Source organism: Ketogulonicigenium vulgare WSH-001 (genome assembly GCF_000223375.1).
Classification (GTDB): Bacteria; Pseudomonadota; Alphaproteobacteria; order Rhodobacterales; family Rhodobacteraceae; genus Ketogulonicigenium; species Ketogulonicigenium vulgare.
This window is the reverse complement of record NC_017384.1, coordinates 57,672-285,150: the sequence shown is the minus strand read 5'-3', so window position 1 is coordinate 285,150 and position 227,479 is coordinate 57,672. Positions and strand designations below refer to the sequence as shown.

Annotated in this window: 218 protein-coding genes, 3 tRNA genes, 1 other RNA gene, 3 pseudogenes and 1 riboswitch (2 of these 226 only partly in view); of the genes and pseudogenes, 104 read left to right on the top strand and 121 right to left on the bottom strand. The window is 62.5% G+C overall.

Going from position 1 to position 227,479, the window contains the following annotated elements; all coding sequences use genetic code 11:
- From KVU_RS01360 to KVU_RS01335, 6 genes are all read left to right on the top strand, one after another.
- Positions 1-83: the final stretch of a hypothetical protein gene (locus tag KVU_RS01360; RefSeq protein WP_013383520.1), read on the top strand. Its footprint begins 1,516 nt before the window's first position; only the last 83 of its 1,599 coding nucleotides appear in the window; the start codon falls outside the window, past its left edge; it ends in the stop codon at positions 81-83.
- 8 nt (positions 84-91) lie between these two features.
- Positions 92-1,906: a glycosyltransferase family 2 protein gene (locus KVU_RS01355; RefSeq protein ID WP_013383519.1), complete on the top strand. Its 1,815-nt coding sequence runs from the start codon at positions 92-94 to the stop codon at positions 1,904-1,906.
- Between the two features lie 83 nt (positions 1,907-1,989).
- Positions 1,990-2,079: transfer RNA gene (locus tag KVU_RS01350), tRNA-Ser, on the top strand.
- A 352-nt stretch (positions 2,080-2,431) separates the two neighbouring features.
- On the top strand, positions 2,432-2,698 hold the full coding sequence (locus tag KVU_RS01345) for a DUF6429 family protein (RefSeq protein WP_044008007.1): 267 nt from the start codon (positions 2,432-2,434) through the stop codon (positions 2,696-2,698).
- On the top strand, positions 2,695-3,069 hold the full coding sequence (locus tag KVU_RS01340) for a hypothetical protein (RefSeq protein ID WP_044008006.1): 375 nt from the start codon (positions 2,695-2,697) through the stop codon (positions 3,067-3,069). Before KVU_RS01345 ends, KVU_RS01340 begins: the two co-directional genes overlap by 4 nt.
- Positions 3,070-3,184: 115 nt before the next feature.
- Positions 3,185-4,027, top strand: coding sequence for a hypothetical protein (locus KVU_RS01335; RefSeq protein ID WP_044008005.1), 843 nt, complete (start codon positions 3,185-3,187; stop codon positions 4,025-4,027).
- Here the strand turns inward: KVU_RS01335 and KVU_RS01330 are convergent.
- The 7 genes from KVU_RS01330 to KVU_RS01300 all read right to left on the bottom strand — a co-directional run bounded on the left by KVU_RS01330 (position 3,977) and on the right by KVU_RS01300 (position 10,454).
- Complete coding sequence (locus KVU_RS01330; protein ID WP_013383518.1) at positions 3,977-5,290, bottom strand: DNA cytosine methyltransferase; 1,314 nt, start codon at positions 5,288-5,290, stop codon at positions 3,977-3,979. The genes KVU_RS01335 and KVU_RS01330 overlap by 51 nt on opposite strands.
- A gap of 61 nt (positions 5,291-5,351) precedes the next feature.
- Positions 5,352-5,759 carry a very short patch repair endonuclease gene (locus tag KVU_RS01325; protein WP_014537487.1) on the bottom strand — a complete coding sequence of 136 codons (408 nt, stop codon included), beginning with the start codon at positions 5,757-5,759 and terminating at the stop codon, positions 5,352-5,354.
- A 72-nt stretch (positions 5,760-5,831) separates the two neighbouring features.
- On the bottom strand, positions 5,832-6,776 hold the full coding sequence (locus tag KVU_RS01320; protein ID WP_044008004.1) for an O-methyltransferase: 945 nt from the start codon (positions 6,774-6,776) through the stop codon (positions 5,832-5,834).
- Positions 6,776-8,140, bottom strand: coding sequence for an ATP-binding protein (locus tag KVU_RS01315; protein WP_013383516.1), 1,365 nt, complete (start codon positions 8,138-8,140; stop codon positions 6,776-6,778). The genes KVU_RS01320 and KVU_RS01315 overlap by 1 nt, the downstream gene beginning before the upstream one ends.
- A 159-nt stretch (positions 8,141-8,299) precedes the next feature.
- Positions 8,300-8,683 carry a hypothetical protein gene (locus KVU_RS01310; RefSeq protein ID WP_044008003.1) on the bottom strand — a complete coding sequence of 128 codons (384 nt, stop codon included), beginning with the start codon at positions 8,681-8,683 and terminating at the stop codon, positions 8,300-8,302.
- On the bottom strand, positions 8,680-10,002 hold the full coding sequence (locus KVU_RS01305; RefSeq protein WP_013383515.1) for a recombinase family protein: 1,323 nt from the start codon (positions 10,000-10,002) through the stop codon (positions 8,680-8,682). The genes KVU_RS01310 and KVU_RS01305 overlap by 4 nt, the downstream gene beginning before the upstream one ends.
- The gene (locus KVU_RS01300; protein ID WP_013383514.1) at positions 9,999-10,454 is read right to left on the bottom strand and encodes a DUF2924 domain-containing protein; all 456 of its coding nucleotides are present in this window, start codon (positions 10,452-10,454) and stop codon (positions 9,999-10,001) included. The genes KVU_RS01305 and KVU_RS01300 overlap by 4 nt, the downstream gene beginning before the upstream one ends.
- 388 nt (positions 10,455-10,842) lie before the next feature.
- Between KVU_RS01300 and KVU_RS01295 the strand changes: the two genes are divergently transcribed.
- The 5 genes and pseudogenes from KVU_RS01295 (at position 10,843) to KVU_RS01275 (ending at position 17,636) form a co-directional block, all read left to right on the top strand.
- Positions 10,843-12,237 carry a hypothetical protein gene (locus KVU_RS01295; RefSeq protein WP_013383513.1) on the top strand — a complete coding sequence of 465 codons (1,395 nt, stop codon included), beginning with the start codon at positions 10,843-10,845 and terminating at the stop codon, positions 12,235-12,237.
- Positions 12,238-12,243: 6 nt separating this feature from the next.
- Positions 12,244-12,507 (top strand): hypothetical protein, encoded by a 264-nt coding sequence (locus KVU_RS01290; RefSeq protein WP_013383512.1) that lies wholly within the window; start codon positions 12,244-12,246, stop codon positions 12,505-12,507.
- Positions 12,480-12,575, top strand: a pseudogene (locus tag KVU_RS16205) (peptidase); the annotation flags it as partial. The gene KVU_RS01290 and the pseudogene KVU_RS16205, both read left to right, overlap by 28 nt.
- Before the next feature lie 9 nt (positions 12,576-12,584).
- Positions 12,585-16,549: pseudogene (locus tag KVU_RS01280) on the top strand (baseplate multidomain protein megatron).
- Between the two features lie 10 nt (positions 16,550-16,559).
- Positions 16,560-17,636 carry a DUF2793 domain-containing protein gene (locus KVU_RS01275; RefSeq protein ID WP_013383510.1) on the top strand — a complete coding sequence of 359 codons (1,077 nt, stop codon included), beginning with the start codon at positions 16,560-16,562 and terminating at the stop codon, positions 17,634-17,636.
- A gap of 26 nt (positions 17,637-17,662) precedes the next feature.
- Here KVU_RS01275 and KVU_RS01270 read toward each other — a convergent pair whose 3' ends face one another.
- Positions 17,663-18,127, bottom strand: a complete 465-nt coding sequence (locus tag KVU_RS01270) for a very short patch repair endonuclease (RefSeq protein WP_014537483.1) — start codon at positions 18,125-18,127, stop codon at positions 17,663-17,665.
- Positions 18,128-18,194: 67 nt separating this feature from the next.
- Between KVU_RS01270 and KVU_RS01265 the strand changes: the two genes are divergently transcribed.
- Positions 18,195-19,730, top strand: coding sequence for a DNA cytosine methyltransferase (locus KVU_RS01265; RefSeq protein ID WP_193365322.1), 1,536 nt, complete (start codon positions 18,195-18,197; stop codon positions 19,728-19,730).
- Here KVU_RS01265 and KVU_RS01260 read toward each other — a convergent pair.
- The 10 genes and pseudogenes from KVU_RS01260 to KVU_RS01215 form a co-directional block, all read right to left on the bottom strand.
- Positions 19,713-20,849, bottom strand: coding sequence for an HNH endonuclease (locus tag KVU_RS01260; RefSeq protein WP_236953132.1), 1,137 nt, complete (start codon positions 20,847-20,849; stop codon positions 19,713-19,715). The two genes, KVU_RS01265 and KVU_RS01260, sit on opposite strands and share 18 nt — an antisense overlap.
- A gap of 22 nt (positions 20,850-20,871) precedes the next feature.
- Positions 20,872-22,674, bottom strand: coding sequence for an AIPR family protein (locus KVU_RS01255; protein ID WP_044008002.1), 1,803 nt, complete (start codon positions 22,672-22,674; stop codon positions 20,872-20,874).
- A 1-nt stretch (position 22,675) separates the two neighbouring features.
- A complete protein-coding gene (locus tag KVU_RS01250) occupies positions 22,676-23,680 on the bottom strand; it encodes a PD-(D/E)XK motif protein (protein ID WP_013383505.1) in 1,005 nt (334 codons plus the stop codon).
- Entirely contained in the window at positions 23,664-26,531 is a 2,868-nt protein-coding gene (locus KVU_RS01245) for a Z1 domain-containing protein (protein WP_013383504.1), read from the bottom strand. Before KVU_RS01245 ends, KVU_RS01250 begins: the two co-directional genes overlap by 17 nt.
- Entirely contained in the window at positions 26,528-27,994 is a 1,467-nt protein-coding gene (locus KVU_RS01240; RefSeq protein WP_236953131.1) for an ATP-binding protein, read from the bottom strand. Before KVU_RS01240 ends, KVU_RS01245 begins: the two co-directional genes overlap by 4 nt.
- A gap of 40 nt (positions 27,995-28,034) precedes the next feature.
- Complete coding sequence (locus KVU_RS01235) at positions 28,035-30,215, bottom strand: sigma-70 family RNA polymerase sigma factor (RefSeq protein WP_044008001.1); 2,181 nt, start codon at positions 30,213-30,215, stop codon at positions 28,035-28,037.
- Positions 30,199-31,057: pseudogene (locus KVU_RS01230) on the bottom strand (BrxR family helix-turn-helix transcriptional regulator). The gene KVU_RS01235 and the pseudogene KVU_RS01230 overlap by 17 nt, the downstream one beginning before the upstream one ends.
- Before the next feature lie 171 nt (positions 31,058-31,228).
- A complete protein-coding gene (locus KVU_RS01225; protein WP_014537479.1) occupies positions 31,229-32,158 on the bottom strand; it encodes a hypothetical protein in 930 nt (309 codons plus the stop codon).
- 486 nt (positions 32,159-32,644) lie between these two features.
- Positions 32,645-33,448 carry an alpha/beta fold hydrolase gene (locus KVU_RS01220; protein WP_013383500.1) on the bottom strand — a complete coding sequence of 268 codons (804 nt, stop codon included), beginning with the start codon at positions 33,446-33,448 and terminating at the stop codon, positions 32,645-32,647.
- Between the two features lie 81 nt (positions 33,449-33,529).
- On the bottom strand, positions 33,530-34,108 hold the full coding sequence (locus KVU_RS01215) for an exopolysaccharide biosynthesis protein (RefSeq protein ID WP_217508936.1): 579 nt from the start codon (positions 34,106-34,108) through the stop codon (positions 33,530-33,532).
- Positions 34,109-34,253: 145 nt separating this feature from the next.
- Between KVU_RS01215 and KVU_RS01210 the strand changes: the two genes are divergently transcribed.
- A complete protein-coding gene (locus KVU_RS01210; protein ID WP_013383498.1) occupies positions 34,254-34,514 on the top strand; it encodes a hypothetical protein in 261 nt (86 codons plus the stop codon).
- A 35-nt stretch (positions 34,515-34,549) separates the two neighbouring features.
- Here KVU_RS01210 and KVU_RS01205 read toward each other — a convergent pair whose 3' ends face one another.
- From KVU_RS01205 to KVU_RS01195, 3 genes are read right to left on the bottom strand one after another with little or no spacing between them, the layout of a single operon-like run.
- Positions 34,550-34,852, bottom strand: coding sequence for a hypothetical protein (locus KVU_RS01205; RefSeq protein WP_013383497.1), 303 nt, complete (start codon positions 34,850-34,852; stop codon positions 34,550-34,552).
- On the bottom strand, positions 34,849-37,308 hold the full coding sequence (ctaD, locus tag KVU_RS01200; RefSeq protein ID WP_013383496.1) for a cytochrome c oxidase subunit I: 2,460 nt from the start codon (positions 37,306-37,308) through the stop codon (positions 34,849-34,851). Before ctaD ends, KVU_RS01205 begins: the two co-directional genes overlap by 4 nt.
- Positions 37,305-37,979: a cytochrome c oxidase subunit II gene (locus tag KVU_RS01195; RefSeq protein WP_044008127.1), complete on the bottom strand. Its 675-nt coding sequence runs from the start codon at positions 37,977-37,979 to the stop codon at positions 37,305-37,307. The genes ctaD and KVU_RS01195 overlap by 4 nt, the downstream gene beginning before the upstream one ends.
- Positions 37,980-38,009: 30 nt before the next feature.
- Between KVU_RS01195 and KVU_RS01190 the strand changes: the two genes are divergently transcribed.
- Entirely contained in the window at positions 38,010-38,528 is a 519-nt protein-coding gene (locus tag KVU_RS01190) for a DUF2231 domain-containing protein (protein WP_148639073.1), read from the top strand.
- Here KVU_RS01190 and KVU_RS01185 read toward each other — a convergent pair.
- The 4 genes from KVU_RS01185 to KVU_RS01170 all read right to left on the bottom strand — a co-directional run bounded on the left by KVU_RS01185 (position 38,513) and on the right by KVU_RS01170 (position 43,023).
- Positions 38,513-38,989: a CopD family protein gene (locus KVU_RS01185; RefSeq protein WP_013383493.1), complete on the bottom strand. Its 477-nt coding sequence runs from the start codon at positions 38,987-38,989 to the stop codon at positions 38,513-38,515. The two genes, KVU_RS01190 and KVU_RS01185, sit on opposite strands and share 16 nt — an antisense overlap.
- On the bottom strand, positions 38,986-39,699 hold the full coding sequence (locus KVU_RS01180) for a cytochrome c oxidase assembly protein (RefSeq protein ID WP_013383492.1): 714 nt from the start codon (positions 39,697-39,699) through the stop codon (positions 38,986-38,988). The genes KVU_RS01185 and KVU_RS01180 overlap by 4 nt, the downstream gene beginning before the upstream one ends.
- 79 nt (positions 39,700-39,778) lie before the next feature.
- Complete coding sequence (locus tag KVU_RS01175; protein ID WP_162491174.1) at positions 39,779-42,232, bottom strand: membrane-bound PQQ-dependent dehydrogenase, glucose/quinate/shikimate family; 2,454 nt, start codon at positions 42,230-42,232, stop codon at positions 39,779-39,781.
- 107 nt (positions 42,233-42,339) lie between these two features.
- Positions 42,340-43,023, bottom strand: coding sequence for a GntR family transcriptional regulator (locus tag KVU_RS01170; RefSeq protein WP_013383489.1), 684 nt, complete (start codon positions 43,021-43,023; stop codon positions 42,340-42,342).
- 141 nt (positions 43,024-43,164) lie between these two features.
- Between KVU_RS01170 and KVU_RS01165 the strand changes: the two genes are divergently transcribed.
- From KVU_RS01165 to KVU_RS01125, 9 genes are all read left to right on the top strand, one after another.
- The gene (locus KVU_RS01165; RefSeq protein WP_197504083.1) at positions 43,165-44,652 is read left to right on the top strand and encodes an ABC transporter substrate-binding protein; all 1,488 of its coding nucleotides are present in this window, start codon (positions 43,165-43,167) and stop codon (positions 44,650-44,652) included.
- 57 nt (positions 44,653-44,709) lie between these two features.
- Complete coding sequence (locus KVU_RS01160; protein ID WP_013383488.1) at positions 44,710-45,627, top strand: ABC transporter permease; 918 nt, start codon at positions 44,710-44,712, stop codon at positions 45,625-45,627.
- Position 45,628: 1 nt separating this feature from the next.
- Entirely contained in the window at positions 45,629-46,522 is an 894-nt protein-coding gene (locus tag KVU_RS01155) for an ABC transporter permease (RefSeq protein ID WP_013383487.1), read from the top strand.
- A complete protein-coding gene (locus KVU_RS01150) occupies positions 46,522-48,153 on the top strand; it encodes a dipeptide ABC transporter ATP-binding protein (RefSeq protein WP_013383486.1) in 1,632 nt (543 codons plus the stop codon). Before KVU_RS01155 ends, KVU_RS01150 begins: the two co-directional genes overlap by 1 nt.
- A gap of 24 nt (positions 48,154-48,177) precedes the next feature.
- Positions 48,178-48,522 (top strand): RidA family protein, encoded by a 345-nt coding sequence (locus KVU_RS01145; protein WP_013383485.1) that lies wholly within the window; start codon positions 48,178-48,180, stop codon positions 48,520-48,522.
- Between the two features lie 7 nt (positions 48,523-48,529).
- On the top strand, positions 48,530-49,768 hold the full coding sequence (locus KVU_RS01140; protein ID WP_013383484.1) for an NAD(P)/FAD-dependent oxidoreductase: 1,239 nt from the start codon (positions 48,530-48,532) through the stop codon (positions 49,766-49,768).
- A gap of 13 nt (positions 49,769-49,781) precedes the next feature.
- Positions 49,782-51,299 (top strand): amidase, encoded by a 1,518-nt coding sequence (locus KVU_RS01135; RefSeq protein ID WP_014537473.1) that lies wholly within the window; start codon positions 49,782-49,784, stop codon positions 51,297-51,299.
- A 288-nt stretch (positions 51,300-51,587) separates the two neighbouring features.
- Positions 51,588-52,463: a zinc ABC transporter substrate-binding protein AztC gene (aztC, locus tag KVU_RS01130; protein WP_236953130.1), complete on the top strand. Its 876-nt coding sequence runs from the start codon at positions 51,588-51,590 to the stop codon at positions 52,461-52,463.
- Positions 52,464-52,478: 15 nt separating this feature from the next.
- A complete protein-coding gene (locus KVU_RS01125) occupies positions 52,479-53,696 on the top strand; it encodes a metallochaperone AztD (RefSeq protein WP_013383481.1) in 1,218 nt (405 codons plus the stop codon).
- Between the two features lie 34 nt (positions 53,697-53,730).
- Here the strand turns inward: KVU_RS01125 and KVU_RS01120 are convergent, their stop codons facing one another.
- The 6 genes from KVU_RS01120 to KVU_RS01095 all read right to left on the bottom strand — a co-directional run bounded on the left by KVU_RS01120 (position 53,731) and on the right by KVU_RS01095 (position 60,721).
- A complete protein-coding gene (locus tag KVU_RS01120; RefSeq protein WP_014537472.1) occupies positions 53,731-54,480 on the bottom strand; it encodes a sulfite exporter TauE/SafE family protein in 750 nt (249 codons plus the stop codon).
- A gap of 75 nt (positions 54,481-54,555) precedes the next feature.
- Entirely contained in the window at positions 54,556-56,922 is a 2,367-nt protein-coding gene (locus KVU_RS01115) for a glycoside hydrolase family 3 C-terminal domain-containing protein (RefSeq protein ID WP_065739339.1), read from the bottom strand.
- Positions 56,923-56,939: 17 nt separating this feature from the next.
- Positions 56,940-57,770, bottom strand: coding sequence for an ABC transporter permease (locus KVU_RS01110; protein ID WP_013383474.1), 831 nt, complete (start codon positions 57,768-57,770; stop codon positions 56,940-56,942).
- Between the two features lie 2 nt (positions 57,771-57,772).
- Positions 57,773-58,828 (bottom strand): ABC transporter substrate-binding protein, encoded by a 1,056-nt coding sequence (locus KVU_RS01105; protein WP_013383473.1) that lies wholly within the window; start codon positions 58,826-58,828, stop codon positions 57,773-57,775.
- 25 nt (positions 58,829-58,853) lie between these two features.
- A complete protein-coding gene (locus tag KVU_RS01100) occupies positions 58,854-59,888 on the bottom strand; it encodes an ABC transporter ATP-binding protein (RefSeq protein ID WP_013383472.1) in 1,035 nt (344 codons plus the stop codon).
- A 26-nt stretch (positions 59,889-59,914) separates the two neighbouring features.
- A complete protein-coding gene (locus KVU_RS01095) occupies positions 59,915-60,721 on the bottom strand; it encodes an ABC transporter permease (RefSeq protein ID WP_236953129.1) in 807 nt (268 codons plus the stop codon).
- 121 nt (positions 60,722-60,842) lie between these two features.
- Here KVU_RS01095 and KVU_RS01090 point away from each other — a divergent pair, with 121 nt between their 5' ends.
- From KVU_RS01090 to KVU_RS01075, 4 genes are all read left to right on the top strand, one after another.
- On the top strand, positions 60,843-61,904 hold the full coding sequence (locus KVU_RS01090; protein WP_013383470.1) for a LacI family DNA-binding transcriptional regulator: 1,062 nt from the start codon (positions 60,843-60,845) through the stop codon (positions 61,902-61,904).
- Between the two features lie 32 nt (positions 61,905-61,936).
- Entirely contained in the window at positions 61,937-62,380 is a 444-nt protein-coding gene (locus tag KVU_RS01085) for an Rrf2 family transcriptional regulator (protein ID WP_013383469.1), read from the top strand.
- A gap of 3 nt (positions 62,381-62,383) precedes the next feature.
- Positions 62,384-63,265, top strand: a complete 882-nt coding sequence (locus tag KVU_RS01080) for an NAD(P)/FAD-dependent oxidoreductase (RefSeq protein ID WP_013383468.1) — start codon at positions 62,384-62,386, stop codon at positions 63,263-63,265.
- Between the two features lie 197 nt (positions 63,266-63,462).
- Positions 63,463-64,635, top strand: coding sequence for an AI-2E family transporter (locus KVU_RS01075; protein WP_013383466.1), 1,173 nt, complete (start codon positions 63,463-63,465; stop codon positions 64,633-64,635).
- 14 nt (positions 64,636-64,649) lie between these two features.
- Here KVU_RS01075 and KVU_RS01070 read toward each other — a convergent pair whose 3' ends face one another.
- Positions 64,650-65,633 carry an aldo/keto reductase gene (locus KVU_RS01070; RefSeq protein WP_014537468.1) on the bottom strand — a complete coding sequence of 328 codons (984 nt, stop codon included), beginning with the start codon at positions 65,631-65,633 and terminating at the stop codon, positions 64,650-64,652.
- A gap of 236 nt (positions 65,634-65,869) precedes the next feature.
- Here KVU_RS01070 and KVU_RS01065 point away from each other — a divergent pair, with 236 nt between their 5' ends.
- The 3 genes from KVU_RS01065 to KVU_RS01055 all read left to right on the top strand — a co-directional run bounded on the left by KVU_RS01065 (position 65,870) and on the right by KVU_RS01055 (position 69,464).
- A complete protein-coding gene (locus KVU_RS01065) occupies positions 65,870-67,606 on the top strand; it encodes a pyrroloquinoline quinone-dependent dehydrogenase (protein WP_014537467.1) in 1,737 nt (578 codons plus the stop codon).
- A 120-nt stretch (positions 67,607-67,726) separates the two neighbouring features.
- On the top strand, positions 67,727-68,797 hold the full coding sequence (locus tag KVU_RS01060) for an aminotransferase class V-fold PLP-dependent enzyme (protein WP_013383463.1): 1,071 nt from the start codon (positions 67,727-67,729) through the stop codon (positions 68,795-68,797).
- Positions 68,798-68,879: 82 nt separating this feature from the next.
- Positions 68,880-69,464 (top strand): FMN-dependent NADH-azoreductase, encoded by a 585-nt coding sequence (locus KVU_RS01055; protein ID WP_013383462.1) that lies wholly within the window; start codon positions 68,880-68,882, stop codon positions 69,462-69,464.
- 42 nt (positions 69,465-69,506) lie between these two features.
- Here KVU_RS01055 and ribH read toward each other — a convergent pair whose 3' ends face one another.
- The 3 genes from ribH to ribD are packed head-to-tail and all read right to left on the bottom strand — an operon-like array spanning position 69,507 to position 72,092.
- Entirely contained in the window at positions 69,507-69,941 is a 435-nt protein-coding gene (ribH, locus tag KVU_RS01050) for a 6,7-dimethyl-8-ribityllumazine synthase (protein ID WP_013383461.1), read from the bottom strand.
- Between the two features lie 14 nt (positions 69,942-69,955).
- On the bottom strand, positions 69,956-71,131 hold the full coding sequence (gene ribB / locus KVU_RS01045; RefSeq protein WP_014537465.1) for a 3,4-dihydroxy-2-butanone-4-phosphate synthase: 1,176 nt from the start codon (positions 71,129-71,131) through the stop codon (positions 69,956-69,958).
- On the bottom strand, positions 71,118-72,092 hold the full coding sequence (ribD, locus tag KVU_RS01040) for a bifunctional diaminohydroxyphosphoribosylaminopyrimidine deaminase/5-amino-6-(5-phosphoribosylamino)uracil reductase RibD (protein ID WP_013383458.1): 975 nt from the start codon (positions 72,090-72,092) through the stop codon (positions 71,118-71,120). The genes ribB and ribD overlap by 14 nt, the downstream gene beginning before the upstream one ends.
- A 96-nt stretch (positions 72,093-72,188) precedes the next feature.
- A riboswitch (FMN riboswitch) is annotated at positions 72,189-72,339 on the bottom strand.
- A 160-nt stretch (positions 72,340-72,499) separates the two neighbouring features.
- Here ribD and KVU_RS01035 point away from each other — a divergent pair.
- Together KVU_RS01035 and KVU_RS01030 are read left to right on the top strand one after the other, a co-directional pair.
- Positions 72,500-73,429 carry an aldo/keto reductase gene (locus tag KVU_RS01035; protein WP_060486295.1) on the top strand — a complete coding sequence of 310 codons (930 nt, stop codon included), beginning with the start codon at positions 72,500-72,502 and terminating at the stop codon, positions 73,427-73,429.
- Between the two features lie 26 nt (positions 73,430-73,455).
- Positions 73,456-74,160, top strand: a complete 705-nt coding sequence (locus KVU_RS01030; RefSeq protein WP_014537463.1) for an SDR family oxidoreductase — start codon at positions 73,456-73,458, stop codon at positions 74,158-74,160.
- Here KVU_RS01030 and KVU_RS01025 read toward each other — a convergent pair.
- The 3 genes from KVU_RS01025 to KVU_RS01015 form a co-directional block, all read right to left on the bottom strand.
- Positions 74,092-75,126 (bottom strand): NAD-dependent epimerase/dehydratase family protein, encoded by a 1,035-nt coding sequence (locus KVU_RS01025; RefSeq protein WP_013383456.1) that lies wholly within the window; start codon positions 75,124-75,126, stop codon positions 74,092-74,094. The two genes, KVU_RS01030 and KVU_RS01025, sit on opposite strands and share 69 nt — an antisense overlap.
- Positions 75,119-75,688, bottom strand: coding sequence for a TetR/AcrR family transcriptional regulator (locus KVU_RS01020; RefSeq protein WP_013383455.1), 570 nt, complete (start codon positions 75,686-75,688; stop codon positions 75,119-75,121). The genes KVU_RS01025 and KVU_RS01020 overlap by 8 nt, the downstream gene beginning before the upstream one ends.
- A 63-nt stretch (positions 75,689-75,751) precedes the next feature.
- A complete protein-coding gene (locus KVU_RS01015; protein ID WP_014537462.1) occupies positions 75,752-76,717 on the bottom strand; it encodes an aldo/keto reductase in 966 nt (321 codons plus the stop codon).
- 72 nt (positions 76,718-76,789) lie between these two features.
- Between KVU_RS01015 and KVU_RS01010 the strand changes: the two genes are divergently transcribed.
- Positions 76,790-77,179: a helix-turn-helix domain-containing protein gene (locus KVU_RS01010; protein ID WP_013383453.1), complete on the top strand. Its 390-nt coding sequence runs from the start codon at positions 76,790-76,792 to the stop codon at positions 77,177-77,179.
- 1 nt (position 77,180) lies between these two features.
- Here KVU_RS01010 and KVU_RS01005 read toward each other — a convergent pair whose 3' ends face one another.
- The 14 genes from KVU_RS01005 to leuC form a co-directional block, all read right to left on the bottom strand.
- Complete coding sequence (locus KVU_RS01005) at positions 77,181-77,909, bottom strand: GntR family transcriptional regulator (RefSeq protein WP_013383452.1); 729 nt, start codon at positions 77,907-77,909, stop codon at positions 77,181-77,183.
- Positions 77,910-79,043 carry a DSD1 family PLP-dependent enzyme gene (locus KVU_RS01000; RefSeq protein WP_236953128.1) on the bottom strand — a complete coding sequence of 378 codons (1,134 nt, stop codon included), beginning with the start codon at positions 79,041-79,043 and terminating at the stop codon, positions 77,910-77,912.
- The gene (locus KVU_RS00995; protein ID WP_013383450.1) at positions 79,024-81,132 is read right to left on the bottom strand and encodes a hydantoinase/oxoprolinase family protein; all 2,109 of its coding nucleotides are present in this window, start codon (positions 81,130-81,132) and stop codon (positions 79,024-79,026) included. The genes KVU_RS01000 and KVU_RS00995 overlap by 20 nt, the downstream gene beginning before the upstream one ends.
- A 13-nt stretch (positions 81,133-81,145) precedes the next feature.
- Positions 81,146-82,891, bottom strand: a complete 1,746-nt coding sequence (locus tag KVU_RS00990; RefSeq protein WP_013383449.1) for a hydantoinase B/oxoprolinase family protein — start codon at positions 82,889-82,891, stop codon at positions 81,146-81,148.
- A complete protein-coding gene (locus tag KVU_RS00985) occupies positions 82,888-83,706 on the bottom strand; it encodes a hypothetical protein (protein WP_013383448.1) in 819 nt (272 codons plus the stop codon). The genes KVU_RS00990 and KVU_RS00985 overlap by 4 nt, the downstream gene beginning before the upstream one ends.
- Positions 83,703-84,989 carry a TRAP transporter large permease gene (locus KVU_RS00980; protein WP_013383447.1) on the bottom strand — a complete coding sequence of 429 codons (1,287 nt, stop codon included), beginning with the start codon at positions 84,987-84,989 and terminating at the stop codon, positions 83,703-83,705. The genes KVU_RS00985 and KVU_RS00980 overlap by 4 nt, the downstream gene beginning before the upstream one ends.
- A complete protein-coding gene (locus KVU_RS00975) occupies positions 84,986-85,606 on the bottom strand; it encodes a TRAP transporter small permease subunit (protein WP_013383446.1) in 621 nt (206 codons plus the stop codon). Before KVU_RS00975 ends, KVU_RS00980 begins: the two co-directional genes overlap by 4 nt.
- Positions 85,606-86,658: a TRAP transporter substrate-binding protein gene (locus KVU_RS00970; RefSeq protein WP_013383445.1), complete on the bottom strand. Its 1,053-nt coding sequence runs from the start codon at positions 86,656-86,658 to the stop codon at positions 85,606-85,608. The genes KVU_RS00975 and KVU_RS00970 overlap by 1 nt, the downstream gene beginning before the upstream one ends.
- 269 nt (positions 86,659-86,927) lie before the next feature.
- Positions 86,928-87,004 (bottom strand) — tRNA-Pro (locus KVU_RS00965).
- Between the two features lie 45 nt (positions 87,005-87,049).
- The gene (locus tag KVU_RS00960; protein ID WP_013383444.1) at positions 87,050-88,012 is read right to left on the bottom strand and encodes a DMT family transporter; all 963 of its coding nucleotides are present in this window, start codon (positions 88,010-88,012) and stop codon (positions 87,050-87,052) included.
- A 93-nt stretch (positions 88,013-88,105) separates the two neighbouring features.
- Positions 88,106-89,209 (bottom strand): 3-isopropylmalate dehydrogenase, encoded by a 1,104-nt coding sequence (gene leuB / locus KVU_RS00955; protein ID WP_013383443.1) that lies wholly within the window; start codon positions 89,207-89,209, stop codon positions 88,106-88,108.
- 12 nt (positions 89,210-89,221) lie between these two features.
- A complete protein-coding gene (locus tag KVU_RS00950) occupies positions 89,222-90,094 on the bottom strand; it encodes an endonuclease/exonuclease/phosphatase family protein (RefSeq protein ID WP_013383442.1) in 873 nt (290 codons plus the stop codon).
- Positions 90,094-90,699 (bottom strand): 3-isopropylmalate dehydratase small subunit, encoded by a 606-nt coding sequence (gene leuD / locus KVU_RS00945; protein WP_044008124.1) that lies wholly within the window; start codon positions 90,697-90,699, stop codon positions 90,094-90,096. The genes KVU_RS00950 and leuD overlap by 1 nt, the downstream gene beginning before the upstream one ends.
- Positions 90,700-90,710: 11 nt before the next feature.
- A complete protein-coding gene (gene leuC / locus KVU_RS00940) occupies positions 90,711-92,120 on the bottom strand; it encodes a 3-isopropylmalate dehydratase large subunit (RefSeq protein WP_013383440.1) in 1,410 nt (469 codons plus the stop codon).
- Between the two features lie 443 nt (positions 92,121-92,563).
- Here leuC and rsfS point away from each other — a divergent pair, with 443 nt between their 5' ends.
- The 3 genes from rsfS to KVU_RS16080 are packed head-to-tail and all read left to right on the top strand — an operon-like array spanning position 92,564 to position 93,602.
- Entirely contained in the window at positions 92,564-92,959 is a 396-nt protein-coding gene (gene rsfS / locus KVU_RS00935) for a ribosome silencing factor (RefSeq protein WP_193365321.1), read from the top strand.
- Between the two features lies 1 nt (position 92,960).
- Positions 92,961-93,428, top strand: a complete 468-nt coding sequence (rlmH, locus tag KVU_RS00930) for a 23S rRNA (pseudouridine(1915)-N(3))-methyltransferase RlmH (protein ID WP_013383438.1) — start codon at positions 92,961-92,963, stop codon at positions 93,426-93,428.
- Between the two features lie 3 nt (positions 93,429-93,431).
- The gene (locus KVU_RS16080) at positions 93,432-93,602 is read left to right on the top strand and encodes a hypothetical protein (protein ID WP_013383437.1); all 171 of its coding nucleotides are present in this window, start codon (positions 93,432-93,434) and stop codon (positions 93,600-93,602) included.
- Here the strand turns inward: KVU_RS16080 and KVU_RS00925 are convergent, their stop codons facing one another.
- A complete protein-coding gene (locus KVU_RS00925) occupies positions 93,603-94,064 on the bottom strand; it encodes a GNAT family N-acetyltransferase (RefSeq protein ID WP_013383436.1) in 462 nt (153 codons plus the stop codon). It lies immediately after the preceding gene.
- A gap of 88 nt (positions 94,065-94,152) precedes the next feature.
- Here KVU_RS00925 and smc point away from each other — a divergent pair, with 88 nt between their 5' ends.
- On the top strand, positions 94,153-97,608 hold the full coding sequence (gene smc, locus KVU_RS00920) for a chromosome segregation protein SMC (protein ID WP_014537461.1): 3,456 nt from the start codon (positions 94,153-94,155) through the stop codon (positions 97,606-97,608).
- Positions 97,609-97,618: 10 nt separating this feature from the next.
- Here smc and nagA read toward each other — a convergent pair whose 3' ends face one another.
- Together nagA and KVU_RS00910 are read right to left on the bottom strand one after the other, a co-directional pair.
- Positions 97,619-98,725: an N-acetylglucosamine-6-phosphate deacetylase gene (nagA, locus tag KVU_RS00915; protein WP_013383433.1), complete on the bottom strand. Its 1,107-nt coding sequence runs from the start codon at positions 98,723-98,725 to the stop codon at positions 97,619-97,621.
- A gap of 58 nt (positions 98,726-98,783) precedes the next feature.
- The gene (locus KVU_RS00910; RefSeq protein ID WP_013383432.1) at positions 98,784-99,743 is read right to left on the bottom strand and encodes a glutathione S-transferase family protein; all 960 of its coding nucleotides are present in this window, start codon (positions 99,741-99,743) and stop codon (positions 98,784-98,786) included.
- Positions 99,744-99,947: 204 nt separating this feature from the next.
- On the opposite strand from KVU_RS00910, the gene KVU_RS00905 reads away from it, so the two are divergent.
- The gene (locus KVU_RS00905; RefSeq protein ID WP_013383430.1) at positions 99,948-100,295 is read left to right on the top strand and encodes a hypothetical protein; all 348 of its coding nucleotides are present in this window, start codon (positions 99,948-99,950) and stop codon (positions 100,293-100,295) included.
- On the opposite strand, the gene KVU_RS00900 is transcribed toward KVU_RS00905, so the two are convergent.
- Positions 100,296-101,465 carry a MalY/PatB family protein gene (locus KVU_RS00900; protein ID WP_014537460.1) on the bottom strand — a complete coding sequence of 390 codons (1,170 nt, stop codon included), beginning with the start codon at positions 101,463-101,465 and terminating at the stop codon, positions 100,296-100,298. It abuts the gene before it with no gap.
- A gap of 124 nt (positions 101,466-101,589) precedes the next feature.
- On the opposite strand from KVU_RS00900, the gene def (KVU_RS00895) reads away from it, so the two are divergent.
- Genes def (KVU_RS00895) through fmt form a run of 3 tightly spaced genes read left to right on the top strand, consistent with a single transcriptional unit; the run spans position 101,590 to position 103,499 of the window.
- Positions 101,590-102,111, top strand: a complete 522-nt coding sequence (gene def, locus KVU_RS00895; RefSeq protein WP_013383428.1) for a peptide deformylase — start codon at positions 101,590-101,592, stop codon at positions 102,109-102,111.
- A complete protein-coding gene (def, locus tag KVU_RS00890; RefSeq protein ID WP_013383427.1) occupies positions 102,112-102,603 on the top strand; it encodes a peptide deformylase in 492 nt (163 codons plus the stop codon).
- The gene (gene fmt, locus KVU_RS00885) at positions 102,603-103,499 is read left to right on the top strand and encodes a methionyl-tRNA formyltransferase (RefSeq protein ID WP_013383426.1); all 897 of its coding nucleotides are present in this window, start codon (positions 102,603-102,605) and stop codon (positions 103,497-103,499) included. Before def (KVU_RS00890) ends, fmt begins: the two co-directional genes overlap by 1 nt.
- Here the strand turns inward: fmt and KVU_RS00880 are convergent.
- From KVU_RS00880 to KVU_RS00860, 5 genes are all read right to left on the bottom strand, one after another.
- A complete protein-coding gene (locus KVU_RS00880) occupies positions 103,496-103,867 on the bottom strand; it encodes a lysozyme inhibitor LprI family protein (protein WP_013383425.1) in 372 nt (123 codons plus the stop codon). The two genes, fmt and KVU_RS00880, sit on opposite strands and share 4 nt — an antisense overlap.
- Entirely contained in the window at positions 103,864-104,748 is an 885-nt protein-coding gene (gene purU, locus KVU_RS00875) for a formyltetrahydrofolate deformylase (RefSeq protein WP_013383424.1), read from the bottom strand. Before purU ends, KVU_RS00880 begins: the two co-directional genes overlap by 4 nt.
- Positions 104,749-104,808: 60 nt before the next feature.
- Positions 104,809-105,273: a ribonuclease HI gene (gene rnhA / locus KVU_RS00870; protein ID WP_013383423.1), complete on the bottom strand. Its 465-nt coding sequence runs from the start codon at positions 105,271-105,273 to the stop codon at positions 104,809-104,811.
- A 1-nt stretch (position 105,274) separates the two neighbouring features.
- The gene (gene ispH / locus KVU_RS00865) at positions 105,275-106,225 is read right to left on the bottom strand and encodes a 4-hydroxy-3-methylbut-2-enyl diphosphate reductase (protein ID WP_014537458.1); all 951 of its coding nucleotides are present in this window, start codon (positions 106,223-106,225) and stop codon (positions 105,275-105,277) included.
- A gap of 75 nt (positions 106,226-106,300) precedes the next feature.
- A complete protein-coding gene (locus KVU_RS00860) occupies positions 106,301-106,891 on the bottom strand; it encodes a LabA-like NYN domain-containing protein (protein WP_013383422.1) in 591 nt (196 codons plus the stop codon).
- Positions 106,892-107,312: 421 nt separating this feature from the next.
- Here KVU_RS00860 and rpoZ point away from each other — a divergent pair, with 421 nt between their 5' ends.
- The 10 genes from rpoZ (at position 107,313) to recO (ending at position 115,360) form a co-directional block, all read left to right on the top strand.
- The gene (rpoZ, locus tag KVU_RS00855) at positions 107,313-107,666 is read left to right on the top strand and encodes a DNA-directed RNA polymerase subunit omega (RefSeq protein ID WP_013383421.1); all 354 of its coding nucleotides are present in this window, start codon (positions 107,313-107,315) and stop codon (positions 107,664-107,666) included.
- Between the two features lie 10 nt (positions 107,667-107,676).
- Positions 107,677-109,983: a RelA/SpoT family protein gene (locus KVU_RS00850; RefSeq protein WP_013383420.1), complete on the top strand. Its 2,307-nt coding sequence runs from the start codon at positions 107,677-107,679 to the stop codon at positions 109,981-109,983.
- On the top strand, positions 109,984-110,640 hold the full coding sequence (locus KVU_RS00845) for a DUF2062 domain-containing protein (protein ID WP_013383419.1): 657 nt from the start codon (positions 109,984-109,986) through the stop codon (positions 110,638-110,640).
- Positions 110,630-111,373 carry a pyridoxine 5'-phosphate synthase gene (locus KVU_RS00840; RefSeq protein WP_013383418.1) on the top strand — a complete coding sequence of 248 codons (744 nt, stop codon included), beginning with the start codon at positions 110,630-110,632 and terminating at the stop codon, positions 111,371-111,373. The genes KVU_RS00845 and KVU_RS00840 overlap by 11 nt, the downstream gene beginning before the upstream one ends.
- The gene (acpS, locus tag KVU_RS00835; protein WP_013383417.1) at positions 111,370-111,780 is read left to right on the top strand and encodes a holo-ACP synthase; all 411 of its coding nucleotides are present in this window, start codon (positions 111,370-111,372) and stop codon (positions 111,778-111,780) included. Before KVU_RS00840 ends, acpS begins: the two co-directional genes overlap by 4 nt.
- Before the next feature lie 76 nt (positions 111,781-111,856).
- Entirely contained in the window at positions 111,857-112,684 is an 828-nt protein-coding gene (lepB, locus tag KVU_RS00830; RefSeq protein ID WP_013383416.1) for a signal peptidase I, read from the top strand.
- A gap of 1 nt (position 112,685) precedes the next feature.
- On the top strand, positions 112,686-113,372 hold the full coding sequence (rnc, locus tag KVU_RS00825) for a ribonuclease III (protein ID WP_013383415.1): 687 nt from the start codon (positions 112,686-112,688) through the stop codon (positions 113,370-113,372).
- The gene (gene era, locus KVU_RS00820; protein ID WP_013383414.1) at positions 113,365-114,288 is read left to right on the top strand and encodes a GTPase Era; all 924 of its coding nucleotides are present in this window, start codon (positions 113,365-113,367) and stop codon (positions 114,286-114,288) included. The genes rnc and era overlap by 8 nt, the downstream gene beginning before the upstream one ends.
- Positions 114,281-114,619 (top strand): DUF1491 family protein, encoded by a 339-nt coding sequence (locus KVU_RS00815; RefSeq protein ID WP_081447056.1) that lies wholly within the window; start codon positions 114,281-114,283, stop codon positions 114,617-114,619. Before era ends, KVU_RS00815 begins: the two co-directional genes overlap by 8 nt.
- A 15-nt stretch (positions 114,620-114,634) precedes the next feature.
- Positions 114,635-115,360 (top strand): DNA repair protein RecO, encoded by a 726-nt coding sequence (recO, locus tag KVU_RS00810; RefSeq protein WP_013383412.1) that lies wholly within the window; start codon positions 114,635-114,637, stop codon positions 115,358-115,360.
- On the opposite strand, the gene KVU_RS00805 is transcribed toward recO, so the two are convergent.
- Positions 115,357-115,938, bottom strand: coding sequence for a YqgE/AlgH family protein (locus KVU_RS00805; RefSeq protein ID WP_013383411.1), 582 nt, complete (start codon positions 115,936-115,938; stop codon positions 115,357-115,359). The two genes, recO and KVU_RS00805, sit on opposite strands and share 4 nt — an antisense overlap.
- A gap of 104 nt (positions 115,939-116,042) precedes the next feature.
- Here KVU_RS00805 and KVU_RS00800 point away from each other — a divergent pair, with 104 nt between their 5' ends.
- Positions 116,043-116,870: a protein-disulfide reductase DsbD domain-containing protein gene (locus tag KVU_RS00800; RefSeq protein ID WP_013383410.1), complete on the top strand. Its 828-nt coding sequence runs from the start codon at positions 116,043-116,045 to the stop codon at positions 116,868-116,870.
- 12 nt (positions 116,871-116,882) lie between these two features.
- On the opposite strand, the gene KVU_RS00795 is transcribed toward KVU_RS00800, so the two are convergent.
- Complete coding sequence (locus KVU_RS00795; RefSeq protein WP_013383409.1) at positions 116,883-117,431, bottom strand: TlpA disulfide reductase family protein; 549 nt, start codon at positions 117,429-117,431, stop codon at positions 116,883-116,885.
- Between the two features lie 24 nt (positions 117,432-117,455).
- On the opposite strand from KVU_RS00795, the gene argH reads away from it, so the two are divergent.
- From argH to KVU_RS00780, 4 genes are read left to right on the top strand one after another with little or no spacing between them, the layout of a single operon-like run.
- Entirely contained in the window at positions 117,456-118,841 is a 1,386-nt protein-coding gene (argH, locus tag KVU_RS00790; RefSeq protein WP_013383408.1) for an argininosuccinate lyase, read from the top strand.
- Positions 118,838-118,963: a hypothetical protein gene (locus tag KVU_RS16340; protein ID WP_013383407.1), complete on the top strand. Its 126-nt coding sequence runs from the start codon at positions 118,838-118,840 to the stop codon at positions 118,961-118,963. Before argH ends, KVU_RS16340 begins: the two co-directional genes overlap by 4 nt.
- Positions 118,964-118,972: 9 nt before the next feature.
- Complete coding sequence (gene lysA, locus KVU_RS00785; RefSeq protein WP_013383406.1) at positions 118,973-120,232, top strand: diaminopimelate decarboxylase; 1,260 nt, start codon at positions 118,973-118,975, stop codon at positions 120,230-120,232.
- A 40-nt stretch (positions 120,233-120,272) separates the two neighbouring features.
- Complete coding sequence (locus KVU_RS00780) at positions 120,273-122,918, top strand: DUF4175 domain-containing protein (protein ID WP_338033842.1); 2,646 nt, start codon at positions 120,273-120,275, stop codon at positions 122,916-122,918.
- Here the strand turns inward: KVU_RS00780 and KVU_RS00775 are convergent, their stop codons facing one another.
- The gene (locus KVU_RS00775) at positions 122,919-123,605 is read right to left on the bottom strand and encodes a zinc-ribbon domain-containing protein (protein WP_013383404.1); all 687 of its coding nucleotides are present in this window, start codon (positions 123,603-123,605) and stop codon (positions 122,919-122,921) included. It lies immediately after the preceding gene.
- Between the two features lie 159 nt (positions 123,606-123,764).
- Here KVU_RS00775 and KVU_RS00770 point away from each other — a divergent pair, with 159 nt between their 5' ends.
- Genes KVU_RS00770 through KVU_RS00760 form a run of 3 tightly spaced genes read left to right on the top strand, consistent with a single transcriptional unit; the run spans position 123,765 to position 126,069 of the window.
- Positions 123,765-124,439, top strand: coding sequence for a cell division ATP-binding protein FtsE (locus KVU_RS00770; protein ID WP_013383403.1), 675 nt, complete (start codon positions 123,765-123,767; stop codon positions 124,437-124,439).
- The gene (locus tag KVU_RS00765) at positions 124,436-125,341 is read left to right on the top strand and encodes a cell division protein FtsX (RefSeq protein ID WP_014537455.1); all 906 of its coding nucleotides are present in this window, start codon (positions 124,436-124,438) and stop codon (positions 125,339-125,341) included. Before KVU_RS00770 ends, KVU_RS00765 begins: the two co-directional genes overlap by 4 nt.
- On the top strand, positions 125,338-126,069 hold the full coding sequence (locus KVU_RS00760) for a lysophospholipid acyltransferase family protein (protein WP_013383401.1): 732 nt from the start codon (positions 125,338-125,340) through the stop codon (positions 126,067-126,069). The genes KVU_RS00765 and KVU_RS00760 overlap by 4 nt, the downstream gene beginning before the upstream one ends.
- On the opposite strand, the gene KVU_RS16175 is transcribed toward KVU_RS00760, so the two are convergent.
- The 3 genes from KVU_RS16175 to KVU_RS00750 form a co-directional block, all read right to left on the bottom strand.
- Positions 126,066-126,413, bottom strand: coding sequence for a carboxyvinyltransferase (locus KVU_RS16175; protein ID WP_202945842.1), 348 nt, complete (start codon positions 126,411-126,413; stop codon positions 126,066-126,068). The genes KVU_RS00760 and KVU_RS16175 overlap by 4 nt on opposite strands.
- A complete protein-coding gene (locus KVU_RS00755; RefSeq protein ID WP_202945841.1) occupies positions 126,365-127,375 on the bottom strand; it encodes a UDP-N-acetylglucosamine 1-carboxyvinyltransferase in 1,011 nt (336 codons plus the stop codon). Before KVU_RS00755 ends, KVU_RS16175 begins: the two co-directional genes overlap by 49 nt.
- Positions 127,376-127,504: 129 nt before the next feature.
- Positions 127,505-128,464, bottom strand: coding sequence for an acetyl-CoA carboxylase carboxyltransferase subunit alpha (locus KVU_RS00750; RefSeq protein ID WP_060486235.1), 960 nt, complete (start codon positions 128,462-128,464; stop codon positions 127,505-127,507).
- Positions 128,465-128,641: 177 nt separating this feature from the next.
- Between KVU_RS00750 and KVU_RS00745 the strand changes: the two genes are divergently transcribed.
- From KVU_RS00745 to plsY, 4 genes are all read left to right on the top strand, one after another.
- Positions 128,642-129,334, top strand: coding sequence for a hypothetical protein (locus KVU_RS00745; RefSeq protein ID WP_013383397.1), 693 nt, complete (start codon positions 128,642-128,644; stop codon positions 129,332-129,334).
- Between the two features lie 63 nt (positions 129,335-129,397).
- Positions 129,398-130,363: an aspartate carbamoyltransferase catalytic subunit gene (locus KVU_RS00740; protein WP_013383396.1), complete on the top strand. Its 966-nt coding sequence runs from the start codon at positions 129,398-129,400 to the stop codon at positions 130,361-130,363.
- Positions 130,364-130,375: 12 nt separating this feature from the next.
- Complete coding sequence (gene pyrC, locus KVU_RS00735; RefSeq protein WP_014537452.1) at positions 130,376-131,653, top strand: dihydroorotase; 1,278 nt, start codon at positions 130,376-130,378, stop codon at positions 131,651-131,653.
- On the top strand, positions 131,653-132,258 hold the full coding sequence (gene plsY / locus KVU_RS00730; protein WP_013383394.1) for a glycerol-3-phosphate 1-O-acyltransferase PlsY: 606 nt from the start codon (positions 131,653-131,655) through the stop codon (positions 132,256-132,258). Before pyrC ends, plsY begins: the two co-directional genes overlap by 1 nt.
- Here the strand turns inward: plsY and KVU_RS00725 are convergent, their stop codons facing one another.
- From KVU_RS00725 to KVU_RS00715, 3 genes are all read right to left on the bottom strand, one after another.
- Positions 132,259-133,596, bottom strand: coding sequence for a glutamate--cysteine ligase (locus KVU_RS00725; RefSeq protein WP_014537450.1), 1,338 nt, complete (start codon positions 133,594-133,596; stop codon positions 132,259-132,261).
- An 86-nt stretch (positions 133,597-133,682) separates the two neighbouring features.
- Positions 133,683-134,165, bottom strand: coding sequence for a hypothetical protein (locus tag KVU_RS00720; RefSeq protein WP_013383392.1), 483 nt, complete (start codon positions 134,163-134,165; stop codon positions 133,683-133,685).
- Positions 134,158-134,892: a 16S rRNA (uracil(1498)-N(3))-methyltransferase gene (locus KVU_RS00715; RefSeq protein ID WP_013383391.1), complete on the bottom strand. Its 735-nt coding sequence runs from the start codon at positions 134,890-134,892 to the stop codon at positions 134,158-134,160. The genes KVU_RS00720 and KVU_RS00715 overlap by 8 nt, the downstream gene beginning before the upstream one ends.
- Positions 134,893-134,904: 12 nt before the next feature.
- Here KVU_RS00715 and ubiA point away from each other — a divergent pair, with 12 nt between their 5' ends.
- From ubiA to KVU_RS00700, 3 genes are read left to right on the top strand one after another with little or no spacing between them, the layout of a single operon-like run.
- Positions 134,905-135,882 carry a 4-hydroxybenzoate octaprenyltransferase gene (gene ubiA, locus KVU_RS00710; RefSeq protein ID WP_013383390.1) on the top strand — a complete coding sequence of 326 codons (978 nt, stop codon included), beginning with the start codon at positions 134,905-134,907 and terminating at the stop codon, positions 135,880-135,882.
- 42 nt (positions 135,883-135,924) lie between these two features.
- Positions 135,925-138,051 (top strand): OmpA family protein, encoded by a 2,127-nt coding sequence (locus KVU_RS00705; RefSeq protein WP_013383389.1) that lies wholly within the window; start codon positions 135,925-135,927, stop codon positions 138,049-138,051.
- A gap of 33 nt (positions 138,052-138,084) precedes the next feature.
- Positions 138,085-138,414: a hypothetical protein gene (locus KVU_RS00700; protein WP_013383388.1), complete on the top strand. Its 330-nt coding sequence runs from the start codon at positions 138,085-138,087 to the stop codon at positions 138,412-138,414.
- Here the strand turns inward: KVU_RS00700 and KVU_RS00695 are convergent.
- Positions 138,411-139,376, bottom strand: a complete 966-nt coding sequence (locus KVU_RS00695; protein ID WP_013383387.1) for an L-threonylcarbamoyladenylate synthase — start codon at positions 139,374-139,376, stop codon at positions 138,411-138,413. The genes KVU_RS00700 and KVU_RS00695 overlap by 4 nt on opposite strands.
- A gap of 136 nt (positions 139,377-139,512) precedes the next feature.
- Between KVU_RS00695 and KVU_RS00690 the strand changes: the two genes are divergently transcribed.
- From KVU_RS00690 to KVU_RS00680, 3 genes are read left to right on the top strand one after another with little or no spacing between them, the layout of a single operon-like run.
- Positions 139,513-139,644 (top strand): aa3-type cytochrome c oxidase subunit IV, encoded by a 132-nt coding sequence (locus KVU_RS00690; protein WP_013383386.1) that lies wholly within the window; start codon positions 139,513-139,515, stop codon positions 139,642-139,644.
- Positions 139,645-139,667: 23 nt separating this feature from the next.
- The gene (locus tag KVU_RS00685; RefSeq protein ID WP_013383385.1) at positions 139,668-140,282 is read left to right on the top strand and encodes a lipoprotein; all 615 of its coding nucleotides are present in this window, start codon (positions 139,668-139,670) and stop codon (positions 140,280-140,282) included.
- Complete coding sequence (locus tag KVU_RS00680; RefSeq protein ID WP_013383384.1) at positions 140,282-140,893, top strand: GNAT family N-acetyltransferase; 612 nt, start codon at positions 140,282-140,284, stop codon at positions 140,891-140,893. Before KVU_RS00685 ends, KVU_RS00680 begins: the two co-directional genes overlap by 1 nt.
- Here the strand turns inward: KVU_RS00680 and KVU_RS00675 are convergent.
- Together KVU_RS00675 and greA are read right to left on the bottom strand one after the other, a co-directional pair.
- Positions 140,890-141,822, bottom strand: a complete 933-nt coding sequence (locus KVU_RS00675) for a hypothetical protein (RefSeq protein WP_013383383.1) — start codon at positions 141,820-141,822, stop codon at positions 140,890-140,892. The genes KVU_RS00680 and KVU_RS00675 overlap by 4 nt on opposite strands.
- A 41-nt stretch (positions 141,823-141,863) precedes the next feature.
- Positions 141,864-142,334 (bottom strand): transcription elongation factor GreA, encoded by a 471-nt coding sequence (gene greA / locus KVU_RS00670; RefSeq protein ID WP_013383382.1) that lies wholly within the window; start codon positions 142,332-142,334, stop codon positions 141,864-141,866.
- A 193-nt stretch (positions 142,335-142,527) separates the two neighbouring features.
- Here greA and KVU_RS00665 point away from each other — a divergent pair, with 193 nt between their 5' ends.
- From KVU_RS00665 to KVU_RS00655, 3 genes are all read left to right on the top strand, one after another.
- A complete protein-coding gene (locus KVU_RS00665; RefSeq protein WP_014537448.1) occupies positions 142,528-144,183 on the top strand; it encodes an electron transfer flavoprotein-ubiquinone oxidoreductase in 1,656 nt (551 codons plus the stop codon).
- A gap of 88 nt (positions 144,184-144,271) precedes the next feature.
- Complete coding sequence (locus tag KVU_RS00660; protein WP_236953126.1) at positions 144,272-146,026, top strand: tetratricopeptide repeat protein; 1,755 nt, start codon at positions 144,272-144,274, stop codon at positions 146,024-146,026.
- A gap of 4 nt (positions 146,027-146,030) precedes the next feature.
- Positions 146,031-146,984, top strand: a complete 954-nt coding sequence (locus tag KVU_RS00655; protein WP_014537446.1) for a 4-(cytidine 5'-diphospho)-2-C-methyl-D-erythritol kinase — start codon at positions 146,031-146,033, stop codon at positions 146,982-146,984.
- Here KVU_RS00655 and KVU_RS00650 read toward each other — a convergent pair.
- Positions 146,976-147,953, bottom strand: coding sequence for a polyprenyl synthetase family protein (locus tag KVU_RS00650; protein ID WP_013383378.1), 978 nt, complete (start codon positions 147,951-147,953; stop codon positions 146,976-146,978). The genes KVU_RS00655 and KVU_RS00650 overlap by 9 nt on opposite strands.
- A 71-nt stretch (positions 147,954-148,024) precedes the next feature.
- Between KVU_RS00650 and KVU_RS00645 the strand changes: the two genes are divergently transcribed.
- Complete coding sequence (locus tag KVU_RS00645; protein WP_013383377.1) at positions 148,025-148,792, top strand: tRNA1(Val) (adenine(37)-N6)-methyltransferase; 768 nt, start codon at positions 148,025-148,027, stop codon at positions 148,790-148,792.
- A gap of 96 nt (positions 148,793-148,888) precedes the next feature.
- The gene (locus KVU_RS00640; protein WP_013383376.1) at positions 148,889-149,056 is read left to right on the top strand and encodes a DUF465 domain-containing protein; all 168 of its coding nucleotides are present in this window, start codon (positions 148,889-148,891) and stop codon (positions 149,054-149,056) included.
- Here KVU_RS00640 and yddG read toward each other — a convergent pair whose 3' ends face one another.
- From yddG to aroQ, 11 genes are all read right to left on the bottom strand, one after another.
- Positions 149,057-149,935 (bottom strand): aromatic amino acid exporter YddG, encoded by an 879-nt coding sequence (gene yddG / locus KVU_RS00635; protein WP_013383375.1) that lies wholly within the window; start codon positions 149,933-149,935, stop codon positions 149,057-149,059.
- Positions 149,936-149,998: 63 nt separating this feature from the next.
- Positions 149,999-150,808: an EAL domain-containing protein gene (locus KVU_RS00630; RefSeq protein WP_013383374.1), complete on the bottom strand. Its 810-nt coding sequence runs from the start codon at positions 150,806-150,808 to the stop codon at positions 149,999-150,001.
- Between the two features lie 81 nt (positions 150,809-150,889).
- The gene (locus KVU_RS00625; RefSeq protein ID WP_013383373.1) at positions 150,890-151,339 is read right to left on the bottom strand and encodes a molybdenum cofactor biosynthesis protein MoaE; all 450 of its coding nucleotides are present in this window, start codon (positions 151,337-151,339) and stop codon (positions 150,890-150,892) included.
- A gap of 1 nt (position 151,340) precedes the next feature.
- Positions 151,341-151,586 (bottom strand): molybdopterin converting factor subunit 1, encoded by a 246-nt coding sequence (gene moaD, locus KVU_RS00620; RefSeq protein WP_013383372.1) that lies wholly within the window; start codon positions 151,584-151,586, stop codon positions 151,341-151,343.
- Entirely contained in the window at positions 151,583-152,143 is a 561-nt protein-coding gene (gene pgsA / locus KVU_RS00615) for a CDP-diacylglycerol--glycerol-3-phosphate 3-phosphatidyltransferase (protein ID WP_013383371.1), read from the bottom strand. The genes moaD and pgsA overlap by 4 nt, the downstream gene beginning before the upstream one ends.
- A gap of 54 nt (positions 152,144-152,197) precedes the next feature.
- On the bottom strand, positions 152,198-154,054 hold the full coding sequence (gene uvrC, locus KVU_RS00610; protein WP_013383370.1) for an excinuclease ABC subunit UvrC: 1,857 nt from the start codon (positions 154,052-154,054) through the stop codon (positions 152,198-152,200).
- Between the two features lie 120 nt (positions 154,055-154,174).
- On the bottom strand, positions 154,175-154,951 hold the full coding sequence (locus KVU_RS00605; RefSeq protein WP_013383369.1) for an SDR family oxidoreductase: 777 nt from the start codon (positions 154,949-154,951) through the stop codon (positions 154,175-154,177).
- Positions 154,952-154,954: 3 nt separating this feature from the next.
- Positions 154,955-155,116 (bottom strand): hypothetical protein, encoded by a 162-nt coding sequence (locus KVU_RS16075; RefSeq protein ID WP_013383368.1) that lies wholly within the window; start codon positions 155,114-155,116, stop codon positions 154,955-154,957.
- A gap of 6 nt (positions 155,117-155,122) precedes the next feature.
- Positions 155,123-155,884 carry an ABC transporter permease gene (locus tag KVU_RS00600; RefSeq protein WP_044008122.1) on the bottom strand — a complete coding sequence of 254 codons (762 nt, stop codon included), beginning with the start codon at positions 155,882-155,884 and terminating at the stop codon, positions 155,123-155,125.
- Positions 155,885-155,886: 2 nt separating this feature from the next.
- Entirely contained in the window at positions 155,887-156,828 is a 942-nt protein-coding gene (locus tag KVU_RS00595; RefSeq protein ID WP_013383366.1) for an ABC transporter ATP-binding protein, read from the bottom strand.
- A 15-nt stretch (positions 156,829-156,843) separates the two neighbouring features.
- Positions 156,844-157,278: a type II 3-dehydroquinate dehydratase gene (aroQ, locus tag KVU_RS00590; RefSeq protein ID WP_013383365.1), complete on the bottom strand. Its 435-nt coding sequence runs from the start codon at positions 157,276-157,278 to the stop codon at positions 156,844-156,846.
- 84 nt (positions 157,279-157,362) lie between these two features.
- On the opposite strand from aroQ, the gene KVU_RS00585 reads away from it, so the two are divergent.
- A complete protein-coding gene (locus KVU_RS00585; protein ID WP_013383364.1) occupies positions 157,363-158,886 on the top strand; it encodes an ATP-dependent DNA helicase in 1,524 nt (507 codons plus the stop codon).
- Here the strand turns inward: KVU_RS00585 and KVU_RS00580 are convergent.
- Positions 158,879-160,300: a 1-acyl-sn-glycerol-3-phosphate acyltransferase gene (locus tag KVU_RS00580; RefSeq protein WP_014537445.1), complete on the bottom strand. Its 1,422-nt coding sequence runs from the start codon at positions 160,298-160,300 to the stop codon at positions 158,879-158,881. The two genes, KVU_RS00585 and KVU_RS00580, sit on opposite strands and share 8 nt — an antisense overlap.
- Positions 160,301-160,502: 202 nt before the next feature.
- Between KVU_RS00580 and KVU_RS00575 the strand changes: the two genes are divergently transcribed.
- From KVU_RS00575 to KVU_RS00560, 4 genes are read left to right on the top strand one after another with little or no spacing between them, the layout of a single operon-like run.
- The gene (locus KVU_RS00575; protein WP_420812007.1) at positions 160,503-161,705 is read left to right on the top strand and encodes a sulfate ABC transporter substrate-binding protein; all 1,203 of its coding nucleotides are present in this window, start codon (positions 160,503-160,505) and stop codon (positions 161,703-161,705) included.
- Position 161,706: 1 nt separating this feature from the next.
- Positions 161,707-162,546, top strand: coding sequence for a sulfate ABC transporter permease subunit CysT (cysT, locus tag KVU_RS00570; protein ID WP_014537444.1), 840 nt, complete (start codon positions 161,707-161,709; stop codon positions 162,544-162,546).
- Positions 162,539-163,393: a sulfate ABC transporter permease subunit CysW gene (gene cysW, locus KVU_RS00565; RefSeq protein ID WP_013383359.1), complete on the top strand. Its 855-nt coding sequence runs from the start codon at positions 162,539-162,541 to the stop codon at positions 163,391-163,393. The genes cysT and cysW overlap by 8 nt, the downstream gene beginning before the upstream one ends.
- A gap of 18 nt (positions 163,394-163,411) precedes the next feature.
- Positions 163,412-164,128 carry a sulfate/molybdate ABC transporter ATP-binding protein gene (locus tag KVU_RS00560; RefSeq protein WP_013383358.1) on the top strand — a complete coding sequence of 239 codons (717 nt, stop codon included), beginning with the start codon at positions 163,412-163,414 and terminating at the stop codon, positions 164,126-164,128.
- Here KVU_RS00560 and KVU_RS00555 read toward each other — a convergent pair whose 3' ends face one another.
- Positions 164,129-165,406, bottom strand: a complete 1,278-nt coding sequence (locus tag KVU_RS00555; protein ID WP_013383357.1) for a 3-phosphoshikimate 1-carboxyvinyltransferase — start codon at positions 165,404-165,406, stop codon at positions 164,129-164,131. It lies immediately after the preceding gene.
- Between the two features lie 55 nt (positions 165,407-165,461).
- Positions 165,462-166,283: an asparaginase domain-containing protein gene (locus KVU_RS00550; protein WP_236953125.1), complete on the bottom strand. Its 822-nt coding sequence runs from the start codon at positions 166,281-166,283 to the stop codon at positions 165,462-165,464.
- Positions 166,284-166,542: 259 nt separating this feature from the next.
- On the opposite strand from KVU_RS00550, the gene KVU_RS00545 reads away from it, so the two are divergent.
- The gene (locus KVU_RS00545) at positions 166,543-167,520 is read left to right on the top strand and encodes a bile acid:sodium symporter family protein (protein WP_338033833.1); all 978 of its coding nucleotides are present in this window, start codon (positions 166,543-166,545) and stop codon (positions 167,518-167,520) included.
- Positions 167,521-167,526: 6 nt separating this feature from the next.
- Here KVU_RS00545 and ssrS read toward each other — a convergent pair.
- A non-coding RNA gene (gene ssrS / locus KVU_RS16410) (6S RNA) lies at positions 167,527-167,683 on the bottom strand.
- A gap of 114 nt (positions 167,684-167,797) precedes the next feature.
- Here ssrS and hemG point away from each other — a divergent pair.
- Positions 167,798-169,180: a protoporphyrinogen oxidase gene (gene hemG, locus KVU_RS00540; RefSeq protein WP_013383354.1), complete on the top strand. Its 1,383-nt coding sequence runs from the start codon at positions 167,798-167,800 to the stop codon at positions 169,178-169,180.
- Positions 169,180-170,025 carry a methylenetetrahydrofolate reductase gene (locus KVU_RS00535; RefSeq protein ID WP_013383353.1) on the top strand — a complete coding sequence of 282 codons (846 nt, stop codon included), beginning with the start codon at positions 169,180-169,182 and terminating at the stop codon, positions 170,023-170,025. Before hemG ends, KVU_RS00535 begins: the two co-directional genes overlap by 1 nt.
- Here KVU_RS00535 and KVU_RS00530 read toward each other — a convergent pair.
- From KVU_RS00530 to KVU_RS00505, 6 genes are all read right to left on the bottom strand, one after another.
- Positions 170,022-170,786 (bottom strand): ABC transporter permease, encoded by a 765-nt coding sequence (locus KVU_RS00530; RefSeq protein ID WP_013383352.1) that lies wholly within the window; start codon positions 170,784-170,786, stop codon positions 170,022-170,024. The genes KVU_RS00535 and KVU_RS00530 overlap by 4 nt on opposite strands.
- On the bottom strand, positions 170,786-171,574 hold the full coding sequence (locus tag KVU_RS00525) for an ABC transporter ATP-binding protein (protein ID WP_013383351.1): 789 nt from the start codon (positions 171,572-171,574) through the stop codon (positions 170,786-170,788). The genes KVU_RS00530 and KVU_RS00525 overlap by 1 nt, the downstream gene beginning before the upstream one ends.
- A gap of 37 nt (positions 171,575-171,611) precedes the next feature.
- Positions 171,612-172,625 carry an ABC transporter substrate-binding protein gene (locus KVU_RS00520; protein WP_013383350.1) on the bottom strand — a complete coding sequence of 338 codons (1,014 nt, stop codon included), beginning with the start codon at positions 172,623-172,625 and terminating at the stop codon, positions 171,612-171,614.
- Between the two features lie 160 nt (positions 172,626-172,785).
- Positions 172,786-174,075 (bottom strand): PQQ-dependent sugar dehydrogenase, encoded by a 1,290-nt coding sequence (locus KVU_RS00515; protein ID WP_013383349.1) that lies wholly within the window; start codon positions 174,073-174,075, stop codon positions 172,786-172,788.
- Between the two features lie 102 nt (positions 174,076-174,177).
- On the bottom strand, positions 174,178-175,137 hold the full coding sequence (locus KVU_RS00510) for an aldo/keto reductase (protein WP_044008120.1): 960 nt from the start codon (positions 175,135-175,137) through the stop codon (positions 174,178-174,180).
- A gap of 72 nt (positions 175,138-175,209) precedes the next feature.
- Positions 175,210-176,595 carry an MFS transporter gene (locus KVU_RS00505; RefSeq protein ID WP_162467571.1) on the bottom strand — a complete coding sequence of 462 codons (1,386 nt, stop codon included), beginning with the start codon at positions 176,593-176,595 and terminating at the stop codon, positions 175,210-175,212.
- Positions 176,596-176,818: 223 nt separating this feature from the next.
- Between KVU_RS00505 and KVU_RS00500 the strand changes: the two genes are divergently transcribed.
- Genes KVU_RS00500 through KVU_RS00490 form a run of 3 tightly spaced genes read left to right on the top strand, consistent with a single transcriptional unit; the run spans position 176,819 to position 182,081 of the window.
- Positions 176,819-177,916, top strand: coding sequence for an efflux RND transporter periplasmic adaptor subunit (locus KVU_RS00500; RefSeq protein WP_236953124.1), 1,098 nt, complete (start codon positions 176,819-176,821; stop codon positions 177,914-177,916).
- Positions 177,917-177,918: 2 nt separating this feature from the next.
- A complete protein-coding gene (locus KVU_RS00495; protein ID WP_236953123.1) occupies positions 177,919-178,998 on the top strand; it encodes an efflux RND transporter periplasmic adaptor subunit in 1,080 nt (359 codons plus the stop codon).
- The gene (locus tag KVU_RS00490) at positions 178,995-182,081 is read left to right on the top strand and encodes an efflux RND transporter permease subunit (RefSeq protein ID WP_013383344.1); all 3,087 of its coding nucleotides are present in this window, start codon (positions 178,995-178,997) and stop codon (positions 182,079-182,081) included. Before KVU_RS00495 ends, KVU_RS00490 begins: the two co-directional genes overlap by 4 nt.
- Here the strand turns inward: KVU_RS00490 and KVU_RS00485 are convergent.
- Genes KVU_RS00485 through KVU_RS00470 form a run of 4 tightly spaced genes read right to left on the bottom strand, consistent with a single transcriptional unit; the run spans position 182,051 to position 189,032 of the window.
- Positions 182,051-182,929: a transglutaminase family protein gene (locus KVU_RS00485; RefSeq protein WP_013383343.1), complete on the bottom strand. Its 879-nt coding sequence runs from the start codon at positions 182,927-182,929 to the stop codon at positions 182,051-182,053. The genes KVU_RS00490 and KVU_RS00485 overlap by 31 nt on opposite strands.
- Positions 182,930-182,937: 8 nt before the next feature.
- Positions 182,938-185,316: a circularly permuted type 2 ATP-grasp protein gene (locus tag KVU_RS00480; protein ID WP_014537442.1), complete on the bottom strand. Its 2,379-nt coding sequence runs from the start codon at positions 185,314-185,316 to the stop codon at positions 182,938-182,940.
- Positions 185,317-185,319: 3 nt separating this feature from the next.
- Positions 185,320-188,640 (bottom strand): transglutaminase family protein, encoded by a 3,321-nt coding sequence (locus KVU_RS00475; protein ID WP_013383340.1) that lies wholly within the window; start codon positions 188,638-188,640, stop codon positions 185,320-185,322.
- Positions 188,641-188,672: 32 nt separating this feature from the next.
- The gene (locus tag KVU_RS00470; protein WP_148225654.1) at positions 188,673-189,032 is read right to left on the bottom strand and encodes a hypothetical protein; all 360 of its coding nucleotides are present in this window, start codon (positions 189,030-189,032) and stop codon (positions 188,673-188,675) included.
- A gap of 14 nt (positions 189,033-189,046) precedes the next feature.
- Between KVU_RS00470 and KVU_RS00465 the strand changes: the two genes are divergently transcribed.
- Positions 189,047-190,519, top strand: coding sequence for an aminotransferase class V-fold PLP-dependent enzyme (locus KVU_RS00465; protein ID WP_013383339.1), 1,473 nt, complete (start codon positions 189,047-189,049; stop codon positions 190,517-190,519).
- 16 nt (positions 190,520-190,535) lie between these two features.
- Here KVU_RS00465 and KVU_RS00460 read toward each other — a convergent pair whose 3' ends face one another.
- The 4 genes from KVU_RS00460 to KVU_RS00445 all read right to left on the bottom strand — a co-directional run bounded on the left by KVU_RS00460 (position 190,536) and on the right by KVU_RS00445 (position 193,475).
- Positions 190,536-190,997, bottom strand: coding sequence for an Lrp/AsnC family transcriptional regulator (locus KVU_RS00460; RefSeq protein WP_013383338.1), 462 nt, complete (start codon positions 190,995-190,997; stop codon positions 190,536-190,538).
- Between the two features lie 168 nt (positions 190,998-191,165).
- On the bottom strand, positions 191,166-192,107 hold the full coding sequence (dmeF, locus tag KVU_RS00455) for a CDF family Co(II)/Ni(II) efflux transporter DmeF (RefSeq protein WP_013383337.1): 942 nt from the start codon (positions 192,105-192,107) through the stop codon (positions 191,166-191,168).
- Entirely contained in the window at positions 192,104-192,382 is a 279-nt protein-coding gene (locus KVU_RS00450; protein ID WP_013383336.1) for a metal/formaldehyde-sensitive transcriptional repressor, read from the bottom strand. Before KVU_RS00450 ends, dmeF begins: the two co-directional genes overlap by 4 nt.
- A 61-nt stretch (positions 192,383-192,443) precedes the next feature.
- Positions 192,444-193,475: a LacI family DNA-binding transcriptional regulator gene (locus tag KVU_RS00445; protein ID WP_013383335.1), complete on the bottom strand. Its 1,032-nt coding sequence runs from the start codon at positions 193,473-193,475 to the stop codon at positions 192,444-192,446.
- Between the two features lie 370 nt (positions 193,476-193,845).
- On the opposite strand from KVU_RS00445, the gene KVU_RS00440 reads away from it, so the two are divergent.
- From KVU_RS00440 to KVU_RS00430, 3 genes are read left to right on the top strand one after another with little or no spacing between them, the layout of a single operon-like run.
- Positions 193,846-194,580, top strand: coding sequence for a gluconate 2-dehydrogenase subunit 3 family protein (locus KVU_RS00440; protein WP_044008119.1), 735 nt, complete (start codon positions 193,846-193,848; stop codon positions 194,578-194,580).
- Positions 194,581-194,603: 23 nt separating this feature from the next.
- A complete protein-coding gene (locus KVU_RS00435) occupies positions 194,604-196,379 on the top strand; it encodes a GMC family oxidoreductase (RefSeq protein ID WP_044007999.1) in 1,776 nt (591 codons plus the stop codon).
- 10 nt (positions 196,380-196,389) lie between these two features.
- A complete protein-coding gene (locus KVU_RS00430; protein WP_013383332.1) occupies positions 196,390-197,163 on the top strand; it encodes a c-type cytochrome in 774 nt (257 codons plus the stop codon).
- 67 nt (positions 197,164-197,230) lie between these two features.
- Here the strand turns inward: KVU_RS00430 and KVU_RS00425 are convergent, their stop codons facing one another.
- From KVU_RS00425 to KVU_RS00385, 9 genes are all read right to left on the bottom strand, one after another.
- Complete coding sequence (locus tag KVU_RS00425) at positions 197,231-198,286, bottom strand: ABC transporter ATP-binding protein (RefSeq protein WP_013383331.1); 1,056 nt, start codon at positions 198,284-198,286, stop codon at positions 197,231-197,233.
- Positions 198,287-198,289: 3 nt separating this feature from the next.
- A complete protein-coding gene (locus tag KVU_RS00420; protein ID WP_014537441.1) occupies positions 198,290-200,395 on the bottom strand; it encodes an ADP-ribosylglycohydrolase family protein in 2,106 nt (701 codons plus the stop codon).
- A 16-nt stretch (positions 200,396-200,411) separates the two neighbouring features.
- Positions 200,412-201,245 carry a carbohydrate ABC transporter permease gene (locus KVU_RS00415; protein WP_013383329.1) on the bottom strand — a complete coding sequence of 278 codons (834 nt, stop codon included), beginning with the start codon at positions 201,243-201,245 and terminating at the stop codon, positions 200,412-200,414.
- Positions 201,242-202,087, bottom strand: a complete 846-nt coding sequence (locus tag KVU_RS00410) for a carbohydrate ABC transporter permease (RefSeq protein ID WP_193365320.1) — start codon at positions 202,085-202,087, stop codon at positions 201,242-201,244. Before KVU_RS00410 ends, KVU_RS00415 begins: the two co-directional genes overlap by 4 nt.
- Before the next feature lie 70 nt (positions 202,088-202,157).
- Positions 202,158-203,468, bottom strand: coding sequence for an ABC transporter substrate-binding protein (locus tag KVU_RS00405; protein WP_013383327.1), 1,311 nt, complete (start codon positions 203,466-203,468; stop codon positions 202,158-202,160).
- Between the two features lie 27 nt (positions 203,469-203,495).
- Positions 203,496-204,497, bottom strand: a complete 1,002-nt coding sequence (locus tag KVU_RS00400) for a LacI family DNA-binding transcriptional regulator (RefSeq protein WP_013383326.1) — start codon at positions 204,495-204,497, stop codon at positions 203,496-203,498.
- 147 nt (positions 204,498-204,644) lie between these two features.
- Positions 204,645-204,719, bottom strand: a tRNA-Phe gene (locus KVU_RS00395).
- Positions 204,720-204,828: 109 nt separating this feature from the next.
- Positions 204,829-205,290, bottom strand: coding sequence for an RrF2 family transcriptional regulator (locus tag KVU_RS00390; RefSeq protein ID WP_013383325.1), 462 nt, complete (start codon positions 205,288-205,290; stop codon positions 204,829-204,831).
- A gap of 80 nt (positions 205,291-205,370) precedes the next feature.
- Positions 205,371-207,371 (bottom strand): lytic transglycosylase domain-containing protein, encoded by a 2,001-nt coding sequence (locus KVU_RS00385; RefSeq protein WP_013383324.1) that lies wholly within the window; start codon positions 207,369-207,371, stop codon positions 205,371-205,373.
- A 132-nt stretch (positions 207,372-207,503) separates the two neighbouring features.
- Here KVU_RS00385 and dapA point away from each other — a divergent pair, with 132 nt between their 5' ends.
- The 3 genes from dapA to KVU_RS00370 are packed head-to-tail and all read left to right on the top strand — an operon-like array spanning position 207,504 to position 209,960.
- Positions 207,504-208,373 carry a 4-hydroxy-tetrahydrodipicolinate synthase gene (dapA, locus tag KVU_RS00380; protein ID WP_014537440.1) on the top strand — a complete coding sequence of 290 codons (870 nt, stop codon included), beginning with the start codon at positions 207,504-207,506 and terminating at the stop codon, positions 208,371-208,373.
- A complete protein-coding gene (gene idi, locus KVU_RS00375; protein WP_044007998.1) occupies positions 208,357-208,890 on the top strand; it encodes an isopentenyl-diphosphate delta-isomerase in 534 nt (177 codons plus the stop codon). The genes dapA and idi overlap by 17 nt, the downstream gene beginning before the upstream one ends.
- Before the next feature lie 14 nt (positions 208,891-208,904).
- Entirely contained in the window at positions 208,905-209,960 is a 1,056-nt protein-coding gene (locus tag KVU_RS00370; RefSeq protein WP_013383321.1) for a dipeptidase, read from the top strand.
- A gap of 12 nt (positions 209,961-209,972) precedes the next feature.
- Here KVU_RS00370 and tspO read toward each other — a convergent pair whose 3' ends face one another.
- Positions 209,973-210,473, bottom strand: a complete 501-nt coding sequence (gene tspO, locus KVU_RS00365) for a tryptophan-rich sensory protein TspO (protein WP_013383320.1) — start codon at positions 210,471-210,473, stop codon at positions 209,973-209,975.
- A 52-nt stretch (positions 210,474-210,525) separates the two neighbouring features.
- On the bottom strand, positions 210,526-210,978 hold the full coding sequence (locus KVU_RS00360; RefSeq protein ID WP_014537437.1) for a c-type cytochrome: 453 nt from the start codon (positions 210,976-210,978) through the stop codon (positions 210,526-210,528).
- Between the two features lie 187 nt (positions 210,979-211,165).
- Between KVU_RS00360 and smpB the strand changes: the two genes are divergently transcribed.
- Complete coding sequence (gene smpB / locus KVU_RS00355) at positions 211,166-211,639, top strand: SsrA-binding protein SmpB (protein ID WP_013383318.1); 474 nt, start codon at positions 211,166-211,168, stop codon at positions 211,637-211,639.
- A gap of 101 nt (positions 211,640-211,740) precedes the next feature.
- Entirely contained in the window at positions 211,741-212,925 is a 1,185-nt protein-coding gene (locus KVU_RS00350; RefSeq protein ID WP_013383317.1) for an amino acid aminotransferase, read from the top strand.
- Positions 212,926-212,989: 64 nt separating this feature from the next.
- Here the strand turns inward: KVU_RS00350 and amt are convergent, their stop codons facing one another.
- On the bottom strand, positions 212,990-214,339 hold the full coding sequence (gene amt, locus KVU_RS00345; RefSeq protein WP_013383316.1) for an ammonium transporter: 1,350 nt from the start codon (positions 214,337-214,339) through the stop codon (positions 212,990-212,992).
- 24 nt (positions 214,340-214,363) lie between these two features.
- Complete coding sequence (locus KVU_RS00340) at positions 214,364-214,702, bottom strand: P-II family nitrogen regulator (RefSeq protein ID WP_013383315.1); 339 nt, start codon at positions 214,700-214,702, stop codon at positions 214,364-214,366.
- 284 nt (positions 214,703-214,986) lie between these two features.
- Here KVU_RS00340 and KVU_RS00335 point away from each other — a divergent pair, with 284 nt between their 5' ends.
- A complete protein-coding gene (locus KVU_RS00335) occupies positions 214,987-217,311 on the top strand; it encodes a transglycosylase domain-containing protein (protein WP_014537435.1) in 2,325 nt (774 codons plus the stop codon).
- An 18-nt stretch (positions 217,312-217,329) separates the two neighbouring features.
- Here the strand turns inward: KVU_RS00335 and KVU_RS00330 are convergent, their stop codons facing one another.
- The gene (locus KVU_RS00330) at positions 217,330-217,839 is read right to left on the bottom strand and encodes a hypothetical protein (RefSeq protein WP_013383313.1); all 510 of its coding nucleotides are present in this window, start codon (positions 217,837-217,839) and stop codon (positions 217,330-217,332) included.
- Between the two features lie 163 nt (positions 217,840-218,002).
- On the opposite strand from KVU_RS00330, the gene KVU_RS00325 reads away from it, so the two are divergent.
- Genes KVU_RS00325 through KVU_RS00300 form a run of 6 tightly spaced genes read left to right on the top strand, consistent with a single transcriptional unit; the run spans position 218,003 to position 222,200 of the window.
- Complete coding sequence (locus tag KVU_RS00325; RefSeq protein WP_014537434.1) at positions 218,003-218,656, top strand: type I secretion system permease/ATPase; 654 nt, start codon at positions 218,003-218,005, stop codon at positions 218,654-218,656.
- 26 nt (positions 218,657-218,682) lie between these two features.
- The gene (locus KVU_RS00320; protein ID WP_014537433.1) at positions 218,683-219,072 is read left to right on the top strand and encodes an ATP-binding cassette domain-containing protein; all 390 of its coding nucleotides are present in this window, start codon (positions 218,683-218,685) and stop codon (positions 219,070-219,072) included.
- Positions 219,069-220,253 (top strand): putative HlyD family type I secretion protein, encoded by a 1,185-nt coding sequence (locus tag KVU_RS00315; RefSeq protein WP_014537432.1) that lies wholly within the window; start codon positions 219,069-219,071, stop codon positions 220,251-220,253. Before KVU_RS00320 ends, KVU_RS00315 begins: the two co-directional genes overlap by 4 nt.
- A 36-nt stretch (positions 220,254-220,289) precedes the next feature.
- Positions 220,290-220,754: a RidA family protein gene (locus KVU_RS00310; protein WP_013383311.1), complete on the top strand. Its 465-nt coding sequence runs from the start codon at positions 220,290-220,292 to the stop codon at positions 220,752-220,754.
- Between the two features lie 4 nt (positions 220,755-220,758).
- Entirely contained in the window at positions 220,759-221,928 is a 1,170-nt protein-coding gene (locus KVU_RS00305; protein ID WP_013383310.1) for a GNAT family N-acetyltransferase, read from the top strand.
- Positions 221,925-222,200 carry a 4a-hydroxytetrahydrobiopterin dehydratase gene (locus tag KVU_RS00300; RefSeq protein ID WP_013383309.1) on the top strand — a complete coding sequence of 92 codons (276 nt, stop codon included), beginning with the start codon at positions 221,925-221,927 and terminating at the stop codon, positions 222,198-222,200. Before KVU_RS00305 ends, KVU_RS00300 begins: the two co-directional genes overlap by 4 nt.
- A gap of 3 nt (positions 222,201-222,203) precedes the next feature.
- Here the strand turns inward: KVU_RS00300 and KVU_RS00295 are convergent, their stop codons facing one another.
- Positions 222,204-222,692, bottom strand: a complete 489-nt coding sequence (locus tag KVU_RS00295) for a peroxiredoxin (protein ID WP_013383308.1) — start codon at positions 222,690-222,692, stop codon at positions 222,204-222,206.
- A gap of 82 nt (positions 222,693-222,774) precedes the next feature.
- Here KVU_RS00295 and KVU_RS00290 point away from each other — a divergent pair, with 82 nt between their 5' ends.
- Together KVU_RS00290 and rsmD are read left to right on the top strand one after the other, a co-directional pair.
- Positions 222,775-223,992, top strand: a complete 1,218-nt coding sequence (locus KVU_RS00290) for an NAD(P)/FAD-dependent oxidoreductase (RefSeq protein WP_013383307.1) — start codon at positions 222,775-222,777, stop codon at positions 223,990-223,992.
- A complete protein-coding gene (gene rsmD, locus KVU_RS00285) occupies positions 223,989-224,570 on the top strand; it encodes a 16S rRNA (guanine(966)-N(2))-methyltransferase RsmD (RefSeq protein WP_013383306.1) in 582 nt (193 codons plus the stop codon). The genes KVU_RS00290 and rsmD overlap by 4 nt, the downstream gene beginning before the upstream one ends.
- Here rsmD and KVU_RS00280 read toward each other — a convergent pair.
- The 3 genes from KVU_RS00280 to KVU_RS00270 are packed head-to-tail and all read right to left on the bottom strand — an operon-like array spanning position 224,527 to position 226,867.
- Positions 224,527-225,426, bottom strand: a complete 900-nt coding sequence (locus KVU_RS00280) for an OmpA family protein (RefSeq protein ID WP_013383305.1) — start codon at positions 225,424-225,426, stop codon at positions 224,527-224,529. The genes rsmD and KVU_RS00280 overlap by 44 nt on opposite strands.
- Positions 225,423-226,148, bottom strand: a complete 726-nt coding sequence (locus KVU_RS00275; protein ID WP_013383304.1) for a GNAT family N-acetyltransferase — start codon at positions 226,146-226,148, stop codon at positions 225,423-225,425. The genes KVU_RS00280 and KVU_RS00275 overlap by 4 nt, the downstream gene beginning before the upstream one ends.
- Positions 226,145-226,867 (bottom strand): competence/damage-inducible protein A, encoded by a 723-nt coding sequence (locus KVU_RS00270; protein WP_013383303.1) that lies wholly within the window; start codon positions 226,865-226,867, stop codon positions 226,145-226,147. The genes KVU_RS00275 and KVU_RS00270 overlap by 4 nt, the downstream gene beginning before the upstream one ends.
- Positions 226,868-227,010: 143 nt before the next feature.
- Here KVU_RS00270 and map point away from each other — a divergent pair, with 143 nt between their 5' ends.
- Positions 227,011-227,479, top strand: the 5' portion of a protein-coding gene (gene map / locus KVU_RS00265) for a type I methionyl aminopeptidase (RefSeq protein WP_013383302.1). 350 nt of this gene lie beyond the right edge of the window; 469 of the gene's 819 nt are visible here — the first part of the coding sequence; the start codon lies at positions 227,011-227,013; its stop codon lies off the right edge, out of view.

Here is a 227,479-nt window from a genome sequence, read left to right as displayed (position 1 = left end):
ATGACCCCGCCACGCAGCGCCAGCTGGCCGACCGCGCGGTAGCAATCTTGATCCTTGTGCCGCGCAGCGGCACCGTCCTTTAGGATAGACCATGGCAGTCACGATTGGCCAAAGCGCTCCCGCCGTCTTCGCATCGGTGGATAGCGCGCCCGGCAGCTTTGCCGCACCGGTCTCGGTGTGGCAGGCGCCAAAGATGCTGGCCGTCTTTACCCTGCTGGCGGCAGTGCAGGTCTATTCCCTGAACCACGGCGGGCTGCACGCCTATTTCCCGACGGGCGATTACGTGCTGGATGTCGGCTATACCGGCACGCAGGCGATCGGCTTTCGCGCCTATGCGCTTTCATTCCTGATCAGCTTTGCCATGTTCTGGGGGCGCGACGTGCAAACCAGCACCCGCCTGCTGGTTGATTTTCTGCCCGGTTTGATCCTGATCTATCTATGCGGCGATCTGGTGCTGGGCGGTATTATGCTGCTGACCGGATTACAGTTTTCCCTGCATGTGATCGAAGTGATCAGCGGTCTGATCGCTTGGGGCTGGTTTGCGCGCAAGATGCTGCTGCACGCGACACTGCCGCGCGAGATCACCCTGCGCCGGCGCGCCACCGGCTTTGCCCGCGATTTGGGCCTGGGCGTTGCGCTGCTGCTGATCGCAATCTTGCTGGCCCATTGGGTCGAACAGCACGCCCATACCCTGCTGGCCGCCCTGCGCCAAAGCGGGCTGATCGGCGGCCTTGGGCCGGGCGTTTTTCTGGTCCTGCCACTGTTCTTTTTGATGCTCTATGCCGTTGCGCGGGTGCGCCATGCGCGGATGATCCGCAGCGACGGCTTTACCCCCGATGTGACGATCATCGTCCCCGCTTTTAACGAAGAATATATCATCGCCCGCACGATCCGCGCCCTCGACAGCGCCGCCGAGGGCTATGCCGGCAATGTCACCGTCCTTTTGATCGACAACAACTCGCGCGATGCGACCGCCGCCATTGCCGAGGCGAGTTTTGCCACCAGCCCCCATATCATCGGCAAGGTGATCCGCGAGGGCACCCCCGGCAAGGCCCATGCCCTGAACACCGGCCTGCGCCTGACCGAGACCGATTACCTTGTGCGCGTCGATGCTGATACGCAGATCCTGCCCGGCTCGATCGCCCGCGCGTTGTCGTGGTTTGCCAATCCGCGCATGGGTGTGGTCGGCGGCCTGCCCCTTGTTCCCGGCACCGGCCCCTTTGATTCCGCGCGCCAAATCGAGACCTTGGTCAAGCACGGCTTCTATTCCATCGCCTTGCAAGGGGTGCATAGCGTCGTCGGCGTCCCCGGCATGTTGGCCGTCTATCGCACTGAAGTTATTCGCGAGCTGGGCGGCTTTGTCAGCGGCATGAACGGCGAGGACACCGATATTTCGATGCGTATCGGCGAGTTGGGCTATGATATCATGGTCGATCCGCGCATTCGCTATATCTCTGAAGTGCCGGTCAGCCTTGAACACTTACGCGAACAGCGTCTGCGCTGGTTCCGTTCGGTTCTGCATATCAGCTCGCGCGGGCGGCAGATGATTTTGGGGCATCGCGCAACGATGCGTGGCCGGGTGATCCTGCCCTATATGCTGTTCAACTCGGCCCGGCGGACGGCGATGATCCCGCTGATTATATACGGAATTCTGGAGTATTTCTTGGGATCCGGCCCGCTGGGGCTGATGATGTGGCAACCGCTGGTCGCGGTCATGCTCAGCGCATCGGCGCTGGTCGCGATGCTGGCCTGTCTACTGGCCGGTATGCCACGCGCGATCCTTGGCCTGCCCAGCTATATCTCGTTCCGGCTGCTGCGCGGCTATTTCACGCTGGAATCGATGCTGACGATCCGCGTGAACCACGACAAAACCGCATTTGCCCTGACGCTGCCGCGCGACGAATAGTCTTTGGGTGACCCAAGTGTCACCCAAAGATTTCATCTGTTTGACCCTTGGCTTTGGCCGCGACCGGCGCTAGTCATGCCGTCGGAGCAGTGGCCGAGTGGTCTAAGGCAGCGGTCTTGAAAACCGCCGGGCCAGTGATGGTCCCGTGGGTTCGAATCCCACCTGCTCCGCCATTTGCCCTTAAACAACGGTTCTCCCGATCCGGCTGCGGCCGGATTTTTCCGTTGTTTTCGGGGGTTATGCGTGTGGGGCTTCGCACTGGCGTCCTCGCCACAGCAGCCGGACACGTTCTCTGAGGCCCCATATTCTCCGGACCTCTCGACTACGCGCATTCGGTGTAGAGCCCGTAACCAGTTGAAAGTATAGGGACAGTTCCTCGCGCCATCTGAACACTTCGATGCCAGTGGCGTTTGTGGAAAGGAACACAAATCCAACCCGTTCTTTTCCCCATGCAACCTCGCAATTCCCTTCCGCCATTGAGAATTTCCGGCGACGACGGCATCCTGTCGGTGAGGGAGGCTATAAATGGCGGAACCGGACCTCGACACCGACAAGCTCGACGACGCGGCGCTGGCGATCCTCAGCCTGACGCTGCATGACGGCAATCGCGTCTGGAAAGGGATCGACTGGTCGATCACCGACCGGCCGCACGCCAAGGGGCTGATCCACGGTCCCATCGGCAAGGCGAAATCGCTCGCCATGACAGAAGATCGACTGGCCCGAGCCGAAGCGGCTCTCGTAGAGTTGTTCGTGAGGCCGCTGTCGATCGATCCAAAGAGGTCCGAACCATGAAGCCGGCCGACGAGGAGCGCATCGCCGCCCGGCTGGCGAAACTGATGGCGATTATCTGTGTGCGCAACACGGGGATCGAGGAATTGCACGCTGGGACTGTCCCGGTCACTCACACGGGCGACTATTCTGACGTGTTCATCATCGATGCCGACGGCCGCCAGATTCCATGGTCTGGCGCGTCCCATCTCGACGACGACCAAATGCGAAACCTGATGCAGCAGATCGTCGACCGGCTCTACACCTTTCATCTCAAGGCTGACGATTCGGGGTTCCGCGACCACCTCGACCGCTGGCTGGCGGTCGCCGAACGATGGGACGAGCCGCATTTGGACAAGGCCTTTGTCGAGTTCGTAAGACGGCCGCGAAGCTGAATACTCAACTCGTTTCGGCGAGCTCGAAGGTATGCAACCCGCTCTATTCAAAAGGGATTGAACGTCGCACCCGCTTCGGGCGATTATCTTTCTGGTTAATCGGAAGGCGCGCAGGTTGGCACGATCACAGAAAACGAAAGTCGTCGAGCATCTGTTTGACAAGTACTGGAACGCTTCGACGGGCGCTCTGGACAAGAGCCTCATGAGCTTGGACGATGTCGCGGAGGCCATTCGCGAGTGCAACGATCTTTACGGCTCGACGCTCAGCGACCGCAATCCTGCGAACTTCATGAAAGATCTGCTGCGCGGCGCCAATGCCTCCAGCAACTGGCCGGTTTCGGTCGCGGCCAAACGCTTCGCGGCGGTCCAGCGGACCGGCGACGGAGAGTGTTTCGAGTTCATACCTTATCGACCAAGACAGACAGAGCCGTTCCCCGATGCGTTCGGAGTTCGCGAAGATGCGCCGCGATATCCGGTCCAGTCGATCAGTATTCCGCTCGTTACCAAGTCGCTGGGGCGTTCCGACGAGACCTGGTTGGTTCAAACTGCGATCAACCTGCGCGTCGTCGAGACCCATTTCGCGGTGGCAGCCGCGTTTCCACTGCTCGAACTGGCCCATCTTCAAATGGGGATCAAGCTGCGCTCGACCGAGATCGACGCCCTCTTTCTTGGCAAGACCGGCGATCCGCAACGCCCAGAATCCGTTTTAGTCACCTGTGAAGCGAAGCAGGCCAAGGACCCGCTTATTCAGAGCCAGATCATCAACCAAGTCCGTGCCGCCTTCGCGGAAGCGGAGGTGGACACGGTCGTTCCCATCGGTTTGCGGACGATCAAAGGCGTCGGGTTCTACCTGACCGAGTTCACTGCAGTGACGCGGTTGGAAGCGTCGGCGCTGGAGGAATTGACCCTAGCTAGCGACGCCATCTACGAGTTGCGTCCCCCTGTGAAGGGCATATGAAGCCTCGATCTCTTCCTGTTTCCGCTTTCGCGCACCGCTCTTCTTGTCGCGGCGTCCGATAGGGTTCTGGATATCGAAATACGAAGCGGCTTCGGTGTTCCCCATACTCAGGAGCTTTTCGTCGCCGAGATCCACAGTCTCGGTCGGTCGCGTGGGGCGGACCCCCAGCGCAGCGATAACGACGCTGGCCACCGCACGCGCCAGCGGAGGCGGCACTGAGTTTCCGATCTGGCGAGCGCCATGCCATTTGGTGACGTTGAAGCGAAACCAGTCTGGAAAGCCGTGGAGGCGCGCCATTTCGCGCACAGTTACGCACCGGTCGAACGCATAGTGAATCGGTCTCGGACTAGTGAACGCGCCACGAGCAGAATCCGTCCCCGCTCTCAGCGTATTCGAAACGCCGTCGGCCGGCAGCTTGAACAAACGCGAGATCGGTTCCACGCGACCCTGTTCCGTTTCGCGAAAGCGACGACGGGAAATCTCGGTGTGTTCGGTACGTGCGCTGGAGGTCAGTTTCTTCGGATCCCAATTCCGAGGGTGGCCATACGCCCATGCGTCGTTGCCAAGGCCCCGTAGCGGCTCGGCGTAGACGCTGGGCTTTCCGAAGGCCGCTGTCTTGATGGAGTCGGAATTTCGAAGGCGCTCGAACTCCTCTGCGTTTGGAAGATCGGCAAGAGCGTCCTGACAGGTCGGGCGTTCTGCGATCGCTTTGGGGTAGTCCGGAAGAGAGCGGCCCTTCTTTGCACCCATCAAAATCAAGCGCTGACGATCCTGCGGCACGCCATAGTCAGCCGCGTTCAGAACCCGCCAGTCACGTTGGACGGGATAGCCGATTTCTTCGAATTCCTCGATCAGTTCGAAAAGGAACTTTCGATGCTTGCCGACAGTTAACCCTTTCACGTTCTCGAACACGAAGTAGTTCGGCTCCAGTTCGCGAACCAAGCGTACGAAATCCTTTACCAGAGCGTTTCGCGGGTCGTCGAGCGCGCGCTGTCCGATCAATGAGAACCCCTGACATGGAGCTCCGCCGAACACGACATCGACCGTCTGATCGCCAATCCCGGCCTCGGCGCGGATATCTTCTCCGGAGACGTCCGTCACTGATCGGGGGATGACCGCGCAGTCCGGGAAATTGAACTTGTGGACCGCCGCGTGAACGGGATCGATCTCGACGGCGGCAACGACATCGAAACCGGCCTGCTCGAAGCCGAGGCTCATACCGCCCGCGCCCGAGAACAAATCGATTCCAATCGGTCTTGCCATGCCGCCGCCTCCAACGTTTTCGCCCAACATATCGGTGTGCCGCTCGCTTGACCAGCGAAACCTAGCTTCTCAGGAAGGCTTCGACCCGGTCGACGGCTCCTTCGATGTCCCTCAACTCGCACTGCCAAACGACCTGTGGTTCCCATCCAGCGTCTCGCAGCTCGGTTAAGACTCTCTTATCACGTTCTCTGTTTGTTTCAATCTTCGGCAGCCAGTATTCCGGCCTGGACTTGGGTTGTCGACCCCATCTGCAGCCATGACCATGCCAGAAGCAACCGTGCACGAACACGACCTTTCTCCGCGACGGGAACACGATGTCCGGACTGCCCGGCAGATCGCGACGATGGAGCCTGAAGCGATATCCGAGCCCGTGTAGTGCGCGACGCAGGGCAAGCTCAGGCTTCGTGTCCTTCTGGCCGACCTTCGACATTATGTACGAGCGGCGCTCCGCCGTTACGTGGTCGGCCATGAGGGTCTTCTCTTTGGGTTCGAGAGGAACGGACCGCTGCTCCTGTTCTGGGTTGAATCCATCGCATCGAGCCTAGGCAACGATCTCCGCGAAACTCGGCAGATATTTGTAGTACTGCTGAAAGGACCGGATTTGACGCTCGTGCAGGTCGAACCCAAGTTCCTGGATGCGGGCCCGGGTCAACTCCGCGACGGTCGGCAGCTCCGCCTGCAGCGTAGCGATTTCTCGAAGGGTCATTGGAGGAGCTTCAATGATTTCCCCGACAATGCCACGCCAAGCATTGTCTGCAACCAATGCCCGTGCAGCGGCGGCGGCTCCCTTTGCAGGAAGAACTCCGCCCACAGTCACCATTGCCACACTGTCCAGATACGGCAGCCTAAAGGCTTCGATGAACCCTCCAGGCCGCGCTGCATCGGCGACCTCCGACTTCAAGAAATCTGAAACCAGGCGTGCAAGGGTCGTTGGGAGCGTTTCCTTCTCGCACTCATCCCTTGAAAGCTCATCAGGAACTACATCACCCAGAAGCGCTCGGATCCGCTCGGGTCTGTTTACTGGCTTGCCATATGCGTTTTGGGTCGCACTGAAAGTGAAAAGGACGACACTATTGGGCGGTGCATTCGTCACCACCCACTGCATGTCCTCGACGATCTCCTCGTCTAGCGCACTGTCGTAGTCCAGCCATATGACCCAAGGGCGAGCACTATACCCATCGATTTCAAGGACATCGGGCAGCCGTTCCTTTGCGCGACCCTCTACAACGGTGATCGTTCGATATACTCTGTTGAAGGTCGCGCGCCGAAACCCGACATCGTTTGCCTCGATGGAAACCATGTCGTCGATATTTAGAATCTTGTGGGCCTGAACAAAGTCGGTAAACCAAATTGAACCGAAACCAACATATACAGCGTTTCCGACATCAATTTCATTGGCGATTCGGCGCAAACCCTCAAAAACCAACCCTCTCTGGACACTTTTGCTCGGGCGAATGCTGTAGTTGATCGAGTCAAAAGAAGCCATCACTCGTCACCCACAAGATCTTTGAAGGCATACTCGAACGACCGCAGGCCGACATCTTTGTAGGCCATATTTATATTACCAAAAGCCGAAGCGAGATTTCTCAGTCGCGACCTCGGGACGGTGTACAGCACATTTGCTTCTGGGATCTTCGGTTTCTGTGCGATCTTTGGAAGCTCTACTTCCTGCCGGATGGCAACTTCGAATATGGGTACGGCTTTGGCGACTTCTTCTCGCTGAATTGCTTCTTCCCGAATCTGCTTTCGTGTATTTGTGTAGGCAATCCATTCCTTTGTTGTCTCGCGCATCTTTGAGCGAAACTGCCTGTAGATGGCCGAGGTCTCGTCGACGCTGCGCTTTGTAGTCGTCAAAGGCAGGAGATCAGCGCGTCGAGATGAAAAGATTATGATCCCCATGAACCCCGTATACTGTGGGTGCCATTGAGGCCAGCCCTCGGTTCCCCAACCTGTCAAAGTGGTCTTGTCGGCGGCGAGGACGATCCGTCCATTACAGATTACATACCACCCGGATGTGTTTTGTCCTTCATCGAAGTCATCGCTGGGCTCGCTATCGTTCGGCGGTGGAGCAGCCATACCGGCCAAAATTTCGACGAAAACCTTCTCCCCGTCCATCACTTCTTCGAACTGAGCCCGCATCGGGCTGAAGTCGCCACCTTGTCGAAGCTCTATTTTCCACCCAGAGATCGGCGTACCTTGAACCTCGATTACGAGCCCGCGGTGCAAATGGAGTGCATAGTCTCGAGCTATCGCGCGTCTCAAGTTTCGGATGAATCGTGGGCTTTCGAATGACCTCTTAGCTGCCTCAGTGAGCTCAGAGACAGTTATTTGAACCCCTTTTTGGTCCAAATGTTCGGCTTCCTCGATGTCGAAGTCCCAGGTTTCGTCACCAGAGGCCAGCCAATTCTCAACGTTTATCGGCACGCGAAAGGATGCAGAATTGCCGTCGACCTCGTACGTGCTTCGTATGTCAATCGCTGTGCCGAGCTTGAAAACCGCTCGTTTCATTCCGATACCATAGACGCCAATACTAAAGTTTTCGGTCTCGGCATCGTCCTTGCGCCCAAAAGTAAAGGCATAGTCGGCTGCATCGTCCAATGTGATGCCACCGCAATTGTCAGAGATTTCGAAGCGATCTTCCTCGATCTTGATGCTGATCTTATAGGCGGAGAGATCGGTTTTATCATTGAGGCTTAACGGATGGCCGCCCGCCAGTTCCCAAGCCCCGTCGATACTATTGTCTACCAAATCGAAAATGCAGTCTTCCAGCGTGATATCTCGGGTAATCATGCGAACAAAGAATGCTTTGGTTGGATTGGCGTCCGCCTTCTTCTTGTCGGCTGGAATCATGGAAACCGCTCCCTAAGAGATTGAATTAAAGAAAAGAAAGGGGAGCCAGACTCGTCCCGGTAGCGCCTCGTCGTGTGACGGTGCAATCCCAACTGCCGCCTCATTTTCAGCCTTACAGTACGGGAGCTAACCGCGCTGACACAAGCATAAAGCGAGCGATTACAGGAGGTAAGCGCGTTGGTCCGACCAAATGATCGATAGTGGTTCCATGATGTGCGCCAACGTCACTTTCTGCCCCCGTCTGCCGTCCAGGATCGCCTCGACTAGATCGGGCGCGAGCAGTGTCAGGCGTAGGACCCGTGCCATGTATGTAAAGGCGATGCCCTCGTGCTCAGCCAGTTCGGAAATCGACAGGAACTCGCCTGACTCGAGCATGCGCTTCCAGCGGAACGCGCGCGCCAAAGCCTTGACCAACGTGTTGTCCGGTTTCCGCGCTTGCGCGGCGCCCTCTGGCAGCTGCATTTCCTTGCTCCCGCCGCGCTTAACCAGTTGGAACGGAACATGGATGGTAACGGTCTCCGGGACCGATGGAGTCCGGGTCATGCGGCTGTTCCTAAATCGGCGGTGATTTCGCGCGCCAGTGCCGCCAGTCCGTCCATGCGCAGGCGGACGTTGAGCCCGCTGGTAGCGATCTCGACCCGCTGGACCAATAGCGCTGCGATGCGCGCCTGTTCAGCCGGGAACAGTTCGTCCCACAGCGGATCGAGCCGGGTCAATGCCTCACGTGCGTCAGCCTCGGTGATGTCGTCGGCGTGGGTGCGCGCCGCTTTCCCCGTCCCGGCCACAATCTCGGGCTGGCGGAACACGGCGCGGAGCTGGTCGATGACAGCCGCCTCGATCTCGCCCGCAGGGACGCGCCCGACCGGGCAGGATCCGGCGCCATGCTTCAGCACGGTCTGGCTGACATAGTAGCGGTAGAGTTTGCCGCCTTTGCGGGTGTGCGTCGGCGAGAACGCCGCGCCATCGGGACCGAACAGCAGGCCTTTCAACAACGCGGGCGTGTCGGCGCGGGTGCGTGCCGCCCGCTTGCGCGGGCTTTCCTGCAGGATGGCGTGAACCTTGTCCCATAGCGCGCGGTCGATGATCGCGTCATGCTCACCGGGATAGCTGTCGCCCTTGTGGACGGCCTCGCCAATATAGGCGCGGTTCGACAGCATCCTGTAGATGTACTTCTTGTCGATCCGGTTGCCGCGTGGCGTGCGGATGCCGCGCGTGCCAACCTCCCGCGCCAGTTCCGTGCAGGAGCCGATCTCGATGAACCGGGCGAAGATCCAGCGCACATGCGTGGCGGCTTCCTTGTCGACCAGCAGCTTGCGATTCTCGACCCGGTAGCCGTAGGGCGGCACCCCGCCCATCCACATACCCTTCTTGCGGCTGGCGGCGACTTTGTCGCGGATGCGTTCCGCCGTCACCTCACGCTCGAACTGAGCGAAGCTGAGCAGGATGTTCAGCGTCAGCCGTCCCATGGACGTGGTGGTGTTGAACGACTGCGTAACCGAGACGAAGGTCACGCCGTTCCGGTCGAACACCTCGACCAGCTTGGCGAAATCCGCCAGCGAGCGGCTGAGGCGGTCGATCTTGTAGACCACCACCACATCGACCAGCCCGTCCTCGATGTCGTCGATGAGCCGCCGCAGGCCCGGCCGTTCCAGCGTGCCTCCGGAGATGCCGCCGTCGTCATACTGATCGCGGACCAGCACCCAGCCCTCGGAACGCTGGCTGGCGATGTAGGCCTCGCAGGCCTCGCGCTGGGCATGCAGGCTGTTGAATTCCTGCTCCAGCCCTTCCTCGGAGGATTTGCGGGTGTAGACGGCGCAGCGGAGCTTGCGAACGGGTTTCGATTTTTCCGGCGGCCTCGTCATGTCCGCCCCCTGTGATTCCTGAGTCCGAAGAACACCCAGCCGTTCCAGCGCGTGCCGGTGATGGCCCGCGCGATGGCCGAAAGCGACTTGTAGGGTCGCCCCTGCCACTCGAAGCCATCGGCCGTGACCGTGACGATATATTCGACACCCTGCCATTCGCGCAGGAGGCGCGTGCCAGTGATGGGACGGTCGCGGTCGAGGCGCATGCCGCGCTTCTTCTTGTCCCCACCGTCAAGTTCCTCGCCCAGCCGCTCCAAACGTCGGATGGTCTCCGGCTTCAGGCCGCCATAGGCGAGTTCCTGGATGCGGTAGGCCAAGCGGCTTTCAAGGTAGCGCCGGTTGAACGGCGGCGGTTCGCTGTCGAACAACTCGCACCACTGTTGCTTCAGGTCTGACGTCGGCATGGTTTTCAGCGCGGCCAGGCGCGCGGGGATGGGATCGGGCTTGTTCATGCATCTCTCCTGCGAGTTGGAGTTGCATGACGGCATTGGTCGGGCGGATAGTGTAGGCAACGTTCTCCAGACTTGTCAGATACTTCGCCCGCCTCCCGCATCCGCAACCGAACCAGCCCAAGCGCCAGAAGGCCGCACAGTTCCGCGCGTCGCTCTCCGGGTGTCATCTGGTCGGGCGGCAGCGGATTGGGGCGTTTCATGTCGTGGTAGCCGTGATCGGTGGTGTTACCGATCAAAAGCCACCTGGCGGGTGCCAATGGGACATCACGGCGTCACGACATTCCTGGATGCGAACAGGTTAAGAACATCGGGTCTTGCAGGGTGCGGTTTTGTCCACGATTATCGGAAGTTGAATCAATCAAGAGAATGTATTCGTTGAGGTGGTTTCATGGCGCGAAAGGCATCCCCGGTCGGCCCGCACATCCATAGCCTGATCGAGGATGCCCGCATTGACCTCGTCCGGGCTGTCCTCGCGGTGCGAGAGGGCGACAGCGAGCCCGATTTCGGCCTGCCCACAGATGTTCCAGATCCCTCGGATGAGGAATTGGCTCACGGGTTTCGGCAGAGCCTGTTGCAGATCCTGTCGAAATTCGATGCAGACGAGTTGCGGCCCGCCGAGCAAAGATCACGCCGTGTCCTGGCACTGGCCGAAGGCAAGGGTATCGATTCGCTCACGGCAATCACCGAACAACAACTCGACGATGAGCAAACGCTCGAGTTTGATCGGCAACCCGATCCGCTTTGCAAGAGCATCTGGGCATTTCTGAATGCCCGCCAGACATTCGAGGACGCCGAGAGTTTCCACTTCGCCCGCAAATTCAGGGACTATGGCAAGCTTTACGATGCCTTCGAGGTGGAACTCGAGAAAGCGGTCAACCTCAATTCGGGGTCAATCGACGAGAAAGCTCTGGCCGCGAAGATCACGTCGGTTCTGCAGCTCAAGACCGCCTGCACGGTGAAGGCGCTGGATTTGCCCGCCACTGCCGCGCACCCAGCGTCGATCATGCTGATCGTTCGCCATGGCGGACCGTTATCGAGCGTCCATGACCATCGTGACGACGGGCGCCGGGGCACGATCTATTATCGCCCGCCGAACGAGGCCACTCTCATCTACACGCCCGCCATCCGACAGATCGAGGTTTGCGCCGACAGCCCGGTCGTGCGGCAGGGCGTTGCCGGGTCATTTGCTGAGGAGGCGCTGGGACATGACGTGTCGCAGAAACCGCTGACCTGGAAGCGCTACAACCTCTCGCGTTTCCGGAGTTCGCTGCGGCTCGATCTGCCACGTATCCCAGGCTACGAGATCACGGATGCGCGCGTCCTCGAGGCCGAAATCCGCCTTGGCTCATGGAGCCGGAAGCTTCTTCTGAAGGTGGCGGCCGACGACGACATCGAGGAGGTAGCCGACCGCTATCTGAAGCCCAACAACATATTTCGCCGCGCCGATGGCTTCAGCCGCGTGGGGATTGCCGTCAGCTACAATCGCATCGGTGACGAAACGGTGCGCACGCTCAACATCACCATTTCCGGTTCGAAGAGCTGCAACCTTCAGAGCAACAAGGATCCGGATGAACGGAACCTCGGGTTCGCGCTTCTCGATGCCTGGGGCATTCTGAGCGCCTTCAAGCAGATCGAACCCACCGACCTTCGCGGGATCTTCCCGCAACTGGTCATGCTTCACGACCGGATCGAGGACGCTGTCAGCGGCGAGCATCTGCGCGAAATAGGTCTCGATCCGGACCGCATGATTCAGGGCGGTCTTCTTGATCGGCGGGGGCGCTAGGACATCGTGCTCATCGACGATGACGACATGGGCGGCGAAGCCGAGGTCAAGCCATCCGGCACCGAGGGCATGTCGCGCGTTGTCGGAGCCTTCGGAAAGGATGGGGGCCTGAGGCCGACATCGGATCTCGAGATGTACGAGATTAACCGCGAGTGGCTGCACGAAACCGTGGTTGGGCTTCTGAAACCGATGCTGAACAAAACCGCGGCGCAAGTGCTCGACCCGGACCTGTCGCTGCTCGGCTCCATGCCTACGAGCGCCTCGGCGTGATCGAGGAGCCGCTCACCCAAGCCTGGCGGCGGCGCATCGCCTTCGCCTTCCTGTTTCCGCAACGCTGAGACCCCGACATGGCCACCCTCATTCTCGGCGCCGCCGGTGCCGCCATTGGCGGCTCGATCGGTGGCGCGATCCTCGGCGTCAGCGCCGCGACCATCGGCGGCTTCATCGGCTCCACCATCGGCTCAGTCGTCGACAGCTGGATCGTGTCCTCGCTCGCGCCGACGCAGCGGATCGAAGGGACGCGGCTCGACAGCTTGCGCATCACGTCCTCCACCGAGGGGGCGGTGATCCCGCGCCTCTACGGCCGGATGCGCGTCGGCGGCAACATCATCTGGGCCACCGATTTTCGCGAGGAAACGAGGACCACCACGCAGGGCGGCGGCAAGGGCGGCGGGGGCGGCAAGGTCAAGACGACCGAGTATCTCTACTATGCTTCCTTCGCCGTGGCGCTCTGCGAGGGTCCGATCACCGGCATCGGGCGCGTCTGGGCGGACGGGAAGCCGATGGACCTCTCCGGCGTCACCTGGCGCTGGTATCCCGGCAGTGAGGCTCAAGGTCCCGATCCGTTCATTTCGGCCAAGATGGGGGCGGCGAACACGCCGGCCTATCGCGGCACCGCCTATGTCGTCTTCGAGGAGCTGGCCCTGTCGAGCTACGGCAACCGCCTGCCGCAGCTCTCCTTCGAGGTGTTCCGGCCGCTCGCCGACCCCGACACCGCCGAGGGGCTGACCAGCGCCGTCACCCTGATCCCGGCCTCGGGCGAGTTTACCTATGCCACCGAAGGAATCCGCAAATCCTCGGGCGGTGCGACGCAGGCCGAAAACCTGAACGCGCTGCCCGACACCTCCGACATGGTCGTGGCGCTCGACCGGCTACAGGCCATGGCGCCGGCCGTCGAGAGCGTCAGCCTCGTCGTCGCCTGGTTCGGCGACGACCTGCGCGCGGGCTCCTGCAAGCTGCGTCCGGGCGTTGAGGTCGAGGCCAAATCCACGACGCCGGTCGGCTGGTCGGTCAATGGCGTCAGCCGCGCCAATGCCTTTCTCGTCAGCCGCGACGACCAAGACCGCCCGGTCTATGGCGGCACGCCTGCCGATTTCGCGGTGGTGCAGGCGATCCGGGAGATGAAGGCGCGCGGGCTGCGCGTCACCTTCTATCCGTTCATCCTGATGGATGTGCCGCCCGGCAACACGCTGCCGAACCCGTATTCCGACAACGCCGCCGAGCTGGGCCAGCCCACATTCCCCTGGCGGGGGCGGATCACCTGTTCGCCCGCGGCGGGCTATGCCGGGAGCGTGGACAAGACAGCCACGGCGTCGAGCCAGGTCGAGGCGTTCTTCGGCACTGCCAGCCCGTCCGACTTCGCGATCTCGGGTGACACCTTCTCCTGGACCGGCCCCGCGGGCGACTGGGGCCTGCGCCGCATGATGCTGCATTACGCCCATCTCTGCGCGGTGGCAGGCGGGGTCGATGCTTTCCTGATCGGCTCGGAGATGCGCGGCCTGAGCACCATCCGCTCGGCTGCCAGCACCTATCCCGCCGTCACCGCGTTCAAGGCGCTCGCCGCCGATGTACGTGCCATTCTCCGAGCAGGCACAGACATCGGCTATGCGGCCGACTGGTCGGAATACTTCGGCCACCATCCGGGCGACGGCAGCGGCGATGTCTATTTCCACCTCGACCCACTCTGGTCGGATGCCAACATCGATTTCGTCGGCATCGACAACTACATGCCGCTGTCGGACTGGCGCGACGGGTTCAAGCATGAAGATGCGACGGAGGGCTGGCCCGCGATCTACGACCAGGCCTATCTGCAGGCGAACATCGCGGGCCGCGAAGGCTTCGACTGGTTCTATGCCAGTGCCGCTGACCGCTCCGCACAGGTCCGCACGCCGATCACCGATGGCACCGCGGGCAAGCCATGGGTCTTCCGCTACAAGGATCTGCGCAGCTGGTGGTCGAACCCGCACTACGACCGGCCCGGCGGGGTGGAGAGCGGCACGCCGACGGCTTGGGTGCCGCAATCGAAGCCCATTCGCTTCACCGAACTCGGCTGCCCGGCCATCGACCGGGGTACCAACCAGCCCCACGTCTTCTTCGACCCGAAGTCGTCGGAGAGTTTCACGCCCCATTTCTCACGGGGTTGCGCGACGACACCATCCAGCGCGCCTATCTCGAGGCGACCTATCTCTTCTGGGGTGAGGCCGCGAACAACCCGCTGTCCTCGGTCTACGGTGGGCGCATGGTCGATGTACCGGAATGCGCGGCCTGGACCTGGGACGCGCGGCCATACCCGTTCTTCCCCGAACTGACCGATGTCTGGACCGATGGCCCGAACTGGCGCCTCGGCCACTGGCTGACCGGGCGGCTCGGGGCGGTGTCGCTGGCGGCACTCGTGCGCCATCTCTGTCTGCGCGCCGGACTACCGGGGACCCGCATCGACGTCACCGGCCTCTGGGGCGCGGTCGAGGGCTACGCCATCGGCGCGCTCGAAAGCCCGCGCGCCTCGATCACCACGCTCGCGCGGCACTTCGGCTTCGATGCTGTCGAGACCGAAGGCGTTATCCGCTTCGTCATGCGCGGGAGGGCGGCGGTGGCGAGCGTCGCACCCGACGATCTGGTCGCAGCCCGCGAAGGCGACGTGCTGGAACTGACGCGCGGACAGGAGACCGAACTGCCGCAGGCCTTGAAGTGGCAGGTCGCCCGGGCCGACGAGGATTACGAGGCGGCTCAGGTCGAGGCCCGGCGGATCACCGTCGACACGACGCGCATCGCCTCCGAGAGCTTCCCGATGGCGGTGCCGCCTGAGGAGGCCGAGCGCCGTTGCCGTCGCGCGCTGATGGAAGCCTGGACCGGTCGCGAGAGCGCAGCCTTCCGCTTGCCGCCGTCACGGCTCGCACTCGACCCGGCCGATGTCGTGATGCTCGCCCATGACGGCCGGTCCATCCCGCTGCGGCTCATCTCGATGGCGGATGCCGACGCGCGCGGCATCGAGGCCGTGCGCCAGGATCGGGAGGCCTACGACCTGCCGCCCGGGGCTCCGCGACCTTCTGCGCTGTCGCAGGCGGTCGTCTTCGGCGCGCCCGAAGCGGTCCTCCTCGACTTGCCGCAGCTGACCGAGGATCAAGCCGCGCATCGGCCCTTCGCGGCGGCGCACGCGGTACCTTGGCCCGGCGAGATGGCGGTCTACCGCAGCCCCTCGACCGATGGCTTCGAACTGCAGACCACGTTTGGCGCTCGTGCCCGCATCGGCACGCTGGTATCGGACCTCTACGCCGGGCCCACTTCGCGCTTCGACCTCGGCAATGTACTGGTCGTCGATCTGCTGACCGGCACGATGGAAAGCGTCACCGACCTTACGCTGCTCGGCGGCGCCAATGCCCTTGCCGTCGAGAGCGCGCCCGGTGTCTGGGAGATCGTGCAGGCGGGTGCGGCCGAACTGATCGCCCCCGGCCGGTATCGCCTGACCCGGCTCCTGCGCGGCCAGCGCGGCACCGAGGGCGCCATGGGCAATCCGGCGACTTCTGGTGCGCGAATCGTGGTGCTGGACACCGCGCTCGCGTCCCTGCCGATCGCCGAGGCCGATCTCGGCATCCCATGGAACTGGCGCATCGGCCCCGCGAACCGCCCGGTCAGCGACGAGACCTATGTCGCGCAGGCCTTCACGCCCGCAGGCATCGGGCTTCGGCCGTTCTCCGTCGCCCATGTCGACCAGCCATGGCGTCGGCCGCGCACGGCCGGCGACCTGACCATCCGTTGGACACGCCGATCCCGCGCACTCGCCGCCGACAGCTGGGGCGGGCTGGAGGTGCCGCTCGCCGAGGAACTGGAAGCCTATGAGGTAGAGATCCTCGACGGCGCCACGGTGAAGCGGGTGCTGAGCACGGCCATCACCAGCGCGCTCTACACCGCGGCCCAGCAGACCGCCGATTGGGGCGTGCTGCTCGGCCCGGGCGACACGCTCGACATCCGCATCTACCAGCTCTCCGCCCTTGTCGGGCGGGGCGCGCCGAAAACCGTCACGCTCACGTTCTGAAGGCCATCCCATGTCCGACGCCACGACACATCTCCTGCTGCCCTACATCCTTGCAGCACAGGCCCAGAAGCACGTCAGCCATAACGAGGCGCTGCGGATCCTCGACGGGCTCGTGCAGCTCTCCGTCCTCGACCGGGACCCAACCGCACCGCCGGGAAGCCCCGCCGATGGCGACCGCTACATCGTCGCTTCGGGTGCCACTGGCGACTGGGCAGGCTGGGATCTGAACATCGCGCTCTGGACCGACGGCGCCTGGCTGCGGCTGCCGCCCCGGACCGGCTGGCGGACATGGGTCGAGGACGAGGGCCTGCTGCTGGTCTATGACGGCGCGGGCTGGGTCGGCACCACGCCCGCGTCGCTGCAAAACATGGCGCTGCTCGGGCTGGGGACGACGGCCGATGCGTCGAACCCGTTCTCGGCCAAGCTGAACGCCGCGCTCTGGACCGCCAGGACCGTGGCCGAGGGCGGCACGGGCGATCTGTTCTACACCATGAACAAGGAGGCCGCGGGCGACGATCTCGGGCTCACCTTGCAGACCGGCTTCGTGACGAAGGCTCTGCTCGGCCTCTTCGGATCGGATAGGTTCCGCCTCGCGGTCTCGCCCGACGGCAGCACCTTCTCCGACGGGCTGATCGTCGACAACGCCACCGGCATCGTCGACCAGCCCCGGCTGCCGCGGTTCAAGGCCTGGACCAACTACGACAACTACGTCGGCGTCGGGACTTGGACGAAGATCGGTATCAACAACACCGACATCAACGATCAGAGCGCGTTCGACGCCGCGAACAACTACTTCGTGGCCCCTGTCGACGGCACCTACCTCTTCGGCGCGACGCTGCTCTACAAGGTCAACGCCAGCACCACGGCGCGCATGCGCGGGCGGCTCGTGCTGAACGGCTCGACCGAAATCCGGGGATCGTTCGGGGAGAGTTCAGCCACCCACGTCACGCTCGCCACCGCCATCTGGCTGCAGACCATGATGCCGCTGACCGCAGGCGATACCGTCGAGCTGCAGGGGTATTTCCGGGTCGCGGACGGGTATTTCGCTGCCGATCACACGTCCTTCTGGGGATGCAAGGTTGGCTGAGCGTAGCGTCCGCACCGAAGTCCAGTTCAGGAGGACTGCACACCTTCCGCGCCGATCTCGATCTGATCTTCGTCGGACAGCAGCCAGGCGGACAGGAGTTTGGCCGAGGCTTCCACCTGTTCCGGCTTCCGCAGGGCGCACTCCCATACCGTCGCCACGCGCCACCCGTCTTCGAGGAGTCTTGTGCGAACGGCGCTGTCTCGAGCGGTGTTCGCATCGAACTTCGCCCGCCAGAACTCCGGCCGGGTTGCCGGTACGGTCGCGTAGCGGCACCCCTCGTGTCGGTGCCAGAAGCAGCCGTGCACGAAGACCACGGCGCGGTGCTTCGGAAGAACGAGGTCTGGCCGCCCGTGAACCTTGCTGGAATGAAGCCGGAAGCGAAAGCCGCGCGCGTGCAATGCCCGCCTGAGAGCCATCTCGGGTTTCGTGTTCTTGCCCCGTATTCCCGACATCATTCGGGAACGGGTCTCCTGGTCCACGATATCGGTCATATGCTCCCTGGTTTTCGTCCTTGAACCTAGTATACACCGGCTGAATGAATTTCGTCAGGAGCCTGATTTGCCCTCCACTTTCGGCATTGTCGATCTGTTTGCCGGTCCAGGTGGCCTTGGCGAGGGATTCGCGTCCTTCGTCGAGGACGGCCATGCGCCGTTCCGGATCGGCATCTCGGTCGAGAAGGAGGCGTCGGCCCATCGGACCCTGACACTGCGTGCCTTTCTGCGCGAGTATCGTGCACGTCATGGCGTCTTGCCGAAAGAGTTCATCGATTTCCATGCCGGGCTGGCATCCGAACCGGACTGGTCAGCCGTCGATGCCGAAGCGTGGCAACATGCCATCGACGAAGCTCGCGCGCTCGAGCTCGGCACCGGGACTGCGGCGACCGCCATAGATGGCGCCATCGCGACGCTGAAAGCAAAGTACGACGACACGATCCTGATCGGCGGCCCGCCATGTCAGGCCTATTCCCTGGTGGGACGCGTTCGCTCCAGAGGCAAGGTCGGTTACGTCCCGGAGGAGGATGCGCGGCACTACCTCTTTCGCGAGTACATCCGGGTCCTCGACAAGCTTCGGCCGGCCGCCTTCGTGATGGAAAACGTGAAGGGCATGCTTTCGTCCACCGTCGAGAGCCGACTTGTCTTCGAGATGCTGATTGAGGATCTGTCCTCGCTCGGCACGGGCCATGCCCATCACTACGAACTTCGTGCCGTCCGGGTCGAGGATGGCAAGGCCAGCCTGCAGGAGGCGGCACAGCCCTCGGATTTCATCGTGCGCGCCGAGGCGTTTGGTGTTCCGCAGCGTCGTCACAGGGTGATCATCGTCGGGATCCGTTCGGACCTCGCAGGACGGGCCGCCGATGCGGAGATCGCTGTGTCCGGGATGGCGAGGACCGTCCGCGATGTCATCGAAACGATGCCCGCCTTGCGAAGCGGTATCAGCCGCGGGCGCGACGACGCGGCTGCCTGGCGCGGAGAGGTCCTCGACGCCGCAAAGCTGCTGGCCGGCATCTCCAAGGGGAAGGAGAAACGTGCGCTCCGCGAAGCTTTCCTGACCGTTTCAGAGCAAGTGAGGGAAAACCCGCCTATCGTTCGGGCTGCGTCACGGCTGCCAGACGGCTACGGCACTTCAAGCGATGAGTTGCTGCAGTGGATCGAGCGACCGGAACTTCGCGCGATCGCGCAGCACGAGACGCGCGGGCACATGGCGTCGGATCTGGGCCGCTATCTGTTTGCTGCCGTGTTCGGGACCGTCCATGGCTACAGCCCGAAGGCCGCCGATTTTCCTCTGGTGCTCAGCCCCGATCACCGGAACTGGCACAGCGGTGTGTTCAATGACCGCTTTCGGGTTCAGCTGGCGGACGAGGCATCGACCACGGTTACGAGCCACATCTCGAAGGATGGCCACTACTTCATTCACCCCGATCCCATCCAGTGCCGGAGCCTGACGGTTCGCGAAGCTGCTCGTCTGCAGACCTTTCCCGACGATTACCTGTTTCTCGGCAACCGCACGCAGCAGTATGTCCAGGTCGGAAACGCAGTGCCGCCGCTTCTCGCGCGTCAGATTGCGAAATTGCTCCTTTCAGCCCTGACTTCTTGATCGGTTGACTCTGATCAGAGCTGCTCTTGCATCGTCAATTGACCACCAAGGGCGTTGCGCATGTATCATGCGGTGGCAGTTTGAACAGACCAAGGCAAGGTCGCTCAAGCTGGTCTTTCCGTGCTCACCGAGCAATGAAATCGGCAAGGTGTGGTGGCATTCGATGAATTCCCGGCCCCTCTCTCCGTAAGTCTGCAAAAAATCGAAGCCGCAGACCTCACAGGCAAGACAGCCATGCTTTCGCAGCGCCGCGCCCTTCTTTTTCTTCACGAGTGTACTGTTTCGCTCCCGGGAAACATGAACTCGGGTCAGTATTCGACCTTCTGACGCTTCGAATTCGGGGGCGTCGAAAGCCAAGATCTCCGCATTACTGGTGTCGATTAACTCCAAGATCCCATTTGCAACCCGCGCCAATTCGTCCGGAAGTCCCGAAAACTCCTCCCAAAGCTCGACTTCAAGCCTGTTGCCATTGGTTAGCCCCTTTCTGCCGTTATCGGTATATTGGGGATCGAAAGAACTGAAGTTTCGTAACTTCATGGCGATTGCGTCTGGCGTTCGCAAAAGCGATCCGTGTTCTATCAAACCCAAGGCTGCACCAACTTTCGCGATACGCCGAGCGAGTTCACCGACTTCCTCAGATTGGGGCCGAGGATCAAAATTACGATGATTCAGATGATAGTCGAGTGCAATGATTAGCTCGTCACGGGTCCAATCTGGATTTCGGTGTCGAACCTGCTCTACAAGAAACTCACGAACCTTGCAGAACAGATCTTCATCGCCGTTCCGTATCCAGTGTTCGTGAACTGCGCGGTCTCGTTCGCTGAGCTCTGACCCTCGCTTCTGACCATCCGACCAACCCTTTCGACCATTGTCAAAAAGGGAATCAAAGATGTCGCGCGTATTCCTGAGTGTATGGCGAAACTGCTGTTGAGAGCGACCGTCCGAAAGCGCGTCAAAGAACAGGTCGTACGCACCATTCCAACTATCGACGCCCAGTGATGTAGGCGGCCTCGGCACCTTGCCATCGGAAAAGTCTGTACAACGCGAAAGGAAGTACGCGACCAGGATCATGTCGTCGGAGCGTTTCCGTGTCTCGCCGATGTCTCGAACTTTTTCCATTTCCGTGCCTACCAAATGATCTCTATTGCTTGATTTCAGGAATAGACAAGGAATGAGGCGAGTAGTCCGCCGCTCTGACTTTAGCCCACGTGTCCGCACGCTTCGCCACTTCCGAAATCTGCTGGCCCGGGGCAATCCTGTTGAACTCGGCATTCACGACCACGGCCCAGTCCCAGAGCAGGTCGCGCAGACCGCCAGAAATCCCCTGTCGCATCCAGATCTGCTCGAGGTCCAGCCTGTCGCCGAGTCGATCCGCGACCACCGACACGACGTAGGTTGCGATGTTCACCCATCCCTGGCGGAACACCTCTTTCGCCTCCTTCGTCTTGATCATGCTCTCGATCGCCTTGAACAGAATGACCTTGGCGATCATCGCCCGATACCAGCGGGCATCGAGCGGGCTCGGGACAATGGTCGGATCATCATCGAGTGCAGCCATGAAGGCAGCGAAGTTCTTCTCGCCAGCCATTGCGACCTGGTTCGGCTTGCCGCGCCACGCTTCATGGTACTTCGCGATGTCGTTCTTGGTCAGCTTGCGTTTCGGCGGGACCATCTCCTTGAGGTTTCGCCTCTTCGCGGGCGTGGTACCTTCCCTCAGCAGCATGACGTTGTAGGCGCCAGCCGCGCGCTCGTAGAACCATCGCGTTGCGCCGTCCGGGCACCACGTGTCGTTTGCAAGTTTTTCAAGCTCTCGATGGAACGGGCGGTTTGCCGACAGGTCGGACATCTTCACCGCGTTCTGGCTGTTCGCATAGCGGGAGACGTTGCTGATCAGTCGCTCGCGTGCCTCGTCCTGCGATCCCTTGAGGATGATGATCTTTGCAGGGACCATGACATGGCTGAGATCAATGGTGCGATCGTCGCGCGAAGAGAAGTAGATGGTCGAGGTGGTCTGCCCGCCGTTCACGATCTGCAGGCCCTTCAGGAACGACAGGCCCAGATTTCCGTCCTCAGTCCGCTCGAACGCCGCTTCGTCGCAGACAAGAACGAGGCCATTGTTGAAGGCAAGAAAGTGCTCCGGTTCCTTTCGCAGCGTTTCGACGATGCCCTTGTTGACCGCGCGCTTGTTCCCCAGGAAGGTGCGGATGTTGGCTTCGAGCAGCGTCGTCCCGTAGCGCAGATAAAGATCCCGGATGAGCTGCCCGGGAATGGCAGTAAGGGCATACTCGTAGTCTGCATCAGGGTCCGGGACGTGGACGCAGGGGAGCGCCCGACCGATCGACTGGACGAAACTCACGGCCAGCTCGTCTCGCGGCTTGCCCTCGGTGTGGCGGAACAGCCTCTCCATATCCATGGCCTCAACGGCCACCATCTTCTGGTGAACCTCCTTGTTCGAGAACCGTTTGGTCTTGGTCTTGCCATCGGTGATGACGAACACACGAAGTCGGTCAATGTCGCCCCAGCGAGAACGAATGGTTGCGACCAGGTCCCTGACCGGATGGGTCGGATCGATCTTTGCGTCGAGGTTGCCGCTTGCCGCACGAAAGAGAAAGCGAACGCCTTCGCCTGCAGTTGCGGTGGCATCCGAGTCCCTGAGATCGTTCAGTTCCTCAGTCCCGAAATAGTGGGTCACGAACAGGTCGAGAGCCGTTTCATCGGAGCTGAGCGCATAGCCCGTAATGCGAAGTTTTGCGTTGCCGACCTTGCCGCTCCAGTGGCAAACGGTTGGGGCCTCGCAGATCCCGGTTTCTGCGACATGCTCCATGACCATTTCCGCAAAGACGAGCTCATCCGAAGGAAAGGGGCCTTCGCCAGCCTCTACGCGCTCGGCGATGATGGTCTGCAGGTCGGAACGAAAGTTGCGGTGAAATTCTTCAAGGCTCATGTCAGTCAAGTCCAAATTCGTTGATCAGCTCCGGAATCCCAATAGAGGGGACTTCCAAGGCATCGAGGTCGAGTACATAGGCGGCCGAACGGATGGCGGCTGGCAGGGAGGCACGCGTAAGGCGCCGCATGTCACCTTCCGAGCGGAATGTGCTTGCATCCTTCAATGTCAGCGTTCGGCTGTAGAGCGGTGAATGCTCTTCGAGGTACCCCATCACCATGAGCAACGCCTCGAAGCCGCGCTGAATTCCGGCCAGTCTAAACCTCTCGCGGAGTTCAGACACGAGATCGACAAGCGAGATCCCGTCCGTGTTTTCCTCGAAGCGGAAGGCGCAGAGGAAGATGGGAGCCCTGTCACCGTCCAGCTGCTCGATGCTGTTGATCCGCGCAAGGAAGCTGCCGGTCCGAACCGTGCTCTTCACCTCTATCGCGCCACCTCGAACGTGGAAGTCCTGCGCCGCCCGCAACGGTCCCTGCCAGCAGCCGAGAGCACCGGCTCCGAGGGAAGTGTCCGTGAGCAGCCTGAGCAGCCACAGCTCACCGAGCAGGCCGATCTGCGCATCGGACGAGAGTGGACGGTGCGTTCGAGCCATGAACGCCTGCCACTCCATGACACGTTCGAGGAAGGCCTCCATCACGTCGCGATTCGCGGTGTCGGCTGTGGTCTCCAGCGTCCTCAAGACATCGACAACCATGATGGCGAAGATATCCGGTGACCCCTCAGGCCGCCTCACGAGGGCGATGGCGGTCTTCCCGGCAAAGACAGTCTGACCTTCGATGCATGAAACGTCGAAGCCCTTGCCTTCGGGCAGCCGTGCCGGATTGACTGGCCATGATCCAGGAAAGGCGACGATCAGCGCTTCCCGCCCGAGGGGAAAGTGACAACCCGCCTCGACCGAGACAGTGCCTATTCCGGTGAGATGGACAAATCGCCAGTCTTCTCCGGCTTCCTGGCGCGCGAGCGCTCGCCACGCACGTGCGAGCCCGTCTTCAGTCCACCCACTCATTGAGGCCTCCCCACAGTACGCTGTTGGCGATGTACCTCGAGTTGGAGACCCTTCTCTCGGAAGTGCTTGACGGAAAACTGATTGCCCAGGCGACGACGGGATCGGCATCCTTCAACTCATCGACACCCGCACCCTCGGGATCGAGCAGATAGAGCATGAGCAGGCCGCGTTCCCGGCGAGCCGGAATTCCCGCTTCGGCGGCGCCTTCTCCGAGTACGTGACGGATCTGCGGACCTCTCGGATCGGACGGTGGCTCCTTGCCTTCGTTTCGATCCGTGTCGTTGCGCCAGGTCTTCTGGCTGAGATCGAGCGCTGCCTTCCATTCCGCCTCGGTCAGATCGATGGCCTGATCGCGAGGCGAGATCAGGGTCTTTATCGAGTAACGGTCTGCATGTTCTGTCGTTCTCCTCCGCTTCAGCATATTTACCGAAGCACCGCCGACCGTGCGGTATTTGTCGTCCGGGCCTGTGTCTTTTCCGATAAGCGCAACCGTCCAGCTTGTGAGCTCGCTATCCTTGTTCATCTCCTCGATGAAGTCCGCAATCAGCGGACTCATGATCCGGAAACTGGCAGGGTGGGTCCTGTAATCCCTTAGGAACGAGATGACGCTCAGGGCGGGTACATCTCGCCAGAGGTGACCGTTCCACTTCTGACCTTGTGGAACGAAATGCTGATCGTTCAAATCCGTCGATGGACCGAGTGCGCTGATGAAACGATCCGTGGCATTGAAGTTTGCAGTGATGTCGTCCTTGCGGTTGGGAAACACGATGGTCTGCAGAAGATCGCCCGAATAGGTCAGCTGCATAGCGCGAGCGTTCCTCATCTTGGCCCGCGAGGTCACGGTCAGCACGGAGTGCGATTTCACCCGCAGACCGAACTGTTTTGGCGTGGCGCCGGCCGCGACCATGTTGTCGAACTCCTGACGCAACTCTTCGGCGGCGTCGGCGATATGGCCGAACCATTCCACCATTTCCTGTGATGTGTAGAGGCGGCAGACATCGAGGTAGCCGTCGCGGTAGCCGAACCACCGCCCCATCTGCATGAGCGTGTCGTACATGCGTGCGGTTCGCAGGAAGTAGCTCGTGCAGAGACCTTCGAGCGTCAGACCACGCGCCAACTTGTCGCCGCCGATGGCAATCACCTTCAGGCCGGTGCCATCGTTCTCAGCATAATCGAGTGCATCCCTCGCCGTGCCGTTGATCTCGCGCACGCGAATGTCGGACAGGACGTCGGGGAGGACGGCACGAATGTCCGCCCACGAAAAGTCCTCCAGCGTTTCGCCCTCGACGAGGGCAGAGCGGATTCCCTGCATGCCTGGCAGGAAGGTCTTTTCATATTCCTTGCGCATGGACGCCTCGAGGTCCGCAAGCTCGATGCCGCGGGTGTAGCGGCCCTTCATATCCCGCACGTACTCTGCGACCTGATTGACGACAGCGTTCTGCACCGAGGTGAAGCGGGTAACGTGGATTAGCATCGAGGAATGCTTGCTGCCCTGTCCGCGCAGCTTCCTCACTGCACAGGCATAGACGAAGGAGCGGATCGCTTCTGCGAGCGAGTCCGGCACACGGTCCTCTCCCTGCCATCGCGGCTGGTAGCCGTTCTTGTGTCGTGGCGGCATCCATGGTTGAAACTCGTCATCCGAGAGCGGGCGCACCAGAGGCAGGTCTTCGGGCGTGCTGGAAGCCGATCCGAAGACACGACCCGGCCCGACATAGTTCGAAGGTGCCGCAAGGCTGGTGATGAAGGCTGCCGGGAAGAGGTCCGGTCCGTGCTCCTGTGTCTCCCCGCGGTCATGAATGAAGATGTTCGCAAAGGGCGTCGCCGTGTAGCCGACATAAGCCTTCCGCGAGAAGTGGTGGAGGATCGACCGGATCAACCTGTTGATGGTCTTGGGTTCATGTTCGAGATCCGGGTTGCCAAACTCGTCCACGACGTCTTCACCCGTATCGACCGATCCATGGTCGGACTCGTCATCGATCACTAGGAGAGGCAGGTTGGTGACGAGCTTGCGACCGGTTTCGGGGTCGACGTGATTGGCGACACGGTTCCGGATCCAGTGCAGCAGGCGCTCGAGCACCGTCTTGTTTTTCTTGACCACGAACAACCACGGTCGCTGTTCCGGGCTGATGTTCATCTTCGCCGCAACGGCCGTGTTGAAGTCGCCCTTGTCGCTCCGATTTGTTGCAGCGTTGGGACGGACAGACATGTCCTTGTCGATCAGTCCCACCCCGACTGCAGGGAGCTCGTCAGAGTCAGCGATGGTGGCAAAACCCAGGAACCCCTCGTCGAGGCGGATCTGTGTCTGGGCTCTCAGGTTGTTGTGGAGGCCGGCCAGCACGATGATGATCTTGTAACCGGCGTCGGCGGCCTTGCAGATCAGTCCGGTGTAGTTGCCGGTCTTTCCCGACTGAACGTGGCCCACGACCAGTCCTCGACGATCCCATGCGCCTTCCCGGGTCGGGTCCTCGAGCTGTGAAAGGACTTCATCCGTGGCGACGTCGAGGGCGTCGAGGGCCGTCCACGGGATGCGCGCTTCCATGTACTCGGAGTAGCGCTGCCAGTAGGTCCAGCCCTTCTTCCTTTCTGCATCGAGCCACGCGATATGGTCCTCACCGCTCGAGAGAGTAGCGTTCTCACCCACGGTGCGGCTTGATCGGCGGATCAGTTCGTCAACGAGCGCATCGCGGTCGACGAGGGCAAAATCGTCCTCCATCATGATCGCGAGCTTGGTCAGCTCCTTCTCGATCATTTCCGGCGTGACAGGGCTCTGAGCGCGCTCCGCTGCGAGGCGGAGCATGTTCTGGGCCATGGAAAGGATTGAATCGAAGGCCTTCTGGTTCGAAATACTCATTGCGTGTCTTTCACTTCAAGGGCTGCAACCAGATCGAGGTGCCGGTCGAATGGGGGCGTACGACCAAGCCGTTCGCGCGCCTCGGTCGGGCTGAGTCCGCGAAACTTCACTAGTGCTTCAAACATCGAGGACAGCGTCTCCATCACTTCGTTGTCGGGCGCCCCGGCGAAACCAGTTCTCGGCGTCTCCTTGTCCTCCGCCGTATCCAGCCAGATGCGCTGCACGGGAACTGTCTCTTCAATCAGCCTCAGAAGAGCGAGGATGTCGGGCTTGAGCGAGCCGGCGCGATTCAGGACCGAGGCGACGAGGTCATGGTCACGGGCAATCCGGTAGGACGTCCCTTGTGCCGAACGCCGCACTTGCCAGGCCTCGGCTACAGCGTTCGAGCGCGTGCCTGAAACTGGGGTGATGTGACCCCGGTGGGCGAAAACCCGTCTCGCTGTGTCACGAGCTTCCGATGCCAGACGGTGAAGCTGAGATCGCAGTCTTACCGGCGGACTGGCCGTCGACTTCAGAACATTGATCTTCCACTCGGCGTCCGCGCTGTTCGGTATGTCGAGCCGGATGCGGGCAAGCCTGTGGGCTTCATCGCGAGGCCATGGCTTGCCGCCGTCGCCGAGGCCCAGCCAGCCCCCGGCGAGAAGGAGACGCTTGTTGCGGTAGACGTAGAAACCCTCCTGCTGCGTCCATCCTCCGGGCCCCGCCGCGGCTTCCTGTTCGGTGGGCTTGAGCATGTCGCGATGTGGAAGGACATGGCATTGCACTGTCACACCTGTGGTGTGGAGGATCCGATACTCGGGGCTTTCGAGTGCCTTGCCGGGATGTCCCATCAGGTACGGATCCCACGGCTTCAATCCTCTGCCATTGAGAGCAAGGCGAAGCATGGGCAGCTGGCCGTCGAGAAGACGATGAAAGGTCATCGCAAGATGCGCCTCGACGCGATCCGCGAGCTCGATCATGTCGGTGGCCGCGAAGCCATCGGTCACGATACGGTCCAGCTTCTCCCACAGGACGACGGTGCCGTGGGCCATCTGGTCCAGCGGCGCAAGCAGATGCTCTGAGCCCGGCGCCGGCCCCTCGAAGAGTGGCCATTCGGCGCCCGGCTCCTGACCGATGAGATCGAGGTCCCAGCGCAGGCAAACGACCGGTCCACCTTTCTGCCGACTGGCGACGGTCAGACGGCGAGCCTGGGAGAAACTGGCTGTCTTCAGTCCCAGCCCGAAGCGCCCAAGGTCTGTGGCGGCGCGTTCAGCCCTCGGATCGCGTGCGCCAAGCCGCATGCCGGCCTCCAGAGCCGCGTCGTCCATGCCGTCGCCGTCATCAACGATCCTTACCCAGCTCTCTGGACCGGCCCATTCGAGATGAACACCGACTTCACCCGCGTTCGCCGCGATGGAGTTATCGATCAGATCTGCAATGGCGGTGGGAGGAGCATAGCCAAGCCCGCGCAGGGACTCGAGCATCGAACCGGCATGAGGAGGAGCATTCCTTACACCCATGTCATCACATCCCGAGCAGAGCCTGGAGACGCCGCTTGCGTCCAGGGTGAGAAAGATGGTCGAGCGCCTTGGCCTCGATCTGGCGGATGCGTTCGCGTGTCACTCCGTAGATCTGGCCAACTTCCTCGAGAGTCATGTCGGTTTCGCGCCCTATCCCGAAGCGCATCCGGAGCACATCAGCCTGGCGCTCTGGCAGCTCAGCCAGTGCGTCCGCCAAGATCCTTTCGGTTTCTGTTTGGTCGAAGACATCCGCTTCTGAAGGCTCGGGCAGCAGGTTGTCCCAGTCGTCAAGGCTTGCGGGATATTCGGCTTCACGCGGGATGCCGCGAAACTGTTTGACCTCGTCGATTGTCCATTCGAGTTCTTCGGCGAGTTCGAGGTCGGAGACGGCGCCACCGACCCGAACGTCCAGCCTCTCCAGGGCGCGATCGAGCTTGGTGATCTTCTCGTTCCGATGCACGGGGATGCGGATCGCCGCGCCTTCATCAGCGCGCCATCGCGTGATGGCCTGTCGCATCCAGTAAGTGGCGTAGATGAGGAAGCGATAACCACGTTCGGGATCAAATCGCCTTGTGGAACGCTGCAGACCCATGAACGCGACCTGGAAGACGTCCTCTGGATCCTCGCCTTCATCCACGTTCCGCGAGGCAAAACGCCGGACGTAAGGCAGATGCTCGCGGATTAGGTGTTCGGTAGCAGATTCGGAGATCAGTATTTCGGCTTCCAGCTGACTGGCCTCGGCTTGGCACGCCGGGAACTGTTCCAGTCGGCGGACCAACTCCTTGTGGAATGCCAGAGAAAGATCCAATGCCTCGAGCGCAGCAAGTGCCTCTCTTCGTCGTTTGCCGTCCATCACCCGGCCGGTGGTGTGCCATGACCTCAGGGCCTCCACGGCGGCCATTACCTCGGATGTCTCTGCATGGCCCGGGCGCGAGGGAATGATGGTTTTCAGGGACACCGAGACGGGGTCTCGCACCCCGGCGCGGATGCTGTCCATGACGTCGAGGATCGTTTGGACGGCGGTCTCGGAGCCCAGGATGCCCAGCTGGAGTTCCTGCTTGGCCCGCATCATGGGCTCCAGCAGTTGCAGCTCGTCTGATTTGTCCATGACGAAGCGCTGTGTGCCGGGAAGCCGCGTCCGACGCGTAAGGGCTGCCTCGATCGCGTCAGCAAGGTCATCGGACGAAGTGTCTGAGACAGCGTCCCAGAGACCGGCATCATGCCCCGTCGCCTGATCGAGGTCGAAGCCAGCTGCTTCCATGTTGCGCTGGAGATTGATGCGCAGTTCCTCGAGATCACCATTCCCTTCGCAATGAGTGACAAGGCGGTCGACATCATCGAGGGAGCACCGTCCCTTGGCCAGAATTTCCTCTGCCCAGGAGATGCAGAGCTCCGGGTCGATCGACATCCGCGTGCCGGTCTGGACGACAGCGCGTTTGACCGATTGCCGGCCGCGGTTTCGGACTTTCAGGAAGTCATTCTCTGCACCGTGATCGGCGGCTACTGCGGCGCTGGATCCAATGCCTTCCCCGGCAATCTGTGCAGGTGAAAGGTCGAGATCCCATTCCACGTCCTCGTCGTCCGAAACTGCAGGTGCCGAACTGACGAGCGCAACGAAGGTCCCCGACGCCGTTTCTCCCGTGTACTGGCCGAAGAATTCCTCTGGTTCTGCCTCGGCCTCAAAACTCAGAAGGTCGTCGAGGTCGTCAGTTGTATCGTCCGGCTCCGTCTCCTGCACCACGATAGAACGATGCTCTGGAACCGCGCCGGTCCCGACCGGGGCGGTCTCGATCTCCGATAAATCCTCGTGCTCGTCGACCGTCTCCGGCTCCGGCGACGTCGTAACAAGTGAAGACAGCAGCTGCGCGGCGAAACCGTGACCTTCGGCAAATGCCAAATCAGCGGGTGTCTGCCGGTCATGATTCAGTGATCCAGGGTCGGCACCCGACCGAATGAAGAGATCGCAAACGGCAAGATTCCCCATGCGCGCCGCAAGGTGGAGTGGCGTGTCCCCCTTCGGGTCGGCCGCGTGGAGGCGAGAGGATGCCGCGAAATCGGCAAGGCTCTCGAGCTTCCCTTCGGCAATCAGCCGGATCTCGAAAGGGCCAAGAACATGGCTTTCCGCTTCGCTCGTCGCTTGGTCGCGACTGCCGAGGATGCGGGACAGTCTATCCATGATCTTCATGAATGACCTCCCTGTTGAGAAGCACGATCTGCTGGTCCTGCGGCCTCCTCGCGCCGGGATCAGTATCAAGCCCGAGACGCCTGAGCGCGTAGTACAGCAGCGCGCGCCGGACCTTGATCTTCGCCTTGCCCCCACGCATCCCGTAGTCGAGCGCGATGACCTTGGCCTGGGTTTCGGAAAGGGCGGGTGGGCCCGATTTCCAGTGTGGCTTCAGTATTCCAGTCGCGGTCGTCCTTCGCGGACACATCGCTTTCCCGACATTCTCGAATCTCGAGCATTCGCGAGAGCAGGAAGTCCTTGAAGGCTTCGTCGGTCAGGCAGAATGCGCGCGTGTGCCAGCGGAAACCGTCGAACCCGATGGCGTGCGGAGCGATCCAGCGCCAGCGCGGCTCCGGACTGGACAGGGACTGGTACTTCACCTCGATCGCCTCGGACCGGCGTATGGCGCCCACCACCGACCGAAGTGTCACCGGATTGACACCGCGCACAGGCGTCGGCGCGGATGCAAAGGGCGGGAGATCGGCAATCCATGAATCCTCGCGGTCGACGATCCCGTCCGCCACCGACCGAAGCTGGGCGAGGTAGCGGCTGGCGTCGGGTTGGAGGAACCGAGACTTGAACGCCGGGCCACGGACGTAGGTCCGCGCGCTCTTGTCGTAGACCATGTTGTCGGGTGCGAAGCCGATGTAGCGGTTCAGGTCGGTGGACGCCTGGTTTACCGAGACCCCGAACTGGTCCATCAGGTCGCTGCGGTTCACATGTCCCTCCCAGAACAGGCGGAACTCTATGAACTCGAGACGCTGCTCGACCCCCCAGCGAAGTTCGGACCTCTCGTTGTCCACCGTAGCCTCCCAGCCCCCTGATGCGCATGGTAACTATGCGCGCCCATTTTCTGGGTTGTCGTGAGGCTAGCCAGGGGATGATGATCTGGCAATGGAAATGCTTCTTCTTGCAGCATCAATCTCGATCCAAGCGAACAGCGGACATAAAAGGCTTGGGCCGCGGAGAAGCACTCAGTAGCCCCAGCCAGAGCTGACGGGGGGATCGCCAAGCGGATCTTCAAGCTCGTCGACTGCCGGGAACAGATCGCCTTCGGCCGCAAAGGATTTAGCAGCATCCAGTCCGGTTTGACGATCAAGCTCGGCCAACCGTGAATCTACCCACTGCAGCATCCGGCCTAGATCCGAGTCGCCGGACAGGCTGGCTTCCTGCGGCAGGCCGGAGATCCATTCGCGGATTTCGCGGGCCTCCCGACGCAGCTCAATGATCTGCCGGAGGTGAGAGAGTCGCGTCTCCTCGCGTTTGAGGCGGGCCTGTGCGAGCTGTCGCCGGTGCTGCAGGATTTTCCACTGCCTCTCGCGCTCCTCACGCTCCTCGCGGCGCACGCGAATGGTCTCTAGAATGAGCTCTATGCCGGCGACTATTTCGGGGACCATCCGTTCCACGCGTTGCGTCTTGCCGTCACCCCACGTCTTCCGCAGGCCATCCGCCCACGCATCGATCGAGAACACGAGTTCGCCGGTCCACGCACTCACATATTCCGGCCAGGGTGGACTGCTGCCGAAGGAAATGCTGTCCCAATCGTTGCGCCGAAGGGACCGTGCCCGTTTCTCTTTCCTCTTATCCTCCCGAGCGATTTCTTCTGGGGTCGGTACGTATTTCAGCCTTCTCGTTCGTTCGAGCAGGGTGAAACTGATCTTGTCCGCGCCCTTCTGGGCGGACATCTTCTCTCCGTCCGCTGTCAAGCTCAGCCCGACCTCGTCGAGCGCCCGCGCCAACGCGTCGAGAAAGAAGCAAGCACGTTCGGCGGACGCAGCGCCGACGACCACGCCACACAGGCCTGGCGCCGCGGCGCTGAGGAGGCCCTCCTTGTCCGGTTTCCTGGTCCGAAGGAACTTCACCGTTTTCGCCACCGAGGCGTGTGGGTTTTCCATCAGAGGCATTGGGGATTCTGGCGTCGCCTTGATGGTAGCAGCCCGGGCTTGCCGCTCAGTCTTTCGCTTGCGGGCGAGTTCGGCGACACTGTCAGGAAGGGCTGAGGTGGCCCCGCGGATGCGTACCCGATCGAGGCTTCGATCCCTCAATTCGAGGAAGGGCGGCACTTTAGGTTGTTCTCCGGCTGCGACCTTGGCCCATTATCCCCGGGGCGGTACGGGAATACGATGACGACTGCAGACCTTCGCGAGCCCCCGATCCGATATCCCGAATTCCTGTGCAAGCGCTGTCATCGGTTTGCTCCAGACAAGGTCGTAGAGGTCCCGACGGCTAAGTATCTGTGAAGGCGACAATTCTTGAACTCTCCGCAATACAGCTTCGCGCGGAAGCAATATCCCGCAGCGCCATTTTAGCTGTCATCGCCACCAGGGTGAAACGTGGAGAAGGTTGGATCCTAGGCCCGTCCGCTCCGCCAAATGATCAACGCAGATGCCTCAACGCTTTAAGAACGCGATCAATGCCGCGTTGAATTCGTCGGCATGGCTGACATTCAATCCGTGGGGGCCGCCCTTGATGATGGTCAGCTCGGACCCGGGGATTGCGGCATGGGTGCGGGCGCCTGAACCCTCGAACGGTACGATGGCGTCGGCATCGCCATGGATCACCTGCACCGGCACGCTGATCTTTTGCAGATCATCCCTAAAGTCGGTCGTGCCAAAAGATGTCATGCACGACAGCGCCGCATCTTGGTCGGATTGATGGCAAAGGGCGATGGCCTTGTCGCGCTCGGCCTCGCTGACGCGCAAAATATCATGTGCGCTAAAGAAATCGCGGGTAAAGCTGTTAAAGAACGCGCTGCGGTCCGCCTTTAGGTCGTCCATCATTTTGGTCGCTGCCTCGGGTGTCAGGGGGCCTTCAGGATTGTCGTCGCCCTGCATCAGATAGGGTGGAACGGCAGCCGCAAAGACGACGCTGTGCAGCCGGTCTTCACCATGATTTGCGATGTAACGTGCAACTTCGCCGCCACCCATCGAAAATCCGACGAGGGTCACATCGTGCAGATCCTCGCGCAGGATCAGATCCTGCAGGTCTTGCGCCAAAGTGTCGTAATCATAGCCGTTGTCCGGTTTATCCGACTGGCCAAAGCCCCGCCGGTCATAGGTTATGACCTTGAACCCGGCATCGACCAAGGGTTGCACCTGATGTTCCCAAGCCGCGCCCGAAAGTGGCCAGCCGTGGATCAGAACAACCGGACGGCCTGTTCCCGCGATCTGGGTGTGAATATTGACGTGAGCCATCGCATATCCTCCATATCCGCCATTGCGTGTATGAAGAAACTGCCCAGCGCGTGCGAAGTTCCCGCAAACAGGCCGCCGGTGCTAAAAGATGCCGATGAACCACCGCAAGACCCAGGCGATCAGCGCCAGGACACCTGCTGCCAGTACCAGCAACAATCCATCGCGCGTCAGCATTGCCGCCGCGACCAAGGCAATGAAGGTGGCGATAATGGTGCCGCTGGTTGGAATCAGCTCCATAAACGGCATGATGAGGCCAAGGCAGAATACCACAATCAACCAGGGCAAAATCCACGGCTTTTCCGTCATAAAGCTGAGGCGCGGACGTAAGATGCGGTCGATAAAACTGATCGGCTTGCGCAGCCAGCCCACCGCCGTGCCAAGGCGCGCGCCGGCAACGCCCCGCTGCGCGATGAACCCCGGCAACCACAGATGCGGACGCCCCATGATCATTTGCGCGGCCAGCATCGCCTCGATCAGCCCAACGGCAGATGTGACGCCCGGCACCACGCTGGCGGGCGAGATCGCCACAAGGGCAAAGACCAGCATCAGGGCCGTAAAGGCCTGCGGGCCGATCGTCTTGACCAGCGCGTCAATCGTGACCGTTTCGGATGTGCTGGCGTCTTCAAGCTGGTCTAGGACGGCATTCAGAACCTGGGGCAAGATACGCTCTCTCATGCTTTGTGGGTAAAACGTTCTTATCCATCAAACCGTTCCGTCCAAAGCCGTATTGTTTTGGCACCTGTTGCGGGAACAAAGGCGGTGCCTGTGCGTTGGCTGTGTAAGACACGCGGAAAAGGAGGATCTCATGTCCGCTCCCGATACAAATGTCAAAAAGCAATCGCGCAGGCATTGGCCCGCGATCACGGCCATCACCTTGGCGCTGGTTTTCGCCTTTGGTCTGGTGATTTGGTGGGTCGTGCGTGAATCGGTCGACCCCGAACCCGTCGCCACCCCCGGCGAGGCCCCCGTGCCCGAGGCGACGCAGACAACCCCGCCCGGCGCATTGCCCGATGCCGCGCCGCAGCCTGATCCGGTCAGTCCGGTCTCGCCGCAGACAGGCCAATAACGACAAAGCCCCGATGCTCAAACATCGGGGCTTTTTCATGGCAGTGTCAGTGGAATATCGGTGCAGGTGGTCAGGCCAAGCACGGGAAACAGCGTCAGCAGCACCGAGGCCACGCCGATCCACGCCCCCGCCCGCACCAACATATCCGGCAATGCCCCGCCCGGCGGCGCGCGCAAAACCAGAACGACGCCCAAGGCCAAAGCGATCAGCCACAGCCCGATCAGCGCGGGCCGCGCCTCCCATCCTTGTGCGCAGGCGGCCCCGTGCACTGCATAGATCACGGCAAATGCTGCCGCCCATAATGTCGGGCCGGCAAGGGCGCGCAGCGGCCAGCTCATGCCAGCACCTGCTGCAGGCTGATGAGGGCCAGCACAATGCCCGCCGTCACTGCGCTGAAATCCAGCCACATCCGCCAATGTGCGGTCGCGCCCGACGTCAGCGCCGAGATCCGTCCATCCCTCCGCTGCACCAGACATAGCGCGCTCAGCACCGCGCCCACGATCACATGCAGCGCGACATAGCCCATCGCCGCCGCGCGCAGGGCATCGCGGGCATGCAGGCGCGGATCATCCAGCAGCGGCACCATCACGACCAGCGCCAGCGCCGCCACCCCCAGCAGTGCGAGAGCCGCCATGGCGCCCGCGCCTTGCGGTATGCGGGCCAGAGCCGCCGCTGCCGCCAACGCCGCGACGATCACCAGTCCCGGCAGGATTGCGATCTGCGGCACCTGACTTTCAGGCGCAGGCCAAGCGGGCGCGATGACCGATAGAAAGCCCAGCGCAAACAGATAGCAGGCAAAGATCGACCCGTTTGCGATCAACAGACAGGTCATACCCGTGCGGCTAAGGGGATCGGCCACAAAGGGATGCAGCGGCAGTGACAGTTCCGGCCCGACCTTGACCTCGGGCGCGCCATGCAGCGGCGCCGGATGGTGCCATTGCCATGCCGCCACGATCAACCCGACCAATGCCAACGGCGCAACCGCGTAAAGACCCGCCAGCATCAGCAGCACGAATGCGCAAATCATACCCGCCGTCACCAGCGGCAGCAGCGTATTCCCCGGCAGCACCGCCACATGACGCGGTGCGCCGCTGATGCTATCGACGACCAAAGTCTCGCGCTGCGGCCGGGGGGCGCCGGGCAGCAAACCCTCGCCCCGCGCAAGTGGCAATGCGCCCTGCTGGCCCGGCAAAGGCAACGAGGCAAAATTGTAGCTGGGCGCGGGCAGCGGCGCGGCCCATTCCAGCGTTTCCGCCTGCCATGGATCGCGCCGCGCCCTTGTCCCGAAAAGCACTTGCAGCGCAAGGCTGATGGCAAACAGCGCAAAACCCATCGCCATCACAAAGCCAAAGACCGAGCTGATCAGGTTCAGCCAGACCCATTCACTATTATCCGGATAGATGTCGATCCGGCGCGGCATGCCCAGCAGCCCCGTCAGATGCATCAGGAAAAACGTGCCGTGAAAGCCGATAAAAATCAGCACGAACGCCGTCTGGCCAAGGCTTTTGATCTGCAACTTGCCGGTGATCAGCGGCATCCAATAACTGACCGCCGCCAGCATCGGAAAGACAAAGCCGCCGATCAGCACGTAATGCAGATGCGCCGTGACAAAGGCCGTGTCGTGGACCTGCCAGTTGAACGGCACGATGGCCAGCATCACACCCGTCAGGCCCCCCATGACAAAGGTCGAAAAGAACCCCATCAGATACAGCATCGGCAGCCGCATCTGCGGCTTGCCCCGCCACATCGTGCCGATCCAGGCGAAAATCTGCACCGCCGTCGGCACCGCGACCAGCGCCGAAGCACTGGAAAAGAACGCCAGCGCCAGATGCGGGATGCCGACCGTGAACATGTGATGCACCCACAGGCCGAACGACAGGAACACAAGGCCAAGGATCGCCGCCACGATCGCGCCATACCCCATGATCGGCACGCGGCTCATCACCGGGATAATGGTCGAGATGGCACCTGCGGCAGGAAGGAAAATGATATAGACCTCGGGGTGGCCAAACAGCCAGAACAGATGCTGCCACAGCAGCGGATCGCCGCCCCGCGCGACATCGAAAAACGGCCAGTCAAAGGCGCGCTCGAGCTCCAGCAGCACCGAGCCGAGGATCAGCGGCGGAAAGCCCACCAGCATCATCGCCGCCGTCCCCAGCATATACCAGGCAAACAGCGGCATCTTGGTCAGTGCCATGCCGGGCGCGCGCATCCGCAAGATGGTGACGGTGATCTCGACCGCAGCGGCGATGGCCGAAACCTCGACAAAGGTGATGCCCAGCAGCCAGACATCCGCGTTGATCCCCGGAGAATAGGCGCGCGAGGATAGTGGCGTGTACATGAACCAGCCGCCATCGGGCGCGACCCCGCCCAGCAGCGCCGCCAACAGGATCAGCCCGCCCAAAACATAGCACCACCAGCCCAGTGCCGACAGGCGCGGGAAGGCCAGATCCCGCGATCCCAGCATTTTCGGCAGCAAAAACATCGCCAAACCTTCCAACATTGGAATGGCGAACAGGAACATCATCAGACTGCCATGCATGGTGAAAATCTGATTGAAATGCGCCGCATCCAAAAAGGCCCCGCCCTGCGTTGCCAGTTGGGCGCGGATCAGCATCGCCAACAGGCCGCCGATCCCAAAAAACACGAAAGCGGTGATCATAAACCGCAGGCCCAGCTCGGTGTGGTTGACCGACGAGAGCCACCCCCGCAGGCCCCGTGGACGGCACCAAATCGCGTCAAGGTCGCGGTGCAGGCGCAGCGCGCGCTGCGGCGGATTGGGCTGCAGGGTCATGGCGCGGCCTCCTGATCACGATCGGTAAAGGCGGGCGGTGCGGCGGGGTCATAGACCAGCACATCGAATGTCATCGCGGCATAGCCCACCCCCGAAAACTCGGCCGAGCGACCGCTGTAAAGCCCCGGCCTATCGGCGGCGATCCGCAAGATATTGGTACGGCCGGGCATGGCATCCATCTTGCCCGCAAGGCGCGGCACCCAGAAACTATGGATCACGTCATCCGTCCGGATCAGAACATCGACCGGCTGGCCCGCCGGGATATGCAGGCGGTTCAGCGTCTCAACCTGCGCCCCACCCGGCGCGGTCTGCACAAAGCGCCATTGCCACTGCGACCCTGTCGCGATGACGGTGACCGGGCGATCTGCGGGGCGCGGCTGCAACCGCTCGCCCACCCAGATCCCCGCGCCGACAGTGACGGTCAATATCGCCAGCGACAAATAGATCCCGAAGCCCTTGATCCACAGCCGTTCAGAGGCCTCCCCGGGGGGGGCGGCAAAGGCACGCCAGACCAGCGCCAGTACAAACAGGGTTATTACCGCCGCGCCGATCAGCATCCCCCACCACAGCATTGCAATCTGGGCGGCGGCGGGCCCTTCGGGTGCCAGCGCGGATAATGGGCCGCTGCATCCGGCCAATAGCGGAACCATTAGCCATGCGGCGGGTTTCATCCGGTGACGCATCAGATGAGGGAGCCACCTATGCCACGCAAACGCCTGCGCGATCCGATTGCCGAACATGAAAGCTTTCATATGACCGAAAGCCGGATCGCCATCGCGGGGCACCCGATCCATGCGATGATGGTCGCTTTTCCTATCGCGCTGTGCATCTGCACCTTGGGCGCGGATTTCGCCTATTGGTGGACGGGCGATGCCTTTTGGCCGCGCGTTGCGCTGTGGGCGGCGGGCACGGGTTTCGTCATGGGTGTACTGGCCGGCATCGCAGGCACGGCCGAGCTGCTGCTGGTGCCCGGCATCCGCATCCGCGCCGCCAGCTGGACGCATTTCATTCTGGCGGTGATGCTGCTGTCGATCTTGGGCGCCAACTGGGGCATCCGGCTGGCCGATCCGGTCGGCGCTGTGCTGCCTTGGGGCGTTTTGGCGTCTCTGCTGGCCAGCGGCATGACCGCCATGACCGGCTGGCACGGCGGCAAGCTGGTGTTCGATTACGGCATCGGCACGCAGAAAAATCATGACGCCCCCTCTCATGACGGGCCCTGACGCGGCTGCAGCGCAAAGGCGGGCAAGAACTGCTCGAGCATCTCGAGCGGCGGCTTGCCCAGCACCAGAACCAGCACCGCCATGATGCAGACGAGAGCGCCGATCAGGCCCAGCAACAGCAACGTCATCGGCGGACGGCTTGGGGCCTCGCCGCTGAGGCGGATGATGTGGCCAAACCAGACATGCAGCAGCACCATACCCGCGACAAAGGCCAGCTTGGCCAGCATCCACGCGTCAAAGACCTGTTCGGTAAAGATCAGCACAGTGCCTGCGGTAATCGTCAGGATCGCGGCGGGGGTGGCAAAGGCAATATAGCCCATATGCGTCACCCAGCGAAATCGCGTGTAAAGGCGCGGATTGTCCGTCGTGCCATAGGCGCGGATCAACAGCGGCAGCGCGATCAGCGCCGCGCACCAGCACGCCAACCCACCAATATGGATCGCCTTCAGCAGCACGGTCATGATTGCACGCTTTGCACCCATGCGCGCTGGATCAGCAGCCCCGCCACAATGGCAAGCGGCAGCATCCCCGGCACCCACATGACCAACCCCGCCATTTGTTGATCGTAAAGCGGATCAATCCCCCACCCGAGCGCGCCGGTGATATGCTGCTCAAACAGGACGCGCGGCGCGAATGTGATGATCGCGCCAATCAATCCCATCACGCCCGCAAGACCGGCGGTCAGCAGCGCGCTGGCCGCTAATTGCTGCGGATCTTGGCGCGCCACGCGCGACCAAAAGGCCCAAGCACTCGCCAGCAGCGCGATCTGCATTAGCCAGTAAATGGCATGATTGTCCCACAACATCGTATAGACGGGCGGCAGGTGCCACAGCACAAGGACAGCGGCCAACACCATGAAGGGGATCTGTGCGCCCCTGCCGCGCATCGGCGATGCCATCGCCAAAAGCGGTGCGGCCAGTGTGACAATCACCAGATGATGCACGGATCGCGCAGTGAAAAAGGCCACTGTCAGCGCACAAAGTGGCGAGACAAAGGCCACTACCAGCACGCCCCACCCCAGCAAAAGGGGCCATCGCCGTGCGCCCGCGTAATGCCCGACCCCAAGGCATAATATCAGCGCCGCGATCAGGATCGGGTCAAAGTTCCACGCCGCCCAAATGTTTTGTGCTGTCGGCACCGGCCCGCAATAGGGCAAGGTCAAGGGCGGCATGATTTGTCCTTGGATTATGCTGGTTTACACAGGCCGAACGCCTGCCGGTCAGAAAGGTTCCGACCGGCAGGCGCGTGTTCTATGGCAGGGCATAGGCGATGAAATAATCACCGATGGGCGTTTCCATGAAATTATGCCCGCCTGCATTGATCACCAGATATTGCTGACCGTTCGCCTCATACATCGCGGGGCCGGCCTGACCGCCCGCGGGCAGCTCGGCCTGCCACAGGGTCTCGCCCGTCTCAACGTCAATCGCACGGATCAGGTCATCGGTCGTGGCCGCGATAAAGATCAGGCCCGAAGCGGTCACAACCGCGCCCGCATTATTGGGCGTGCCGATATCCAGCGGCAGCATCGAATGGAGACCAAACGGCCCATTCTTTTCGGCCGAGCCGAAGGGGCGATCCCACAGCACTTCGCGTGTATCCAGATCGACGGCCATGATCCCGCCATAGGGCGGCTCTTTACACAAAAGCCCGGTCAGCGGCACGCGCCAGCCCGCATTCACCTGAATGGCATAGGGCGTCTCGGCCTGCGGGTTCACGCCTGCCACGCCGGAGTAATCCGAACCCTGCTGATCCAGCGGCAGCACGCCCATCGCATCGGCATCGGCGCGCGGGATAAGCTGGTTGCGGTTCGGCGTGTCGTTATAGTTGCTGATCATGATGCGCCGCTCTGGATCAACGGCGATCCCGCCCCAATCCGAGCCGCCGTTATAGCCGGGATACTGGATCCACGGCCGATCCGCGCTGGGCGGCGTATAGATCCCATCGTAATTCGACTGATGATATTGGATGCGGCAATAGAGCTGATCCAGCGGAGTCATCCCCCACATATGGCGCTCTTCAATATCGGGGCGGATGACATTGGGAAAATCGACGACAAAGGGCTGCGTCGGCGACAGGTTCTCTGGCTCGACGCCGCCTTGGGGGACGGGGCGCTCTTCGACCTCGACCAACAGCGTGCCGTCGCGGCGGTCGAACAGCCAATACATGCCCATCTTGGTCGGCAGGATCAGCCCCGGCACCGGCCCGTCTAGCCCTTGCAGATCGACCAGCGTGCCTTGCGATCCCAGATCATAGTCCCAGATGTCGTAATGCACGGTCTGATAATGCCACGCGACCTCGCCCGTGGTGACATCCAGCGCCACCAGCGCGGTGGAATAGGTGTTTTCCTCGTCCGAGCGCATGCCCCCCCAGTAATCGACGGCGGAATTGCCCAGCGGCAGATAAACATAACCCAGTTCGTTATCGCCCGACGAGATCGTCCAGACGTTCGGGGTGCCGCGCGAATAGGTTTCGCCCTCGGGCGGCAGACCGGTCTCGCCGGGGCGGTTCATATCCCAGGCCCATAGCAGCTCGCCAGTCTCGACATGATAGCCGCGCACAACGCCCGAGGGCGCATCACGACGCTGGCCGTCGCGGACCTGCGAATGGACGACGGCCACATCGCGCACGATCGTGGGCGGCGAGGTCGGCGCATACCAGCCGGGCACGGTCTGGCCGATGCCCTCTTCCAGATCGACGATACCATTGGTGCCAAAGTCGCTGCAGAGCTGACCGGTTTGCACATCAATCGCCATCAGCCGCGCGTCCAGCGTATTCATCAGCACACGCTGATGACATTGCGCGCCCTCCTCCGGCGCGGGTGCCGCGTAATAGGCCAGACCGCGACAGGTGGCGTTATAGGGGATCGCGTCGGACGCAACCTCAGGATCATAGCGCCAACGCTCTAGCCCCGTGCCCGCATCCAGTGCGATCACCTTGTTCATCGCCGAACAGATCAGCAGTTGATTGTCGATTTTAAGGGGCGTGTTCTGATTTGAATAGCGCTCGCCCTCGGCGGGCATATCGCCGGTGCGGAATTCCCAAACGGGTTGCAAATCGGCGACGTTATCGCGCGTGATCTGCGTCAGCGGAGAATAGCGGGTAGCGTGATTATCGCCGCCATAGGCGGGCCAATCGGCGCCGGCGGTGGGCATCGTGAACTGCACGGGTGCGGCCTCGGGCGCAGCTATTGGCGCGGCGGGCACGGTCGGTGCAGGCACATTGGGCGCGGGTGCGGTGGGCGCAACCTGCGCCAGCGCAGTTTCCGGCCCGCGATCCACCATGGCAAGCGCAGCCGCAACACTCAGAGCAACGCCCCCCGTCGCCATCGCCGCACGCGGCAGGCGCGGCCCGCGCAATGTCGGCAGCGTCGAGAGAACCAGCAGCATCACCACCGCTGGTGCGATCAGGCGCGGCACCTGTGCCCAGCCATTGAACCCTGCCTCCCACAAAGCCCAGATCACCGTCGCGACAAATATCGCCGCGTAAAGCCAAACCGCGCGGCGATCCGCGCGCGCCAGCAAAAAGGCCGTGGCCAAAAGACCAAGGCCTGCGGGGAAATAATACCACGATCCACCAAGGGAGATCAGCCAGAGCCCCCCCAGCGCAATCGGGACGCCGAAAATGGCAATGACGGCAGCGACAATATACCTCCACCAATGTGCAAATCCGGGGTTTCTACGGGGGGGTGGTGCCGTCGCTCTCATCATCTCCTCCTTTGATTTCCGTAGAGGTAATGCGATGCGACGGATTTAGTTCCATATTATCGGCTACACCGCGTCTCTAACACGGTCATTCTTGCCAATATGGAATCCTATTTGTGCTGTTGATCCGCCTTGCGGCGCATCTCGTCGCGGTAGGCGTTGTAGACCGCATGTTGAATGCGGATGTGATCGTGCAGCGCGGCAGCCGCGCGATCGGCGTCGCGGGCGGTGATCGCAGCCAGAATCTCGCGGTGCTCGCGCAACGATTGCTCTAACCTGTCACCGTAACCCAACTGCAATTGCCGGTAAGGTTTCAGCCGGCGCTGCAACTTTGTTGTCTCTTGCGCCAGAAATGCATTTCCTGATGCATTATAGATTAGCTGGTGAAACACCTCGTTTTCGTCGTAATATCCTGCGATATCATGTGCTTGCTGCAAGGTTTCACAGCGGTCCGCCGAGGCGCCCAGCATGATCAGCGCCGCATTAGAGATCCGCGTTGCGGCCAAACGCCCGCACCAAGCCTCCATCCCGGCCATGACGTCGAACATTTCGACCATCTCCATGAAATCGGGAATGCGGGCAAAAGCACCCCGATTGCGGTGGATGGTGACCAAGCCTTGGGCAGCCAGCAGCCGGAACGCCTCGCGCACCGGGGTACGCGAGACGCCGAACATCTGCGCCAAGCGATTCTCATCCAGACGCGCGCCGTCCTCGAGCTCGCCCGAGGCGATTATACGCTCAATATTCAGGCAGATATCTTCGCTAGTGGTTATTTTGCTATCACTATCTCTCATCGCGCGCCTGCATTGTATACGATTATGGGTTTTTGTATGGAAAAATGCGTCACGCTGAAAGGGTAATTAAGACGCGCCGGACAAAGATTCGGTCTTAAAAAATAAACAGGGAGTTAAGAAATGCATCTGAAGCGGTTCTTGATGACAGCGGCTTTCCTTGCATCACTGCCCGCTGCAGTGCTGGCGGATAAGACCGATGACACGCTGGATATCGTCTTTACCAAGGACCTCGATAATCCGGATATCTATTTCAGCACCGCGCGTGAGGCCACTTTGGTCGGCTTTTCCGTGTTTGACGCGCTGGTTTACCGCGATCCGATCACCAATGAATATGTCGGCAATCTGGCCACCGAATGGTCATGGCTGGATGATCTGACGCTGGAAATGAAACTGCGCGAGGGGGTCACCTTTCATAACGGCGAGGCCTTCACCGCCAGCGACGTCGCCTATACCGTCAACACGATGAAAGAGGCGGTTGCCCCCGGCGCGCTGACATCCATGCGCTGGATCGACAGTGTCGAGGTGGTCGACGATTTTACCGTGCGTTTCCACGCCGGCGCGCCCTTCCCCGCCGCGATGGATTACATCGCGCAGGGCATCACCATCTATCCCGAGGATTATTATAGCGAGGTCGGATCGGCCGGTTTTGCCCGTCAGCCAATCGGCACCGGCCCCTATCAGTTCCAGTCGATCACGCCCGGCCAAGGCTTTACGCTGGTGGCCAACGAGGCCTATTTCGACGGGCCTAAATCGCGCGCCCAGATCGGCACCGTGAATGTGCGCACCATCCCCGATGTAAACACCCAGCTGGCCGAGATGATGACCGGCAACGCCGATCTGCTGTGGCAAGTGCCCGATGATCAGGCCGCGCAAATGGCCCGCCGCGATGATCTCGAGGTGGTTCAGGCCTCGACCATGCGGATCGGCTATATCACGATGGATGCTGTGGGCCGTAATATGGCCGAGGGGCCGTTCCGCGATCCGCGCGTGCGGCAGGCCGTCTATCACGCCATCGACCGCACGGCGATCCGCGATGCACTGATGTCGCCCGCCGCGCAGATCATCAATTCGGCCTGCCATCCGATCCAGTTTGGCTGCTATACCGATGTCACGACCCATGCCTATGACCCCGACCAAGCCCGCGCATTGCTGGCCGAGGCTGGCTATCCCAATGGTTTCACAACCAAATTCTATGCCTATCGCGACCGCCCGCTGGCCGAAGCGATGATCGGCATGCTGGCCGAGGTCGGCATCACCGTCGAGCCTGTCTTCTTGCAATATGCCGCCGCCGTCGATGCCATCACGCAAAATCAGGTGCCGATGGCGTTCATGACCTGGGGCTCGGGTTCGATCGGCGATATCACCGCCAGCACCTCGCGCTTTTTCAACGGCGGCGATTGGGATGATGCGCGCGACCCGCGCGTGATCGAACTGCTGAATACTGGCGATAATTCCATCTCGGACGAGGCCCGCATCGCCGCCTATACCGAGGCCCTGAGCATCATCGCCGACGAGGTCTATTGGGTGCCGCTATGGACCTATTCGACCAATTACCTGCTGGCGAACGGGCTGAACTTCACCCCGACCGAGGACGAGATCATCCGTTTTTACGATATCGCCTGGGACTAAACCGTCACGCGGGCGGGGCCTCGCCTCGCCCGCCTCAGCACTTTTGACGGGCACAACATGCTAAAACTTATCGCGACAAAACTTATGATGGCGGCGCTGGTGGCGCTGACTGTCTCGGCGATCAGCTTTTCGCTGGTCTATATGGCGGGCGATCCGGCGATTTCACTGGCGGGCGAGAATTCCACCGCCGAGGATATCCGCATCATCCGTGAACGCTATGGCTTTGATCGGCCGGTGGTGGTGCAATATCTGGACTGGGTCTGGTCCGCACTTCGCGGCGATCTGGGCACCAGCCATTATTTCAACCAGCCGGTGTCCGAGATTATCATGGACCGCCTTGGCACCACCGTTACGCTGGGCGTCAGCGCGATCATTCTGGCGCTGGTCATCGCCCTGCCCTTGGGCGTTGTCGCCGCAGTACGGCCCAATTCCTGGATCGACCGGCTGGCGGTATTCTTTGCCGTCGTGGGCGAGGCGATCCCCAGTTTCTGGTTCGGCCTGCTGCTGATCGTCATTTTCGCCATCAACCTGGGCGTGCTGCCAGCGTCGGGGTCTAGCACATGGCAAAGCTTTGTCTTGCCAACCATCGTTCTGGGCTATTTCGCCGCCCCCGCCCTGATGCGCCTGACGCGCGCGGGCATGATCGACGTGCTGTCATCCGACTATATCCGCACCGCCAAGGCCAAGGGGCTGAAGCCGCGCAAGATCCTGTTCAAACATGCGCTGCGCAATGCGGTGATACCGGTCGTCAGCCTTGCGGCGGTGCAGATGGGGTTCATGCTGGGCGGATCGGTCGTCGTGGAAACCGTCTTTGCGCTGCACGGCGCCGGGTTCCTCGCATGGCAGTCGATCTCGCGCAATGACCTGCCGGTGATGCAGGCGCTGATCTTGATGTTTTCGATGTTCTACATCGTCTTTACCTTTCTTGCGGACGTGCTGAACGCATGGCTCGACCCGCGCCTCAGAGGAGGCTGACATGTCACAGACCGCCAATTTCGCTGCACCTTTGGACGATTATTCGCCCCGCAAAGTCATGCTGCGCCGCGCGCTGAAACACCGGGGGCTGATGATCTCGGGCGCGGTGCTGCTGATCATCGTGCTGATGGCGCTGTTTGCGCCGCTGCTGTCGCCGCATGATCCGTTCAAGCAGAACCTGCTGGGCCGGATGAAGCCGCCGGTGTTTTTGGGCGGCACATGGGCGAACCCGCTGGGCACCGATGCGCTGGGGCGCGATATGCTGTCGCGGCTGCTCTATGGTGCGCGCGTGTCGCTGGGTGTCGGGCTGATCGCGGCGGTGATGTCGATGATCATCGGCACGACGCTGGGTCTGCTGGCCGGATATTTCGGGGGCCGCGTCGATCAGGTCGTGCAGTTCCTGATCAACGTGCGCCTTGCCCTGCCCGCCATTTTGGTCGCCCTCGCCTGCGTCTCGCTGATTGGCGGATCGCTGATCGTGGTGACGACGGTCATGGGCCTGCTGCTGTGGGATCGCTTTGCGGTGGTGATCCGATCCGCCACGATGCAGGTGCGACAGATGGAATATGTCGCCGCCGCTGACCTGCTTGGCGCGCCGATGCCGCGGATTTTGTGGAAAGATATCCTGCCCAATGTCGCGAACCAGTTGATCGTCATCGCCTCGTTGGAAATGGCGGCTGCGATCATGATGGAGGCGGGTCTGTCGTTTCTGGGTCTTGGCGTGCAGCCGCCGACGCCATCCTGGGGTCTGATGATTTCCGAGGGCAAGGAAATGCTGCTGTTCGAAAGCTGGATGATCACGATCCCCGGTATCGCTTTGTTCATTCTGGTCTTTGCCATCAATATCTTTGGCGACGGCCTGCGCGATGTCACCACTCCCGAGGGGCGCAACTGATGACCGACACCGTTCTATCCATCACCGGCCTGACCCTTGCCCTGCCGCCGGGGGCCGACCGCCCCCATGCGGTCGAGGATCTCAGCTTTGACATCCGCCCCAATGAGATCGTCTGCATCATCGGCGAATCCGGCTCGGGCAAGTCGATCACCTCCTTCGCGACGATGGGCCTGCTGCCCAAAATGCTAAAGCCAAAGGCCGGCCAGATCCTGTTTGAGGGCCGCGATATGCTGTCCCTGTCCGAGGCCGAGCACGCCAAACTGCGCGGCAACCGCATGGCGATGATCTTTCAAGAGCCGATGTCCGCGCTGAACCCCTGCTATACGGTCGGTGATCAGATCGAAGAGGTCTTTGCCGCCCATACCAGCCTGTCGAAACAGCAGCGCCGCGCAAAAACCATGGCCCTGCTGGACGAGGTGCGCCTGCCCGATCCGCAGCGCATCTATCACAGCTTTCCGCATCAATTGTCGGGCGGCCAACGGCAGCGGATCGTCATTGCCATCGCGCTTGCGCTTGATCCCAGCCTGCTGATCGCGGACGAGCCGACCACCGCGCTGGATGTGACCACGCAGGCGCAGATCCTGGCGATGTTCCGCGATCTAAAGGCGCGGCGCGGTGCGGGGATCATGTTCATCACACATGACTTTGACGTGGTGGCCGAGGTCGCGGATCGCGTCGTGGTGATGCAACGCGGCCGCGTGGTTGAACAGGGCACGGTGGATGCGGTGCTGAACCACCCCACCCATCCCTATACGCGCCAATTGATCGACGCGGTGCCCCGCCGCACGGCAAGCGACGCCCGCCCGCTGCCAGACAGCGATCTGGCCCTGCAGGTCGTGGGGCTGGAAAAGACCTTTCACATCCCGCGCACCATGTTCACCCCCGCCCGCACCGTGCAGGCGGTGAAGCCGACCAGTTTTGACGTGCGGCGCGGCGAGACTTTGGCGATTGTGGGCGAGAGCGGCTCGGGCAAATCGACGCTGGTGCGCTGCCTGATCCGCCTGACGGAGCCCGATGATGGTGCTGTGCTGATCGACGGCGTGAACCTGATGCACAAACTGCCCAGCGAGATGCGCGCCGCCCGCAAAGATATCCAGATCGTCTTTCAGGACCCCTATGGATCGCTGAATCCCCGCCGCACCATTGGCGATCAACTGATCGAGGGACCGATAAATTTCGGCGTGCCAAAGGCCAAAGCGATTGAGAAAGCGCTGGAACTTTTGCGCATCGTGCGGATGCAGCCCGATGCGCTGAACCGCTATCCGACGCAGTTTTCCGGCGGCCAGCGTCAACGCATCTGTATCGCCCGCGCCCTGATGGTCGAGCCGAAAATCCTGATCGCGGACGAGGCGGTCTCGGCCCTTGATGTGTCGGTACAAAAGGAAGTGCTGCAACTCTTGGCCGATATTCGCGACCGCATGGGGCTGACGATGCTGTTCATCACCCATGATTTGCGCGTCGCGGCGCAAATCTCGGATTCCATCGTCGTCATGTGCAAAGGTGAGGCGGTGGAACGCGGCACCGTCGCCGAGGTCTTTGGCAACCCCCAAAGCGATTATACCAAGACCCTGCTGGCCGCGATGCCCGGCCAGAACTGGGAGCTGCCCGACCTCTCTGCAGCGACCGCCTAAACGCAAGTGAGCAAAGGAAATATCATGTCCATTCCCCTGTCCAAAATCCGCCAGATCGGCGATACCTATTACCTGTCGGGCGAGCTTGGCTTTGTCAAAGACGACCAGCCGGTCGAGGGGATCACCGCCCAGACGACCCTGACGCTGGAGCGGATCGCGGTCACGCTCGCGACTGTTGGACTGACCCCCGATGATGTCGTCAGCGCCGCCTGCTATCTGACCGACCCCGCCGATTTCGCGGCTTTTAACGCCGCCTATGCGCCGTTCTTCCCCGGTGAAAAGCCGACCCGCACGACGATTGTCTGCACGCTGGTCGTCGCCAGCGCCCTCGTGGAAATCACTGTCATCGCACAAAAGAAAGCAGCATAGGCCCGTCATGGCTCAGTCAGATGTCATTGTTCTGGGGGCGGGCATGGTCGGCACGTCGACCGCGCTGGCCCTGCAGCAACGGGGCCGCAACGTCCTGTTGCTGGACCGGCGGCCCGCCGGTCGTGAAACCAGCTATGGAAACGCCGGCCTGATCCAGATCGAGGCCGCGCTGCCGATGGAAATGCCGCGCGCTTTGTCCGAACTGTGGCGGATCGCGCGCAAGCAGGGCAATGACATCAACTGGCACCTGAATGCCATGCCCGAACATGCCAGCGCACTGCTGCGTTATTGGTTGGCCTCGTCCCCCGCGCGTCTGCGCGAGATCGGCAAGACCTGGTCGCAGCTGACATGGCGCGCGGGCGATGATCACGCGCCCCTCATCGCGGCGGCGGGCGCGGATCATCTGATCCGCAAAGGCGGCTTTCGCATCGGCTTTTCGACCGAGGCCGCTTTTGACCGCAGCACGCGCGAGGCGCAAAGCTTTGCCGCCGAATACGGTCGCGGACTGCGCCTGCTGGACGGCGATACGCTGGCGGCCGAGGAGCCGGCGCTGACCCGCCCCTTCGTCGGCGCGCTGCAATGGACGGACACTTGGGCCTGCCGCAACCCCGGCGCGCTGGTCGCGGCCTATGCCGCCTTGTTCGAGGCGCGCGGCGGCCAGTTCGAAATGTCCGAGGTTAAATCCATCACCCCCACCGCGCATGGCTGGTCGGTGCAGGTCGATGGCGCCCGGCATGAGGCGCCCGAGATCGTCATCGCCGCAGGCCCGTGGTCTGCGCGCCTTGTCGCGCCCTTGGGCTATCGCGTGCAGATCCTGCGCAAGCGCGGCTATCACCGTCATTTTCAGGGCGGCACGCCGCTGAACATGATGTTCTCGCATGCCGAAAGCCGCTCGGTCGTGGTGCCGATGGAACAGGGCAACCGCGTCCTGACCGGGGCCGAGATCGCGCGCGAAAACGCGCCCCCGACCCCCGTGCAGCTTGACCGCGCCGAAGCAGCGGCCCGCACCTATATGAATCTGGGCAGCGCAGTGGAAAACATGCCGTGGTATGGCAACCGCCCCTGTATGCCCGACATGCTGCCTCTGGCCGGAAAAGCCAGCCGCCACAACGGCTTGTGGCTGCATTTCGGCCATGGCCATCAGGGCTTTACCCTGGGCCCGACGACCAGTGCGGTGCTGGCCGATCAGATGACCACGGGCGTTGCGGCGTTTCCCGCCCTCTCGCCCGCGCGCCTTGGACTTTAGAATGGACATGACAATGGCACATCCCGTCACCGATACTGTGACCGACCCCGCAGACCTGACCGCAACCCAGGCGCGCGCCATGATCTCGCGCCGCCAGCTTTCGCCGGTTGAGCTGGCCGAGGCCTGCATCACCCGCACCAATGCCGTGAACCATGCCGTAAACGCGCTGGTTGCATGGGATTTCGACCGCCTGCTGGACGAAGCCCGCGCCGCTGAGGCCGCGCTGACCAGCGGCGCGCCGCTTGGCGCGGTGCATGGCCTGCCCTTTGGCGTCAAGGATATGATCGATGTGGCGGGCCTGCCCACGACCTTTGGCTCGACCATCTATCGCGACAATGTGGCGACGAAGGACAGTGCGATCGTGGCGCAGATGCGGGCGGCGGGCGGCGGTGTGCTGGGCAAGACCAACAACCCCGAATTCAGCGCGGGCGGCAATACGCGCAATGCGGTTTACGGCGTGACCGCGAACCCGTTTGACCTGACCAAAACCTGCGCCGGTTCCTCGGGTGGATCGGCGGTGGCGCTGGCGGTTGGTATGGCGCCGCTGTGTACCGGATCGGATACGGGCGGCAGCCTGCGCAATCCGGCCGCCTTTTGCGGTGTCGTCGGCTTTCGTCCCTCGCCGGGCGTGGTACCGGGCACGACGCGGGGGCCGGCACTGATTCCGCTGCCGACATCGGGACCAATGGGGCGCACGGTCGCGGACGTTGGCCTGATGCTGTCGGTGATGGCCACGCCCGACCGCTCTGACCCCTATACATTTGTCACGGATGGCAAGACGCCGTGGAATCCCGCCGATTTCACCCGCCTGCCGCGCGTCGACCTGGGCCGCCTGAAGGTCGCAATGACCGAGGATTACGGCTTTTCCCTGACCCAGAATGTCGTGCGCGAGGCGTTTCGCGCCCGCTGCGAAGCGCTGGCGCCGCAGTTCGGGCAATTGGACGCCGCCACCCCCGATTGCACCAACGCCGATCGCATCTTTGCGGTACTGCGCGCGGTGATGATGCTCAGCGGTCACGCCACGAATATGGCCAATCATGCCGATCAGATGGGCCCCAATGTCACCGATAACTGGAACGAGGGCCTGAGCTATTCCGCGCAGGATGTGGCGCAGGCCCTGTCGATGCAGGGGGCCTATTACCGCAATTGGCAGCTATTCTTTGAAGACTATGATTACGTCATCTCGCCCGCGGTGACCGTCTCGCCCTTTGACTGGCGCGATCTGTATCCGCAGGACATCGACGGCGTGAAAACCCAAAGCTATTATCACTGGCTGTCGCAGGCCTATGCCTCGACCATCGCGGGGCACCCCTCGATCAGCCTGCCGCTGGGGCGCGATGCGCTGGGGCTGCCGTTCGGGTTCCAGATCGTCGGGCGCCGCGGTGATGATCTGGGCGTGCTGGCCGTCGCCGCCGAGATCGAGGCTTTGTTCGCGGGCGACGCCACCTTTGGCCGGCCCAAAGCCGATATCGAAATGCTGAAAGCCGCGCCGCCGCTGTCGCAACAGGACGGTTTCCTCGGCTTTGCCTAGACGCTGATCACCATCACGATCCGCACCATAAGACCGGCGTCCTGCCGCGCGAATGCACCGGCAGGACCCTTGCACAAGGACCCCATGGCGCGGCGTAGGGGTGGATCGCCGGTTGTGCAGCGCGCGTCCTCGTCAACGGTTAACTTGATCCCGATGCCACCGCACGGCGTATGGCTCTTGCGGGCTTAAATATAAAATGTAATAACATAACATATATCAAGACGAGGGATTCCCATGCCGCGCTGGCTGCACAGCACTGCGATTTGCACTGTTATAACATTTCTTTCGGTGACCAGCACACAGGCTGCGCCGCTGCAAGTCGTCGCGACCTTTTCGATTATCGGCGATATGGCAGGCGAAGTTGGCGGCGATCTTGTCGATCTGAAAACGCTGGTCGCCCCCGACGCTGATGCCCATGTCTACGAGCCCCGCCCCGCCGATGCGATGGCAATCGCGCGCGCGGATGTCGTGCTGACAAACGGGCTGGAATTCGAAGGGTTCCTGTCGCGCCTGATCGCGGCAAGCGGCACCGATGCCAGCATCATCGCCCTAACAGACGGCCTGCCGACGATGGAGGAGCCGGGCGGCGGCCATTACCATTATGTCAACGGCGAGGCGATTTTCCACGCGGGCGCGCATGACCCCCATGTCTGGCAATCGGTTGAAAACGCCAAAGGATATGTTGCCAATATCAGCGCGGCCTTTTGCGCGGCCGATGCCGATAATTGCACGCAATATCAAGCGAATGCAGCCGATTACAGCGCGCGCCTCGATACGCTGGACGCGCAAATCCGCGCCAGCATCGACGCCCTGCCCGCAGATCGCCGCACTGTCGTCGTCGCCCATAACGCCTTTCGCTATTTCGAGGCCGCCTATGGCGTCACCTTCCTGTCGCCGCAGGGCGTCTCGACCGAGGGCGAGGCGGCCGCCGCCGATGTCGCCGGCCTGATCCGCGAGATCCGCGCCGCCAATGCCGGCGCGATCTTTGGCGAGAACATCAGTGACACCCGTCTGCTGGAACGGATCGGCGAGGAGACCGGCCTGACGCTGTCCGGCACGCTCTATTCCGACGCGCTGTCCGGCGCGGACGGCCCTGCCCCCACCTACATCGCCATGATGCGCCACAATACCAGCGCCATCACAGCCGCACTCACCGCCGAATAAACCAAGGAGAACAACATGTTCAAATACCTCGCCACCGCGAGCGCCATTGCCATGGCCACCACCGCCTTTGCGCAAGAGCATGATCACGACCATGACCACCACGACGAAGATGTGACGCTGTACCGTGTCTTTGTCGGCGACCACGCAGGTGGCAGCGTGACCGCCCTTGATCTGGCCGATCCGGACCACCGCTGGCAGTTCGACACCACTGGCCAAGTGAAACTGTTCGGCGTCGCAGGCGGCGCGACGGTTGCCGCCGTGCAATCGGACGACAATGCCGTGCATTTTTTCAGCAGCGGCATCAGTTTTGAGGATCACGGCGACCATGCCGATATCGCCGTCAGCGATCCGGCCGCCATCGACACCGTTCTGACCGGCCCCCGCCCCTTCCACGTGGTGGATCACGGCGGCAGCGTCATTATCAACTATGACCAGGGCGGCTATGCCGAGCTGATCGACGCGCATCACCTGTCGCATGGCGAGGTCGAGCTGACCACCTTTACCCAATCGCAGGCGCATCACGGCTTTGTTGCGCTGCTGGGGGGCAATCTACTGTCGACGGTTGCCTCGGATGTCGTGGATGCGCCCCGTTTGGGCCTGCAAGCGTTCAACGCCGATGGCACGCCTGCGGGTGAGCTGGCCACCTGCACGGCGATCCATGGCGAGGCATTTTCAGGCGCTTATCTGGCCGCTGGCTGCCGCGAAGGTGTGCTGACAGCAACCGCCAGCGCCGATGGCGTCACCTATAACATGCTGCCGTATGAGGCTGATCTGCCTGCAGGCAACACCACCGGCACGTTACTGGGTTCGACCGGCATTCAGGTTTTCCTTGGCAATTATGGCGCAAACGGCCTGGTTGTCGTCGATCCGGTCGATGCGCCGCATTTCCGCTATATCGAACTGCCCTTCCGCCGCGTGGATTTCGCCCTTGACCCCGTCCATCCCGCCAATGGCTATGTGCTGACCGAGGATGGCACTCTGCACCAAGTGAACCTGCTGGAAGCCGCGCTGACCGGCAGCGTGAAAGTCACCGAACCCTATTCGATGGACGGCCACTGGAACGACGCCCGCCCGCGTCTGGCAATGGCCGGGGATGAGGTCATCATCACCGACCCGAATGCGGGCCTGTTGCGCCGCATCGACACTGACACGCTGCGTGAAACCGGCACCATCGCGGTCGAGGGTGCGCCCTATAACATCGCTGTCGTCGGCGGCAGCGGCATCGATCACTAAAGATACTGCCGTCCGCGCCCAGCGCGGGCGGCAGCTACCACAGCGGGCGCAGGGCCATTTCCGCGCCCAGCGCCAGCAGGCAGATCAGAAAAGCTTGCCGGAACAGCGCGGGGCTGAACCTGCGCCGCAGCACGGTGCCCACAGCCATACCGATAAAGACCGGCACGATCAGCGCGCAGGACAACAGCAACTGATCGCTCGCCAACGCGCCGCGCCCCGCCAGCCCCACCGCCAGCGCAAGGGTCGAGACGGTGAATGACAGCCCCAGTGCCTGCACCAGCCAATCCTTGGTCAGGCCCAGCGCCTGCAAATAGGGAACCGAGGGGATCATGAACACACCCGTTGCGCCGGTCACCACGCCTGTCATCGCGCCGATCACCGGCGACAGAAACCGCTCGACCCACTGGGGAATATGGATCTGCCGCGCGCATAAAGTATAGGCGGCATAGACGACCAGCGCGACACCCAGCGCCGTGGTCGTCGCCGCCGTATTATCCCCCGCGATCAACCCGCTGGTCGCATAGGTGACGACGGCCATCACGATCATCATCGGCCACAGACGTCGCAGCAGCACCCGCACATCCGGCCCCGTCAGCAATTGCCAGACATTGGTCACCAGCGATGGGATCACCAGCAGACCCGCCGCCACAACGGGCGAGATCTGGCTGGCCAGCAGCGCCATCGCCACCGCCGGCAGGCCCATGCCAGTCGCGCCTTTGACAAAACCCGCAACCGCAAAGGCCGCGACGACAAGCAGTAATAAAGATGTGGTCATATCCGTCATGCCACGACACTAGGCGGCATCGCGCCGCAAAATCGAGGGAATAATGAAACGGCCCCAAAGATCAGGGGCCGCCATTTATTCCAGAGTTATCGCCAGCATCAGCCGGATATCCGCACCCGAGCGCCCAATTGCCAGATCAGCCGTACGATAGGGATAGGTCCAACCGCCGTCCCAAACCCGAAAGCCCTCGGGCATTATTTTCAATGTGGCACTGACCTCGGCGCCCGCAGGTACGACCACCTTCGCAAAAGCCAGCAGTTTGCGCTGGCCGTTTGGCAGGTTGTGATAGATCTGCACAACCTCTTGCGTGGCGCGTTCGGCGTGGTTGGCAAGGCGTACCTGCACGCACAAACCATCCAGCGCCTGCGCATCCAGATATTCAACCTGCCCGAACCCAAGCCCGTGCCCAAAGGGGAACAACGGCTTTAGCCCAAGGGCATCAAAGCGGCGCTGACCGATCGCCACGCCCTCGGCATAGGTCACCGTGCCGCCACGCGCGGGGCGTTCGGTAACAGCCGTGATCTGATCGTCGCTGGCGGGAAAGACCTGCGGCAGGCGGCCCGATGGCTCCTGTATCCCCAACAGAACATCCGCCAAAGCATTGCCGCATTCCTGACCCGGATACCATTGCTGCAATACCGCACCCACATTATGCGCCCAGGGCATCGCCAGCGGCGCGCCGGCTTGCAGCACCACAACCGTGCGCGGGTTGACCGCCGCAATCGCGGCAATCATCGCGTCTTGGCCCGGCGGCAGCGACAGGCTGCGACGGTCTTCAGATTCGGTTTCCCATTCGGGACTAAGGCCGGTGACGATCACAACCGCATCCGCCGCCGCCGCGATGCGACAAGCCGCGTCCAGATCGCCCTTTTGCGACACCGCGCGCAGTCCGAACCGCACCGCTTTCAACGAGGTCGCGATACCGTCGCCACAGAAATATTCGCAGCGGATCGCATAGGTTTGGCCCGCGACCAGATCAATCACGCCGCGCCGCTCGTCACTGCCATGGCCGAAATAGCTCTCGCCCTTTTGCCACGTCTCCCATGCATCCAGCACTTCGACATCGTCGATATAAAGCTTTGACAGCCCCGCGCTCATCAGTCCGATTTCATGGGGGCCGCTCTGGGTCGCGGTAAGGGTGCAGGTGATCCGCGCGGCAAACGCGCTGTGGTCAACCTCGGGCGCGACGGCGCCGAACCATGCAAAGGCGGTATCGGGTGCTTGCTGTACCAGCGCGGGTGCGCCGTCGCGGCTTTCACCGTTGAACAGCGCGATGGTGACGGCCCCCGTGATCGCGGGCACGAAACGCTCGGCAGCGGCACCCAGCGCGTAATCCACCTGTGCATCGGGCAAAGCCGCGCGCAGACCGTCGAGCGGCGTCACCGCGTAATGCGCATTGATCTGGGCCGATCCGCCGCCGTGAATGACCGCGACCGCCGCATTCGGGCCAATCACCGCAATTCGCTGCGGCGCGGCCAAAGGCAGCAGCCCGCCCCTGTTGGTCAGCAGCACAGTCGATTCCGCCGCCGCCTTACGCAGCAGCGCGCGGGTGGCGGGGCGATCAATCGCGGTCTCGTCGGACAGATCGTCGGCTATATCGGTGCCAAGCCGCTGCCCCATGTCGATGATCCGCCCCGCCGAAGCGCGCACCTTTTGCGCATCCACGCGCCCCTCCCGCACAGCCGCGACCAGCTTTTCGCCGCGATGCTTGCCGGGCCCCGGCATTTCCAGATCAAGACCCGCCTCGATCGCGGCCTCGGTCGAATGGGTGCCCAGCCAGTCGGACATGACGATGCCGTCAAAGCCCCATTCGCCGCGCAGCACATCGCCGATCAGCCATTGGTTTTCGGACGTGTGAACGCCGTTCAACCAGTTATACGAGGTCATGACGCAGGTGACACGGGCCTCGCGCACGGCCGCTTCGAACGGCGGCAAATAGACTTCGCGCAGGGTCTTTTCATCAATGGCGGAATTGATGCTGCGCCGTTCATGTTCGCATTCATTTCCCACAAAATGCTTGATCGTCGCGCCGACGCCCTGCGACTGCACCCCTTTGATGAACGCCACAGCCATGCGCGCGGCCAGATGGGGATCTTCTGAGAAATTCTCGAAGTTACGGCCGTTCAGCGGGTTGCGATGCATGTTCACGGCGGGCGCAAGGATGATATGCGCCTTTTTCGCGCGCACCTCTGCGGCCAGATCGACACCGATCTCATGCACCAGATCCACGTTCCATGTCGCGGCCAGCGCAACCTCGGCCGGATAGGCGGCGGTGCGGGCGCCGTTGCTGAACGCCTCGCCGCGCGCGCCGTTGGTGCCATCGGTCACCTTGATCGCGGGAAGACCAATGCGGGCAATCTCGGGCGTACGCCAATAGGTCTCGCCAGCCAGCAGGCTCACCTGCTCCTCCAGCGTCATCTGGTCCAGAAGCGTCTCAGTCACGTCACGGGTCATTGATATTACTTTATTTTTCCACGCAGCGAACGGGCAAGGCCGAGGCTGACAAGCAGGGAAAGGATCAGCGTGCTGGCCAGCAGCACAAAGGCCAGTGCCGCACCAAAGGGCCAGTTACCAACGCGCACGAACTGGTCGTAAACGCTGGGCGCTAACATACGAAAACTGGGACCACCCAGCAGAACAGGGGTCGCATAGGCATTCATTGCCATGATGAACACCAGCACCGACCCCGCCAACACACCGGGCGCGGCCTGCGGCAGCAGCACACGGCGCACAACGGTCAGCGGCCGCGCGCCAAGGTTCGCAGCGGCCTCTTCGGTCTGGCGCGGCACGGATTCAATGACCGAGGCCAGTGTCAGGATCATATAGGGCAGGACCACAGCCGCCGTGCCCAGCACCACCGCCAGCGGCGTGTAAAGCAGTTGGAAGGGTCCCAGACCGAACAGCCCAAAGAACGCGTTCACGAACCCATCGGTGTTCAGCAGCGCCATCCAACCGGCGGCGCGCACCACATTTCCGACCAGCAGTGGGAACAGCGTCAGGATCATAAAGGCCGATTTCCACCGGCTTTCCATACGCGCCAGCCAATAGGCCGGCGCGATGGACAGGGCGAGGCACAAAAGCGTGCAACCCAATGCGACGCCGACCGTAATCAAAAGGATCTTTTGATAAAACGGATCGGCAATCGCGTTCAGATAGTTCTCTCCGCTGAGGGCCGCGACCATCAGCTCGGTCGGACTATATTGGTTCAGCGAGATGCGAAACAGGCCCGCCATTGGCGTGACCAGCAGCAGCAGCACCAGAACCGTCGCGGGAAGAACCAGTAAGGGCATGATTAGCCTTTGAACTCACGCGTCCAGAAGTCGAAAATATCGGCCTGGTTCGCGGTGAAATAAGCGTTGTCGATAGGTTTCATATTCGCCTGTTGCTCGGGCGTCAGTTGCACCTGCGCGGCGATCTCGGGCGGCAGCACCGCATTGGTGACCGAGGGCAGATAGCCGATGCTGTCGAGGAACCCGAGCTGCGAATCCGGCTCGAGCGCGGCGTTCAGATAGGCATAGGCGCCCTCTTTGTTCGGGGCATTTTTGGGAACTGCGAATTCGAAAGTCACCGGGATCGCGCCCTCTTGCGGGATGGCCCAGTCCAGGTTCAGGCCTGCCTTGCGCCAGCCAAAGCCGCGCGCGACATAGTTCAGCGTGATCCAGATCTCTTCCGATTGGAAAGCCGCGGCGATGGATTCGTTCGTCGGCAGGATCTTGACTTGCTGTTCATTCTTCAGCGCCAGCAGCTTTTCGCGGCCGGGGGTGTAATCGGACATCGAACCGCCGGCGGCCAGCGAGGCTGCGGCCGAGGTCGCAACATAAAGCACGTCCGAAATACCGACCTTGCCCTTATATTCGGGGTTCCACAGGTCGTTATACGAGGTCGGCGGCGTGGTGATTTTCGCCGGATTGTAAACGATCGCGATATACGAGAACAGCTGCGGCACGGCATATGGCTTGCGCAGGGCCGGGATGACATTGGCGATATTGGGGACCTTGCTTTCGTCCAGATCCTCTAGCACGCCAATCTGCGCCATCGGATACATATCGAGGTCCGCCAGCAGGCCAACGTCAAAGCTGGACTCGCGGCGGGTACGCTCGGTGCGCAGTTTGGTCTGGCGTGCCTCGGTGGTCGAGATATCCTGCAGCACTTCATAGCCTGCGGGGATCATCACGCGCTCGTCCACGATGCGGCGTAGCAATTCGGCATAATCACCGCCAAGGATCGAGGCGACAATGCGGCCCTTTTCCTGTGCCGATGCGCCTTTGGGCAGGCCGGTAATGCCCAGCGCGGCCGCCATACCGCCAAGGGCGATCAGCTCGCGGCGGGTAAAGGTTGAATTCGACATGATCCGTTTTCCCTGTTGTTTGTGATCAATGCACATGCGGCAGCAATTTGGCGCGGGTGGCATTCCAGATCAGACCGACCTGTTGCCCCATTTGTGCGCCCTGCCCGCCGCTGGGCGTAATGACCACCAGCGACGTGCCTGCGTAATCGATGCCGTATTCCGTTTGCGCGCCAAGGTAGGTGACGCGGGTAACCTTGCCCTGCGGCGCGCCATCAATGGGGGCGCCAAGGGTGATATGTTCAGGCCGCAGCGCCAATGTGTCGCCGGTCGATGTCGGATCGCAGGCAAAGACGGCGCCACTTTGCGCGTAAAATTCGCCCGCACTTCTGCGCTGGCCGGTGATCAGATTGCACCGCCCGATAAAGCCCGCGACGAATGTATCGGCGGGCTGGTCGTAGAGTTCAGTCGGGGTGCCCTTTTGACGGATCACACCGCCTTCCATCACGACCATCTTGTCCGACATGATCAGCGCCTCTTCTTGATCGTGGGTGACGATCAGCGTGGTCAGGCCAAGACGCTGTTGCAAAGCGCGGATTTCGTGCTGCACCTCGGCGCGCAGTTTCGCGTCCAAATTCGACAGCGGCTCGTCCAGCAGCAGGATCGAGGGGTTCACCGCCAGCGCGCGCGCCAGTGCCACACGCTGCTGCTGACCGCCCGAAAGCTGTTTAGGCAGGCGGTCGGCAAGATGACCAAGGCGCACCATTTCCAGCGCGGTCTTGATCCGCGCGTCCCGCTGGGCTTTGGGCATCTTGCGCATCTCGAGGCCAAAGCCGACATTCGCGGCAACGCTCATATGCGGGAACAGCGCATAGGATTGAAACACCATCGCCGTATCGCGGGCATGGGCGGGCAGATGCGTGATATCACGCGTGCCCAATGTGATCTGCCCGGCGGTTGGTTCGACAAAACCTGCGACCATCCGCAATGTCGTCGACTTGCCGCAGCCTGATGGGCCAAGCAGGGCAACCATCTCGCCCTCGTCGACCTTCAGATCCAGGCCGCGCACGACCTGCACATCGCCATATTGTTTGACAAGTTTCTCAATATTCAGGGCGGCCATGGCGCAACTCCGGTGCTGGCGCGACTTCAGAAAGCGCGGGCGATTTTGACATAACGATCCGTCACCAGCATCAGCACGGCGATCAAGATGATCTGCAGCGTGCCAACAGCGGCCAGCGTCGGGTCGATTTTGAATTCAAGGTAGTTCAGCATCGCAACCGGCAGGGTGATCTTGCCCGGACCGATCAACAGCAATGACAGCTCGAGGTTCTCAAAGCTTTGAATGAACGAGAACATCCCCCCCGCGATAATGCCGGATTTCAGCATCGGCAGTGTGACGCGCCAGAACACGACCAAAGGCGGCGCACCAAGATTGCGGGCGGCCTCCTCGATACTGGGGTCAAGGCCCTCCATACTGGCCAGCACAAGGCGCACCGTCCAAGGGATCGTCAGCAAGATATGCGCCGCGATCAGGCCTGTCGAGGTGCCGACGATATTGCGATCCAGCACGAATTCGGCGTTGATATAAAAGATATAAAGCGCCGTGCCCATGATGATGGACGGCACCGCAAGCGGCCCCAGCAGCAGGGTCGACAGCGCCTTGCGCCCATGGAACCGGCCGCGATGGATCGCATAGGCCGCCGCCGCGCCCGCAGGCACCCCAATCGCGGTCGCTGTCAGCGCCAGTTTCAGGCTTTCGATCAGCCCGGCGGTAAATTCGCTGCGTGCCCAGGCATTGCCAAACCAGCGCAGCGTCAAACCGCTGGGCGGGAACTGAATGATCTGATCATCGAAAAAGCTGATCACGACCACAGCCACAACCGGGGCCAACATAAACAGATAGGCAAGCAGAACCAATATGTTGAATAAGGCTTGCGGCAGGCGGCGTGCCATCTTCATATGTTCCCTGTCTTGCCGTCTGGGTTTGCATCCCAGTTTTCGGTCGATTCGCTAAATGATGACGTGATCATTTGCATATGGTAACGTCATCATCAATAAAAATCTGAGGGTTTCGATGAAGGACAACCGCCTTCCAACGATGGGTGATGTAGCAAGACTGGCCGGCGTGTCGCCCGCCACCGTGGCGCGTGTCTTATATGAGCCCGAGAAAGTCGCCCTTGCCCGCCGCCAAAAGGTGCAAGCCGCGATCGAGGCAACCGGCTATCGCCCCAATGTGGTGGCGCGCGGGCTGCGCACCAGCCGAACGTGGAAAATCGGGTTGATCATCGTCGATGGGCGGCTGAACCCGTATTTCGTGAATCTCAGCCAAGCGATCCGCCTTGCCGCCATGGCCGAGGGCTATACCGCCCTGACCTTTCAATACGGCTCGGCCAACGAGCCTGTCGCCGATGCGGTGCAGCAGTTGATCCTGAACCGCGTCGATGCCGTCATCTTTTCCTATGCCCTGCGTCCCGAGGATATCGCCCCGCTGACCGCTGCGAACATCCCCGTCGTTCAGGTCGAACAAGAAGCCATCGCTGGCACCGACGCCGTCATGTGCGACCCCGCCCCCGGCATCCGCGCAGCCATCGCGCACCTGACGGCGCTGGGGCATCAACGGATCGCCTTTATGGGCGGCGATCCCGCAGCCTACGCCCGCCCTCGCGTCCACGGCACCACGATGGAGGAAGAGCGCCTCGCCGCCTTCCGCAGCGCCGTGCGCGATCTGGGGGCAGATAGCGACCCCAGCCTCGAGGTGTTGGGCCGCTATTTCACCCTCTCGGGCCTTGACCCTTCGAAAGAGGGCCGCGCCATGATGCAGCGTATCCTGGACATGGACCAGCCGCCGACCGCGATCCTCGCCTCGTCCGACATGCTGGCGGCCGGGATATTGCAGGTGCTGAACGCCGCTGGAAAATCGGTGCCGGGGGATTTCTCGGTCATCGGATATGACGACAGCATTTCCTCGCTGCTGGCACCGCCGGTCACCTCGATCGGCAGGCCCTTGCAACAGATCGCCAAAACCACGCTCGATCTGGCGATTGCGGCGATTACGGATGCCGATCATCGCCCGATGCGCCGCGTTTTCGACACTTCGCTTACGGTGCGCGCCTCGACCGCCGCGCCGAAATCTTGACATGTGATGCGAATCGTAACATATAAAGTTACATGAAACGTGATAGCCGCCTTTCCTCGGTCCTCCACGCGCTGCTGCATATGGCAGAGCATGACGGCCCCATGACATCTGACGCCATCGGCCAGTGCCTTGGCACCAATCCCGTCGTCGTGCGCCGCACGATGGGCCTGTTGCGCGAGGCGGGGCTGGTCTCGGCCGAGCGCGGTCATGCGGGCGGGTGGCGCATCTCGGCCGACCTCAATCGCGTGACATTGCGCGATCTGCATGATGCGCTGGGCGAACCTGCCGTCTTTGCCATCGGCAACCGGCACGAGAACCCTGCCTGTCTGGTCGAGCAATCGGTGAACGCGGCCCTTGATCGCGCCTTCACCGAGGCCGAGGCCCTGCTGCTATCGCATTTCGCGACCGTGACCTTGGCGGCGCTTGCCGCCGATTTCGCCCGTCGTCACGCAGATTGGCGGGCCAGTAAGGAGTAAGTCATGCAAGATGTGATCATTGTCGGGGGCAGCTACGCCGCAATGGCAGCCGCCCTGCAGCTTTTGCGCGCCCGCCGCTCGGTTTTGATTGTCGACGCGGGCCAGCGTCGCAACCGCTTTGCCAGCCATTCGCATGGGTTTCTGGGGCAAGACGGGGTCGATCCGGCCGCCATCTGGGCCAATTCGCGCGCGCAGGTGATGAAATATCCGACCGTCACATGGCTGGATCGCACGGCTGTTGAACTGACCGGCAGCATTGACGATTTCACCCTGCATGTCGAAGGGGGCGCAGCGCATCAGGCGCGGCGCGTGTTGCTGGCAACGGGCGTATCCGACAGCCTGCCCGAGGTGCCGGGCATGGCCCAGCGCTGGGGCCAGCACATTTTCCACTGCCCCTATTGCCATGGATACGAGCTGAACCTGGGCCAGATCGGCGTTATCGCGACCGGCGCCAATTCGATCCATCAGGCGCAGTTGCTGCCCGAGTGGGGGCCGACCACCTTCTTGCTAAACGGCGCGACCACGCTGGACGCCGCCCAACGCGCCGATCTGGCCGCACGCGGCGTCACTATCGAGGAGACGCCCATCCGCGAGATTACCGGCGCGGCCGATGTGGTGCTGACCGATGGGCGTGTGCTGTCCTTTGCCGGGCTATTCACCGCCCCAAAGGCCAATGTGAACGGCGGCCCCGCGCTGCTGGCGGGCGCGGCAACGGAAGAGACACCCTTTGGCATCCAGATCCGCACTGATCAGGGCAAAGCAACCAACATCCCCGGCCTGTTTGCCTGCGGTGACGGCGCGCGCGTGCCGCATTCGCTGTCGCTGGCGGTCGCCGATGGGGCATGGGCGGGCGCGAACATCCACCGCAGCCTTGTCTTTTCCTGACCCTTCCGGGGTGCGCGATTGCCGCGCGCCCCGTCCTTGCGACGCGAAGTTCTTATCACGATTGCCCGCAATGTCACCGCCGTGCCACGTTTTTCCTTGATCATGACCCCCGCAAAGTGCAGCCATGCCTATAGCAGAATTGGCGCGACAAACTGGCCATGACATTGAATATTAGCCCGTGGAGCACCCGCGCATAGATGACCGACCACTCTTCGCACACCGACAATCTGATTGAGACCGACGAAAGCCGCGCCATCACGGCCGAGCGCAAGCGTGCCGAACGCGCCGCGCGCAAGCCCGTAATCACCGATCAGGCTGCCGTGCGCTGGCTGCTGCTGGTGCTGCTGGCGGCCTCGGTTTATTTCTTTTACGGCTTTATCGTTCCGGTTCTGGCCGCGATGGTGATCGCCTTTGCAAGCTGGCCGATCCGCCAGCGCCTTGTGCCGCATATGGGGACGACCTGGGCGGCAATTGTCATGGTGCTGGCGCTGGTCGTCTGTATCGTCCTGCCGATCTTGATGGGTGTGCTGTATGCGATCCACGAGGTACGCGGCTGGAGCATGTGGCTGATGGAGGTGAACACCACAGGCGCCCCCACCCCCGAATGGATGCAGGAACTGCCCTTCTTTGGCGCGCAGATTGATGAACGCTGGGCCGAATTTCTGGGCCGTCCGGGCGGGGTCAGCGCGCTGATCCAACTGGTCACCGGCTCGAACATCATGAATATTTACCGCGGCGTATTGTCCGCCGGTTACTATTCATTCCACCTGTTTCTGAACCTTGTCTTTGTGCTGGTCGCGCTGTTCGTCTTTTACCATGACGGCGACAAAATCGTGGCGCAAATCGGCCGCGTTGGGCGCCGCCTGCTGCCCGAGCGCTGGGATCGCCTGTCATCGGTCGCGCCGATGACCGTCAGCTCGACCGTCACCGGCATGACGTTGATCGCGATTGGCGAGGGTATCATTCTGGGTCTGGCCTATTGGGTTGCAGGCGTGCCTGCGCCTGCGACCTTTGGTCTGATCACCGGCTTTCTGGCGCTGATCCCGGGCGGCGCGCCGCTGGCGTTTACCACGATCTCGCTCTACCTCGTGGCCTCGGGCTCGCCCATCGCGGGGGTCGGCCTGTTCGTCTGGGGCACGGTCGAGCTGTTCATCGTCGACAAAACCATTCGCCCCTGGCTGGTCGGCGGGCCGGTGCGCCTGCCCTTCCTGCTGACCTTCTTTGGCCTGATCGGCGGGATCAAGACCATGGGCATCGTCGGCCTGTTCGTCGGCCCGGTACTGATGGCGCTGCTGATGACGATCTGGCGCGAATGGCAGCGTGAAATCCGCGCCCCTTATGAACGCGCCGAGGATTTAGACCCCCATTAGGGGGTCTAGCACCATCAGCGGCCCGAGAATTTCAATGTCGCCTCGGGATAGCGCGCGCCTTGAATGGTGATATTCGCGGCCTCGATCTCGGCCAGATCGGCGGGCGTCAGGGTCACATCCAGCGCGCCGATATTCTCCTCGAACCGCGACAGGCTGCGGGTGCCAAACAGCGGCACGATCCACGGCTTTTGCGCCAGCAGCCACGCCAGCGCCACCTGCGCGGGTGTCGCACCATGGCGCATCCCGATACGGGTGATCAGATCCACCAGCGCCTGATTTGCCGCCCGCGCCTTATCCGCAAAACGCGGGATGTCGGCGCGCAGATCGCCCGCATCAAAGGTGGTTTCAGCCGTGATCTTGCCGGTCAGGAAGCCGCGACCCAGCGGGCTAAAGGGCACGAAACCGATGCCAAGCTCTTGCAGCAGGGGGATAATCTCGGCCTCTGGCTCGCGCGTCCACAGCGAATATTTGCTTTGCAGCGCCGTCACCGGCTGCACGGCATGCGCGCGCCGGATCGAGGCTGCGCCCGCCTCGGACATGCCAAAATAGCGCACCTTACCCTCGGCGATCATGTCTTTGACGGTGCCCGCGACATCCTCGATCGGGACATCAGGATCGACGCGGTGCTGATAATAGAGGTCGATGTAATCGGTGCGCAGCCGCCGCAAACTGCCCTCAAGCGCGCTGCGAATCTGGCTGGGGCGGCTATTGACACCGCCGCGATGCACGCCTGTGGCCTGGTCGATATCCCAGCCGAATTTCGTCGCTAAAATGACCTGATCGCGGATCGGGGCAATCGCCTCGCCCACCATTTCCTCATTGGTCCACGGGCCATAAACCTCGGCTGTGTCAAAGAAATTCATGCCGCGTTCATGCGCGGCGCGGATCAGATCAATCATCTGCGCGCGGTCGGGCAACGCGCGCGCCTTGCCATAGCCCATCGCGCCCAGCGACAGCGCCGATACGCGCAGCCCTTGGCCAAGTTCACGGGTGATCATGGTGCAACTCCCCTCTCTGTGCCGTTTGCCGTTAGGATTAAAGGCATCTGGACGCAGGATGACAATATCATCTGGCGGCTAGGGCCTATGCGGGATCAGGATCAATCGCCATGCAAGTCATGCAATCATTTTAGGCACTTAAAACTTGCGAATCGCGACAATTTGCCCCAGCGTGCTTTTGTCTCATGCGTATCTTCTCGGAGGAGAGGGATGCGTTTATGCGTTGGAGGACAGAGATGAAACTGACGACCCTGCTGCAAAGCAGCGCCGCCCTGCTTGTGCTTGGCACCATTCCCGCCCTTGCCCAAACCGCCATCACCGATGAAATGCTGGCGAACCCGCCCGCTGGTGAATGGATCAACTACGGTCAGAACCAAGAGAACTACCGCCACTCGCCCCTGACGCAGATTACCGCAGACAACGTCGGCCAACTGCAACTGGTCTGGGCGCGCGGTATGGAAGCGGGCAAGATCCAAGTGACCCCACTTGTCCATGACGGCGTCATGTATCTGGCAAACCCCGGTGACGTGATCCAGGCCATCGACGCCGCGACCGGCGATCTGATCTGGGAACACCGCCGCCAACTGCCGAACATCGCCACGCTGAACAGCTTTGGTGAGCCGACCCGCGGCATGGCCCTCTATGGCACCAACGTCTATTTCGTCTCGTGGGACAACCACTTGGTCGCGCTGGACACCTCGACCGGCCAAGTCGTATTCGACGTCGATCGCGGTCAAGGCACGGATATGGTCTCGAACTCGTCCGGCCCGATTGTCGCCAATGGCGTCATCGTTGCGGGCTCGACCTGTCAGTATTCGCCGTTCGGCTGTTTCGTTTCGGGCCACGACTCGGCCACCGGTGAAGAGCTGTGGCGCAACACCTTTATCCCGCGCGCCGGCGAAGAGGGTGATGAGACCTGGGGCAATGATTACGAGGCCCGCTGGATGACCGGCGTTTGGGGCCAGATCACCTATGACCCCGTTGGCGGCCTTGTCCACTACGGCACCTCAGCAGTTGGCCCTGCGGCCGAGATTCAGCGCGGCACCGTTGGCGGCTCGATGTATGGCACCAACACCCGCTTTGCTGTCCGCCCCGAGACCGGCGAGATCGTCTGGCGTCACCAAACTCTGCCCCGCGACAACTGGGACCAAGAGTGTACGTTCGAGATGATGGTCGTCAACGTCGACGTCCAGCCCTCGGCTGAGATGGAAGGCCTGCACGCCATCAACCCCGATGCCGCCACGGGCGAGCGTCGCGTTGTGACCGGCGTTCCGTGCAAGAACGGCACCATGTGGCAGTTCGACGCCGAAACCGGCGAATTCCTGTGGGCGCGCGACACCAGCTATCAGAACCTGATCGAAAGCGTCGATCCCGATGGTCTGGTGCATGTGAACGAAGATCTGGTCGTGACCGAGCTGGAAGTGGCCTATGAAATCTGCCCGACCTTCCTGGGTGGCCGCGACTGGCCGTCGGCTGCGCTGAACCCCGATACTGGCATCTATTTCATCCCGCTGAACAACGCCTGTAGCGGTATGACGGCTGTCGACCAAGAGTTCAGCTCGCTCGATGTGTATAACGTCAGCCTCGACTATAAACTGTCGCCCGGTTCGGAAAACATGGGCCGTATCGACGCCATCGACATCAGCACCGGCCGCACGCTGTGGTCGGCTGAACGCTACGCCTCGAACTACGCGCCTGTCCTGTCCACCGGCGGCGGCGTGCTGTTCAACGGCGGCACCGACCGTTACTTCCGCGCCCTCAGCCAAGAGACCGGCGAGACGCTGTGGCAGACCCGTCTGGCGACTGTCGCCTCGGGTCAAGCGATTTCCTATGAGATCGACGGCGTGCAATATGTCGCCATCGGCGGCGGCGGCACCAGCTATGGCAGCAACCACAACCGCGCCCTGACCGAGCGGATCGACTCGACCGCCATCGGCAGCGCGATCTATGTCTTTGCTCTGCCGCAGCAGTAAGCGACGACAAAAAAGACGGTGAAAAATCAGATCCTCCGCAGGTTCGCGCCTGCGGGGGATTTTTCATTGCGGGCGGCTCGACGGCCGTTAGGTTGGAGCCATCCCAGCCAGAGGCGCCAGATGTTTCCCATCGCAAAATCCCATTTCCCCGCGCTCGAGGATGATGTCGCCCATTTTGCGGCGGGCGGTCAGACGCCCCTGCCCGCCGCCGCTATGACGGCCATCAACGATTTTGCGCGACGCAAGGGGGCCGGTCAGGCCGGTTACAACGCGCATCAGGCGCTGGTGAATGAGACGCGGCAGCGGACTGCGCGGATCTTGGGCGTCAGCGCGGATGATATCGCCTTCCTCGGCAGCGCCTCGGATGCGATTTCGCGCGTCATTCAGGCGATTGACTGGCGCGCGGGCGATAATGCGGTCATGCCGGCGCTGGATTACGCCAGTGGGCGCGCCGCGCTGCAGCAGCTTGCGCCCCTTGGCGTCAGCCTGCGACAGGTCGAGGCGGCAGGTTGGATTTGCGACGAGGCCGACCTGATCGCCGCCTGCGACGCCCGCACGCGGCTGGTCTATGTCAGCCAGATCAACCCCCGCACCGGTCAAGCCATGGATATCGCGCGCATCCACGCCGCCCTGTCGCCGCGCGGGATTATCGTGCTGAACGACGCAACCCACGCGCTATGCGCGCAATCTGTCGATGGGACAGCGGCGGATATTACCGTGTCGAGCTGCTATAAATTCGTCATGGCGAGTTTCATGGGCGTGCTTTGCACCGGCACGCCCAACGGTCGCGCGCTGATGCCAAAGGGCGCGGGCTGGCATGCGATGGGCGAGACTGGCCCCAAGCGCTGGGAATATGGCAATGTGCCCCATCTGGATGTGGCGATCCTGCACGGCAGCCTTGGCTGGCAGGAGGGTTTGGGCGATATGGCCGCGCGCGGGGATTATCTGCTGGCGGTGGCGGATCAGATTGGCGCGCTGGTCACCGGCGCAGGCTATCCGATCGTGCCGCGCGATGGGGGGCGCGCCTCGCAGAACATCTGCGTCATCGGCGGCGGCGATATCGCAGCGCTTGGCGCGCATCTTGAAACGCAGCGCATTCGCATCTGGTACGATCTGGGCCGTCTGCGGCTATCAGCGCAGATTTTCAATGATGCGGCGGATTTGGATCGCCTTGCCTGCGCGCTGGCATAGAGAAAGGCGGGACGGCAATATGTCCCAGTTACATCTACCACTCAGTAGGGTAATTCACGGGATCGCTTAAACGGATCCTGAAATGAACATTCTTCACATTGACGCCGGAATTACCGGCGATGCCTCGGTCAGCCGCCTGCTGACCGCCGAAATCCTTGCGGCGCAAATCGCACAAAACCCTGATGCAAGCGTTGTGCATCGCGACCTCGCCGCCGCACCGTTGGATCACCTGACCGGCGCACATCTGGGCGGCACTGCTGCGGCAGATGACCTGGCCGCTGGCCAAGCCGCGCTGCAAGAGTTTATGGCCGCCGATCTCGCGATCATTGGCGCGCCGATGTATAACTTTACCATTCCCAGCCAGCTGAAAGCCTGGATCGACCGCCTTGCCGTCGCGGGCGTGACCTTCCGCTATACCGAAAACGGCTCTGAGGGGCTGGCCGGCGCGAAAAAGATCATCGTCGCCTCGTCGCGCGGTGGTTTTTATAGCGAAGGCACCGCTGGCGCGGCGCTGGACCATCAAGAGGCCTATCTGCGTTCGGTCTTTGGCTTTTTCGGCATCACCGATGTCAGCGTCATTCGCGCCGAAGGCGTAGCGATGGGCCCCGAGGCCCGCGACACCGCGATTGAACAGGCCCGCGGCCTCATCGCGACGATTGCCGCCTAAACAGGCAGCGGCTGGGGCGATCAAACGCCCCAGCCAAATCCATCAGACCTGCGCCAAAGTCGCCAGCGCAGCGATACAGGCGGCAGCGGCCTCGCGCCCCTTGTTATGCGCATCATCGCGGCTGCGGGCGATGGCCTGTTCCTCGCTATAGGTCGTGATGATCCCGAAGGTTAGCGGTATGCCGGTCGCAAGCGACGCATTCATCAGCCCCAGACTTGCCGCGCCGCTGATATATTCGAAATGCGCGGTGTCGCCCTTGATCACGCAGCCCAGGCAGATGACCCCGTCATAGCGGCCCGATTGCGCCAGTTTTTGCGCGATCAGCGGGATTTCAAACGCGCCGGGCGCGCTGAAATGGGCGGCGTTCGGCGCGCCTGCCTCGGCCAGATAATCCTCGGCCCCTTTACGCAGGCCGCCGGTGATCTCGGGGCTGAAGGTGCTGGTGACGATGGCAAGGCGCAGGTTGGTTGCGGTCATGATTTTTCCTTTGATTATAGTGTATGGCCAAGGCGCGTGCGCTTGGTGTCCAGATAGGTTTGGTTGAAGGGGTTCGGCGCGATGCGCAGCGGGACAACCTCGACCACGTCGATGCCGTAACGCACCAGCGCGGCGGCTTTCTCGGGGTTATTCGTCAGCAGCCGGATACGCGATCGCCCCAATGCGCGCAGCATATGCGCGGCGGGCCAATAGGCGCGGGCGTCGGCGGGATGGCCCAGCGCCTCGTTCGCGGCAATCGTGTCTAGCCCCGCGTCTTGCAGCGCATAGGCCCGCATCTTTTCGGCAAGACCGATGCCGCGCCCTTCGTGACCGCGCAGGTACAGCAGCAGACCACCCTGATCGCCGATCAATTGCAGTGCCGTCTGCAACTGCGGTCCGCAATCGCAGCGCAAAGATCCCAGCACATCGCCCGTCAGGCATTCCGAATGCAGCCGCACCAGCGGGATGTCATCGCCGCCGTTGACCAGTGCCAGATGCTCTTGCCCATCCAATTGGCTGCGGAAGGCATGCGTCTGGAACCTGCCATGAACCGTCGGCAGCACGGTCTGCGCCACCTGATCCAGCAGATTTTCATGGCGCAGACGATGTTCGGCGATATCGTGGATGCTGATGATCGGCAGGTCGTGCCGCGCCGCGAAGGCCTGCAAATCATCGGCGCGCGCCATCTGGCCGTCATCGCGCATGATCTCGCAAATCACGGCGCCGTCGTGCAGACCGGCAAGACGCATCAAATCGGTGCCGCCCTCGGTATGGCCATCGCGCGCCAGCACGCCGCCCGCTGCGGCGCGCAGCGGAAAGACATGGCCGGGCGAGACGATATCCCCCGCCCGCACGTCCGGCGCGGCCGCAAGCCGCATCGTCGTGGCACGGTCAGCGGCGGAAATGCCGGTGGTGATGCCCACGCGCGCCTCGACCGACACGGTGAAAGCGGTCGAACGGTTCGCCCGGTTCACCCCCACCATTGGCGGCAGGCCAAGCCGGTCAACCTGCGCGCCAGTCAGCGCAAGGCAGATCAACCCGCGCCCGTGCATCGCCATAAAGTTGATCGCCTCGGGTGTGGCGAATTGCGCGGGCAGGATCAGATCGCCCTCGTTCTCGCGGCTTTCGTCATCGGTCAGGATGATCATACGGCCCGCTTGCAGGGCGGTGATGGCGTCATGCAGCGACATGGGATGCCTCGCGATAGGTGGTTGTGATGGTGTCGGCGTCGGCACCGACACGGATCAACACGTGCTGATCCCAAAGCGCGCTTTGCAGCACGGCATCGGTCAGGATCGGGCCCGCCTCGACCAGCACCTCGGTGGCGCGGGGATCATGCAGCGCCTCTGCCAGATCGGTTGCGATGCGCGCATCAAAGCCGCGCGTCTGCGCATCCGTCAGATAGCGCGTAGGCACCCGGCCGCGGCGATCCAGCACCACCAGCGCGCGGCGGTGATCGGGGAAATCCGCCAGATGGCGCACGGTGAACAACGGCCAATCCGCCAGCACAGTGCCAGCGCCTGTCACGATGACCTCGGCCCGGCGCCGCATGGCATGGGCAAGCTCGAGTGAGCTTTGCCGCGCAAAGGTCTTGCGGCCTGCGGGTGGGATCATCGAACCGCCCGCATCCACCACCTGTTTCACCGTGATCCAAGGTCGCCCCGTCAGCACCCGTTTGCGAAACGGCGCGATCAGCGCATCGGCCCCGATCCCGGTACAGGTCCCGGCCATGCCAAGCGCCTGCCAGTCATACACCGCCAGCCCCGCCGCGCGCAGGCGCGCCGTGCCGCCACCGGCAACGCGCGGATTTGGGTCACGCGCACCGATAAAGACGCGCCGTGCGGGCGTTTGCAGGATCGCATCGGTGCAGGGCGCTGTCCGGCCATGGTGGTTGCACGGCTCGAGCGTCACAACAAAGGTGTCGATCTGATCATAAGTGCCGGCGGCGCGGCAGGCGGCGATCGCCAAAGCCTCGGCATGGGCGCTGCCGGCCTTTTGATGCGCGGCCACCGCCAGCACTGCGCCTTTGCTGTCCAAAATGGCGCAGCCGACCGGCGGATTGGGGGCTGTCGCCCCCTGATAGGCGCGCGCCGCCAGCACCGCCCTTTGGGCGGCAGCGGCAATCGCATGAACGTCTTGTGTTTGTGTCATTGGGAGTGACCCGTTTTGTCTAAAAATAAAGACAAACCCAAGGGCGCATGACGGCAAAGGCCCCGACTTGCCAAAGCAAGCAAGTGCCGTACCTTCATGTGTTCTCTCTCATCCGGACTATACCGTCGGCTCCGGGTTCACACCGGATCTGCTGACCCCATCCCTGATGGCATGGGCGCTCGCGGGCTGATGCGCTTGTGGCGCAAATACCGCCGGTGGGGAATCGCACCCCGCCCCGAGAACGTCTGCCCGGCAATCCTTGCCGAACCGGCACAGGCTAGACCCCGCCGCCGCAGATGACAATCCCCGCGCAGCTGCACTGGCCCAGCTACCGCATTATCGCATTGAATCATCTTGATCCCTTACGCATTCTTGGCAGGAACATTTCGTTTCAAGGCGCATTTCAGATGAAAACCTATACCGTCCCCCATACCAATCTGCAGATGTCCAGCGTCGTGCTTGGTATGATGCGCATCGCCCAGATGGAGAATACCGAGATCCGCGCCCTGTTCGATGCGGCGGTGGCGGCTGGCATCAACACCTTTGACCACGCCGATATCTATGGCGGCGCCCGCCACGGCTGCGAGACCCGCTTTGGCGAGGCGATCACACTGTCAGCCGCCCAGCGCGAACAGATTGTCATCCAAAGCAAAGTCGGCATCCGCCCCGGCTATTTCGATTTCTCGCGCGAACATATCTTGCGCACCGTCGATGGCTCGCTGGCCGCGCTGAAAACCGATTATCTGGACGTGCTGCTGCTGCACCGCCCCGATGCGCTGGTCGAACCCGAAGAGGTCGCAGAGGCGTTTGACACTCTTTATGCCGCGGGAAAGGTACGCCATTTCGGCGTCTCGAACCACACGCCGGGTCAGATCGAGCTGTTGAAACGCACCGTGCGCCAACCGCTGCGGTTCAACCAGATGCAGCTGAGCATCACCCATTCCAATCTGATCGCACAGGGGATTGCCGCGAATATGGGCGGCCTCGCGCAGTCGGTGTCGCGCGATATCGGCCTGATGGACTATACCCGTCTAAACGGCATGGTGCTGCAAGCCTGGTCGCCGTTCCAAAAGGCGTTTTTTGACGGCACGTTCATTGGTGACCGCGAAAACTATGGCCCGCTGAACGAGGCGCTGGATCAGCTCGCAGCCGCCCATGGCGTGACACCCACCGGCATTGCCGTCGCATGGATCACGCGCCATCCGGCCAATATTCAGGTGGTGCTGGGCACGACAAAACCCGCACGCATCACCGAATGCGTCGCGGGCGCGGGTGTGACGCTCAGCCGCGAGGAATGGTATAGACTGTTCACCGCAGCGGGCCATACCCTGCCCTAACAGCCGTTGCGCGCAAAGGAGCCGCCATGACCGATCAGAAAGTTGCAATCATCACAGCAGGCGGCTCGGGCATGGGTGCGGCCAGCGCGCGCAAACTGGCCGCCGACGGCTATCGGGTGGCGATCCTGTCGTCATCGGGCAAGGGCGAGGCTTTGGCCCAGGAATTGGGCGGCATCGGCATCACCGGATCGAACCTTGTGCCCGATGATCTGGCGCGGCTGGTCGATCTGGTGATGGATAAATGGGGCCGCGTCGATGCGCTGGTGAACAGCGCAGGCCACGGCCCCCGCGCGCCGATCTTGCAGATCAGCGATGCCGATTGGCATCACGGGATGGAGGTTTACTTCCTGTCCGCCCTGCGCCCCATCCGCCTTGTCACCCCGATCATGGAGGCGCAAGGCACGGGCGCGATTGTGAATATCTCGACCGCATGGGTGACGCAGCCCACCGCAATGTTCCCGACCTCGGCCGCGTTCCGTGCAAGCCTTGGGACATTCACCAAGATCTATGCCGATGAGTATGCGCCCAAAGGCATCCGCATCAACAATGTGCTGCCCGGCTGGATCGATAGCCTGCCCGCCACGGACGAGCGGCGCGATAGCGTGCCGATGGGCCGCTATGGCGAGGCCGCAGAGATCGCCGCGACCGTCGCCTTTTTGCTGTCAGAGGGCGCGGGCTATATCACCGGTCAGAACATCCGCGTTGACGGCGGGTTGATCCGATCGGTCTGACGCGGCGCGAAGCTCGGCCAGACCGTCCTCCCATGTGATGACCGGCGCATAGCCCAGATCACGCTGCGCCTTGAGGCTATTGAGCGTGATTTCCACCGCGCTGGTCGCATATTCCTGAAAACTCAGCGGGCCACGGATGCGACCGCCGCTGAGGCGATACAGCGCATCGCCGGTCTGTGCGATGCTGCGCAGCAGGCCCCGCGGCACGGATTTATGGCTCGCGGCCAAACCTTGGGTCGCCAACAGGCCCGTGACCGTCTTGCGGAAGGTGCGCGGGGCACCGTCGGTGATGTGATAAACCTGCCCCGCGCGCCCGCGCGCGATGGCCAGATCGACGCCGTGACATAGGTTCGCGATATGGGTGGTCGAGCTGAGGTAATCGCCCCCTGAAATCCACGCGAATTTTCCCGATTTTACCGCCGCCACCAGTGTCGGCAGCGCTGTGCTATCGTCGCGGCCCCAGACCATGCGCGGGCGCAGGATCAGCACGCGCATATCATCGGAAAAGCCGCGCGCAATCACCTCGGCCTGCGCCTTACCTGCGCTATAGGCCCCGGCGGGACGGGCGGGATAGGGTGTATCCTCGGTCACGTTATGCAGCGGCTGGCCCGATTGCAGCACAGAATCGGTGCTGATCTGCACGGCGGTCGTCAGGCCCGCATCGCGCGCGGCGATAAAGGTGCGGCGCGTGCCCTCGCGGTTGTCTGCCGCCGCCTGCGCGCCCGGCCCGTGGTCAAGGCTGGCGGCGGCATGGATCAGGACGCCCGCCCCCGCCATTAGGGGCGCAAGGTCGCTGGTCAGCACATCGCCGATTACCGGCGCGCCGCCCAGCGCCTTGACCCGCGCGGCAGCGGCGTCCGAGCGGACGAGGCCAATCACGGTTTGGCCTTTGGAAACAAAGTGGCGCACAAGGTTGCGACCGACATAGCCGCTGGCGCCGGTGATAAAGACGGGGTGATCAGTCATCCCCTACCTCCGGTTCGATGTTGCCTGTTAGGGCAAGGTTTTCAATATCTTGCAGAATTTCAGCGCGCGCGGCATCGGACCATTCATGCAGTTCTAGATACTGCTGGAACTTCAACCCCTCGAGGGCGAGCCACGCCAGCCGTGCCGCGCGGGGGTGGCTGGCACCGTCCAGCAGTGCCTGACCCAGCGCGTTCTGGTTGCGCCGGAAGTCACCACGCAAATCGGCATCCTGCAACAGCGCCGCCACCAGCGCGAGGACGGCGGCGTTGCCGCCCTGTTGCGGCGGGCTGCGGCGCGCGGCACTGATGCGGCCGCGCAGCGCTGCATCCGGCCCGGTAAATTCCGCAGCCGCCGCCGCGTTGAAGGCATTATCCGCCGCGATGGTGCGCGCGACCAGCGCCCCCACCAGATCCTTTTTGCTGGCATGCTCATACAAAACCGTCGCTTTCGAGACGCCTGCCTCTTTCGCGACAGCATCCACAGTCAACACGCCGTCGCGGGCGACGACGCGTTCAACCGCGTCAAGGATCTGGCTTTGGTCATGTTTGCGGGGGCGCGGCATGGTTCACCTATTTATTTCCGACCGTTTGGAAATAAATAATCCGAGGACCTTTTGTCAAGCCCCTCAGACACGCTGCCCCTGCACTTGGGCAGCCAGCGGCGCGAGCGTGGCCAACTCATCCGCCGTCAGTGTGATATCCAGCGCCCCAAGGTTTTCGCGCAGGCGGGCCGGCTGACGCGTGCCGGGGATCGGGATGACGGTGACCCCAAAGACGCGGGCACGGTCATGCAGCCACGCCAGCGCGATCTGGGCAGGGGACACGCCGCGCGCCGCCGCAAGCGCGCCAATCACCTGCGCCGCGCGGGTGTTCGCATCCAGATTAGCCTCGGAAAAGCGCGGGAAATGGCGGCGCGCATCATCCGCCGCCAGCGACAGCGCGCCGGTCAGCAACCCACGCCCCAGCGGTGCAAAGGGGACGATAGCGGTGCCAAGACGGGCGGCGGTGGCTGCGACCTCGGCCTCGATATCGCGCGAAAAGACCGACCATTCCGATTGCAGGGCAGCGATGGGATGGATGGCATGTGCCTCGGACAGCTCAGTGGCGCTGACCTCGCACAGACCCAGCGCGCGGACTTTGCCTGCCTGCACCAGATCCGCCATCGCCCCGATCGAATCGGCCAATGGCACGGCAGGATCGCGGCGGTGCATGTAATACAGATCGATCACCTCGACGCCGAGGCGGTGCAGCGAGGCATCGACCGCGCGGTGGATATGGGCCGGATCATTCGTCACGCCCCAATCATCAGGCGTATCAAGGCTGCGGCGATAGCCGTATTTGGTCGCGATATGGGCGCGCTTGCGGTTGTCACGCAGGAAAGGCGCCAGGAATTCCTCATTCGCGCCAACGCCATACATATCGGCGGTGTCGAAATGCGTCACGCCCAGATCCAGCGCCAGATCCAGCACGCGGCGCGAGGCATCGGGATCAGCCGCGCCGTAAAACTCGCTCATGCCCATGCAGCCCAGACCCTGCCGACCGACCAGCACGCCCTCTTTCCCCATCGGGACTTTTGCAATCATGTTCGTCATTTCACTCTCCAAATTCAGACGAACACAGCCTATAACTGCGGAGCGAACTCCACAGTCAACAGGGAAAATGCCATGCTGATCGCCGAATTTGCCCGTGAAACAGGTCTGCCGCGCGAGACTGTGCGTTTTTACGTCCGGCGCGGATTGTTGCATCCCCAGCAGGGCATCAAGGGCGGCTCGCGCCCCTATCAGATCTTTGGCGACAAAGATGTCGAGCTGGCGCGCATCATCCGCGTGCATCAGGCGCTGGGATCATCTTTGTCTGAAATCGGCGATATGATCGCGGATTATACGCAGGACGCGGACAACCCGGACCGAACCCGGACCCTGCTGTCCGACCACATCGCCCGGCTGGAACAACAGCGGCACGAGATCGACGGTATGCTGGCCTTTTTGCGCAGCAAGCTGGACTGGATGGCCCAACAAAAAGGCCCGCCACCAAAGTTTTCTGATTTCGCCTGAGCTAGCCGATCTGCGGCGGCTCTAGCCCCTCTGCCGCGACAAGGCGGCGGTCCAGCAGATAGACCAGACGGTGGTGGATAAAGCCCGCATGATCGGGCAGCAGCTTGGCCAAAGTCGGCTTATCCCGCAGGCGCACGGCCTCGATAATCGCGTCGTGCTGTTCCAAGTTCAGGCGGAATTGTTCGGCTTGATGCAGGGTTTCGGGCAGCTCGTTCGCATAGGTGTAATTCAGCACCCGCGCGACAAGCCGGTGCATTTTCAAGGCAAAATCGCGGATCAGCGAATTGCGCAACGTCTCGTGCAGGCGCATGTGGAATTCGATATTGATCTGGGTGATGAGCAGAAAATCCCGCGCCTCGACCGCAACGCGATAGCGCGCCTGAATCGCGCATAGATCGTCATACAGCTGCGGGTGATCCGGCTGCACCCGCAGCCCGAGGATGGATTCGCAAAACTGATAGGCCTCGATCAATTCACCGAAATCCTGAAATCCCAGCGGCGTGACGACCGCCCCCCCGCGCGCAGGCCGGATCTGGACGAACCCCTCGGACACAAGGCGGTTCAACGCCTCGCGCGAGGGGGTGCGGCCAAGGCCGAACTGCTCGACCAGCAGGCGTTCGTCGATCCGGCTGCCCGGCTCGATCGTCAGATCCATAATGCGATCGCGCAGCAGTTCGACCGCCAGATCGACCTGTGTGGGACTGCCCTCGGATGCGGGTTGTACTGACATCTAAAATAGCCTGCCCCGCGCGGTGACGGGCCATAGGGTTTCAACCACGCCACCCCGCACACCGACATACCAATCATGCAGATTGCAGGTCGGGTCGATATGGCCGGGAATAAGGCCGACGCGGTCGCCGATCTGCAAGATCGCATCCGGATCGACCACATTCCCATGCTCGTCCGACAAGGTGCCACAGGTCACGCCCTTTGGCCATGCAATCTGCGGCGGGCCGCAATCGGTGGCGCTGGCCTTTAGCCCCGCATCACAGACCGCCTGTCCCGGCGAGGTGCTCAGGACCGTCGCCACCACATGCAACGATTGGGCAAAACCACCCGTCTCGGCCACGCGGTTGTAATCGGCATCCATGAAGACATAAGAACCCGGCTGGATCTCAGTATAAACGCCCGAGGCTCCCTCGACGCCGTAAGTGCCCGTCCCAGCGCCCGTGACGCGATCACAGGTCAGGCCCGCTGCACGGATGGCATCGCGCGTATCCGCCGTCAGCTTGAGCGAGACCTCCAGCGCGGCGCGCCGCTCGGCCGCGTCATAGATATGCTGCGCGCGACCGAAATAGCTTTGCAGCCCCGCAAAATGCAGGTTCGGCGCCGCATCAATCGCCAGCGCCAGATCAACGGCCGGCTGCCCCGGCTGCACGCCGCAGCGATGCGAGCCGCAGTCAATCTCGACCAGCACATCCAGCGTGACACCGGCCTGCACCGCCGCCGCGCTATAGGCGGCGACCTGCACGGGATGATCCGCGCAAACCGCCAGTTTGATCCGGCCCGCAAGGGCGGCCAGCGCCGCGACTTTTGCGGGGCCGACAACCTCATTCGCGATCAGAATATCGGTGACACCGGCATCCGCCAGCGCCACCGCCTCAGAGACCTTTTGACAGCAGACCCCGACCGCGCCGCCCTGCTGCATTTGCAACAGGGCGATATCAGCCGATTTATGCGTTTTCGCATGGGGACGCAGGGCCACCCCCATCTGCGCGGCATAGGCCTTCATCCGCGCGATATTCGCGTCAAACACGTCCAAGTCGATGACCAGCGCGGGCGTGTCCACCATCGCTGCCGGATCGCCGATACGGGCGGGGGCGGCAACGACGTGGGGCAGGATGTCAGGCATATTCAACGTCACTTCGCTCGCTCTTGGTGCTGCCAGCTTGTTGCGGCAACGTGATGATAATCGCACCGCCTGCGGCCATTTCGGCAACGGCGCCGGGCGGCACCAGCGTTGTTGCATCGGGGTCAGTGATGATGCAAGGGCCGGTGATACGCTGCAGTGCCGGGCGGGGCACAACGGGCGCATCCAGCCAACCGGTTTGCGGCCCGAACCACGCGCGCTGGGACGTCTGGGTGCCGCTGCCGACCAGCCGCCGTTTCGCCATATCGACCTGCCCGACGGGCAGCGCATAGGCGACCTCGATCGCGGTGAAACGCACCGGCTCGTCCTCGGGCGCGGTGAACTTAAAGATGCGGTCATGCTCGGCGACAAAGGCCGCGCGCACGCGGGCTGCATCCAAGGTTGCAGGATCACCCAAATGCACCAGCAGATCCGAGGATTGCCCCGCATAGCGCATCCGCGCCGTGGCGGTCAGGCGACCACCGGGGCTTTGCGCCTCGGCCTCGGCCTGCTGCGCCATTTCGGACAGTTGGCTGCGCGCATGGGCGACGGTATCTTCGGAAACACTTGCGCGATAGCTGCGGGATTTGTGGATCTCGACCTCGGCGCACAGCAGGCCCAGCGCCGAGAACACCCCCGGTGCGGGCGGCACGATGACTTTCGGACAACCCAGCGTCTGCGCAATGCCCGCCGCGAACAGCGGGCCGTTGCCGCCAAAAGCGAACAGGGCAAAGTCGCGCGGGTCCTGACCCCGTTCGGTCGTCACCGCGCGGATGGCTTGGATCATCGTGACGCAGGACAGGGTAAAGACACCATGCGCCGCAGCCTCGGGCGTCATGCCCAGCGGACCTGCAAGTTGCGCCTGTGCCGCCTGCATCGCCAGATCGCGCTGCAAGATCATCTCGCCGCCAGCGATAGAGTTTTCGTTCAGATAGCCCAGCACAAGGTTGCAGTCGGTCACCGTCAGCTCGGTGCCGCCGCGGCCATAGCAGGCAGGGCCGGGGTTCGATCCAGCCGAGCGCGGGCCGACCTGCGGCACGCCCGCCGCATCCAACGCAATGATCGAGCCGCCACCCGCGCCCACCTCGGCCAGATCAATCGCGGGCACGCGCAGAGTGAAGCCGCCGCCCGACAGCAGACGTTCGACCTGCAGGACATGGCCGCCGACCTGAAACTCGGTCGCTTTGCCCGGAGTGCCGTTTTCGACCAGCGCGGCCTTGGCCGTGGTGCCGCCGATATCTAGCGTGATGACGGTCGGCGTGCCGCCCGCCTTACCGACGATGGACGCGCCGACTACGCCTGCCGCAGGGCCGCTTTCGATAATATGGATCGGCTGCTCGGCCGCGACAGAGGCGGGCGTCAACCCGCCATTCGATTGCATGAAGAACAGCGGCGCGTTGATCCCCTGCACCTCCATCAACTGCATCAGCCGTGCGACATAATCCTTTAGGATCGGCTGCACATAAGCATTGATCACCGTGGTCGAGGTGCGGGGATATTCCCCCTCCTCGGGCAGCAGTACATGGCTGAGCGAGAGGTGAACCTCGGGCCACATCTCGCGCACGATTTCTCCCACACGGATTTCATGCGCGGGATTGGCATAGGAATTGATCAGGCAGACGGCGACGGAAGTCACGCCCTCGGCCTTGAGGAATTCCACTGCCTCGCGGACATCCGCCTCGTTCAGCGGCTCCATTTCCGCGCCATCGGCCAGAATGCGGCCCGTCACCACGCGGCGGCGGCGGCGGCGCACCAGCGTCTCAGGCTTGTCCCAGTCCTGATCATAAAGGCGCGGCATCCGCAGATCGCGGATTTCCAGCACATCGCGAAAACCGCGCGTGGTGATCAGGCCGGTGCGCGCGCCGGTGCGTTCTAGCAGCGTGTTCGACCCCAGCGTCGTCGCGTGCAGCACCTGCCCCACATCCGCCGCCGCAATCCCGGTGCGCGCCAGCAGGCGGTTCACGCCCTCGGCAATCGCGACGGTGTAATCCTCGTGGGTTGTTAGGGTCTTGAACGTATGCAGATCGCCCGCAGCATCCTCGAGGATAAAGTCCGTAAAGGTGCCGCCGATATCAAACGCCAGACGGCATTTTCCGTTTTCCATGGGTCTTGTCCTTTCAGGCGGCGCGCAGCAGGGCGCGGCGAGCGGTGGTTGCATCCAGATCGACGCCCGCATCAGTCAAAATAACGCCGTAGATATCGCGCGCGGTTTCAACCGAGCAGTAATCGTCCAGCCAGTCCTCGAACACGGCGGCGGGGTCACGCTCTAGCGGATCGCCATAGCCCCCACCCGAGGGCAAATGGTGCGTGAACACATCGCCCTTGCGCATCGTCATGGTGAATTTGGAGGTCAGCTTTGCCGCCGCGCCATTGACGGTCATGATATTGATACCAAAGGCACCATCATGGCCGCCATCCAGGCCGTAAGGCGCATGGGATTGGCGATCGGCCCGCACCGAAAGGGTGGCCTCGTCCTCTAGCAGCATCCAGTCGCGGCGCATGGCGGTGCCGCCGCGATATTTGCCCGCGCCTGCACTGTCATCAACGAATTCGTTGACGGTCACGATCAGGGGATTCTCGCTTTCGACCGTCTCGGTGGAATAGGACGCCATATTGGCGAACATGGTGGTGTTGCCCTCTAGCCCGTCTTTCCACGGACGCGCGCCCCAAGCGGCAGAGACAAAGTCCACAAAGATGAACGGCTTACGCTCGGCGGTATAGCCGCCAATCGAGACATTGGTATTGCCGCCGTCGCCGCAGGCGAAAACGCGCCCCGGTGCAAGTTTCGCCAGCGCGCCAAAGGCGCAATCGGCAAGGCGGAATCCGGTCAGGCCGCGTGCGGCGCAGGCGGCAGGCATCAGCGCATTGGTGATCGTGCCCGGGGGGGCGATTACCTCGACCGCGCGGAAACAGCCGTCGTTATTGGGGGCACCATCGCCCAGCACGGTTTTCACGGCGGTAAAGGCCGCTGCGGCCGTGTAGGAATAGGTATTGTTGATCGCGCCTTTGACCTGCGGCGCAGATCCCGTCCAGTCGACGACCATCTTATCGCCCGTCTTGCGCACGGTGCAGACCAGCTTGATCGGCTTGCCGATATCGACGCCATCATCGTCGATATAATCGACAAAGGTCGCCTCGCCATCGGGCAGTCGCTTTAGCGCCTCGCGGGTCAGGATTTCGGAATAGTTCAGCAGGTCATCGACCAGCCGCATGAAGTTCGCGCGGCCATGGCTGCGCACCAAGGCTTGCAACCCCTGATCGGCGATGCGGCAGGCGGCCAGTTGGCCGCGCAGATCGCCGTCCAGACGTTCGGGCATACGCACATTGGCGCGCAGCATGGCCATCAGGGTCGCATCCTCGACCCCTTTGCGGAACAGCTTCAGGGGCGGGATACGGATGCCCTCTTGGAAAATCTCGGTGCTGTCAGCGGCATTCGATCCGGCGACGCGACCGCCAACGTCGGTGTGGTGACAGACGGCGCAGCACCAGGCGACGATCTGATCCTCGACGAAGACCGGTTTGAAGATGAAGATATCCGGCAGGTGCATCCCGCCCGAATAGGGGTCGTTCATCACCAGAATATCGCCATCGACAATCGGTTCGACCATGGCGGCGATGCTGGCTTTCAGCGCGACGGGGATCGAACACAGGTGACCGGGCAGCGACAAGCCTTGGGCGGCAAGGCGCCCCTCGCGGTCACAAATCGCGGTCGAGTAATCCATGATATTCTTCAGCACGCCCGAATAGGCGGTGCGGAAAATGGTCAGCGCCATTTCATTCGCGATGCCGGTAATGGCATGGCGGAACAGTTGAAAGGCAATCGGGTCCGCAATCTGGGGTGCGGTCTGAGGCCCATGTGTCATGTGGTCTCCTTTGGTGTCAGGTAAAGGCGCAAGCCCACCACCGCGCCCGAGACGGCAAGCGACGGCAGGAATGCAAGAAAGCAGGCGGCAAGACCGCCGGTGAAAGGCGTCAGCAGCGCAAAGCTGGCGACATAGGCAACAAGGCCGGGCATCGCCAGCCGCGCCGATTGATAGGTGGCGGCCGCATTCAGCGTGCCAGAGGATTTCATGCCGATGGTCAGAAAGATCATCGCCAAGGGTAGCGCGACCAGAACGGCGCTGCCGCGCGGACCGATCAGGCGGCTGACCACCGTCAGCAGCAGCACCATCGCCGCCGCTTGCAGCGCCACCCGCCACGCCCCACTGCCGGGACGCTGGACGCGGGCGGATATGGGAAAGCGGGCATTGATCGGAAAGACCAGATGCGACAACAGCAGAGCGGCCACCCCAAAGCTGAGGCTAGCAGGCAGCGGCCAAGGCTCTGCCCCGCCCGAGAGCGTCCATGCCACCACCAGCCAGGCGGCCAGCGACACGCCAAGCAGTGCGGGCAGCGGCAAGCGGTTATAAAAGCGGCCCGTAACGACGATAAAGGTCAGCACGGCGGGCATGGTCTGCGCGCTGCGCAGGCCGACCTCGATCAGAAAATCGGGGCCAACCACGCCAGCCATCGCCAGATAGCCTGCGGCAAAGACCACCGGCAGGCCTATGACCATCGCAACGACCGGTGGCGGCGCGCCGTCGACGCTTTTGACCATGGCCCAGACGGCAATGCCGCAGGCCAAGGCCTTGACCGCCGCGATGCCGATCTCGGCACCTGATGGCAGCAGCGAGATCACTGCGCCAGCCCCGGCAGGAACAGTGCGATCGCCGGAAATGCGATCATGATCGCAATCGCCAGCAACAATGTCGCGACAAAGGGCATAACACCCCGGATCACGTCCGAGATCGGGCCCTTGTCGCGCACGCCTTGGATGACGAACAGGTTCACCCCCACCGGCGGCGTGATCAGCGCGGTTTCGACCAGCATGATGACCAGAATACCGAACCACACGGGATCATAGCCAAGGCTGACGATGACGGGCGTGAAAATCGGCACTGTCGCCACCATCAGCGACAGCGTTTCCATGAACAGGCCGACCACCAGATAGAACGCCACGATGATCATCAGCGTCTGGAACGGGCTGAGCGCGAGCGCATCAAAGAACGCCGTCACAATCCGCGTCAGGCCGATGGCGCCAAAGACATAGTTCAGGAAATAGGCGGCGGCGATGATCGCCATCAACATACCCGTGGTGCGGATCGTGCCGGTCAGCGCGGCCTTGATCATCGGGATCGACAAGGTGCGGCCCAGCGCGGCGATGAACAGCGCGCCGATGATGCCCAGCGCCGCCGCCTCGGTCGGGGTGGCCCAACCGGCATAGATACTGCCGACCACCAGCATAAAGATGAACAGCGGCGGGATCAGATGCGGCAGGCTCGTCAACCGCTCGCGCCACGTCACAATGACCGGATGTCCGCCCAGTTCCGGCTTGATCAGACAAGCTACCACAACCGTCAGGCTGAACAGCACCGCAAGGCCAAGGCCCGGAATGATCCCAGCCAGATAAAGTGCCGGGATCGAGGTATTCGTCATCGCGCCATACAAGATCAGATTGATCGAGGGCGGGATCAGAATCCCCAGCGTCCCCGCCGCCGCCAGCGAGCCCAGAAACAACGGCTCGCTATAGCCGTATTTCTTCGCCTCGGGGATGGCAGTGGTGCCAACGGTGGCAGCGGTTGCGACCGAGCTGCCCGAGGTTGCGGCAAACAGGGTCGAGGTGCCGATATTGGCGTGGATCAGCCCGCCGGGCAGCCATGTCAGCCAACCCGCCATTGCGCCATACATGCGCCCTGCAACGCCGGACCGCAAAAGGATCTCGCCCATCAGCACGAACAGCGGCACGGCAACCAGCACCGCATCGTTCATCGACTGCCACGAGATGTTTCCCATACCGCGCGTCGCGGGCATAAATGCGAACAGCTCGGACAGGACAATGCCCGTCAGACCCAGCGCTGCGGCCACCGGAATGGACAGGAACAGCAGCGCGAACAGGCAGATAAGTGTTACAGCAATGATCATGTGCGATGCTCCTCGCCCAGCGCGTTTGCGGTCAGTTCGACCTCTTCGGCGAGTTCTTCTTCGGCGCTGCGCAGACCGATCAGCGCGACAGCCGTGGCGCGATCACCCAACAGCAGCGCGACGATGGCGCGTGCCAGCAGCGTCATGGCGGTGACGACAAACAGCGCGATCCCTGCAAACCAGATGGATTGCGGCACCCATAGGATGACCGACAGCGAACTGATCGAGCGTGATTGCAGCCCGATGCTGCGCCCCAGCAGATGCTGCGCATAGAACAGCATCGTGCCGAAAAACACGATCACCCCCAGCATCGCCAGCACATCCAGCGCCGATTGCAGGCGTCGCCCAACGCGCGCATGGATCACATCGATACGGATATGGCCGCGATGCAGCAGCGTTTCAGTAAAGGCGATGGCACCGACAATCGCCAGCATATAGCCGCCAAGCTCGTCCAGCCCGGCGAAACTATGGTTCATAAAGCGCCGCATGAGGACTTCGACCAGAACAGCGAATGAAAAGACGAGCAGCCCGCCCCCGCCGATCCAAATACCGGCAGAGGACAAGGTGCGCAGCCCGGCCAAAAGGCGGTCGAGCCCACGCGCGAGCGAGGCGGTCATCACGGCAGCGCAGCCTCGATACCGATGGCGGCGCCAACGGTGCCATTCCATTCGGCCACGCAATCCGCACCGCAGCGCGACGCCCAGTTCGGCAGCACGGCCGCTTGCACGATTTCCGCCGCACGGGCCGCATCCGCGTCACTGACCGGAACCACGGTCATCGAAGCCGAAACGCCAAGGTTGCATTCGCCGCCGGCCGAGCAGGACAGAGCGTCCAGATCCTGGACGATTTGCGCTTCCCAAGCCTCGGCCTCGAGAATGCCGTATTGTTCGGTCAAAAACGCCTGCACTTCGGGGCTGAAGCCATCCCAAGCGTCTTTGTTCGCCGCCCAGAACACCATCGACCAGCCGACGTTCAGCGGAAAGACCGATTGCGTAACCTCGAACCAGCGGGCGGTATTTCCCGAGGATGTGCCCGTCACCGCGCAATCCGCGACGCCGCGTTGCAGGGCGGGGATCACCTCGACGAAGGGCATTGTGACGGTGGTGCCACCGACAGCATTCACGAAATCCGAGGTGGTTGCATTGAACACGCGGATCTTTTTGCCCGCCAGATCGTCCAGACCGCTGATCACATCACGGCACCAGAACACTTGGCTCGGCAGCGGGGCAAGGCCCAGCAGGTGAACGTTGAAACGCTCGGACAGCACATCGGCCAGCACGCCGCGATAGGCGTCGGTCGCAAGGCGCGCGTCCGCGTTGGTCAAGGTGACGCCCGACAGGTCCAGCGCCTCGAAACGGGGGTCATCGCCTGCCATATAGCTGATGTTCTGCGACGCGATTTGCAGCGTGCCGTCTTGTAGCAGCGCCAGCAGCTCGGGGCCGCGCAGACCGGCCAGATCATGCGGGATCGCCTCGATACGAACCAGATCGCCCGCGGCTTCGGCAAAGGGGCCGGTGTAAAAGGCCTCTTCCATCCCCCACAAATAAAGGTTCGACGTATAGCCGATGGCGCGAATCTCGGTCTGCGCGACGGCAGGCAGGCCCATCGCACCCAGCGCACCGGCGGCCAGCGCCGTGGCCCGCAGTGCGGTCTTTGCACGTTTAAACATGGCATTCCCTCTCTGTTGATGCCCGGCTTTTTGCCGGTTGTCCGTATTTGCGGCGGCTTGATCACAGCAAATATACGATAAATATATTTGAGAGGGCGCAGGTCAGCGCATGCAACAAAAACCTGCGAAATGCGCGGCAGGCATCAGGCGCGGAACGCAAACCCGCCTAGGATTTGGTCAGTGCGCTTAAATTTGCGAAGATCATGAAACGGCAACCACCGGCAAAACAGCGATGTTGCGTAGGGTATGATTCTGAGAAATCGGGAAAATGGTCGGAGCGAGAGGATTCGAACCTCCGACCCCCTGCTCCCGAAGCAGGTGCGCTACCAGGCTGCGCTACGCTCCGACCGTGGCGCGAGAGGTAGCGCCGGCATACGCAAAACGCAAGAGGCTATTCCCCGTTTTTCGTAAGGTTAACTGGCTGATCAGTGACGCTAGGTCGCAAAAGCGTGCCGGTATCGGCGCGCATCTTGGTGCGCAGCACAGGGTGATTGTCGGATGCGTCGCTGCGCCCCTCGCGCACGACAATATAGATGCCCGAGCCGATAATGATCAGCGTGCCAACGGTTGTCCAAAAATCCATCGTCTCGCGAAAGATCAGATAGCCAAAGACCGAGGCCCAGATGATCTGCGAATATTGCATCGGGGCGACCACCACCGCCTCGCCATGTTTATAGGCCTGAATGCTGAACAGCCCGCCCATCAGGCCCAGCGCAGCCATCAGCGCGAACAGGCCCAGATGTGTGATCGGCATTGGCTGATACACAAAGGGCAGCGCCGCCCCCATAACGATAAAGTTGCCAAACAGCGGATAGAGCAGCAGGACGACCGGCCGTTCCTTGCTGCCGACCTTGCGCAAAGTGATCGCCGACAACGCACCGCACAGCGCACCGATCAAGGCGGCGGCATGGCCCAGCCCGAGTTCTGCCGTGCCCGGACGCACGACAACGAGCACGCCGAACAGCCCCACGCCAACCGCGATCCAGCGGCGCATCCGCACCCGCTCGCCCAGAAAGGGCACCGACAGAATCGTGATGATCAGCGGTGTCGCAAAGATGATCGCGTAAACTTGGGTCAGCGGCAGCGCGGTAAAGGCGTAGAACACCGTCAGCCCCGACACGATCCCCGTGCCTGTGCGCAGCGCCACCCAGCCCGGATGCACCGGCTTTAACGTTCCGGGGCGCGGGTCTTGCACCAGCATCAGCAAGGCCAGCGGAAAGCTGAACATGACCGAGAAAAAGATCAGCTGCGGCGTCGCATAGATGCCCCCCATCGCCTTTACGATCACATCATGCGTTGCAAAAATGGCAAATGCGATCAGCGCCAGCACCGCGCCCTTGGCGTTCGAGCCCATGCATCCCTCGGGGGTTTTGAAATGAAAAACCGGGGCGGCAAAACCACCCCGGCCAAAGACTTAGCCTGTAACGTCAGGCCGGTAACGTCAATGTTAGTGCAAGCTTTCTAGCGCCGCAACAATCGCATCACCCATTTGCGAGGTAGAAATCGCAGTGCCGCCAGCCGGGCCCAAAAGGTCGGCGGTGCGCAGCCCATCGGCCAGCACTTTCTCGACAGCGGCCTCGAGTTTGTCGGCCTGATCACCCAGATTGAACGAATAGCGCAAAGCCATGCTAAAGCTGAGGATACAGGCGATCGGGTTCGCCTTGCCCTGCCCCGCGATATCGGGGGCCGAGCCGTGCACCGGCTCGTACATCGCGCGGGGATACCCATTGGGGCCGGTCGCGCCAAGGCTGGCCGAAGGCAGCATCCCAAGGCTGCCGGTCAGCATCGCCGCCGCATCCGACAGGATATCGCCGAACAGATTGTCGGTCAGGATCACATCGAACTGCTTTGGCGCGCGCACCAACTGCATTGCGCCGTTGTCGGCATACATATGCGACAGGGTGATATCGGGATATTCCTCATCGCGGATCTTTTGCGCCACTTCGCGCCACAGAATCCCGGCCTCCATCACATTGGCCTTCTCCATCGAACAGACGCGGCTGCCGCGCTGGCGGGCAAGGTCGAAAGCGGCGCGGGCGGCGCGGGCGATCTCGGATTCGGTATAGCGGTGGGTGTTGATGCCGACGCGCTCGTTGCCTTCGGTGAAAATGCCGCGCGGCTCGCCGAAATAGACGCCGGAGGTCAGTTCCCGCACGATCATAATATCAAGACCGGCGACAACCTCGCGTTTGAGGGACGAGAAATCCGCCAGCGCGTCAAAGCACTGCGCCGGACGCAGGTTCGCATAAAGATCAAGCTCTTTGCGCAGCTTCAGCAGGCCGCGCTCGGGCTTGACGGAAAAATCCAGCACATCATATTTCGGGCCGCCCACGGCGCCCAGCAGCACAGCATCGGCGGCAAGCGCCTTTGCCAGCGTTTCATCGGCCAGCGGCGTGCCATGCACATCATAGGCGGCACCGCCGACCAGATCCTCGGTCACGTCAAAGCTAGTGCCATGCGCGTCGAACCAAGCGATGACTTTGCGCACTTCGGCCATGACTTCGGGGCCAATACCGTCACCGGCGAGGATCAGCAAACTGGGGTTAGACAAGAGAAGCTCCTTTCAGGGCACGTCAGCAATATCAATATAAACAAGGGAATGGGCACCAAAGGCGGCGTTATCATGGGGGATAACGCCTGCACCGGCGACCAGAATTTCTGCGGCGGGCAGGATGTAATCCACCCGCAGCGCGCCGATGGGGTCCGGCCAATGGGCGGTCGGCTGGCCCGCCAAAGGGTCTTGCAGACGCGAATCTGCTAGCAGGCTCGCCATCACCGCGCGATCCCCCGCCCCCGCAGCGGGGTCGAGGTTTGGCTTGCCGATCAGCACGAAACGCCCCTCGATCAGCGCGGCGGCCTGCGCAATCTCGGCGGCGTTTCGGGTCTCATTGCCAAAGGCGGGCGTGGTCGCGGCAAAGGCAATCACATCAAGCGGGCCCAATGGCACCACCCATAGCCCGCTGGAGGCAAGGCGACCCTGATCAGCCGTGTGGTCGCGCAGATCGCCCGTCAGCGGCAGGCGCGACAGCAGCGCCATCGCCCCCTCGCCATAAAAGCGGCCCCAGCCATAGGCATCCTCGGCCTCGCCCAAGCGGCCGTTGCCGTTCAGATCTTGGCCACTGGGCAGGCCTCGATTGGTCGCTTGCGCGATCCGCAGCGGATAATCCGCCCCGCGTGCGGCCAGCAGATCGGCAAAAGCCCCCAGCGCCGCGCCCCCTGCATCATAGTCGAAACTGGTCAGCAGCAGCACATCGGCCTTTGCCGCCACGATCGCATCCACCACAGCCAGAATATCATCGCTTTCGCGCAGGATATCCCGCAGCAGCAGACCGGGGCCGTCCCGCGTCAGATCGACATCCCAGCTCGCCAAACGGGTATCGGCCAAGGCACTGCCCGCCATGGCGGTGATCCCCAGTATGGCGAGCGGAAAACGCATCAGACCCAGGGCCGCTCGGCGTTTAGCTTTGCCTCGTAATCGGCGATGGACAGGGATTTCTCCAGCGTCAGGCCGATGTCATCCAGCCCGTTCACCAGACAATGTTTGCGAAACGCATCCATCTCAAAGGCGATGACCTGCCCGTCCGAGGTGGTCACCGTCTGCGCCTCGAGATCCACCGTGATACGGGCATTCGCGCCCTTTTCGGCATCATCCATCAGGATATCGACCATCTCTTGCGGCAGGGTGATCGGCAGGATGCCGTTCTTAAAGCAGTTGTTGTAAAAGATATCGGCAAAGCTGGTCGAGATCACGCAGCGGATGCCAAAATCCAGCAGCGCCCAAGGCGCGTGTTCGCGCGATGAGCCGCAGCCAAAGTTATCCCCCGCAACGATAATCTCGGATGCGCGATAGGCAGGCTTGTTCAGGATGAAATCAGGGTTTTCATTGCCGGCCGCGTCATAGCGCATCTCGTCAAAGGCATGGACGCCCAGGCCCGAGCGCTTGATCGTCTTTAGAAACTGTTTGGGGATGATCATATCGGTGTCGATATTCACCAGCGGCATGGGCGCGGCGATCCCGGTCAGGCGCGTAAACTTATCCATCATCTTTCCCCTTATTCAGCGGGCAGGAAATCGCGCACATCGGTCAGACGACCGGTGATTGCGGCGGCGGCGGCCATGACGGGCGACATCAGATGCGTGCGCGAGCCGCGCCCCATCCGCCCCTCGAAATTGCGGTTCGACGTCGCGGCGCAGCGCTCGCCTGGGCCCATCTGGTCGGGGTTCATGCCAAGGCACATCGAACATCCCGCCAGACGCCATTCAAAGCCTGCGTCCTTAAAGATATCGGCCAGTCCCTCTTCCTCGGCCTGCAGTCGCACAAGGCCCGAGCCGGGAACAACCATACCGCGCACGCCCTCGGCCAGCTTGCGGCCTTTCAGGACGGAGGCGGCGGCGCGCAGATCTTCGATCCGGCCGTTGGTGCAGCTGCCGATAAAGACGGCGTCGATCTTGATGTCTTCCAGACGCTGGCCGGGCTCTAGGCCCATGTAATCCAGACTGCGGCGGGCAGCGTCGATCTTGCCGCCCTCGAAATCCTCGGGTGCAGGCACGGCGCTGGTGATGGGCAGCACATCCTCGGGCGATGTGCCCCAGGTGACGACGGGGGCGATATCCTCGCCGCGGATGGTCACGACCTTGTCGAAATGGGCGCCCTCGTCTGTGAACAGAGTCTTCCACCACGCGACAGCTTTGTCCCAATGTTCGGCGGCAGGCGCATGGGGGCGACCTTTGACATAGGCAAAGGTCGTCTCGTCCGGCGCGATCAGGCCGGCGCGTGCGCCGCCCTCGATCGCCATATTGCAGACGGTCATGCGGCCTTCCATCGACAGGCTGCGAATCGCCTCGCCGCAGTATTCGATGACATGGCCGGTGCCGCCCGCAGTGCCCGTCAGGCCGATCACCGCCAGCGTGATATCTTTGGCCGTGACACCGGGGCGCAGCTTGCCGGTGATTTCGACCTTCATATTTTTGGATTTCTTCTGGATCAGCGTCTGGGTCGCCAGCACATGCTCGACCTCGGATGTGCCGATGCCATGCGCCAGCGCGCCGAATGCACCATGCGTCGCGGTATGGCTGTCGCCGCACACAATGGTCATGCCGGGCAGCGTCCAGCCCTGCTCGGGCCCGATAATATGAACGATTCCCTGACGGATATCGTTCACCGGATAATAGACCACGCCAAATTCGCGCGCGTTTTTATCCAGCGCATCGACCTGAATACGCGATTCTTCGTTCTCGATCCCCTTGGCGCGGTCCCAGGTGGTCGGCACGTTGTGATCGGGCACAGCGATCGTCTTTTCAGGCGCATGCACCTTGCGGCCCGCCATGCGCAGGCCTTCGAACGCCTGCGGGCTGGTCACTTCGTGAACCAGATGGCGGTCGATATACAGCAGACAGGTGCCGTCATCCGCCTGATGTGCGACATGGGCATCCCAGATTTTATCATAGAGTGTCTTGGACATAGGTATCTCTTGCATTGCTAAGCAGCGTCCGGCGGTGCCGGCGCGAATGGGCTGTCAAAAGACGGCAGGGCGCATGGGGCGGGCTGTGCAGCAGCAGCCCACCCGCGCGATCAAAGTCGCGCGAGGACCGATTGGGTCACGCCAAAGAAACGCCCCGGAAGGCGCTGGCGGTCATGAATGTCAAAATACACGAAGCCTTGCATGTCGCCCTGCCTACACCTTTGCAAATCTTCCTTCAAGGGACATTCTTCTTTTCATTAATTGCGCAAGTCCATTTGGGTGGTCAGCATCCATTGAGATTCCCCACCCGCCCTGCTATATTAATTGTAATGCCCCGCGCCGTGGCTAACCGGCGTGCCGCCCGAGAGGACAATGACCCTAATTACCCGCAATTCGCGCCCGACGATGATCTGCATGAGCGCGCCCGCGCAAAAGGTGACGCAATGACTGCGCCCCTCATGCCCGAAAACGCCCCCGCAGCCCCGCGCGATTACACATCGGCCCAGCTTTTGGATGCCGTTATGGCGTCGCTTGACGACGACAAAGCCGAAGAAATCGTGCAGATTGATCTGCGCGGCCGCTCCTCTATGGGCGATTATATGGTGATCGCATCGGGTCGTTCGACCCGTCAGGTCGCCTCGATCGCCGAAAAACTCGCCGACCGGCTCAAGCAGGATTTCTCGATCCTGTGCAAAATGGAAGGCCGCGAGGCCGCCGATTGGGTGCTGATCGATACGGGCGATATCATCGTCCATATCTTCCGCCCCGAAGTGCGCGAGTTCTATCAGTTGGAAAAAATGTGGATGCCGGGCGCGCCGGGGCCTGACAAGTTCCGCTGATATGCGTGTGACCATCGCCGCCGTGGGCCGCTTGCGTAGCGGCCCCGAAAAGGCGCTGATCGACGACTATCTCACCCGTTTTGAACGCACAGGTCGCGCGCTTGGCCTTGGCCCCGCCCAACTCCTCGAAGTCGAGGATAAAAAGGGCGGCGGCATGCCCGCCGAGGCGCAATTGCTGGCAAAAGCGATCCCGGCAGGCAATGTGCTGATCACGCTGGACGAGCGGGGCGAGGTTTTATCCTCGCCCGATTTCGCCCAAAGGCTGGCGGGGTATCGCGACAGCGCACGTGATGTTACATTCGTCATCGGCGGCGCGGACGGGATCGACCCCAGCCTTCGCGCGCAGGCGCAGATGTCCATCTCCTTTGGCAAAATGGTCTGGCCACATATGTTGGTGCGGGTCATGCTGACGGAACAGCTTTACCGGGCCGCCGCCATCTTGGCCGGCACCCCCTATCACCGAGTATAAGTCATGCCCGATTATTCGAAACAATACAGCGGCAGCACCCCAAAGGGTCAGCCCCGCCACCAAGAGCACAACCAGCACGGCGGCAAGGAAAAGCCCTTTGGCGCCCGCGAGACCAAGGCTGAACTTCTCGCCCGCATGAAAGCTGCGGCCGAGAAGAACAAAAAAGCCGAGTGATTAAGACAGCGTCTTTTCCATAAAGACCGAATGCGGGCCTTCGGCGTAATCGCCGAACGGCCCGCAAATCGTATATCCAACCCGTTTATACAACCGATGCGCCGCATGCAGCGTGTCGCCGGTTTCCAGCTTGAGCATCTTCAGCTTGCGCGCGCGGGCGCGCCCCTCCAGCGTTTCCATCAGTGCAGCGCCCACGCTTTTGCCGCGGGTGTTGGGATCGACCCACAGCGATTTCACCTCGCCATATTCGCCCTTGTCGGCCAGCGCCACGCAACCCAGCGCACCGGTATCGTCATAGGCCATCAAAAAGGTGATCGCGGGATCAGCGGCCAAAGCCTCGATAGGCAGAAAATAGTTATCCTCGGGCGGATAAAGACTGCGCAGGTAATTCTGGCTGGCAGTCAACAGGCGGCGGCCATCTGCCGATAGCGGGTCTGCTTTACGAATGGAAATGGCGATCATTTGGGCCTCTCACTTGACTCTGCCTGCCTCGGCCAGCCAAAGCAGGAAACCGGGCAATTTCTTTTCACTGGTCACAAAGGAAGCGTCAATGCAGTTCACGCGTCTGCGCCTCAACGGCTTTAAAAGCTTCGTCGATCAAACCGAGCTGGTGATTCAGCCGGGCCTGACAGGCGTTGTTGGCCCCAATGGCTGCGGCAAGTCGAACCTGCTCGAGGCGCTGCGCTGGGTCATGGGCGAGACGCGCCCCTCGGCCATGCGCGGCGGTGGGATGGAGGATGTGATCTTTGCCGGCGCATCCACCCGCCCCGCCCGCGCCCATGCCGAGGTTGCGCTGCTGATCGACAACAGCGATCGCGTCGCCCCAGCCGGTTTCAACGACAATGACCAGTTGGAAATCATGCGCCGCATCACGCGTGACGCGGGCTCGGCCTATCGCATCAACGGCAAGGATGTGCGCGCGCGCGATGTGCAGATGCTGTTTGCCGATGCCTCGACCGGCGCGCATTCGCCCGCGCTGGTGCGGCAGGGCCAGATTTCCGAACTGATCAACGCCAAACCCACATCGCGCCGCCGGATTCTCGAGGAAGCGGCAGGGATCTCGGGCCTGTATCAGCGCCGCCACGAGGCAGAGCTGAAGCTGAAGGGCGCCGAGCAGAACCTGACCCGCGTCGATGATGTGATCGACAATCTGGGTCAACAGCTTGCAACGCTGTCGCGCCAGGCCAAGGCCGCGCAACGCTATCGCGAGGTGGGCGGCGCACTGCGTGCGGCCGAAACGCTGCTGTTCTGGCTGCGCTGGCGCGAGGCGGATGACGCGCGCATCACTGCCGAACTTGCGCTGAAACTGGCGGCGCAGGCCGCAGGACTTGCCGAAGCTGAGGCGAAGACAGGTGCCGATCACCGCGCCGCGCATGAGGCCGCCCTGCCGCCCCTGCGCGAAGAAGAATCTATCGCCAAGGCCATCGTCGCGAAACTCGAGGCCGAGCGTGACAGCCTTGCCGCTGATCTGTCCCGTGCTCAGGGAACCATTAACAATACCCGCGCCGCGCTGGAGCAAGCCCTGGCCGACCGCACCCGCGAGGATGCGCTGAACGGCGATGCGCTGCAGACGCTGAAAAACCTCGAGGACGAGCGCGACGCGCTGATGGAGGCGCAGGCCGATCAGGACGAAGCCATCGCCGCCGCCGAGGCACTGGCAGCCGAGGCCAGCGCCATTTTGAAAGACCACGAAGCCACGTTGGCGGCCCAGACCGAAGGCATGGCCCGCCTTGCCGCCCGCCACCAATCCGCCGACCAAGCGCTGCAAAATGCCAAGCGCGCGGTGGAAAAGGCCGAGGCCGAGGCGCAGCGTGTGACGCAATCGCTGCAGCACGCCGAAAGCGCCCTGACCGCTGCCCTCACCGCCTTTGCCGGGGCCGAGGGACGCCTTGCCGCCGCAACGGCTGCGGTCGAGGCCGCAGATCAGGCGCAAGAGGCCGCCGCCGCCCAGCGCGCAAGCGCCGAGACTGCCGCCGCGACCTTGCGCGCCGCAAGGTCCGAGGCGGAGGGCCGCCGCAGCGCGCTGGCCTCGGAAGTGCGGGGATTGACGCAGCTTTTGGGCAAGGATCAGGCCAAGGTCGCGGGGCTTCTGGCGCAAATCTCGGTGAAATCGGGTCTGGAAAAAGCCATTGGCGCGGCGCTGGTCGATGACCTGAACGCGCCGCTGATCGGCGCGGATGCCGCCACCGGCTGGGTCGCTCTGCCCGCCTATGCCGATGCGCCCGCGCTGCCCGAGGGTAGCGCGCCGCTGACCGATGCCGTCACCGCCCCTGATGACGTGCTGGCGCGCCTGTTGCCGCAGGTCGGGCTGGTCGCGGCTGCCGACGGCCCCCGTCTGCAAGCCGCGCTGCGCCCCGGCCAGCGCCTCGTCTCGCGCGAGGGCGATGTCTGGCGCTGGGACGGATTCCGCGCCGGTGCAGGTGATGCGCCCTCTGCCGCCGCGCTGCGGCTGGAGCAGATGAACCGGCTGACCGCGCTGCAAGCCGAACTTGCGGCGGCCGAGGCCGAGGCCGAGGCCGCCATCGCCGCCCATAGCGCTGCCGGGGCCAAGCTGGCCGAGGCAACCGCGCTGGAAACCGCGACCCGCGACGCCGCGCGCGTGGCCGAGCGCACGCTGGCCGACACCAACCGCACCCTTGCCCGCGCCGAGGCTGACCGCAATATCGCTGCCTCGAAACGCGAGAGCGCGGATCATGCCCAGCGCCGCCTTGCCTCTGAGCAGCAAAGCCTGCGCGCGACGCTGACCGTGGCCGAGGCCGAGGTCCAATCCCTGCCGGATCTGACCACCAGCCGCGCTACTTTGGACGAGGTACGCGCCGCCGTTGATGCCGCCCGTATCACTATGATGACCCGCCGCAGCGGCGCCGATGACCTGCGCCGCACCGCCGAGGGGCGCACCCGCCGTGCGCAGGATATCCTGCGCGAGATGACCAATTGGGAAACCCGTCTGGCCAGCGCCGCGCAGCGGATGCGCGAACTCGATACCCGCCAAGAGGGGCTGGAAAAGGATCTCGCGCGCGCCGAAAGCCGCCCCGGGATGCTGACCGCCAAGCGCGAGGATGTGCTAACCGCCATCGCCACGGCAGAGTTGCGCCGCGCGGCCGCCGCCGAGGCTGTGGCAGCAGCCGACACCCGCCTGCGCGAAGCGATGCTGGCCGAGCGCGAAGTCGAGCGCGCCGCATCCGAGGCGCGCGAGGGTCGCGCCCGCGCCGAAGCCGCTGTCGACGTCGCCAAAGCCACGCTGGCGCAGGTCGAGGCACGCATTCAGGATATCCTCGCCATGGCCCCCGAGGCGCTGCGCGAGGCCGTGGGCGATCCTGACGATCTGCCCCCCGTGCGCGAGTTGGAGGACGAGGTCGCGAATCTGAAACGCGCGCGCGAACAGATGGGCGCGGTGAACCTGCGTGCCGAGGAAGACGCCAAGGCGCTGTCGGACGAACAGACGACGCTGCTGAATGAAAAGACCGATCTGGAAAGCGCCATCCGCACCCTGCGCGGCGCGATCGGCAACCTGAACCGCGAGGGGCGCGAGCGGCTGCTGGCGGCCTTTGATCAGGTGAATGAGAACTTTGCCATGCTGTTCACCCATCTGTTCGGCGGCGGCGAAGCGCGCCTTGTGATGGTTGAAAGCGATGATCCGCTGGAAGCCGGCCTTGAAATCATGTGCCAGCCACCGGGCAAAAAACTGTCCTCGCTGTCACTGCTGTCGGGGGGCGAGCAGACGCTGACCGCGCTGGCCCTGATCTTTGGCGTGTTCCTGGCCAATCCCGCGCCGATCTGCGTGCTGGACGAGGTCGACGCGCCGCTGGACGATCACAACGTGACGCGGTTCTGCGATCTGATGGACGAGATGACCCGCCGCACCGACACGCGCTTTTTGGTCATCACGCACCATGCCGTCACTATGGCGCGCATGAACCGTCTGTTCGGCGTGACCATGGCTGAACAAGGTGTCAGCCAATTGGTCAGCGTCGATCTGTCGAAGGCCGAGGCGATGGTCGCCTAATGGGGGTGGCTTAGGGGTTCGCCCCCTCGGCCATCACGCCGCGCATGATGACATGTTGCAGGTGGAAATCATCCGTCCCCAGCACGACCATATCCGCAACGCCCCCGACCGCGATGCGGCCGCGATCCCAGAGGCCGATGTAATCCGCCGCGATGGTCGAGGTGCGGGCCGAGGCTTCCTCGACACTCAGGCCAATCGACACCAGATTGCGAAACGCCTCGAGCAGCGTCAGGCAAGACCCCGCCAGCGTGCCATCGGCCAGCCGCACGCCATTGCCGCAGCGGCGCACCGGCTGGGTACCGAGGCGATAATCGCCGTCCGGCATCCCCGCCGCCGCACAGGCATCCGTCACCGCATAAAGGTTCGGGATCGCCCGCAGCGCGGCGCGGATCGCGCCGGGGTGGACATGCAACAGGTCAGGGATCAGTTCGGCGTGTTGCGCATGCGCGAGCGCCGCACCGACGATACCCGGTGCGCGGTGGTGCAGGCCGGTCATCGCGTTGAACATATGCGTCACGCCATGGCGGCCCGAGGCAAAGGCGGCGGCCGCCGTCTCGTAATCGCAGGATGAATGCCCGATCTGGACGCGGATGCCTTTGCCATCAAGATAGGCTGTCACGGTACCATCGGGGTCAGCCTCGGGTGCCATAGTGACGACGCGAATGGGCGCAAGGGCGTGGAACGTGTCGATCAGCGCGATACTGGCGGGGATCGCCTCATCCGGCTGGGCGCCAAGGCGGGTGGCGTCAATGAATGGCCCCTCGAGGTGGACACCAAGGATCGCGGCCTGATCGGCGGCCTGCGCCCCCATCACCGCGCCGGTATCGGCCATGGCACGCGTGATCGCGGGAACAGTATCCGTCATGGTGGTGGCCAGCATGGCGGTGGTGCCATAGCGTGCGTGCAGCGCCGCGATCTTGGCGGCGGCATCGCCGCCCTCCATCAGGTCCGCGCCGCCGCCGCCATGGCAATGCAGGTCGATAAAGCCCGGCAGGATCAGCGGGGCGTCGTGCGCGACATCCGCGGGGATGATGGCGCTGATGCGGTCATCCGCCCAGACGACACGCCCCTCGATCCAGCCATCCGCCGTCAGAATCCGGCCCGAAACCTCTGTCATGATCGCACCTTTCGTTGATTGGCGGCTGTATCGCACCAATCAACGGCGGGTGGTAGGGTCAACCGCGCCCGTGAGGCGCGTCAAAGGCAGGCACCGGCCCCAGCGGCACAATGCGATGCGGGTTAATCGTGTCGTGGCTGTAGTAATAGTGCTGCACGATATGGTCGAAATTCACCGTCTCGGCCACGCCCGGCACCTGATACAGCTCGCGCGTCCAGGCATAAAGGTTCGGATAATCCACGATGCGCGCACGGTTGCATTTGAAATGCGTGTGATAGACGGCATCAAACCGGATGATCGTCGTGAACAGACGCCAATCGGCCTCGGTCAGGCGATCGCCGGTCAGATAGCGGTTTTCCGACAAGATGCCTTCAAGCCAATCCAGCGCGTCGAATAGCGGATAGACGGCCTTATCATAGGCGGCTTGGGTGGTCGCGAAACCGGCTTTGTAGACGCCGTTGTTCACCTCATCATAGATACGGGCGTTCAGCGCGTCGATCTGGGGCAGCAGATCGGTGGGGACGTAATCGTCTGCATTACCGGTCAGCCCGTCAAAGGCCGAATTCAGCATGCGGATAATCTCGGCCGACTCATTAGACACGATGGTGCCGGTCTTTTTGTCCCACAGCACCGGCACCGTCACGCGGCCCGAAATGCTAGGATCAGCCGCCAGATAGACGTCACGCATAAACGGCAGGCCCATCAGCGTATCGCCCGTGGCACCCGGGAAATCATCGCCGAACGTCCAGCCATCCGACAGCATATGCGGATGCACGACCGAGACGGTGATATGATCCTGCAGGCCCTTCAAGGCGCGAAAGATCAGCGTGCGATGCGCCCAAGGGCAGGCATAGCTGACATAAAGATGATAGCGCCCGCTTTCGGCGGCATAGCCGTCCTTGGCGCCATCGGCTGTGATCCAGTTGCGGAATGCCGTCGTGGTGCGCACAAAAGCGCCGCCTGTGCTTTTGGTGTCATACCAGACGTCTTGCCATTTTCCGTCGACCAGCTGGCCCATGATGCGATCCTCGTTACAATGCTTGGGGATAACATAGGCTGCGGCGCAGGCCCTGCACACCGCCGCCCCCGCGCAGTGCCCCTGCGCCAATGCACAGTGGCGAAATCTTGCAGGGGGGATGCGATTGCACTGAACCAAATGTTCATCTGCCGGTTACTATATCAGGGCAAGGTGAAACAGAATCACCAGAGCAAGGAGGGCCTCATGTTCAATTTCCTTCCCGAAGCTGTACGCCGCGGCATCGATGATGCGCGCCGCGCCGATCAACGCCGCGCGGGTCGCCTCAGCATCCAGATCGATGATCAGGTGCACCGGATTTTGGCGCTGTGGGATAATGGACTTGCGCTGGACGCCAGCCACCGTGCGCCGCTGCGCGGCCTTGTGGATATTTTCGACGGCCCCCGCCATTTGTATCAATGCCTGCTTGTCACCTCGCGCGAGGAAGACGGCCAGCGCATCTATGATTTCAAATGGATCGCGCATGTCAGCGAGACGCGACCGCTGGATTTCGCGCAGCAAGAGGAAACCCCCTTGCTGCTGCCCTATCACTGATTACTGCAGGTCGGCGAAAGCCGCGCTGATCCGATTGACCGCGTCCTGCACCCGCGCGCGGGGCGTGGCAAAGTTAAAGCGCATGAACGTCTCGCCGCCCTTGCCAAAGGTCGGGCCATAATTGGCGGCAACGCCGGCCTCGGTGACGATGCGGCGCTTGACCTCGTCTTCGGACATGCCGGTGCCTGCGAAATCCACCCAAGACAGATAGGTGGATTCCAGCGCCATCGCTTGCACACCCGGAATGGCCGACAGGCCCTCCTCCAGCAAACGGCGGTTGCCATCCAGATAAAGGTTCAGCGCATCGACCCAAGCCGCGCCCTCGGGCGAATAGGCGGCGGTGACCATATGCAGGCCAAAGGAATTGGGCGAAATCCCAAGGCCCATCATCAGATCGGCAAAGCGCTTTTTCAGGGCGGGGTCGCTGATGATGACATTACCAATATGCGCGCCCGCGATGTTGAACGTCTTGGTCGCCGCGGTCATCATCACCAGACGATCAGCGATACCGTCGATTTTGGTCATCGGAATATGCGTATGGCCGGGCATGACCAGATCGTGGTGAATCTCGTCCGAGACCAGGATCAGATCATGGCGGCGCGCGAAATCGGCGACCCCCTGCAACTCCTCGCGCGTCCAGACGCGGCCGCCGGGGTTATGGGGCGAGCACAGGATCACCATCTTTTCCGCGCCCGTCATCTGCGCATCATAGGCGGCAAAGTCGAATTCATAGCGGCCCGCATTATTCACCAGCGGGCATTCGACCACCGCGCGCCCCGCCGCGCGGATCGTGCGGGCAAAGGCGTGATAAACCGGCGTGAACAGCACGACGCCATCGCCAGGTTGGGTATAGGCGGTAACCGCAAGACCCGTCGCATTCACCAGACCGTGGGTGGTGAAAATATCGCTGGTGTCGACCGTCCAGCCATGGCGGGCCTGCATCCACCAGGCAATCGCCTCGCGGTAGGGGGTTTCGTTGCCGAAATAGCCATAGACACCGTGATCGAGCATCTTTAGCAGGGCGTTCTGCACCGCTGCGGGCGGGCGAAAGTCCATATCCGCCACCCACATCGCAATGCCGGTATCGGGACTGACGCCGAACAGGCGCTCCATATCATCCCATTTGTTGCAATGCGTATTGCGTCGGTCAATCAGCTCGTCAAAATCCATCGGAAACTCTCCTTAATCACGGCAGGCTAGCGCCGTTGCAGCGCCGCGCCAAGAGTGCATCGCCCCGTGCAATACTCCTTTGTTTGTGTTGAAAGCCGGGGCGCGCTGGCTTACATGCGGTGCCATGACAACGCGCCCTATTCTTATCCACCCCGATCCGCGCCTGCGCGCCATCGCAAAGCCGCTGCCCGACATCTCGGACGAGATCCGTCGGCTGGCCGATGACATGCTGGAAACCATGTATGACGCGCCCGGCATTGGCCTTGCGGGGCCGCAGGTCGGTCAATTGCAGCGCATCATCGTGCTGGATTGTGCCAAAGACCCGGACGCGCCGCAGCCCTTGGTCATGGTGAACCCGCAGATCGTCTGGTCTTCGGACGACCGCTCGGTCTATGAGGAAGGCTGTCTGTCGATCCCCGACCAATATGCCGAGGTCGAGCGTCCCGCCTCGGTCAAAGTGCGCTGGCTGGATCTGAACGGCAATGAACAGGACCGCGAGATGGAGGGCCTATGGGCCACCTGCGTCCAGCACGAGATCGACCATTTGGACGGCAAGCTGTTCATCGACTATCTGGGTCCGATGAAGCGGCAGTTGATCACCCGCAAGATGGAAAAGCTAAAGCGTGAACGCGCGCGGGGCGAATAGATGCACCGTCCCTTTGTGATGTGGCCCGCCCCCGTGCTGCGCAAACCCGCCGCCCAGGTCGAGGCGATCACCCCCGAGATCACCGCCCTATGGGACGAGATGGTCGAGGCGATGGATGCGATGCCGGGCGTCGGCCTTGCCGCGGTGCAACTGGGCGTGCCGCTGGCGCTGGCCGTGGTCGATGCATCGGATGCGCGCGGTCAGGCGATCCGCATGGCCAACCCCGAGATTTTGCACGCCTCGGTGCAACTGCGCGAGCACGAGGAAGCGTCGCCAAATCTGCCGGGGATCAGCGCTGTCATCAGCCGACCCCGTGCCGTCACGGTGCGGTTCCTGAACGCATGGGGCGAGGTCGAGGAACGCGATCTGGTCGGGCTTTGGGCCACCTCGATGCAGCATCAGATCGACCATCTGGCGGGCAAGATGTATTTTGACCGCCTTAGCAAAATCAAGCGCGACATGTTTTTGCGCAAGGCAAGGAAGTTCGGCTGATGCGCGTCGTCTTTATGGGCACCCCTGATTTTTCCGTTGGGGTTTTGGAGGCGCTGGTCGCGGCCGGGCACGAGATCGCCTGCGTCTATTGCCAGCCGCCCCGCCCTGCCGGTCGCGGCAAAAAAGACCGCCCCACGCCGGTCCATGCCCGCGCCGAAAGCCTGGGGCTGATGGTGCGCCACCCCAAATCGCTGCGCGGCGCGGATGAGCAAGCCGAATTTGCGGCGCTGAATGCCGATGTCGCGGTCGTGGTCGCCTATGGCCTGATCTTGCCGCAGGTGGTGCTGGATGCGCCCAAACATGGCTGCCTGAACATCCACGCGAGCCTTTTGCCGCGTTGGCGCGGTGCCGCCCCGATCCAGCGCGCAATCATGGCGGGCGATGCGGAAACCGGCGTCTGCATCATGCAGATGGAGGCGGGCCTTGATACCGGCCCGGTGCTGCTGCGCGCGGCAACCCCGATCGGTGCGACGGATACCAGCGGCGATCTGCACCAGCGCCTTTCCCAGATGGGCGCAAGGATGATTATCGATACGCTGGAACGGCTGGGCGGCCTGATCCCGCAGGTACAGCCCGAGGATGGCGTGACCTATGCCGCCAAGATCGACAAGGCCGAAGCGCTGGTCGACTGGACGCGCCCCGCCCCCACGGTTGCCCGCCAGATCAACGGGCTGTCCCCTTTTCCGGGTGCGTGGTGCATGATCGGGGATGAGCGGGTGAAACTGCTGCGCGCCGAGGCGGTGCCCGGCACGGCAGCGGCTGGCACCGTGCTAGACGGCTTTACCGTGGCCTGCGGCAGCGGCGCCCTGCGCGTGCTGGACATCCAGCGCGAGGGCAAACGCGCCATGCCGGTGGCCGACGCGCTGCTGGGCCTGACACTGCCCGCGCGGCTTTAATTGGTCTGATCGTAGGCGTTCAACGCCACAATCCGGTCGCGCGTCATATGCAGATAGCAACTGGCCCCCAGCACATTGGCAAGGGTGCCACCTTCGGCGATCAGCGCCTGCGATTCGCATTCCAACTGACGAAAGGCTTTCCAGACAGCTTGCGCCGCATTCAGCGCCGCAACGCGATTGCTGGATGCCATGCCCGCGACCAACCCGTCCAGCCGCACCTGCATTTCCAGCTGCGCCGTTGAATACAGCTCGTTCAGGCAAACAACGATTTCCGATGTCGAGGAGGCATCAGGGCAATCGCCCTTATCCTCGCCCTGCGCAAAGGCGGGCAAAGGCACCAGCAATAATGCGGCTAATAGATATTTCATCCCATCCGTTCCGATGCATAAGATCCGGGCGAGGCCGGGAAGACGACGGTTTTATTGCCGTTGATAAAGACACGGCGGTGAATATGCGCGTGGATCGCACGCGCCAGAACCTGACTTTCAACATCGCGACCAAGGCTGACGTAATCCTCGGGCGACTGCGCATGAGTCACGCGGACCGTATCTTGTTCGATGATCGGGCCTTCGTCCAGATCTGCCGTTACATAATGTGACGTCGCGCCAATTAACTTTACGCCCCGCTCGTACGCCTGTTTATAGGGGTTTGCCCCTTTGAAACTGGGCAGGAACGAGTGGTGGATATTAATGATCCGCCCCGACATCTCGCGGCACATCTCGTCCGACAGGATCTGCATATAACGGGCCAGCACCACCAGCTCGGCACCGGTCTCGCGCAGGATCTGCATCTGGGCGGCCTCGGCCTCGGGCTTGTTCTGGGGCGTGACGCGGATGTGGTGGAAGGGGATATCGTGGTTCACCACCAGCTTTTGATATTCGAAGTGGTTCGAGATCACCCCCACGATATCAATGGGCAGCGCGCCGATGCGCTGGCGATACAGCAGATCATTCAGACAATGGCCAAAACGGCTGACCATGATCACCGCCTTGACCCGTTCGCTGGCGTCAAAAAAGGCAAATTCCATGCCAAAGCGCGCACCCACAGTTGCAAAGCGGCTTTGCAGATCGGCAAGCGTCGCGCCCTCTTGGCTGGTGACGCTGATACGCATGAAAAACTTGCCCGTCAGCACATCGTCGAACTGCGCGGAATCGGTGATATTACAACCGTTTTCCGCCAAGAACCCCGAGACAGCAGCAACAATGCCACGGGTCGTAGCGCAGGTAACGGTCAGGATATAATTGGACATGGACGGGCCTTTAGATGCATCGCCCGACTGGCTAGCAGGCAAGCCCTGCGCTTTCCAGCGTTAAAGCGCGCGGGCGGCCTTGAACGGGGCCATGCCTTGGCGGGCGAGTTCGTCCGCGCGTTCATTCTCGGGATGGCCCGCGTGACCCTTGACCCATTTCCACGTCACCTGATGGCGCTGCACCTCGGCATCCAGACGCCGCCACAGATCATCATTCTTGACCGGCTTGCCCTGCGAGGTACGCCAGCCGTTGCGCTTCCAGTTGAACAGCCACGCGCCAATGCCGTCTTTCACATAGACGCTGTCGGTCACGATGGTGATGGTGCTGGAACGCGTAAAGTTTTCCAAAGCATTGATCGCGGCCAATAATTCCATGCGGTTATTGGTGGTCATCGCCTCGCCGCCGCAGAGCGGTCGCTCTTTGACCACGGCCCCACCCTCGCGCGCCTGCATCAAAACGCCCCAACCGCCGGGCCCCGGGTTGCCCGAACAGGCGCCGTCGGTAAAGCAGATGAATTCAGGCATATCAGGCAGGCTCGCGCAGGACTTTGGGAACTTTGAACTCTACCCGTTCTTCGGCGGTCACGACCAGTTCAACCGTTACGTCATAATGGGCGCGAAACGCATCGATCACTTCTTCGATCAAAATTTCGGGGGCCGAGGCGCCGGCGGTTACACCCAATGTGCGGATGCCCTGCAAGGCCCGCCAATCAATCTCATCCGCGCGCTGGACAAGCTGCGAGTAATCGCAACCGGCGCGGCTGCCGACCTCGACCAGACGTTTCGAGTTCGAGGAATTGGGCGCGCCGACCACAAGGATCGCATCGCATTTGGGGGCCATCACTTTGACCGCCTCTTGCCGATTGGTGGTGGCATAGCAAATGTCCTCTTTCGCGGGGACATTGATCGCCGGAAAGCGGGCTTTCAGCGCGGCGGCAATCTCGGCAGTATCATCGACCGACAATGTGGTCTGTGTGATCATCGCCAGGCGCGCGGGGTCACGCACCTGAACCGTCGCGACATCGGCGAGCGTCTCGACCAGCATCACCTCGCCATCGGGCAGTTGGCCCATGGTGCCGATGACCTCGGGGTGGCCCTTGTGACCGACCATGATCATCTGCAAACCGTTGGTATGATGACGGGCGGCCTCGTTATGCACCTTTGTCACCAGCGGACAGGTGGCATCGACATGGATCATATTGCGGCGCACCGCCTCGGCCGGGACAGATTTCGGCACGCCATGCGCCGAAAAGATCACAGGGCGATCTTCGGGACATTCATCCAATTCCTCGACAAAGACTGCACCTTTGGCGCGCAGCGCGTCGACGACATATTTGTTATGAACAATCTCGTGGCGCACAAAAACCGGCGCGCCCCATTTTTCCAGCGCCATTTCCACAATACGGATCGCGCGATCCACACCGGCACAAAAGCCGCGCGGTGCGGCCAGATAGACCGTAAGAGGAGGCAGGGACATGGGCGAGGCTCCGAGACAGCGTTGCCCTTTCAGATAAGCCGATGCGGCGCCCCCGTAAAGGGCGCCGGGCGTGGTTTAATCCAGCAGGCTTTGCGTCTCGACCGTCTCGTCGCGCGGCATACCGGGGCGGGCATCGGGGCGCGGCGGGCGACCCAGCACATCGCGCAGCTCGTCCAGTTCGATGAAATTATCAGCCTGACGGCGCAATTCATCGGCAATCATCGGCGGCTGGCTACGCACGGTGGATACAACCGATACGCGCACGCCGCGCCGCTGCAGCGCCTCGATCAATGGACGGAAATCGCCATCGCCCGAGAACAGAACAATGTGATCGACATGGGGCGCCAATTCCATCGCATCGACGGTCAGCTCGATATCCATATTGCCTTTGATCTTGCGGCGGCCTTGGGCGTCCTGAAACTCTTTCGCGGGCTTTGTACGCATTGAAAAGCCGTTGTAATGCAGCCAGTCAACCAATGGTCGGATCGGGGAATATTCCTCGTTCTCAAGCAGCGCTGTATAGTAGAAAGCACGGATCAGCCGTCCGCGTCGCATGAACTCGCTACGCAACAGTTTGTAGTCGATATCAAACCCCAAGGATTTCGATGCGGCATACAGATTCGCCCCATCGATAAAGAGCGCAATCCGCTCGTCCCGGTAAAACATATATTATCCTTCCAATCGCGGTCTGCTACGGAAACAGGAAATGAAACATCAGTGCGATGTGCAGCGGATAACAAATTAGTTAACAACTTCACCTCGCGGTGCAAGTAAAACGCGAATCTAATGCTGCATAAAGTCTAAAGTTCCCCCAAATTACCGAAAACACGCGGAAAATCCTCGTCTATAATAAAGTTGCGTTAACCAAATTTAGAGCAACTCTAAAATAAGACCGCGCGGTTTTAACGGATACCCCTCCCCAACGGCGAATTTGACACGGATATCCTCGCTATCCTGCCTGCGGCCCTTGCGTTCCGCGTCTGCCCCCTCTAAATGAATGTTTTCCCCCGGTCGCTGCACGATATATCGGATTCGTGCGGGTAGCTACCGGCAAGACCCGTCAAACCCACCGAAGGGGAGTAGTCGCATGGCACGTGTCACCGTCGAAGATTGTGTAGACAAGATTCCGAACCGTTTCGAACTGGTCATGCTGGCCGCACATCGTGCACGCGAGATCGCTGCAGGGTCGGCCCTGACTGTGCCGCGCGACAACGACAAGAACCCCGTTGTATCGCTGCGCGAGATCGCCGAAGAAACCCAGCTGGCCGATGACCTGCGCGAGCGGATGATCGAAGCCAACCAGCACGAGATCGAAGTCGACGAGCCCGAAGACGATTCGATGGCTCTGCTGATGAGCGCCGAGCTGGATCGTCCCGCCCAGGACGACATGACCGAAGAGCGCCTGCTGCGCGAGCTGCTGCAAGCGCAAGAGGGCCGCTGAGGCCACACCCATGGAAGGCAGTGACAAAGCCAGCGCGGCGGCGAATGATCAGGGCCCGCCTGATGTAACGCGGTCTGATGTGGCTTTGTCGACGGGGGTGGATAACAACGCCCCCACCCTGCCTGCGGGCGCGGCGCAAGTCGTGCCCGAACCGCTGATCACGCAAGACGATCTGATCGCGCGCGTGCGCAGCTATAATCCCGCCACCAATGAATCCCTGCTGCGCGATGCCTGGGAATTCGGCCGTCTGATGCATGACGGCCAGTACCGCCATTCGGGCGAGCCCTATTTCACCCATCCCGTAGCCGTCGCGATGATCCTGGCGCAGCAACAGATGGATGATGCCACGATCATCACCGCCCTGCTGCATGATACGGTCGAGGACACCCGCGCCACCTATGCCGAGGTCGAGGCCCGCTTTGGCGCGGTCATTGCCGATCTGGTCGATGGCGTCACCAAACTGACCAATCTGCAACTGCATTCGGCTGAAACCAAACAGGCCGAGAATTTCCGCAAGTTGATCATGGCAACCTCGCGCGATTTGCGGGTGACATTGGTCAAGCTGGCCGACCGCTTGCACAATATGCGCACCATCGCCTCGATGCGGCCGGAAAAGCAGGTGAAAAAAGCCCGCGAAACCATGGATATCTATGCGCCGCTTGCCGGCCGCATGGGGATGCAATGGATGCGTGAAGAGCTGGAGGATATGGCCTTTCGCGTCCTCAACCCCGAGGCGCGCGATTCCATCATCCAGCGGTTCAGCCTGATCCAACAGGAATCGGGCGATCTGGTCGATCAGATCAAAACCGACCTGCTGGCCGAGTTCGAGAAATCCGGCATTCCCGCCGAGGTGCATGGCCGCGCGAAAAAGCCCTATTCGATCTGGCGCAAAATGCAGGAGAAGGATCAAAGCTTCTCGCAATTGTCGGACATCTATGGCTTTCGCGTGATCACGAAAACCGATGTCGATTGCTATCGCGCGCTGGGGGCGATCCATCAACGCTGGCGCTCGGTCCCCGGCCGGTTCAAAGATTACATCAGCCAGCCCAAATCGAACGGCTACCGCTCGATCCATACGGCTGTGTCCGCGCGCGGCGGCAAGCGGGTCGAGGTGCAGATCCGCACCCGCGAAATGCACGAAGTGGCCGAGGCAGGCGTCGCGGCCCACTGGTCCTATCGCGACGGCGAGCCGGTGCAGAACCGCTTTGTCGTCGATCCCGCCCGCTGGATCGCGCAACTCTCCGAGCGGTTCGAAGAGGATCAGGACCACGACGAATTCCTCGAGACGTTCAAGCTTGAGATGTATCAAGATCAGGTCTTTTGCTTTACCCCCAAGGGCGAAGTAATCAAGCTGCCGCAAGGCGCGACCCCGATTGATTTCGCCTATGCGATCCACACCCGCATCGGCCATGCCTGCGTCGGCGCCAAGGTCGACGGGCTGCGCGTGCCGCTGTGGACACGGCTGAAGAACGGTCAATCGGTCGAGATTATCATCGCCGACGGCCAGACCCCGCAGGCGACATGGATCGACATTGCCGTCACCGGCCGCGCGAAATCCGCGATCCGCCGTTGGCTGCGCGAAAAGGACCGTGACCGGTTCATCAAGCTTGGCACCGAGCTGACCCGCGTGGCCTTTGAAAACGCAGGGAAAAAATCCACTGACAAAGCGCTGGCCACCGCCGCGCGCGCGCTGGCTTTCGAGAATGCCGAGCAGCTTTTGCTGCGCGTCGGAGCCGCCGAAATTACCGCGCGCGAGGTTGTGCGCGCCATCTATCCCGATCTGAAGCTGCGCGATGCGAATGAAATCGACGCGGAAAAAGCGGTCGTCGGCCTTAGCCCCGACCAAAGTTTCCGCCGTGCGCCCTGCTGCCAGCCGGTGCCGGGCGAGCGGATCGTCGGCATCACATTCCGCGGTCAGGGTGTTATCGTCCATGCCATCGACTGCCCGGCCCTGTCGGAATACGAGGATCAGCCCGATCGCTGGGTCGATCTGCGCTGGCAAGAGGGGCAGCACCGCGCGATCAACACCGTCTCGCTGGAACTGTCTGTCGCCAATGATGCGGGCGTTCTGGGCCGCGTCTGCACGCTGATTGGCGAGCAGGACGCCAATATCTCGGACCTCGATTTCCTCGATCGCAAGCTGGATTTCTACAGCCTGCGCATTGATGTCGATGTGCGCGATGCCGAACATCTGCACCGTGTGATGACGGCGCTGGACGCGGATAGCCATGTCTCGTCATTGCTGCGCCTGCGCGATGCGCATCGCAATCTCAGCTGGTCGGCCGCGCTGCCTGCGGCTGGGGCAACGGGCCACTAAATGTTCAAACGGCGCGAGCCTCGCAGCTTTGGGCATGCGTTGCGTGCCACCTTTTGGCCGCAAAAGGGCTGGCTCAGGCCCGCGCATTATATCAGCCGCCGCATTCAGCGCCTGCCCGACAGTCCCGAACGGATCGCGCGCGGCATTGCGGCGGGTGTTGCGGCCAGCTTTTCGCCGGTTATCGGCGTCCATGCGCTGATCGCGCTACTGGTCGCGAAACTGGTGCGCGGCAACATGCTGGCGGCTTTCATCGGTCAGGGCTTTGGCAATCCGTTCACCGCGCTGCCGATCATGGCGGGCGCGCTGAACGTCGGTTATGCCGTTATGGGCAGCCGCCCGGCCGAGGGGATGATCGCTGCCGTTCCCGAACATTTCATCAATGCCGCCAAACAGCTGTGGCACAATATTCAGGCCGGTTTCGGGCCCGCCACCGCCCATTGGAACGAGCTGGCCGATTTTTGGCATATGATCTTTCTGCCCTTCTTGATCGGCGGCGCGATCCTTGGGCCGGTTTTTGGCGTGCTGGCCTATGGCGTGACCTTGCCATTGGTGCGGGCCTATCAGAACATGCGCCGGAACAGGCGGCTTGCGCGGCAGGCGGAACTGGCGGCACCAAATCAGCCGCTACCAGCACGGAACGAGGAAAATGGCGGATAAACTGCGGCTTGGCATTAATATCGACCATGTGGCAACGGTGCGTAACGCGCGCGGCGGGGCGACCCCCGATCCTGTGCGCGCCGCCCTGCTGGCCGAGGCTGCGGGTGCCGATGGCATCACCGCCCACCTGCGCGAGGATCGCCGCCATATCCGCGACGCCGATATGGCCGATATCGCCGCCGCTATCAAAATCCCGCTGAATTTCGAAATGGCGGCGACGGCGGAAATGCAGCGCATCGCCCTTGCCACCCGCCCCCATGCCGTCTGCCTTGTCCCCGAGCGGCGCGAGGAGCGCACGACCGAAGGCGGCCTCGATGTGCTGGGACAAGAAGCGTACCTGCGCGATTACATCACCCCCCTGCGCGAGGCCGGTGCCCGCGTCTCGCTGTTCATCGCCGCCGACAGCGCCCAGATCGAGGCTGCCGCCCGCATCGGCGCGCCTGTGATCGAAATTCACACCGGCGCCTATTGTGAGGCGCATGACGCGGGCGACTTTGCCAAGCGCGACGCGGAACTGGCCCGCATTCGCGCCATGGCCGAATTCGCCGATGCGCTGGGGCTCGAGGTGCACGCCGGCCACGGTTTGAATTTCGACAGCGTGGGCCCGATCGCTGCGATCCCCTTTATTCGCGAGTTGAACATCGGCCATTTCCTGATGGGCGAGGCGATTTTCATCGGCCTTGATGCCGCGATTGCTGAGATGCGCCGCCAGATGGATATCGCCCGCGCATGATTATTGGCGTCGGGACGGATCTTTGTAACATCGAACGGGTCGAGGGGACGCTGGCCCGTTTCGGCGACCGCTTTCGCAACCGCGTCTTTACCCCGCTGGAACAGGCGCGGGCCGAACGCAATGCAAAGCCTGCCGCAATCTATGCCAAACGCTGGGCCGCGAAAGAGGCCTGTTCAAAGGCGCTGGGCACCGGCCTTGCCATGGGCATCGCGTGGAAAGACATGTCCGTGCGCAATCTGCGCACCGGCCAGCCTGTGATGGAGGTGACCGGTTGGGCAGCCGCGCGTCTGGCCACCCTGACCCCGCCCGGTCATCACGCGATTATTCATGTGACACTGACCGACGATCACCCTTGGGCGCAGGCTTTTGTGGTGATCGAAGCCCTGCCGATCCCCAATCCTGCGTGATACCGACCCCCTTGGCTTGACTTGCCAGCGCCCCGCGCGCAAGAAGCCCCCATTCTTTTTAGCAGCAGGCACAGCAATGGCAGAAAAATCCGGCGCGCTTCATTCGATCGTTGAAACGGCCAAGACCATCGTCTTTGCCCTGCTGATTGCTGGCGCATTCCGCACGATCTTGTTCCAGCCGTTCTATATCCCCTCGGGTTCGATGAAGGACACGCTGCTGATCGGCGATTTCCTGTTCGTCAATAAAATGGCTTACGGCTATTCCTATGCCTCCTGCCCGACCGTGAACATCGGACCGGTGAATATCGACGCGCAGGCGATCTGTTCGTGGGTGGGCGGCGATAATGACCGTCTGTTCGGCTCGCAACCTGATCGCGGCGATATCATCGTCTTCCGCCACCCCCGCACGGGCGAGGATTACATCAAACGCCTGATCGGCCTGCCCGGCGATACGGTTCAGGTGCGCGATGGCGTGGTGTTCATCAATGGCGAGGAAGCCCCGCAAGAGCCGAACGGCTCGTTCCACGAGGTGATGGAGCGTCAGGGCCCGCAAGGCCTGCTGCCAAGCTGCGCCAACGGCCCGGTTGGCATGGGCGCGGATTGCCGCTCCGAGCGCCTGATCGAGACGCTGCCCGGTGGGACCAGCCACAGCATCCTGAACATCGGCGATCAGCCGCAGGATAACACCCCCGTTTATACCGTGCCCGCAGGTCATTACTTTTTCATGGGTGACAACCGCGACAATTCCGCCGATAGCCGTTGGCTGACCGGTGGCGGCGTCGGCTTTGTTCCCTATGAGAACCTGATCGGCCGCGCAGATCGCGTCATCTTCTCGTCCGCAGGACGCTCACTGTTGCAATTCTGGACATGGCGTCCGGACCGCTTCTTCAAGGCACTGGATTAAGGTGAAACATACCGCCGCCCTCATGGATTTCGCCGACCGCCTCGGCCATCGGTTCATCAATACCGAAGTGCTGATGCGCGCCCTGACGCATGGCTCTGCCTCCTCGCCCGACCGCTCGGACAACCAACGTCTCGAGTTTTTGGGCGACCGCGTTTTGGGCCTTGTCGTGGCCGAGGCGCTGCTGGCGGCGGATAAATTCGCAACCGAAGGCCAGATCGCCCCGCGCTTCAACCGCCTTGTACGGCGCGAAACCTGTGCCGAAGTGGCCCGTGCCATGGATCTGGGCGCGGCGCTGCGCATTGGCCGCTCGGAAATGAAGACCGGCGGGCGCAAGAAAGAAGCCGTGCTGGCCGATGCGATGGAGGCGGTGATCGCCGCCGTTTATCTAGACGCAGGCTTTGACGCCGCCAAGTCGGTGGTGCTGAAACACTGGGCCGCGCATATCGCCAATGTCGATGATGATGCGCGCGACGCCAAGACCGCCCTGCAAGAATGGGCGCAAGGTCGCGGCGAGACACCCCCCGCCTATATCGAAGAGGCCCGCTCCGGCCCCGATCACGCGCCTATCTTCACCGTGCGCGTCACGCTACAATCCGGCCCAACGGCCACGGGCGAGGCCGGTTCCAAACGCCTTGCCGAACATGCTGCGGCGACAAAGCTGCTACAGGAAGTATCGCAAAATGACTGAACCGACTGAAAACACCCGCGCCGGTTTCGTCGCCCTGATCGGCGAGCCGAACGCCGGAAAATCCACGCTGCTGAACCGTATGGTCGGGGCAAAAGTCTCGATCGTGACGCATAAGGTGCAGACCACCCGCGCCCGCATTCGCGGCGTCGCGATCGAGGGTGATGCCCAGATCGTTTTCGTCGACACGCCCGGCCTGTTCCGTCCGCGCCGCCGTCTGGATCGCGCGATGGTGGCCGCCGCTTGGGGCGGCGCGGGCGATGCGGATGTGGTGCTGATGCTGATCGAGGCACACCGCGGCCTGACCGATGGTGCCAAGGCGATCATCGAAAGCCTGCAGGACCGCGTCGGCAAGACCCCCGTCGCGCTGGTCATCAACAAGATCGACCGCGTCAAGGCCGAGGAATTGCTGGCGCTGACCGAGGCTGCGAACGCGGCTTTCCCCTTTGTGCAGACCTTTATGATCTCGGCCGAGCGCGGCTATGGCTGCGATGCGCTCAAGGGCTGGCTTGCGACCGAAATGCCCGCAAGCCCTTGGCTTTACCCCGAAGATCAGATCGCCGACCTGCCGATGCGCATGATCGCCGCCGAGATCACCCGCGAAAAGCTGACCCTGCGCCTGCACCAAGAGCTGCCCTATGAGCTGACGGTCGAGACGGAAAAATGGGAAGAGCGTCCCGACGGCTCGGCCCGCATTGATCAAATCATCTATGTCGTGCGCGACGGTCACAAGGGCATCGTTCTGGGTCGCAAGGGCGAAACGGCCAAGGCCATCGGTCAGGCCGCACGCCTTGAACTGGAAGAATTCATGGGTCGCAAATGCCACCTGTTCTTGCAGGTGAAGGTGCGCCCGAACTGGCTGGAAGAGGCCGAGCGCTATTCCGAGATGGGCCTCGATTTCAAAGACGGGAATGCCTGAGGCCCGCCTCGCAACCGACTTTTGGGTGGGCGCTTATCTGCAGCGCCTGCGCCTTGCCGATATTCCCGCCTTTGTGGTGAAAAAGGGCGACGCGACCGCCGGGGCGGTGCTGGTGAAATCCAGCACGCTCGACGGGCAGGCGCGGCTGTTCCAGCGCAGCTATGATCTGATGTCTGGCCAGCGCGCCTGGGTTGTGCTGGCAAGCGGCGCCGAGGCGGATGTTGATGCAACCATTGCCCGCCAGCGCAGTTTCGACCGTGATCTATGGGTGATCGAGGTCGAGGATCGCGCCGGTCGGCATTTGCTGGAACAAGAAGGCTTGGCGGAATAGCAAAAGGCACAGGCGATGATCGACTGGCAGGACGAGGGGATTTTGCTGACCACCCATCGCCACGGCGAGGCGGGCGTCATCGCGCAGGTTTTCACCCAAGAGCGCGGCAAGATCAGCGGCCTTGTGCGCGGCGGCGCGGGCAGCCGGATGCAGCCGGTGCTGATCCCCGGCAATCAACTGTCCCTGCGTTGGCGTGCGCGCCTCGATGATCACCTTGGCAGTTTACAACCTGAATTGATCCGATCCCGCGCGGGGTTCCTGATGCAAGACCGCCTCTCGCTGGCTGCGGGGGCTGCGGTCACTGCGCTGCTGGCCGCCACCATGCCCGAACGCGTGCCGCATACCGCATTTTATGCCCAAAGCACCGCCCTGCTGGATCTGGTTGGCGTCGAGGATTGGCAATCACTATGGCCGCTTGCCTATCTGCAATGGGAAATGGTCCTGCTGCGCGAGGGGGGATTTGGCCTTGATCTGACCACCTGCGCGGTGACCGGTGCAGCAGATGATCTGTGCTATGTCTCGCCCAAATCCGGCCGTGCGGTAAGTAAATCTGGCGCGGGCGCATGGGCCGAGCGCCTGTTACCCCTGCCCGCCGTCATGCGCGGCGAGGGCGATGCGGATACGTCCGACATCCTGCAAGCGCTGGCCACCACTGAATGGTTCTTGCTGCACCGCCTGCATGATGGCGCAGCCCTGCCCGCCGCCCGCGCGCGCCTGATCGAGGCGATCGCGCGCCTTTAGGCGCGGCCGCCGCTGCTGGACAGCAAGGCTGGCTCGACCCCCAGCCCGCGCAGGGCCCGCGCCCATTTGGCGTCGAAATCCTCGGCAAAGATCAGATCGCTGCTGGACGAGGCGACCAGCCAGCCGTTATCGGCGATCTCTGCCTCGAGCTGGCCTGCCCCCCACCCGGCATAGCCCAGAAAATAGGCCGCACGCTGTGGGCCGCTGCCCATCGCCACCTGTTCCAATATCTCGCGCGAGGCGGTCATGCGGATGGCATCGCTGACATTCACCGTGCCCTCATCCGCCTCGTAATCGGGGCCGTGCAGCACAAAGCCGCGCCCGGGCTCGACCGGGCCGCCAAAACGCATCAGCGCGCGGCCGCCCTTGGCCGCCACGCCCCGCGCGACATCGATCCCCATATGCGTCATCACCGCATTCAGGTTCAGCCCCTCGGTCGGCTTGTTCACGATCAGCCCCAGCGCCCCGTCATCCCCGTGCGAACACAGATAGATCAGGCTTTGGCGAAAGGGCTCATCGGCCATATCAGGCATGGCAATCAAAAACTTGCCGGTCAGGTTCTGGTCAATCTGTTCCATGGGTTAAAGATGTGACCGCAACCGCCCCTGTGCAATAGCCCTGATCACAGGGTTTCGCGCCAAAGTGACTTTTATTACGCGCTGAATTGCCGCAAGACAGTGGCATGAATTTACGCAAGCTCGCCCTGTCTTTGATGCTGATGCCGCTCGCAATGGGGGCCGCACTCGCCCCCGCCGCGGCCGAGGATCTGCGCGATGTGGTCGAAATGCGCATCCTGCCCGGCTGGCGCACGGATCGCGGCACCCAGATCGCGGGTGTGCAGATCACGCTGGCGCCGGGGTGGAAGACCTATTGGCGCGCGCCGGGGGACGCGGGCATTCCGCCGCAAATCCTGCTGTCAGGCACACAGAATGTGACCAACGCCACATTCCAATGGCCGGTGCCCGAGGTGTTTGAAACCGCAGGTATGCGCACGATCGGCTATATCGGCTCGGTCACGCTGCCGATTGAATTCGCACTCAGCGACCCCGGTGCGCCTGCACGGATCACCGGTGATGTCGAAATCGGCGTGTGCAAAGAGATTTGTATTCCCGTGCGGTTGGATTTTGATGCCGTGCTGCCCGCAGGCGGTGCGCGCGATCCGATGATCGCCGCTGCGCTGATCGACCGCCCCATGACCGCAACCGAGGCGGGCGTCGGCGCCGTGCTATGCGATTTTCGCCTTGGCCCGCGCGGGATGCGGATATCCGCCGCCATTCCGATGGATCACCCCGCTCCCCGCGGCGCACCCCCCGAGGTAACAGTGATCGAATCCGGCACCCCCGGTATTCATGTCGGCGAGGTGCAGACCGCCCGCCAAGGCAATTTGCTGCGGGCCGAGGCGGACATGTTCATGCCGCGCGGGCCGCAGATCGTCGACCGGTCCCGCCTGCGCTTTACCGTGCTGACGCCGGGCGGCGCCATTGATATTCAGGGATGTGTGGGGGGCTGAAGCCCCCCCTTTTTATTGCGCGATAACGGCGCGGATGATTGCCATCGCGCTATCGCTATCCCAATCGGCATCGCCCATCAGGCGGGCCACTTCGCGCCCCTCGCGGTCGATGATCAGCGTCACGGGCAGACCCATCACCCCCATCGAGCGTGCCAGCGCCTGACGCGGATCGGTGTGCAGCGGCAGGTTGTCGACGCCGATCTCGTCAAAGAACCGCTCCATCCCGTCGCGCTCGTTGCGGCCGGTGGCGATGGTCACCACCTGAAAGTCGTCACCACCCAGTTCGGTCTGCAAATGGGCCAGTGTCGGCATCTCGACCCGGCAAGGCGCGCACCAAGTTGCCCAGAAATTCACCAAAGTCACTTTGCCCTGAAAATCCTGCAAGGTGATGGAGGCACCATCTTCGGTGGTGAAAGCGACGTCGGACGCAGCCTCTGGCCGTTCATGCACAGCAAGTTTGCGCATGTCACCTTCGCGTAAATCAGCAAGGTTATCGGCCATTGCCGCATTTGCCATCAGCGTCAACGCCGTATACACAGGCGCCCAAAGCAGTTTCCGCATCTGATCCCCTCAGGACTATAGACAATGACCAAGACTTCGAATGCCATGTGGGGCGGGCGTTTCGCCACCGGCCCGGACGCGATCATGGAGGCGATCAACGCCTCGATCGGGTTCGACAAGCGGCTTGCCCGACAAGACATCGAAGGCTCGCGCGCCCATGCGGCGATGCTGGCCGCGACAGGCATCATTACCGATAAGGATGCCGAGGCCATCAGGGAAGGCCTCCTCACCGTATTGTCAGAGATTGAGGGCGGAAATTTCGCCTTTTCAACGGCTCTTGAAGATATTCACATGAATGTCGAGGCCCGCCTGAAAGAGATTATCGGCGAGCCTGCGGGTCGTCTGCACACTGCGCGTTCGCGCAATGACCAGGTGGCGGTCGATTTCCGCCTGTGGGTGCGCGACCAATGCGATGCGGCGGATGCTGCGCTGCTGGCGATCATTCAGGCGCTGCTGGCGCAGGCCGAGGCTGCCGCCGATTGGGTCATGCCCGGCTTTACCCATTTGCAGGTCGCGCAGCCCGTCACGCTCGGCCACCATCTGATGGCCTATGTCGAGATGTTCGCGCGCGACCGCTCGCGCTTTGCGGATGCGCGCAAGCGCATGAACGAATCGCCCTTGGGCGCGGCGGCGCTGGCGGGCACATCCTTCCCCATTGACCGTCATATGACGGCAGCGGCGCTGGGCTTTGACCGCCCGACGGCCAATTCGCTCGATTCGACATCAGACCGCGACTTTGCGCTGGAATATCTGGCGGCAGCCTCGATCTGCGCGATGCATCTGTCGCGCCTTTCTGAAGAGCTGGTCATCTGGTCGACCGCGCAATTCCGTTTTGTCCGCATGTCGGATCGCTGGTCGACGGGTTCCTCGATCATGCCGCAAAAGCGCAATCCCGACGCGGCAGAGCTGATCCGCGCCAAGATCGGCCGTATCATGGGCGCGAATGTCGCCCTGATGACCGTGATGAAGGGCCTGCCGCTGACCTATTCCAAGGACATGCAAGAGGACAAAGAGCAGGTCTTTGACGCCGCTGACAATCTGATGCTGGCGCTGGCGGCGATGACGGGGATGATCTCGGACATGACCGCCAACCGCGATGTGATGGAAAAGGCCGCTGCGACCGGTTTCTCGACCGCGACCGATCTGGCCGATTGGCTGGTGCGCGAGTTGAACCTGCCGTTTCGTGATGCGCACCACGTCACCGGCACGCTGGTCGCGCTGGCCGAGGGCAAGGCCTGCGATCTGCCTGACCTGACGCTGGCCGATATGCAGGGCGTCCACGCCGGTATCCGCGCCGATATCTTTGACGTGCTGGGCGTGCAGAACTCGGTCGCCAGCCGCACGTCTTACGGTGGCACCGCGCCTACGAATGTGCGCGCGCAGATCCAGCGCTGGAAAGACGCGCTATGAGGGCGGCGCTGCTGATCGCCGTTCTGGCGCTGACCGCCGCCTGTGGGCGTCAGGGCGATAATATCGCGCCCGGCCCATCGACCACCATTTCCCAGACGATTACCGTCGGTATCAGCCGCTAAAGGGCGATCATGGATCATTTCAATTACCGTGACGGCGTCTTGTTCGCCGAAGATGTCAGCGTGGCCGATATCGCCCGCGCGGTCGGCACGCCCGTTTACATCTATTCGACCGCGACGCTAAAGCGTCACTTCCAATTGTTCGATGACGCGCTGGCTGGCATGCCGCATCTGGTGTGCTTTGCGGTCAAGGCGAATTCCAACGTTGCCGTATTGAAAACGCTGGGCGACCTCGGTGCGGGCATGGATGTGGTCTCGGTGGGGGAATATCTGCGCGCCAAGGCGGCGGGTGTGCCCGGCGAGCGCATCGTCTTTTCCGGCATCGGCAAAACGCGCGAGGAAATCCGCACGACCTTGCTGGGCGGCATCCGTCAGTTCAACGTCGAGAGCGAGCCTGAGCTGCAGGCGATCTCGGACATCGCATCGGAACTGGGGCTGATCGCCCCGGTCGCCGTACGCGTGAACCCCGATGTCGACGCCCATACCCATGCCAAAATCGCGACCGGCAAGTCGGAAAACAAATTCGGCATCCCGATCTCGCGCGCGCAGGCCGTTTACGCCTTTGCCGCCAGCCTGCCCGGCATTCAAGTGGTCGGGATCGACGTGCATATCGGATCGCAACTGACTGACCTTGCGCCCTTCCGCGCCGCCTATCAAAAAGTCGCCGAACTGACCGAAGTGCTGCGCGCCGAGGGTCACACGATCAGCCGTCTGGATCTGGGCGGCGGCCTTGGCATTCCTTATCGTCGCGATAATTCCGCGCCGCCCCTGCCGTCCGAATATGGCGCGATGGTGCGCGAGACGCTGGGCCATCTGGATGTCGAGATCGAGATCGAACCCGGTCGCCTGATCGCGGGCAATGCCGGCCTGCTGGTCAGCCGCGTCATCTATGTGAAAGAGGGCGAGGATCGCCGTTTCCTGATCGTCGATGCCGCGATGAACGACCTGATCCGCCCCGCCATGTATGAGGCGCATCACGATATTATCCCCGTCGATGAAAGCCTTGCGCCCAGCACGGTTTACGACGTGGTGGGGCCGGTCTGCGAGACCGGCGATACCTTTGCGCGGGGACGCGCCATGGCACCCTTGAATGCGGGGGAACTGGTGGCGTTCCGGTCCGCCGGGGCCTATGGTGCCGTTATGGCGTCGGAATATAACTCGCGCCCGCTGGTGCCCGAGGTGCTTGTGAACGGCGATCAATTCGCAGTTATCCGGCCCCGCCCCAGCTATGAGGAGATGATCGCCCGCGATACGATCCCCGCATGGCTTTGACCCTGTGGCTTTAATCGCGGTGCTGTAAAGGAGACCTGCCCTGTTTGCCAAGCGCTCCAGCCCCGTTGATCGCCGCGCACCGCCCGAGCGCGCACTGATCGCACTGGACGCAGGGCTGGACTGGCCGCTGCGCCTGTCTCGCTTGGCCTTGAAGGCAGAGGCCGCCGCCCGCGCCTTTTGGCCGCTTTGGGTCGCCTTTGCGCTGACTTTGGCGCTGTGGCTATCAGGCTGGCGCGGGCCTTGGGTCTTTTACCTGCTGGGCGCAGGCGTCTTGGCGATGCTGGGGGCGTTGGTCCTTGGCCTTCGCCGCTATCGCGCGCCAACCACTGCAGCGGTCATCGCACGCCTTGACCGCGCCATCCCCAATCAGCCGCTGGCGGCGCTGCTGGATGCGCAGGCGACCGGCCTGAATGATCCGGCGGCACAGGCTTTGTGGCGGGCGCATCTGCGGCGCATGATTGCGGCGGCGGGCGGTGCAAAAGCGGGCTGGCCGCAGTTTGATCTGGCGGGCCGTGACCGGCTGGGCCTGCGCCATCTGGCGCTGGTCGCACTGGTCGGGGCTGCGATATTCGGCCAGCGCGGCGGGCCTGTCGTGACGCCCGATCTGCCCGGCTTTAGCGGCACGGATTATCCGCTGGCCAGTTGGGAAGGCTGGGCGACACCGCCCACATTCACCGGCCTTCCGACCCTTTACCTTGGCGATCAGCCCGAAGGCGCGATGGATCTGCCCGAGGGCACGCGGATTCAGCTGAACCTCTATGATGCGGCAGGCACGCTGTCGGTGGAGCAGACCGTTTCAGCACCGCAAGACCCCCAAGCGCCCGAGCAGATTTTCACCGTCGCCCAAGATGGATCGCTGATCATCAACGGAGCGCCGGGGGCCGAGTGGGATATCGGTATGCTGCCGGACCAGCCGCCCGAAATCACCCTGCTGGACGAGCGCACCGCCGATGCGGATGGCCGCTTTCAGTGGCCCTTCACCGCCTTTGACGATTACGCCATTACCGGCGGCCATGTGACGATCAGCCTGGATCTGGATAAGGTCGAGCGGCTTTACGGACTTGCTGCCGCGCCCTCGGCGACTGATCCCGTGGTGCTGGACCTGCCGCTGCCCTTTACCGGCGCGCGGCGCGAGATCACCGGCGATGTCACAGACACCCTGTCGCAGCATGTTTTTGCCGGCCTGCCGGTCACCGTGCAGGCCGAGGTTGTGGATGCGGCGGGACAGGTCGGACGCTCGGCGATGATCGAGATGACCCTGCCCGGCAAGCGGTTCTTCCAGCCGGTCGCCCGCGCGATTGCCGAGCAGCGCCGCGATCTGCTGTGGTCGGTCGATAATCAGCCGCGTGTGCTTGGCCTTTTGCGCGCGATCTATTTCCAGCCCGAAACGCTGATCACCAACCGCAACACGCAGCTGCGCCTATCCTATGCGATCCGGATGATGACGCGTGACACTGTGGACGTGCCTGAAGTTGCACAGCTTTTGTGGGAAATCGCCATCCAGTTCGAGGAAGGCGCCCTGTCGGATGCCCGCGAACGCCTGCGCCGCGCGCAAGAGCGTCTGGACGAGGCGATGCGCTCGGGCGCGTCCGCCGCCGAAATTCAGGAATTGATGGACGAGCTACGCGCCGCGACCGAGGCCTATCTGGATATGCTGGCGGAAAACATGGTGCCGGGCGAATCGACCCTCGACCAGCCGCCGCGTGATCAGGGCGAACAACAGACCGTCACCCAAGACCAGATTCAGGCGCTGATGGACCGCATCCAAGAGCTGATGAACGAAGGCCGCATGGCTGAGGCGGCCCAGTTGATGGAGCAGTTGAACGAGCTGCTGGAAAACCTGCAAATGCAGGAAGGCGAAGGTGGCGAGTCCCGCGATGGCGAGGGCCAAGGCGGCGCGATGCAGGATCTGCAAGATACGCTGCGCAACCAGCAGCAGTTGTCGGACGAGACCTTCCGCCAGATGCAGGAAGAATTCGGCCGCAACCGCGGCCAGCAAGGCCAGCAACCCACGCCCGATGAGGGCACAGATCAAAGTCCAGACGAAGGCGCTGATGAGGGAGCCAATGAAGGCGGCCAAGGCCAGCCCGGCGACAATCCCGACATGCAGGGTCAAGGTGGCGGCGCCGATCCCGATCAGCCATCCGAGGGCGGCACCGGCGGCCCTGGCGCGGGCGATCCGCAGGACGGGCCCGACCTTGGCGGTGCGCAGCGCGCTTTGCGCGATCAGCTCGAGACATTGCGCGATGCCCTGCCCGAGGTCGAAGGCGAAAGCGCGGACCGCGCCGCAGAGGCGCTGGACCGCGCTGAAGGCGCGATGGAAAATGCTGAACGCGCCATCGAACAGGGCAATCTGCCCGAGGCGATCGACCAACAAGGGGCAGCTTTGGACGCGCTGCGCGAGGGCATGCAGGCCATGCGCGAGGCGATCAACCAGCAACAACAAGGCGAAAGCGGCGAATACCGGCAGGGCGAGGATAACCCCAGCGCCAGCGCGCCGCAGCGCAACGATCCGCTGGGTCGCGGCGGTGGTGCTGGCGGGCCGCAGGGCGAGCGTGAAAATGCCGTGCCCGAAAACGGCCAGCGCCGCGCTGACGATATCCTGAACGAGCTGCGCCGCCGCGCGGGCGAGCGTGAGCGCGCCGAGGAAGAACTCGACTACCTGCGCCGCCTGCTTGAGGAATAATTAGGGGGTCGTCAGCGCCGTTGCCTGATCTTGCAACCAGATACGCCAGCCGTCGATCGTGCTGACATAGGGTTGCAGATAGGGCGCGCTTTCGGGCCAGCTTTGCATCAACGCGGGCGCGCCGTGATAGGTCAACACACCGACCAGCGCGATGCCGCCCGCCGCCAAAAACCCGATCAGAAACCCGCCATGCGCGCCCGGATCTTTCACAGGCTCTGCCGGTAAGGGCGCGGCGGGCGTTTTCACCGCAGCCGCCTGCGACACGGGCCGCACATCAGCGGACACCACATCACGCGCCTTTGCCGCAGCGGCCGCAGCCCGCGCCGCGGCGGCGGCCTCTGCCTCGGCCTTGGTGGCGGGGCGAAACAGCGGCGGCGGCACGGGTGTTTGATCTTCGTTGGCTGGCTTTTCAGCGACCGGTCCGCGATCTTGCGCGACCTGACGCTCCTCGGCGCGCTCATCCGCGCGGACACGGGTCTCGCGTGCGGCCTCGGCACGTAGGATCTCGGCCACTTCGGGGGTGACGGTGGATTGCGGCAAAGGCGCGGGCAGCAACGATTCGGCAACCGGCGCAAAGGCCAGCCAGCCGTGACCGCAGGCCGAACATTCGACATCGCGCCCGTCGGCGGGGATAAGGTCGCCAGCTACCTGATAGGTTGCGCCGCAATTGGGGCAGACAAGCCGCATGTTCCACTCCTTATGCGCGGATGGCGATGCCGCCGCGATTTGTCGCCACCCTAACAACTGCGCAACCGCCCGCCAACCCTGACGCGCAGGGCTACGGCAAAGATTGAAACCCGCGCCCGTTCAAGGCACAAGGGCTGCAACAGGCAAAAGGGTATAACCGTGATCGAGCTGCGCAATGTCGCCTATTCCTACGGCGGAGCCGAGCTGTTCAACAGCGTATCGCTGGCGCTGCAACCGGGGTCTTTCCATTTTCTGACCGGCCCTTCGGGCGCAGGAAAAACAACCCTGCTGAAACTCTGCTATGGCGAATTGATCGCAACCGAAGGCGCCGTGTCCATCTTTGGCGAAGATGCGTCCCGTATCGGTCGCGACGGTGTGGCCGAGGCGCGCCGCAAGATCGGCGTTGTACACCAAGATTGCCAGTTCCTTGACCATCTGCCCCTGGGCGAGAATATCATGCTGCCGATGACCGTCGCGGGCCGCAAGGCCGAGGGCGCCGATTACCTGCCCGATCTGCTGGCCTGGGTTGGCCTGACAGCGCAGGTCGGTCAATTGCCGCCGCAACTGTCGGGGGGCGAGCGACAACGCGCCGCCCTCGCCCGCGCAGTGATCTCATCGCCCGATGTGATTCTAGCGGATGAGCCGACGGGCAACATCGACTGGGAAATGTCCCAGCGCCTGCTTATGCTGCTGGTCGAGTTGAACCGCATGGGCAAAGCCGTGCTGGTCGCAACCCACGACCTGAACCTGATCCGCGCGGCAAAGGCTCATGTGCCGGTGCGCATCCTGCGCCTGCGCGATCGCCGCCTGCAATCTGCGGGGGCGGATCTATGAGCGATATCATGCGCCGCCTGCTGGCCCTGCTGACCGGCAACCCCGAGGCTGACCGCGCCGTCCCGCCCACCGGCTTTACCGCGCGGCTGACCACTTTTACCGCCTTTGCTATGGCCTTTCTGGCCGTCTTTGCACTGGCGTTCATGCTGGCGACCGACCGCCTTGCCGACCGCTGGTCAAATGAACTTGCCCGCAGCGCAACGCTGCGCGTCTCGGCCCCGGCCGACGAGGTCGAGGCGCAGGTCGCCACCGCGCTGCGCGTCCTTGGCCAAACACCCGGTATTGCCGAATATCGCCGCCTGAGCCCCGAGGAACAGGCCCTGCTGCTTGAACCTTGGCTGGGCCCCGGCGCGCCGATTGAAAACCTGCCGCTGCCGCAAATCATTGATATCGCGGCCGAGGACGGCGGTTTTGACGCGGCTGGCCTGCGCGCCCGCCTGCAGGCCGAAGTACCCGGTGCAGTGCTGGACGATCATTCCCGTTGGCGCGCCCCGCTGTTGCAATCGGCGCAGCGCCTGCGACTGCTGGGCCTGTCGGCGCTGGCGTTGATCGGCGGCCCGACCGCTGCGATGGTCATGCTGGCGGCGCAGGCCGCGCTGGCCGCCAACGCCCAAGTGATCCGCGTGTTGCGTCTGGTCGGGGCGCGTGACAGCTATATCGCGGGCGCATTCATTCGCCGTTTCACCCTGCGGGCCCTGCTGGGCGCGGCGGGCGGCACCTTGGTCGGTGTCACAGCGATTTTGCTGATGCCGGACGGCGGCGGCGATGGCGGCTTTCTGACCGGCCTCAGCTTTGCCGGGGCGGACTGGCTTTGGTCGCTACTTATTCCAATCCTTGCCGCGATGGCGGGTTATTTTTCGACGCGCGCCGCAACCCGGCGCCACCTGCGGGAACAATCATGAAGACGATCATTCTATGGCTGCGCTCGGCGCTGTTTCAGGTGCTGATGTATGGCGGCATGGCCGTTGTTGGCATCGTCTTTGCACCTTGGGCGCTGTTTTCCAACAAAGGCGCAATCGCCGGTGCGCGCGCCTTTGCCAATTACACCCGCTGGGCTTTGGCCTTTGCGGCAGGCATCAAGACCGAGATCCGCGGCGAGATCCCGCAAGGCGAGATCCTGCTGGGCTCAAAGCACGAAAGCTTCATGGATATCATCATGCAGCTATCCGTCCTGCCCCGCCCGAAATTCGTAATGAAGCGCGAGCTGCTTTATACCCCCATCGTCGGGCAATATGCGCTGCGTCTGGGCTGCATCCCGGTTGATCGCGGCAAGGGGCGTCAGGCGATCCGCAAAATGAAAGAAGAAGTCATCTCGGGCCGCGCCGATCCCGGTCAGTTGATCATCTACCCGCAGGGCACGCGCGTCGCACCGGGTGAAAAGCGCCCCTATAAAGGCGGTATTGTGACGCTTTATCAGGAGATGGGCACGGCTTGCGTCCCCGTCGCGGTCAACCACGGCACATTCTGGCCCAAGCGCAGCTTTCTGCGCTATCCGGGTACCGCTGTGATGGAATTCCTGCCCGCAATCCCCGCAGGGTTAGAGGGCGCCGACATGCTGAAGCAGCTTGAGACGGCGGTCGAGACAGCCTCGGCGAACCTGCGCGCCGAAGCTGCCCGCGCGCGGGATTAATCCCGCGCCGGAATGCGTTTGATACGGGCGCCGATGGCATTGAGGCGCTCGTCAATCCGCTCATAACCGCGTTCGATCTGCTGGGCGTTGTTGATGGTCGATGTGCCATCCGCCGCCATCGCCGCGATCAGCATCGCCATACCGGCACGGATATCGGGGCTTTCCAGACGCGAGCCGCGCAGCTGCGCAGGCCCCGAGATCACCGCGCGGTGCGGGTCGCACAGCACGATGCGCGCGCCCATGCCGATCAGCTTATCGACAAAGAACATCCGCGATTCGAACATCTTTTCGAACATCAGCACCATACCCTCGCATTGGGTGGCGGTGACGATGGCGATGGACATGGTATCGGCGGGGAATGCGGGCCAGGGCTGGTCCTCGATCTTGGGGACATGGCCACCGAAATCGGGCTGGATTTTTTCGCCTGACCCGATGCGATGATCAGGTCATCCCCTTCGATCTGGCAGACGATCCCCAGCTTTTCAAAGCCCATCAGGGTCGAGCGCAAATGCTCGACGCCGGCGTTCTTGATGCGCAGGTCCGAATTCGTCGCGGCGGCAAGACCGATCAGCGAGCCGACCTCGATATGATCGGGCCCGATGCGGAAGCTGGTGCCGCCCAGCGGCAGGCCACCCTCGATCGTCATGCAGTTCGAGCCGATGCCCGTGATCTTTGCACCCATCCCGTTCAGAAAATGTGCCAGATCCTGGACATGCGGCTCGGATGCGCAGTTACGCAGGACGGTGGTGCCCTTGGCTGCGACGGCCGCACAAAGGGCGTTTTCGGTGGCCGTGACAGACGGCTCGTCCAAGAACACATCCGCGCCGATCAGGCCGTTCGTGGTAAAGGTAAAGTCCTGATCCAGCGTGATTTCTGCCCCCAGTTGGCGCAGCGCAAGGAAGTGGCTGTCCAGACGGCGGCGGCCGATCACATCGCCGCCGGGCGGGGGCAACGTGATATTCCCGCAGCGCGCCAGCACCGGCCCCGCCAGCAGGATCGAGGCACGGATCTGCGCACACAGAATCGGGTCAAGCTGCGTCGGCTGCACGGTGCGGGCATGAATGCGCAAAGCGTTCGGGCCGGTCCATTCAGCCTCGACCCCAAGGGTTTTGATCAGTTCGATCAGCGCCTCGACATCACGAATACGCGGGACATTGGTCAGTTCAACCGGCTGGTCGGTTACAAGCGCGCCTGCGATGATCGGCAAAGCTGCGTTCTTGTTTCCCGAGGGTTCAATCTCGCCAGAGAGGCGGTGCCCCCCTTCCACGACATATTCGATCCGTTCGGAGCTTTTGGAAGGGGCCATTGGTCAACTCGTGCTGAAAAATTGTTCAGACCTGCAATAGCACAAGGCGCGGGCTGATCCAGCGCCGCGCCTTGTGAATTAGTAAAAATCCGTGAATTGGCGAAAAACAGCCGTGAACCGGTGTTTCAGTTACGCGGCGAGGCCCTTGGCCCCCATGCCGATGAACTTTTTGCGACGGCCCTGACGCAGATCGTCGCCCGAACGTGTGCCGAGGTCACCCAGCATCGTCTCGATCGCGAGGCCGACCGATTTGATCGCATCCAAAGGCGCGCGATGCGCACCGCCGACAGGCTCGCGGATGACCCAATCGCAGACGCCCAGCTCTTGCAGGTCTTGCGCGGTCAGGCGCAGCGCCTCGGCGGCTTCGCGCATCTTATTCGAATCCTTCCACAGGATCGAGGCGCAACCCTCGGGCGAGATGACCGAATAGATCGAATGTTCCATCATCGCGACGCGGTTGGCGGTCGCAAAGGCGACAGCACCGCCCGAACCACCCTCACCGATCACGATCGACACCAGCGGCACCCGCAGCGCGAGGCATTTTTCAGTCGAGCGCGCAATCGCCTCGGACTGGCCACGCTCTTCAGCGCCTTTGCCCGGATAGGCGCCGGGCGTGTCGATAAAGCTGATGACAGGCAGGCCGAAACGGTCGGCCATATCCATCAGGCGGATCGCTTTGCGATAGCCCTCGGGGCGGGCCATGCCAAAGTTATGCACGATGCGCGATTTGGTATCGTTGCCCTTTTCATGGCCGATGACCACGACGGGTTTGCCGTTAAAACGCGCAAGACCGCCCATCACCGACAGATCGTCAGCAAAGTTCCGGTCGCCCGCCAGCGGCGTGTAATCGGTGAACAAAGCGTTGATATAATCAACGCAATGCGGGCGCTCGGGATGGCGCGCCACTTGGGTTTTGCGCCAGGGCGACAGGCCTGCGTAAAGCTGCACCAGCAGCTCACCCGCTTTTCTGTCGAGGGCTGCTGCCTCTTTCTCGACATCCATTTCGGGATTCGCACGCGCCATAGCGCGCAATTCTTCGGCCTTGCCTTCAATCTCTGCGAGGGGTTTTTCGAAATCGAGGTAATTCATCTCTCACCAAGGTGTCTGCGGCCTTTGGCCCTATATGACGACGCAAGCGCGGCAATGCAACCTTCCACAATGGTTAATGCCTGTTTCAGCAACGGGATGCACAAACCTTGCCCCCGCACCCCGCCCGCGGTTACTGTGCCTTAAATTCGGGCAAACCGTGCCACCAAGGAGGCGATCTTGCGCAGTAATCTTTTGATCGGGCTGGCATTTGTGGCGGCATCCAGCATGGCTTTGCCCGCATTGGCCCAAGATCGCAGCCCCATTGCCTCGATCGACTTCGGCAATGACAGCGGCGCATGGCCACGCGATGGTGAATGCGACGATCCGCGCTTTATCGGGCCGGGCAGCGCTGATCTGACCGTAGTAATCGATGTGCTAAAGGACGCCACCGATTGCCGTGCGCTATACGCCGAGGAACAGATCTGGCTGCTGGCAGAGGCCCCTGACGAGATTACCCACCCCAAACCGACGCTGCCCGAGGCAAGGGTGATCGATAATATCGACTTTGGCGACGACAGCAGCTCTTGGGCGAATGACGGCGAATGCGATGATCGCCGCTTTTTCGGCCCCGGTATGGCGACGCTGTTGACCTATGACCACGTCGGCAAGGATGCGACCGATTGCGCCGCGCTGTATCTGTCGGGCGAGGTGCGCCTGTGGAACGCCAATCAGGCGCGCAGCGCGACACAATGCAGTGCCATCGACTTTGGCGACGATTCCGGCCCCTATTCGCGCAATCAGGTCTGCGATGACGCGCGTTTCGAAGGGGTTGGCGCGCATCCGATCATGGATATGTTCGACATCGGCAATGACGCCAGTGATTGCCGCGCCGCCTGCGATGCGGGCCGCGTCTTTTTGCGCGACTACTGAATCTTGCTGGTGTGGCGATAGGCTCCTATAAGCGGCCGCAGTAGTCCGCAGCAGGAGATCCGCATGAGCTTTCGCGCCAACCACTTGCTGGGGATCGAGCCCCTCGACCGGGACGAGATTACCACCATCATCGATCTTGCGGATAGCTATGCCGCCAGCAACCGGCGCGGCAATACCCGTCGCGATGTGCTGGCGGGCATGACGCAGATCAATATGTTCTTTGAAAACTCGACCCGCACGCAGTCGAGTTTCGAGCTGGCGGGCAAGCGTCTGGGTGCCGATGTTCTGAACATGTCGATGCAGACATCCAGTGTGAAAAAAGGCGAGACGCTGATCGACACTGCGCTGACGCTGAACGCGATGCGCCCCGATCTGCTGGTGGTGCGCCACCCGCATTCGGGCGCGGTGGATCTGCTGGCGCAAAAGGTCGATTGCGCGGTGCTGAACGCGGGCGACGGCAAGCATGAACACCCGACGCAGGCGCTATTGGACGCGCTGACCATTCGCCGCGCCAAGGGCCGGATCGAGGGGCTAAGCGTGGCCATCTGCGGTGATGTGACCCATAGCCGCGTAGCGCGCTCAAACATTCTGCTGCTGGGGAAACTTGGCAACCGCGTGCGCCTTGTCGGGCCGCCAACGCTGATCCCCGGCGCATTCAAAGACATGGGCGTCGAGATCTATGACGATATGCGCGCGGGTCTGCAGGGCGCCGATGTCGTGATGATGCTGCGCCTGCAGCGTGAGCGGATGGACGGCGGCTTTATCCCGTCCGAACGCGAATATTACCACCGCTATGGCTTGGACGCGGACAAGCTGTCGGCGGCGAAAACAGATGCGATCGTGATGCACCCCGGCCCGATGAATCGCGGCGTCGAAATCGACGGCACGATTGCCGATGACATCCACCGCTCGGTCATTCAGGCGCAGGTCGAGATGGGCGTCGCGGTGCGGATGGCGGCGATGGATCTGCTGGCGCGCAACCTGCGCGCGCGCCGTGGCAGCGCCGCCGCCGACGGCACGATGGTTTAAGGGGGCATGGATATGCGCGACACGATTATCACCAATGCCCTGCTGATCGACCCCGAAGCTGGCACCACCACACTGGGCGCTGTGCGTCTGCATGGCGGCCTGCTCGCCGAGATTGCGGACAGTATCGACGTAAGTGATGCCGATGTGATCGACGCGGGCGGGCTTTGCCTTGCGCCCGGCATTGTCGATATTGGCGTCAAGGTTGGCGAGCCGGGCGAGCGGCATAAGGAAAGCTTTGCCTCGGCCGGGCGCGCGGCGGCCGCGGGGGGTGTGACGACGATTGTCACCCGCCCCGACACCGATCCCGTTATCGATACGCCCGAAATTCTGGAATTCGTCGCCAAGCGCGCCGGATCTGCGGCCCGTGTGCGCGTGCTGCCAATGGCCACCCTGACCAAGGGCCGCGCAGGCCGCGAGATGACCGAGATCGGCTTTTTGCAAGATGCGGGCGCGGTCGCCTTTACCGATGGCGATCACGTCGCGACCAACACCCGTGTCTATTCGCGCGCCCTGACCTATGCCAAATCGCTGGGCGCGCTGGTGATTTCGCATGTGCAGGAACCGGGCCTGTCTGTGGGCGCGGCGGCGACCTCCAGCGCCTTTGCCAGCTTGCGCGGGCTGCCTTCGGTCTCGCCCATGGCGGAACGGATGGGCCTTGATCGCGATATCGCGCTGCTGGAGATGACCGGCGCGCGCCTCCATATCGATCAGATCACCACCGCCCGCGCCCTGCCCGCGCTAAAGCGCGCCAAGGACAACGGGCTGGATATCACGGCGGGCATCTCGATCCACCACCTGACGCTGAACGAGATGGACGTCGCCGATTACCGCACGTTCTTTAAGATGACGCCGCCGCTGCGCGCCGAAGAAGACCGCCTTGCCGCGATCGAGGCCGTGGGTTCGGGCCTCATCGACATCATCTGTTCGATGCACACACCGCAGGACGAGGAAAGCAAGCGTCTGCCGTTCGAGGTGGCCGCCAGCGGTGCCGTGGGCTTGGAAACCCTGCTGCCCGCCAGCCTGCGCCTGTATCATGCGGGCAACCTGACCTTGCCGCAACTGTTCCGCGCCCTTGCGCTGAACCCGGCCAAGCGGCTGGGGCTGGAGAGCGGCCGTCTGGCTGTTGGCGCGCCCGCGGACCTCGTGCTGTTCGACGCGGATGCGCCCTTCATTCTGGACCGGTTCTTGCTGCAATCGAAATCCAAGAATACCCCCTTTGACGGCGCCCGCCTGCAAGGCCGCGTCCGCGGCACTTGGGTCGCAGGCACCCGCATTTTCGGAGAGAATTGATGCCCGAGCTTGTCTCATCCCCCACCGTGATCCTGCTATGTGCGGTGTTCGGCTATCTGCTGGGGTCGGTGCCGTTTGGCATTTTGGTCGCGCGCGTCATGAACCTGGGCGATCTGCGTCAGATCGGTTCGGGCAATATCGGCGCGACGAATGTGCTGCGCACCGGCAATAAAAAGGCCGCAGCGCTGACGCTGCTGCTGGACGGGCTGAAAGGCGCGGTTGCGGTGCTGCTGGCCCGTGCGATTGCGGGCGAGGATGCGGCGCAGATTGCGGCCCTTGCAGCCTTTATCGGTCACTGCTTTCCGGTCTGGCTGGGGTTCAAGGGCGGCAAGGGCGTCGCGACCTTCTTTGGCGTGGCGCTGGCGCTGAGCTGGCCCGTCGGTCTGTTGGCCGCAGCGACATGGCTGATCATGGCCTTTGCACTGCGCTATTCATCCGCTGCGGCGCTGACCGCCGCGCTGCTGACGCCGGTTTTCGCCTGGTTCACCGGCAACGGTCATATTGTGATGCTGATGATCGTGCTGGTGGCGCTGATCTTTTGGCGCCACCACGAGAATATCTCCCGCCTGATCGCGGGCACCGAATCGAAGATCGGTAAAAAGTAGTTACAGGCGGGTCGCGGCGTAGACTTTGGTCAGGTCGCGGCCCCATTCGCCCTCATAGGCGGCGATAAGGCGATCAGCCTGCACCTCGCCCTTTTGCACATTCTCGATCAATGGCTGCAGGAAAATCTCCTCGCCAAGACCGCGCGCGATCAGACCGGCTTCGGCGATCTTTACCGCCTCCAGCGCAAGCTGGTGCAGCTTGACGCCGCCCGCCTCGCCGGCCAGCGCCTTTTCCGAGGCGGCGACGCGTAGCCCTTCGCGAGTCTCGGCATTCAGCCCCTTGATCAGATCGCTTGCGGCATCCAGCGCGGTCTGATCATAGGTCAGACCCACCCAAAACGCAGGCAATGCAACCAGATGGGCCTGATCGCCCGCATCTGCGCCGCGCATCTCGATGAATTGCTTCAGGCGCGCTTCGGGGAAGACGGTGGTCAGATGATCGGCCCAGTCGGACAGGGTCGGCACCTCGCCCGGCAGCGCGGGCAACTGGCCTTTCAGGAAATCGCGGAACGACTGCCCCAAGGCATCGATATATTTGCCGTCGCGATAGACGAAATACATCGGCACATCCAACACCCAGTCGACATAGCGTTGAAAACCAAAGCCCGGGTCAAATGCAAACGGCAGCATCCCCGTGCGGCTATCATCAAGGCCCCGCCAAATGCGCGAGCGCCAGCTGCGGTGGCCGTTCAACGCGCCATCAAAAAAGGGCGAGCTGGCAAACAGCGCCGTCGCCACAGGTTGCAGCGCCAGCGCGACGCGCATCTTTTGCACCATGTCCGCCTCGGACCCAAAGTCGAGGTTCACTTGCACGGTCGAGGTGCGATACATCATCTGCGTGCCGTGCGTGCCGACGCGGCCCATGTAATCGGTCATCAGGCGATAGCGGCCCTTGGGCATGACCGGCATGGCGGCCTCGCTCCAGATCGGGGCGGCGCCGATGCCCATGAAACCCACGCCCATATCGGCGGTGACGGCGGCCACCTCGTCCAGATGGTTTTGCAGCTCGTCCCGCACCTGATGGATGTTTTCCAGCGGCGCGCCGGACAGCTCAAACTGCCCGCCGGGTTCCAGCGAGATATTCGCGCCATTGCGTTTCAGGCCGATCAGGCTGTCGCCCTCGGTCACTGCGGACCAACCGAAACGGTCGATCAGGCGGGTCATGATCTGGTTGATTCCGGCATAAGGCAGCGGTGCATGATCCGCTGTCACAAAACCGAACTTTTCATGCTCGGTCCCGATGCGCCAGTTTTCCTTGGGTTTACAGCCCTTTGCCAGAAATTCCGCGAGTTGTTCGGGCCGCTCGATTGGGCCGCCACCAGATTGCGGAATAGACATGCTGCGCTCCTGAAGGATGAGAAAGAACGGGTTGCCCCGTGGGTTGCGAAGAGGTGAAGAAAACTGCCGGACAAGTCAATGGCAGGTCAGATGTGCCATAAGGTTGTCCGATCACGGTTTCGCGCGGCCGAGGCCTGCGCCAGCCGCGTGCTGCTGATACCCGGAAGGGCCGTAAAGGCGTCGAACAGCAGATCCGCGCCCTCGGCATCTATCGGCACGGCAAGCATCTGCGCGCCGCGTGCGGTCATCACCCAATGGGGCGGGCGCGCCGTGCCGTCGTATTCAAGGCGCACCAGATCGTCTAAATCAATTGTGCCGCCGGTCAGGGGACCGAAATAGGTCAGGCGACGCTCGTCCAATTGCACCACGCCAAGACCGCCGCTGTGGCTGCCAAAGCGCAGGCGCTGGATGCCGACCCAGATCAGCGCCGCGCCGAGGCCCAGCCCCAGCCAGCCCGCGATCCGCGACAGACCAAAGCTGTTGTTCAGCCACCAGCCCGCAGCCGCTATGACGATCAGGCCTGCGAAAACCTCGGCCCAGCGTTTGGGTTCAAATCGCGGCCTAGCCATGGCTGTTCCAATCGCCAAGGCCGGCTTGCCACAGGGTCAAGGCCGCAAGCGCCGCCGTATCGGCGCGCAAAATCCGGGGACCAAGGGCAATGGAACGCGCAAAGGGCAAGGTGCGCAGGCGGTCGCGTTCGCGCGCAGAAAAGCCGCCCTCGGGCCCGATCAGGATACAGGCGGGGCCGGCGGTCGCGTCTGCGGGAAAACCCGACGGCTGCCCGACCAGCGCCTCGTCACAGAACCACAGGGTGCGCCCTGCGGGGAAATGATCAAGGAACGCCGATAGCGCGACGGGATCGGCCACTTCGGGCAGCGCGGTGCCGCCGCATTGCTCGACCGCCTCGATCACATGCGCCTGCAGGCGGTCGACACGGACGCGTTCGGAATTGGTATGATCCGACAGGATCGGGATCATGCGCGCGGTGCCCAGCTCGGTCGCTTTTTCGATAATGAAATCGGTGCGCGTCTTTTTGATCGGCGCAAAGGCCAGCCACAAATCGGGCGGCAGTTGCAGCGGTTTCGTCTGGCGGCTGGCCAGCAACGTGCCATGGCGTTTGGCGGCGCTGACCACGCTCGCGTCCCATTCCCCGTCACGGCCGTTGATCAGCGACAACACAGTGCCGGGCTGCAAGCGCATGACGTTGAACAGGTAATTCGCCTGATCGGCATTCAGCGGAACGGTTTGCCCCGGCCCGAGAGGATGGTCTACAAAGAGGCGGATCTTGCTTGTCATAGGAATAGAGATATGCGCAGCGCCGCCAACACGCCAGAGGCAACAGCAGCCGTTGCCGATAGCACCGGCAACTGGGTCGATCGCGCACCACTGGCCCTGCGCCCGTGGCTGCGGCTGTCGCGGATCGACCGGCCGATTGGCACGTGGCTGCTGCTGTTGCCCTGCTGGTGGTCGCTGCTGCTGGCCGCCCTGTCGGATGGGCGCTTTGGCTGGTTTGATCTGTGGATCGCGGTGGGCTGCGCCATCGGCGCGCTGCTGATGCGGGGCGCGGGCTGCACCTGGAACGATATCACCGACCGCCATATCGATGGCAAAGTCGCCCGCACCGCGCTGCGCCCGATCCCATCGGGTCAGGTGAGCGTGCGCGGGGCCGCCGTTTGGATGGCGGTGCAGGTGCTGATCTCGGCCGCCGTGCTGTTCACGTTCAACATTGCGACCGTCGCGCTGGGGGTCCTCGCGCTGGTGCCGGTGGTGGTCTATCCCTTTGCCAAGCGGTTCACATGGTGGCCGCAGGCGTTTCTGGGGATTGCGTTCAACTGGGGTGCGCTGGTCGGCTGGACGGCGCATACGGGCAGCCTTGGCTGGCAGCCGGTTGTGCTTTACCTTGGCGGTATCGCCTGGACGCTGTTCTACGACACGATTTACGCCCATCAGGATTTCGAGGATGACGCCTTGATTGGCGTGAAATCGACCGCGCGTCTGTTCGGTGATGACACCCCGCGCTGGCTGGCGATTTTTGCGGCGCTGACCGTAGCGCTGACGGCGATTGCCACCTTTGGCACCACCCTCGGCGCGGGCGCGGCGATCACATTCGTGGCACTTTTGGCGCCCATCGCGCTTGGCGGCCATCTGATCTGGCAAATGCGCCGCTTTGACGCCAAGAATAGCGCCGTTTTATTGCGTCTTTTCAGGGCGAACCGTGATGCCGGGCTGCTGTTTGTGCTGTTTTCCGCCTGCGCACTGGCGCTACAATTGATCCACATCGGGTAAGCGCCTATCACGCCCCCATTGCTCAACAGATTTATAAGCCTCATGCCCTTACCGCGTATCACCTATCAATCCTTGGCCTTCGTCGTTGCAGCCGGGGTTTGCGCGCTTGGCGCGCGTGGAGCGGTGATTCTGGTCGAGGATAGCTCGGCAGACGAGGTGCGCGAGGCGCTGGACGCGCAGGGCATGGATTGGGCCACGGTGCTGGCCGACGGGCTGCAAGTGGTGATCGAGGGCGAAGCCCCAACCGAAGTCTCGCGCCTGCATGCCATGTCCGCCGCCGCGACGGCCGTGGATGGCGCGCGCGTCGTTGACAATATGTCGGTGCGCCCGCCCAGCGATGTCGCGCCGCCTGCTTTTTCGATCGAAATGCTGCGCAACCAGGATGCCGTCTCGCTGATCGGGCTGATCCCTGCCGCATCCGACCGTCGCGCCCTGATCGCTAGGGCCGAAGCCTTTGCCTCTGATGATGGCGTCACCGACCTTTTGAACACTGCCGATTATCCGGTGCCGCAGCATTGGAATGCCGCCGTCACCTATGCGTTTCGCGCGCTGCAAATCTTGCCGCGGGCCAAGATCTCGGTGTCTGAGGGGCATGTGGCCATTACCGCGATCTCTGAAAGCGCGGCGCAACAGGCGGAATATGAGACGACCCTGTCGCGGCAGATCCCGAACGGGGTCAGTGTCGATATTGACATCACCGCGCCCCGCCCCGTTCTGACGCCCTTTACCCTGCGGTTCCGCATCGATGCCGAGGGCACCGCCACGATGGAGGCCTGTTCAGCCGACAGTACGGATGCGCGCGCCACCATCATCAGCGCCGCACGCGGTGCCGGCATGACCGGCACGGTGAATTGCACCATCGGCCTTGGCACGCCATCGAACCAATGGGCCAGTATGGCCAGCCTTGGCCTGAACGCGGCGAACGAGATTGCCCGCGCGGGGGCCAGCGCCACATTGACCATGACAGATACCGATGTGCGCCTGATTGCAGGCAGTGCGATGAACCAATCGGTGTTCGACGGCATCGTTGGCCGGGTTGAAAACAGCCTGCCCGCAACGTTTTCCTTTACCGCCGAATTGCCGCCCCCACCGACCGAGGCCGAGGCCGGCGCCCCGCCGCCGCCGCAATTCTATGTCACGCTCAACACCGAAGGTCAGGCGATCCTGACCGGTCGCCTTGCCGATGACCTGCTGAACACCAGTGCGGGTAACTTCGCACGTGCCTATTTCGGCGCGTCCAACGTGATCATGGCAACGCGCGTGCTGCCCGATGGCCTGCCGCAGGGCTGGTCGACGCGTGTGTTGACCGGCATCGAATCTTTGTCGCATCTGAACAACGGCAGCGTGCTGATCACCCCCGACACGATCACCGTGCGCGGCGAGACGGGCGAGGTGAATGCCTCGAACACGATCAGCCAGTTCCTGATCAACAAACTGGGTCAGAACGCGAATTTCACCGTTGATGTCGACTACCTTGAGGCGCTGGACCCCATCGCCGGTCTGCCGACACCGGGCGAATGCGTGGCGCAGCTTGGCGCGCTCAACGATGAAAACAAGATCGCCTTTGATCCGGGCTCGGCGCAGATCGCGGGCAGCTCGCTTAGGGTGATCGACGCGATGGCCGATGTGCTGCGCGGCTGCCCGGTGGACCTGCCGATCCGCGTGGCGGGCTATACCGACAGCCAGGGCCGCGCCGAGATGAACCTGCGCCTCAGCCAGGATCGCGCCGATGCCGTGCTGGCCGCCCTGCGGATGCGCCGCGTTCCCGTCTCTAGCTTTACCGCTGTGGGCTTTGGTGCGGCGGACCCGATTGCCTCGAACGATAGCGAAGAGGGCCGCGAAGCGAACCGCCGCATCGCCTTTTCACTGATCGAGGAAGAGGGCCCTGCCGTCCCCGAGGCCGAGGCAGAAGCCGAGACCGAAGCCGAGGTCAGCGCGCTTGAGGAAGATGCGGCCGCTGGTGCAGAGGCCGCCGCCGAAATCCCCGCGCCCGAGGACGCCGCAGAAGTCACTGAACCCGCTGCGACCGAGACCGAGCCAGAGACAGATACCGAGGCCGAAACCGACGCCCCCGAAGAACCCGCTGCGCCCGAGGTCAATATCCCCGAGGACGCAGCCCCCGCCCCCGAGAATGTGCCGCGTGTTGTTCTTCGCCCCGCGCAAAACTAAGATCACCAAAGACCTGCAACCGGGTAACGCCTCATGAACAAGACCGAGCTCACCGTTTTCATCGCCATCGTCCTGTTCGTGGCCTTTGCCCTGGGCTGGTTCGCGAACTGGCTGATTTACCGCTTTACCCGCGTCACGCGCGGCGAGATTGGCGAGTTGGACCGTATGGCGCAGGCCCTGCACGAGGCCGAGGAAACCCGTGATCAGGCGATTGTCTATATCCAGCAGCGCGAATCCTCGTTGCACGCACAGCTCACTCAGACGCAGGCGGAACTGCGCGCCGCGATGGAGGGTCTGCGCGACGCACGGCATGAGGCCGACGAATTGCGCGAATATATTGAAAAGACGCGGAAAAATACCTAACGCGGTGCAGCGGCGCGACGCAGGCGATCGTTGATCGCAAGGCCAAGTCCGGTATCGGGGATCGGCGCCACCGCAATGGCCATCGCACCCATCGCATCCAGCCGATGGAAACAGGCGAACAGATTAGCCGCCGCCTCGCGCAGATCGCCGCGCGCCGACAGGGTCAGATCGCCCACCACATCGCCAAATCCCAGCATCACCTCGCCCGCCGCGGCTGTGGTCGCGTTCAGACGCACATGACCCTTTGGCGCGTAATGCGACAGCAGTTGACCGGGCGCATTGGGGCGGGCCTCATCCGACAGATCGGGGCGCAGCGGCGCATAGCCAAGCACTGCCGCGATTTCATCGGGCGTGACCCCGCCTGCGCGCAGCACTATTGCATCGCCTCGCCCTGCCACCACAATCGTCGATTCGACGCCCACACCGCTGGGGCCACCATCGACCACCGCCGCAATGCGCCCCGCTAGCCCGTCCAGCACATGTTGCGCCGCCGTCGGGCTGATCCGCCCCGATGGATTGGCGGATGGCATCGCCAGCGGCACGCCCGCCGCCTTTATCAGCGCCCGCGCGACCGGATGGGCGGGCAGCCGTACAGCGACAGTCTCCAGCCCTGCGGTGACCAGTTTTGAAATCGGGGCGTCCGCTCGCAGCGGCAACACCAGCGTCAGAGGACCGGGCCAGAATGCCTGCGCCAAGGCAAGCGATTCGCCCGAAAGTGCCGCAAACGCCGCGACATCGGCGATATCCGCGACATGTACGATCAGCGGGTTGAAACTGGGGCGGCCCTTGGCGGCATAGATGCCCGCGACGGCATCATCGCAGGTCGCATCGGCGGCCAGGCCGTAAACGGTCTCGGTCGGAACGGCGACCTGCTGGCCCGCGCGCAGCAGCAGTGCCGCTTGCGCCAGCGCCGCGTCATCCGCTGCAAGATGCAATGTCCGCCTGTGATCCTCAGCCATCATAACGCCCGATATTACCTGTCTCCGCTCTATCCCTTTGGGTGCGCGATGCCAAGTTCATGCAAATGCGCGATCTGACTGGTGACAGCCCGCAATGAATGCGCTAGTCAGGGCCAAACCTTTTTGACAGGAGTCGATCATGGCCGAATATAAGCACGGTTCGATGGATATTACCGAGCAACAGCAGACCTATAAGGGTTTCGTCAAAGCAATGGTTATCGGTGGCGTGATCGCCGCTGTTCTGGCCGTGCTTGGCGCGATCTTCCTCTGATCACATCTGCGCGGAGCGTTATCGTGCCAAAGATTGCGCGCCGCGCGTTTATCATCGGCCTGCCGCTGGCGGTGGCGGGCTGCGCCGGGGCCGGTGTTTGGGCGCCCGATGATCAGATCGAACGGGTCGCGTTTCGCGGCACCGAAGAGCCGTTCCTCAAGCTGTTAACTGTGCGCAACGTCGGCACCGGCAATGGCGCGCATACCGCATTGCTGATCAACGCCAGCCAGCGCGTGCTGTTTGATCCGGCGGGCAGTTGGATCAGTTCGGCCCTCGCGGAACGCAATGACCTGCTTTACGGCTTTTCGCCTGTCGAAGAGGCGCGCTACACCTCGTATCACGCGCGCAGCAGCTATTACATCGTCTCGCAATATCTGCCCGTCCCCGCCGCCACCGCCGAGCAAGCCTTTGCCCTCGCGCGCGAGGCTGGCCCCGTCAGCAAATCCATGTGCACCAATGCGACCAGCCGCTTGCTGCGTCAGCTACCGGGGATGGATAGCATTCGACAGTCGTTTTTCCCCGAGGCGCTGGAACGGCGCTTTGGCGCATTGCCGGGGGTGGTGACCGAGACGATCTATGAGGATGACGACGACGACAACCGCAGCCTGCGCGACCGCGCGCCGCGCGTCGTCCTGTAATGCAAAAGCCCCGCGCGGCACCTGATTTTCAGATCATCGCGGGCTTTCCACCAGATCAACGTGACCGCGTGGCGGCCCTGTATTGGCAAGCGTTTGGGCGCAAATTGCGCCCGGTGCTGGCGCCGCGCGCCATGGCACATCGTTTCCTGAATATCGCCCTGCGCCCCGATCATGCGATCAGTGCGGTCAGGCCTGATGGCCGCGTGCTGGGGGTGGTGGGGTTCTGCTCGGCCGATGGGGCTTTGGTTTACGACCACGGGCTGGCGCTGCTTCAAACCTATGGCGCGCGCTCGGCGCGCTGGCGGGTCAAGGTGCTGCGCCACCTGCTGCGGGACGAGGCCCCTGCCCCGGACGCCTTTCAGATGGATGGCTTGTTCGTCGACCCCGCTGCGCGCGGCTTTGGCATCGGCAGTCAGTTGCTGCAGGCGTTTGCCGACGAGGGCCGCCGGCGCGGCTATCGCATCGCGCGGCTAGAGGTCGCCAACACCAATGCCCGCGCCTGCCAACTATATGCCCGTCACGACTATCTGGCGGTGCAGACCGCTGGCATTGGCGGCCTGCGCTGGCTGTTTGGCTATCGCAGCACCACGACGATGGAACTGGTGCTTTAGCCGAAGCTGCCCGCCGCACGCCCGATCAGCACAAAGGCGCGCGCACTGCGTGTTTCGGCCATCAGTTGCAGATCGTCATCCGAGGCGCCGTTTTCGAAATCGCGGAACATCTGATCGAAATTGCGCAGGAAATGCTGGGCCGTATCGCGGAAGATCGCATCGGCTTTCAGGCGCGCCGCCGCGCGGCTGAGGGCGCTTTCATCCGGGAAACGCCCGATGCTTTCCAGCACCGCGCCGCGCTGGCTGGCGGCAAAGGCGCGCCAGGCCCCCGGATCAGCCGCATAGGGACGCATGTCATCCATATAAAGGCCGTCTTGCGACAGCAATGTCAGGATGTCCTGCGCCGACTGCACCACGGCGCGGGCGCGCGGATGGGTCAGCGCGTTCGACAGGGCCTCGAAACCGGCGTAATCCTCGGCACTATCAGGGAAATTCAGTGCGCGCACCATCTGGGCACGGGACAGGGGCTGCACCTCTGGCGCAGGTGGCGCGGACTCGTGGGCAGGTTGACGGGGCTGCGCGGGGGCGCGGCTGGTGGCCGCGGGCATCGCAATTGCGGGCATTGGGGGCACGTCCTCGGCATCAGCTTTGCGTGCGGGGGCAGCAGCAGGGCGCGGGGCGCGCGTCTCAGCGGCTGCGGGCACCAGCGGAGCAGTCGGGGTCGCGACGACCTCGGCGATGCGCGACAGCAGCACCGCAAGACCGATCAGCCCCAGCGGCAGGATGATCACCAGCACCGCCACCATGAACCTGAGGCCGTCAAACGCGGTGCGCGGCTCGCCCGGAAAGGCAAAGATCATCACAAGTGATAGAATGACCCAAAGCCCCCCTGCGATCAGCGGCAATCGCATCGCCGCTGCAAGGCCGCCAGCCGTATTCTGGCTGGCTTGGGATGGCGTGTTCGATGAGGGGCTGCGAGACGGTTTCATACTGCTTTTTCCGTTTTTCTGTGACGCCCTGATCGTCGGTGTTAGCCGTAGACGATGTTCAGAACTTCGTAGCTGCGGTCTCCGCCGGGGGTGCGAACCTCGACACTATCGCCGACATCTTTGCCGATCAGCGCACGCGCCAAGGGCGATTTAATGTTCAGACGGCCATTTTCGACATCGGCCTCGTATTCACCGACGATTTGATAGGCCTTTTCCTCGTCGGTATCCTCATCGACCAGCGTGACCATCGCACCGAATTTGATCGTACCCGACAGTCTTGAGGTATCAATCACCTCAGCCAGCGAGATAACGCCCTCCAGCTCTTTGATGCGGCCCTCGATAAAGGACTGCTTTTCCTTGGCCGAATGGTATTCCGCATTTTCAGACAGGTCACCATGGGCGCGTGCCTCGGCAATTGCCGCAATGATGGCGGGGCGCTCGACAGATTTCAGGTGCTTAAGCTCGACATCCAGCTTGTCGAAACCGGTGCGGGTCAGCGGAATCTTTTCCATGGTCCTCTATGCTCGTTCAGGCCAATTAGGCGGCATTCGTTTTGTTCATAACGCGCCCAAATGGGCGGAAGTCAAGGGTCGAGGGCCCCAAGCTATGGCTTTGGGCGGAACATCGGGGCCCAAAGGTTGTGCCTGTGGACGGCCTCAGATAACCACAACAGCGTAGCATTTTGCCAGCAGCAAGGTTCCCGACATGACGCGCGATGTGATGGAATATGATGTCATCATCGTAGGTGCAGGCCCTGCGGGGCTATCGGCTGCGATCCGGCTAAAGCAGCTATCGCCCGATCTGTCAGTGGTCGTGCTGGAAAAAGGGGCCGAGGTCGGCGCGCATATTCTGTCGGGTGCGGTGCTGGACACGTCGGCGCTGTCGCGACTGATCCCCGACTGGGCCGCGCGCGGCGCACCCATCCGGCAGGCGGTGACCGAGGATCAGATGCTGCTGCTGGGCGCATCGCGCCATCTGCGCATCCCCAATATGCTGATGCCCCCCATGATGCATAACGATGGCGCGTTCATCGTCTCAATGGGCGAGGTCACCGCCTGGATGGCCCGCGAGGCCGAGGCACTAGGTGTCGAGATTTTCGCAGGCATGGCCGCCAGCGAATTGCTGTTTGACGATGCGGGCGCGGTGCAGGGCGTCGTTGCGGGCGAATTTGGACTGATTGCAGACCCCGAGAACCCCGCCGGCATTCCCGGCCCGCATTATGAACCCGGCGTCGCGCTGCATGGCAAATACACCATGCTGGCCGAGGGCGCACGCGGATCGCTGTCCAAACAGGTCATCGCGCACTTTGATCTGGATGCCGATTGCGATGTGCCAAAATTTGGCATCGGTTTGAAAGAATTATGGCAGATCGACCCCGCCCAGCACGTCCCGGGCCGCGTCACCCATGTGATGGGCTGGCCGCTGGGCCTTGGCACGACCGGCGGCGGGTTTATTTATCATGCCGAAGGGGGTCTGGTCTCGATCGGGTTGATCGTCGATCTGAATTACAAGAACCCCTATCTTGATCCCTATCTGGAATTCCAGCGGCTGAAGCACCACCCGCTGATCGCGAAACTGCTGTCGGGCGGCCAACGCATCGGTTACGGCGCGCGGGCGGTGACCAAGGGCGGCTTTCAATCCATCCCGCAATCGGCCTTTGCGGGTGGGATGCTGCTGGGCTGCGCTGCGGGTCTGGTGAATCTGCCCCGTATCAAGGGCAACCATAATGCGATGCAATCGGGCATTGATGCGGCCGAAGCCGCCTTTGCCGCCATTGGCGCGGGCCGCGCTGGCGATCGCGTCGCGGATTACGATCAGACCCTGCGGACGGGACCCGTTGGCCAAGACCTGCGCCCCGTGCGCAATGTCGCGCCATTGAATGGGCGGTTTGGACTGCTGGGCGGTCTGGCCCTTGGCGGGTTCGATATGTGGTGCCAAACACTGTTCAAGGCATCTATTTTTGGCACGTTGCTTCACGGCAAAACCGATGCTGCGGCAACCCAGCCCGCCAGCCAACACCGCCCGATCGATTACCCAAAACCCGATGGTGTGCTGTCATTTGACCGCGTCACGAACCTTGCCTATTCGGGCACCAACCATGACGAGGGCCAACCCGCGCATCTGCGCCTCACCGACCCTGCCCTGCCGCTCTCGCTGAACCTGCCGATCTATGCCGAGCCCGCGCAGCGCTATTGCCCCGCCGGCGTCTATGAGATCGTCACCGACGACAATGGCCCGCGCTTTCAGATCAATTTTCAGAACTGCGTGCATTGCAAGACCTGCGACATCAAAGATCCGGCGCAGAACATCACTTGGGTCACGCCGCAGGGCGGTGACGGGCCGACCTATCCGGGCATGTAAACGCCCGATTATCCGCCCCACGCTGCTGTGCATTGCGACAATGGGCCATGCAGCCTAACCTGCCTGAAAAAAGGGGCAGGAGCACAACGTGCCATTTGCGATTCGTTCTATGTTAAAGCGGACCTCGGTGATCAAAGCGGGGTTTGCTGCGACAGTTTTGGCTTTTGGGCCCGGTATAGGGGCCAATGCGCAGCAAGCTGCCGCAGATGAGGTCGCTGTCGCCGTTGACCGGGGCGCTTATCTTGCCGGTCGCTTTGCCGCCATGCACGAGGATTTTCTGGGCGCCGCGCCCTATCTGGCCCGGGCGTTGGAAGCCGATCCCACCAATGCGCCGCTGGCCAGTGATGCCCTGTCGGCCTTTATCGGCGCGGATAATCGCGACGCCGCCTTTGCATTGGCGCAGGCGATTACTGGCGCGACGCGCACCAGCCAGCTGGCCAATACCGTGACCTTGGCGAGCGCCGCCATCGACGGCAATTGGCGCGGCATGTTTGAACAGCTGGAAGCGGGCCGTTCTGCCGGGCCGTTGATCGACGGGCTGGCGCGCGGCTGGGGGCATCTGGGTCTGGGCGAGACGGCGGATGCGATCTCGGCCTTTGACGAGATGGTTGAAAACCCGCCCTCGCGCGTGATCGGCCAGTTCCACAAGGGTCTGGCCCTTGCGATGGTCGGCGATTTCGAGGGCGCGGACGCCGCCCTGTCGCAGCCTGCCGCTGATGGCGTGCCGATGACCGGCCCCGCCGTGCTGGCGCTGGCCGAGGTGCGCAGCCAGCTGGGCGACAATCCGGGCGCCATCGCGCTGATCGACGGCTTTTTCACCTCCAACATGCCGCCCGAGGCGCAGGCACTGCGTGACCGCCTAGAAGCGGGCGACGCGATTCCCTTTACCCGTGTCCGCAGCCCCGCGCAGGGCATGGCCGAGGCGTATTACGCTGTGGCGCAGATCGCGGCGCAGGGCGATGACGCCTTTGTCTCGCTGCTTTACGCGCGTTTGACGACATGGATCGACCCGGTGAACGACGGGGCGCAGTTCAGCACCGCGCGTCTGCTCGCCGATATGGGGAACATGGTGCTGGCCGAGCAAGCCTATGCCGCGGTCGCCGCCGATTCGCCCAGCAGCGATGCCGCCCAAATGGGCCGGGCGATGTTGCTGGCGGATAATGCCCGCACGGATGAGGCCCTGCCCCTGGTCGAGGACCTGATCGCAGCCCAGCCCGAGAATGCGGGCTATCACGCCGTTCTGGCCGCGATGCTGCGCGATCTTGATCGTCCCGCCGACAGCGTCACCGCCTATAGCGCCGCGATCGAACGTACGCCGCCTGCAAACCGCTGGCCGCTGTATTTCAGCCGCGCCGTCACGCATCATGCCCTGCGCGACATGCCCAGCACCGAGGCCGATCTGCGCGCCGCGCTGGAACAGGCACCAGATCAGCCGATCATCCTGAATTATCTGGGTTATCTGCTGATTGACCGCAATGAAAAGCTGGACGAAGGTCTGGATATGATCGAACGCGCCATCGCCGCGACGCCCGATAATGGCGCGGTGGTCGACAGCCTTGGCTGGGCCTATTTCCGGCTTGGCCGCTACGCGGATGCGGTGGTGCAACTGGAGCGCGCCGTGCTGCTGGAGCCTGTGGAATACGAGATCAACGACCACCTTGGCGATGCCTATTGGATGGTCGGCCGCAAGCGCGAGGCGCGTTTTCAGTGGCAACGTGCGCTCTCCTTTGCCACCGGCCCCAACGCCCCCGAGGGTATCGAGCCCGAAGTGATCGAAGCCATCCGTGCAAAGCTTGCCGACGGGCTGACAGCCCCGGCAACCGCCGGCGAAAGCGACGGGTGAGCGGATGCTGAAAGGCCTGCTGAACATATTTCGCGGTGGCGGCGCACCACGTGAGCCCTTGGTGCCACCCTCGCCGGTGCGGCCCGTCGCGGCGCCTGTCGCGCTGCAGGAATTCGCACCTGCAAAGCTGAACCTTGCGCTGCATGTCACGGGACAGCGGGGCGATGGCTATCATTTGCTGGACAGTATTGTCGCCTTTGCCAGTATCGGCGACGAGGTCACCGTCGTGCCGGCCCACGCGCTGTCGCTGACCGTGACCGGCCCCTTTGCCCATCGCGTGCCGCTGGGTGCGGAAAATCTGGTCATGCGCGCCGCCGAAAGCCTGCGCCGCGCGCGCAATGTCGACAAGGGCGGTTTGATCAAGCTGAACAAACTGCTGCCAACGGCTGCGGGTCTTGGCGGCGGCTCGGCCGATGCGGCGGCCGTTCTGCGGCTGCTGGCGCGCTATTGGCAGGTCGATCCGCTACCCGCCGATCACCCCGATGTGGTGGCCTTGGGCGCAGATGTGCCGGTGTGCCTCAGCGCCCCCGCCCCCCAACGCATGCAGGGGATTGGCGAGGTCATCAGCCCGCTGGACGGGTTGCAACGCTGCGGCCTTGTGCTGGTGAACCCGATGGTCGAGCTGGCAACGCCCGATGTCTTTGGTGCGCTGGCGGCAAAGGACAACGATCCCATCACGCAGCTCGGCCCCCAGCACCCGGATTTCGATTCGCAGGTCAGTTGGCTTGCCAGCCTGCGCAACGACCTGCTGGCCCCCGCCGAAAAGCTGGCCCCCGTTATCACCGAGGCGCTGGATGTGCTGCGCAAGACGCCCGGCATCCAGCATGTCACCATGTCGGGATCTGGCGCGACCTGTATTGGTTTTGTGCGCGACATGGGCGTGGCGCGCAATGCGGCGCGTTCGATCCAGATCTCGCGCCAAAACTGGTGGGTCACGCCCGCCCAGCTGTTAGCTTAGGCGCGCAACGACGTAATCCGCCAATTCCTCTAGCGTCTCGCGCAGGGGCTGCGGCGGCAACGCCTGCAATGCGGCCTTGGCAAGGCCCGCCCAGCGGCGCGCCTCGTCTGCCGTCGCCAGCAGCGAGCCGCGCTTGTCCATGATCGAAAGGGCCGCATCAAAATCGCCGTCCTGCACATCGCCCTTGCCGATGGTGCGCGTCCAAAAGGCGCGCTCGGCCGCGTCCGCCTTGTCCAGCGCCCAGATCACCGGCAGGGTCAGCTTCCCCTCGCGCAGGTCATCGCCACGGTTTTTGCCAATGGCGTCGGTGCCGGTGTAATCCAGCAGATCGTCTGCAATCTGAAAGGCGATCCCCAAAGCATCGCCGTAATCATGCATCGCCTGCACGATGGCATCGCCCGGCTCGGCCAGCATTGCACCCACGCGTGTCGCCGCCGAAAACAGCGCCGCCGTCTTGCCGCGCGCGATACGGATATAGGTCTCGGGCGTCGCGGACAGATCACGCGCCGTGCTCAGTTGCAGGACCTCGCCCTCGGCGATCGTGGCCGACGCATCGGCAAGCGCCGCCAGAATCGGCATCGACCCCGTGATCGTCATCAATTGGAACGCGCGCGAGAACAGGTAATCCCCAACCAGAACCGAGGACATATTATCCCACAGCAGGTTCGCTGTCGGCCTGCCCCGCCGCTGTTTGCTGTCATCGACCACATCATCATGCAGCAGCGTCGCAGTATGGATGAATTCGACCGTCGCGGCCAAATGGATGTGATGGGGGCCATCGTAACCGCATAGCCGCGCGGCAGCGACCGTCAGCATGGGCCGCAGACGCTTGCCCCCCGCGTCGATCAGATGGGCCGAGACCTGACGAATGCGCGGCGCGGCATCAGACTGCATATAGCTGTGCAAAGTCTCGTTCACCTTGGCGAGATCATCGGCCAGCGCCAATGCAAGACGGTCGTGCGGGGTCATCAGGCATCCTTATCGTCAGTTGCATTGCCGGGTATAGTGCGGCCAGATCAAAGCGTAAACCGCGAGACGACATGGAACAGCCGACTGTAACGCATGACGATTTTCTAGGCGGCCAACTGCGGCTGACCCAGCCCCGGCACGGCTTTCGCGCGGGCATTGATGCGGTATTGCTGGCCGCCGCCTGCCCCGCAAAAGCGGGTGAAAGCGTGCTGGAACTGGGCTGCGGCGTCGGCACCGCGCTGCTGTGCGTCGGGCGGCGCGTTGAGGGTCTGGATCTGACGGGGATCGAGGTGCAGGCGGATTACGCGGCACTGGCGCGCGCAAATGCCGCCACGAATGGTATTGATGCCACGATCGTGACCGCCGACCTGACCGCCCTGCCCGCCGATCTGCGCCAGCGGCAGTTCCATCACGTCATTATGAACCCGCCATATTACGAGCGTGCATCCTCGACCCCCGCACAAGACAGCGGGCGCGACCGCGCGCTGGCGGGGGCGCAGATGAGCGACTGGATCGGCATGGGCGCACGGCGGCTGCGGCCCAAAGGCAGCCTCACGCTGATCCAGCGAATCACCCGCCTGCCCGAGGTTCTGGCCGCTGCCACGGGGCAAATCGGCTCAATTTCCGTGCTTCCGCTTGCTGCGCGGGCAGGACGCGCGCCTGATCTATTCCTGATGCGCGGCATCAAAGGCGGGCGCGCAGCTTTTCGCCTGCTGGCACCGCGCGTTCTACATCACGGCGATCGGCATCAACAAACGGCTGATTACGCGCCCGAAATCGAAATGGTCTTACGCCATGGGGGTGCGCTGCATTGGGATTCAATCCCCGCCGATATGTAACGCTCACAAATATTTCCGGTGACAGTCGTGTAAAACCGTGCTGCAATCCATGTGGGGCCCCTCCAACCGCAAACGCACCGAAAGGGAGTATCCAACATGGCATTGTCTGCGCATATCGAAGAGCTGCGCCGTAAACATAAGGTACTGTCAGAAGCCGTCGAGGCAGAGCAGAAAAAGCCTGCGCCAGATGGTTTGGCCGTTCTCAAGCTGAAGAAACAAAAACTGTTCCTGAAGGAAGAAATCGGCCGCCTGCAATTGCAGTAGCTACCGCTTCCTGCGCTGGGAAGACCGCTGGCCTGACGCAATAAATGCGCCCAGCGTGATCAATAGAGCAGCTGCCAGCAGACCCCATCCCGGCCTGCTGGCCCCTGAAATTACAAGCAGCGCCGTCGACAACAGCGGCGCTGCATAGGCGGCGACACCCAACAACTGGATGTCGCCCCTTTTCATGCCGATGTCCCAGACGAAAAAGGCAAGGCCGACGGGGCCAAGGCCCAATCCGATGACAGCGGCCCATTGCCCCGCGCCCTGCGGCCATATCGTGGGTTCCAGCGCAACATGCGCGCCTGCGGAAAAGGCTGCTGTGACAAGGCAATAGACGGCAACCGCACCCGTTGGCACTGCCGCAAACCGGCGCGCGCCGACCGAATAGGTCGCCCAAAAAAACGCGGCCGCGATGGCCAGCAGATAGCCTAATCCGGCCTTGGGCGCGATGCCCGCACCCAGATCGCCGCCGATTACCACCGCCGCACCGGCAAAGGCGATCAGTGCCCCGATCACATGGCGTGCACGGATATGCTCGCCGGGCAGCAGGCCCGATAGCAGCACGATCAGCAGCGGCCACAAATAATTCAGCAGTCCCGCCTGCGCGGGCGGCGCCATGCGCAGGGCGGAAAAGTAAAGAAAATGATAGGCGAATAGGCCAATGCTGCCAAAGGCATAGGCCGAGAATGGCACATGGCGCAGTGCTGCAAAACCACCCGTTGCCGCCAGCCAGCCAAGGCCGATCACACCGCCGATGGCAAAGCAGATCGCATTCAACAGCAGGGGCGGCACCGCGCCAGATCCAACCGTCAGCACCGCCAGCGTGGCCCATAGCAGGACGGCGACAAAGCCGATCATCGTGGCCAGATTACGCGTCATGCCCATCCCCCTTGGTTGTTGCGGTCACAAAGGGGGCAGGCCTGTCTTTTGTCAAGCAACCCCCTAGCTGATCACGCCAGAGGGCACACCAAATAGATAGCCCTGCAAACAATCGACACCAAGTTCTTGCAAGAACGCCGCCTCATCCGCGGTCTCGACCCCTTCGGCGACGGCGAACATGCCGAACTGATGCGCGACCGAGACCAGTGCCTCGGTCACGACCTGATTATCGGGCGAGGCATGGATACCACGAATAAAGATCGTATCGATTTTCACCATATCGAACAGGAAATCGCGCAAATATCGAAACGCCGTCAGCCCCGCGCCAAAATCATCCAACGCGAAGGTAATCCCATGCGGACGAAATTCGGCCATAAAGCGGATGACGACTTCCGGCATCAGCATGGCGGAGTTTTCGCTGATCTCTAGAATCAACCGCTCGCCAATGCGGGGCGTGCGGCGGATGCCGTCCTCTAACGTGCGGCGAAAGGTGCCGTCACCAATAGAACGCGCCGACATATTGATCGCAAGGCGCAGATGCGGATTGACCTGCAACATATTGATCCCCAGACGCAAAGCCGTCGCATCGATATCCCGGCCCAGGCCTGTTTCCTCGACCTCGGCCATGAAGCTGCCAGCGGGGATCAGCCGGCCGTTTTCGTCCAGCAGGCGGATCAGCCCCTCGTGAAAGGCGATGCGCTGGCCGCCCGACGCCGCGACAACGGGCATAAAGACCAAACGGGCGCGATCTTGCGCCAATGCCTCGGTCACGAGGCGCGGAATATCAGCCTCGCGGCTGGCAAGGGCATGTTGCAGCGGGTCTGTGGGGTTGTTGCGGGCCAAAACCTCGGCCGACGTATCAAACACCGCCATGTTACACTCCGATCATATGTTCCGGTGCAGGCTGCACGAGGAATCGAAACAAAGCGTAAATGACGGTATTTGTTTAAAACTTTAGGAAGGCGACCAGCGCTTTAGCGCCTCTTCATCCGAACAGCGCGCCTCGACCCAGGCCTCGCCATCCGCTGTCACTTCTTTTTTCCAAAACGGCGCGCGGGATTTCAGATAATCCATCAGGAATTCAGCGGCTTCGAATGCACCCAGGCGATGAGGCGCCGCTGTGGCCACCATCATGATCTGTTCGCCCGCAGACAGGCGGCCATAGCGGTGGATGATCAGCACATCGACCAGCGACCAACGGGTAATCGCCTGCGCGGCCGCCTCGCGCAGCGCCAGTTCGGTCATGCCGGGGTAATGCTCGACCTCGAGCATTTGCAGACTGCCCGGCACATCGCGCACAACGCCGTTAAACGTCACAACGGCGCCCGCCCCGGCCACACGCGCGGAAAAGGCGTTCAGCTCGGCCCCACCGTCAAAGGGCTGTTCGGTCACGCGAATATCCATCTCAGCCTCCGGTCATCGGGGGAAAGAATGCAATCTCGCGCGCGCCGATGATGCTGGCGTCCAGATCAACCAGCTCTTGATCGACGGCGGCGCGGATCGCGGCGCGATCGGCGAAGGCGCTGGCGTGGCCGGCACTGCGCGCGGATAGCTCGTCAATCAGCGCCCCTACGGTCGTCGCGATGGGTGTCATCTGTTCCTGACGCTGCCCAATGCGTTCGCGCAGCCATGCGAAATACAGGATATTCATTTCGGCCCTGCAAGGAAAGACATTGATTTACGTAAGTAATCCGCACCCGAGATCAGCGTCAGCGCGCCTGCGATCCAGATCAGGATCAGGCCCAGCGACCAGAAAAACCCACCATCCAGCGCAAGCCCCAAGAACAGCAGCGCGATGGAGACCATCTGCGCAGTGGTCTTCCATTTCGCCAGCTTGGTCACTTGCAGCAGTTGTGCATCGGCGCCCAGAAACTCGCGCAGGCCCGCCACGAAAGTCTCGCGCAGCAGGATCAGCGTGGCGGGGAACAGCAGCCAACCGTTCAGATCGGATGCGCCGACCAGCACCATCAGCGCCAGCACGACCATCGCCTTATCTGCAATCGGGTCCAGCATCGCGCCGAAGCGGCTTTGCTGATCCCATTTGCGCGCCAGATATCCGTCGAACCAATCGGTCACGGCAGCGGCAACGAACAGGATCAGCGCCGCCAGTGCCGCCATTTCACCATCGCAAAACAGGTAGATCAGCGGCACGCCCGGCGCGGCCAACATGCGCAGCACGGTCAGGATATTGGGTACATTCCAGGTCATTCATTCCCCCATCTTCGCCCCTGCATGCGGCGATGCCTGCCCCAAGTCAAGCAATCAGCCCTTGGCATGGAAATAGTTATAGATCTTCTCGGCCATCGCATCCGAAATCCCCGGCACCGCCTTCAAATCTTCGAGGTGGGCGTTGGAGACATCCTTTGCGCTGCCGAAATGCTGCAGCAGCGCCCGTTTGCGCGCGGGGCCGACGCCTGGCAATTCGTCCAGCGCATTGGTGGTAAAGGCCTTTGACCGTTTGGCGCGGTGGGTGCCGATGGCGAAACGGTGCACCTCGTCCCGCATGCGCTGGATGAAATACAGCACCGGATCATTGTGCCGCAGGGCCATCACGGGGCGGCCGTGGCGATAGAATTCCTCTTTCCCCAAATCGCGATCCTCGCCCTTGGCGATCCCGATCATGGCGACATCCTCGACCCCGAGTTCCACCAGCACGCCATGCACGGCCGAGACCTGCCCCGCGCCGCCGTCGATGAACAAAAGGTCAGGCCATTCGGCGGTCTGGCGGTCGGGGTCCTCGCGCAAAAGGCGCTGGAACCGGCGGGTCAGCACCTCGCGCATCATGGCAAAGTCGTCGCCGGGGGTGGTGTTTGGATCTTTGATATTGAACTTGCGATATTGGTTCTTCTCGAACCCCTCGGGGCCGGCCACCACCATCGCGCCGATCGCATGGGCGCCTTGGATATGCGAGTTATCATAAAGCTCGATCCGGCGCGGCGGGCCGTCGAGGTCAAAGGCTTCGGCCAGGCCGTCCAGCAGACGGCGCTGCGTTGCGGTTTCGGACATGCGGCGGCCTAGGCTTTCGCGGGCGTTGCGCAAAGCGCCCTCGACCAGTTCCGCCCGCTCGCCGCGCTGTGGCACCGCGATTTCGATCTTGCGCCCCGCCTTTTCGGACAAAGCCTGCGCCATCAGATCGGGATCATCCAGCCCCTGTGACAACAGCACGACCCGCGCGGGATCGCGATTGGCATAGAACTGCCCGACAAAGGCCTGCATCACCTCGCCCGCGTCGGTTTCCTCGTTCAGCTTGGGGTAGAAATCGTGGTTGCCCCAGTTCTGGTTCGCACGGATGAAAAACACCTGCACACAGGCCTGCCCATGTTCCATATGCAGCGCGATCACATCCGCCTCGGGGACGGTGCGCGGGTTGATGCCCTGCGAAGTCTGCACCGCGGTCAGCGCACGGATACGGTCACGCAGGGCGGCCGCGCGTTCAAACTCCATCGCCTCGGATGCGGCGGCCATCTCGGCGCCCAGCCGTTCCTGAATCGCGGCGCTGCGGCCTTGCAAGAACAGCTTCGCCTCGGCCACTTCAGCGGCGTAATCGGCGGCGCTGATCTTGCCGACGCAGGGGGCCGAACAGCGTTTGATCTGGTGCAAAAGGCAAGGACGCGAGCGGTTGTTGAAACTGCTGTCCTCGCAGACCCGCAGTTGGAACGCCTTTTGCAACTGGTTCAGCGTGCGATTTACCGCCCCCGCACTGGCGAAGGGGCCGAAGTAATCGGCCTTTTCATTGCGCGCGCCGCGATGTTTGGCGATCTGCGGGAAGGCATGGTCACGGCTGATGCGGATATTGGGGAAGCTTTTATCGTCACGCAGCAGCACATTATAATGTGGTTTCAACTGCTTGATGAGGTTTTGTTCCAGCAACAGCGCCTCGACCTCGGTCTTGGTCGTCAGAAACATCATGGCGCGGGTTTCGCGGATCATGCGGTCGATGCGCACGGAATGGCCGCCCTCACGCGCGTAATTCGACACCCTCGCCCGCAGGTTTTTCGCCTTGCCGACGTAAAGCACGCGGCTTTCCCCATCCAGCATCCGATAGACACCGGGCGAGCCGTCAAGCCGCTTCAGATAATCTGCGATCAGGGCATGACCGATCAGGGGCGTCTCGCTCATCGCGGGAAAACCCTGTGCGTGGATATCGCAAAAGCCTGTGGATAACGTTGGGATAAGCTGTGCATGGCCTGCCTAATGATCGACTGCCGCACAATCTAATCATTTCGAACGAAAAGTGAACTACTCGACACCCAAAATGTCGGGAGTCTGCCACCCAAGGTGCTGGCCGCCATCGGTTGCCAGCATCTGCCCGGTGACCGATGGCGCATCCAGAAAGTATCCCAGAGCCGCGCAGATATCATCGGGGTTCGAGCCGCGCGACAGGATCGTCGCGGCACGCTGGCGGGCAAAATGCCCCTCGGATTGGCGCGCGCCGCGCAAAGTCGGGCCGGGGCCGATGGCGTTCACGCGCACATCGGGCGCCAGCGCCTGTGCCGCCGTGCGCGTCAGCGCCCAAAGCCCCATTTTGGCGATGGTATAGGACATGAATTCGGGGGTCAGCTTGTGGATGCGCTGGTCCAGCATATTCACGACCAAGGCCTGCGCCACAGGCTCGCCCCTGATATCGGCGATGGCTTTGGGGGCTTGCAGGGCAAAGCCTTGGGTCAGGACAAAGGGCGCGCGCAGGTTCGATTCGATATGCCGATCCCAGCTGTCGCGGCTGGCGGTGCGGATATTGTCATATTCAAAGACCGAAGCATTGTTCACAAGACAGGTCAGCTTGCCGCCAAGGGCGTCTGCCGCGCGGGCGATCAGGCCCTGCACCTCATCCTCGACCAGCAGATCGGCTTGCAGCGCGGCGGCGCGGCGCCCCATCGCCTGCAGCGCGGCGACAGTGTCATCGGCGCCCGATTTCGATGTGGCGTAATGCACCGCCACATCGAAACCCCGACGCCCCAGATACAGCGCCATCGCCTGCCCCAGCCGCGCGCCTGCCCCAGTGACCAATGCCCGCATCGCCTATCCTTTGCAGTCGCATTTACCCGCGATCAGCGGCCGCCCACATCGTTTGCAGGTGGTCGCCAATCGCGGCTTTTTCCCCATCCATTTCATGATCTGTCCGGCAAACATGGCGACCAGCAGCATGAAGCCCAGAAAGACGATGACAATTTTGATGAGCATCAGATGTTACTTCCTCAACCGCCAGCCGGTGCGGAAGATGATCCACACGATGGTCAGGCACAGCGCCAAAAATCCGGCGATTGCCGCAAGGCTAGCCAGCACGGGCACATCCGCATAGCCGAAAAACGCCCAGCGGAACCCCGAGATCAAATAAACCACCGGGTTGAACATGCTGATGACCTGCCACGCAGGCGGCAGCATCGAGATCGAATAGAACGTGCCGCCAAGGAAAACCAAAGGCGTCAGTACAAGGCCGGGGATCAGGTTCACCTGTTCAAAACTATCCGCCCAAATCCCGATGACAAAGCCGAACAGCGAAAACGTCACCGCCGTCAGCACAAAGAACGCTAGGATCGCCAGTGGATGGGCAAAGTGCAATTCGACGAAGAAGGTCGAAGTCAGCAAGATGATCGCCCCGATAAACATCGCCTTGCTGGCCGCTGCGCCGACAAAGCCCAAGACAACCTCGAGAAAGCTGATCGGGGCGGCGAGCAGTTCATAAATCGCGCCGACAAACCGCGGCCGATAGATGCCGAAGGATGCGTTCGATGTGCCCTGCATGATCAGCGACAGCATGATCAGGCCCGGCACGATAAAGGCGGCATAGCTGACCCCCTCGATCGTCGGGATGCGGCTGCCGATCGCCGTGCCAAAGACAACGAAATAGAGCGCGGTCGAGATGACGGGCGAGACGATGCTTTGATACATCGTGCGGAAGAAGCGGTTCATTTCATTGCGGTAAATCGCCCAGACGGCGCGCCAGTTCATGGTCATGCCCGGCCTCCTTTCACCAGATCAATGAAGATCTCTTCCAACGAGCTTTCATGCGTGGCCAGATCCAGCATATTCAGCCCAACCGCGCTTAGATCGTTCAGCAGCGCGCGAATGCCGGTTTCAGCCGCGTGGGTGTCATAGGTATAGACCAAGGCGCGGCCATCCTCGGCCAGCTCTAGCCCTTCGCGGGCCAGGCCCTCGGGGATGGCATCCAGCGGTGCATCCAGCGTGATACGCAGCATTTTGCGGCCCATCTGGCGCATCAGCACGTCTTTATCCTCGACCAGCAGGATCTTGCCTTTGTCGATAACCGCGATGCGGTCGGCGATGGCCTCGGCTTCTTCCAGATAATGGGTGGTCAGGATGATAGTGACGCCCTGCGATTTCAGATCGGCAACCAGATCCCACATGTCACGGCGCAGCTCTACATCGACGCCGGCGGTCGGCTCGTCAAGGAACAGAACGCGCGGGCGGTGGGCCAGCGCCTTGCCGATCAGCACACGGCGTTTCATCCCGCCCGATAGCTGGTTGACGCGCGCGGTGGCCTTATCGCCCAGCGACAGGCGATCCAGCAGACCGGTCAGATAGGCCTCGTCCGGCGCCTCGCCCATCAACCCGCGCGAGAACCGCAGCGATTGCAGCACCGGCTCCCAGCCATCGATGGTCAATTCCTGCGGCACAAGGCCGATCAGGCGGCGCGCCTCGCGGTAATTGCGCAAAATATCATAGCCGCCAACGGTGACCGAGCCGCCGGTGGCGCGGGCAATGCCGCAGATGGTCGAGATCAGCGTGGTCTTGCCGGCACCATTTGGCCCGAGCAGCGCCAATATCTCGCCCTCGCGCACATCCAGCGTGACGCCGTTCAGCGCGGTAAAGCCAGACGGGTAGCGTTTCTGCAGGTTATCAACCTGCAAGATCGTGGGTCTTGCTTGTGTCATATTAGTCCTTCGGGGTCAGCCCAGCAGCGTCGCCAGGCGGAGCAGGGCAAGTTCATACCCCTCGGCGCCGCAACCTGCAATGACCGCATCGGCGCGTGCCGACACATAAGAGTGATGGCGGAACGCCTCGCGCTTGTGGATGTTCGACAGATGCACCTCCATCACGCGGCCCTCGAACATGCTCAGCGCGTCCAAAATGGCGACGGATGTGTGGCTATAGGCACCGGGGTTGATGATGATCGCATCGGCTTTCTCGCGCGCGTCCTGAATCCAGGTGACCAGCTCGCCCTCATAATTCGATTGGCGCGCCTCGAGGGTGAAACCAAGGTCGCTGGCGCGCAGGGTGCAGCGTGCGACGATATCGGCAAGGGTCTCGGCGCCGTAAATTTCGGGCTGGCGGCGGCCCAGCATGTTCAGGTTCGGGCCGTTCAGCAGCAAAACGTGTTTCATGTGGATCATCCTTTGCAAGGTTTGCACTTGCATGACCCATCGCCGCCACTGGCGCAAGTCGCCCTGCCCCGCTAGGGTCGCGCCATGAGTTCTGTTGCCCTTTCCCCCGATCAGGCCGAAGCATGGGACGCGGTTGCCGCCGCGCTTCATGATGCCGGCGTTGACCTTGATGACAGCCAGATCATCGGCCCGCCCAGCGAGACCCAGCGCACGTTGGCCGTCATCGGCAAGGCCGGTTCGGGTAAAACGCTGCTGCTGGCGCAAATGACCCGCGCGCTGAAAGAATCCGGGGTCGAGATTATCTCCGCTGATTGGGAGGGCAAGGCCCGCAAGGACCGCCGCACGCTGGCCGTGCTGTCCCCCACCAACAAGGCCGCATCGGTGCTGCGCAATCGCGGCGTGCCTGCAACGACGATCCACCGGATTCTGTATTCGCCGGTCTATGACCCCGATTATGAAAAGCTGGCCGAATGGCTGACCGGCCAAGGTGACCGCCCCGAGGCGACCGATGCCGTCACCGACATCCAATTGGATCGCGCCTATGCCAGCTATGTCCAGAACGCCAGTATCCCGGCGGCGCTGGCGGCAGCGGGTCTGCGCGGGTCGGATTTTATCACCGGCTGGAAGCGCCGCGAAGATCCACTGGATATCGGCTTTATCGACGAAAGCTCGATGCTGGACGAGCGGCAGTTGAAAGACCTGCAAGAGATTTTCCCGACGCTGATCCTGTTCGGCGATCCGGCGCAGCTACCCCCGGTGCAGGGTGTGGGCGGCATGGCATTTGACAAGCTGCCGGAAAAACGCCGCCTCGTGCTGAACCGCATCCACCGGCAAGAGGCCGACAGCCCGATCCTTGATCTGGCCCATGCTTTGGCTGACCCCGCCCTCGATTTCGACAGTTTCGAGACGATGATCGAACAGGCCGCCCGCCGCGATCCGCGTGTGGTGCTGGCGCAGCGGGTCGAAAGCGATCTGATGGCGCGCAGTCCGGTGCTGGTCTGGCGCAACGCCACGCGCATTCGCCTGATCCATGCCTTTCGCGCGGTTTACAGCGCCCCCGCCGACAGCCTGCTGCCCGGCGAGCCGCTGATCTGCGACGGGATCGAGCTGCCGCAACAGCACCGCAAAAAGCGCCTCGACCTTGAGGCGCGCGGCCTGATCAAAGGTGCGCAGGTGATTTACCTTGGGCCGGGCAAGCGCCCCGGCTTTTCCCGCTTGCATGTGATGGGGGCCGAGGACCCGCGCCTTGGCGCATCCAGCATCATCAAGATCGAGCAGGTCGGCGAGGAAGAACCCTTCATCCCCTATGCCGCCAAAATGGGCGCGACCTTTTTGCATGGCGCCGCTGTGACGATCCACAAGGCGCAAGGCTCGCAATGGGATACGGTGCAGGTTTTCGCGCCCGATATTCTGGCCGCCGCCCGCGCAGGGCGATCCGAGGCAGGTCAGCCGCTGTGGAAACGCCTCGCCTATGTCGCGATCACACGCGCCGAACGCGAACTGCGCTGGGTCACCCGCTATGCCCTGTCGCGGCCCGCAGGCCCGCTGGCAACCGGCGACCTCGAGGTGCCGACAAAGCTGGAACTGGTGGCCGAAGAGCCTAGCTGACCAGCAGCTTTTGCTGCTCATTCTCGGGGGTGAGATGCTCGACCGGCTGCGCGGGGCCTTCGCCAAAGTGATGCTGGATCGAGGCGGCATAGAACCGCAGCACCCGCAGACTATCCGGCGCGATGATCAAATCTGCCCCATGCTCGCGCAGGATGCGCCGCTCGATCAGCGCGGCAAGGGCATCATCCACGACATCTTGCGGTTTTCGGCGCATCAACAGCGCGTCCGAGCCGCGCAATGCCTCAAGATCGGCGGTGACAGCGCCCAGCAGCTTGGCGCGGGTCGGCTCCTCCATCACCAGCAGCGCGCGGGCGATCAGCGGCACGGGAACCACGGGCATGACGGCGCGAATGCGGGCCATCATCTCGTCCGCGATCTCTTGCGTTTTGCCCGCGCCGCCCGTGGGCGCGGCATCGGCCAGTGACAACGGCGTGCCAAAGGCGACGGTGGCCGAGCCAAAGCCGCGGAACCGCAATGTCATCCGTTGCAGCAAGTGGCTGGTCATCGCCCATAGCCCGCGCAGGATCGGAGGACGGAATTTGCGCACGCCCGACTGATCGGCGGCGATCAAAAAGCGGTCTTCCAAAATGCGATCATAGTTAATCGCGACAGGCACAAAGACGATATTGCGCATACCGGGGCGGTAATTTTCGACCTGATAGGAAAACAGCCCCAGCTTGGCCTTGGCCTGATAGCCATCCAGCGACAGCCCGCCTTCGGGAAAAAACGCCTGCGTGACGCCCCCGGCGGTCGCCATCTGCACATAGCGTTCCAGCACGCGGCGATAAAGCGCGCCGCGCGCCTTGCGCCGGATGAAATACGCACCCATCGCCCGGATCAGCCACGACAGCGGCCAAACCCGCGCCCATTCCCCCACCGCATAAGAAACGGTCGTCGATCCCGACACCAGCCAAGTGACCAGAATATAATCCATATTCGAGCGGTGATTGACCACATAGATGACGGTCGAATCGGGATTGATTCGTTCGAATCGCGCCGCATCACTGCCACTGACGCGCACGCGATAAAGGGTGCGGGACAACCAGCGGGCGATTCGCAATCCGAGTGAAAAGTAAACGCGCGCCGAAAAAGCAGGCACAATTTCACGCGCATAGTCACGGGCACGCTCGAACGCGACGGCCTCGGGGACATTATTGGTGCGGGCATGTTCCACGACCTGTGCAACAACATCAGGATCATAGATCAACCGCTCGATCATATCGTGGCGTTCGGCCAGTTTGAACGGCTCGATCGGGCGCGGCAGACGTTCGTTCACGCGGGCGACAACACGCTCCATTCGTTTACGAAAAAACCACCTTACCGATGGAAAAAGAAAGTGAGATGCAAACGTCACCGCCGCAAACAACACGATCAAAATCAAAAGCCAAAGCGGCACGGAAATGGTCTGGGTCATCCGTGCAAAGTGCCATTGGGCAGGCCCGAGGTAAACCATATTCGCGCCGCGATCCGCCCCATCGCAGAGAAGGAAATTCTACAAATCGACTAAAATCAGCCAATAGTTTTTCTTGATAAACACGACAGGCTATGTCGTTATTTACCTATCGGGTCAGGCCGAACGATAATGGCCAACCTCTGGCGACAAGCGGAGATTGAAGATGTATCGGACTATTCGCACTGGAACGCATTCATTCGCACAAGGAAGGTTCATTCGGACCACCCGTGACGGACGTGTTGAAATTGATGCCGGTGGACGGCGCCTGATCGGCGCGGCCGTGGGCCGCGGCCAGACCGAGGTCGAGCGCCCATCGGCCTTTGTGCAGGCGCTGGCCTCGCTCAGCCTGTCGCGGGGGTTCATGTGGGCATTGGGCACCATTGGCCTTTCGGCCAGCCTCAGCTTTGGGGCGCTGCCGCCGGCACAGGCGCAGGCACAAGAATTGCTGAACGTCTCTTATGACCCGACACGCGAGCTATATCGCGAATATAATGAGCTTTTCACACAATGGTGGACAGCACAGGGCAACCCTGCACCCACGCTGCGCCAGTCGCATGGCGGCTCGGGCGGGCAAGCGCGGGCCGTGATCGACGGGCTGGAAGCGGGCGTCGTGACGCTGGCCCTGGCCGCCGATATCGACGTGATTGGCGAGAGCACGGGCAAGATCCCGGCCGATTGGCAAACACGTCTGCCGCATAACTCGTCGCCCTATACATCGACCATTGTGTTCCTTGTCCGCGACGGCAACCCCAAGGGGATCAACGACTGGGCAGACCTGATCCGCGAGGATGTGCAGGTCATCACCCCGAACCCGAAAACCTCAGGCGGGGCGCGCTGGAACTTTTTGGCCGCTTGGGCCTGGGCACAGCGCGAATTTGACGGCGACGAGGCGCAGGTACGCGATTACGTCGCGGCGCTGCTGCGCAACGTGCCGGTGCTCGACACCGGGGCGCGCGGCTCGACCAATACATTCGTGCAGCGCGGTCTGGGTGATGTGTTGCTGGCCTGGGAAAATGAGGCCTTCTTGGCCCTTGCCGAACAAGGCGAAGGCGCGTTTGACATCGTCGTCCCGTCGCTGTCCATCCTTGCCGAGCCGCCAGTCTCTATTGTCGATGGCAATCTGGCCGATGATGCGCAGCGCGCGCTGGCAACGGCCTATCTCGAACACCTTTACAGCCCCGAGGCTCAGGCCCTTGCGCTGCGCCACTATTACCGCGCTTGGGACACATCCGCCGCGACCCCCGAAGATCTAGCCCGCTTCCCCGATTTGGAACTGGTGACGATCGACGATCTGGGCGGCTGGGCCGAGGTGCAACCCGCCTTCTTTAGCAACGGCGGCATCTTTGACCAAATCTACGAGGAATAGGATGAAATCAGGCCTCATGCGCGCTCCCTCCCCTATGCCAGGCTTCGGCCTGGCATTTGGCGTGACTTTGGCGATGCTTTCCATCGTCGTTATCATTCCCCTGGCCGCGCTGATTGGGCGCGGCTTTTCTGTTGGTCCGGGCGAGCTGTGGTCGATGATCAACTCGCGTCGGATCTGGGCGGCGTTGATGCTGTCCTTTCGCGCCGCACTGATCGCTGCGCTGTTCAACCTGATCTTTGGCCTGCTGCTGGCATGGATCTTGGTGCGATATGATTTTTGGGGCCGCAAATTCATCGATGCTGCGGTCGATCTGCCATTCGCGCTGCCGACCGCCGTTGCCGGCATTGCGCTAACGGCACTCTATGCGCCGAACGGCTTTTTCGGCCAATTCCTTGGCCAATTCGGCATCCGTATCGCCTATACAGAAGTTGGCATCTGGATCGCATTGATTTTCATCGGCATTCCCTTCGTTGTGCGCACCGTGCAGCCCGTGATCGAGGAATTGGAACGTGACGTGGAAGAGGTCAGCGCCACGCTGGGCGCCAGCCGCTTTTACACCCTGCGCCGTGTGATCTTGCCTACTCTGGTGCCCGCGCTATTGACCGGCTTTGCATTGGCGCTGGCACGTTCGGTGGGGGAATATGGCTCGGTCATCTTCATCGCGGGCAATATCCCCTTTCAGACCGAAATCGCGCCGCTGCTGATTTTCATCCGCCTCGAGGAATTCAACTATGAGGCCGCCGCCGCCATCGGGATCGCCATGCTGGTGATTTCCTTTGCGATGCTGCTGTTCATCAACGCGATCCAGATCTGGAGCAGAAGGAGGATTGGCCTTGTCTGATATCACCCAGACCCGCGTGACAACCGAGCCCCGCCTGGTGCGGTGGCTGATCATCGGCCTTGTGCTGGTGCTGACCGCGATCCTGCTGTTCGCCCCGCTGATCGCCATTTTCGTCGAGGCTTTGTCGCGCGGCGTCTCAACCGCGATTGCCTCGCTCGGCTCGTCCGATGCGCAAAGCGCGATCCGACTGACGATGATCGTGGCGGCGATTTCCGTGCCGGTGAATGCGGTCTTTGGCATCGCAGCCGCATGGGCGATCACAAAATTCGACTTTCGCGGCAAGACGCTGCTGATCACATTGATCGACCTGCCGTTCTCGGTCTCGCCAGTGGTGGCGGGGCTTGCGTTGGTGCTGCTGTTTGGCGCGAATTCGACCTTTGGCGCCTGGCTGATTGCCAATGATATGAAGATCGTTTTCGCCTTTCCCGGCATCGTGCTGGCAACATTGTTCGTCACCTTTCCCTTTGTCGCGCGCGAGTTGATCCCCGTCATGATCGAACAGGGCCGCGCCGAGGAAGAGGCCGCGCTGACATTGGGCGCCAGCGGCTGGCGCGTGTTTTTCACCGTCACCCTGCCCAATATCCGCTGGGCGCTGCTTTACGGTGTGCTGCTGTGCAATGCGCGGGCGATGGGTGAATTTGGCGCGGTTGCCGTCATCTCGGGCAAGATCCGGGGCGAGACAACAACCATGCCGATCATGATCGAAATGCTGTATAACGAATATATGTCCGTCGCCGCCTTTTCGATGGCCGCCGTGCTGGCGCTGCTGGCGCTGGTGACCCTCGCTTTGAAATCATTGATGGAATGGCGTTACGCGGATGTGCTGAACGCCACCCGCAACCACTGACCAGTATCGGAGATCAACATGCAAATCGAAATCGAAGAACTGGCCAAAGAATTCGGTGCATCGCGGGCCTTGCATCCTGTGTCGCTGTCGATCCCATCGGGGGCGCTGATCGCGCTTTTGGGGCCATCAGGGTCGGGAAAGACCACCTTGCTGCGCATCTTGGGCGGTTTGGAGTTTCCCAGCTCGGGCCGCGTCCGGTTTGACGGGCAGGATGCGACCGATTTGACGGTACAGCAGCGGCGCGCGGGTTTTGTGTTCCAGCATTATGCGCTGTTCAAACATATGACCGTGTTTGAAAACATCGCCTATGGTCTGCGGGCCCGCAAACGCGCCCACCGCCCGCCCGAGGGTGAAATTGGTCGCCGCGTGAACCATCTGCTGGATATGATCCAACTGCCGGATATCGGGGCGCGCTATCCCAGCCAGCTTTCGGGCGGCCAGCGCCAGCGTGTCGCCCTTGCCCGAGCCCTCGCGATCGAGCCGCGGATGCTGTTGCTGGACGAACCCTTTGGTGCGCTGGATGCAAAAGTGCGTAAGGAACTGCGACAAAACCTGCGCCATATCCACGATTCCACTGGGCTCACGACGATCTTCGTCACCCACGATCAGGAAGAAGCGATGGAGCTGGCCGATTTCGTCGTCGTCATGTCGATGGGCCGCATCGAACAAGTCGGGCGGCCCGCCGATATCCGCGCGAAACCGGCCAGCGATTTCGTGCGTCAGTTCATCATGTAATCAGTCGATTGGCGTCATTGGCACACCCAGTGACGCCATATCGCGCCAATAGGCCGGATAGGTCTTGTTCACGCAGGCCGGGTCCAGAATCCGGATACCGCGCAGTTTCAGACCCGCCAGTGCAAAGCTCATGGCGATGCGGTGGTCGGCATAGGTGAAAATCTCGGCCGGTAGTTCCTGACCGATCAGGGTCGGATCGCCGTAAACGATCAGATCATCGCCCTCCTCGACTGCAAGGCCGGGCAGGATGCGGTTGATCTCGTTCGACAGGGCGCGCACGCGATCGGTTTCCTTGACACGCAGGTTAGCAAGTCCGGTGAACCGCACGGTGCCGCCATTGAACATCGCCATCACGGCAAGGGTCGGGATGGCGTCTTGCATCTGCGCGCCGTCGATCTCAAGCGGGAAATGCGGGAATTTTGCGATCATATCAAAGGCGCGGGCATCGGGCTGGTTCATTGCATCTGCTGCGATGCCGATGTCGATCTTGCCATGCGTCAGCATTTCAGCCGCCCAGATATAGGTCGCGGCCGAAGCGTCAGGCTCGATCGCGTAATCGGTGGCACGATAGCCCGTCGGGGCGATCAGCCATGTCAGATTGCCCTCATCCGCGACCTCGGCGCCAAATGCGCGCATCGTGGCCAGCGTAATATCGACATAACCGCGCGAGCCGAGCGCATCCCCCGTCACCCGCACGCGCACCGGCCAAGGCGCAATCGGTGCCGCCATCAGCAGGGCCGAGACATATTGGCTGGAAAGGCTGCCGTCGATCTCGACCAGTGCCGCACCGCCGCCAGCAGGGGGCGTGACGCCGCCATGGATCGTCACAGGCGGGCAGCCTGTGGGGGCGCTGATATCAACGCCCATCGCACGCAACGCATCGACCAGCGGTGCGATGGGGCGTTTTTGCATATGTTCATCGCCGTTCAGCACCACAGTGCCGTCGACAAAGGCACAGGCCGCCGTCAGGAACCGCATCGCCGTGCCCGCATTGCCCAAAAACAGCGGCGCATCGGGCACAAGCAGCTTGCCGGTCGAGGTCACGGTTAGCGTCGTGCCCTCGGCCACGACATCAACCCCCATCGCCCGCAGCGCATTTGCCATATGGCGGGTGTCATCGCTGGCCAGCGCGCCGGTCAGATGGCTGACACCGCGCGACAATGCCGCGACCAGCAAGGCGCGGTTGGTAATGGATTTTGACCCCGGCAGCGCGATCTGCCCCGTCAGCGGGCCAGCGGGCGGGGCGATATCCATGGCGAAAAGCGGCTTGTCCTGCATCGGGCGTCCTCCTGCCCGATCAGTTAGCGCGCCCGGTGCGTCTGGGCAACGGCGATCACGCTGGCAGGCGCAACCAAAGGTTAATCAGTGCCGCTTCTGGGGTTTCAGCCTCGCCATTTTCGACGCCCGCGCGCCACAGCGCAGCGCCTGCGGCATAGGCCCCCTTGGCCAAGCCACCGTTTTCGCAAGTGGTCACCGCGCGCAGCGGGATCTGGGCATTGGTCAGCGCCGCCTCGATCCCTGGATCGCTGGGGATCGTGCCCGCACCAAAGACGCGCAGCACAGCGGCATCAAGCTCGGCCAGCGCGGCTTCGAGCATTGTCACGGGCAATCCGGGCGACAGCGTCAAAACAGCCAGACGTTTCTGCGCAAAACGGCGCTTTTCCCAGATTGCCTCGGGCATGTCCTGAACAGCTACGGCACGAAAGGCCTTGTCGCCGCTGCTATCGGCCTTGACCAGATGGCCCGCAGGCAAAAGCTGATCGGCGAAGGCCAGCCAGACACCCGCAGGAGGCGTCACCGCAAGCGCCAGTTCCAAATTCGCCTCGGCATCCAGTTGCAGCCCCAGCGGATGCATCGCGCCGGTCAGCACCACAGGATGCGGCCAGCCGACCAAAGCCTGCGCCAGCGCCGCGCCGGTGTAGGCCATCGTATCGGTGCCATGGGTAATGACGACGGGGCCGTTTTCAGCCTCGATCAAATCCAGCAGGTTGTTCCAATGACTGGGGCCGACATCGGCGCTATCCAAAAGCGGATCAAAGCTGACAACACGGGCGCGCTTGCCGACAGCCGCCTCGACAATGCCTTCGCCGGGCGTCAACCCATCAGGGCCGGGCACCATGCCAATGGTTCCGCCGGTGTGAATAAGCAGCGACATGATGATCCCCTTGAACCGTGCCTTAGGGCGCAATGACTCTGATGCGGGGGCGTCTGTCAAGCGCAAGGCGCAGGGTAAACCAACAAGACGATAGGCAAATGCTATGAAATAGGGCGGCAACAGCGGCGCTATGGTCACCGCCGGGCACCTGCAAGGCGTCACACCGCGCTAGCGGATTTTTGATATTATGCCCCAGCCGCCTTGCGGCCAGCCGCGCGCACGGCTAGCCATGCGCAAAACCCTATCAGATGAGGCACCCATGGCCCTGTCGCAGATCGAGACAGCCTTAAGACGTATTGGCATTGACCGTTACATGATGCTGCTGGCGCTGACCGTCGCCTTGGCCAGCATCCTGCCTGCGCGCGGCATGTTCGCCGATATGGTCGGCAGCGCGACCTATTGGGCGGTGTCGCTGCTGTTCTTCCTTTACGGGGCAAAGCTGGCGACCTCGACCATTATCGCGGGCTTTGCCAATTGGCGGCTGCAGCTGGGCTGCCTGATCGCGACATTCGTGCTGTTTCCGCTGTTGTCGCTGGCCGTCGCGCCGCTGACAGCAGCCTTTCTGCCCGCCGCTGTCGGCCTTGGGCTGATCTATATCGGGGCGATGCCGTCGACGGTGCAAAGTTCGATCGCGTTCACATCGGTCTCGAACGGCAACGCGGCGGGGGCAGTGACGGCAGCCTCGGTTTCGAACCTTTTGGGCGTGGTGCTGGCGCCGGTGCTGCTGATGGTCATGATCCCATCCGCAGCCGTCATCAGTATCGAGCCATCGGCCTTTTGGAAGATCGCGCAGCAGATCTTGCTGCCCTTCATCCTCGGGCAGCTCTGCCGCCCGCTGCTGGCCAAGTTCCTGAACCGGCACAAGCTGCCCATGATGATCGTGGATCGCGGCTCGATCCTGCTGATCGTCTATTCGGCGTTTTCGGCGGGGGTGGTCAATGGCATCTGGCATATGATGCCGCTGGGCGCGTTTATCGCGCTAGAGCTTGTGCTGATCTCGCTGCTCGCGATCGTCATGGGCATTGTGATCGGGCTCGGGCGCCTCAGCGGGATGCCAAAGGCGGATCTGCTGGCGCTGTTCTATGTGGGATCGACGAAAAGCTTGGCCACCGGCCTGCCGATGGCGGGCATCTTGTTCGCAGGGCAGGATGTATCGTTGCTGATCTTGCCGCTGATGCTGTTTCACATGACGCAATTGGTGATTTGCGCCATCGTGTCACAGCGTATCAGGGCATAGATGGTGGCGGGAACCGCAGCAACCGTGGGGATCTTCTATTCCCGAGGACCTGTTTTTACAGGTGGGCGCCAGATAATCAGGCCAGAACCAGAACAGAGCCAGCTCCCTCGGAATTGCTTAAGGCCACTGGAATTGAGTCCTTACACGCGTAGAGCAGAAACCCGCCAAGACCCAAGATAGTCCGATCCCCCCCCTGCGGCAAGGGAGGCGCTGGAACTTTCCCAGCGTCAGGCGTAAGCCGAGCCGTAACAGACGCGTTTTTGTGCAGGAGAGCCAGATGACAGCCAATCCCACAGATGATGTCCTGATCATTGGCGGCGGGATCACCGGGCTGTCTGCGGCATGGCGTCTGGCCGAGGCTGGCCGCCGCGTCACCGTGATCGAGGCCGCCCCCCGCGCGGGCGGTGTGGTCGAGACGCTGCGTGATGGCGATTGGCAGGCAGAACTCGGCCCAAACACGCTGCTGGCGCGCCCCGCTCTTTACGAGACCTTGCGTGATCTGGGCGCGCTGGACAGTGTGATCCTCGCCAATGGTGCGGGCGCGCGGCGCTATCTTGCCAAGGGCGGCAAGTTGCAGGCGCTGCCGCGCGATCCGATCTCGGCGCTGCTGAGCGGCCTCACCCGCCCTGCCCTGCCCGCGCTGTTTCGCGATCTGCGTGCCAAGCCGCTGGACGGCCCCGATGAAAGCATCGCCAGCTTTATCCGCCGCCACTTTGGTGATTACGTCCTGCGTCAGTTCATCGACCCGTTTGTCTCGGGCACCAATGGCGGCGATCCTGAACGGCTATCTGTGCGCGCCGCGATGCCGCGTCTGGCGCTGGCGGAAGGCGCGGGCAATGGATCGGTCGTTCGCGGTATGATGGCCGCGCGCAAAGCCGCCCCGCCCGCAGGCGATATGCCCGAGAATTGGCGCCGCGCGCTGGTCAGTTTCCCGCAAGGGATGCAAAGCCTGCCGCGCCATCTGGCGGATCGTTTCACCGCACTGGGCGGCCGTCTGCTGACCGGCCGCAAGGTCACGACGCTGGCGCAATCGGACGGCGGCTGGCAAGTGCAAGACGATAGCGGCACCACCTATCACGCCGCGCAGGTGCTGGTCACCATACCCGCAGGTTTCACCGCCAATCTGGTCGAGGGCATGTCCCTGTCCCTTGCCGATGATCTGCGCGCTATCCCCTATGCCCCGATGATCGCTGTCGCGCTGGGCTATGCGGCAAAGGATGTCGGCCATCCGTTCGATGGCTTTGGCGGCCTGATTCCGCGCCTTGAGGGGCGGCGCACCCTGGGCGCGCTGTTTGCCTCTGCGCAATTCCCCGGCCGCGCGCCCGAGGGGCATCATCTGATGAATGTCTTCCTCGGCGGTCGCAATGACGAGACGATCACCGCGCTGGATGACGATGCGCTGCTGGCGCAGGTCCAAAGCGACCTTGGCGATCTGATGGGCCTGCGCGCGCCGCCCGTCTGGCACCGCATCCACCGCATGCCCCATGCTATTCCGCAATACGAGGTCGGGCACCTGTCGCTGCTGCAACGGATCGACGGCGCGGTCGCGCAGATGCCGGGCCTGGGGCTGATCGGCAGTTGGCGCGACGGGATCAGTGTTGGCGACTGCCTTGCCAGCGGCCAACGCGCCGCAGCCGCGCTGCTGGGCCAAACCGCCTGATGCCACGCGATCTGCTTGCAGGTTTTTCGATCGAGGTGACCCCGCGCGCGCTGCGCGGCGCGGGCGATCTGACCGCCCTGCTGCCACGCGGCACCACCGTCTATATCGCGCATATCGCGGGGACTCCGTTTGATGACATGCTGTGGGCGGCAAAGACCCTGCGCGGTGCCGGTTTTCAGCCGCAGCCGCATTTCCCCGCCCGTCTGATCGCAGATCGCGCGGCGCTGGTGGATATGATCCACCGCTATCAGGACGCGGCGGATGTGCGCCGCGCGCTGGTGCTGGGCGGCGGGCCGCGCAGCCCTGTCGGAGATTTCGACCGCGCCCTGCAATTGATCGAGACCGAAGCCTTTGATCGCGCAGGCTTTACGCATCTGTTCTTTGCCGGCCACCCCGAGGGCAGCCCCGATCTGGACCCGTCAGGCGGCACGCAAACCGCCGATGCCGCGCTGGTCTCCAAACGCGATTTCGCGCAGTGCAGCGATGCGCAAAGCGCGCTGGTGACGCAATTCGTCTTTGACGCGCAGCCGGTGATCGATTGGACGGCGCGGATCGCCAGCTTAGGGGTTGATCTGCCTGTACATGTCGGGCTTGCGGGCCCTGCAAAGCTGTCGGCGCTGATCAGGTTCGGCCTTGCCTGCGGCGTCGGGTCGTCGCTGCAGGTGCTGAACAAGCGGCGCGGCGATCTGCGCCATTTCCTGTTTCCGATGCGCCCCGATGCCGTGGCCGCCGCACTGGCCGCGCATGTGGCGGCGCAGCCAACTAGCCCCATCGCCGCGCTGCACCTGTTCCCCATCGGCGGGATAAAACCCGCGGCCCACTGGGCCACGGGCAAACGGTTCTAGCTCTGGCTGCGCTCGGCCCAGCCGGCAAAGATCTTTTCCAGCACGACAACACCGTAATACAGCAAGATCCCCAGGGCCGCCAAAGCGATCAGCACCGCGAACATCAGCGGGTAATCCCCGTTGATCGCGCCCGAGTTGAACAGCGCCCCAAGGCCGCGGCCATGCGGGCTGACGATCTCGACCAGGTTGGTGCCGATAAAGGCCAGCGTCACCGCGACTTTCAGCGCACCAAAGAATTCCGGCAGCGTTTTTGGCAGCGCGATCTTGCGGAAAATCGTCAAACGGCTCGCGCCCAGAGAGCGCAGGATATCGCGGTATTCCGGCTCTAGCGTCGACAGGCCAATGCTGATCGACACCGCAATCGGGAAAAAGCTGATCATGAACGCCATCAAGATGGTGTTGAAATCATGCTGCCCGATGAACAACAGCGAGATAATAGGCACCAACGTCGCCTTTGGCACCGCGTTGAACCCGACCAGCAGCGGATAAAGCGCCTCGCGCAGCACCCGCGAAAATCCCATGATCATGCCAAGAAAGGTGCCGACAATCACCGCCAGCAGCAGGCCAACCACCGTGCGCCATAGCGTCTGCCATGACATTTCCAGAAACAGATAGCGGAACCGCCAAAAGGCGGGCGGCAGGTCGGAGGGCGAGGCCATGCGGTAGTTCGGCCATTGGTTGACCCAGACCAGCAATTCCCACAGGCACAAAAACACGACGATCGACAGGATCGGTACGGCGATCTTTTGCAAACGATCCATCAATGCACTGCCCCATCGCGCCCTTGGGCAATGCGGATCTGGTCGCGCAGCAGATGCAGCATGTCCTGCGCCTTTTGCTCGAACAAAATATCCAGCGTGCGGTCTGCGGGCAGGTCGACATCCAGCACATATTGCGTGCGCGCGGGGCGTCCCGACAGCACAATCACCTGATCGCCCAGGAAAACGCTCTCGCGCAGGTCATGGGTGATGAGGACGCAGGTGAATGGCTTTTGCACGCGCAGATCACGCATGGTCTGCCACAGATCCTCGCGCGTGAAGGCATCGAGCGCGCCGAACGGCTCGTCCATGATCAGCACCTGCGGCTGATGCACCAGCGCACGGCACAGGCTGGCGCGTTGGCGCATCCCGCCCGACAGCTCGGACGGGCGCTTCCCCTCGAACCCTTTCAGGCCGACCATTTCCAGCAGCTCCATCGCGCGGGCCTCGCGTTCGGCCTGCGGCATACGGGGCGCGACGATTTCCAGCGGCAGGATCACGTTTTGCATGATCGTGCGCCATTCCAGCATGACCGGGTTCTGAAAGGCCATGCCCACCGTTTTGCGCGGGCCGGTGACGCGTTCCCCACCCAGCCAGACCTCGCCCTCGCGCGGTTTCATCAGGCCCGAGATCAGCTTGGTCAGCGTCGATTTCCCGCAGCCCGAGGGGCCGACAACAGCGGCAAAGCTGCCCTCTGGCACCGAGATATCCAAACCGTCCAGCACCGGCAGCGGGCCAGCCTTGGTCGTATAGGCGTGGCGTACGCCCTTGATTTCAATCAAATCTTTCATGGAATGGTCGGCCCGGATCCTGTCCGGGCCTGTCCTTTCATTGCATGTTCAAGCTGCCATCGGTGGGCAGGAACGCGGCATCGAAATACAGCGACGCATCGGGGCTGTTCACGAATTCATAGACCTGCGTGGTCTGTTCAATCGCGCTGTCCAGGCGCGCGGGATCAATGCCGCCAAAGCCGTTCGCCATCACCCATTCGGTCATGACATTGTCATTCAGCGCCATTTCCAGACGGGTGGTTTCCAGCGCCGCATCGGCCGCAGGGTTGCGGATGATCAAGGCATCGACCGCCGCAGCCGGATCAGCCGCCGCCTCACGGAAACCGGTGGCGACCGCGCGCAAGAAGCCGGTCACAGCCTCGGGGTTTTCAGCGGCGAAATCGGTGTTCACGATGATCGCATTGCCATACAGATCAACGCCATAATCGGCCATCAGCAGAACCGAGATGTCATCTTCGGGGATGCCCAGACGCATCAGGTTCAGCTTGACCGAAAAGCTGAAACCGGTGACCGCATCGACGTTGCCCTCGGCCAGCATCGGCTCGCGCACGGGGAAGCCGACGGGGTCGACGGTGACGGTCGACATATCGATCCCGTTCACGGCGGCAAAGATCGGGAATTGTGCCCAGCCGCCATCGGGCGGCGGCGCGCCAAGCGTGTGGTTCTGGATGTCGGTCGGCACCTCGATGCCCAGCGACTTGCGGCCCACCATCGCGAACGACGGCTTGTCATAGATCATCATAACGGCCGTGACAGGCGCGCCGGGGTTCTGATCAAGGAAACGCACAAGGCTGTTGATATCGGCAAAGCCGACCGGAAACGCGCCCGTCGCCACTTTCGGGATCGCATCGAGCGAGCTGACCCCTTCGGCAATCGTCACATCGAGGCCTTCTGCGGTGAAATAGCCGTTATCCAGTGCCAGAAAATACGGCGCCGCGGGGCCTTCGAACCGCCAATCCAGCGTGAAGGGCATGGCGGTTTGCGCGGCAGCGCCGCTGGCGATCACCGCAGCCACAGCAGCAGCAATGGCGGCTTTTCCCGAATGGAACATGTACATCTCTCCCTGCATATATCTGTTGCAAGGATTGCACGCGGCGCGCCCGAGTCTACGCCGCAGCGCCCGATGCATAGGCAGAGGCGTCAAAACGACTAAGCCTTGGGCAGATTTCTGACCCAAGGCTTATTTTTTGATCAATCAGTCAGCGACAGAATTACGCAGCGGAAATCCGCCAGATCGCATTGCCGACATCATCGGCGACCAGAATGGATCGCTGATCCGGCCCGACGACAACCCCCACCGGGCGGCCATAGGATTGCTTTTCATCATCCGACAAAAAGCCCGACAGCAGATCGACGCTGGGGCCCGAGGGGCGGCCATTTTCAAACGGCACAAAGACCACCTTATAGCCGCTGAGTTTCGCGCGGTTCCATGAGCCGTGCTGACCGATCACCATCCCGTCCGGCAGCCCCGGCAGTGTGCCCGCTGGCATCCAGCACAGGCCCAGCGACGCGGTATGCCCGCCCAGCGCGTAATCGGGCGTGATCGAACGGGCGACCAGGCCTGCGTCTTGCGGCACGCGATCATCGACGATCTTGTCCCAATAGCTATAGGGCCAGCCATAAAAGCCGCCGTCCTGCACCGATGTCAGGTAGTCGGGCGGGGTCTCGTCGCCCAGCCCGTCGCGCTCGTTCACCACGGTCCAGAGGGCGCCGGTCGTCGGCTCCCATGCAAGGCCGACGGCATTGCGCAGACCGCCCGCAAAGATGCGCGCGGCGCCGGTGTCCAGATCCAGCTCCCAAACGGCGGCGCGGCCTTCTTCGGCCTCCATACCTTGATCACCGATATTCGACAGCGAACCGACGCCCGCATAGAGCTTGCGCCCATCCTGCGAGGCCAGCAGGCTGCGTGTCCAGTGGCCACCAGGTTTGAAATCCACCAGTTTGGCGCCAGCGCCAACAGCCTGCTGCGTGGCCGTATCGAAAGCAAAGGCGACCACACCATCGGTATTGCCGACAAAGAAACGATCCCCCACCACGGCCATGCCGAAGGGTTGGTTCAGATCCTGCAAGAACACGCGGCTATCACTCGCCGTGCCCGTGCCCGCCGGATCGCTCAGGCGGGTAATCCGGTTCGCGCTTTCGCCCAGCGCGCCGGCACGGCGCATCGTCGCGACCTGTGCGTGATCCATGAAACTACGCGGCTTGCGCGCCTTGTTCGAGCTTTCGGCCACCAGTACATCGCCATTGTCCAGCACATGCAGCCAGCGCGGATGGTCAAGGCCCATGGCATAGGCATTCACCTGCAAACCCGGTGCGGCGACGGGCTTGTGCCCCGGCTCCCAGCCTTTGGCGCTGGGCATTTTCAGGGTCATAATGCCCTGTTCGCGCGCAGGCGGGATGCTGGGCGTTGCGCCAAAGGCCTGTTGCGCAGGCGTCTGACCGCGACGCAGCAGCACCATGACGCCGCCGACGATGGAAGTGAATTTGGCCAGAACGCTCATGTCTATCCCCTGCTGTGATGTCGGTTGCCTATTACAGCCCGCGAAAAGGGAAAACCCGAATTTCGCGGACTGCGTGGCTTTTATGGATCAGGCCACGATTGCTTAGGCCTCGGGCGCGCTGGCGGCGTTCAATGCCGCAAGATCATCTGCGCTCAGCTGCAGCGCGGCGGCACGGGCAAAGCTTTCGACTTGCTGGATGCTGGTGGCGCTGGCGATGGGCGCGGTGACGGCGGGCTGCGCCATCAGCCAGGCCAACGCAACCTCGGCCTGTGCGGCGCTGTATTTGGCGGCGATCACATCCAGCGCGCCCAAAATCGCAAGGCCGCGCGGGGTCAGGTATTTCTTCACGCCGCCGCCGCGCTTGGATTTGTCCAGATCCGCCTCGCTGCGGTATTTGCCCGACAGGAAACCCGAGGCCAGCGCGTAATAGACGACGACACCGATATGCTCGCGCAGACATAGATCGGCCAGATCGCCCTCGAACCCGGCGCGGTCATAAAGGTTATAGCCCGGTTGCAGCACCTGATAGCTGGGCAGGCCCGCGTCTTTGGCGACGCGCAGGCTTTCACCCAGCTGCGCCGCATCCAAATTCGATGCGCCAATCGCGCGGATCTTGCCGGCTGTCAGCAGCTTCTCATAGGCACCCAGCGTCTCGTCATAGGGGGTGTTATCGGGCCAGTGCGAAAAATAAAGATCGATCTCGTCCACGCCCAAACGCTGCAACGAATCCTCGACCGCCTGCGCGATCCAAGCGGCCGACAGGCCCTTGTGACCGGGCACGCCCATATCCGAGCCGACCTTGGTAAAGAGCGTGACCTTTTCGCGCATACCGGGGCGGGCCTTTAGCCACGCGCCGATCACACGCTCGGATTCGCCGCCCGCATTGCCGGGGACCCAGGCGGAATAGACATCGGCGGTGTCGATGGCGTTAAAGCCGTGATCGACAAAAGCATCCAGCACCTTAAAGCTGGTGTCCTGATCAATCGTCCAGCCAAAGACGTTGCCGCCCAGAACCAAAGGTGCAGTTGTCAGGCCAGAGCTGCCAAGCTTACGGTATTCCATCGCTTTTCCTTTCGCATCCATTTGCTACCTTGCAAGGTATCCCCGCAGGCGCATTGCGCAACCCCCGCCCGTTCACACCTTTGGAAAGCTGCGGGCGACCACCGCTAGCGCCGCAAGGGAACAGATCAGTGACAGGCCGAACATCGCATGGAACGCCCCCGCGCCCGAGATGCCGTTAAAGTCGATCAGCGACGCGATCAGCACGCCGCAGATCACGCTGCCGCTGGATGATCCCACCTGGCGGCACAGCAGGTTTACGCCATTCACGGAACCCTGTTGATCAATAGGCGCCGCCATCATCAGCGCCACCGGCAGCGCTGCAAAGGCGAAATTCAGCGCGCCCGAGCTGAACATACCCGCGATGGCCACCATCACCGGATCGGTCAGAAATATCATCCGCCCGACGCACGATAGGGCCGCCGCCCCCAACCCCACCAGCACCGCCACCCGCGCGCCGCGCACGCGCAGCAGCATCCCGGCCAATGTTGGTGTGATGATGGAAACCAGGCTGGCGGGCAGATGGACCAGCCCCGTACCAAGGACCGACAGGCCAAGGCCCGCGTCCGGCCCCACCGGCATTTGCGTGACGGTAATCGTGCCCATGAAATTCGTGATAAAGCTGAACCCCAGCATCACTGCGACGAACTGGCTACCTGCGATCACCGGCAGGCGAAACAGGCGGATATCAACAAATGGCTGCGGCAAGCGCACCTCGAACAGTGCCCAAAGGCTGAGGATCACGAACCCCGCCCCCATCAGCAGCGCGCCGTGCATCATCGACAGGCTGCCGTCCGCGAGCATGGTCAGAGGCAGCATCAACAACATCAGCACAAGCCCAAGGCCCAGCGCGCCGATAAAATCAAACCTTTTGCGCGACAAAGGCTTTGCGCCGGGGACAAAGACCATGATCAGCGCCGCCGTCAGCCCCGCCAGCACTCCCACGATCCAGAAAATCGTGCGCCACGAGCCGATTTCGACAATCACCCCCGCCAGCGGCACACCGAGGCTTGCGCCGATGCCGATGGTGCCGCTCATGAAGCCCACGGCCATAGGCAGGCGTTCCGGCCCCCATATCTGGCGCAGCAGCGCCATCGACAGGCCAATCGTGCCGACCGCGAACCCTTGCAGCACACGGCCCAGCAACATCAGCCACAGACGATCTGATACGGCCGCCAGCAGTGATCCGACCGCCAGCAGCGCCATCGCCAGCACGATCATGCCGCGCAGGCCGAACCTGTCCCCCAGCCAGCCAAACAGCGGCGCACCGATCGCACCCACAAGCATGGTCGATGTCGCGATCCAACTGGCCGCCGATGGCGAGACGCCAAAGATCCCCGGCATTTGCGGCAGCAGCGGCAGCACCATCGTCTGCATCAATGTGCCAATCACACCGACCAGCCCCAGCACCGGCAGCACCAGCGCCGGATGAGAGGAGTGGCCGGGTCGCGCGGCTGTCATCACTAATGTCCGGTTCTTTTGAATAGGGCGCGACAGATGTCATCGCCTGCGCCATTAAAAGCCAGCGCCCACGCACAGATAAGCGCCTTATTGCGCAATGGTCTATCCCATCTGGCGCAGCAATCCGCATATTTTCGCAACCTTCCCATCACAGAGCATCTTGATCGCTGCCTGCCTTTTCGCCCAGTGTGGCGGGGAAACCCGCTAAGGATGAGGGGTGCCGATGGAATTCGCTGTAAAGTTGCGCATTTTGACCGCGATGGCCGCCGTAATGACCCCGCTTGCTGCACATACCGCCCCCGATCCGCGCGATGTGTACACCCTACCTGTCACCGTTGCGCCGATGCCGCTGAACCTCAGTATGACCGGCACGATTGCGGCGACCCAGACCACCACAGCCGCCTTTGGTACTGGCGGGCTGATCATCGAAATCAATGTCGAGGTTGGCGATATCGTCAGCGCCGGCGATGTGCTGGCCCGCCTTGACCCCACCCAACAAACCGAGGCCGTGCGCATTGCCGAGGCCAGCCTGACAGCGGCCGAGGCCTCGCGCACGACGTTTGCCGCGGCTTTTGCGCGCCAGCAATCGCTGCTGGAAAATGGCAATACCACACGCGCCAGCTATGACAGCGCCTATCAATCCATGGTCAGCGCCACGTCAGCGCGCGACAATGCGCAGGCGCAATTGGCAAAAGCGCGGCAGGCTCTCAGCGATACGATCATCACCGCCAGCAGCGATGGCATCGTCACGGCAAGGGGCGCGGATATCGGGCAGGTTGTGCCCGCCGCGCAAAGCGTGCTGTCGCTGGCCGGTGTCACGGGGCGCGAGGCGATCTTTTACGCCCCCGATTCATATGATCTGTCGCATATCGTCGGCAAAACCATCACGCTTGCCACGCTTGACCTGCCGGGGCGCCTGTTCACCGCAACATTGTCCGAGGTCGCCCCCAATGTTGACCCGCAACTGGGCAGCATCCGCGTCAAGGCCAGCATCAGCGACACCGTCGCCGCGCAGCTCTCGATCGGCGATGCGGTGATCGGCGCGCTTTATGAGGAGGTACCCGACTTCCCCGGCCATATCGGCATCACCATCCCATGGAGCGCCCTGTCCGCCGATCAAAGCGGCCCCGCCGTCTGGCTGATCGAGGCGGGCGCGACACAGGTCTCGCTGCATAGCGTCTCGGTGATCAGCTATGAAACCGCGACGGTCTTGCTGGAACCCACCTTGCCGCAAGGCGCGCGTGTGGTGACGGTGGGCGCACAATTCCTATTCCCCGGACAAGACGTGCGTGATCTGGGCGATCCGCCGCAGGAGCCATGATCATGCGCCACCTTTCTATCATCGCGGTGATCCTTTGCGCCTTGGGCACGGCCGCCAGTGCCCAAACGCCCCGCCCTGTTATCAGCGAAATTCTGGCCAGCGGCGCCGGGATCAGCCGCGATGTGACGGGGGTGATCGCCTCGCAAAGCGAGACCTATCTTTCCTTTCAAACGCTGGGCCGCCTGCGCGAAAGGCTGGTCGATATCGGCGATAGCGTCACACGCGGCGAGGTGCTGGCGCGGCTTGATCAGGTCAGCTTGCAGCAGGATGTGGATGCGGCGATGGCGACACTGGCCAGCGCAACCGCCCAGCGCGATACGACCGAAACCGCCTTTGATCGCGCGCAATCGCTGTTTGATCGCGGCTCGCTGTCACAGGCGCAGCTCGATACTGCGCAGCAGGCCAAGGCCAATGCGGATTCAGGCGTCGCACAGGCCGAGGCCAGCCTTGCCGCCGCACGCGATGCGCTGAATTTCTCGGTCCTCAGCGCGCCTTATGATGGCGTGATCATCGCGACCATGGCCGAGATGGGTGATGTGGTGGCCGCAGGCACGCCGGTCATGCAGATGGTCGACACCGACCGGCGCGAAGTGCTGTTTGACCTGCCCGAAAGCTATGCCGCCGCCCTGCGCCCCGATCAAAGCTTTCAGGTCTCGATCCGCACCGAGGATACGCCCCCGATCAGCGGGTCCCTGCGCCTGATCGAACCGGTCAGCGACGCCAGCTTGCGGTTTCGCCGTGTGCATCTGTCGCTGCCCAATGATGCGCCTGCCGCCTATCGCATCGGTATGATCGCCACCGTTGCCATCGACGGCGCGGGCGGCGCGCTGCTGACGTTGCCGCAGGCCGCAATCATCCCGGGCGATGCGCCCGCCGTCTGGCGTGTGGACAGCATGGGGGACGCGCGCCGCGTGACGCGCATTCCCGTCACCTTGGGCGAGGCGCTGGACGGCTTTGGCGCAGATCCGCGCATCGTCATCCTAGAGGGCCTTGCTGCGGGCGATGAAATCGTCATCCGCGGCATTAACAGTCTGACCGAGGGCCAGAGCGTCGGGCCGCGCAATGAGGGACAAACGCGATGACCACACCCCGGTTCAACCTTTCCGAATGGGCGCTGGCGCACCGCTCGCTCGTGTGGTTTTTGATGATCGTCGCCGTGGTTGCAGGCGCGTTTTCGTTCATGAACCTTGGGCGCGAGGAAGACCCCTCGTTCACGCTGAAAACTGCGGTGATCAGCGCCGCCCTGCCCGGCGCGACCATCGAACAGACGGTCGAGCAAGTCACCAGCCGGATCGAACGCAAGCTGCAGGACCTTGATGGGCTGGATTACACGCGATCCACCACCTATCCAGGTGTCTCTGTCGTTTTCGTCGAACTGCGCCCCGAGGTGCGCGGCGCGGATGTGACCAATGCCTGGCGCGATATGCGCAATATGATGAGCGATCTGCGCGCAGACATGCCGTGGGAATTCAGCGGCTTTTCGTTCAACGACAATTTTGGCGATGTCTTTGGCAGCATTTATGCCTTTACCGCCGATGGCTTTACCCCGCGCGAATTGCGCGACGAGGTAGACCGTGTCCGCAGCGCCATTTTGATGCTGGAGGATGCCGGCAAGGTCGAGATGATCGGCGCACAGGACGAACGCGTCTATATCGAATTTTCCAGCCAGCGCCTTGCCGCCTTGGGCGTCGATCAGCAATCCGTGCTGGATACGCTGAACCAGCAAAACCAGATCAACCCCGCAGGCACGATCACCGCCGGGGACGAGCGGATTTTCCTGCGCATGGGCGGTCAATTCACCGATGCGCAGGATGTGGCGAATGTCAGTCTGCGCATCGAGGATAAGTATTTCCGCCTGTCCGACGTTGCCGATGTGCGCGCGGGATATGAGACCCCCGCCTCTTTCGTGTTCCGCGCCAATGGCGTGCCTGCGATCGGCCTTGGCGTCGGGATGCGCGATGGCGCAAATATTCAGGCCTTTGGCACGGCGCTGGATGATCTGATGGCACGCGTCGCGGCAGAGCTGCCCATCGGGATCGAGATTACCCGCATTGCCGACCAACCCCATGTGGTGGACGAGGCGATCAATCACTTCGTCCGTGCGCTGGTCGAGGCTGTCGCCATCGTGCTGGCCGTCAGTTTCATCAGCCTTGGTCTGCGGGCGGGGATGGTCGTCAGCCTGTCGATCCCGCTGGTCCTGGCGCTGACCTTTGTCGTGATGGAATATTTCGGCATCACGCTGCAGCGGGTGTCGCTGGGCGCGCTGATCATCGCACTGGGGCTGCTGGTCGATGATGCGATGATCGCGATTGAAACGATGATCTCGCGCCTCGAGATGGGGGAAAATCTGGTCAAGGCCGCTTCCTATGCCTGGACGTCCATCGCGGCACCGATGCTGACCGGCACGCTGATTACGGTCGCGGGATTTGTGCCGATCGGGCTAAACGCCTCGATGGCGGGGGAATATACGTTCTCGCTGTTCGTGGTGATTGCGGCGGCGCTGACGCTGTCTTGGGTTGTTGCCGTGCTGTTCGCGCCGCTGCTGGGCGTGACCTTGCTGCCGGCAAAGCTGAAACATGCGCATAAACCAGCGGGCCGCTTGCGCCGCGCCTATCACGCCATGCTGCGCTTTGCGATGCGGGCGCGCTGGGTGGTCATCGCGGGCACGGTTGCGCTTTTTGCCATCTCGGCCTTTGGGATGCGCTATGTCGATCAACAGTTCTTCCCGACATCGGACCGGACCGAGCTGATCGTCGATGTGACCCTGGCGCAAAACGCCTCGATCAATGCGACCGCCAGTGCCGTGACAAAGATCGAGGATTTTCTGGCAACGCGCGATGAAGTCAGATTCTGGTCCAGCTATATCGGCGGCCCCACGCCGCGCTTTGTTCTGGCGCTGGATCTGCCCACCGGCGCGCCGCATATGGCGCAGGTCATCATCCAAACCCGCGACCTGGCGGCGCGCGATCGCTTGCGCGCGGCTCTGGACGACTTCACCCGTCATGCCCTGCCGGGGGCCGAGGTTTACGCCAGCCTGATCGAGCTGGGCCCCCCTGTCGGAAAGCCGGTGCAATACCGCATCCAAGGGACCGATCCTGCACTGCTGCGCGAGGCGGCGCGGCAAGTGGCGGGCGTCATGTCCGCCGATCCCCGCCTGTCGCATGTCACGCTGGATTGGTCCGAACCCGCCCGCAGTGTGCGGCTAGAGCTGGATCAGGAAAAGATGCGCCAGTTCGGCCTGACGCAATCGGATGTCGCGCAATCCTTGCAGACGATCTTTACGGGCACCACCGTCACGCAACTGCGCGATGACATCTATCTGGTCGATGTCGTTGCGCGCGGGTCGGATGATGATCGCGGCAGCCTGTCGCGCCTGCAGGGCCTGCAATTTGGCACCAGCGCAGGCATCGCCATGCCGCTCGCCAGCTTTGCCAGCCTGGCGTGGGAGCAAGAACAGCCCACGATCATGCGACGCGAGGGGCTGCCCACGATCACCGTACGCGCCGGGCTGGTCGGGGATGCGCAGGCGGTCTCGATCGTGGCGGATCTGACACCGCAGATCGCAACGCTGGCTGCGGATCTGCCTACGGGCTATACGATCGCGCCCGGCGGCACCGTCGAGAGTAGTGAAGACAGTATCGGTCCCATTGTCGCTGTCGTGCCGATCATGCTGCTGGTGATGATGCTGCTGATCATGGTGCAATTGCAAAGCTTTCGCCTGATGTTCATCGTGATGGCGACCGCGCCCCTGGCGATTATCGGTGTGGTGGCGGCGATGCTACCCAGCGGATCGCCGCTTGGGTTCGTGGCAATTCTGGGGATCTTGGCGCTGATCGGGATCCTGCTGCGCAATGCGATCATCCTTGTCCACGAGGTCGAGGAAGAACGCCTGCGCGGGCGCAGCCGCTGGGATGCCGTGTTCCACGCCGCAGATTCGCGCGCCCGGCCGATCCTGCTGACGGCGGCGGCGGCCAGCCTTGCGCTGATCCCAATCTCGCGCGAGGTGTTCTGGGGCCCGATGGCCTATGCGATGATGGGCGGGATTATCGCAGGCACGCTGATCACGCTGGTCTTTGTGCCGGCCCTCTATTGCGCCGTGTTCAACCTGAAACCCGAACAGGATCAGCCAACCGATCAGTCCAGCGGCACCACATCCACCGCCTGAGCCGCTGTCTGCGCGCCAGAGGATCGCAGCACCCCTTTGACCGGCGCGACATCGGAATAGTCGCGCCCGGTGGCGATCAGGATATGGTCCGTGCCCGCGCGCACGGCGTTGGTCGGGTCGAATTGCACCCAGCCAAGTTCACGCCCGCACCAGACAGCGACCCAGGCGTGCATCGCATCCGCCCCCTCTAGACGAGGCTGACCGGGCGGCGGGCTGGTGCGCAGCAAGCCGCTGACATAACCTGCGGGCACGCCCAGATCGCGCAGAGCCGCGATCATGATATGCGAGAAATCCTGACAGACGCCGTGGCGCGCGGCAAAGGCCTCGGACAGGGAGGTCTCGACAGTGGTCGCATCGGGATCATAGCGCATCAGATCGTGCAGGGCGCAGTTCAGGCGGTTTGCGGCATCAAACACCGTCGGCGCGCCCGCAACCACATCGCGCGCCCAAGCGGCCACATCCGCATCGCGGATCACCCGCGGCGAGGGCATCAGGTAATGATGCGGCGAGGCGCGCGACAGGTCGCGCCATCCCGCCACCTGCGCCGCAATCCCTGCAAGCGAGGGCGTGGTGTCAAACAGATCCTCGGGCCGGGTGCGCTGGACGCGGGCGGTCATGGTAAAGTCAATCGCATCATGCGCGTTGGTCAGTACAAGACTGGTGGTGACATTGCCGTAAAAATCAACGCTATCGCTGCGTGTATGCGGCGCGGGCTCGATCACCAGTTGCGCCCGCTCGACCTGCTGCACCCCGGCAATATTATAGGGCAACAGGCGCAACACATGGCGCCCGCCCATCGCGGGGCTGCCATAGTGATAGCGCATGCTGAGGCGGATATCGTAGATCATGGCGCATCCTAGCGAAAGAAGGCCGCGGTCAATAGATCGGAAAGCTGCCATATCTCGGCGCGGCAGGCCAGCAGCGCCTCGGTATCCAACGCCTCGGGGGTCAGCACCGACAGGCGGCCATGCAATTGCGTGACCCCGCGCCACACATCGGCATGATCGCTGCGCGCATCAACCCCCGGCAACTGGGCGATCTGATCCAAAAGCGCGGTCAGGTGATACAGGATCGCACGCGGGTTCAACACATCCAGCCCCAGCAAATCCACCACAGTCGCGCGGCTGGTATCGATGCTAAAGCGGCGACGATGGGTCATCGTACTGTCGCCGACCTCGATCGCCAGATCCAGCGCACCATCGGGTGCGCCCGCATCCGCCATCGCGGCCAACTGCCCCGCCATCGCGGCGGCGCGTTCCAGGCTGCGGCCAATGGTCAGGAATCGCCAACCGGTAAAGCGATACATGTTTTCATGCACCAGCCCCGAAATGCCGCTGATCTTGCGCAACAAGATCCCCATGGCGCGCGCCTCGTCCGTGCCGGGGACCACTGTGCCCGACATGCGCCGCGCCGTACGCGCCAGATCGTTCAGCGCCATCCACGCATCGACCGAGAAACGGTCCCGCACTTTGGCCGCGCTGCCAATCGCGGCGGAAAGAACGCTGTGCAACGCTTCGGGCACACGCTCGTCCGGGTCGATCCCCTGCCCGCGCAGGTAATCATCCAGCCATGACAGCAGCGGGCTGATCTGTTCGGGGTCATCGGCAAGGCGCAGATGCCACGCGCGTTGCAGGCGCATGATCCCTTCGGCCCGTTCGATATAGCGGCCCAGCCAGAACAGGTTATCGGCGGCGCGGGCGGGCAGCAGGCCCATATCCGCGCGCAGGCCAGTCGCGCGCGATGGCGGCATGGTGATACGCGGCACCGGCGTGTCGCTGACCACCCAGACATCGGCCACCGCCCCGCCGCGCTGCATTGCCAGCGCAGATGGGTCACCGCCCATGCCGATGCGCGCATAACCGCCCGGCATGACCTGCCAGCCGTCGGCGGTGCGCGCCAGAAAGACCCGCAGCGCTGTGGGGCGCGGTTGCAGGCGGCCGTCGATATAGGCGGGGGTGGTCGAGAGGGTCACCGCCTCTTGCCCGACCAGCAAAGGGCCATCGATCGCCAGCCGATCGGGCAGCGGCGCGTCCACAGGCGCGCGCATCCAGCCGGTTTCCTCGGCCCCGTGATCGTCGTCAAACGCCGCCCGCGTGAACAGCGCAGGCGTGATCGAGAGTTTATCCGCATGGGCCAGCACATGCGCGCGCGCATCTCTATCGCCGCACCACCAGGTCGCCACATTCGGAATAAGCAGCGGGCCGCCGGTCAACACCTCGGCGATACGCGGCATAAAGGCCATCAGCGCCCGCATTTCGACCAGCCCCGCGCCCAGCGCGTTCAGCACGGCAATATTGCCGGCGCGCAAAGCCTCGACCAGACCGGGGATTCCGAGCTGGGATGTGTCGTTCAGCGCAAGCGGGTCCATCCACGCCGCATCGACCCGCCGCCACAGCACCGACATGGGCTGCGGCCCAGATACCGTGCGCACCATGACGCGGTCACCCTCGACGGTCAGATCCTCGCCCTGCAGCAGCATCAGGCCCAGATGGCGCGCAATATAGGCGTGTTCGTAATAGGTATCGTTCAGCGGCCCCGGCGTCAGGATTGCGGCGCGCCCCGCATCGCCCCCGGCCAAATCTGCGATCATCTCGCGCAGCGCCCTGAAATAGGCCGACAGCCAGTGCACCTTGCCCTCGCCAAAGAACTCGCCAAAAGCGCGCAGGGTTGCGGCACGGTTTTCCAACGCAAAGCCCGCGCCCGAAGGCGCCTGCGTGCGGTCCGACAGCACCCACCAGCGCCCATCGGGGCCGCGACCAATCTCGAAGGCGATGACATTCAGGAAATGGCCGGATGCGGGTTTCATCCCGATCAGCGGACGCAGGTATTCGGGGCTTTGGGCGATCAACCCTGCGGGTAAATGACCATCGGACACAAGCTGCGCCGGACCGTACAAATCCGCGACAATCTGTTCCAGCAGATCCGCGCGTTGGATCAGACCTGCGGTAATATCCTGCCATTCGGCATCATCCACCAGCACCGGCACATGGCTGAGCGGCCAGTCCCGTTCACTGCTGTCATTATTGCCATATTGGCGAAAGAACACGCCCGCATCGCGCAGATATTCATCCCCGCGCGCGAAACGGCGGGCCAGATCATCCGCCCCAAGGCTTTGAAAATGCGACAGGAACTTTTGCCACAGCGGCCGGATCTGGCCGCTATCGGTCATCAGCTCATCAGGCACACCGGGCAGCGGCGCGTAATCGCGCAGCAAATCCTTGGGCGGGGCCGACATCTTTTACAGGCCCGCGCGACGCCGCAGATCCAGCGTCATCGGAAATTCGGGATGTGGCACCTCGGGGCGCGGCCAATAACTGCCGGGCGTGTGGCCGCTGGGGGTGAAACGGGCAAGGCGGCGGGCCTCGGCCTCGTATCCGTTCACCGGAAACGTGTCGTAGCTGCGCCCGCCGGGATGGGCGACGTGATAGGTGCAACCGCCGATCGCGCGCCCTGTCCATGTGTCAAAAATATCGAAGACCAATGGCGCATCCACCGGCAGCACCGGGTGCAGCGCCATTGCGGGCTGCCATGCCTTGAACCGCACACCCGCCACCGCAACACCGCTGCCGACCTTTTGCAGCGGTAATTTGCGCTGGTTGCAGGTGACGATATAGCGGCTGGGATCGCTGGTGGTCAGCTTTGCCTGCAACCGCTCGACCGAGCTGTCGGTATAGCGCGCGGTGCCACCGATGGCGCCAACCTCGCCCAGAACATGCCATGGCTCGAGCGCTTGGCGGATCTCCAGATGTACATCCTCGAGTGTAACCTCGCCGTAGAAAGGGAAACGGAACTCGGCCTGCGCGGCAAACCATTCGGACTGCATGGGAAAGCCAAAGGCGGTCAGATCGGCCAGCACATCCTGAAAATCCTGCCACAGAAAATGCGGCAGCATGAAACGGTCATGCAAACTGGTACCCCAGCGCGTCAGATCGCCCACAATCGGCTTATGCCACAGCCGCGCGATAATGGCGCGGATCAGCAATTGCTGCGCCAGGCTCATGCGCGGATTGGGCGGCATTTCAAAGCCGCGAAACTCGACCAGACCCAGACGCCCCGTCGGGCCATCGGGCGAGTAAAGCTTGTCGATACAGATTTCCGCGCGATGCGTGTTGCCGGTGACATCAACCAGCAGGTTGCGGAACAGACGGTCGGTCAGCCAGGGCAAGGGCGGCATCCCCTGCCCCGGATTTGGCACCTGCGCCATCGCCATTTCTAGCTCGTACAACCCGTCATGGCGCGCCTCGTCGATACGGGGCGCTTGACTGGTCGGGCCGATGAACAGGCCCGAGAACAGATAGGACAGGCTGGGGTGCCGCTGCCAGAACAGGATCAGGCTGCGCAGCAGATCGGGACGACGCAGAAACGGGCTGTCCATGGTCGTCGCGCCGCCAACCACCACATGATTGCCACCACCGGTGCCGGTGTGGCGGCCGTCGATCATGAATTTATCGGCCCCAAGGCGCGATTGTCGGGCCTCCTCGTAGACCGCCTCGGTCGTGGCGACGCATTCCTCCCAACTGGCGGCAGGGTGGATGTTCACCTCGATCACGCCCGGATCGGGGGCGACGCGGATCACGTTCAGGCGCGGATCGCTTGGGGGGGCATAACCTTCGATATGCACAGGCAGGCCAAGGCGTTTGGCCGCAGCCTCGGTCGCGTTGATCAGATCGAGGTAATCCTCCAGCGCACTCAGCGGCGGCATAAAGACACACAGGCGCCCGTCGCGCGGCTCGATGGAAATGGCGGTGCGCACCTGCCCCTCGACCTCATCACGCTGCTGCTGCGGCGGCGGCGGCGTGGGAGTGAAGCTGTGGGGACGCGGAGCAGCGGCGGTTCCCGTCGCACCCGCAGCAGGGGGCAGATCGCCGCGCGGCTCGGTCGGGTCGATCGGGTTGATATAGGGATATTCGGCGGGCGGCACATGGGGTAGCGCGGTCAGCGGCAGGCGGTACCCCACCGCACTGTCACCGGGCGCCAGAAAGACACGGCCGCGGCGCAGACGCCACTTTTCCGACCGCCATTTCCGACCGCCCGCGCGCGCCTGCCATGCTTGTATCGGCAGCACGAAACCGGCTGGAGTGGTCAGGCCGCGTTCAAAGACGCGGGCGATGCGCAGGCGCGCCTCGGGGTCGTCCAGCTCGGAATTCTCGGGGGTGACATTCGCGGGCAGGTTCGCCTCGCGCAAAAGCCATTCGCCGGGGTCCTCATAGGCGGGCAGGATATAGGCCGGATCGACCGCGAGTTCCTCGGCCAAGGCCGCCAACAGATCTTCGGCCGTCTCTGCCGTCGCCGTTTTCAGCGGCGCATCGCCCGCGATCAGGCTGGGGTCCTGCCAGATCGGCTGGCCATCGCCCCGCCAGTACAGCGAGAATGTCCACCGCGGCAGTGTCTCGCCCGGATACCATTTGCCTTGGCCGTAGTGCAGGAAGCCACCGGGTGCAAAACGGTCGCGCAAACGGCGTATCAGTTCATCGGCAAAGGCGCGCTTCGTCGGGCCGACAGCGCCGGTATTCCATTCATCCGCCTCGAAATCATCGATCGAGACGAATGTCGGCTCGCCCCCCATGGTCAGGCGCACATCCCCCGCCGCCAGCGACGCATCAACCTTTTGGCCCAAAGCGTCCAGCGCCGCCCATGCCTCGTCCGAAAACGGCTTGGTGATGCGGGGATGTTCGGCCACGCGGGTGACCTTCATGTCAAAGTCGAATTCCACCTCGGGCACGCCCGCAGCGGAATAGCCGCCAGAAATCGGCGCGGCATTGCGGTAATGCGGCGTTGCCGCCAGCGGTATATGGCTTTCACCCGTCATCAGCCCCGAGGTCGGGTCAAGCCCGACCCAGCCCGCGCCGGGAAGGTAAACCTCGACCCAGGCATGCAGATCGGTGAAGTCGTGATCGGTGCCCGAGGGGCCGTCCAAGGCCTCAAGATCCGGTTTCAACTGGATCAGATAGCCCGACACGAACCGCGCCGCGAGGCCTAGCTGCCGCAGCGCCTGTATCAGCAACCATGACGAGTCGCGGCAAGAGCCGGTGCCGACCTTGAATGTCTCTTCAGGCGTCTGCACACCCGGCTCCATGCGGATGACATAGCCCACGCTATTTGCGACGCGTTGGTTCAGGGCGACAAGGAAGTCGACGATCCTGGTGCGCGCGCGTGGCACGGTTTGCAAAAAGGCCTTGAGCCGCGGGCCAGCGCGCTCGGGTTTCAGGTAAACCGCAAGATCCTCTTCGATCTCGGGGGGATAGGTGAAGGGGAAGTATTCGGCCTGTTCTTCGACAAAGAAATCAAAGGGGTTATAGACGGTCATATCCGCCAGCAGGTCGACCTCGATCTTCAGCTCGTGCACGGGTTCGGGAAAGACGAAACGCGCCAGCCAGTTGCCGTAGATATCCTGCTGATAATTCACGAAATGGTTTTCGGGCGTCACTTTCAGCGTATGTGACAGCACATTCGTGCGGCTGTGCGGCGCGGGTTTCAGCCGGATGACCTGCGGCGCAAGCACGACGGGACGGTCATAGGTGTAATGAGTCAGGTGGTAGATACTGGCCTTGATCGACATTCTGCCTTGCCGTCCCGCTGCTGCATTCCCCTTCACGCTTTCACAGTTCCAATGTTGGCACCAAGGCTTTTGCACAATTTCTGCCCGCCCGCCCGCGCCCGCCTATTTTCTGCACGAAAATCAACCGCCCCCATTAACCACGCATGCCAAGATCCGCCGCCAATCCGATAAAAGGTTGGATTTAATACACGACAAAGTTTATAGTGATTCTGAGGTAAAGACAGACACCCCATTCCATCCTCTATTTGCAAATGGCAGGGATCACAGCATGACAGACGCAAGTTCGTTTCGAAATTCGCCAAAAATTCCGCAAAAATTTTTACGTGTTCGCGGCGATGATCGCCATGTTCATCGCGCGAATCGCGAAATGGACGCAAATTCTTCGCAAGCACAGCAGGTGGGCCCTATGTCAGATATCCGCAATCCCGATGATGCGATTGCCGCATTCAAAGCCAGCCTTGCCGGTCCAAACACCGTGGCGGCGCTGCGTGCGGGGTTGATCGGGGATGACATCGCCTTTGACACGCCCTTTGGCACCAAGCGTCTGATCTATGCCGATTACACCGCCTCTGGCCGCGCGCTGCGCCAGATCGAAGACTTCGTGATGACCCGCGTGCTGCCATTTTACGCAAACACCCATACCGAGGCCTCTTTCGTAGGTGGCGTCATGAGCCGGATGCGCGAAGGCGCGCGGCGCGAGATTGCCCGCATCTGCAAGGCCGAGGATTCGGACGTCATCTTTACCGGCGCAGGCGCAACGGGTGGCCTGAACCGCATTGTCGCGGGCCTTGATCTGGCCGCGCGCGTAAGCGCCGGGCAGCGCGTCGTGGTGATCCTCGGGCCGTATGAGCATCACTCGAACATCCTGCCCTGGCGCGAAAGCGGCGCCGAGGTGATCGCCATCCCCGAGGCGCGCGACGGTGGCCCTGATATGGCCGCACTGGATCAGGCGCTGGTCGATGCCAGCGGCGCCGATCTGATCGTCGGCAGCTTTTCGGCAGCGTCGAATGTCACGGGCATCTTGACGGATACACATGCCGTGACACGCCGCCTGAAACATGCGGGCGCGATCTCGGTCTGGGATTATGCCGCCGCCGCACCCTATATCGCCATCGACATGGGTACGGGCGAGACGGCCAAGGATGCCATCGTCTTTTCGCCGCATAAATTCCCCGGTGGCCCCGGTGCCAGCGGCATCTTGATCCTGCGCCGCGATATCGGCTGGCGCGCGCGGCCGACCTTTCCGGGCGGCGGCACGGTGCGGTTCGTCTCGCCCTGGGGGCATATCTACAGCGGCAATCTGGTCGCGCGCGAAGAGGCGGGCACCCCCAATATCGTCGGTGATATCCGCGCGGCCCTGTGCCTTTTGGTCAAAGAGGCCGTCGGTATCGACCATATCCTGATGCGGGACGAGGAACTGCGCCAACGCGCCCTTGCCGCTTGGGACGGTTTGCCGGGCATTGACCTGCTGGGCCAGCGCGAGGGCGCGCATGCCCTGCCCGTCTTTTCATTCCGTGTTCACGCGCCCGACGGCAGCCGCATCCACCACCAATTGTTCACGCGTATGCTGTCAGACCATTACGGCATTCAGGTGCGTGGTGGCTGCGCCTGCGCTGGCCCCTATGCGCACCGCCTGCTGGATCTGGACGAGGATGGCTCGACCGCGCTGATCGCGCAGCTGGATGCGGGCGAAGAATTGGAAAAGCCGGGCTGGGTGCGTCTGAACCTGACCTATCTGATGTCGGATACGCAGGTCGAGGCGATCTTGGCCGCCGTGGCAGAGCTATCACAGAACGCCTGCGAGATGCAGCGCCTGTACCAAGGTGATCCGCGCACAGCGCGCTTTGCCCCCGTGTTGGACGCTGCCCTGTCCGCGTGACAGGGCAAGCGCCTATTCAGGCATAGCTGGTCGGAATCATCGTCGTCTCTTTCATCCCTTCCATCGAGATATAGGAGGAGACGTCGACGAAATTCACCTTGTTCACCAGCATCTTATAGATTGCATCAAGGTGTTCGACATTGGGCAGCACGACTTTCAACAGATAGTCGATGTTGCCGGTCAGGCGGTGCACTTCGATGATCTCGGGAATATCCAGCACCGCTTGGCGGAACTTTTCCAGCCATTCAATCGAATGGTCGGATGTTTGGATCATCATATAGACCGTGGTCGGCACATTCATCTTTTGCCGATCCAGCACCGCGATGCGGCGCGCGACAAAGCCTTGCTCGTACAACCGCCGCACCCGTCGCCAGCAGGCCGATACAGACAGTGCCACGCGATCGGCCAGATCCGAGATCGAGATATCTGCATCACTTTGCAGGTGGTTCAGTAGTTTGCGGTCTCTGTCATCAATCATCTTGCATACTCGGGTTAACGGCCAATGCGGCACGCCTGCAGCTCACCCTAGCAGTGGAAAAGCGCTGGCGCCGCAGATTTTGCGATGATTGCGCTAACATAGCAAAATTGCAGGCGCAATCTGGCCAATGGTTGCAATATGCAATTGTGATCGAAAGCGGGACGACGCCTAGGGGATGGCGCGCTCGACCTCAATGGTCAGATGCGACAGATCATGGATGTGGCGCAATTTTTCGCGATAGAATGCCGGCGCGTGCACGGTTTCAACGCGCAAAGACAGTGCTGCGGCGAAATGACCCGGGCCGATCTGCCAGACATGCAAATCAGTCACCTGAACGCCATCCGCGACCAGCGCTGTGCGAATTTCGTCGGGCAGATCCTCGCCGTCCGGCAGGTAGTCGACCAACGTGCGGCCGGTGTCGCGGATCAACCCCACGGACCAGCGCGCAATGACCAACCCGCCCACAATGCCCATCATCGGGTCCATCCAGCCCCAGCCAAAGACACTGCCCATCACGAGTGCGACAATCGCCAGAACCGAGGTCAGCGCATCCGCCAGAACATGCAGATAGGCCGCGCGGATATTGTTATCCTGGCCTGCGTGGTGATGTGTGTGGTGATGATCATGATCATGCCCATGATGATGCGCATGATCATCCCGCAGCAACCAGGCGCAAACCAGATTGACCACCAACCCCACCACCGCCACAGAAATCGCCTGCGGGAATGAGATCGCGACCGGATTATACAAGCGCTGCACGCTTTCCCAGCCGATCAGCAGCGCGATCAGGGCCAAAATGATGGCACTGGCAAATCCCGCCAGATCGCCCAGCTTGCCGGTCCCAAAGCTAAAGCGAGGGTTATCGCGATGCTTGCGCGCGTAAAGATAGGCCAGCGCGGTGATTAGCATCGCCGCCGCATGGGTCGACATGTGCCATCCATCGGCAACCAACGCCATCGAGCCGTAGATCGTACCTGCGGCGATCTCGATCACCATCATCGCGGCGGTAATGCCGATGACCAGCCAGGTGCGCCGCTCGTTGCGGTCATGGTCGGCGCCTAGAAACACATGCCCATGCGGCGCTGCGAATTTATCTTCGGCCTGGCTCATTTCAAATACGTCCTGATGACATCTATCAACTCGGCCGCGCCCTGCGCGCGGGCCGGATCTTCGTCCTTGTCGGGGTTGGAAACATGTTCGCGCAGGTGATCTTCGATCAACTCGGCGGTCAGCCCCGATATCGCCCCGCGCACCGAAGCCACAAGGTTTAGAACCTCGCCGCAATGCGCATCGTCCTCCAGCTTGCGCTCGATCGCTTCCATCTGCCCCTTCAGGCGGCGGACGCGCGCCAAAAGCTTGGCCTTGTTCTGACTGAGATGTGACATAATATAGGGGGGTACCCTATATAGGGCGTAAAGTCAACGTTCTTGGCCGCCCGATGCTTTGCTAGCAATTCTCGGAAACGATGACCTTAAAGGGGATGATCCGTTCGATCCGGGCGCTCGCCGCACGGTCGCCGACCAATTGCACAAGTGCCTCAACCGCCGCAGCGGCGATTTCTTCTAGCGGATGGGCCAGCATGATGTCGATCTCGCCGCTGACAAGTTGTTTGCGCGTGGCATCTGTCAGCTCCAGCCCGATGACCACCGGCTTGCGCAGGCCAGCCTGAACCTTTGCGGCAATCGCGCGCGCGACACTGCCCTGCCCGCCGCCAAAGGTCACAACCCCGACGATATCCTGGTGCTGCGCGAAAAGCGCATCGGTCACGGTGATCGCATGGGCGTCGGATTCCTCGGTAAAGACCGAATCCAACAGATCCAACCCGCTGCTGCGCAGATACGAGCGGAAGCTGATCTCATTCGTCTGCTGGCTGGAGTAAAGCTCTGAGCCTTTGAAAATTGCGATTTTGCCCGGCGCCTTGCACAGGCGCTGCATGAACCAGCCCGCGGTGCGGCCAAGTTGCCAATCGTTCGACCCGATAAACCCTGCAACATCGGGCGAGGAAAAGCTGGAAATCATTGAAATGACAGGAATTCCACGTGCCGCCAGATCAGAGACCGCAATATTGCAGGCGGGATGATCAAGGCCGATACAGGCGATTGCGTCACATTGCTCGCCCAGATCATAAAGGGCGGCCGCCCAAGCATCAGGATCGACGCCATCGACATAGGTCACCAGCGCACGTCCCTTTATGCTGCTGGCCTTGGCCGTATAGCTTTCCAGCCAAGTGCCAAATAGCGTGTAAAGGCGCCGCGATTTGCTGTTGATGACAAAGCCCAAGGTGCGTTGCGGCGCAACCTCGCCCAAACGGCTGCGAATGACAGCGATACCGTGAAAGCCGATTCGCTCGGCTGCGGCCAGCACATGTTCGACGGTCGTGGCTTTGACATGGCCGCGTCCACTAAGGATTCGATCAATGGTCGAGACACTGATCTGCGCTTCGTTTGCCAGGTCAGAGATCGTCTTGCGCGCTGCCATGGAATATCCTGCTGGTGGCTGAAAGCTCAATTTACTGCCACCATCTACCACTGGCAATCGCGGCAAAATCCCTCATCCTGACATGAAGGTTTGAGGGTTTTTCGTCACAGTGATGGATAATCAGATCTGGGTCAAATGGCGCGATTCATGTGTCTTGTTTGCCCCTTTGGGCCGCGCTAACCCAAAGAACTGACAGCTGAGACAGCCACTCATTGAGGTAGCCATGCTTTTCATACCTGCGCGCCAGCCGCGCCCGACCTAGGGCACAGCCGTCACACCCCCTCCATCGCCCCAAGATTGACCGCGCCAGTTCCGCTGGCGCAGCAAGCCTATGCTTGCGCTGCTGGACTATGTCCGGAAAGGATCGCCGATGAACCGCAGAGAAGCTTTATTCTCGCTTGGTCTCGCCGCCGCTGTTGCCCCGCTGGCGGCAAAAGGCGTCAAGGCCGAGGAACTGAACGGGTTCCCCACCGCCACCGCACAAAACCCCGATCACCTGCCCGTGCCCGCACGCCGGGGTGGTGAATATGTGGTGTTGCGTGATGAAACCGACCGCAACACCGTCAAGGCCGTCTTTGACCGCCTGATCCCGGCCGATGACCACGGCCCCGCCGCATCTGAAGCCGGCTGTATCGAATTCCTCGATGACCAGCTGGCTGGCACCTATGGATCGGGTGCTGCGCTGTATCTGGAAGGCCCGCTCGACCCCGCCAACGAAGAGGCGATCATGGGCATGCCGCAGTTCCTGTCGACCCCGCGCCAACGCTATGAGATTGGCCTGAAGGCGCTCGAGGCCTATGCCCAGACCACGGATGGCGTCGCCTTTGCCGCCCTGTCGCCTGATCGCATCGACGAGATCCTGACCGGCCTTGAGGCGGGCGAGATCGACCTGGGCCCCGAAATCCATGCCGGCGCCTTCTTTGAACTCATGCTGCAAAACGCGCGCGAGGGCTATTTGTCCGATCCGATTTACGGCGGCAACAAAGACATGGCGGGCTGGAAAATGATCGGTTTTCCGGGCGCCCGTTATGACTATCGCCCCTATATCGACCGCCGCGGCGAGGCGCTGAACCTGACGCCCGTCAGCCTGATCCCGCAAGACTAAAGCCAGATCGAAAGAGACAGAAAATGACTATTGAACGCCCTAAGGCGGATGTCGTGATTGTGGGCCTTGGCTGGGCCGGATCGGTCATGGCCGAAGAATTGACCCGTGCAGGCCTGAATGTCGTCGCGATTGAACGCGGCGCATGGCGCGATACATCGACCGATTTCCCGCCCGCCGTCGATGCGGATGAGCTGAAATGGCACACACGCCGCACGATGCTGCAGCCGATGTCGGTCGAGACCACGACATTCCGTAACCGCATGGATCAAACCGCGGCGCCCGTGCGCAACTGGTCGGCGTTCCAATATGGTTGGAACGTCGGCGGGGCAGGTACACACTGGGCCGGGATGTCCTGGCGCTTTACCCCGTGGGATCTGCAGGTCGCAAGCCAAACGCGCGAGCGTTACGGCGATGCCTTTACTGACAGCCTGAACCTGCAACTGCAGGACTGGGGTATGAGCTATGACGAGCTTGAGCCCTATTATGACCGGTTCGAACGGATCGCGGGCACGTCGGGTATCGCAGGTAACATCAAGGGCGAAATTCAGGCGGGCGGCAACCCGTTCGAAGGCCCCCGTTCGCGCGATTATCCGACACCGCCGCTGAAAGATTCGCATTGGATGAGCAAGTTCCGCGAAACGACGCAGAACATGGGCTATCATCCGTTCACCATTCCGGCCGGCAACCTCAGCCAGGCCTATGTCAATCCGCTGGGCGTCAATATGGGCCCCTGCACCTATTGCGGGTTCTGCGACTTCCACGGCTGCGGGAACTTCTCGAAATCGTCGCCGCAAGCCTGCATTCTGCCGGTGCTGATGCGTCGCCCGAATTTCACCGTGCTGACAGAGACCGAAGTGCTGCACGCTGTGAAACACGAAGATGGTAAAACCGCCAAAGGCGTACGCTTTGTCACCAAAGAGGGCGAAGAGGGCTTCCAGCCCGCCGATGTCGTCGTCATCACCGCATTCCAGATGGACAACGTGCGTCTGATGCTGCTGTCGGGCGTGGGCGAGGCCTATGATCCTGTCAGCCATACCGGCACCGTGGGCCGGAACTACAACTATCAGACCTGCTCGTCCGTAACCGGATTCTTTGACGGCGAGCATATGAACCCCTTCATCGGCGGTGGTGCGCTGGCGGTGCAGATCGACGATTTCAACGGCGATAACTTTGACCATACCGGCCTTGGCTTTATCGGCGGTGCGGGGATCATGGGCTATTCGACCGATGGCCGCCCGATCCAGCGCATGGACAACCTGCGTCCGGGCACCAAGCGCTGGGGCAGCGAGTGGAAATCGGGCTATGCGCGCGATTATGGCAGCAATGGCACGATCTTCTGCCAAGGGACCTCGATGCCGGTGCGCGACGCCTATCTGGATCTGGACCCGACCTACAAGGATCGCCACGGTCAGCCGCTGATGCGCATGACATTCGACTGGAACAAGAACGACCGCGACATGTGCAGCTATGTGACCGACCGCGCGGTCGAGATCATGCGCGAAGTGGGTGGCAGCGATATCATCGTCGACAATCAGGCCGACAAAAGCTGGAACCCCTATATGCAGACCAGCAGCCACACCCAAGGTGGTGCGGTTATCGGGGCTGATCCGACCACATCGGCGCTGAACACCTATTGCCAAAGCTGGGATGTCCACAACGTGTTCGTCGTCGGTGCATCGGCGTTTCCAGCAAACGCCGGTTACAATCCGACGGTGACCGTCGGTGCGCTGGCTGTGCGCGCGGCCCAGGCCATTCATCAAACCTATGTCAACAACCCCGGCCCGCTGGTGGATGCGTAAGGTCATGCCCATGAAAATTCGTTACCTTCTTGCCGGCGCATATCTGGGACTGGGCGCTGTTGGCGCCTATGCGCAGGACTTTGACGCTGCGGTTGTCACCCGCGGCTCAGAGCTTGCTGCGGAAAACAGCTGCACCGGCTGCCACCGTGCAGATCTGACCGGCACCAATATGGGCTGGTATTTCGCGCCCGATATTTCGCCAAATCCCAATACGCTGATCGGGCAGCTCAGCATCGAGGAAATCGTCGCCTACCTGCAAACCGGTGCTGCGGGCGGCGCCGTTGCCGCAGGCCCGATGGTTGGCGTGATCGAGAACAACACCCAGCATATGAGTGTCGAAGATCTGACCGCCATCGCGACCTTCCTCAAGGCATCGCCCGCCTCGGATTACACGCCGGGCGAGCCGCCCGTCATGGACGAGGCGACGCAGGCCCGCGCGGCACTGTCATACGAGGTGAATTGCGCGGCCTGTCATGGCCTGTCGGGCGAGGGGATCCCAGGAATGATCCCGGCCTTTGCCGGCAATCCCAGTATGCTGACGAATGACGCGACCAACGTCATCCACGCGCTGCTGATGGGGGCCCGCGCGCCTGCGACGGAAAGCCTTGCGACCGCTGCCGGTATGCCGTCATTCGCATGGAAGATGAGCGACGCCGAAATCGTCGAAATCCTCGATTTCGTGCGCAATAGCTGGGGCAACAGCGCCGCTGCCGTGTCGATCGACGAGGTCGAGGTCCTGCGCGAAGATCTGGAAGCTGCGCAAAAGATCGTCAGCACCCAATAAGCTGATCTTAAAAGAAAGGGGCGCCGCGGCGCCCCTTTTTATATGGCTTTATACGGCAGACGGCGCGTCAAATCCGCAGCCCTGTTTCGCGGTCGAAAATATGCACATCCCCCTGATCAAGACGCAGCGATATTGCTGCGCCCTCGGTCACGTCGGTGCGGCTGCGCAGCAGACATGTGACCTCTTGGCCGTGCAGATCGGCGACAACAAAGGTCTCGGCCCCCGTAGGCTCGACAATGCGGACGGTCGCAGGGATGCCGCCCGCATCTGCAAAGACCAGATGTTCGGGGCGTTTTCCGATATCCACCGCCGCCCCATCCGCCAGACCGGCCGGCGCGCGAATGCCGGTCGGGGTGCCGTCTTGCAGCACCAGCGCCCCGCCGTCTGCCCGCGCGGCGATCAGGTTCATCGCGGGCGAGCCGATAAATTGCGCGACAAAGGCATTCACCGGATGATCGTACAGATGCAGCGGCGTGCCGATCTGTTCCACACGCCCGCCGTTCATCACGACGATCTTGTCGGCCATGGTCATCGCCTCGACCTGATCATGGGTGACATAGACGATCGTCACCCCAAGACGGCGGTGCAAGGCCTTGATCTCGGCCCGCATTTGCACGCGCAGCTTCGCGTCCAGGTTGGACAAAGGCTCGTCGAACAAGAACACCTGCGGATCGCGCACGATGGATCGCCCCATCGCCACGCGCTGCCGCTGGCCCCCCGATAGCGCGCGGGGGTAGCGATCAAGATAGGGGGTCAGCCCCAGAATATCCGCCGCCCGCGCGACCTTGGCATCCTTTTCCGCCTGCGGTGCCTTGGCCAAAGTCAGCGAAAAGGCCATGTTCTGTGCCACCGTCATATGCGGGTAAAGCGCATAATTCTGAAACACCATCGAGATATCGCGCTGTTTTGGCGGCAGATCGTTCACCACGCGGGGCCCGATGCTGATCGTGCCGGCGCTGATCTCTTCCAGCCCCGCGATCATCCGCAGCAGCGTCGACTTCCCGCAGCCCGAGGGCCCGACAAGCACGACGAATTCGCCATCCGCGATATCGACAGAAACCCCGTGCATGACCTGCAACTGACCATAGGATTTGGTCACATCCTGAATATCAACCGATGCCATATCCTATGCCCCCGTCACACGGACGAGATCGCTGGACAGCGCCCCTTCGGCCACGACCAGGCCGATGCCGCCGCAGGTGAACCCCTCGGGTGCATCGTCGGTGACGGACAGGTGGGTGCCGCCGACCTCGGCCTCGATGGTCTGACCTTTGATCCGGACGCGGAAGGGGGTTTTCGCCGACAGCTTCAACTCAAACGGGGTGGTGGCAAGGATCGTGCTGTCCTCGTCCCGCTCGCGGGTGATCTGCAACTCGCCCGTGCGGGTGGCGCGGATGTAGTAATAGCGCCGCTGCCCCTGCACCCGCACCGCAAGGCCCGCATCGCGGCACAGGTCGATGATCAGATCGGATGAGACGGTGTAATCCGTCCAGTCGCGCGTGCCATGGGCGATCAGCCCCTGCCCGTCCGCTTGCGAGATACGGAAGCTGGGCGGATGACGTTTCGAGAAGACATCCACCGCATTAACCCAGGCCATGCGCCAGAAATCCGCCTCGCCCTCGGGCCGTTTCAGTTCCAGCTCTGGCGTGCCGGACCAGTCCATCCAGTCCAGATGCAGGGTGCCGGACGCGCGCATGCCGTCGGCGGTGGCGACGATACCAACCTCGGCAATGGGCTGGCCGCCAAGGTCGGGGATACGCCATTCCAGCACTGCCGCCTTACCTGCGTGCAGAACCTGCGCAGGCGCGTCCAGATTGATCAGCGCGTCGCGCGCGCCATAATGGCGCAGGCGCAGCGCGACCCTGATCGCGCCTTGGTTACCATCCGCCGCCACAACCCGCGCCCGCAGCACCTGCCCCGGATAGATCAGGGGCGAGGCCATCAGATCATAGGTGCGCATATTCAGCATTTCGGGTGGCGAGAAAGTCGGCGTCACCACAGCCGCCTCTTGCCCGCGGCTGAGGGCCTCATAGCGCAGTGCCAGCATACCGCCCGCATTGCCCACGCCCGCCCCCGGCACCGCGGTTTGGCCCGCCTGCACACGGAAACCCTGCTGGCTGCCGGGCAAGGTGAAATGGAATCGTGCGCCGTCCTTGGCGGGTTTCGCCTTGGCCTCGCCCGCCAGTTGCCGCCCCAGATCCGCAAGCCAAGTTGATATCCGCACCGCGTCGTTGATCGAAAACCCACCATCCGCTGTCGAGATCAGCAGCCGATCCGCCACCGGCCCGCGCCAGTCGGGGCCAGAGTCGATGCCCTCCAGACCCAGCATGATCCCTTGCAGACAGCCGACATTGCCGGCGTTGCAATCCGTGTCCCAGCCCGAGGTATTCACGATCATCTGCGCGCGCTGGAAATCATGGGGCGCGTGCAGCACGGTCATAATCATCAGCGCATGGTTCGGGATGACGTGGCAGTTGCCGGGATATTTGTCATAGCCGTAGTGATCCTCGATCAACTGGCGGCTACGTTGCCAATCATCGGGGGCCTCGGCGTGCCATGTGCGGATATCGGCGATCACCTTGGCAATCAGGCTGTCCTTGGGGATGACCTTCAGGCCGGTGTCGATCAGATGGTTGATATCGCGGCTGGAAAAGGCGGCCGCCTCCATCGCCGCCCAGAGCATGGCGGCATAGACCGATTCCCCGTCATGGCTGACCTTGCCCGCTTGCTCGGCCATTTTGGCGGCACGCGCGGGCTGGTTCGGCGCGATCAGCGCCCAGCCGTCGATGAAAATCTGCGCCCCGATCTGTTCAGCGACCGTCTGGCCGTTTTCCGCGATGGAGCCCGACTGCGGCGCGGGGATGCCCTTTTTCAGGTTCAGCCAAGCCGTATGTTCGGTCGAGTTGCCATAGCCGCCCCACCACAGGATGGCCCGTTCGCGGATGATGTAGTTCATCCAAGCCTTGCCGATATCGCGCGCGGAGATATCGGGGCTGATGCCGTAATCCTCGAGGGCGCGGACAAAGGTAAAGGTGCCCGCCACATCATCATCGGTGATGACCAGCGGCTGGTTCAGGCGCTCGTGCACGTAATATTCGATCGGCCCCAGCTCGCGCATGATGCGCTGATAGGTCCAGCCCTCGAACGGGCGGCCCAGATAGACACCGATCAGCTTGCCCAGCACACCGGCATAGACACGTTCAACATAATCTTTGGGTAGGGTGGTCATCATCATACCTCCGAAAGGGTCAGCCCTTGACCGAACCGCCAGCCATCCCTTCGATGAAGCGGCGTTGCAGCAGGACAAAAAGGATCACAACGGGCAGAACAATCAGCGCGGCGGCGGCCATAATGACCCCCCAGTCCGAGCTGTACTGACCCGAGAGTTGGAAAAAGGCGACAATCGCCGTGGCGCTGTTACCGCCGGGCAAGAACGTGTTCGCGATCAGGAATTCATTCCACGCATTCAGCCCGACGATCAGCGCAACCGTCAGTATCCCCGGCGAGACGATGGGCAGCATCACACGGGTAAAGACCTGCCAATGGGTCGCGCCATCGACCAGCGCGGATTCCTCTAGCTCTTTGGGAACGGCCAGAAAATACGTCCGCAGCAGCATCACCGCAAAGGGCGACCACAGCGCCGTATAGACCAGCGAGACCGCAAAGACATTGTTGATCATCCCCAGGCGCGCAAAGCCGAAATACAGCGGGAACAGGAACAACTGGATCGGCGCGGTGGTCGTCGCCAGCAGATAGAATGTCACGATCTTCCAGCTTTTCACCTTGCGCCGCGCCAGCACGTAGGCGGTCAGCGAGCCGGTGGTGCAGACCAGTATGATCGTCAGCCCCGCCAGCAGCGCCGAATTCAGCATCGTGGTCGAGAAACGTGTCTGCGCCCAAGCTTTGCTGAAATTATCCCAGCGCCAGACATCGGGCAGCGCCAGCGGGCTTTCGATAATCTCGGGCGAGGATTTGAACGCGTTCAGCACCAGCAGCGCGATGGGAAACAGAGTGATGAACAGCAGCACGCTGAGGGCTGTATAGGCCAGAATACGCGTCAGGCGGCTTTCGATCGCATTCATCGGCTCATCTCCTTTGACTGCTCGCGGATGTAAAAGGTGGTCGCGGCAAGGCCGAACAGGCTGATCACCACCGCCACCGCCGCCGCTTTGCCCACCGCCAGATCGTAAAAGGCGTTGCGATAGGCCAGCGTGGACAGCACTTCGCTGGAAAAGGCCGGGCCGCCTTGGGTCAGGACATAGACAAAGTCAAAGACCAGGAACGACCAGATCACCGTCATGATCATCATCAGCGTGATGGTCGGACGAATGGCGGGCAGCAGCACATAGCGCAGAAGCTGCCAGAAACTCGCGCCCTCGATCCGGGCGGCTTCGACCTGCTCGGACGGCACTTGCCGCAGGGCCGCGAAAAAGATCACACAAAGGAAACCCCACCAGTGCCACAGGTCCACCGTGGCGATGGCAAACAGCGATGTGGCGGTGGAGCTGAGCGGATCAATCGTCGGAAAGCCCAAGCGCTGCAGCATACCGTTCACGCCGGTGACGGGGCTAAAGATCATCCCCTGCCAGATCCGCGCCAGAATGACGGTCGCGATGATCATCGGCAGGAAATAGATCACCTGAAAGAACATGCTGCCGCGTTTGGCGACCAGCAGCAGCGTCGCCGCCAACAGGCCCATCGCGATGGGCACTGTCAGGAACAGCGCCGTCCATTTGATATTATTCCCCAGTGCCCGCCAAAAGATGCGGTCGTCCCAAAGCGCCTGAAAGTTCGCGAAGCCAATAAACGTCGGCTGCGAGATGCCGTCCCACCGGAAAAACGCCAGCGAGATCGTCAGCAGCGCGGGGATCAGGATGATGGTGACATTGATCACCAAAGTCGGCACGAGATAGAGGCGGTGCATCAGCCCCTCCTTGACATCAAGGTTGATCCGGCTGGCAGCGTCATGCCGCCAGCCAAATGGCAAGATTGCCCTATCGTGCGGGGGTGGCGGGGACTTTGCCCTCGTCGCGCTCCTGGCGGAAAGTGGTGTCCAGCTGGGTCAGGAATTGCTCGACCGTTTGCTGGCCGACCCAGACCTCCTCGATGCCGCTGACCAGATAAGTCACCGTTGCAGGCGGCAAAAAGGTCCAGGTGGTATAGCCGTATTCATCCTCGGACACGGATTGCGCCAGATTCTGCATCGCCGTGGTGTAAAGCGGCAGCACATCGGGCGGCAGCTCGACCCCCGACAGATCCGACAGCGGCATGTTCCATTCGCCCTGCCATTCGGCATTCATCGCCTCGTAGGTATCCTCCGAGAAGATAAAGTCGATGACCGCCGCCGCCCCATCGGGATTGCGCGACGCCGAGGCGATGGAGAAGGTCGACCCGACGCCCAGCGGAAAAACCGGCTCGCCGACATCCGCGGCGCTCGGGAAGCCGACAAAGCCCGCCTCGGCGTTGTTTTGCGGGAAATAGGTCGGGATGTGCTGGAACTGCCATGTCCCCGACGGCATCATGCCCGCCTGCCCCGCCGCCAGCATCGAGACCTGCTGCTCGCCACTGATGGAAAAGTAGTTCGGCCCGAAATAGCCCTTTTGCCACCAATCGTTCAGTCGGGTGATTGCGGCGACAAAGGGCTCTGCCGTCCAGGGAATCTCGCCGGTCAGCGCCTTATAGACGTTTTCCGGCCCTGCGACGGCGTTCAGGGCGATGGTGACATAATGTTCATTGGTCGGCCGCCATAGCGCGTTGCCCGAGGCAAAGGGAATGATCCCCTCGGCCAGCATGGCATCGGCGACCGTCTCGAGGTCTTCAAGCGTGGTCGGCACCTGCCAGCCATGCGTCTCGAACAGGGTCTTGTTGTAGTAAAGACCCAAGGTTTCATAGGTCTTGGGCAGCGCATAAAGCGCGCCGTCATAGCGGCCCATTTCCAGAAAAACCGGCAGGATACTGTCGTTCCAGCCATAGGTTTCGGCATAGCTGTCCAGTGCCAGCAACTGCCCCGCCCGCGCCATCGGGGCGACATAGCTGGGGCCGCCGGTATAGACGATATCGGGGCCACTGCCCGACAGCAGCGCGATACGGATCTGGTTATCCAGCCCCGCGCCGCGATATTCGATGTTCAGCGTCGTGCCCGCATTCGCCGCCTGAAAGGGCTGGACGATATTGCGCGCGACCACATCTTGTTGCGCAGGCGTTGCGGTTTCATACCACCACGACACTGGCCCCTCGGCCCAAGCCGCGCCGGCCACCAAGATGGACAACGCACTGGCACCCATTACCTTTTTCGTCATCGTCATGTTCTCCTCCCCCAAGGATTGACACGTTCAGGCGGACCCCCGCAGAACGAGTTCGAATGGCATCTCGGTGACGGTTGCGGCCCCCTCAAGCCGACCGTCGATGCGATTAAGCAGGATCTGGGCGGCCGTCTCGCCCATGCGATCTTGAAATTGCGTGACGCTGGACAATGGCGGCGTCACCAGCGGCGCGGCAGAAATATTGTCGAAACCGAACACCGCGATATCGTCCGGAATGCGCAGATTTTGCGCGCGCAGTTCCAGCATGATGCCAATGGCCAGCAGGTCATTGGCGGCAAAGATCGCGGTAATTCCGGCCTGCATCTCTAATATGCGACGGCCCGCAATGCGGCCCGCAGCCTCGTCGAATTTAGGCACACCGACCACGACCGGGTCGCAGCCAGCGGCGATCATTGCCGCGCGATAGCCGTCAATGCGCACCTGTTCGGGGCCTCCCGCCCCGGCGATGATGGCAATGCGACGGTGCCCACGCGACAATAGGTAATCGACGACCGCAACGGCCGCAGCGCGCCCGTCGATAAAGATGTCGTCGATCGGCACTGCGCCACCGGCTTTGCGTGCGGCCTCGACCCGCACGACAGCGATGGCATTTTCGGTCAGGATCTGCAGCGCCTGCGCGCGCAGGGTGAAAAAGACCCCGACCACCCCATCGACCCGCCCCTGCAGCGCCCATTGCAAAAAGTGCTGCTCGCGCGTGGGGCTGCCGTCGGTATTCAGCGCAATGACATCATAGCCATGCGCCTCGGCGACGCCCTGCACACCGCGGATCAGATGCGGATAAAACGGGTTGGTGATGTCGGGCACAACGCAGGCAATCGTCATGGTACGGCGGGTCTTCAGCGCCTGCGCCAATCTGTTCGGCACGTAACCCAATTCGCGTGCGGCGGTTTGGATACGTGCAACGGTTTCTTCGGGCAGGCTGGCCGCATTCGCGCCCCCCAAAACCAGTGAAACACTGGCCTGAGACACACCTGCACGCTGCGCCACGCTTTTCTGGGTTACCCGCGCCATTGGCATCGAATCCTTACTCATACGAATTAGTAATTCGTATAACAGGGTCGATTTCTGTCAAGCGGCATTTTGACGCAACGGAAAGCAGCACTACGCAACGGCAAAAACCGGCCACATGCAGCATGTCATCAATTTGAAGGTAAAAGATGGTGCCCAGGGGCGGAATCGAACCACCGACACGAGGATTTTCAATCCACTGCTCTACCCCTGAGCTACCCGGGCACCGGTTCACAAGCGCGTTGGCCTGTTGGGTAGGGGCCTTCTAGGCGACACGCGCAGGCCTGTCCAGAGGCATTTTATCACAATGCCACTTGACCATACGTCGAAAGCCTCAAGCCGGTTCGGGCGATGCGATGACCTGCGCCACAACGGCGGGCTGCGCGATCAGATCGGCCAAAGTCAGCGAATCGATGATCACCAGATAGGACCAGAACACTTCGGAAAACGCGCGGCGCAAACGGCATGTCGCCTCATCCGAGCAATCTTCGCAGCGCTGATAGGCACTGCGCGACAGGCAAGGCAGCGGTGCGATCGGCCCATCGATCAAGCGCAGCATCTGCGACAGTTGCACGGCCTCCGGCTCTTTGATCAGCGTATAGCCGCCCGCGCGCCCCCGGATCGAGGCGATCACCCCCGCGTTGCGCAATTCCAGCAAAATATGTTCCAAGAACCGCTTGGGCGTGTCGGACCTGCGGGCGATTTCCTCGATCCGCATGGCCGCAATGCCTTCGGCCTTGGCATCAGCCAAGACCATAAGGGCCTTGAGTGCGTATTTCATCTTTTGGGTGATCATATCTAACACCTAGACCCAGCCGGACAGCTGTTCAACGGTACCGGCGGGGGGCATGGTGGAAAAGGCGTAAAAAACGACCTCTATTGTCGCATTTCTGCCGCGCGTATTGGGCGCAGCGGGGGGCGCGGCACGGGTTTGGTGCCCTGCAACAACTGTGAAAACGACACTGGCGCTGGCGTATCGCCCGCCGCTGTCAGACGCGCGTGATAGACAGGGATCGATTCGGTGACCCGCATGACGTAGTTGCGCGTCTCGGTAAACGGGATGTTTTCGATCCAATCGATCACATCCACCCCGTCATCGCGCGGATCGCCGCGCGCACTGACCCATTGGTTTACCCGCCCCGGCCCCGCGTTATAGCCCACCGCGATCAGCACCGGCGATGCGCCAAAGCGCAGCTCGAGATCCGCCAGATAGCGCGCGCCAAGGCGGGCGTTATAGCGCCAGTCGGATGTCAGGCGGGCGCGCTCATAGGGCTCGCCCAGCGCGCGGGCCATTTCCTCGGCAGTGCCGGGCATCAATTGCATCAGGCCCAGCGCACCGACGGGACTGCCGACGATGGGGTTAAACTCGCTTTCGCGCCGCGCGATCGACAGCGCAAGCTCTGGCGCGGCGGGCAGGTCAAGCTGCACCAGCGGATGGACGGGATAATAGATCGAGGGCAGGATGATCCCCCGCTCTGCCGCCGTTTTCCCGACCAGCACGGCCAAAAACGGCTCGTCCATATCCGCCAGCAATGCGCCAAGCTGGCCCAGATCGGGGCGGGACAGGGTTTGCCCCAGTTTCACCGCGAACAGCACCGCCTTGCCACGATCCTCGGCCGCCAGCAGCATCAACATAGCGCGGGTCAGGTCGTTTTGCAGGAAAGACCCCTCGCGCCAATTGCCAAATTGCTCGCGCCCCGACAGATTTTCATCCAGCGGCAGGCCAAGTTCTTCGGCGGCGAGCAGACCGTAAAAAGCGGTCTGATGCTGGGCAGCGGCGGTATAGAACGGGGTCGCATCCGCGCCCAGCGCGGCGGCGGCGCGGCCCTGCCAATAGCCAGCGCGGGCCAGGCTGATCGGGCCGGTGGATATCTCGGCCACGCGGGCGAAATGCTGCTGTGCAAGGGCGGCATCATTCATATGGCGCAGGGCGACATAGCCCGCGACCCATTCCAGATCAGCCATCGCGCTGGCCTGATCCGGCCCCAGATGATGGCGCGTGGCAACCAGATAGGCGTCATCCGCCCGCCCCTCGCGCATCAGCCACCGCGCAAGCTGGCCGCGCCATGACGCCCAGCGAAAAGGCTGCCCCAGGCTTTCGGCGGAATGCGAGCGCGCCTCGATCACGCCGATCGCCTCGGAATAATTGCCGCTATCGGCCAAACGGTTAAAGCGGTCATAGGCAAGGCCGGGGTCCGCAGTCAGTGTCTGCGGCACATCCAGCAGCCGCGCCTGTTGATCATCGGCGTTGCGGATCAGGGCAATGCGGGCGGCGGCCAGCTTTTGGTGATCCGCGTCCAGCAGCGGCAGCAGGCGCTGCGCATCGCTGACACGCCAGCGCCACAGCATCGCATCGACCCGCTGCCAGATGCGGGGTGCCAGCAAATCGGAATGCGCGGAAAGCAGCGCCGCCTCGCCCAGCTCGTCCAGACCCAGACCGACCCAAGCGGCAATGATTGCCGTCTGCGCCTCGGCCCCGCGGCCAAGGGTTGTCAGCGCCTCGGCATAGCGCAGGGCGCCGGTCGCGGTTTGGGGCGGCGCCTCGGCAAAGAACGCCAGCACGGCGCTGGCGTCATATCCGGCGGGGATCAACTCCTCGGCGCTGGCGCGCAGGCCCTCGCGGGCGGGCCAATCGGGGTGCGTGTCCAAAAAGGCAGCGGCCTCCGTGAATGTCCCCTCGCCCGCGCGCAGGCGCAGCCATGTGACAACATCCACCGCCACCTGCCCCTGCGGGGCGGCGTTCACGGTCGCGGCCAGCCAATCGCCATTGTCGGCGGCCGCAATCACGGGCTGGAACGCGTGCTGCGCCTGCCCGGCTGCGGGTGCGGCCAGCATCAGCGTCAAAATTCCAAGTGTTTTTCGGATGAATTTCTGCATAGCGCGGCCAGAGTAGTTTACGCCTTCTTGCAGGCAACTCACAAACTTGGCAATCGGCGTGAAGCGGACTAGTTTCCGCCCATTCGACTCAACGGTCAGCCGGGTTGGCTGGCCCATCAAAGGAAGCGCGTCATGATCAAGGGTTCACTCCCAGCACTTGTTACACCGTTCAAGGACGGCAAGGTGGATCTGGACACGCTGAAAAAGCTGGTCGAGTGGCAGATCAACGAGGGCTCGAACGGTCTTGTTCCCGTCGGCACCACGGGCGAGAGCCCGACCCTCAGCCACGAGGAACATGACCTGGTCGTCGCCACCGTGATCGAAATCGCGGCTGGCCGTGTGCCGGTTGTCGCAGGCGCAGGTTCCAACAACACGATCGAGGCCGTGCGCCTGACAGAGGCTGCAAAGACCGCAGGGGCCGCCGCCGCGCTGGTTGTGACCCCCTATTACAACAAGCCGACGCAGCGCGGTCTGCTGGCGCATTTCCATGCCGTCGCCGAAGTTGGCCTGCCGATCATCATTTACAACATCCCGCCCCGTTCGGTCATCGATATGATGCCCGCCACGATGGGCGAGTTGGCCAAGCATCCGATGATCGTCGGCGTCAAAGACGCCACGGGTGATCTGTCGCGCGTGGCCAAACAGCGCCAAAGCTGCGGTCATGATTTCGTGCAACTGTCCGGCGAGGATGGCACCGCTGTCGGCTTTAACGCCATGGGCGGGGTTGGCTGCATCTCGGTCACTGCAAACGTTGCGCCGCGCCTGTGCGCGCAGATGCAGGCCGCGACGCTAGCGGGCGATTACGCCACCGCCCTGACCTATCAGGACCGTCTGATGCCCCTGCACGAGGCGATCTTTATCGAGCCGGGCGTCGCCGGGTCGAAATATGCCATGTCGCTGCTGGGCCTGTGCAGCGCCGAAGTGCGCTCGCCCCTGACCGAACTGCTGGACAGCACCAAAGACGCGATCCGCGCCGCCATGGTTCATGCAGAGCTCCTCTGACATCCTGGCTTGGGTGGATGGCCGCCTGGTGGCGGTCGACAAGCTCGCGGTGCATCACCGCGGGCTTTTGCATCCGGCGATCAGCGTGTTCGTGCTGCGGGCGGGCCAGATCCTGATGCAGCAGCGTGCCGCCGGAAAATACCACACGCCACTGCGCTGGACGAATACCGTCTGCACGCATCCCCATGCGGGCGAGAGCGATCATGCCTGCGCGCTGCGGCGATTGCGCGAGGAAATGGGCATCACCGGCCTTGATCCCGTGTTGCGTGGACGCGTCACTTACCGCGCCGATGTCGGCGGCGGTCTGACCGAACATGAAGATGTCGCGATTTTCACCGCCACCGCGCCGGATGATCTGCAGATCGCGCCCGATCCTGACGAGGTCGCCGATTACCGCTGGATGTCCCTGCCCGATCTGGATGCCGCGCGGCGGGATAATCCCGCGCAATTCACCCCTTGGCTGAACATTTACCTTGATCAGCACCGGGATTCGATTTTCGGTGAGGCACAGACCTAACCCGGACATTTCCCATGACAATTCCCGTATTCGATGGCCATAACGATTTCCTGCTGCGCATGAGCGCCCATCCTCAGCGCGACAAGCTATGGCTAGAGGGCGATGGCAAAGGCCAGCTTGATCTGCCCCGGATGCGGGCGGGCGGCTTTGTCGGCGGGTTCTTTGCGATTTATATCCCTTCGCCGCGCGCAGATATGCCAGCGCTGGATATGGATGCGATGCTGACCAGCCCCAGCTATACGATGCCGCTGCCGCCGCCGCTGGAATTGGATTACGCGCAGGCGATTGCCGTGCAGCAAGCGGGCCATCTGCTGGCGATGGAGCGTCTGGCCCCGGGTGATTTCAGCATCATCCGCAGCACAACCGATTTGCATGCCGCGCTGTCCGCGGGCCGTATCGCGGGCATTATGCATATGGAAGGGGCCGAGGCGATCGACACGGATCTTGACGCGCTTTACGCCTTTCACGCCATGGGGCTACGCTCGCTGGGGCCGGTCTGGAGCCGCCCGACCGCCTTTGGCCATGGCGTGCCTTTTGCCTATCCGTCGACCCCCGATACCGGCCCCGGCCTGACGGATGCGGGCAAGCGGTTGGTCAAAGCCTGTAACGATCTGAAAATCATGCTGGATCTGTCACATCTGAACGAGGCTGGCTTTAACGATGTCGCGGCCCTATCGAATGCGCCGCTGGTTGCGACCCATTCCAATGCCCATGCGGTGACGCCATCCGCCCGCAATCTGACGGATCGCCAGCTGGGTATGATCCGCGACAGCGGCGGCATGGTGGGCCTGAACTATGCGACGGCTTTCCTTGGCACGGGATCGCGCGCGGGCGTCGGTTGGGAGCAGATGCTGCGCCACCTCGACCATCTGATCAGCGTGCTGGGCGAGGATCACATCGGCCTTGGTTCCGATTTTGACGGTGCGCAGGTGCCCGATGTGCTGTCGGACGTCGCGGGGATGCCCGCCTTTTTCGACCAGATGCGCCAGCATGGCTATGATGCGGCACTGATCGAAAAGATCAGCCACAAGAACTGGCTCGGCCTGCTGGAAAGAACGTGGGGCGCCTAAGCGCCCCATCCCCTATCTGCCGCTTTCACCCACGCGCAGCTGCCCCGGATCAATCGGCACCACGAACGGGTTCAGGCGAATGATCATCAGGTTCAGCGCGGCGGCATAGGTCAGCCAGACCAGATAGGGCACCAACATCAGCCCCGCCAGCCAGTCGATCCGCCAATGCAGCACCAGCGTGCCCAGCACCATCAGCCACAGCAGGATGATGACGCCCATGCCGATGCGGATGCGGTGCAGGCCAAAAAAGACCGGCGTCCACAGGACATTCACGGCCAACTGACCCGCCATAAAGGCCAGCGCCACATCCGCGCCGGACTTTCCGGCCACGCGCGCGCCTGCAACACACATCAGCAGATAAAGCACGGTCCATGCGATGGGAAAAGCGATGGGCGGCGGCGTCCATGACGGCTTGCGCAGCGCCGTGTACCAATTGCCCGGTTGGAACAGCATTCCCGAAATACCGGCGGCCATCACCCCAACCAGCAGCGCCCCAAATACCATAAGGTCCATCACGCTCTCCTTGTTTCAGGGGCATACTACGCCGCCGGGGGCGCAGATCAACCTAATTGCCAAGTCCGCTGAGGTAAGCCCACAGATCCGCTGCATCCGCTGGATTTGATACGACAAAAGCCATCCGGCTGTTGGCGCGCCGATCACTAAGTCGCTGCTGCAAGAACGGGCCCGGGCCGGTGACAAAGGCGACAAAGCTCGGCTCGTCCCACAGCATGGTCCGCGCAGCCAATTGCTGCATTGCGGTGCTATAGACAAAGCCCTCGGCAGTGCCGGCGGGGCGGCGGGCGAGGCCAAACAGGTTCGGGCCGGTACGTGCGCCCGTGCCGACCAACATGCGCCCGCCATCATCGCGCAGCACATGGCAACTGGTGCATTGGCGCGCAAAGCTGCGGGCACCGGCCTCGGGGTCGGCCGCAAAGACAGGCGCGGCTACGCCAGCGCCCATCATCGTCATGGCGAACAGCGCCGCGGGGCGCACCAGCTTTGACATCAATCCCGACACGGCACTTCCCCACATTTGGCCGCCCCGAAGGGCAAGCCGATTCGATGCGCAGATAATTCCTCGTTAACGGATTTCAAAGGGCTTGGCCCTTCAACCTGTTGCGAGATCAGGCAATTGGGTATCAAAGCCACAGCAGCCGCCCCGCGCCCACTGGACTTAATCCCGCGAAATCCCTATCTGCGACAGCATGGCCAAGGATAAAAACACCAACTACCAAGTCCTCGCAGAAAACCGCCGCGCGCGGTTTGATTACCAGATCGAAGAGGATCTGGAATGCGGTATCGTGCTGACCGGATCCGAGGTGAAATCCCTGCGCACCGGCAAGGCGAATATCGCGGAAAGCTATGCCTCGGTCGAAAATGGCGAGTTGTGGCTGATCAACGGCTATATCGCCCCCTACGAGCCTGCCCGCACCTGGGGTCACGAGGAGCGCCGCCACCGCAAGCTGCTGGTCAAGCGCAAGGAACTGGCGCGCCTATGGAACGCCACCCAGCGCGAGGGCATGACCATCGTCCCGCTGGTGCTGTATTTCAACGACGTCGGCCGCATCAAGATCAAGATCGCCATCGCCAAGGGCAAAAAGCTGCATGACAAGCGCGAGTCCGAGGCCAAGCGCGACTGGGATCGTCAAAAGCAGCGCCTGCTGAAGGACCACGGCTAAGTCTTGCTTCCGATCCTCGCGGGCGCTAGGTCAACGGGCGACCGGCTTGCCCCTGCCCGACGCGGCTGAAGGCCTGCCTTCCACCGCCAAAGGACAGACTGATGCTCGAGCATCTCAAGGAACAGCCCGCCGACAAAATCCTGTCGCTGACCACCGCTTATCGTGCTGACCCGCGCCCTAACAAGGTCGATTTGGGCGTCGGCGTTTATAAGGATGCCGAGGGTCACACCCCCGTCATGCGCGCGGTAAAAGAGGCCGAGCGTCGTCTGGTCGCAAGCCAAGACACCAAGGTTTATACCGCCCTATCCGGCGATCAGGTCTTTATCGACGCGATGGTTGATCTGGTTCTGGATGGCGCGGTAGCACGGGGCCGCGTGGCGGGCATTGCCACGCCCGGCGGTACTGGCGCGATCCGTCAGGCGCTAGAGTTGATCAAACTCGCCGCGCCCAGCGCCAAGATCTGGGTGTCGAACCCCAGCTGGCCGAACCATGCCTCGATCATCAATTATCTGGGCATGACCCGCCAAGATTACCGGTATTTCGACGAGGAGACCCGCGGTCTCGATTTCGACGGTATGATCGCCGATCTGAAAACCGTCGCGGCGGGCGATGTCGTGCTGCTGCATGGTTGCTGCCACAATCCGACCGGCGCGAACCCGACCGCCGATCAATGGGCCGTCATCATTGAAACGGTGAAAGCCGCCGGTGCCGTGCCGCTGGTCGATATTGCGTATCAAGGCTTTGGCGATGGATTGGACGAGGATGCCGCCGCGACGCGCGCTGTTGCCGCCGCCTTCCCCGAATGCCTGATCGCGGCGTCTTGTTCGAAAAACTTCGGCATCTACCGCGAGCGCACCGGGATTCTGATGGCGATCTCGGACGAGGCTGCGCGCACCGGCATCACGCAGGGCACGCTGAACTTTCTGAACCGCCAGAATTACTCCTTCCCGCCCGATCACGGCGCCCGCGTCGTCGGCATGATCCTGACCGACCCCGCACTGCGCGCTGACTGGCAAGCAGAGCTGGAGGAAGTGCGCCTTGGCATGCTGGGTCTGCGCAAGCAGCTCGCAGACGAGCTGCGCCGCCTGACCAATTCGGATCGCTTTGACTTCATCGCGCATCACCGCGGGATGTTCTCGCGCATTGGCGCAAGCCCGGCGCAGGTCGAGGCGATGCGGGCCGATGATGCGATTTACATGGTAGGCGACAGCCGCATGAACATTGCCGGCCTGAACGCCCGCACCATTCCCCTGCTGGCGGCAGCGATCGTCAAAGCGGGCGCGTAAAACTGCCCGGTTAGACATAAAAAAGGCCCGCCAAACGGCGGGCCTTTTCCTTTGTTCTATCAGCTTATTTGCTGAATTCGGGATAGGCTTCCATGCCCAGTTCCGATTTGTCGAGACCGACTTGTTCAGCTTCGGGCGAGACGCGCAGGCCCATGACCGCTTTGACGATCAGCCAGACGATACCCGATGCGATGATGGTGAACAGGCCAACCACGATGATCGAATAGAGCTGCACCCAGAGGGTTGCTTCGGGGTTGGTGAAGGTCACGGCGATCGTGCCCCAGATACCGGCGAACAGGTGAACCGGAACCGCACCGACAACGTCGTCCAGTTTCAGCTTGTCCAGGAAGGACACACCGAACACGACGATCACGCCGCCCACGGCACCGATCAGCGAGGCAGAACCAAGGCCGGGGGTCAGCGGCTCGGCAGTGACCGAGACGAGGCCAGCCAGCGCGCCGTTCAGCACCATGGTCAGGTCAGGCTTGCGATAGAGGGCCGAGGTCAGGATCAGCGCAGCCAGCGCGCCACCAATGGCACCTGCGTTGGTGTTCGCCATCACGCGGCCAACGTCAGCCGCATCGCCAACAGCCGAGAAGGCCAGCTGCGAGGCACCGTTAAAGCCGAACCAACCCATCCACAGGATGAACGTGCCCAGCGTTGCCAGCGGCAGGTTCGAGCCGGGCATGGCGATGACTTTGCCATCTTTGTATTTGCCCAGACGCGGACCCAGAATGATGATCCCCATCAAAGCCGCCCAGCCACCGACCGAGTGCACAACGGTCGAGCCTGCGAAGTCCAGGAAGCCCATGGCGTCCAGGAAGCCGCCGCCCCATTTCCACGACGCTTGGACCGGATAGATCAGCGCGGTCATCACGATGGTGAAGACCATGAAAGGTGCGAATTTGATACGTTCAGCCACAGCGCCCGACACGATCGAGGCAGTGGTCGCGCAGAACATGACCTGGAAGAAGAAGTCCGACGAGGTCGATGCATAGTCATAGGCATCAACCGCATCAGCGCCGACGCCGACAGCTTCCAGTTTGGCGGTGCCGATGACGCCAAAGATGCCGTCGATGATCCAGCCATCGCCCGGATACATGATCATGTAGCCGACGAGGTAATACATAAAGCAGGCGATGGCGAACATCGAAACGTTCTTCAGCATCTGCATCGTGACGTTCTTCGAGCGGACCAGACCGCCCTCCAGCATGGCAAAGCCAGCGGCCATCCAGAACACCAGAATACCACCGATCAGCATGATCAGCGAGTTCAAGATATAGACCAGATCCATCGAGGAGGGACCGTAGGTCTCAACAGCCTCGACAGCGGCCTCAGCCTCCTGTGCATGGGCTGGCAGGGCAAGCATCGCGGCAAAAGCCGCAAGCCCTGCAAGTTTTTTAGCGTTCAACATTTATAGCTGTCCCTTGCCTCTGCGTCAGAGCGCGTCTTCATTGGTCTCGCCGGTGCGCACGCGAACCGCGCTTTCAACGTCGAGAACGAAAATCTTGCCGTCGCCGATTTTGTCGGTCTTGGCAGTTTTGGCGATGGTCGCGACGACTTCATCGGCCAATGCGTCCGGCACGACGATTTCCAGTTTCACCTTCGGAACGAAGTTCACGGCGTATTCCGCACCGCGGTAGATTTCGGTGTGACCGGATTGCAGGCCAAAGCCTTTGATCTCGGTCACCATCATGCCGCGCACACCCACGGAAGTCAGCGCTTCGCGCACTTCCTCAAGCTTGAACGGTTTGATCGTAGCGATGATGAGTTTCACGTTCTTCCCCTTGCGAGTTGTGACGCGGTTGCCAGTTCACGAATGAGTTTGCTGGCCGCCCGACTAAAAGAGAGCCTTAAAAAGATGCAGCTCGACAAGCGTGCGGCCCTATTTCATGCCGTCGGCGGAAAACTGCTGCACCATAACTGACGCAAAAACAGCATATTTTGAACACTGTGCCTGCATTTTGTGCGCAATGAAAACCCAAAGCAAGTGTTCATGGCCCTCAACATTCCATCCATTCACGGTTAGTATTGGTCAAAACCGGCAAGCGGCGAGCAGTAATGACACAAGATGAACGTAAAGGCGGCGGCCCAGCCTCGCCGATTCTCGTGGCGGACCGCCGCTATAGCACCAGCGCGCCGCGTCCGCGCAGCGGCGGCACAGGTGGCGGTGCAGGTGGTGGCGGCAATAAAGGCGGTGGCAACAGCACCCCGCCCCGGCGCAAGCCCACCCCCCGCCGCGTCCCAAAGAAACGCGGCTTTTTCGGCAGCATCGCCGCTGTCATCTTTGGCATTTTCCGGGCCATCTGGTCGGTGTTTTGGAAACTGGGCCTGACGGCGGTTGTCATCCTTGGCGCCATCGTCTTTGTAAAATCGACCTCGCTGCCGGAAATGGCCGAACTGGTTGATGGGCGCACGCGCGGGTCGGTCACGCTGGCCGACCGTTATGGCGAGACGTTTGCCTGGCGCGGCGACCATTTCGCGGGGATGATCTCGTCGCAGGACGTCGCCCCCGTGCTGCGCAATGCCGTCGTCGCAACCGAAGACCGCCGCTTCAACTGGCATATCGGCGTCGACCCGATTGGGATCGCCTCGGCGGTGCGGATCAACTTGGCCGAAGGGCGCGGTGCGCTGCAAGGCAACGGCGGCTCGACCATCACCCAGCAGACCGCAAAGCTGCTGTGTCTTGGCCGCCCCTTTGTGCCCAGTGAATGGGAAAGCGAAGCCGCCTATGAGGCCGACTGCCGCCGCACCACCATTATGCGCAAGGTCGAAGAAGCGATCTATGCCATGGCGATGGAGATCCGCTATTCCAAAGACGAGATCCTGACCCTTTACCTGAACCGCGCCTATCTGGGCGCAGGTGCACGCGGGTTCGAGGCTGGCGCCCAGCGCTATTTCGGCAAATCCGCCCGCGAGGTGAACGCCTCTGAAGCCGCGATGTTGGCGGGCCTGTTGCAGGCGCCCTCGGCCCTTGCGCCGACATCGAACCTCGCCCGTTCGCAAAACCGCGCCAATGTCGTGATCGGCCTGATGGAGCAGCAGGGTTTCATCACCGCCGCCCAGGCAACCGAGGCGCGCAACAACCCCGCGCAGTTGTCGGCCGCCGCCGCAGCCCGCGCCGGTGGCTATTTCGCCGATTGGGTCATGGAATCCGGTCCCGAATTCTTTACCCGCGACACGACCGAGGATGTGATCATCCGCACCACGCTGGACCCGCGCATCCAGACCGTTGCCGAAAACGCCGTGACCCATGTCTTCGCAGAATCCGTGCGCGAGGGGTCACAAGCGCAGGCCGCCGTGGTTGTCATGTCCGCTGATGGGGCCGTGCGCGCCATGGTCGGCGGGCGCGACCTGCGCGCATCGGGTGCGTTCAACCGTGCCACGCAGGCGCAGCGTCAGACCGGCTCGTCATTCAAACCCTTTATCTATGCCACAGCGCTGGATCAGGGCATCGGCCCGATGGAGATCGTCGACGACAGCCCGATGACGATCAACGTGCGCGGCTCTGGCCCATGGTCGCCGCAAAACTATGACCGCACGTTCAAAGGTTGGATTACCCTGACGCAGGCCTTGGCCGAAAGCCGCAACATCCCCGCCGTGCGCCTGTCCGAGGCTGTAGGCCGCCAGAACGTCGCCCGCATCGCCCATGCGTTTGGCGTGACCGGCGATATTTCCGAAGGGCCCGCCATGGCGCTAGGCGCGTCGGAATCGACCCTGATCGAAATGACCGGCACCTATGCGGGCTTTTTGAATGGCGGCTCTGAAGTGACGCCCTATGGCCTGGTCGAGCTGCGCCTGCAAGGTGATGACACCAGCCTGATGGGCACGATGGGGGGCATCGGTGATCGTGTGATTTCCGAAAACGCAGCGCGCCAACTGAACTGGATGATGTGGCGCGCGGTCGAGGAAGGCACCGGCCGCCGCGCCCGTGTCAACGGCTGGCAGATCGCAGGCAAGTCAGGCACGACATCCGCCGCGCGCGATGCATGGTTCATCGGATTTTCGGCGGATTATGTGATCGGCGTCTGGATGGGCTATGACAATAACACGCCGCTGAACGGCGTGACCGGCGGCGGCATTCCGGCGCAGATCTTCCAAGAAACCATGGCTGGCGTGCTGGAAGGCATGTCACCGACCCCCCTGCCAATGACCGCACCGGGCGAGCAAATCGACTTTGTCGACCCCAGCGGCCTGACGGCGGACGGCGGCGGCTTTCTGCCCTCGGGCGATTCGGCACTGGATCGCGCGCTGCTCGAGGCCTTTGGCGCGCCTGCAGGCAGCCTGCCGCCGGACACCAGCAATCTGCCCACAGCAGGCAGCGGTGACAATTCGCAAGATGCGATCACCAATGCCCTGCAAGGGATCTTGGGCGGCGCAAACTAATACCCAGCGCCCCCGCTGTTAATGGGCGGCGGGGGTGGCCTGACTGGTTTCAATCAGCGGCGGCTGCTCGACAATCGGGACCGCCGCGGGGCGGGCCGGCGCAGGCTCTAGCGCGGCTTCGGGCTGTTGTGGCGCGGGTTCAGGCGGTGGGGGTGGCGGCATATCGCAGCGCTCGTGCCGCAGGGCATAGCCGTTCCAGACCATGATGACGCCTTCGCGTTGGGCGTCGCGCATCATCATGACACGCTCGCTCCAATGGTCGGCATCCTCGCCGTTGCCGTCGACGCATTCCATTGTGTAAAGCGTCGCATCCATATCCAGCACATCGACGGGACGCGTCATGCGGCAGGCAATGCCAACGCCGTAAAAGATGCTATCCTCGATCTTAATCGCGCCGCCCTGCGCACCGACATGTTCGCAGATCCCATTGGCCGATTGGCGATAGATCCCGTCCCAAGGCCCAGCGGCCGCAGCAACACCACACACAGCCGCACCCGCAGCCACAAACGCAAGCAATACCCTGCCCATAAATGTCCTCGCCCCCGACCGCGCAAGCCGCGAATCGGGCAGATTCCTTCTAGTCTGGGCAACGTGCCGCCGCGAGGGGGCGGATCGGGTGTGAACCAAATATATACGCCTTGTCCTTATCCTCGGGCCCATAGGTTAACGACCTTGGGATCAGGATGCACATATGCTGGCGAATTTCCGCATCACTTCTGCGCTAGGCGCCGCCCTGATCGCCAGCGCGATGGTGAATGTGCTGGTGATGACGGGGCCGCTTTATCTGCTGAATGTCTATGACAAGGTCTTTGCCAGCGGCGCGATCGAGACGCTGCTGGCCCTTAGCCTGATCGCCGCCTGTGCCTATGGCGCGCTATTGCGGGCCGAGGATCTGCGTATCCGCATTCTGCACAGCGCGCCGCCCATCGGCGGACGTCTGGCCGCGCTGCCCAGCGCACCACAATTGTTGGATCTGCCGTTTTTGCCCCTGTTTTTGGGGGTGTTATGGCTGATTCATCCGGCGATTGCGCTGACTGCGCTGGGGCTTGGACTGTTCGACTTCCTTTTTGCGTGGCGCAGACCGCTCGCGCCCACACGCCAGGCGGCTGTCATGCGCGGCTTGCACCAGATCGGACAAAGCGCGGTCATTGGCGTTGGCGCGGCCCTTGCCCTGCAAGGTACGCTTTCGATGGGCGCGCTTTTTGCCGCCGCGCTGCTGGCGGGCAAACTTTATGCGCCGCTCGAGGCATTGGCGGCAGTGCTGAGGGGGCCGGACGCTGCGCAACCTTTCGCCGGTAACCGTCTGATTTGCGAGGGTTACGCCCCCGGCCCCCATCCCCCCTGAACTTCAGCATTCCCGGCGGCGAGGCTTTGGCCATCATCGGTGCGTCTGGCAGCGGCAAAACACGGCTGTTGCAGCATCTGATCGCGCGCGGGCCGGGGGTCACATTGCCACTGCCGACGGCACCACAACCGGCACTGGCCGCCCTGCCCCAGGCACTGCCGCCCAGCAGCCTGCCCGGCGGGCGGGCGCGGCTGCTGGCGATCGAGCAGATCTTTGCAACCGGCGCGCGCAGTATCTTGCTGGATCTGCCGGAGAACGATCTGGATAGCTATGCCATTGACCGGCTGTGCGATTTGATTGGCGAGGCACGTGATCGCGGCGCCAGCCTTGTCATCGCCACGCACCATAATCGCCTGATCAGCCTGTGTAATCACGTGCTGCTATTGGATGCACAGCCACTGCGGGCCGCATCGTGAGGGGCGGGCAAGATACGCTTGCAGGGCTGATGCGCAGCCTGTGGCATTTGGGGGCGGCTCTGCTGGTCATCCTTGGGGGGCTTGGGGCGCTGCTGCCGATCCCGACCGCAACTGTGGCGCGCGGCACGATGACAGCTCCGATGGCCGCGATTCCCCTGATGACCATCGAAGGGGGGCACGTCGCTGACAGCTTTGGTGCGATTGATCAGGCCGTCTTCGCCGATCAACGGCTGCTGGGCCTAGACGATCGCGCGCTGCGGATGCAGCGCGATGCATTGTTGGCCGAGGCGGCGCTGCTTCAGACCCGTCGCCTCGCGTTGCAGGACCCGGCCTTTGCGGACGCCATCGCCGCAGACCGCGCCGCCAGCCTTGCCGTGCTGGCACAGGAGGAGACCGGCCTTTCGGCGCGATTATCGCTGCTAGAGAATCGCCTGCCCCGCGCGCAGCGCCAAGCCGAGGCGCAGGCGCAACTCGCCGCCAGCGGCGCCATTCCCGCCGCTGCGGCGCTTGCCGCGCAAGAGGATCTGGGCGCTTTGCAAGACAGTCACGCAGCCCTGATCGCCGGCCTTGCCGCCATTCCCGAACGGCGCGCCGCCCTTTTTAGCCAAGAGGCTATGCGCATACAGGAACTGGCGAGCCAAACTGCCACACAAATCAGCGCCATTGACGCTCGCCTTGTCGCGATCACAGCCGAGGGGAACACCCTCGATCTGCGGATCGCGCAATATCAGATCACCGCCCCTGTTGCGGGCAGGTTGCTGACCTATACCGCCAGCCCCGGCCAGATCCTGCGCCCCGGCGAGGTCTTTGCAAGCCTGCTGCCCGATGGCACGCCGCAACAGGCCACATTGCCCATTGCGCCAGAACAGGCGACCCATCTGCATATTGGGCAGCCCGCCCGCCTGACGGCGATCGGCTTTCAGCAGGCAGAGATTTCCGCCCATATCAGCGCAATTTCGGCCGAGCCATTGCTGGACGATCAGGGTCGCGCCTATCTGCGTGTCAGCCTGCGGCTGGATCACCCCGCAGATCTGCGCCCCGGCCAACCGGTCGAGGTGCGCTTTACCGGCCCCGCCCGCCCGCTGCTGGCCGCCCTCACCGATCCGCTGACCCGCGCCCTGCACACCGCCCTGCGCGAGCCGCCGCTCCCCGCCGTTGCAGCGCCCGCGCAATCGGACTAGCCTTGGCGCATGACCCTTTCCCCGACCGGAGCCGCCATGACCATCGCCATCGAGTCCCGCCTTGCCGAGCTGGGCATCACCCTGCCCGATGCCCCCACCCCAGCCGCCAATTACGTCCCCTATCTCGTGATCGGCGATATGGTGCATATTTCGGGCCAGATCTCGATGGCCGATGGCGCGTTGATCAAGGGCCGCCTTGGCGATGATCTGGATGTGGCAGCAGGTGCAAATGCCGCCCGCGCCTGTGCGCTGAACCTGTTGGCGCAACTGAAATCCGCATGCGGTGGCGATCTGGGCCGGTTGGTGCGCGTCGTAAAACTGGGCGGCTTTGTCAATTCGACCCCTGATTTCACCGACCAGCCCGAGGTTGTGAACGGCGCCTCGAACCTGATGGTCGAAGTGTTTGGCGATGCGGGCCGTCATGCGCGTTCGGCCGTGGGTGTCGCCGCCCTGCCGCGCGGCGTCGCGGTGGAAATCGAAGGTCTATTCCAGATCAACTGATCCGATGTCCGACATCGCCCTGAAAACCCATGACAGTATCGCCGCCATCGGCGCGGCGGACTGGGACGCCTGCGCCAACCCCTCGGGTGCGGCGCGGGCGCGCGATCCGTTCACGACCTATCGCTTTTTGAACGCTTTGGAAGAAAGCGGCTCGGTCGGTGGGCGATCCGGCTGGCAACCGCTGTACTTGCAAGCGCTGCGCAATGGCAAAACCGTCGGCGTCAGTCCGCTTTATGTAAAATCACATAGCCAGGGCGAATATGTGTTCGACTTTGGCTGGGCCGATGCGTGGCAGCGGGCGGGCGGGCAATATTACCCGAAACTGCAAATCGCAGTGCCCTTTACCCCCGCCACCGGTCGCCGTTTCCTGACCGATGACCCCGAGGTGATGGCCGCCCTGACCGCAGGCGCCGTGCAACTGGCCGCGCAGAACGATCTGTCATCGCTGCACATCACCTTTTGCACCGAGGATGAGGCGGCGGCGGGTAGTCAAATGGGCCTGCTGCACCGGATCGGCACGCAATTTCACTGGCAGAACAACGGCTATCGCGATTTTGACGCTTTCCTTGCCGCGCTGTCCTCGCGCAAGCGCAAGACCCTGCGCCGCGAACGGGCCGAGGCGCTGGATTTCGGCGGCGAGATTGTCAGCCTGACCGGCGATCAGCTACAGCCAGCCCATTGGGATGCGTTTTGGGCATTCTACCAAGACACCGGCGCACGCAAATGGGGGCAGCCCTATCTGACACGGGCGTTTTTCGAGATCTGCCAGCGCGATCTGCGCGATGATGTGCTGATGGTACTGGCCCTGCGTGATGGCCGCCCCATTGCGGGCGCGCTGAATTTCATCGGCGCAGGCGCGCTTTATGGCCGCTATTGGGGGGCGCTGGAAAACCACCCCTTTTTGCATTTCGAACTGTGCTATTACCGCGCCATCGACTTTGCGATTGCACAGGGCCTGCCGCTGGTCGAGGCTGGCGCGCAGGGTGAACACAAGCTGGCGCGTGGTTATCTGCCACGCCCAACGCATTCGCTGCATTGGATCGCCGATCCCGGCTTTCGCGCCGCCGTCGCCGATTTCGTGCAGGCCGAAACCGCAGCCGTGGACGAAGAGATCGAAGTGCTGACCACCTATGGCCCCTTCCGCCGCGATGGACAGGAAAGAGAGCCGGAATGAAACCCGATGGATTGGACGCGCTGCTCGAAAGTGGCTGGACATTATCGAGCGATGAAATCGCGATCCGCCGCAGCTTTATCTTCAAGAATTTTAACGCCGCTTTCGCCTTTATGACCCGCGTCGCGATGGTGGCCGAAAAGCTGGATCACCACCCCGAATGGAGCAATGTCTATAAACGTGTAGAGGTGCGGCTGACCACGCATTCGGCGGGCGGGTTGACCGATCTGGATGTGAAAATGGCCCGCAAAATGGATGAATTCGCGGGCCAATAGGTCTTAGATCTTGGACAGCAGGTCTTCGCCGCCCGAAATGGTGCATTGACCGGCGTTTTCCTCGACGCTGAGCACCTTGACCACGCCATCTTCGGCAAAAAGCGCATAGCGCAGCGAGCGGTCGACAAAGCCGATCGCAGGGTTGGAAAAGTTCAGGCCAATCGCCTTGGTAAAGGTCGACAGCGGATCGGCCAACATGCTGATATCGCCAGCAATCGCGCCAGTGCTGTCGCCCCAGGCCTTCATCACGAATGCATCGCTGACGGCGATACAGATCACCTCGTCCACGCCCTTATCGGCAAAGGCGGCGCGGGTGCGAATAAAGCTGGGCACATGCGCGGTGGTGCAGGTGCCGGTGAACGGGCCGGGCAGGCCGAAAATCACGACTTTGCGGCCCGCGGTCAGGGCATCGACCTCGACCTGTTCCACACCGCCCGCGCCAAGGCGCAACAGGGTCGCGCTGGGCAGCTTGTCTCCGACTGCAATGGTCATTCTTGCCTCCTTTGGGCTTTTGTCCGTCCCCTCATGTGTATATGCATCACGCGTTTATTCCAGCACGAAGGCAGATTTATTGATGGATGCGCTGAACCATGTCGTTGTGATCGGGGGCGGACAGGCAGCGGCAGCGCTGGTCGCAAAGCTGCGCACAGCCGGTTACACACAGGCGATCACCATCATCGGGGCGGAAGTTGACCCTCCCTATCAGCGCCCGCCGCTGTCGAAAGCCTACCTTGCCGGAGAGATGGCACGCGAGCGTCTGTACCTGCGCCCCGCCGCCTTTTACCAGCAACACAACATCACCCTGCGCACCGGCCTGACCGTGACCGCGATTGACCGCGCGGCTCGCCGTATCACGCTGTCCGATGGCAGCGCGCTGGATTACGACGCGCTGGCCTTGACCACGGGCGCCGATCCCCGCCCGCTGCCTGCAGACAAAGGCGGCGCGCTGGCGGGCGTTTTGACCATGCGCAACCTGGCCGATGCCGATGCGCTCGACCCGCTGCTGACGGCCGGAAAATCGCTGCTGGTCGTAGGCGGCGGCTATATCGGTCTCGAGGCGGCGGCGGTTGCCGCCAAGCGCGGCCTTGATGTGACGCTGGTACATTCTGGCGCGCGCATCCTGTCGCGCGTCGCAGCCCCCGCAACGTCGGATTATTTCCGCGCCCTGCATGAAAGCCATGGCGTCAAGATTCTGGAAGGTGTCTCGGTCGATCATCTGCTGGGCACGGGTCATGTCACCGGCGCTGTGCTGACGGATGGCCAGCAAGTTACGGCGGATCTGGTGATTGTTGGCATCGGCATCATCCCGAACGACCAGCTGGCCCGCGATGCAGGGCTTTTGGTCGAGAACGGCATTGCCGTTGATGACTTTGGCCGCACCAGCGATCTCGCGATTTATGCAGCGGGCGATGTGGCAGCCCTGGTCTATCAAGGCGTGCGGATGCGGATTGAAAGCGTCGGAAACGCGATTGATCAGGCGGAAAACGTCGCGCTGAACATGCTGGGACAGGGCGTGCCCTATGCGCCAAAGCCGTGGTTCTGGTCGGATCAATATGATTGCAAATTGCAGATCGCGGGGCTTGGCGCAGCCAGCGACGATATCACCATCCGCAAGGGTGAGGGGCTGATACAGTCGAACTGGTATTATCGGGGCGGCCAGCTGGTCGCCATCGACGCGATGAACGACCCCCGCGCCTATATGGTCGGCAAACGCCTGATCGAGGCGGGCAAATCCGCCGATCCGGCACTGGTCGCCGATCCCGCCCTCGATCTGAAGGCGCTGCTGAAGTGAGGATTATCGCCGGTCGCCATCGCGGGCTGCATCTGGCCGAGGTCGGCCGCGGCGACCCCGCCGCGCATCTGCGCCCGACCACCGACCGCGTGCGCGAGTCGCTGTTCAACCTGCTGGCGGGCGGGCGTTTTGGCGATCCGATAGGCGGGGCCACCGTGCTGGACCTGTTTGCAGGCACCGGCGCGCTGGGGTTAGAGGCGCTGTCGCGCGGCGCGGCCCATGTGACGCTGGTCGATAGTGGCCGCGTCGCGCAGCGCCTGATCCGCGACAATATCACCCGCATGGGCCGCGCCTCAGATACGCGCCTGCTGGCGGTGGACACCGGCGCCCTGCCCCCCAATTCCGGCGCGGCGGCGGATCTGGTGTTCCTCGATCCGCCCTATGGCGCGGGGCTGGGCACATCGGCACTGCTGGCGGCCCGCAAGGGGGGCTGGATCGCCGAAGGGGCGCTGATCGTGGCCGAGGAAAGCGGGCCTTTCCCGCCGCCTACCGGTTTCACCCTGTTGGAAAGCCGCCGCTACGGCGACACGCATATCACCCTGCTGCGGGCAGACGCACCGCCTCGACCCGCCGATTAAGGGCGCGGCCCGCCTCATCGTCATTGGGCGCGCGCGGGGCCATGTAACCCGCACCTGCCGCTTGCAATTGCGCGGCGGGCACGGCGAATTCGCTGCGCAGCCGCTGAGCGACGGCCTCGGCCCGCGCCTGCGAAATGGTCATATTCGCAGCCAAGCTCCCGCTGGCATCGGTGTGTCCGACGATCAACACCCGACGCGCGGGATCTGCGCGCAACCAATCCGCCAGCGCCCCCAGCGCCACATCCGCGCCGGGCAATGGGGCTGCGCTGCCCGTCTCGAACGCCAGGCCATCAATGACCGCATGTCCCTCGACCTCGAGCGTCATCGCCCAAGACGGCAGCGCTTCTGCGATGGGGGCGATGGGCATCGGCGCGGCTCCTGCGGTTGCCTCGATCAGTTGCACATGCAGCGCGGCGACACTTTTGCTGATCAGCACCGACAGCGCCGCGCCATCACGCTGCGCCGCGAGAAAGCGGAAATCCCCCAAATCCACGAACATCGCGGGGGCGGCGATCACCTCGGCACCTGCGCGAAAATCAAAGCCGCCACAGGCGCTTGCCGCGCAATCGAACAGGATATCGTAGCCTTCGGCCTGTAGATTCGCGCGGATTTGCTGCATCAAGGGCAGAGTATTGGGATTGGGATCGGCAATCCGCCACGCGCGTCGCTGCACTGCGCCGTCAATAGTGCGGGTCGGCAGCGCGCCATCTGCGAAAGGGCCGGTTGGCAGCGCATAGCTGCGCGCCGCCTCGGCAACATCATAGGTTTCGACCGCGCTGGGGGACAGCGGCAATTCGAACGCCATCGCGACCGAAGCGCATAGCCCGAACACCAAGGCCAAAGCCGCCCGTATCATGCGGATTTCAGATAGTAATAGCCGCCGATCACCTGCAAGCCGTGCCGCAGATACAGCGTGACAGCCGGTAGGTTCTGTTTGGTCACGACCAGCATCAGGCGATCTGCACGATGCGCCCGCGCCCAGTTACTGGCCGCGATCATCAGCGCATGGCCGTAACCACGCCCGCGGGCGGCGGGGATCACCTCGATCGCGTGGAGCACCGCCGCGCCATCATGGATCGCAGCGAACAGCGCCCCGACCGGGCCCGTCGCATCACACAGCGAGATCACGGCCTTCTCGCCGCGCGCACGCGCCATCACCGCCATACGCGCCGCGCCGACGCGGCCGTCATTGTTCCAGACCGCCAAAGCATCCGCACCTGCCGGCCAGCCGGAATGCACCTTTAGCCCCGCAGCCAATGCAGCGGTGGCAAGCGGGCCTTCGAAGGCAAAGACTTCGTCAGACAGGGCATAGCCGCGCGCGCGCAGGATATTTGCCAGCGCCATATCAGCAGCGTCATCATCGGTCAGCAGAAACAGCGGCGGCTGGCCCAGCGTGCGGGCGGCTGCCTCGACATCCGGCAAGGCGCGTTGGATCTGATCGGCTGGGACATTCGGATCGGCGAGCGAGATGGCACTCACGCGGCTGCCGCCGCCCAGACCCTGCCGCAACACGAAGGGGCCATGTGTAAAACGGGCAACTGGCGGCCAGCTTGGCTCCATCCGGTCGATCAGACTCATGCGGGAAAGGCCTCGGCCAGGATAACCAGCGCCGCCTCGACCTGCGGGCCGTCGACGCCGCGCACAACGATATTGGTGCCGTAGACGCTGTCTTTCGAGAAGGGGTAAGAGCCGATGGCAAGGTCAGGGAAATCCGCCGCGATCTCGCCCAGACGGGCGGCAATCTCGCCCTCGCCGCGCATGACGGTCCAGGTCTGTGACAGCACCGGACGGCCAGAGGCCAGCCCCGGCAGCAGCGCGTGGCACATCGCCTCGAACACGCGGGGCACGCCAGCCATCACATGGACATTGCCGATGGAAAAGCCGGGAGCTGCGCTGACAGGATTGTCGATCAGCGCCGCGCCATCGGGAATACGGGCCATGCGCAGGCGCGATTCGTTCAGCTCGATGCCGCGCGGGGTATAACTGGCCTCTAGCAAGGCACGGGCGTCGTCGCGCACACCGATGGGCGTGTCAAACGCGGCGGCGACGGCATCGGCAGTGATATCGTCATGCGTCGGCCCGATCCCACCCGAGGTGAAGACATGATCGAACCGCCCCGATACATCGCGCACCGTGTCTGTGATCGTCTGCGCCTCGTCCGGGATCATCATCGCCAGTTTCAGGTCAATCCCAAGGCGCGTCAGCTCTTGCGCCAGAAAGAACATATTACTGTCGCGCGTGCGGCCGGACAGCAGCTCATCGCCGATCAGTAGAATTGCAGCTGTCGGATTGGCCATGCGGCCCCCTCATTTACCTGAAATACCCATTCCTTCAGGTATAGGCATGGCCGGGCGCGACTTCTACCCCGGCCTTTGACCCATGGTCTGGATTTGTCGCCGATGATCGACTATCTGCCGATCAAGACGAAAGGATGAAAGCAGTGGACGAACGCAGAGGAAGACTGACGCGCGAAGGGATTCGCATTCATGAGCTGGCCGATTTCGCCGGCATGGCCGAGGCTGGCCGCGTCGTCGCCCAGATTCTGGACGATATCACCCCGCATGTGCAGCCCGGCGTCACAACCGGCGCGCTGGATAAGCTGATCCTCGAGATGGTTGAGGCGCATGGCGCGACATCGGCCACGATCGGCTATAACGGCTATCAGCATGCGTCGTGTATTTCGCTGAACCATGTGGTCTGCCACGGCATTCCCGGCGACAAGGTGCTGAAAGACGGCGATATCATGAATATCGACGTCACGGTCATCGTCGATGGCTGGTATGGCGATTCCAGCCGCATGTATGTGGCGGGCAGCCTTTCACGCAAAGCCCAACGTCTGATCGATGTCACGCATGAGGCGTTGATGGTCGGCCTTGCACAGGCCAAACCCGGCAATACCTATGGCGATA

Excerpts from the sequence above, each read along its gene's own strand:
- KVU_RS01355 (WP_013383519.1), top strand. The coding sequence starts at position 92 with ATGGCAGTCACGATTGGCCAAAGCGCTCCCGCCGTCTTCGCATCGGTG.
- KVU_RS01345 (WP_044008007.1), top strand. The coding sequence starts at position 2,432 with ATGGCGGAACCGGACCTCGACACCGACAAGCTCGACGACGCGGCGCTG.
- KVU_RS01340 (WP_044008006.1), top strand. The coding sequence starts at position 2,695 with ATGAAGCCGGCCGACGAGGAGCGCATCGCCGCCCGGCTGGCGAAACTG.
- KVU_RS01330 (WP_013383518.1), bottom strand. The coding sequence starts at position 5,290 with ATGGCAAGACCGATTGGAATCGATTTGTTCTCGGGCGCGGGCGGTATG.
- KVU_RS01325 (WP_014537487.1), bottom strand. The coding sequence starts at position 5,759 with ATGGCCGACCACGTAACGGCGGAGCGCCGCTCGTACATAATGTCGAAG.
- KVU_RS01320 (WP_044008004.1), bottom strand. The coding sequence starts at position 6,776 with ATGGCTTCTTTTGACTCGATCAACTACAGCATTCGCCCGAGCAAAAGT.
- KVU_RS01315 (WP_013383516.1), bottom strand. The coding sequence starts at position 8,140 with ATGATTCCAGCCGACAAGAAGAAGGCGGACGCCAATCCAACCAAAGCA.
- KVU_RS01310 (WP_044008003.1), bottom strand. The coding sequence starts at position 8,683 with ATGACCCGGACTCCATCGGTCCCGGAGACCGTTACCATCCATGTTCCG.
- KVU_RS01305 (WP_013383515.1), bottom strand. The coding sequence starts at position 10,002 with ATGACGAGGCCGCCGGAAAAATCGAAACCCGTTCGCAAGCTCCGCTGC.
- KVU_RS01300 (WP_013383514.1), bottom strand. The coding sequence starts at position 10,454 with ATGAACAAGCCCGATCCCATCCCCGCGCGCCTGGCCGCGCTGAAAACC.
- KVU_RS01295 (WP_013383513.1), top strand. The coding sequence starts at position 10,843 with ATGGCGCGAAAGGCATCCCCGGTCGGCCCGCACATCCATAGCCTGATC.
- KVU_RS01275 (WP_013383510.1), top strand. The coding sequence starts at position 16,560 with ATGTCCGACGCCACGACACATCTCCTGCTGCCCTACATCCTTGCAGCA.
- KVU_RS01270 (WP_014537483.1), bottom strand. The coding sequence starts at position 18,127 with ATGACCGATATCGTGGACCAGGAGACCCGTTCCCGAATGATGTCGGGA.
- KVU_RS01260 (WP_236953132.1), bottom strand. The coding sequence starts at position 20,849 with ATGGAAAAAGTTCGAGACATCGGCGAGACACGGAAACGCTCCGACGAC.
- KVU_RS01255 (WP_044008002.1), bottom strand. The coding sequence starts at position 22,674 with ATGAGCCTTGAAGAATTTCACCGCAACTTTCGTTCCGACCTGCAGACC.
- KVU_RS01250 (WP_013383505.1), bottom strand. The coding sequence starts at position 23,680 with ATGAGTGGGTGGACTGAAGACGGGCTCGCACGTGCGTGGCGAGCGCTC.
- KVU_RS01245 (WP_013383504.1), bottom strand. The coding sequence starts at position 26,531 with ATGAGTATTTCGAACCAGAAGGCCTTCGATTCAATCCTTTCCATGGCC.
- KVU_RS01240 (WP_236953131.1), bottom strand. The coding sequence starts at position 27,994 with ATGCTCGAGTCCCTGCGCGGGCTTGGCTATGCTCCTCCCACCGCCATT.
- KVU_RS01235 (WP_044008001.1), bottom strand. The coding sequence starts at position 30,215 with ATGAAGATCATGGATAGACTGTCCCGCATCCTCGGCAGTCGCGACCAA.
- KVU_RS01225 (WP_014537479.1), bottom strand. The coding sequence starts at position 32,158 with ATGCCTCTGATGGAAAACCCACACGCCTCGGTGGCGAAAACGGTGAAG.
- KVU_RS01220 (WP_013383500.1), bottom strand. The coding sequence starts at position 33,448 with ATGGCTCACGTCAATATTCACACCCAGATCGCGGGAACAGGCCGTCCG.
- KVU_RS01210 (WP_013383498.1), top strand. The coding sequence starts at position 34,254 with ATGTCCGCTCCCGATACAAATGTCAAAAAGCAATCGCGCAGGCATTGG.
- KVU_RS01205 (WP_013383497.1), bottom strand. The coding sequence starts at position 34,852 with ATGAGCTGGCCGCTGCGCGCCCTTGCCGGCCCGACATTATGGGCGGCA.
- ctaD (WP_013383496.1), bottom strand. The coding sequence starts at position 37,308 with ATGACCCTGCAGCCCAATCCGCCGCAGCGCGCGCTGCGCCTGCACCGC.
- KVU_RS01195 (WP_044008127.1), bottom strand. The coding sequence starts at position 37,979 with ATGAAACCCGCCGCATGGCTAATGGTTCCGCTATTGGCCGGATGCAGC.
- KVU_RS01190 (WP_148639073.1), top strand. The coding sequence starts at position 38,010 with ATGCCACGCAAACGCCTGCGCGATCCGATTGCCGAACATGAAAGCTTT.
- KVU_RS01185 (WP_013383493.1), bottom strand. The coding sequence starts at position 38,989 with ATGACCGTGCTGCTGAAGGCGATCCATATTGGTGGGTTGGCGTGCTGG.
- KVU_RS01180 (WP_013383492.1), bottom strand. The coding sequence starts at position 39,699 with ATGCCGCCCTTGACCTTGCCCTATTGCGGGCCGGTGCCGACAGCACAA.
- KVU_RS01175 (WP_162491174.1), bottom strand. The coding sequence starts at position 42,232 with ATGAGAGCGACGGCACCACCCCCCCGTAGAAACCCCGGATTTGCACAT.
- KVU_RS01170 (WP_013383489.1), bottom strand. The coding sequence starts at position 43,023 with ATGAGAGATAGTGATAGCAAAATAACCACTAGCGAAGATATCTGCCTG.
- KVU_RS01165 (WP_197504083.1), top strand. The coding sequence starts at position 43,165 with ATGACAGCGGCTTTCCTTGCATCACTGCCCGCTGCAGTGCTGGCGGAT.
- KVU_RS01160 (WP_013383488.1), top strand. The coding sequence starts at position 44,710 with ATGCTAAAACTTATCGCGACAAAACTTATGATGGCGGCGCTGGTGGCG.
- KVU_RS01155 (WP_013383487.1), top strand. The coding sequence starts at position 45,629 with ATGTCACAGACCGCCAATTTCGCTGCACCTTTGGACGATTATTCGCCC.
- KVU_RS01150 (WP_013383486.1), top strand. The coding sequence starts at position 46,522 with ATGACCGACACCGTTCTATCCATCACCGGCCTGACCCTTGCCCTGCCG.
- KVU_RS01145 (WP_013383485.1), top strand. The coding sequence starts at position 48,178 with ATGTCCATTCCCCTGTCCAAAATCCGCCAGATCGGCGATACCTATTAC.
- KVU_RS01140 (WP_013383484.1), top strand. The coding sequence starts at position 48,530 with ATGGCTCAGTCAGATGTCATTGTTCTGGGGGCGGGCATGGTCGGCACG.
- KVU_RS01135 (WP_014537473.1), top strand. The coding sequence starts at position 49,782 with ATGGCACATCCCGTCACCGATACTGTGACCGACCCCGCAGACCTGACC.
- KVU_RS01125 (WP_013383481.1), top strand. The coding sequence starts at position 52,479 with ATGTTCAAATACCTCGCCACCGCGAGCGCCATTGCCATGGCCACCACC.
- KVU_RS01120 (WP_014537472.1), bottom strand. The coding sequence starts at position 54,480 with ATGACGGATATGACCACATCTTTATTACTGCTTGTCGTCGCGGCCTTT.
- KVU_RS01110 (WP_013383474.1), bottom strand. The coding sequence starts at position 57,770 with ATGCCCTTACTGGTTCTTCCCGCGACGGTTCTGGTGCTGCTGCTGCTG.
- KVU_RS01105 (WP_013383473.1), bottom strand. The coding sequence starts at position 58,828 with ATGTCGAATTCAACCTTTACCCGCCGCGAGCTGATCGCCCTTGGCGGT.
- KVU_RS01100 (WP_013383472.1), bottom strand. The coding sequence starts at position 59,888 with ATGGCCGCCCTGAATATTGAGAAACTTGTCAAACAATATGGCGATGTG.
- KVU_RS01095 (WP_236953129.1), bottom strand. The coding sequence starts at position 60,721 with ATGGCACGCCGCCTGCCGCAAGCCTTATTCAACATATTGGTTCTGCTT.
- KVU_RS01090 (WP_013383470.1), top strand. The coding sequence starts at position 60,843 with ATGAAGGACAACCGCCTTCCAACGATGGGTGATGTAGCAAGACTGGCC.
- KVU_RS01085 (WP_013383469.1), top strand. The coding sequence starts at position 61,937 with ATGAAACGTGATAGCCGCCTTTCCTCGGTCCTCCACGCGCTGCTGCAT.
- KVU_RS01080 (WP_013383468.1), top strand. The coding sequence starts at position 62,384 with ATGCAAGATGTGATCATTGTCGGGGGCAGCTACGCCGCAATGGCAGCC.
- KVU_RS01075 (WP_013383466.1), top strand. The coding sequence starts at position 63,463 with ATGACCGACCACTCTTCGCACACCGACAATCTGATTGAGACCGACGAA.
- KVU_RS01070 (WP_014537468.1), bottom strand. The coding sequence starts at position 65,633 with ATGATCACCCGTGAACTTGGCCAAGGGCTGCGCGTATCGGCGCTGTCG.
- KVU_RS01065 (WP_014537467.1), top strand. The coding sequence starts at position 65,870 with ATGAAACTGACGACCCTGCTGCAAAGCAGCGCCGCCCTGCTTGTGCTT.
- KVU_RS01060 (WP_013383463.1), top strand. The coding sequence starts at position 67,727 with ATGTTTCCCATCGCAAAATCCCATTTCCCCGCGCTCGAGGATGATGTC.
- KVU_RS01055 (WP_013383462.1), top strand. The coding sequence starts at position 68,880 with ATGAACATTCTTCACATTGACGCCGGAATTACCGGCGATGCCTCGGTC.
- ribH (WP_013383461.1), bottom strand. The coding sequence starts at position 69,941 with ATGACCGCAACCAACCTGCGCCTTGCCATCGTCACCAGCACCTTCAGC.
- ribB (WP_014537465.1), bottom strand. The coding sequence starts at position 71,131 with ATGTCGCTGCATGACGCCATCACCGCCCTGCAAGCGGGCCGTATGATC.
- ribD (WP_013383458.1), bottom strand. The coding sequence starts at position 72,092 with ATGACACAAACACAAGACGTTCATGCGATTGCCGCTGCCGCCCAAAGG.
- KVU_RS01035 (WP_060486295.1), top strand. The coding sequence starts at position 72,500 with ATGAAAACCTATACCGTCCCCCATACCAATCTGCAGATGTCCAGCGTC.
- KVU_RS01030 (WP_014537463.1), top strand. The coding sequence starts at position 73,456 with ATGACCGATCAGAAAGTTGCAATCATCACAGCAGGCGGCTCGGGCATG.
- KVU_RS01025 (WP_013383456.1), bottom strand. The coding sequence starts at position 75,126 with ATGACTGATCACCCCGTCTTTATCACCGGCGCCAGCGGCTATGTCGGT.
- KVU_RS01020 (WP_013383455.1), bottom strand. The coding sequence starts at position 75,688 with ATGCCGCGCCCCCGCAAACATGACCAAAGCCAGATCCTTGACGCGGTT.
- KVU_RS01015 (WP_014537462.1), bottom strand. The coding sequence starts at position 76,717 with ATGACGAACATGATTGCAAAAGTCCCGATGGGGAAAGAGGGCGTGCTG.
- KVU_RS01010 (WP_013383453.1), top strand. The coding sequence starts at position 76,790 with ATGCTGATCGCCGAATTTGCCCGTGAAACAGGTCTGCCGCGCGAGACT.
- KVU_RS01005 (WP_013383452.1), bottom strand. The coding sequence starts at position 77,909 with ATGTCAGTACAACCCGCATCCGAGGGCAGTCCCACACAGGTCGATCTG.
- KVU_RS00995 (WP_013383450.1), bottom strand. The coding sequence starts at position 81,132 with ATGGAAAACGGAAAATGCCGTCTGGCGTTTGATATCGGCGGCACCTTT.
- KVU_RS00990 (WP_013383449.1), bottom strand. The coding sequence starts at position 82,891 with ATGACACATGGGCCTCAGACCGCACCCCAGATTGCGGACCCGATTGCC.
- KVU_RS00980 (WP_013383447.1), bottom strand. The coding sequence starts at position 84,989 with ATGATCATTGCTGTAACACTTATCTGCCTGTTCGCGCTGCTGTTCCTG.
- KVU_RS00975 (WP_013383446.1), bottom strand. The coding sequence starts at position 85,606 with ATGACCGCCTCGCTCGCGCGTGGGCTCGACCGCCTTTTGGCCGGGCTG.
- KVU_RS00970 (WP_013383445.1), bottom strand. The coding sequence starts at position 86,658 with ATGTTTAAACGTGCAAAGACCGCACTGCGGGCCACGGCGCTGGCCGCC.
- KVU_RS00960 (WP_013383444.1), bottom strand. The coding sequence starts at position 88,012 with ATGGGCTCGAACGCCAAGGGCGCGGTGCTGGCGCTGATCGCATTTGCC.
- KVU_RS00950 (WP_013383442.1), bottom strand. The coding sequence starts at position 90,094 with ATGCGTTTTCCGCTCGCCATACTGGGGATCACCGCCATGGCGGGCAGT.
- leuD (WP_044008124.1), bottom strand. The coding sequence starts at position 90,699 with ATGGATAAGTTTACGCGCCTGACCGGGATCGCCGCGCCCATGCCGCTG.
- leuC (WP_013383440.1), bottom strand. The coding sequence starts at position 92,120 with ATGTCCAAGACACTCTATGATAAAATCTGGGATGCCCATGTCGCACAT.
- rsfS (WP_193365321.1), top strand. The coding sequence starts at position 92,564 with ATGACTGCGCCCCTCATGCCCGAAAACGCCCCCGCAGCCCCGCGCGAT.
- rlmH (WP_013383438.1), top strand. The coding sequence starts at position 92,961 with ATGCGTGTGACCATCGCCGCCGTGGGCCGCTTGCGTAGCGGCCCCGAA.
- KVU_RS16080 (WP_013383437.1), top strand. The coding sequence starts at position 93,432 with ATGCCCGATTATTCGAAACAATACAGCGGCAGCACCCCAAAGGGTCAG.
- KVU_RS00925 (WP_013383436.1), bottom strand. The coding sequence starts at position 94,064 with ATGATCGCCATTTCCATTCGTAAAGCAGACCCGCTATCGGCAGATGGC.
- smc (WP_014537461.1), top strand. The coding sequence starts at position 94,153 with ATGCAGTTCACGCGTCTGCGCCTCAACGGCTTTAAAAGCTTCGTCGAT.
- nagA (WP_013383433.1), bottom strand. The coding sequence starts at position 98,725 with ATGACAGAGGTTTCGGGCCGGATTCTGACGGCGGATGGCTGGATCGAG.
- KVU_RS00910 (WP_013383432.1), bottom strand. The coding sequence starts at position 99,743 with ATGGGCCAGCTGGTCGACGGAAAATGGCAAGACGTCTGGTATGACACC.
- KVU_RS00905 (WP_013383430.1), top strand. The coding sequence starts at position 99,948 with ATGTTCAATTTCCTTCCCGAAGCTGTACGCCGCGGCATCGATGATGCG.
- KVU_RS00900 (WP_014537460.1), bottom strand. The coding sequence starts at position 101,465 with ATGGATTTTGACGAGCTGATTGACCGACGCAATACGCATTGCAACAAA.
- def (WP_013383428.1), top strand. The coding sequence starts at position 101,590 with ATGACAACGCGCCCTATTCTTATCCACCCCGATCCGCGCCTGCGCGCC.
- def (WP_013383427.1), top strand. The coding sequence starts at position 102,112 with ATGCACCGTCCCTTTGTGATGTGGCCCGCCCCCGTGCTGCGCAAACCC.
- fmt (WP_013383426.1), top strand. The coding sequence starts at position 102,603 with ATGCGCGTCGTCTTTATGGGCACCCCTGATTTTTCCGTTGGGGTTTTG.
- KVU_RS00880 (WP_013383425.1), bottom strand. The coding sequence starts at position 103,867 with ATGAAATATCTATTAGCCGCATTATTGCTGGTGCCTTTGCCCGCCTTT.
- purU (WP_013383424.1), bottom strand. The coding sequence starts at position 104,748 with ATGTCCAATTATATCCTGACCGTTACCTGCGCTACGACCCGTGGCATT.
- rnhA (WP_013383423.1), bottom strand. The coding sequence starts at position 105,273 with ATGCCTGAATTCATCTGCTTTACCGACGGCGCCTGTTCGGGCAACCCG.
- ispH (WP_014537458.1), bottom strand. The coding sequence starts at position 106,225 with ATGTCCCTGCCTCCTCTTACGGTCTATCTGGCCGCACCGCGCGGCTTT.
- KVU_RS00860 (WP_013383422.1), bottom strand. The coding sequence starts at position 106,891 with ATGTTTTACCGGGACGAGCGGATTGCGCTCTTTATCGATGGGGCGAAT.
- rpoZ (WP_013383421.1), top strand. The coding sequence starts at position 107,313 with ATGGCACGTGTCACCGTCGAAGATTGTGTAGACAAGATTCCGAACCGT.
- KVU_RS00850 (WP_013383420.1), top strand. The coding sequence starts at position 107,677 with ATGGAAGGCAGTGACAAAGCCAGCGCGGCGGCGAATGATCAGGGCCCG.
- KVU_RS00845 (WP_013383419.1), top strand. The coding sequence starts at position 109,984 with ATGTTCAAACGGCGCGAGCCTCGCAGCTTTGGGCATGCGTTGCGTGCC.
- KVU_RS00840 (WP_013383418.1), top strand. The coding sequence starts at position 110,630 with ATGGCGGATAAACTGCGGCTTGGCATTAATATCGACCATGTGGCAACG.
- acpS (WP_013383417.1), top strand. The coding sequence starts at position 111,370 with ATGATTATTGGCGTCGGGACGGATCTTTGTAACATCGAACGGGTCGAG.
- lepB (WP_013383416.1), top strand. The coding sequence starts at position 111,857 with ATGGCAGAAAAATCCGGCGCGCTTCATTCGATCGTTGAAACGGCCAAG.
- era (WP_013383414.1), top strand. The coding sequence starts at position 113,365 with ATGACTGAACCGACTGAAAACACCCGCGCCGGTTTCGTCGCCCTGATC.
- KVU_RS00815 (WP_081447056.1), top strand. The coding sequence starts at position 114,281 with ATGCCTGAGGCCCGCCTCGCAACCGACTTTTGGGTGGGCGCTTATCTG.
- recO (WP_013383412.1), top strand. The coding sequence starts at position 114,635 with ATGATCGACTGGCAGGACGAGGGGATTTTGCTGACCACCCATCGCCAC.
- KVU_RS00805 (WP_013383411.1), bottom strand. The coding sequence starts at position 115,938 with ATGGAACAGATTGACCAGAACCTGACCGGCAAGTTTTTGATTGCCATG.
- KVU_RS00800 (WP_013383410.1), top strand. The coding sequence starts at position 116,043 with ATGAATTTACGCAAGCTCGCCCTGTCTTTGATGCTGATGCCGCTCGCA.
- KVU_RS00795 (WP_013383409.1), bottom strand. The coding sequence starts at position 117,431 with ATGCGGAAACTGCTTTGGGCGCCTGTGTATACGGCGTTGACGCTGATG.
- argH (WP_013383408.1), top strand. The coding sequence starts at position 117,456 with ATGACCAAGACTTCGAATGCCATGTGGGGCGGGCGTTTCGCCACCGGC.
- KVU_RS16340 (WP_013383407.1), top strand. The coding sequence starts at position 118,838 with ATGAGGGCGGCGCTGCTGATCGCCGTTCTGGCGCTGACCGCCGCCTGT.
- lysA (WP_013383406.1), top strand. The coding sequence starts at position 118,973 with ATGGATCATTTCAATTACCGTGACGGCGTCTTGTTCGCCGAAGATGTC.
- KVU_RS00775 (WP_013383404.1), bottom strand. The coding sequence starts at position 123,605 with ATGCGGCTTGTCTGCCCCAATTGCGGCGCAACCTATCAGGTAGCTGGC.
- KVU_RS00765 (WP_014537455.1), top strand. The coding sequence starts at position 124,436 with ATGAGCGATATCATGCGCCGCCTGCTGGCCCTGCTGACCGGCAACCCC.
- KVU_RS00760 (WP_013383401.1), top strand. The coding sequence starts at position 125,338 with ATGAAGACGATCATTCTATGGCTGCGCTCGGCGCTGTTTCAGGTGCTG.
- KVU_RS16175 (WP_202945842.1), bottom strand. The coding sequence starts at position 126,413 with ATGTCCATCGCCATCGTCACCGCCACCCAATGCGAGGGTATGGTGCTG.
- KVU_RS00755 (WP_202945841.1), bottom strand. The coding sequence starts at position 127,375 with ATGGCCCCTTCCAAAAGCTCCGAACGGATCGAATATGTCGTGGAAGGG.
- KVU_RS00750 (WP_060486235.1), bottom strand. The coding sequence starts at position 128,464 with ATGAATTACCTCGATTTCGAAAAACCCCTCGCAGAGATTGAAGGCAAG.
- KVU_RS00740 (WP_013383396.1), top strand. The coding sequence starts at position 129,398 with ATGAGCTTTCGCGCCAACCACTTGCTGGGGATCGAGCCCCTCGACCGG.
- pyrC (WP_014537452.1), top strand. The coding sequence starts at position 130,376 with ATGCGCGACACGATTATCACCAATGCCCTGCTGATCGACCCCGAAGCT.
- plsY (WP_013383394.1), top strand. The coding sequence starts at position 131,653 with ATGCCCGAGCTTGTCTCATCCCCCACCGTGATCCTGCTATGTGCGGTG.
- KVU_RS00725 (WP_014537450.1), bottom strand. The coding sequence starts at position 133,596 with ATGTCTATTCCGCAATCTGGTGGCGGCCCAATCGAGCGGCCCGAACAA.
- KVU_RS00720 (WP_013383392.1), bottom strand. The coding sequence starts at position 134,165 with ATGGCTAGGCCGCGATTTGAACCCAAACGCTGGGCCGAGGTTTTCGCA.
- KVU_RS00715 (WP_013383391.1), bottom strand. The coding sequence starts at position 134,892 with ATGACAAGCAAGATCCGCCTCTTTGTAGACCATCCTCTCGGGCCGGGG.
- ubiA (WP_013383390.1), top strand. The coding sequence starts at position 134,905 with ATGCGCAGCGCCGCCAACACGCCAGAGGCAACAGCAGCCGTTGCCGAT.
- KVU_RS00705 (WP_013383389.1), top strand. The coding sequence starts at position 135,925 with ATGCCCTTACCGCGTATCACCTATCAATCCTTGGCCTTCGTCGTTGCA.
- KVU_RS00700 (WP_013383388.1), top strand. The coding sequence starts at position 138,085 with ATGAACAAGACCGAGCTCACCGTTTTCATCGCCATCGTCCTGTTCGTG.
- KVU_RS00695 (WP_013383387.1), bottom strand. The coding sequence starts at position 139,376 with ATGATGGCTGAGGATCACAGGCGGACATTGCATCTTGCAGCGGATGAC.
- KVU_RS00690 (WP_013383386.1), top strand. The coding sequence starts at position 139,513 with ATGGCCGAATATAAGCACGGTTCGATGGATATTACCGAGCAACAGCAG.
- KVU_RS00680 (WP_013383384.1), top strand. The coding sequence starts at position 140,282 with ATGCAAAAGCCCCGCGCGGCACCTGATTTTCAGATCATCGCGGGCTTT.
- KVU_RS00675 (WP_013383383.1), bottom strand. The coding sequence starts at position 141,822 with ATGAAACCGTCTCGCAGCCCCTCATCGAACACGCCATCCCAAGCCAGC.
- greA (WP_013383382.1), bottom strand. The coding sequence starts at position 142,334 with ATGGAAAAGATTCCGCTGACCCGCACCGGTTTCGACAAGCTGGATGTC.
- KVU_RS00665 (WP_014537448.1), top strand. The coding sequence starts at position 142,528 with ATGACGCGCGATGTGATGGAATATGATGTCATCATCGTAGGTGCAGGC.
- KVU_RS00655 (WP_014537446.1), top strand. The coding sequence starts at position 146,031 with ATGCTGAAAGGCCTGCTGAACATATTTCGCGGTGGCGGCGCACCACGT.
- KVU_RS00650 (WP_013383378.1), bottom strand. The coding sequence starts at position 147,953 with ATGACCCCGCACGACCGTCTTGCATTGGCGCTGGCCGATGATCTCGCC.
- KVU_RS00645 (WP_013383377.1), top strand. The coding sequence starts at position 148,025 with ATGGAACAGCCGACTGTAACGCATGACGATTTTCTAGGCGGCCAACTG.
- KVU_RS00640 (WP_013383376.1), top strand. The coding sequence starts at position 148,889 with ATGGCATTGTCTGCGCATATCGAAGAGCTGCGCCGTAAACATAAGGTA.
- yddG (WP_013383375.1), bottom strand. The coding sequence starts at position 149,935 with ATGACGCGTAATCTGGCCACGATGATCGGCTTTGTCGCCGTCCTGCTA.
- KVU_RS00630 (WP_013383374.1), bottom strand. The coding sequence starts at position 150,808 with ATGGCGGTGTTTGATACGTCGGCCGAGGTTTTGGCCCGCAACAACCCC.
- KVU_RS00625 (WP_013383373.1), bottom strand. The coding sequence starts at position 151,339 with ATGGATATTCGCGTGACCGAACAGCCCTTTGACGGTGGGGCCGAGCTG.
- moaD (WP_013383372.1), bottom strand. The coding sequence starts at position 151,586 with ATGAATATCCTGTATTTCGCATGGCTGCGCGAACGCATTGGGCAGCGT.
- pgsA (WP_013383371.1), bottom strand. The coding sequence starts at position 152,143 with ATGACCTGGAATGTACCCAATATCCTGACCGTGCTGCGCATGTTGGCC.
- uvrC (WP_013383370.1), bottom strand. The coding sequence starts at position 154,054 with ATGAGCGAGACGCCCCTGATCGGTCATGCCCTGATCGCAGATTATCTG.
- KVU_RS00605 (WP_013383369.1), bottom strand. The coding sequence starts at position 154,951 with ATGCGGGCATTGGTCACTGGGGCAGGCGCGCGGCTGGGGCAGGCGATG.
- KVU_RS16075 (WP_013383368.1), bottom strand. The coding sequence starts at position 155,116 with ATGCTCATCAAAATTGTCATCGTCTTTCTGGGCTTCATGCTGCTGGTC.
- KVU_RS00600 (WP_044008122.1), bottom strand. The coding sequence starts at position 155,884 with ATGAACTGGCGCGCCGTCTGGGCGATTTACCGCAATGAAATGAACCGC.
- KVU_RS00595 (WP_013383366.1), bottom strand. The coding sequence starts at position 156,828 with ATGACACAAGCAAGACCCACGATCTTGCAGGTTGATAACCTGCAGAAA.
- aroQ (WP_013383365.1), bottom strand. The coding sequence starts at position 157,278 with ATGAAACACGTTTTGCTGCTGAACGGCCCGAACCTGAACATGCTGGGC.
- KVU_RS00585 (WP_013383364.1), top strand. The coding sequence starts at position 157,363 with ATGAGTTCTGTTGCCCTTTCCCCCGATCAGGCCGAAGCATGGGACGCG.
- KVU_RS00580 (WP_014537445.1), bottom strand. The coding sequence starts at position 160,300 with ATGACCCAGACCATTTCCGTGCCGCTTTGGCTTTTGATTTTGATCGTG.
- KVU_RS00575 (WP_420812007.1), top strand. The coding sequence starts at position 160,503 with ATGTATCGGACTATTCGCACTGGAACGCATTCATTCGCACAAGGAAGG.
- cysT (WP_014537444.1), top strand. The coding sequence starts at position 161,707 with ATGAAATCAGGCCTCATGCGCGCTCCCTCCCCTATGCCAGGCTTCGGC.
- KVU_RS00560 (WP_013383358.1), top strand. The coding sequence starts at position 163,412 with ATGCAAATCGAAATCGAAGAACTGGCCAAAGAATTCGGTGCATCGCGG.
- KVU_RS00555 (WP_013383357.1), bottom strand. The coding sequence starts at position 165,406 with ATGCAGGACAAGCCGCTTTTCGCCATGGATATCGCCCCGCCCGCTGGC.
- KVU_RS00550 (WP_236953125.1), bottom strand. The coding sequence starts at position 166,283 with ATGTCGCTGCTTATTCACACCGGCGGAACCATTGGCATGGTGCCCGGC.
- KVU_RS00545 (WP_338033833.1), top strand. The coding sequence starts at position 166,543 with ATGGCCCTGTCGCAGATCGAGACAGCCTTAAGACGTATTGGCATTGAC.
- hemG (WP_013383354.1), top strand. The coding sequence starts at position 167,798 with ATGACAGCCAATCCCACAGATGATGTCCTGATCATTGGCGGCGGGATC.
- KVU_RS00535 (WP_013383353.1), top strand. The coding sequence starts at position 169,180 with ATGCCACGCGATCTGCTTGCAGGTTTTTCGATCGAGGTGACCCCGCGC.
- KVU_RS00530 (WP_013383352.1), bottom strand. The coding sequence starts at position 170,786 with ATGGATCGTTTGCAAAAGATCGCCGTACCGATCCTGTCGATCGTCGTG.
- KVU_RS00525 (WP_013383351.1), bottom strand. The coding sequence starts at position 171,574 with ATGAAAGATTTGATTGAAATCAAGGGCGTACGCCACGCCTATACGACC.
- KVU_RS00520 (WP_013383350.1), bottom strand. The coding sequence starts at position 172,625 with ATGTTCCATTCGGGAAAAGCCGCCATTGCTGCTGCTGTGGCTGCGGTG.
- KVU_RS00515 (WP_013383349.1), bottom strand. The coding sequence starts at position 174,075 with ATGAGCGTTCTGGCCAAATTCACTTCCATCGTCGGCGGCGTCATGGTG.
- KVU_RS00510 (WP_044008120.1), bottom strand. The coding sequence starts at position 175,137 with ATGGAATACCGTAAGCTTGGCAGCTCTGGCCTGACAACTGCACCTTTG.
- KVU_RS00505 (WP_162467571.1), bottom strand. The coding sequence starts at position 176,595 with ATGACAGCCGCGCGACCCGGCCACTCCTCTCATCCGGCGCTGGTGCTG.
- KVU_RS00500 (WP_236953124.1), top strand. The coding sequence starts at position 176,819 with ATGGAATTCGCTGTAAAGTTGCGCATTTTGACCGCGATGGCCGCCGTA.
- KVU_RS00495 (WP_236953123.1), top strand. The coding sequence starts at position 177,919 with ATGCGCCACCTTTCTATCATCGCGGTGATCCTTTGCGCCTTGGGCACG.
- KVU_RS00490 (WP_013383344.1), top strand. The coding sequence starts at position 178,995 with ATGACCACACCCCGGTTCAACCTTTCCGAATGGGCGCTGGCGCACCGC.
- KVU_RS00485 (WP_013383343.1), bottom strand. The coding sequence starts at position 182,929 with ATGATCTACGATATCCGCCTCAGCATGCGCTATCACTATGGCAGCCCC.
- KVU_RS00480 (WP_014537442.1), bottom strand. The coding sequence starts at position 185,316 with ATGTCGGCCCCGCCCAAGGATTTGCTGCGCGATTACGCGCCGCTGCCC.
- KVU_RS00475 (WP_013383340.1), bottom strand. The coding sequence starts at position 188,640 with ATGTCGATCAAGGCCAGTATCTACCACCTGACTCATTACACCTATGAC.
- KVU_RS00465 (WP_013383339.1), top strand. The coding sequence starts at position 189,047 with ATGTCAGATATCCGCAATCCCGATGATGCGATTGCCGCATTCAAAGCC.
- KVU_RS00460 (WP_013383338.1), bottom strand. The coding sequence starts at position 190,997 with ATGATTGATGACAGAGACCGCAAACTACTGAACCACCTGCAAAGTGAT.
- dmeF (WP_013383337.1), bottom strand. The coding sequence starts at position 192,107 with ATGAGCCAGGCCGAAGATAAATTCGCAGCGCCGCATGGGCATGTGTTT.
- KVU_RS00450 (WP_013383336.1), bottom strand. The coding sequence starts at position 192,382 with ATGTCACATCTCAGTCAGAACAAGGCCAAGCTTTTGGCGCGCGTCCGC.
- KVU_RS00445 (WP_013383335.1), bottom strand. The coding sequence starts at position 193,475 with ATGGCAGCGCGCAAGACGATCTCTGACCTGGCAAACGAAGCGCAGATC.
- KVU_RS00440 (WP_044008119.1), top strand. The coding sequence starts at position 193,846 with ATGAACCGCAGAGAAGCTTTATTCTCGCTTGGTCTCGCCGCCGCTGTT.
- KVU_RS00435 (WP_044007999.1), top strand. The coding sequence starts at position 194,604 with ATGACTATTGAACGCCCTAAGGCGGATGTCGTGATTGTGGGCCTTGGC.
- KVU_RS00430 (WP_013383332.1), top strand. The coding sequence starts at position 196,390 with ATGAAAATTCGTTACCTTCTTGCCGGCGCATATCTGGGACTGGGCGCT.
- KVU_RS00425 (WP_013383331.1), bottom strand. The coding sequence starts at position 198,286 with ATGGCATCGGTTGATATTCAGGATGTGACCAAATCCTATGGTCAGTTG.
- KVU_RS00420 (WP_014537441.1), bottom strand. The coding sequence starts at position 200,395 with ATGATGACCACCCTACCCAAAGATTATGTTGAACGTGTCTATGCCGGT.
- KVU_RS00415 (WP_013383329.1), bottom strand. The coding sequence starts at position 201,245 with ATGAATGCGATCGAAAGCCGCCTGACGCGTATTCTGGCCTATACAGCC.
- KVU_RS00410 (WP_193365320.1), bottom strand. The coding sequence starts at position 202,087 with ATGCACCGCCTCTATCTCGTGCCGACTTTGGTGATCAATGTCACCATC.
- KVU_RS00405 (WP_013383327.1), bottom strand. The coding sequence starts at position 203,468 with ATGACGATGACGAAAAAGGTAATGGGTGCCAGTGCGTTGTCCATCTTG.
- KVU_RS00400 (WP_013383326.1), bottom strand. The coding sequence starts at position 204,497 with ATGGCGCGGGTAACCCAGAAAAGCGTGGCGCAGCGTGCAGGTGTGTCT.
- KVU_RS00390 (WP_013383325.1), bottom strand. The coding sequence starts at position 205,290 with ATGATCACCCAAAAGATGAAATACGCACTCAAGGCCCTTATGGTCTTG.
- KVU_RS00385 (WP_013383324.1), bottom strand. The coding sequence starts at position 207,371 with ATGCAGAAATTCATCCGAAAAACACTTGGAATTTTGACGCTGATGCTG.
- dapA (WP_014537440.1), top strand. The coding sequence starts at position 207,504 with ATGATCAAGGGTTCACTCCCAGCACTTGTTACACCGTTCAAGGACGGC.
- idi (WP_044007998.1), top strand. The coding sequence starts at position 208,357 with ATGCAGAGCTCCTCTGACATCCTGGCTTGGGTGGATGGCCGCCTGGTG.
- KVU_RS00370 (WP_013383321.1), top strand. The coding sequence starts at position 208,905 with ATGACAATTCCCGTATTCGATGGCCATAACGATTTCCTGCTGCGCATG.
- tspO (WP_013383320.1), bottom strand. The coding sequence starts at position 210,473 with ATGGACCTTATGGTATTTGGGGCGCTGCTGGTTGGGGTGATGGCCGCC.
- smpB (WP_013383318.1), top strand. The coding sequence starts at position 211,166 with ATGGCCAAGGATAAAAACACCAACTACCAAGTCCTCGCAGAAAACCGC.
- KVU_RS00350 (WP_013383317.1), top strand. The coding sequence starts at position 211,741 with ATGCTCGAGCATCTCAAGGAACAGCCCGCCGACAAAATCCTGTCGCTG.
- amt (WP_013383316.1), bottom strand. The coding sequence starts at position 214,339 with ATGTTGAACGCTAAAAAACTTGCAGGGCTTGCGGCTTTTGCCGCGATG.
- KVU_RS00335 (WP_014537435.1), top strand. The coding sequence starts at position 214,987 with ATGACACAAGATGAACGTAAAGGCGGCGGCCCAGCCTCGCCGATTCTC.
- KVU_RS00330 (WP_013383313.1), bottom strand. The coding sequence starts at position 217,839 with ATGGGCAGGGTATTGCTTGCGTTTGTGGCTGCGGGTGCGGCTGTGTGT.
- KVU_RS00325 (WP_014537434.1), top strand. The coding sequence starts at position 218,003 with ATGCTGGCGAATTTCCGCATCACTTCTGCGCTAGGCGCCGCCCTGATC.
- KVU_RS00310 (WP_013383311.1), top strand. The coding sequence starts at position 220,290 with ATGACCATCGCCATCGAGTCCCGCCTTGCCGAGCTGGGCATCACCCTG.
- KVU_RS00305 (WP_013383310.1), top strand. The coding sequence starts at position 220,759 with ATGTCCGACATCGCCCTGAAAACCCATGACAGTATCGCCGCCATCGGC.
- KVU_RS00300 (WP_013383309.1), top strand. The coding sequence starts at position 221,925 with ATGAAACCCGATGGATTGGACGCGCTGCTCGAAAGTGGCTGGACATTA.
- KVU_RS00295 (WP_013383308.1), bottom strand. The coding sequence starts at position 222,692 with ATGACCATTGCAGTCGGAGACAAGCTGCCCAGCGCGACCCTGTTGCGC.
- KVU_RS00290 (WP_013383307.1), top strand. The coding sequence starts at position 222,775 with ATGGATGCGCTGAACCATGTCGTTGTGATCGGGGGCGGACAGGCAGCG.
- KVU_RS00280 (WP_013383305.1), bottom strand. The coding sequence starts at position 225,426 with ATGATACGGGCGGCTTTGGCCTTGGTGTTCGGGCTATGCGCTTCGGTC.
- KVU_RS00275 (WP_013383304.1), bottom strand. The coding sequence starts at position 226,148 with ATGAGTCTGATCGACCGGATGGAGCCAAGCTGGCCGCCAGTTGCCCGT.
- KVU_RS00270 (WP_013383303.1), bottom strand. The coding sequence starts at position 226,867 with ATGGCCAATCCGACAGCTGCAATTCTACTGATCGGCGATGAGCTGCTG.